Origin of the sequence: Arthrobacter alpinus (genome assembly GCF_900105965.1) — a bacterium.
GTDB classification, from domain to species: domain Bacteria; phylum Actinomycetota; class Actinomycetes; order Actinomycetales; family Micrococcaceae; genus Specibacter; species Specibacter alpinus.
On record NZ_FNTV01000001.1, the window covers coordinates 1,837,624 to 2,068,309 of the forward strand.

188 protein-coding genes, 3 tRNA genes, 2 pseudogenes and 1 riboswitch (1 of these 194 cut by a window edge) are annotated in these 230,686 nt (G+C 62.1%); of the genes and pseudogenes, 60 read left to right on the plus strand and 133 right to left on the minus strand.

Translation table 11 applies throughout. The features are described 5' to 3' along the window. Positions 1 to 323: 323 nt before the first annotated feature. From BLV41_RS08600 to BLV41_RS08665, 14 genes are all read right to left on the minus strand, one after another. Entirely contained in the window at positions 324 to 545 is a 222-nt protein-coding gene (locus BLV41_RS08600) for a DUF3046 domain-containing protein (RefSeq protein ID WP_044579145.1), read from the minus strand. A 116-nt stretch (positions 546 to 661) separates the two neighbouring features. After that, entirely contained in the window at positions 662 to 1,102 is a 441-nt protein-coding gene (locus tag BLV41_RS08605; protein ID WP_044579143.1) for a helix-turn-helix domain-containing protein, read from the minus strand. 163 nt (positions 1,103 to 1,265) lie between these two features. Then, entirely contained in the window at positions 1,266 to 1,760 is a 495-nt protein-coding gene (locus BLV41_RS08610; RefSeq protein WP_139244254.1) for a CinA family protein, read from the minus strand. A 3-nt stretch (positions 1,761 to 1,763) separates the two neighbouring features. Continuing rightward, positions 1,764 to 2,375, minus strand: a complete 612-nt coding sequence (pgsA, locus tag BLV41_RS08615; RefSeq protein ID WP_074711353.1) for a CDP-diacylglycerol--glycerol-3-phosphate 3-phosphatidyltransferase — start codon at positions 2,373 to 2,375, stop codon at positions 1,764 to 1,766. A 55-nt stretch (positions 2,376 to 2,430) separates the two neighbouring features. Further along, positions 2,431 to 5,379, minus strand: a complete 2,949-nt coding sequence (locus BLV41_RS08620; RefSeq protein ID WP_074711354.1) for an FtsK/SpoIIIE family DNA translocase — start codon at positions 5,377 to 5,379, stop codon at positions 2,431 to 2,433. A 169-nt stretch (positions 5,380 to 5,548) separates the two neighbouring features. Continuing rightward, positions 5,549 to 7,240, minus strand: coding sequence for a ribonuclease J (locus tag BLV41_RS08625; RefSeq protein ID WP_074711355.1), 1,692 nt, complete (start codon positions 7,238 to 7,240; stop codon positions 5,549 to 5,551). Between the two features lie 2 nt (positions 7,241 to 7,242). Continuing rightward, on the minus strand, positions 7,243 to 8,148 hold the full coding sequence (gene dapA, locus BLV41_RS08630; protein ID WP_074711356.1) for a 4-hydroxy-tetrahydrodipicolinate synthase: 906 nt from the start codon (positions 8,146 to 8,148) through the stop codon (positions 7,243 to 7,245). 82 nt (positions 8,149 to 8,230) lie between these two features. Next, complete coding sequence (locus BLV41_RS08635) at positions 8,231 to 9,019, minus strand: alpha/beta fold hydrolase (protein ID WP_074711357.1); 789 nt, start codon at positions 9,017 to 9,019, stop codon at positions 8,231 to 8,233. A 32-nt stretch (positions 9,020 to 9,051) separates the two neighbouring features. Then, on the minus strand, positions 9,052 to 9,525 hold the full coding sequence (locus BLV41_RS08640; RefSeq protein ID WP_044579124.1) for a hypothetical protein: 474 nt from the start codon (positions 9,523 to 9,525) through the stop codon (positions 9,052 to 9,054). A 3-nt stretch (positions 9,526 to 9,528) separates the two neighbouring features. Beyond that, entirely contained in the window at positions 9,529 to 10,287 is a 759-nt protein-coding gene (gene dapB / locus BLV41_RS08645; protein WP_044579122.1) for a 4-hydroxy-tetrahydrodipicolinate reductase, read from the minus strand. 19 nt (positions 10,288 to 10,306) lie between these two features. Then, positions 10,307 to 10,789 carry a molybdenum cofactor biosynthesis protein MoaE gene (locus tag BLV41_RS08650; protein ID WP_074711358.1) on the minus strand — a complete coding sequence of 161 codons (483 nt, stop codon included), beginning with the start codon at positions 10,787 to 10,789 and terminating at the stop codon, positions 10,307 to 10,309. After that, positions 10,779 to 11,279 carry a MogA/MoaB family molybdenum cofactor biosynthesis protein gene (locus tag BLV41_RS08655; protein WP_044579120.1) on the minus strand — a complete coding sequence of 167 codons (501 nt, stop codon included), beginning with the start codon at positions 11,277 to 11,279 and terminating at the stop codon, positions 10,779 to 10,781. The genes BLV41_RS08650 and BLV41_RS08655 overlap by 11 nt, the downstream gene beginning before the upstream one ends. Beyond that, complete coding sequence (moaC, locus tag BLV41_RS08660) at positions 11,276 to 11,776, minus strand: cyclic pyranopterin monophosphate synthase MoaC (RefSeq protein ID WP_425284265.1); 501 nt, start codon at positions 11,774 to 11,776, stop codon at positions 11,276 to 11,278. The genes BLV41_RS08655 and moaC overlap by 4 nt, the downstream gene beginning before the upstream one ends. After that, positions 11,773 to 13,092, minus strand: coding sequence for a molybdopterin molybdotransferase MoeA (locus BLV41_RS08665; protein WP_074713203.1), 1,320 nt, complete (start codon positions 13,090 to 13,092; stop codon positions 11,773 to 11,775). Before BLV41_RS08665 ends, moaC begins: the two co-directional genes overlap by 4 nt. Before the next feature lie 169 nt (positions 13,093 to 13,261). Between BLV41_RS08665 and moaA the strand changes: the two genes are divergently transcribed. After that, on the plus strand, positions 13,262 to 14,377 hold the full coding sequence (gene moaA, locus BLV41_RS08670) for a GTP 3',8-cyclase MoaA (RefSeq protein ID WP_083360675.1): 1,116 nt from the start codon (positions 13,262 to 13,264) through the stop codon (positions 14,375 to 14,377). 2 nt (positions 14,378 to 14,379) lie between these two features. Then, positions 14,380 to 14,661: a MoaD/ThiS family protein gene (locus BLV41_RS08675; protein ID WP_074713205.1), complete on the plus strand. Its 282-nt coding sequence runs from the start codon at positions 14,380 to 14,382 to the stop codon at positions 14,659 to 14,661. A gap of 8 nt (positions 14,662 to 14,669) precedes the next feature. Here the strand turns inward: BLV41_RS08675 and BLV41_RS08680 are convergent, their stop codons facing one another. Further along, on the minus strand, positions 14,670 to 15,758 hold the full coding sequence (locus BLV41_RS08680; RefSeq protein WP_074711360.1) for a helix-turn-helix transcriptional regulator: 1,089 nt from the start codon (positions 15,756 to 15,758) through the stop codon (positions 14,670 to 14,672). A gap of 123 nt (positions 15,759 to 15,881) precedes the next feature. Here BLV41_RS08680 and BLV41_RS08685 point away from each other — a divergent pair, with 123 nt between their 5' ends. Then, complete coding sequence (locus BLV41_RS08685; protein ID WP_044579111.1) at positions 15,882 to 16,163, plus strand: hypothetical protein; 282 nt, start codon at positions 15,882 to 15,884, stop codon at positions 16,161 to 16,163. 109 nt (positions 16,164 to 16,272) lie between these two features. On the opposite strand, the gene BLV41_RS08690 is transcribed toward BLV41_RS08685, so the two are convergent. From BLV41_RS08690 to truB, 8 genes are all read right to left on the minus strand, one after another. After that, positions 16,273 to 17,631 carry a M16 family metallopeptidase gene (locus BLV41_RS08690; protein WP_083360676.1) on the minus strand — a complete coding sequence of 453 codons (1,359 nt, stop codon included), beginning with the start codon at positions 17,629 to 17,631 and terminating at the stop codon, positions 16,273 to 16,275. A gap of 3 nt (positions 17,632 to 17,634) precedes the next feature. Then, positions 17,635 to 19,875, minus strand: coding sequence for a polyribonucleotide nucleotidyltransferase (locus BLV41_RS08695; protein WP_074711362.1), 2,241 nt, complete (start codon positions 19,873 to 19,875; stop codon positions 17,635 to 17,637). Positions 19,876 to 20,259: 384 nt separating this feature from the next. Then, positions 20,260 to 20,529, minus strand: coding sequence for a 30S ribosomal protein S15 (rpsO, locus tag BLV41_RS08700; protein ID WP_044579107.1), 270 nt, complete (start codon positions 20,527 to 20,529; stop codon positions 20,260 to 20,262). 184 nt (positions 20,530 to 20,713) lie between these two features. Continuing rightward, entirely contained in the window at positions 20,714 to 21,655 is a 942-nt protein-coding gene (locus BLV41_RS08705) for a bifunctional riboflavin kinase/FAD synthetase (RefSeq protein ID WP_074711363.1), read from the minus strand. Positions 21,656 to 21,737: 82 nt separating this feature from the next. Beyond that, positions 21,738 to 22,916, minus strand: a complete 1,179-nt coding sequence (locus BLV41_RS08710) for a GNAT family N-acetyltransferase (protein WP_074711364.1) — start codon at positions 22,914 to 22,916, stop codon at positions 21,738 to 21,740. Further along, entirely contained in the window at positions 22,913 to 23,353 is a 441-nt protein-coding gene (locus tag BLV41_RS08715; protein WP_074711365.1) for a hypothetical protein, read from the minus strand. The genes BLV41_RS08710 and BLV41_RS08715 overlap by 4 nt, the downstream gene beginning before the upstream one ends. Then, on the minus strand, positions 23,350 to 23,781 hold the full coding sequence (locus BLV41_RS08720) for a hypothetical protein (protein ID WP_074711366.1): 432 nt from the start codon (positions 23,779 to 23,781) through the stop codon (positions 23,350 to 23,352). Before BLV41_RS08720 ends, BLV41_RS08715 begins: the two co-directional genes overlap by 4 nt. Then, entirely contained in the window at positions 23,778 to 24,719 is a 942-nt protein-coding gene (gene truB / locus BLV41_RS08725) for a tRNA pseudouridine(55) synthase TruB (RefSeq protein WP_074711367.1), read from the minus strand. The genes BLV41_RS08720 and truB overlap by 4 nt, the downstream gene beginning before the upstream one ends. A 123-nt stretch (positions 24,720 to 24,842) precedes the next feature. Here truB and BLV41_RS08730 point away from each other — a divergent pair, with 123 nt between their 5' ends. The 3 genes from BLV41_RS08730 to BLV41_RS08740 all read left to right on the plus strand — a co-directional run bounded on the left by BLV41_RS08730 (position 24,843) and on the right by BLV41_RS08740 (position 27,757). After that, positions 24,843 to 25,622 (plus strand): hypothetical protein, encoded by a 780-nt coding sequence (locus BLV41_RS08730; RefSeq protein WP_074711368.1) that lies wholly within the window; start codon positions 24,843 to 24,845, stop codon positions 25,620 to 25,622. 229 nt (positions 25,623 to 25,851) lie between these two features. After that, a complete protein-coding gene (locus BLV41_RS08735) occupies positions 25,852 to 26,484 on the plus strand; it encodes a hypothetical protein (protein WP_074711369.1) in 633 nt (210 codons plus the stop codon). 157 nt (positions 26,485 to 26,641) lie between these two features. After that, entirely contained in the window at positions 26,642 to 27,757 is a 1,116-nt protein-coding gene (locus BLV41_RS08740) for a ScyD/ScyE family protein (protein ID WP_074711370.1), read from the plus strand. Between the two features lie 138 nt (positions 27,758 to 27,895). On the opposite strand, the gene rbfA is transcribed toward BLV41_RS08740, so the two are convergent. The 5 genes from rbfA to BLV41_RS08765 form a co-directional block, all read right to left on the minus strand. After that, positions 27,896 to 28,333: a 30S ribosome-binding factor RbfA gene (gene rbfA / locus BLV41_RS08745; protein ID WP_044579098.1), complete on the minus strand. Its 438-nt coding sequence runs from the start codon at positions 28,331 to 28,333 to the stop codon at positions 27,896 to 27,898. Positions 28,334 to 28,432: 99 nt separating this feature from the next. After that, the gene (infB, locus tag BLV41_RS08750; protein ID WP_074711371.1) at positions 28,433 to 31,372 is read right to left on the minus strand and encodes a translation initiation factor IF-2; all 2,940 of its coding nucleotides are present in this window, start codon (positions 31,370 to 31,372) and stop codon (positions 28,433 to 28,435) included. A 176-nt stretch (positions 31,373 to 31,548) separates the two neighbouring features. Further along, entirely contained in the window at positions 31,549 to 31,773 is a 225-nt protein-coding gene (locus tag BLV41_RS08755; RefSeq protein ID WP_244516804.1) for a YlxR family protein, read from the minus strand. Between the two features lie 211 nt (positions 31,774 to 31,984). Beyond that, complete coding sequence (gene nusA, locus BLV41_RS08760; protein ID WP_074711372.1) at positions 31,985 to 32,956, minus strand: transcription termination factor NusA; 972 nt, start codon at positions 32,954 to 32,956, stop codon at positions 31,985 to 31,987. Positions 32,957 to 32,958: 2 nt separating this feature from the next. After that, on the minus strand, positions 32,959 to 33,588 hold the full coding sequence (locus tag BLV41_RS08765; protein ID WP_074711373.1) for a ribosome maturation factor RimP: 630 nt from the start codon (positions 33,586 to 33,588) through the stop codon (positions 32,959 to 32,961). 168 nt (positions 33,589 to 33,756) lie between these two features. On the opposite strand from BLV41_RS08765, the gene BLV41_RS08770 reads away from it, so the two are divergent. The 3 genes from BLV41_RS08770 (at position 33,757) to BLV41_RS08780 (ending at position 37,623) form a co-directional block, all read left to right on the plus strand. Beyond that, entirely contained in the window at positions 33,757 to 35,748 is a 1,992-nt protein-coding gene (locus BLV41_RS08770) for a DUF4439 domain-containing protein (RefSeq protein ID WP_074711374.1), read from the plus strand. A gap of 91 nt (positions 35,749 to 35,839) precedes the next feature. Next, positions 35,840 to 36,571 carry a VIT1/CCC1 transporter family protein gene (locus BLV41_RS08775; protein WP_074711375.1) on the plus strand — a complete coding sequence of 244 codons (732 nt, stop codon included), beginning with the start codon at positions 35,840 to 35,842 and terminating at the stop codon, positions 36,569 to 36,571. Positions 36,572 to 36,636: 65 nt separating this feature from the next. Beyond that, a complete protein-coding gene (locus BLV41_RS08780) occupies positions 36,637 to 37,623 on the plus strand; it encodes an aminoglycoside phosphotransferase family protein (RefSeq protein ID WP_074711376.1) in 987 nt (328 codons plus the stop codon). Here the strand turns inward: BLV41_RS08780 and BLV41_RS08785 are convergent. The 3 genes from BLV41_RS08785 to BLV41_RS08795 all read right to left on the minus strand — a co-directional run bounded on the left by BLV41_RS08785 (position 37,620) and on the right by BLV41_RS08795 (position 40,972). Next, the gene (locus tag BLV41_RS08785; protein WP_074711377.1) at positions 37,620 to 38,420 is read right to left on the minus strand and encodes a sulfite exporter TauE/SafE family protein; all 801 of its coding nucleotides are present in this window, start codon (positions 38,418 to 38,420) and stop codon (positions 37,620 to 37,622) included. The genes BLV41_RS08780 and BLV41_RS08785 overlap by 4 nt on opposite strands. A gap of 211 nt (positions 38,421 to 38,631) precedes the next feature. Next, positions 38,632 to 40,425 carry a proline--tRNA ligase gene (locus BLV41_RS08790; RefSeq protein ID WP_074711378.1) on the minus strand — a complete coding sequence of 598 codons (1,794 nt, stop codon included), beginning with the start codon at positions 40,423 to 40,425 and terminating at the stop codon, positions 38,632 to 38,634. 322 nt (positions 40,426 to 40,747) lie between these two features. Next, entirely contained in the window at positions 40,748 to 40,972 is a 225-nt protein-coding gene (locus BLV41_RS08795) for a hypothetical protein (RefSeq protein ID WP_044579076.1), read from the minus strand. A 232-nt stretch (positions 40,973 to 41,204) separates the two neighbouring features. Between BLV41_RS08795 and BLV41_RS08800 the strand changes: the two genes are divergently transcribed. The 3 genes from BLV41_RS08800 to BLV41_RS08810 all read left to right on the plus strand — a co-directional run bounded on the left by BLV41_RS08800 (position 41,205) and on the right by BLV41_RS08810 (position 43,123). Next, complete coding sequence (locus tag BLV41_RS08800) at positions 41,205 to 42,014, plus strand: ABC transporter ATP-binding protein (RefSeq protein WP_083360679.1); 810 nt, start codon at positions 41,205 to 41,207, stop codon at positions 42,012 to 42,014. After that, positions 42,011 to 42,766 (plus strand): ABC transporter permease, encoded by a 756-nt coding sequence (locus tag BLV41_RS08805; protein ID WP_074711379.1) that lies wholly within the window; start codon positions 42,011 to 42,013, stop codon positions 42,764 to 42,766. Before BLV41_RS08800 ends, BLV41_RS08805 begins: the two co-directional genes overlap by 4 nt. An 84-nt stretch (positions 42,767 to 42,850) precedes the next feature. Further along, positions 42,851 to 43,123 (plus strand): hypothetical protein, encoded by a 273-nt coding sequence (locus BLV41_RS08810; RefSeq protein ID WP_044579071.1) that lies wholly within the window; start codon positions 42,851 to 42,853, stop codon positions 43,121 to 43,123. Between the two features lie 250 nt (positions 43,124 to 43,373). Here BLV41_RS08810 and BLV41_RS08815 read toward each other — a convergent pair whose 3' ends face one another. From BLV41_RS08815 to BLV41_RS08845, 7 genes are all read right to left on the minus strand, one after another. Next, positions 43,374 to 43,898, minus strand: a complete 525-nt coding sequence (locus BLV41_RS08815) for a PadR family transcriptional regulator (RefSeq protein WP_211481616.1) — start codon at positions 43,896 to 43,898, stop codon at positions 43,374 to 43,376. 6 nt (positions 43,899 to 43,904) lie between these two features. Further along, the gene (locus BLV41_RS08820; protein ID WP_074711381.1) at positions 43,905 to 45,932 is read right to left on the minus strand and encodes an oxidoreductase; all 2,028 of its coding nucleotides are present in this window, start codon (positions 45,930 to 45,932) and stop codon (positions 43,905 to 43,907) included. A gap of 188 nt (positions 45,933 to 46,120) precedes the next feature. Then, positions 46,121 to 47,014, minus strand: a complete 894-nt coding sequence (locus BLV41_RS08825) for a GNAT family N-acetyltransferase (RefSeq protein WP_074711382.1) — start codon at positions 47,012 to 47,014, stop codon at positions 46,121 to 46,123. Further along, positions 46,971 to 48,137 carry a flavodoxin-dependent (E)-4-hydroxy-3-methylbut-2-enyl-diphosphate synthase gene (ispG, locus tag BLV41_RS08830; protein ID WP_074711383.1) on the minus strand — a complete coding sequence of 389 codons (1,167 nt, stop codon included), beginning with the start codon at positions 48,135 to 48,137 and terminating at the stop codon, positions 46,971 to 46,973. Before ispG ends, BLV41_RS08825 begins: the two co-directional genes overlap by 44 nt. 129 nt (positions 48,138 to 48,266) lie before the next feature. Then, positions 48,267 to 48,560 carry a YciI family protein gene (locus BLV41_RS08835; RefSeq protein ID WP_074711384.1) on the minus strand — a complete coding sequence of 98 codons (294 nt, stop codon included), beginning with the start codon at positions 48,558 to 48,560 and terminating at the stop codon, positions 48,267 to 48,269. Positions 48,561 to 48,564: 4 nt separating this feature from the next. Beyond that, positions 48,565 to 49,020, minus strand: a complete 456-nt coding sequence (locus BLV41_RS08840) for a hypothetical protein (protein ID WP_074711385.1) — start codon at positions 49,018 to 49,020, stop codon at positions 48,565 to 48,567. Positions 49,021 to 49,091: 71 nt separating this feature from the next. Next, the gene (locus BLV41_RS08845; RefSeq protein ID WP_074711386.1) at positions 49,092 to 49,712 is read right to left on the minus strand and encodes a MarR family transcriptional regulator; all 621 of its coding nucleotides are present in this window, start codon (positions 49,710 to 49,712) and stop codon (positions 49,092 to 49,094) included. Between the two features lie 183 nt (positions 49,713 to 49,895). Between BLV41_RS08845 and BLV41_RS08850 the strand changes: the two genes are divergently transcribed. Then, on the plus strand, positions 49,896 to 51,161 hold the full coding sequence (locus BLV41_RS08850; protein ID WP_139244256.1) for an alpha-hydroxy acid oxidase: 1,266 nt from the start codon (positions 49,896 to 49,898) through the stop codon (positions 51,159 to 51,161). Positions 51,162 to 51,269: 108 nt separating this feature from the next. Here the strand turns inward: BLV41_RS08850 and BLV41_RS08855 are convergent, their stop codons facing one another. Next, on the minus strand, positions 51,270 to 52,850 hold the full coding sequence (locus BLV41_RS08855) for a glycoside hydrolase family 68 protein (RefSeq protein WP_139244258.1): 1,581 nt from the start codon (positions 52,848 to 52,850) through the stop codon (positions 51,270 to 51,272). Positions 52,851 to 53,131: 281 nt separating this feature from the next. Between BLV41_RS08855 and BLV41_RS08860 the strand changes: the two genes are divergently transcribed. Further along, positions 53,132 to 54,760 carry a glycoside hydrolase family 32 protein gene (locus tag BLV41_RS08860; RefSeq protein WP_074711387.1) on the plus strand — a complete coding sequence of 543 codons (1,629 nt, stop codon included), beginning with the start codon at positions 53,132 to 53,134 and terminating at the stop codon, positions 54,758 to 54,760. A gap of 6 nt (positions 54,761 to 54,766) precedes the next feature. On the opposite strand, the gene BLV41_RS08865 is transcribed toward BLV41_RS08860, so the two are convergent. From BLV41_RS08865 to BLV41_RS08880, 4 genes and pseudogenes are all read right to left on the minus strand, one after another. Beyond that, entirely contained in the window at positions 54,767 to 55,801 is a 1,035-nt protein-coding gene (locus BLV41_RS08865) for a LacI family DNA-binding transcriptional regulator (RefSeq protein WP_074711388.1), read from the minus strand. 79 nt (positions 55,802 to 55,880) lie between these two features. Beyond that, positions 55,881 to 57,212: a M50 family metallopeptidase gene (locus BLV41_RS08870; RefSeq protein ID WP_139244259.1), complete on the minus strand. Its 1,332-nt coding sequence runs from the start codon at positions 57,210 to 57,212 to the stop codon at positions 55,881 to 55,883. A gap of 24 nt (positions 57,213 to 57,236) precedes the next feature. Then, positions 57,237 to 58,450: pseudogene (gene dxr, locus BLV41_RS08875) on the minus strand (1-deoxy-D-xylulose-5-phosphate reductoisomerase). A 42-nt stretch (positions 58,451 to 58,492) separates the two neighbouring features. Continuing rightward, positions 58,493 to 58,990, minus strand: a complete 498-nt coding sequence (locus tag BLV41_RS08880; RefSeq protein WP_074711390.1) for a MarR family winged helix-turn-helix transcriptional regulator — start codon at positions 58,988 to 58,990, stop codon at positions 58,493 to 58,495. A gap of 130 nt (positions 58,991 to 59,120) precedes the next feature. On the opposite strand from BLV41_RS08880, the gene BLV41_RS08885 reads away from it, so the two are divergent. Continuing rightward, positions 59,121 to 59,696 carry an NADPH-dependent FMN reductase gene (locus tag BLV41_RS08885; RefSeq protein ID WP_074711391.1) on the plus strand — a complete coding sequence of 192 codons (576 nt, stop codon included), beginning with the start codon at positions 59,121 to 59,123 and terminating at the stop codon, positions 59,694 to 59,696. Positions 59,697 to 59,849: 153 nt separating this feature from the next. On the opposite strand, the gene BLV41_RS08890 is transcribed toward BLV41_RS08885, so the two are convergent. From BLV41_RS08890 to BLV41_RS08925, 7 genes are all read right to left on the minus strand, one after another. After that, positions 59,850 to 60,659: an HpcH/HpaI aldolase/citrate lyase family protein gene (locus BLV41_RS08890; protein WP_074713210.1), complete on the minus strand. Its 810-nt coding sequence runs from the start codon at positions 60,657 to 60,659 to the stop codon at positions 59,850 to 59,852. Between the two features lie 48 nt (positions 60,660 to 60,707). After that, positions 60,708 to 61,187: a MaoC family dehydratase gene (locus tag BLV41_RS08895; protein WP_044579045.1), complete on the minus strand. Its 480-nt coding sequence runs from the start codon at positions 61,185 to 61,187 to the stop codon at positions 60,708 to 60,710. Beyond that, positions 61,184 to 61,837 (minus strand): CoA transferase subunit B, encoded by a 654-nt coding sequence (locus BLV41_RS08900; protein WP_074713211.1) that lies wholly within the window; start codon positions 61,835 to 61,837, stop codon positions 61,184 to 61,186. The genes BLV41_RS08895 and BLV41_RS08900 overlap by 4 nt, the downstream gene beginning before the upstream one ends. A gap of 2 nt (positions 61,838 to 61,839) precedes the next feature. Beyond that, complete coding sequence (locus BLV41_RS08905) at positions 61,840 to 62,613, minus strand: CoA transferase subunit A (RefSeq protein ID WP_074711392.1); 774 nt, start codon at positions 62,611 to 62,613, stop codon at positions 61,840 to 61,842. Positions 62,614 to 62,677: 64 nt separating this feature from the next. Beyond that, positions 62,678 to 63,841, minus strand: coding sequence for an acyl-CoA dehydrogenase family protein (locus tag BLV41_RS08910; RefSeq protein WP_139244445.1), 1,164 nt, complete (start codon positions 63,839 to 63,841; stop codon positions 62,678 to 62,680). A gap of 2 nt (positions 63,842 to 63,843) precedes the next feature. Further along, positions 63,844 to 66,126 carry an acetyl/propionyl/methylcrotonyl-CoA carboxylase subunit alpha gene (locus tag BLV41_RS21420; protein WP_083360681.1) on the minus strand — a complete coding sequence of 761 codons (2,283 nt, stop codon included), beginning with the start codon at positions 66,124 to 66,126 and terminating at the stop codon, positions 63,844 to 63,846. A gap of 3 nt (positions 66,127 to 66,129) precedes the next feature. Continuing rightward, on the minus strand, positions 66,130 to 67,737 hold the full coding sequence (locus BLV41_RS08925) for a carboxyl transferase domain-containing protein (protein WP_074711394.1): 1,608 nt from the start codon (positions 67,735 to 67,737) through the stop codon (positions 66,130 to 66,132). Between the two features lie 104 nt (positions 67,738 to 67,841). Between BLV41_RS08925 and BLV41_RS08930 the strand changes: the two genes are divergently transcribed. After that, on the plus strand, positions 67,842 to 68,435 hold the full coding sequence (locus tag BLV41_RS08930) for an SACE_7040 family transcriptional regulator (protein WP_074711395.1): 594 nt from the start codon (positions 67,842 to 67,844) through the stop codon (positions 68,433 to 68,435). Positions 68,436 to 68,510: 75 nt separating this feature from the next. Here the strand turns inward: BLV41_RS08930 and BLV41_RS08935 are convergent, their stop codons facing one another. The 4 genes from BLV41_RS08935 to pdhA form a co-directional block, all read right to left on the minus strand. Further along, positions 68,511 to 68,879, minus strand: a complete 369-nt coding sequence (locus BLV41_RS08935; protein ID WP_074711396.1) for an SPW repeat protein — start codon at positions 68,877 to 68,879, stop codon at positions 68,511 to 68,513. A gap of 108 nt (positions 68,880 to 68,987) precedes the next feature. Then, positions 68,988 to 70,322, minus strand: coding sequence for a dihydrolipoamide acetyltransferase family protein (locus BLV41_RS08940; RefSeq protein WP_074711397.1), 1,335 nt, complete (start codon positions 70,320 to 70,322; stop codon positions 68,988 to 68,990). Between the two features lie 2 nt (positions 70,323 to 70,324). After that, entirely contained in the window at positions 70,325 to 71,335 is a 1,011-nt protein-coding gene (locus tag BLV41_RS08945; RefSeq protein ID WP_074711398.1) for an alpha-ketoacid dehydrogenase subunit beta, read from the minus strand. Then, a complete protein-coding gene (pdhA, locus tag BLV41_RS08950; protein WP_074711399.1) occupies positions 71,332 to 72,489 on the minus strand; it encodes a pyruvate dehydrogenase (acetyl-transferring) E1 component subunit alpha in 1,158 nt (385 codons plus the stop codon). Before pdhA ends, BLV41_RS08945 begins: the two co-directional genes overlap by 4 nt. A 142-nt stretch (positions 72,490 to 72,631) precedes the next feature. Here pdhA and BLV41_RS08955 point away from each other — a divergent pair, with 142 nt between their 5' ends. From BLV41_RS08955 to BLV41_RS08965, 3 genes are all read left to right on the plus strand, one after another. Then, positions 72,632 to 73,102, plus strand: coding sequence for an Lrp/AsnC family transcriptional regulator (locus BLV41_RS08955; protein ID WP_044579026.1), 471 nt, complete (start codon positions 72,632 to 72,634; stop codon positions 73,100 to 73,102). A 123-nt stretch (positions 73,103 to 73,225) separates the two neighbouring features. Then, positions 73,226 to 73,630, plus strand: a complete 405-nt coding sequence (locus tag BLV41_RS08960; protein ID WP_074711400.1) for a DUF4383 domain-containing protein — start codon at positions 73,226 to 73,228, stop codon at positions 73,628 to 73,630. A 2-nt stretch (positions 73,631 to 73,632) separates the two neighbouring features. Then, the gene (locus BLV41_RS08965; RefSeq protein ID WP_074711401.1) at positions 73,633 to 74,397 is read left to right on the plus strand and encodes a hypothetical protein; all 765 of its coding nucleotides are present in this window, start codon (positions 73,633 to 73,635) and stop codon (positions 74,395 to 74,397) included. A gap of 334 nt (positions 74,398 to 74,731) precedes the next feature. Here BLV41_RS08965 and BLV41_RS08970 read toward each other — a convergent pair whose 3' ends face one another. Further along, positions 74,732 to 76,384: a solute symporter family protein gene (locus BLV41_RS08970; protein ID WP_083360682.1), complete on the minus strand. Its 1,653-nt coding sequence runs from the start codon at positions 76,382 to 76,384 to the stop codon at positions 74,732 to 74,734. A 3-nt stretch (positions 76,385 to 76,387) separates the two neighbouring features. Further along, a complete protein-coding gene (locus BLV41_RS08975; protein ID WP_044579152.1) occupies positions 76,388 to 76,756 on the minus strand; it encodes a DUF485 domain-containing protein in 369 nt (122 codons plus the stop codon). Positions 76,757 to 76,891: 135 nt separating this feature from the next. On the opposite strand from BLV41_RS08975, the gene BLV41_RS08980 reads away from it, so the two are divergent. The 4 genes from BLV41_RS08980 to BLV41_RS08995 all read left to right on the plus strand — a co-directional run bounded on the left by BLV41_RS08980 (position 76,892) and on the right by BLV41_RS08995 (position 80,952). Continuing rightward, complete coding sequence (locus BLV41_RS08980) at positions 76,892 to 78,127, plus strand: sensor histidine kinase (protein WP_074711402.1); 1,236 nt, start codon at positions 76,892 to 76,894, stop codon at positions 78,125 to 78,127. Between the two features lie 197 nt (positions 78,128 to 78,324). Beyond that, complete coding sequence (locus tag BLV41_RS08985; protein ID WP_074711403.1) at positions 78,325 to 79,050, plus strand: LytR/AlgR family response regulator transcription factor; 726 nt, start codon at positions 78,325 to 78,327, stop codon at positions 79,048 to 79,050. Between the two features lie 16 nt (positions 79,051 to 79,066). Continuing rightward, positions 79,067 to 79,459: a hypothetical protein gene (locus BLV41_RS08990; RefSeq protein ID WP_044570629.1), complete on the plus strand. Its 393-nt coding sequence runs from the start codon at positions 79,067 to 79,069 to the stop codon at positions 79,457 to 79,459. After that, the gene (locus BLV41_RS08995; RefSeq protein ID WP_074711404.1) at positions 79,456 to 80,952 is read left to right on the plus strand and encodes a sodium/solute symporter; all 1,497 of its coding nucleotides are present in this window, start codon (positions 79,456 to 79,458) and stop codon (positions 80,950 to 80,952) included. The genes BLV41_RS08990 and BLV41_RS08995 overlap by 4 nt, the downstream gene beginning before the upstream one ends. 11 nt (positions 80,953 to 80,963) lie before the next feature. On the opposite strand, the gene BLV41_RS09000 is transcribed toward BLV41_RS08995, so the two are convergent. The 6 genes from BLV41_RS09000 to rpsB form a co-directional block, all read right to left on the minus strand. Continuing rightward, the gene (locus BLV41_RS09000) at positions 80,964 to 81,563 is read right to left on the minus strand and encodes a DivIVA domain-containing protein (protein ID WP_074711405.1); all 600 of its coding nucleotides are present in this window, start codon (positions 81,561 to 81,563) and stop codon (positions 80,964 to 80,966) included. A gap of 64 nt (positions 81,564 to 81,627) precedes the next feature. Beyond that, entirely contained in the window at positions 81,628 to 82,989 is a 1,362-nt protein-coding gene (locus tag BLV41_RS09005; protein ID WP_342028188.1) for a phosphatidate cytidylyltransferase, read from the minus strand. Continuing rightward, the gene (gene frr, locus BLV41_RS09010; RefSeq protein WP_044570637.1) at positions 82,989 to 83,546 is read right to left on the minus strand and encodes a ribosome recycling factor; all 558 of its coding nucleotides are present in this window, start codon (positions 83,544 to 83,546) and stop codon (positions 82,989 to 82,991) included. Before frr ends, BLV41_RS09005 begins: the two co-directional genes overlap by 1 nt. Before the next feature lie 131 nt (positions 83,547 to 83,677). Then, positions 83,678 to 84,433: a UMP kinase gene (gene pyrH, locus BLV41_RS09015; RefSeq protein WP_044570639.1), complete on the minus strand. Its 756-nt coding sequence runs from the start codon at positions 84,431 to 84,433 to the stop codon at positions 83,678 to 83,680. A gap of 210 nt (positions 84,434 to 84,643) precedes the next feature. Next, complete coding sequence (gene tsf / locus BLV41_RS09020) at positions 84,644 to 85,471, minus strand: translation elongation factor Ts (RefSeq protein WP_074711406.1); 828 nt, start codon at positions 85,469 to 85,471, stop codon at positions 84,644 to 84,646. A 164-nt stretch (positions 85,472 to 85,635) separates the two neighbouring features. Continuing rightward, the gene (rpsB, locus tag BLV41_RS09025) at positions 85,636 to 86,520 is read right to left on the minus strand and encodes a 30S ribosomal protein S2 (protein ID WP_044570643.1); all 885 of its coding nucleotides are present in this window, start codon (positions 86,518 to 86,520) and stop codon (positions 85,636 to 85,638) included. A gap of 346 nt (positions 86,521 to 86,866) precedes the next feature. On the opposite strand from rpsB, the gene BLV41_RS09030 reads away from it, so the two are divergent. Then, positions 86,867 to 87,439: a M23 family metallopeptidase gene (locus tag BLV41_RS09030; protein WP_074711407.1), complete on the plus strand. Its 573-nt coding sequence runs from the start codon at positions 86,867 to 86,869 to the stop codon at positions 87,437 to 87,439. Positions 87,440 to 87,474: 35 nt separating this feature from the next. Here BLV41_RS09030 and BLV41_RS09035 read toward each other — a convergent pair whose 3' ends face one another. The 6 genes from BLV41_RS09035 to BLV41_RS09060 form a co-directional block, all read right to left on the minus strand. Next, positions 87,475 to 88,671 (minus strand): acyl-CoA dehydrogenase family protein, encoded by a 1,197-nt coding sequence (locus tag BLV41_RS09035; protein ID WP_074711408.1) that lies wholly within the window; start codon positions 88,669 to 88,671, stop codon positions 87,475 to 87,477. Between the two features lie 173 nt (positions 88,672 to 88,844). Next, a tRNA-Ile gene (locus tag BLV41_RS09040) sits at positions 88,845 to 88,918 on the minus strand. An 81-nt stretch (positions 88,919 to 88,999) separates the two neighbouring features. Next, positions 89,000 to 90,205, minus strand: a complete 1,206-nt coding sequence (locus BLV41_RS09045; RefSeq protein ID WP_074711409.1) for a glycosyltransferase — start codon at positions 90,203 to 90,205, stop codon at positions 89,000 to 89,002. A 43-nt stretch (positions 90,206 to 90,248) separates the two neighbouring features. Beyond that, positions 90,249 to 91,148: a DMT family transporter gene (locus BLV41_RS09050; protein ID WP_044570699.1), complete on the minus strand. Its 900-nt coding sequence runs from the start codon at positions 91,146 to 91,148 to the stop codon at positions 90,249 to 90,251. Beyond that, complete coding sequence (locus BLV41_RS09055; RefSeq protein WP_244516806.1) at positions 91,145 to 91,750, minus strand: CDP-alcohol phosphatidyltransferase family protein; 606 nt, start codon at positions 91,748 to 91,750, stop codon at positions 91,145 to 91,147. The genes BLV41_RS09050 and BLV41_RS09055 overlap by 4 nt, the downstream gene beginning before the upstream one ends. Positions 91,751 to 91,899: 149 nt before the next feature. Beyond that, complete coding sequence (locus tag BLV41_RS09060) at positions 91,900 to 92,739, minus strand: phage holin family protein (RefSeq protein WP_244516808.1); 840 nt, start codon at positions 92,737 to 92,739, stop codon at positions 91,900 to 91,902. Positions 92,740 to 93,054: 315 nt separating this feature from the next. Between BLV41_RS09060 and BLV41_RS09065 the strand changes: the two genes are divergently transcribed. Next, positions 93,055 to 94,275, plus strand: coding sequence for a multidrug effflux MFS transporter (locus BLV41_RS09065; RefSeq protein WP_244516810.1), 1,221 nt, complete (start codon positions 93,055 to 93,057; stop codon positions 94,273 to 94,275). Between the two features lie 71 nt (positions 94,276 to 94,346). On the opposite strand, the gene BLV41_RS09070 is transcribed toward BLV41_RS09065, so the two are convergent. The 5 genes from BLV41_RS09070 to BLV41_RS09090 are packed head-to-tail and all read right to left on the minus strand — an operon-like array spanning position 94,347 to position 98,500. Beyond that, a complete protein-coding gene (locus BLV41_RS09070; protein WP_074711411.1) occupies positions 94,347 to 95,039 on the minus strand; it encodes a RibD family protein in 693 nt (230 codons plus the stop codon). Continuing rightward, positions 95,032 to 96,006: a lysylphosphatidylglycerol synthase domain-containing protein gene (locus BLV41_RS09075; protein ID WP_074711412.1), complete on the minus strand. Its 975-nt coding sequence runs from the start codon at positions 96,004 to 96,006 to the stop codon at positions 95,032 to 95,034. The genes BLV41_RS09070 and BLV41_RS09075 overlap by 8 nt, the downstream gene beginning before the upstream one ends. Before the next feature lies 1 nt (position 96,007). Further along, a complete protein-coding gene (locus BLV41_RS21650; protein WP_074711413.1) occupies positions 96,008 to 97,090 on the minus strand; it encodes a glycosyltransferase family 4 protein in 1,083 nt (360 codons plus the stop codon). Continuing rightward, entirely contained in the window at positions 97,087 to 97,485 is a 399-nt protein-coding gene (locus BLV41_RS09085; protein ID WP_074711414.1) for a 6-pyruvoyl trahydropterin synthase family protein, read from the minus strand. Before BLV41_RS09085 ends, BLV41_RS21650 begins: the two co-directional genes overlap by 4 nt. A 4-nt stretch (positions 97,486 to 97,489) precedes the next feature. After that, entirely contained in the window at positions 97,490 to 98,500 is a 1,011-nt protein-coding gene (locus tag BLV41_RS09090; RefSeq protein WP_074711415.1) for a zinc-dependent alcohol dehydrogenase, read from the minus strand. A 131-nt stretch (positions 98,501 to 98,631) separates the two neighbouring features. On the opposite strand from BLV41_RS09090, the gene BLV41_RS09095 reads away from it, so the two are divergent. Continuing rightward, positions 98,632 to 101,106 (plus strand): CDP-alcohol phosphatidyltransferase family protein, encoded by a 2,475-nt coding sequence (locus tag BLV41_RS09095; RefSeq protein WP_139244261.1) that lies wholly within the window; start codon positions 98,632 to 98,634, stop codon positions 101,104 to 101,106. Here BLV41_RS09095 and BLV41_RS09100 read toward each other — a convergent pair. The 4 genes and pseudogenes from BLV41_RS09100 to dnaG form a co-directional block, all read right to left on the minus strand. Continuing rightward, the gene (locus tag BLV41_RS09100) at positions 101,024 to 101,416 is read right to left on the minus strand and encodes a hypothetical protein (protein ID WP_074711417.1); all 393 of its coding nucleotides are present in this window, start codon (positions 101,414 to 101,416) and stop codon (positions 101,024 to 101,026) included. The genes BLV41_RS09095 and BLV41_RS09100 overlap by 83 nt on opposite strands. A gap of 164 nt (positions 101,417 to 101,580) precedes the next feature. Then, a tRNA-Asn gene (locus BLV41_RS09105) sits at positions 101,581 to 101,653 on the minus strand. Positions 101,654 to 101,772: 119 nt separating this feature from the next. After that, positions 101,773 to 101,848: transfer RNA gene (locus BLV41_RS09110), tRNA-Asn, on the minus strand. A 61-nt stretch (positions 101,849 to 101,909) separates the two neighbouring features. Continuing rightward, positions 101,910 to 103,882: pseudogene (gene dnaG, locus BLV41_RS09115) on the minus strand (DNA primase). Positions 103,883 to 104,084: 202 nt separating this feature from the next. Here dnaG and BLV41_RS09120 point away from each other — a divergent pair. Then, complete coding sequence (locus BLV41_RS09120; RefSeq protein WP_074711418.1) at positions 104,085 to 104,420, plus strand: hypothetical protein; 336 nt, start codon at positions 104,085 to 104,087, stop codon at positions 104,418 to 104,420. Between the two features lie 8 nt (positions 104,421 to 104,428). Here the strand turns inward: BLV41_RS09120 and BLV41_RS09125 are convergent, their stop codons facing one another. After that, on the minus strand, positions 104,429 to 105,703 hold the full coding sequence (locus BLV41_RS09125) for a deoxyguanosinetriphosphate triphosphohydrolase (protein WP_074711419.1): 1,275 nt from the start codon (positions 105,701 to 105,703) through the stop codon (positions 104,429 to 104,431). Between the two features lie 160 nt (positions 105,704 to 105,863). Further along, on the minus strand, positions 105,864 to 107,045 hold the full coding sequence (gene dusB / locus BLV41_RS09130) for a tRNA dihydrouridine synthase DusB (RefSeq protein WP_044577969.1): 1,182 nt from the start codon (positions 107,043 to 107,045) through the stop codon (positions 105,864 to 105,866). A 274-nt stretch (positions 107,046 to 107,319) separates the two neighbouring features. On the opposite strand from dusB, the gene BLV41_RS09135 reads away from it, so the two are divergent. The 3 genes from BLV41_RS09135 (at position 107,320) to BLV41_RS09145 (ending at position 111,057) form a co-directional block, all read left to right on the plus strand. Further along, positions 107,320 to 108,069, plus strand: coding sequence for an ATP-binding cassette domain-containing protein (locus BLV41_RS09135; RefSeq protein ID WP_074711420.1), 750 nt, complete (start codon positions 107,320 to 107,322; stop codon positions 108,067 to 108,069). Continuing rightward, positions 108,069 to 110,417 carry a YhgE/Pip domain-containing protein gene (locus tag BLV41_RS09140; RefSeq protein WP_074711421.1) on the plus strand — a complete coding sequence of 783 codons (2,349 nt, stop codon included), beginning with the start codon at positions 108,069 to 108,071 and terminating at the stop codon, positions 110,415 to 110,417. The genes BLV41_RS09135 and BLV41_RS09140 overlap by 1 nt, the downstream gene beginning before the upstream one ends. 67 nt (positions 110,418 to 110,484) lie before the next feature. Then, entirely contained in the window at positions 110,485 to 111,057 is a 573-nt protein-coding gene (locus BLV41_RS09145; protein ID WP_074711422.1) for a TetR/AcrR family transcriptional regulator, read from the plus strand. A 124-nt stretch (positions 111,058 to 111,181) separates the two neighbouring features. Here BLV41_RS09145 and mgtE read toward each other — a convergent pair whose 3' ends face one another. After that, complete coding sequence (gene mgtE / locus BLV41_RS09150; protein WP_074713216.1) at positions 111,182 to 112,540, minus strand: magnesium transporter; 1,359 nt, start codon at positions 112,538 to 112,540, stop codon at positions 111,182 to 111,184. A gap of 515 nt (positions 112,541 to 113,055) precedes the next feature. Between mgtE and BLV41_RS09155 the strand changes: the two genes are divergently transcribed. From BLV41_RS09155 to BLV41_RS09165, 3 genes are read left to right on the plus strand one after another with little or no spacing between them, the layout of a single operon-like run. Then, positions 113,056 to 114,228, plus strand: a complete 1,173-nt coding sequence (locus BLV41_RS09155) for a type III polyketide synthase (protein ID WP_074711423.1) — start codon at positions 113,056 to 113,058, stop codon at positions 114,226 to 114,228. After that, positions 114,221 to 114,955 (plus strand): class I SAM-dependent methyltransferase, encoded by a 735-nt coding sequence (locus tag BLV41_RS09160; RefSeq protein WP_074713217.1) that lies wholly within the window; start codon positions 114,221 to 114,223, stop codon positions 114,953 to 114,955. Before BLV41_RS09155 ends, BLV41_RS09160 begins: the two co-directional genes overlap by 8 nt. Further along, on the plus strand, positions 114,948 to 116,108 hold the full coding sequence (locus BLV41_RS09165) for an FAD-dependent oxidoreductase (RefSeq protein WP_074711424.1): 1,161 nt from the start codon (positions 114,948 to 114,950) through the stop codon (positions 116,106 to 116,108). Before BLV41_RS09160 ends, BLV41_RS09165 begins: the two co-directional genes overlap by 8 nt. On the opposite strand, the gene BLV41_RS09170 is transcribed toward BLV41_RS09165, so the two are convergent. The 3 genes from BLV41_RS09170 to BLV41_RS09180 form a co-directional block, all read right to left on the minus strand. Then, on the minus strand, positions 116,052 to 117,341 hold the full coding sequence (locus BLV41_RS09170; protein WP_074711425.1) for a YibE/F family protein: 1,290 nt from the start codon (positions 117,339 to 117,341) through the stop codon (positions 116,052 to 116,054). The two genes, BLV41_RS09165 and BLV41_RS09170, sit on opposite strands and share 57 nt — an antisense overlap. Positions 117,342 to 117,751: 410 nt before the next feature. Continuing rightward, positions 117,752 to 118,741 (minus strand): GNAT family N-acetyltransferase, encoded by a 990-nt coding sequence (locus BLV41_RS09175; protein ID WP_074711426.1) that lies wholly within the window; start codon positions 118,739 to 118,741, stop codon positions 117,752 to 117,754. Between the two features lie 2 nt (positions 118,742 to 118,743). Next, positions 118,744 to 120,129 (minus strand): glycine--tRNA ligase, encoded by a 1,386-nt coding sequence (locus tag BLV41_RS09180; protein WP_044577945.1) that lies wholly within the window; start codon positions 120,127 to 120,129, stop codon positions 118,744 to 118,746. A gap of 254 nt (positions 120,130 to 120,383) precedes the next feature. On the opposite strand from BLV41_RS09180, the gene BLV41_RS09185 reads away from it, so the two are divergent. Continuing rightward, positions 120,384 to 121,076 (plus strand): GTP pyrophosphokinase, encoded by a 693-nt coding sequence (locus BLV41_RS09185; protein WP_244516812.1) that lies wholly within the window; start codon positions 120,384 to 120,386, stop codon positions 121,074 to 121,076. Between the two features lie 60 nt (positions 121,077 to 121,136). On the opposite strand, the gene BLV41_RS09190 is transcribed toward BLV41_RS09185, so the two are convergent. Continuing rightward, a complete protein-coding gene (locus tag BLV41_RS09190) occupies positions 121,137 to 122,189 on the minus strand; it encodes a lactonase family protein (RefSeq protein WP_074711427.1) in 1,053 nt (350 codons plus the stop codon). Between the two features lie 162 nt (positions 122,190 to 122,351). On the opposite strand from BLV41_RS09190, the gene BLV41_RS09195 reads away from it, so the two are divergent. Beyond that, positions 122,352 to 122,582 (plus strand): RNA-binding S4 domain-containing protein, encoded by a 231-nt coding sequence (locus BLV41_RS09195; protein ID WP_074711428.1) that lies wholly within the window; start codon positions 122,352 to 122,354, stop codon positions 122,580 to 122,582. Positions 122,583 to 122,657: 75 nt separating this feature from the next. On the opposite strand, the gene BLV41_RS09200 is transcribed toward BLV41_RS09195, so the two are convergent. Further along, on the minus strand, positions 122,658 to 123,311 hold the full coding sequence (locus tag BLV41_RS09200; RefSeq protein ID WP_074713218.1) for an alpha/beta hydrolase: 654 nt from the start codon (positions 123,309 to 123,311) through the stop codon (positions 122,658 to 122,660). Between the two features lie 124 nt (positions 123,312 to 123,435). On the opposite strand from BLV41_RS09200, the gene BLV41_RS09205 reads away from it, so the two are divergent. Together BLV41_RS09205 and BLV41_RS09210 are read left to right on the plus strand one after the other, a co-directional pair. Beyond that, positions 123,436 to 124,185, plus strand: coding sequence for an SGNH/GDSL hydrolase family protein (locus BLV41_RS09205; RefSeq protein WP_083360935.1), 750 nt, complete (start codon positions 123,436 to 123,438; stop codon positions 124,183 to 124,185). Between the two features lie 100 nt (positions 124,186 to 124,285). Continuing rightward, positions 124,286 to 124,723 (plus strand): hypothetical protein, encoded by a 438-nt coding sequence (locus tag BLV41_RS09210; RefSeq protein ID WP_139244265.1) that lies wholly within the window; start codon positions 124,286 to 124,288, stop codon positions 124,721 to 124,723. 143 nt (positions 124,724 to 124,866) lie between these two features. On the opposite strand, the gene metX is transcribed toward BLV41_RS09210, so the two are convergent. The 3 genes from metX to BLV41_RS09225 form a co-directional block, all read right to left on the minus strand. Next, the gene (gene metX, locus BLV41_RS09215) at positions 124,867 to 126,075 is read right to left on the minus strand and encodes a homoserine O-acetyltransferase MetX (protein WP_083360686.1); all 1,209 of its coding nucleotides are present in this window, start codon (positions 126,073 to 126,075) and stop codon (positions 124,867 to 124,869) included. A gap of 9 nt (positions 126,076 to 126,084) precedes the next feature. Continuing rightward, positions 126,085 to 127,422, minus strand: a complete 1,338-nt coding sequence (locus tag BLV41_RS09220) for a bifunctional o-acetylhomoserine/o-acetylserine sulfhydrylase (RefSeq protein ID WP_280138600.1) — start codon at positions 127,420 to 127,422, stop codon at positions 126,085 to 126,087. A 59-nt stretch (positions 127,423 to 127,481) separates the two neighbouring features. After that, a riboswitch (SAM riboswitch) is annotated at positions 127,482 to 127,598 on the minus strand. 148 nt (positions 127,599 to 127,746) lie between these two features. After that, positions 127,747 to 130,230 carry a Tex family protein gene (locus BLV41_RS09225; protein WP_083360687.1) on the minus strand — a complete coding sequence of 828 codons (2,484 nt, stop codon included), beginning with the start codon at positions 130,228 to 130,230 and terminating at the stop codon, positions 127,747 to 127,749. 81 nt (positions 130,231 to 130,311) lie between these two features. Between BLV41_RS09225 and BLV41_RS09230 the strand changes: the two genes are divergently transcribed. Further along, complete coding sequence (locus tag BLV41_RS09230; RefSeq protein WP_044577931.1) at positions 130,312 to 130,950, plus strand: VOC family protein; 639 nt, start codon at positions 130,312 to 130,314, stop codon at positions 130,948 to 130,950. Positions 130,951 to 131,044: 94 nt separating this feature from the next. Here BLV41_RS09230 and BLV41_RS09235 read toward each other — a convergent pair whose 3' ends face one another. Both BLV41_RS09235 and BLV41_RS09240 read right to left on the minus strand, forming a co-directional pair. Then, positions 131,045 to 131,884 carry a CPBP family intramembrane glutamic endopeptidase gene (locus tag BLV41_RS09235; protein WP_244516816.1) on the minus strand — a complete coding sequence of 280 codons (840 nt, stop codon included), beginning with the start codon at positions 131,882 to 131,884 and terminating at the stop codon, positions 131,045 to 131,047. Between the two features lie 61 nt (positions 131,885 to 131,945). Next, positions 131,946 to 133,346, minus strand: coding sequence for a pyridoxal phosphate-dependent decarboxylase family protein (locus BLV41_RS09240; protein ID WP_074711433.1), 1,401 nt, complete (start codon positions 133,344 to 133,346; stop codon positions 131,946 to 131,948). 150 nt (positions 133,347 to 133,496) lie between these two features. Between BLV41_RS09240 and BLV41_RS09245 the strand changes: the two genes are divergently transcribed. The 4 genes from BLV41_RS09245 to efeB all read left to right on the plus strand — a co-directional run bounded on the left by BLV41_RS09245 (position 133,497) and on the right by efeB (position 138,559). Next, a complete protein-coding gene (locus tag BLV41_RS09245) occupies positions 133,497 to 134,174 on the plus strand; it encodes a histidine phosphatase family protein (RefSeq protein WP_074711434.1) in 678 nt (225 codons plus the stop codon). A gap of 145 nt (positions 134,175 to 134,319) precedes the next feature. Next, a complete protein-coding gene (efeU, locus tag BLV41_RS09250; RefSeq protein ID WP_074711435.1) occupies positions 134,320 to 135,906 on the plus strand; it encodes an iron uptake transporter permease EfeU in 1,587 nt (528 codons plus the stop codon). 127 nt (positions 135,907 to 136,033) lie between these two features. Next, positions 136,034 to 137,269: an iron uptake system protein EfeO gene (efeO, locus tag BLV41_RS09255; RefSeq protein WP_083360689.1), complete on the plus strand. Its 1,236-nt coding sequence runs from the start codon at positions 136,034 to 136,036 to the stop codon at positions 137,267 to 137,269. Continuing rightward, positions 137,270 to 138,559, plus strand: coding sequence for an iron uptake transporter deferrochelatase/peroxidase subunit (efeB, locus tag BLV41_RS09260; RefSeq protein ID WP_074711436.1), 1,290 nt, complete (start codon positions 137,270 to 137,272; stop codon positions 138,557 to 138,559). Positions 138,560 to 138,582: 23 nt separating this feature from the next. Here efeB and BLV41_RS09265 read toward each other — a convergent pair whose 3' ends face one another. The 5 genes from BLV41_RS09265 to BLV41_RS09285 form a co-directional block, all read right to left on the minus strand. Next, on the minus strand, positions 138,583 to 139,374 hold the full coding sequence (locus tag BLV41_RS09265) for a DeoR/GlpR family DNA-binding transcription regulator (RefSeq protein ID WP_044577917.1): 792 nt from the start codon (positions 139,372 to 139,374) through the stop codon (positions 138,583 to 138,585). A gap of 34 nt (positions 139,375 to 139,408) precedes the next feature. Then, entirely contained in the window at positions 139,409 to 140,260 is an 852-nt protein-coding gene (locus tag BLV41_RS09270; protein ID WP_074711437.1) for a class II fructose-bisphosphate aldolase, read from the minus strand. Between the two features lie 12 nt (positions 140,261 to 140,272). Next, positions 140,273 to 141,232, minus strand: a complete 960-nt coding sequence (locus tag BLV41_RS09275) for a 1-phosphofructokinase family hexose kinase (RefSeq protein WP_083360690.1) — start codon at positions 141,230 to 141,232, stop codon at positions 140,273 to 140,275. Then, entirely contained in the window at positions 141,229 to 142,206 is a 978-nt protein-coding gene (locus tag BLV41_RS09280; protein WP_074711438.1) for an ROK family protein, read from the minus strand. The genes BLV41_RS09275 and BLV41_RS09280 overlap by 4 nt, the downstream gene beginning before the upstream one ends. A 126-nt stretch (positions 142,207 to 142,332) precedes the next feature. After that, positions 142,333 to 143,238, minus strand: coding sequence for an SIS domain-containing protein (locus tag BLV41_RS09285; RefSeq protein ID WP_074711439.1), 906 nt, complete (start codon positions 143,236 to 143,238; stop codon positions 142,333 to 142,335). 359 nt (positions 143,239 to 143,597) lie between these two features. On the opposite strand from BLV41_RS09285, the gene BLV41_RS09290 reads away from it, so the two are divergent. Beyond that, positions 143,598 to 148,982, plus strand: coding sequence for an endo-alpha-N-acetylgalactosaminidase family protein (locus BLV41_RS09290; protein WP_170835445.1), 5,385 nt, complete (start codon positions 143,598 to 143,600; stop codon positions 148,980 to 148,982). Positions 148,983 to 149,077: 95 nt separating this feature from the next. On the opposite strand, the gene BLV41_RS09295 is transcribed toward BLV41_RS09290, so the two are convergent. Continuing rightward, a complete protein-coding gene (locus BLV41_RS09295; RefSeq protein ID WP_074713223.1) occupies positions 149,078 to 150,301 on the minus strand; it encodes an amidohydrolase family protein in 1,224 nt (407 codons plus the stop codon). 125 nt (positions 150,302 to 150,426) lie between these two features. Here BLV41_RS09295 and BLV41_RS09300 point away from each other — a divergent pair, with 125 nt between their 5' ends. Together BLV41_RS09300 and BLV41_RS09305 are read left to right on the plus strand one after the other, a co-directional pair. Beyond that, positions 150,427 to 151,071 (plus strand): LysE family translocator, encoded by a 645-nt coding sequence (locus BLV41_RS09300; protein WP_074711441.1) that lies wholly within the window; start codon positions 150,427 to 150,429, stop codon positions 151,069 to 151,071. A 74-nt stretch (positions 151,072 to 151,145) separates the two neighbouring features. Further along, entirely contained in the window at positions 151,146 to 152,123 is a 978-nt protein-coding gene (locus BLV41_RS09305) for a formylglycine-generating enzyme family protein (RefSeq protein WP_074711442.1), read from the plus strand. Here the strand turns inward: BLV41_RS09305 and BLV41_RS09310 are convergent. From BLV41_RS09310 to tdh, 3 genes are all read right to left on the minus strand, one after another. Then, positions 152,098 to 152,865 (minus strand): hypothetical protein, encoded by a 768-nt coding sequence (locus BLV41_RS09310; RefSeq protein ID WP_074711443.1) that lies wholly within the window; start codon positions 152,863 to 152,865, stop codon positions 152,098 to 152,100. The two genes, BLV41_RS09305 and BLV41_RS09310, sit on opposite strands and share 26 nt — an antisense overlap. A gap of 188 nt (positions 152,866 to 153,053) precedes the next feature. After that, on the minus strand, positions 153,054 to 154,262 hold the full coding sequence (locus tag BLV41_RS09315; RefSeq protein WP_074711444.1) for a glycine C-acetyltransferase: 1,209 nt from the start codon (positions 154,260 to 154,262) through the stop codon (positions 153,054 to 153,056). Positions 154,263 to 154,355: 93 nt separating this feature from the next. After that, a complete protein-coding gene (gene tdh, locus BLV41_RS09320) occupies positions 154,356 to 155,405 on the minus strand; it encodes an L-threonine 3-dehydrogenase (protein ID WP_074713224.1) in 1,050 nt (349 codons plus the stop codon). Positions 155,406 to 155,534: 129 nt separating this feature from the next. On the opposite strand from tdh, the gene BLV41_RS09325 reads away from it, so the two are divergent. Further along, a complete protein-coding gene (locus tag BLV41_RS09325) occupies positions 155,535 to 156,470 on the plus strand; it encodes a LysR family transcriptional regulator (RefSeq protein ID WP_074711445.1) in 936 nt (311 codons plus the stop codon). Between the two features lie 109 nt (positions 156,471 to 156,579). On the opposite strand, the gene BLV41_RS09330 is transcribed toward BLV41_RS09325, so the two are convergent. From BLV41_RS09330 to BLV41_RS09380, 11 genes are all read right to left on the minus strand, one after another. Continuing rightward, positions 156,580 to 157,749, minus strand: coding sequence for a Gfo/Idh/MocA family protein (locus BLV41_RS09330; RefSeq protein WP_074713225.1), 1,170 nt, complete (start codon positions 157,747 to 157,749; stop codon positions 156,580 to 156,582). Positions 157,750 to 157,842: 93 nt separating this feature from the next. Continuing rightward, positions 157,843 to 158,841, minus strand: coding sequence for a LacI family DNA-binding transcriptional regulator (locus BLV41_RS09335; protein ID WP_074711446.1), 999 nt, complete (start codon positions 158,839 to 158,841; stop codon positions 157,843 to 157,845). Positions 158,842 to 158,980: 139 nt separating this feature from the next. Further along, positions 158,981 to 160,666, minus strand: coding sequence for a type 2 periplasmic-binding domain-containing protein (locus BLV41_RS09340; protein ID WP_044577894.1), 1,686 nt, complete (start codon positions 160,664 to 160,666; stop codon positions 158,981 to 158,983). A 44-nt stretch (positions 160,667 to 160,710) separates the two neighbouring features. Continuing rightward, positions 160,711 to 161,649: a carbohydrate ABC transporter permease gene (locus BLV41_RS09345; protein ID WP_044578008.1), complete on the minus strand. Its 939-nt coding sequence runs from the start codon at positions 161,647 to 161,649 to the stop codon at positions 160,711 to 160,713. A 38-nt stretch (positions 161,650 to 161,687) separates the two neighbouring features. Next, positions 161,688 to 162,569, minus strand: coding sequence for an ABC transporter permease (locus BLV41_RS09350; protein ID WP_239437499.1), 882 nt, complete (start codon positions 162,567 to 162,569; stop codon positions 161,688 to 161,690). Positions 162,570 to 163,114: 545 nt separating this feature from the next. Continuing rightward, positions 163,115 to 164,623, minus strand: a complete 1,509-nt coding sequence (gatB, locus tag BLV41_RS09355; RefSeq protein WP_074711447.1) for an Asp-tRNA(Asn)/Glu-tRNA(Gln) amidotransferase subunit GatB — start codon at positions 164,621 to 164,623, stop codon at positions 163,115 to 163,117. Next, positions 164,623 to 166,161 (minus strand): Asp-tRNA(Asn)/Glu-tRNA(Gln) amidotransferase subunit GatA, encoded by a 1,539-nt coding sequence (gene gatA, locus BLV41_RS09360; protein ID WP_074711448.1) that lies wholly within the window; start codon positions 166,159 to 166,161, stop codon positions 164,623 to 164,625. The genes gatB and gatA overlap by 1 nt, the downstream gene beginning before the upstream one ends. A gap of 3 nt (positions 166,162 to 166,164) precedes the next feature. Continuing rightward, on the minus strand, positions 166,165 to 166,461 hold the full coding sequence (gene gatC / locus BLV41_RS09365) for an Asp-tRNA(Asn)/Glu-tRNA(Gln) amidotransferase subunit GatC (RefSeq protein ID WP_044577884.1): 297 nt from the start codon (positions 166,459 to 166,461) through the stop codon (positions 166,165 to 166,167). A 107-nt stretch (positions 166,462 to 166,568) separates the two neighbouring features. After that, positions 166,569 to 167,903 carry an LssY C-terminal domain-containing protein gene (locus BLV41_RS09370; protein ID WP_083360693.1) on the minus strand — a complete coding sequence of 445 codons (1,335 nt, stop codon included), beginning with the start codon at positions 167,901 to 167,903 and terminating at the stop codon, positions 166,569 to 166,571. A 105-nt stretch (positions 167,904 to 168,008) separates the two neighbouring features. Beyond that, positions 168,009 to 168,386, minus strand: a complete 378-nt coding sequence (locus tag BLV41_RS09375; RefSeq protein ID WP_074711449.1) for a RidA family protein — start codon at positions 168,384 to 168,386, stop codon at positions 168,009 to 168,011. Positions 168,387 to 168,540: 154 nt separating this feature from the next. Beyond that, positions 168,541 to 169,038, minus strand: a complete 498-nt coding sequence (locus BLV41_RS09380; protein ID WP_074713228.1) for a GNAT family N-acetyltransferase — start codon at positions 169,036 to 169,038, stop codon at positions 168,541 to 168,543. A gap of 306 nt (positions 169,039 to 169,344) precedes the next feature. Between BLV41_RS09380 and BLV41_RS22475 the strand changes: the two genes are divergently transcribed. Beyond that, entirely contained in the window at positions 169,345 to 170,268 is a 924-nt protein-coding gene (locus BLV41_RS22475) for a hypothetical protein (protein WP_244516818.1), read from the plus strand. Here BLV41_RS22475 and BLV41_RS09390 read toward each other — a convergent pair. Then, positions 170,265 to 171,620: a CoA transferase gene (locus BLV41_RS09390; protein WP_074711450.1), complete on the minus strand. Its 1,356-nt coding sequence runs from the start codon at positions 171,618 to 171,620 to the stop codon at positions 170,265 to 170,267. The two genes, BLV41_RS22475 and BLV41_RS09390, sit on opposite strands and share 4 nt — an antisense overlap. Positions 171,621 to 171,660: 40 nt before the next feature. Then, positions 171,661 to 172,848: an ROK family transcriptional regulator gene (locus tag BLV41_RS09395; RefSeq protein ID WP_244516820.1), complete on the minus strand. Its 1,188-nt coding sequence runs from the start codon at positions 172,846 to 172,848 to the stop codon at positions 171,661 to 171,663. A 191-nt stretch (positions 172,849 to 173,039) separates the two neighbouring features. Between BLV41_RS09395 and BLV41_RS09400 the strand changes: the two genes are divergently transcribed. The 5 genes from BLV41_RS09400 to ppgK all read left to right on the plus strand — a co-directional run bounded on the left by BLV41_RS09400 (position 173,040) and on the right by ppgK (position 178,859). After that, positions 173,040 to 174,311: an ABC transporter substrate-binding protein gene (locus BLV41_RS09400; RefSeq protein ID WP_074711451.1), complete on the plus strand. Its 1,272-nt coding sequence runs from the start codon at positions 173,040 to 173,042 to the stop codon at positions 174,309 to 174,311. A gap of 19 nt (positions 174,312 to 174,330) precedes the next feature. Beyond that, positions 174,331 to 175,263, plus strand: coding sequence for a carbohydrate ABC transporter permease (locus BLV41_RS09405; RefSeq protein ID WP_074711452.1), 933 nt, complete (start codon positions 174,331 to 174,333; stop codon positions 175,261 to 175,263). Continuing rightward, positions 175,263 to 176,189: a carbohydrate ABC transporter permease gene (locus BLV41_RS09410; protein ID WP_083360694.1), complete on the plus strand. Its 927-nt coding sequence runs from the start codon at positions 175,263 to 175,265 to the stop codon at positions 176,187 to 176,189. Before BLV41_RS09405 ends, BLV41_RS09410 begins: the two co-directional genes overlap by 1 nt. A gap of 54 nt (positions 176,190 to 176,243) precedes the next feature. Continuing rightward, complete coding sequence (locus BLV41_RS09415) at positions 176,244 to 177,917, plus strand: glycoside hydrolase family 13 protein (RefSeq protein ID WP_074711453.1); 1,674 nt, start codon at positions 176,244 to 176,246, stop codon at positions 177,915 to 177,917. A gap of 171 nt (positions 177,918 to 178,088) precedes the next feature. Then, on the plus strand, positions 178,089 to 178,859 hold the full coding sequence (gene ppgK, locus BLV41_RS09420) for a polyphosphate--glucose phosphotransferase (protein ID WP_074711454.1): 771 nt from the start codon (positions 178,089 to 178,091) through the stop codon (positions 178,857 to 178,859). A 55-nt stretch (positions 178,860 to 178,914) separates the two neighbouring features. Here the strand turns inward: ppgK and BLV41_RS09425 are convergent, their stop codons facing one another. The 15 genes from BLV41_RS09425 to BLV41_RS09495 all read right to left on the minus strand — a co-directional run bounded on the left by BLV41_RS09425 (position 178,915) and on the right by BLV41_RS09495 (position 211,592). Then, positions 178,915 to 179,757: an inositol monophosphatase family protein gene (locus tag BLV41_RS09425; protein ID WP_074711455.1), complete on the minus strand. Its 843-nt coding sequence runs from the start codon at positions 179,755 to 179,757 to the stop codon at positions 178,915 to 178,917. A gap of 29 nt (positions 179,758 to 179,786) precedes the next feature. Next, positions 179,787 to 182,078: an NAD-dependent DNA ligase LigA gene (gene ligA / locus BLV41_RS09430; protein ID WP_074711456.1), complete on the minus strand. Its 2,292-nt coding sequence runs from the start codon at positions 182,076 to 182,078 to the stop codon at positions 179,787 to 179,789. A 146-nt stretch (positions 182,079 to 182,224) separates the two neighbouring features. Further along, positions 182,225 to 182,497, minus strand: a complete 273-nt coding sequence (locus tag BLV41_RS09435; RefSeq protein ID WP_058945648.1) for a WXG100 family type VII secretion target — start codon at positions 182,495 to 182,497, stop codon at positions 182,225 to 182,227. 135 nt (positions 182,498 to 182,632) lie between these two features. Continuing rightward, positions 182,633 to 187,069, minus strand: a complete 4,437-nt coding sequence (locus tag BLV41_RS09440) for a type VII secretion EssC family protein (protein WP_074711457.1) — start codon at positions 187,067 to 187,069, stop codon at positions 182,633 to 182,635. After that, entirely contained in the window at positions 187,066 to 187,770 is a 705-nt protein-coding gene (locus BLV41_RS09445; protein WP_044571509.1) for an FHA domain-containing protein, read from the minus strand. The genes BLV41_RS09440 and BLV41_RS09445 overlap by 4 nt, the downstream gene beginning before the upstream one ends. Positions 187,771 to 187,810: 40 nt before the next feature. Then, complete coding sequence (locus BLV41_RS09450) at positions 187,811 to 189,595, minus strand: serine/threonine-protein kinase (protein ID WP_074711458.1); 1,785 nt, start codon at positions 189,593 to 189,595, stop codon at positions 187,811 to 187,813. After that, complete coding sequence (locus BLV41_RS09455; RefSeq protein WP_074711459.1) at positions 189,592 to 191,565, minus strand: FHA domain-containing protein; 1,974 nt, start codon at positions 191,563 to 191,565, stop codon at positions 189,592 to 189,594. Before BLV41_RS09455 ends, BLV41_RS09450 begins: the two co-directional genes overlap by 4 nt. After that, the gene (locus BLV41_RS09460) at positions 191,558 to 192,541 is read right to left on the minus strand and encodes a PP2C family protein-serine/threonine phosphatase (RefSeq protein WP_083360696.1); all 984 of its coding nucleotides are present in this window, start codon (positions 192,539 to 192,541) and stop codon (positions 191,558 to 191,560) included. The genes BLV41_RS09455 and BLV41_RS09460 overlap by 8 nt, the downstream gene beginning before the upstream one ends. Continuing rightward, positions 192,538 to 193,992: an RDD family protein gene (locus BLV41_RS09465; protein WP_074711460.1), complete on the minus strand. Its 1,455-nt coding sequence runs from the start codon at positions 193,990 to 193,992 to the stop codon at positions 192,538 to 192,540. Before BLV41_RS09465 ends, BLV41_RS09460 begins: the two co-directional genes overlap by 4 nt. Before the next feature lie 16 nt (positions 193,993 to 194,008). Then, the gene (locus BLV41_RS09470) at positions 194,009 to 196,621 is read right to left on the minus strand and encodes a transglutaminase domain-containing protein (protein WP_074711461.1); all 2,613 of its coding nucleotides are present in this window, start codon (positions 196,619 to 196,621) and stop codon (positions 194,009 to 194,011) included. After that, entirely contained in the window at positions 196,618 to 197,943 is a 1,326-nt protein-coding gene (locus tag BLV41_RS09475) for a DUF58 domain-containing protein (RefSeq protein WP_425284266.1), read from the minus strand. Before BLV41_RS09475 ends, BLV41_RS09470 begins: the two co-directional genes overlap by 4 nt. A 66-nt stretch (positions 197,944 to 198,009) precedes the next feature. Further along, positions 198,010 to 198,981 (minus strand): AAA family ATPase, encoded by a 972-nt coding sequence (locus BLV41_RS09480; protein ID WP_044577725.1) that lies wholly within the window; start codon positions 198,979 to 198,981, stop codon positions 198,010 to 198,012. Between the two features lie 100 nt (positions 198,982 to 199,081). Next, positions 199,082 to 203,395, minus strand: a complete 4,314-nt coding sequence (locus BLV41_RS09485) for an Ig-like domain-containing protein (RefSeq protein ID WP_074711463.1) — start codon at positions 203,393 to 203,395, stop codon at positions 199,082 to 199,084. Continuing rightward, positions 203,335 to 205,191, minus strand: coding sequence for an Ig-like domain-containing protein (locus tag BLV41_RS09490; RefSeq protein ID WP_074711464.1), 1,857 nt, complete (start codon positions 205,189 to 205,191; stop codon positions 203,335 to 203,337). The genes BLV41_RS09485 and BLV41_RS09490 overlap by 61 nt, the downstream gene beginning before the upstream one ends. Before the next feature lie 221 nt (positions 205,192 to 205,412). Beyond that, positions 205,413 to 211,592 carry an Ig-like domain-containing protein gene (locus BLV41_RS09495; RefSeq protein ID WP_074713231.1) on the minus strand — a complete coding sequence of 2,060 codons (6,180 nt, stop codon included), beginning with the start codon at positions 211,590 to 211,592 and terminating at the stop codon, positions 205,413 to 205,415. Between the two features lie 519 nt (positions 211,593 to 212,111). Between BLV41_RS09495 and BLV41_RS22770 the strand changes: the two genes are divergently transcribed. Next, positions 212,112 to 215,012 (plus strand): helix-turn-helix transcriptional regulator, encoded by a 2,901-nt coding sequence (locus BLV41_RS22770; protein ID WP_170835446.1) that lies wholly within the window; start codon positions 212,112 to 212,114, stop codon positions 215,010 to 215,012. A gap of 64 nt (positions 215,013 to 215,076) precedes the next feature. On the opposite strand, the gene BLV41_RS09505 is transcribed toward BLV41_RS22770, so the two are convergent. From BLV41_RS09505 to BLV41_RS09515, 3 genes are read right to left on the minus strand one after another with little or no spacing between them, the layout of a single operon-like run. Next, entirely contained in the window at positions 215,077 to 216,156 is a 1,080-nt protein-coding gene (locus BLV41_RS09505; protein ID WP_044577719.1) for an adenylate/guanylate cyclase domain-containing protein, read from the minus strand. Then, complete coding sequence (locus BLV41_RS09510; protein WP_074711466.1) at positions 216,140 to 216,739, minus strand: PH domain-containing protein; 600 nt, start codon at positions 216,737 to 216,739, stop codon at positions 216,140 to 216,142. Before BLV41_RS09510 ends, BLV41_RS09505 begins: the two co-directional genes overlap by 17 nt. Further along, positions 216,732 to 217,679: a biotin--[acetyl-CoA-carboxylase] ligase gene (locus BLV41_RS09515; RefSeq protein ID WP_074713232.1), complete on the minus strand. Its 948-nt coding sequence runs from the start codon at positions 217,677 to 217,679 to the stop codon at positions 216,732 to 216,734. Before BLV41_RS09515 ends, BLV41_RS09510 begins: the two co-directional genes overlap by 8 nt. 305 nt (positions 217,680 to 217,984) lie before the next feature. Here BLV41_RS09515 and BLV41_RS09520 point away from each other — a divergent pair, with 305 nt between their 5' ends. The 5 genes from BLV41_RS09520 to BLV41_RS09540 all read left to right on the plus strand — a co-directional run bounded on the left by BLV41_RS09520 (position 217,985) and on the right by BLV41_RS09540 (position 224,473). Further along, positions 217,985 to 219,568: an acyl-CoA carboxylase subunit beta gene (locus BLV41_RS09520; protein WP_074711467.1), complete on the plus strand. Its 1,584-nt coding sequence runs from the start codon at positions 217,985 to 217,987 to the stop codon at positions 219,566 to 219,568. Continuing rightward, entirely contained in the window at positions 219,565 to 219,792 is a 228-nt protein-coding gene (locus BLV41_RS09525) for an acyl-CoA carboxylase subunit epsilon (protein ID WP_044577712.1), read from the plus strand. The genes BLV41_RS09520 and BLV41_RS09525 overlap by 4 nt, the downstream gene beginning before the upstream one ends. A gap of 9 nt (positions 219,793 to 219,801) precedes the next feature. After that, positions 219,802 to 221,493: a DUF885 domain-containing protein gene (locus BLV41_RS09530; protein ID WP_074711468.1), complete on the plus strand. Its 1,692-nt coding sequence runs from the start codon at positions 219,802 to 219,804 to the stop codon at positions 221,491 to 221,493. Positions 221,494 to 221,698: 205 nt separating this feature from the next. Next, the gene (locus BLV41_RS09535) at positions 221,699 to 223,126 is read left to right on the plus strand and encodes a dicarboxylate/amino acid:cation symporter (protein ID WP_074713233.1); all 1,428 of its coding nucleotides are present in this window, start codon (positions 221,699 to 221,701) and stop codon (positions 223,124 to 223,126) included. A gap of 318 nt (positions 223,127 to 223,444) precedes the next feature. Further along, positions 223,445 to 224,473, plus strand: a complete 1,029-nt coding sequence (locus tag BLV41_RS09540) for an LLM class flavin-dependent oxidoreductase (RefSeq protein WP_074711469.1) — start codon at positions 223,445 to 223,447, stop codon at positions 224,471 to 224,473. Between the two features lie 227 nt (positions 224,474 to 224,700). Here BLV41_RS09540 and BLV41_RS09545 read toward each other — a convergent pair whose 3' ends face one another. The 3 genes from BLV41_RS09545 to BLV41_RS09555 form a co-directional block, all read right to left on the minus strand. Further along, on the minus strand, positions 224,701 to 226,098 hold the full coding sequence (locus tag BLV41_RS09545; RefSeq protein ID WP_074711470.1) for an NtaA/DmoA family FMN-dependent monooxygenase: 1,398 nt from the start codon (positions 226,096 to 226,098) through the stop codon (positions 224,701 to 224,703). A 24-nt stretch (positions 226,099 to 226,122) separates the two neighbouring features. Further along, complete coding sequence (locus tag BLV41_RS09550) at positions 226,123 to 227,337, minus strand: LLM class flavin-dependent oxidoreductase (RefSeq protein WP_211481618.1); 1,215 nt, start codon at positions 227,335 to 227,337, stop codon at positions 226,123 to 226,125. Positions 227,338 to 227,607: 270 nt separating this feature from the next. Continuing rightward, complete coding sequence (locus BLV41_RS09555) at positions 227,608 to 228,093, minus strand: nucleoside deaminase (protein ID WP_074711472.1); 486 nt, start codon at positions 228,091 to 228,093, stop codon at positions 227,608 to 227,610. A gap of 218 nt (positions 228,094 to 228,311) precedes the next feature. Here BLV41_RS09555 and BLV41_RS09560 point away from each other — a divergent pair, with 218 nt between their 5' ends. Continuing rightward, positions 228,312 to 229,787, plus strand: a complete 1,476-nt coding sequence (locus BLV41_RS09560) for a xanthine dehydrogenase small subunit (protein ID WP_074711473.1) — start codon at positions 228,312 to 228,314, stop codon at positions 229,785 to 229,787. Continuing rightward, positions 229,784 to 230,686 carry the 5' portion of a xanthine dehydrogenase molybdopterin binding subunit gene (gene xdhB, locus BLV41_RS09565; RefSeq protein WP_074711474.1) on the plus strand. 1,437 nt of this gene lie beyond the right edge of the window, so the window shows 903 of its 2,340 coding nt (coding positions 1-903); it begins with the start codon at positions 229,784 to 229,786; the stop codon falls past the right edge of the window. Before BLV41_RS09560 ends, xdhB begins: the two co-directional genes overlap by 4 nt.

Here is a 230,686-nt window from a genome sequence, read left to right on the forward strand (position 1 = left end):
GCGCCGTTTCCGGCCCCGTACCACTGCGCGTTTGGCGCAGCACACGGTTAGTGGTCTGATGCAATTCACATGCTGTTTTGTGTTCTTCGCCGGTTTCCCGTGCGTCTCGCCGAAGGTTGACTCCGACAAGCTTGTCTCGTTAACTAAAACGCTAGTTCAAGGGTCTGACATTGTCTGCCATTCCCTCGTCCCACGCCAGAATTTGTGGACAACTTTTTCACTTACCCACAACGCAACTATCATCAAGTATAGATTTGATCGAATAAATATTCGACCAAATCACGAAAATACCTCGGCGTGTCGCAACAAGTCGCGGCAAGGGTTTAGTTTTTGGGGGCGATGTCCTTGCCTAGCCACCGCGACGGCGGGACGTCTTGCATTTTGCAGACCTCGATCCAGATGTCCTTGGGGTTAAAACCTGCGCGCAGGGCATCGCTGGCGGTGTTCCCACCGACACCAGCTAGCACCAGATCGCGGGCCAGGACCCGGGAATAGGAGGGGCTGAACTCATCGTCCATTAATCGCCAAAATTCACTTACTCGCACGCACCCATTCTTGCACGCCGGTCCCAAGCGGTTTAACGGAGCCACAAAAAACTGGACCCCACCATACGGCGGGATCCAGTCTTACATCGGGGGCCTCTGAACGAGGGCCGGCAGGCTTAGAAAGCGTTGGACATTAAGCCCTTGCTCAATTCGTCGGAGAGTTCCTCGTTCAGGTCACGGCCGTATCGAGCCGAGAATTCCTGGGGAACGGTGTCCGGGATAGCCACGCCTTCAGCGATGGCCAGACGATCACTCACTTCGCGGAGCATGAGTGACAAAGGCACTTCAAGTGCAGAACAAATTGAGGCCAGCAGCTCCGAGGAGGCTTCCTTTTGTCCGCGCTCCACTTCGCTCAAGTAGCCTAGGGAGACTCGTGCATTGTGTGAGACTTCACGGAGTGTGCGGCCTTGACGCTGACGTACATCTCGCAGAACGTCTCCAATTTCATGGCGTAGTACCACCATTTTGCGCTCCTTCTGCTGATGCGGTTTTTCGTCTGCCAAACCCACATCCCGCCAGCGCACCACGCCGTTTACGGATACGGGTTGTTTCACCATTGGTATCGCCTTACTCCTTGTTAGATCAGTGCAGCCTCAAAATCATTGAAGTTCTTGAAGCTAGCAGCGTCTGGCGGATCTTCCGCCAGTCGCTTTGCCCGTTAGGTGTTCCCATCCTAGAGGGGATGAGAGCATTTTGCGTTCACTATGACTAACTATCTGGTCACAACTTTTGTTCCCCGGCAGCATGAATCACTTGTTCCAGCAGCGAAATGGCCTCCTGCGTGGCTTGCACACGGATCATTTCACGGTCACCGGCAAAGTGATATTCATAGGATTTAGCCTCACCATCGAAGGCAACACCAATATAAACATGGCCAACATCCTTGCCTTGGTGAGGCTCCGGACCGGCAACGCCGGTCGTGGAAATTCCCACCCGCGCTCCCGCTGCGGTGCAGGCACCCAAGGCCATGGCGCACGCAACTTGCGGGTCAACGGCACCCAGTGTTTCCAGCAAGGACGCGGATACGCCCAGGAGGCGTTCCTTGATGGTGTTTTGGTAGGCGATGATTCCGCCTTGGAACATGCCAGAGGATCCAGGCACTTGCACGAGCGTCGCTGCCACCATGCCGCCGGTCAATGACTCCGCCGTTGCCACTGTGAGGTCAGCAGCCACAGCGGATTCAACCAGCGCGGCCAGACTTGTTTCGGTCAGCACTGTTTATCCTTTCGCCTGCAGGGAACTACGTCCGGATCTTCCGGCGCTTCGCAGCTGCCAGGCCTTTACAACGTAGTCGATTCCCGTAACAACCGTGACAGCCAAGGCAGCCAACATGATTACTAGCGCCAGAACTGAAAGCCAGCTCACGGCCGGAGTGACGGGAAGCAGGTACACAAAGATGGCCACGGTCTGCATGACTGTCTTGAGCTTTCCGCCCTTGGATGCTGCCATGACGCCGTAGCGGATCACCACAAAGCGCAGCAGCGTGATGCCCACCTCGCGCACCAGCATGACAATGGTGACCCACCACCACAACTCCCCGACGGCAGAGAGCATGATGAGGGCCGAACCGATCAGCAGCTTGTCGGCGATGGGGTCCGCGATCTTGCCGAAGCTCGTGATGAGCCCGCGCGCCCGGGCGATGTCGCCGTCGAGCTTGTCGGTGTAAATGGCTACGACAAATATGCCAACAGCGAGCCAGCGCAGGGGCCCGTACGCACCGCCGTCGGCCACAAAGGCCCAGATGAAGAATGGCACCAGCACAATGCGCAAAAGCGTCAAAGCGTTGGGAAGGTTCCAGTTCGAAGGGCGCGGCGCCACCGTTTCACTCACAGTGCAAGGCTATCTGTAAACCGGCCCGCAGGAACATTTGCGGCAGCCGGCGGGCTTAGCGTCCGGTCAATGACCATGCGTCTTCACTTCCCTCGTCATCGTCGCCGTCGTTGTATTCAACGGCTTGAGGGCGGCTGGCCAAATCCTCGGCTACAAGGTCCCCACCCCAGGAAGGATTGGCGTGGGCATGGTTGGCGTTAGCATTCTCGGCCAGGGCCGCGAGCATGGGGTCAACGGCAGGTGCCGTTGAAGGTTCGACACCGGAGACGCCGGCTTGCGCTCCCGCCGCGCCACCTCCTGAGCCGCCGTCGCCGCGGATGGCGGCCAGAGTTTCAGCCAGGTCATCAGGCTTGACGAGGACATCGCGCGCCTTGGAGCCCTCGGAGGGGCCCACCACGCCTCGAGATTCAAGCAGGTCCATGAGACGGCCCGCCTTGGCGAAACCAACGCGCAGCTTGCGCTGAAGCATGGAGGTGGATCCAAACTGTGTGGTCACCACCAGTTCGGTGGCCTGCAGCAGCACATCCATGTCGTCGCCAATGTCATCCTCGATGATCTTCTTGGGAGCCTCGGCGGCAACATCGTCACGGTAGGTGGCCTTAAGTTGGCCCTTGACGTGATCCACGACGGCCTTGATTTCAGCCTCCGTGACCCAGGCTCCCTGGACACGGACCGGCTTGGACTTGCCCATGGGCAGGAACAGAGCGTCACCTTGACCCAGCAGCTTCTCGGCACCGGGCTGGTCCAAGACCACACGGGAATCGGTGACGGATGAGGTGGCGAAGGCCATGCGTGAGGGCACGTTGGCCTTGATGAGACCCGTTACAACGTCCACGGATGGGCGCTGGGTGGCCAGCACCAGGTGGATACCGGCGGCACGGGCCAGCTGGGTAATACGCACAATGGAGTCTTCCACATCGCGCGGGGCCACCATCATGAGGTCGGCGAGCTCATCCACAATCACCAACAGGTACGGGTAAGGCCGAACAATTCTCTTGGAGTCCACGGGTGGATGGACGTTTCCGGCTTTCACAGCCTTGTTGAACTCGTCAATGTGCTTGAAGCCGTAGTTGGCCAGATCGTCATAGCGCTGGTCCATTTCCCGGACCACCCACTGCAACGCCTCGGCCGCCTTCTTCGGGTTGGTGATGATGGGCGTGATGAGGTGTGGCACGCCTTCGTAGGCGGTCAATTCAACTCTCTTGGGGTCAACCATCACCATGCGCACCTCGTCCGGGGTGGCGCGCATCAGGATGGAGACGATCATGGAGTTCACAAAGGATGACTTACCGGCACCTGTTGCACCGGCCACCAGCAGGTGAGGCATCTTGGCGAGGTTGGCTACGACGAAGCCACCCTCAACATCCTTGCCCACTCCCATGACCATGGGGTGTTCGGTGCGGCGGGCATTGGCCGAGCGCAGCACGTCACCGAGCACCACAATTTCCTTGTCGGCGTTGGGGATCTCGATGCCGATGGCACTCTTGCCCGGGATGGGGCTCAGGATGCGCACATCGGAGGAGGCCACGGCGTAGGAGATGTTCTTGGACAGGGCCGTTACGCGCTCCACCTTGGTGCCGGGGGCGAGTTCAATCTCATACCTTGTCACGGTGGGACCACGGCTGAAACCTGTGACCTTGGCGTCTACGTTGAATTGCTGCATGGTGTCCGTCAGTGCGGCCACTACGGTGTCATTGGCTTCCGTGGCGTCCTTGCCGGGAGGGCCAGCCGGGAGGTATTCCGAATCCGGCAGCGTGTAGGTGACATCGCCGGAGAGCTGAAGTTGTTCGGAACGGGCAGGAATGGGTGTGGGCGGTGCCATGGGCGGCGCCGGGATCGCTGCGGTGGCGGCGGATCCGAAATCGTAGACGCCTGCGCCAGCCGTTTCCCGAGCCGCATTAAGTGCCACAACGCCGATCGCCTCGGTGACAGGTTCGGAATCCTGCTGGGCGTCAAACACATCCGAGCTGGTGGGCAGGCCCTGCCGGGCCTTGATCTTGTCTGCTGCCAGCTGGTCGCGGGTTGGCCTGCGGACCCCGGGGCGCAGGGACGGCGAGTCCGACGCCGGATCCTGGGTGCCATCGTCGTCCCCTTCGATGAGCGGGGTCGCGAAGGCTTCGGTGCCGAGCACGTCCTCGAACTCGGCCTCGGCCTCGGCCTCCCTGGCTGCCTTTTGGCGCGCACGCAGACCGCGGGGCTTCTTCGGCTCGTCCTGGTGCTCGTAGAGGTAGCTCTGGTCATGGCCGTTGGCGTCGGTCTCATGTGCGTAGCCGGGCTCGGAGCCCATGAGCTTTTCGTAGATGCCGCGCAGGCGGGCAGGGATGTGCCTGACCGGGGTGTTCGTCAAGACCAGGATGCTGGCGAAGGCGACGATGGAGAAGAAAATGATGGCCGTGATGGGGCCAAGATTGGCCACGAGCCCGCCACTGAGGGCACCCACCATTCCGCCAGCGGCGCTGATTCCCTCAAAGCCATCGCCAATGTTGGGGTTGCCGGCGGCCACATGAGCCAGGGCGCAGCCGGCCAGGGTCAGGATCGAAAAGCCCAGGGCCACACGGTTGTTGGTGGACATGTTGGTGGGTTGACGGAACACCAAGACCGAGAAGATCAAGAACATGGGCGGCAAGAGTACCGCGAACCAGCCGAAGCTGCCCTGAAAGACTCCGCGCACGGAATCGGCAACCGGCCCGGTCAAGCCCCACCATTCAAAGGTTGCGGTGACCAGGGCCAGCAGGAAGAAGAGCAGCCCAGCACCGTCGCGGCGTTCCGCGGCCGGCATGCTGCCCTTGTCGGTGCCCATGCGCCGGATGGCGGCGCCCACCAGATGGCCAAAGCCCTGCCAGACGGCAACAGCCATGCGCACAGGCCACACCAGGTGGAACTCCGGTGCGGGAGCGGAAGGTTTGCTGCGGGAGACCGGCGTCTTGGTGGTTTTGGGGGTGCGCGAAGATGCACTGCCCTTCTGACCGGGGGACGGACGGGCGGGGGAAGAACGAGTCGCCATGCTTCAACGGTACCGCCCGCAGCGCCAAATCAGGCGAATTTGGCCCCTGAAGAGCCCGTGGTGACGGGCACAACAGGCCTAAATCAAGAATGACACCGATTACGCCTTCGGAGCCCGGGATTCCGGGATCGGAAGGCGTAATCGGTGTCATTTATGCAGGAGCCGCCTGTCAGGCTTCCAGAACCACCGGAATGATCATGGGGCGGCGACGCAACTTCCGGTTGACCCAGGTCCCAATCACCCGGCGCACCACCTGCTGGAGTTGATGTGTGGTGTGATCGCTGTTGGCCATGACGGCTTCTTGGAGTGCCTCGGCGATCTTGGGCTTGATGTCATCGAAGACGGAATCGTCCTCGGCAACGCCCCGTGCGTGGATGTCCGGACCGGAGACGATCTTGCCGGTGGCGCGGTTGACCACTGTGATGATGGAAATGAATCCCTCATCACCCAGGACGCGGCGATCCTTGAGATCGGCATCGGTGATTTCACCGACGCTTTGACCGTCAACGTAGACAAAGCCGCATTCAACCTGGCCCACGATCTGTGCCACGCCGTCCTTCAAGTCAATGACGGATCCGTCGTCTGTCAACAAGACGTTCTCGGCCGGAACCCCGGAGGCGATGGCAATGTTGGCGTTGGCGATCAGGTGGCGGGTCTCCCCATGCACGGGCATCACGTTTTTGGGCGTCAGGATGTTGTAGCAGTACAACAACTCCCCTGCGGCGGCATGGCCCGACACATGGACCTTGGCGGTGCCCTTGTGGATCACGTCGGCGCCGCGCTTGAGCAACCCGTTGATGATGCGGAAAACAGCGTTTTCATTGCCCGGGATCAGGGAGGACGCCAAAATGACGGTGTCACCCTTGCCTACGGCAATCTTGTGGTCGCCATTGGCCATGCGGGACAGCGCGGCTATGGGCTCCCCCTGCGAACCTGTGGACATCAAGACGACCTTGTTGTCCTCCAGGGAGTCCACGTTTTTCAGGTCCACCAGAACATCGGCAGGGACATGCAAATAGCCCAATTTTTCGGCAATGGCCATGTTGCGCACCATGGAGCGGCCCACAAAGGCCACCTTGCGCTGGTGCTTGACGGCGGCGTTCAGGACCTGCTGGACCCGGTGGACGTGGGACGAAAAGCTGGCCACGATGATGCGCTTGTTGGCCTTGCCAAACAATGTCTCCAGGGTGGGCCCGATCTCGGCCTCGCTGGTGGTGAAGCCTGGTACGTCGGCATTGGTGGAGTCCACCAGGAACAGGTCCACGCCTTCCTCGCCCAGACGGGCAAAGTGGCGCAGGTCGGTGATCCTTCCGTCCAACGGCAACTGGTCCATCTTGAAATCGCCCGTGTGCAGCACGGAGCCGCCTTCGGTGCGGATGAACACTGCCAGGGCGTCGGGGATGGAGTGATTGACGGCCACGAACTCGCACTGGAACGGGCCCAGCTGCTCCACTTGCTCTTCCTTGACAGTCAGGGTGAACGGCTTGATCCTGTGTTCGGTCAGCTTAGCCTCGATGAAGGCAAGTGTCAGCTGCGAACCAATCAAGGGGATGTCGTTGCGCAGGCGCAACAGGTACGGCACGGCCCCAATATGGTCCTCGTGGCCGTGGGTGAGCACAACGCCCACCACATCCTCAAGACGGTTCTCAATGTAGGAGAAATCCGGAAGGATCAGGTCCACACCGGGCTGGTCTTCCTCGGGGAAAAGGACGCCGCAGTCAACGATGAGCAGCTTTCCGTCCATTTCGAAGACGGTCATGTTCCGGCCGATCTCGCCGATGCCACCAAGCGGAACAATCCGCAGAGTCCCCTTGGCCAATTCCGGCGGGGTCCGCAGGCCCGGCTCAGTCGTTTGGGTCATGTTTAGAGTTCCATTCCAGCTTCCGCAAGGTCAGCCTTGATCATCGCGATCTCGGCCTCGCCCGGCTCCACCAGGGGCAACCGGACAACCGAGTTGGACAGGATTCCCTGCCACTTAAGAATTTGCTTGACGGCCACGGCGCCCTGTACATGGCCCATCGTGGCCCGGATGACCGGGTCCAGGGCGAAGTGGATGCGGCGGGCCGTGACGAAGTCGCCAGCAGCGGCGGCATCGATGAGCGCACGGAATTGCTGGGGTGCAATGTGGGCGCTGACGCTGACAAGTCCGACGGCGCCGGCGGCCATGAGCGGCAGGGTCAGTCCGTCGTCGCCCGAATAAACATCGAGGTCGGTATTGGCCAGGACGCGGCTGGTTTCGGTGAAGTCGGCCTTGGCGTCCTTCAGTGCTGTGATCTGCGGGTGCGCGGCAAGCTTGATGATGGTTTCGGTCTGGATGGCCACACCGGCACGGCCGGGAATGTCATACAGCATCACGGGAAGGTCGGTGGCGCCGGCGATGGCCTCGAAGTGGGCCTGGATGCCGGCCTGGCTGGGCTTGTTGTAGTACGGGGTGACAAGCAGCAAACCGTCGATGGCCAGCTTGGCCGCGCGCTGGGACAGGCTGATGGAGTGGCGGGTGTCATTGGTCCCGGTGCCGGCGATGACGCGGGCCCGGCCGCCAACGGCGTCGATCACGGCCTGGAACATGCCCAGGTTTTCCTCGTCCGTCAGGGTGGAGGTTTCACCCGTTGTGCCGGTGACGAGGATGCCATCGCATCCGCCGTCGACCAATTTGTTGGCGAGCTCGCCGGCCGCCTTGTAATCCACTGCCCCATCGGCGGTGAAAGGGGTGACCATGGCGGGCACCAAAGTTCCGAAGGGGCGGGGGGAAATTTCAGTTGCAGACATACCTAAAACATTAGCTGCTTCTCGGGCATTTCACGCAACGCAGTCCACGTAGCGGCATCCGGTCCTGCCCGCACACACGAATCTATTGCCCTCTCAGGAACGGCAACCATTCATCAAGCACCGGACCGGCAGGGATGAGCGTGTTGCCGTGATTGCGGCCAGGCAATTCCACCAAGCGCGCGTTGGGCATCAGTTCGGCGGCACGCCGGGAATCGGCCAAGCGGGCGCGGTCCTCGGTGCCGGCCATGAGCAGGGATGGAAGGCAAATTCCGGCAATCTCATGTTCGGCGATGGCGGGGTCGGCCTCGGTCTGGGCAAAATAGGCCCGGAGCGCGGGTGCGTCGTTGGCCAAAAAGGCTGCCTTTGTTTGGGCATCCAGGGGCTGGCCAATAGTGCCTTCCCAGCCCTCAACGAAGGCGGGCATGCCGCCTTCGCCTAGCGCGGCGTCGTACTCGGGAAAGAACAGCCTGCCGATACTGCCGGGCTGGATTCGGAACGTTCCGCCAAGTGTGGTCAGTGAGAGCAGCCGTTCGGGTGCGGCAACGGCGAGTGAGAAGCCTATGCGGGCGCCCACCGAATACCCGCCAAAGTGCGCTTGAGCGGCGCCAACGGCGTCCAACACGGCAAGGGCATCGGTGACGAAGGTATCCATGAGGTAGTCAGACTGTGCCTGCGGCTTGCCGCTGCGGCCGTGTCCGCGCAGGTCCATGGAGATAACCTGGTAGCGCTCCCGCAGGGCCTTCGTGTAACCAAAACCGCGCCAGATCGCCTTGCTGAGTGCACTGCCATGGACCAGCAGCACAGGCTCACCCTCACCCACCGAGTCATAGGCAAGCTCGACGCCGTCGTGCGGGTTATGCGCAATGGCCATGGCCGGGTCCTTTCTGGAGGTAGCGAGGCACGTTAGGGGTGCGCGCGGAAAAGGGCGACGGCGTCTCGCATGGTTTTGCGGGCCCGGCGGCGGTCCCCGGAGGCGTCGTAGGCGCAGGAGAGCCGGAACCAGGAACGCCAGTCTTCAGGTGCTTCCTGGGCTTCCAGCTTGTACTTTTCAAACTCCGCATCGGCAGCTTCACGAACAATCCGGCCCCCTGGTGTGCGGGGCAGATTGTCCTCGGGAAGGCCGCCCTCGGCCTCCAGGATGTTTGCCATTTTTTCGGTCCGGGCGCCGAACAGGACCTCGCTGATCAAGGCCCACGCCGCAACGAGTGGGATGACAAAGTAGGAAAGCCCGAGCAGCTTGGCAATCCAGTCCGAATCGCCCAGCAGCAAGACGGCACGCTGCATCATGACCACGATGTAAAACACCAGCAGCAAGGCAATCAGGGCTACCCAGATTTTAGTTTTGGAGATTTTCATTTTGGCTCCCGCGTTTGCCACGGCCTAACCTTCCAGATCCAGGTAGCCGTCCAGGCCAACTGTCAGCCCGGGGCGGGTTCCAACGGTCCGTATGCCGAGCAGAACGCCGGGCATGAAGGATTCGTGGTTGAAAGAGTCGTGGCGGATGGTCAGCGCTTCGCCGTGACTGCCCAGAAGCACTTCCTGATGTGCCACCAGGCCGGCCAGGCGGACGCTATGGACGGGGATGCCGTCGATCGAGGCACCACGGGCGCCGTCGAGCTCGGTCTCCGTGGCGTCGGGTGCGGCTGGCACGCCTGCCGCCGTACGGGCAGCAGCCACAAGTTGGGCTGTGCGCAGCGCAGTGCCCGAGGGAGCATCGACCTTGCGGGGGTGGTGGAGCTCAATGATTTCGACCGAGTCGAAGTACCGTGCAGCCTGGGCGGCAAAGCGTGTTGCCAGGACTGAGCCGAGGGCAAAGTTCGGGGCAATCAGCACGCCAGTTTCGGGGTGTTGTGCCAACAACTCTTCGAGGGCCGCGAGCCGAGCGGCGTCCCAGCCAGTTGTGCCAACAACGGCGTGAATGCCGTGTTTGATGGCAAAGTGGACGTTCGCTTCGGTGGAATCCGGTACCGTCAGGTCCACCACAACCTGGGCGCCGCGCTCAATCAGCAGCTCCAGCGAATCGTTGCGGCCCAGAGCCGCCACCAATTCCAGATCCGGTGCCGCACCAATTGCCGCAACGGCGGCCGTTCCCATTCGTCCCTTGGCGCCGAGCACGGCCACCTTCAGCATTTCACTCATGCGTTTAAGACTACTGGTTTTAAGGCTGTGAGTTTTCCGGGGCCGCATCAGGCGGCACGTGCCCGGCACCCACCCATTCAACGGAACCGTCAGTGAAGAACTGTTCCTTCCAAATGGGCACTTCCGCTTTGATTCGCTCGACGAGGGCCGAACACAATTCAAAAGCCTCTGCCCGGTGCGAGGAGGCGACGGCACACACGAGGGCCGGCTCACCGATCTCTAGCGGACCAACACGGTGCGCCAGCCAGATTCGAACTGGGTGGCCGCTGGGATCCCTGACGGCGCCGAGGGAGGCGACCACCTCGTTCAGGACTGCTGTGGCGAGTGGATGGGCGCTGTAGCTCAACCGCTGAACTTGCTTGCCGCCATCGTGGTTTCGCACCACACCGCTGAAGGAGACCACGGCCCCAGCGGTGTCCGATTCCACAGCGGCGATGGCGGCATCCACGGAGATGGGTTGGGAGCTCAACCCGGCAAAAACGACCTCAATGCTAGTGTCCATGGTGGCCCCCCACCTGTTCGCACAGGTGCTTGATGATGGGGTCCAGGACGGCGAGCCCGTCCATGACGCCGGAGGGTGAACCCGGCAGATTCACAATCAGCGTCTGGCCGGCCAGCCCAGCGTATCCGCGGCTCAACGCGGCCATGGGCGTTTTGCTCATCCCAGCTGCCCGCATGGCCTCCATGATGCCCGGGATTTCCCGTTGGAGCAGGGGCAGGGTCATCTCGGGGGTCTGGTCATCCGGGCTCAGGCCCGTTCCCCCACTGGTCAGGACCACGGCCGGGTGCTGCGTCAGCACAGCCCGCAGTGCGGCTCCGACCGGGGCGCCGTCAGGGACAACGATGGGGGTCATGGCGTCGAAGCCGTGTTCGCCCAACCAATCGGCTATGACGGGACCTGTGAGGTCCTGATAGGTCCCCATGGCGGCTCGGGTTGAGGCAATGATGACTGCTGCTGTGCCCAGCGTCGTGCCGGGTTCGCAGGCGCTCATGATCCTTGTCCTTCGCTGGCGATCCAGTCACCGCTCTTGCCACCGCTTTTGGCTAGAACCTGAATCCCGGAAATGACGGCATGCTTGTCCACGGCCTTGATCATGTCGTAGACACTGAGTGCAGCCACGGAAACGGCTGTCAGCGCTTCCATTTCCACACCCGTGACCCCACGGGTTTTGACGCTCGCCAGTACTTTCACGAATGTTTCACCGAGTTCAAAGTCCACCGTGACCTTGGAGATTGGCAAGGGGTGGCACAAGGGAATGAGCTCGGGTGTTTTCTTGGCACCCATGATCCCGGCAACCCTGGCCACGGCCAGCGCGTCACCCTTGGGCAGTCCGCCTGTGCCGAGCAGTTTCATGACAGCCGCTGTGGTGTTCACCGTGCCCATGGCGGTGGCTTCGCGGGTGGTCACGGCTTTGTCGGAGACGTCCACCATGGCGGCGGTTCCATCGTGGCGTAGGTGGGTCAGGGACGGTGCATCGGAGGTAGTCACAACAGCAATACTTCCACTTTTGCGCCGGCCTGCAATTCGGTGACTCCGGCTGGAATGGTGATGAGTGCGTTGGCTTGGGCCAGGGCGCCCAATAAATGCGATTGCGGTCCGCCAATTTCACGCACGGACGCCGCAGATTCATATTCCGGTCCGGAATAGATACCGCGGCGGATCTGCAACTTTCCTGCGGGTGAGCTCATGGCATGTTCCAGAGTGGCAACAACGCGCTGCCTCCTGGCGGGGGCGCCAATCAGTGTGGACAAGGCTGGGCGGAGGAAGACTTCGAACGACACAAAGGCGCTGACCGGGTTGCCCGGGAACCCGAGAAATGGGATGCCCCGATACGTCCCCGCAGCCTGGGGGCCGCCGGGCTGCATCGCTACGTGGCCAAAATCCACCTGCCCGTGGTCCGTGGCCTGTGTCAACGCCTGTTTGACCACCTCAAAAGCTCCAGCGCTGATGCCACCTACCGAAATGATCAACTCGCAACGAGGCTCGGCGGTGTCACCGCGCGCCGAAACTCCCACGAATTGGTCCAGGAGTTCCAGTAGGGCCCCCGGGTCATCCTTCACAACCAAGGACCTGACCACGTTCATTCCGGCCGCTTCGAGGCTGGTGCGCAGCAGCGTCTCATTGGCATCAAATATCATCCCCACCGGCAACCCGCCGGCCGCTCGAGGATCGCCCGGGGAAAGCACTTCGTCCCCCGTCGTCAGCAACAGGACCCGCGGTTTCGCATTGACCGGCAGCTGCGTCAATCCCAGCCCCGCGGCCAGCCCCAGGTGAGCGGCATTGAGCAGCGTGCCGGCAGTCAAAATCACCTCTCCCCTCCTGACGTCGCTCCCCTGTTCCCGGACAAAACTTCCGGCTGCAGTTGGGGGTAACATCACGGTGTCACCAGGCGCACCAAAATCATCCGGAACGGCGTCTTCGATCGGAATCACGGCGTTGGCCCCTGACGGAACCATGGCGCCGGTCATGATGGGAGCGGCCATGCCCTCAAGCAGCACCTCGGGAACCGAGCCTGCTGGGATCGTGCCAACTACCCGGTAGGCGGTTGATTTGGGTAAATCAACACCTTGGGGTTGATTCGGGTCAGACCAGATGGCGTATCCGTCCATCTGGGAGTTGGCGAAGGGCGGCAGGTCCATGGGGGCCATCAGGTCCACTGCCAAGACGCGACCGACCGACTGGTTGAGCGGCAATTGCTCGCTAGCCAAGGCCGCACCAGCAACGCGCCCGCCAGGCGTGTTCGCCCAGCACTGGCGCAATAGGTTCTCAACCGCTTGTTGGTGATCGGCAACTGTTCTACGCATTGTGTCCTCCCAACGGGGCAGCACGGCGCTCCCTTTTCACCCAATCCTAGGCGAGCAGGCTGGGACGGTCTCCGCAGGCACGCGTCCACGGCGCCGTCGTTCTTCACATACGTGGCAATTGGGCATCTTCGACGGCGCCGCCCGGGCAATAATGGCGTAGCGTTGGAGAATGGAAACCGAACGTGTGGCATTGGGCCTGCCGGCTGTGCGCCCTGGCTCCCCCGGGGCAGGCACACCACGGCCAGGCGGCGAAGAATCCGGCCTACTGGATCAATTTGGGCGCAAGGCAACCGATATGCGTCTCTCCCTGACGGACAAGTGCAATCTGCGATGCCAGTACTGCATGCCCGAGGCAGGACTTGAGTGGCTCAAGAAGGACAAGCTGCTGACGGCCGCGGAGATCGTTCGGCTCGTAGGCCTGGGCGTGAACCGTTTGGGCGTGCGGGAACTCCGGCTGACAGGTGGCGAGCCACTGGTCCGCGCCGACCTCGTGGAGATCATCGCGGCCCTGCGCCGGAACCACCCCGAATTGCCGATCTCCCTGACAACCAACGGTGTTGGCTTGGCGAAACGGGCACAGGCGCTCGCCGACGCAGGGTTGACCCGATTGAATGTTTCCATGGACACCCTGCATCACGACGCCTTCTTGCAGCTCACTCGACGTCCATTCCTGGATCAGGTGCTGGCTGGCATTGAGGCGGCATCGGCTGCCGGGCTGGCCCCGATCAAGATCAACGCTGTGCTGTTGCGCGGCATCAACGACGCTCATGCTGCGGAACTGCTGCAGTGGAGTCTTGACCGCGGCTACGAGCTGCGCTTCATCGAGCAAATGCCCCTGGATGCCGATCATGGCTGGACCCGGGATGGCATGATTACGGCTGCCGAAATCCGAGGACTGCTCGCTGCCGATTTTGAGCTGGCACCGGATCCCCGGGCGCGCGATGGTGCCCCCGCCGAACGCTTCGAGGTACGGCACCATGGCTCAACGGAACTGCTGGGCACGGTGGGAATTGTTGCCTCGGTCACCGAGCCGTTCTGTGCAGACTGCCGGCGTACCCGAATCACGGCTGAAGGAAAGGTCATGAGTTGCCTGTTTTCATTGACCGAAGTTGACCTGCTGGAGTTGCTGCGTGCTGGCACTTCCGCGCACGACGACGCCGCCGTCGCCGCCCGCTGGATGGATGCCATGTGGGCCAAGCCACGCGCCCACGGCATGGGCCATCCGGGCTTGGGCGACGCCGATTTTGTACAGCCAGACCGCAGCATGAGCGCCATCGGAGGATGAGCTTGAACGTTCGATTTTTTGCCGCAGCCGCCGCCGCAACAGGCGTGGAGGAGCATCTTGTTGGCCTGGAGGCGCTGGCCGGGACAACGCCGTTTACGCTGGCGGATCTAGCCGCCGTACTCGTCGAAAGCTACCCGGTCTCAGCCTCGCGCCACACTCCCCCCTTGGCGGAAATATTGCCCCGGTGCAGCTTCCTGCTCAACGAAGTGTCAACACGAGACCTGTCAACGCAGCTGTCCGCCGGCGACGTCGTGGACGTCCTCCCGCCCTTCGCCGGCGGCTGACGCTCCGATTAGTGGTCCGCCGGGGTCAGCGGTCCCAGGGCAAGGGCCAACAACGCCCCTCGGCTTTGCACGCCGCATTTTCCGAAGAGTGATTTGAAAATATCCTGGACCGTGTAGCGGCTGATTCCGAGCCTGCGGGCCAGTGCCGCCGTGTCGTGGCCGGCCGCAGCCTGTTCCAGCAGCTCACATTCCCTGGGGCTGAGGGCGAAGCAGCGTTCAAACACCTCGATCCGTTCTGCTGGGAGGCTGTCCTGGATGGTCACGGCAATGGGCACAGCGGCCCCAGGAACGTTGCTCTTCATTCTGGTGGCCGACAAACTGGCCCAAACCCCTTCACCAACGTGGAGTCGCGAGTGGGCAGGATGGGAGTCGGCGCCACACTCAACAGCCAACAGCTGTGCAGCGACATTCAAGACTTCCGCTGGAATCCCTTGGTTTGGACGGGGCGCCCGTTGGAGAAGATTGAGCCACGGCGCCGCCGATTCAGTCTGGCTCATGATGGACAGATCCTCGGCAAGAACCAAGACGGCCTGGCGGTGCTCCACGATGGAACCAGAAGTACCGCCGGAAGCGAATTCACGGGCCGAGGATTCCCTGAGGCCCGTGGCAATCACGTCAGCCACGGACTCCAGGCAGTGTGCCTCGGCGTCGGAAAATTCGGAAGCGCCCTCCCCACGCCACAATTCGAGCCACCCCCACAGGCCCCACCGGTCGGCGAAGGCTACTGACAGGACGTCAACTACGCCATGACGCGACAACAATGGCCACAGCGCACTTCGGCCCGGCTCATGACCCGTGGCCCCTTGCAATGACCTGGCGCGGGAAGGATGGATGGGCAACGCTGTCCACCTGTTCACCGGAGTCTGGTACCTCAGGGAAATCAGCTCGGGCAGTTCGGCTGCAAAGGGGCCCCACGCCATCGGCGCAATACCAACTGTCGTCACCGGGTCCGCCAGCGGCCACACCCATGCGTCATGACCCACGACGGCGCCCAGCTCGGCCAGCACGCCCGCACGGTAGCTGTGACTGTCTCTGCGGGCAGCGCCCAACGCCGCAATCCTGTCCCGGCAGCGGGCAAGGGCCCAATCGCTGGTCATGCCTCAAGTATGCGCGCACACGTTGGCCGCTGTCGGGACGTCTGCCCCCAGATTTATGGGATGTTGTGCAGCCGCGGTGACGCCTACAGTCAAGTCTTCAGTTCAAACGGAAGGAAGAGGGCCATGTTTACCTTGCAGATTGAGCACGCCATCAAGGACTTTGGAATGTGGATGGGGGCTTACGGCAACGATCCGCTGGGCAGGTCAGCCTCGGGAGTGGTGGCCGAACGTATTTACCGGCCCGTTGACGATGACCACTATGTGGTTCTTGATCTGGATTTCACAACTGTCGACGGGGCGGAACAATTCTTGGAGCGGCTGAGGAGCCAGGTGTGGTCGACCTCGGCAGTGTCCCCCGCGCTGGCGGGCGGACCAAAGACCCGGATCGTGGAACAACAAACCTGATAAAAATGGCCCGCTGCGGTTAGCCGTTTAAACGACGAAGGCGCACGTCCCCCCTTTTTCCCGCACCTTGGAACGGCGGCAAAAGGGGAACGTGCGCGAAGTCCGATAACTAGAGTCCGAAGGTTTCTGTTTCCTTGAAGGGTCCCACCACGGTGATGGTGCGGGGAGAACCGGCCAATTCGCGGGCCAGGTCCTGGACCTCTGCAGCGGTGACCTTGCGGATTCGATCCAGTGACTCGTCTATGTCAAGGAATTCGCCAGTGACCAGTTCGGCCCGGCCAAGACGGGACATGCGGGAGCCGCTGTCTTCGAGGGCAAGCACAATGCCGCCAGCCAGCTGGCCAAGCGCCTTGGATAGCTCGGCATCGCTGACACCATGCTCCGCCAGCTTTTCCAGCTCGTCAGTGAGCAGGCCGATGACCTGGCCAACCTTGGCTGGTGCGCAGCCTGCGTACATACCGAAGTAGCCGGTGTCGGCATAGGAGGAAGCAAAGGAGTACGTGGAGTACACCAGACCGCGCTTTTCGCGAATCTCCTGGAACAGGCGCGAGGACATGCCACCGCCCAAGATGGAGTTCAGCACGCTCATGACGTAACGACGCGAATCGGTGGCGCGAAGTGAAGGGCAGCCCAGGATGATGTTGGCCTGTTCGACCTGCCGGTTGACCACGTGCAACCCGGCGGTGCCGGAAACTGCAACGGCATCACTTGAGCGGCGCGGTGCCGGAGCAATTCCTTCATCAAGCGACCAGCCAGCCGTACGCAGTGCCTGAAGCACCTGGGCGCACACCTCGTCATGGTCAAGTCCGCCCGCTGCGGTAATGACCAAGGTCTCGGGCCGGTAGTGCAACTGGTAGTGGTCCCACACGGAAGCCCTAGGCACTGCCTTGATCGCTTCCGGTGTGCCACCAATGGGGCGTCCCAAAGCGTGATCGCCCAGTACGGCTGCAACAAATTGTTCGTGAGCCACGTCAGTGGGGTCGTCGCCATCCATGGCGATTTCCTCGAGGATGACGTCGCGTTCCTGCTCCAGCTCGGCCGGGTCAATCACGGCTGAGGTGACCATGTCGGCGATGACGTCGATGGCCATGGGCAGGTCGGTGTCGAGCACCCGTGCGTAGTAGCAGGTGCTTTCCTTGGCCGTTGCAGCGTTGGACTCGCCGCCCACCTCGTCAAAGGCGGACGCAATTTCCAAGGCCGTGCGGCGCTTTGTTCCCTTGAACAGCAGGTGCTCAAGGAAATGGGTCGAGCCGTGTTGGCCCTCGGATTCATCCCGAGAGCCAACACCAACCCAGAACCCGATTGTCGCACTGCGCTGTCCGGGCATGGACTCAGTGAGGACCCGCACTCCCCCGGGCAGGACCGAGCGGCGCACGACGGCGCCGCCGCTCTGGCCCGAAATCAGTGTGGAATCGCTGCCGTTCATGCCGTCAGCTGCGCTTAATAGCGGCAAAAGGGTAATCGCCATGAATTATTCAGCAGCGCTTTCGGCAGCTACTTCTTCAGCGGCGTTCTCTTCGTCGGCAACAACCGGCGAGAGGGAGAGCTTGCCGCGATCATCGATCTTGGTGATTTCCACCTGGATCTTCTGGCCAACGGAAACTACGTCATCAACGTTGTCCACGCGCTTGCCATTGGCCAGCTTGCGGAGCTCGGAGATGTGCAACAGACCATCCTTGCCCGGTGTGAGCGAGATGAACGCACCGAACGTGGTGGTCTTGACAACGGTGCCCAGGTAACGCTCACCAATCTCAGGAATCTGAGGGTTGGCGATGGCGTTGATCGCTGAACGAGCGGCGTCTGCTGACGGACCGTTCGTTGCACCGATGTAAACCGTGCCGTCATCTTCAATCGAGATGTCAGCGCCGGTGTCTTCCTGGATCTGGTTGATCATCTTGCCCTTCGGGCCGATGACCTCGCCGATCTTGTCCACGGGGATCTTGACAGCGATGACGCGGGGAGCGAACTCGGAGAGCTCGTCCGGTACGTCAATGGCGCTGGTCAGGACGGACAGGATGTGCAAGCGGGCTTCACGAGCCTGCTTCAGTGCGGCAGCCAAAACGGAGGCCGGGATGCCGTCGAGCTTGGTGTCAAGCTGGATGGCCGTCACGAACTCTGCGGTACCGGCAACCTTGAAGTCCATGTCGCCGAAAGCATCTTCGGCGCCGAGGATATCGGTCAAGGCAGCGTAGCGGGTCTGGCCGTCAACCTGGTCGGAGACCAAGCCCATGGCGATACCGGCAACGGGTGCCTTCAACGGGACACCAGCGTTGAGCAGCGACAGGGTCGATGCACAAACGGAACCCATGGAGGTTGAGCCGTTGGAGCTCAGTGCCTCGGAGACCTGGCGGATGGCGTAGGGGAACTCTTCACGTGAAGGCAGCACGGGCACAATGGCGCGTTCTGCCAAGGCACCGTGACCGATTTCGCGTCGCTTGGGAGAGCCCACGCGGCCGGTTTCACCGGTGGAGTACGGCGGGAAGTTGTAGTTGTGCATGTAGCGCTTGCGCGTTACCGGGCTCAACGAGTCGATCTGCTGTTCCATCTTCAGCATGTTCAACGTGGTGACGCCCAGGATCTGGGTCTCGCCGCGTTCGAAGATCGCCGAACCGTGTACGCGAGGCAGAACCTCAACCTCGGCTGTGAGCTGGCGGATGTCCGTCAGGCCACGGCCGTCGATGCGGATCTGCTCGGTGAGGATGCGCTGGCGGATGACGTGCTTGGTCACGGAACGGAAAGCAGCTGAGAGCTCCTTTTCGCGGCCCGCGAAGTCGCCTACCAAGGCTGCAATGGTCTCATCCTTCAAGGCGTCGGAGGCGTTGTCGCGCTCCTGCTTGTCGGCGATGGTGAACACGGCTGCCAGCTTGGTGGCTGATGCCTGCTCGACCGCGGCGTAAGCGTCATCCTCGTAGTCCAGGAAGATCGGGAACGTCACGGTGGGCTTGGCGGCGCGAGCAGCCAAGTCAGCCTGAGCGTCGCACAGTGCCTTGATGAACGGCTTTGCCGCTTCCAGGCCCTCTGAAACGATCTCTTCGGTAGGAGCCTGGTGGCCCTGTTCCTTGATGAGCTTCCAGGAATTGTCCGTAGCTTCGGCTTCCACCATCATGATGGCAACGTCGTCGCCGGCAACCTTACCGGCAACAACCATGTTGAACACGGCGTTTTCCAGCTCGGAGTGCTTCGGGAAAGCAACCCACTGGGGGCCCTGTCCGTCGTCGATCAAGGCAACGCGAACGCCACCGATGGGGCCGGAGAACGGCAAACCGGAGAGCTGCGTGGACATGGAGGAAGCGTTGATAGCCACCACGTCGTAGAGCACGTCGGGGTTGATGGCCAGAACCGTCACAACGATCTGAACTTCGTTGCGCAGACCCTTGACGAATGCCGGGCGCAACGGGCGGTCCATCAGGCGGCAGGCCAGGATGGCTTCCGTTGAGGGACGGCCTTCGCGGCGGAAGAAGCTGCCCGGGATGCGGCCAGCGGCATACATGCGCTCTTCCACATCAACGGTCAGGGGGAAGAAGTCGAAGCCTTCGCGCGGCTGCTTGCCGGCCGAGGTGGCCGACAACAGAACGGTGTCTTCGTCGATGTAGACCATGGCAGCGCCGGCGGCTTGCTGAGCAAGGCGTCCGGTCTCAAAGCGGACAACCCGCTTGCCATAGCGGCCGTTGTCAATGACAGCCTCTGAATACTGAATCTCGGGACCCTCCATATGAGAGTCACCTCCATTTCTTGGTAGATGTTCGTCTTTGAACCCCTGCCAAGGATCGGCACCGCACATTCTTCCCAGGATCACCACCGGATCGTGCTGTGGCTCTCTGTACAACATCCGGTCTTCGATCGAGGCCCACGGGCGCGAAACGCGAGGCGTTTCTTCCCGGAGGCCACTACCGAGGACCGCGAATGCGTGAATGCGGCGGGCTTGTCCTTGCGATGCAGGGATTGGCAGTGCTGGTGTGCCGTCCGCCCAAGCAGACGGCACACTCTTCACACTATAGGTTTCTACAGAGTAGGTTCCTACATTGTGAAAGGCGGCCTTCCAGCGCCAGATGACACGAAGTCTCCGGCAGGAGGAAGGCCGCCTTTGGTCACGAGACTAGCGGCGCAGACCGAGGCGCTCGATGAGCGTACGGTAGCGGGCGATGTCGGTGTCCTTGAGGTAACCGAGCAAGCGACGACGACGACCAACCAGGCCCATGAGGCCACGGCGGGTGTGGTGATCGTGCTTGTGCATCTTGAGGTGCTCGGTCAGGTCAGAGATGCGTCGTGAGAGCATCGCTACCTGAACCTCAGGCGAACCTGTGTCGCCTTCGCTGGTTGCGAAAGCCTGCATGATTTCTTGCTTTACAGCGGCTTCAAGTGCCACAAGTAACTCCTATGTATGTGCCGTGAACACGATTATCCAGCTTCGGCTCAATTACTTGGCCGAACATGGATGAATCCAGCCACCACGGACTGCAGCCAGATTCCACCTTTCAGTTTAGTGCAGAAAGTCTGGTTCTGTCGAAGCGGGTGAGCTTGGACTCAGTGTGGCGTTGGCCTCATAGTCATCAGCGCAGGATTGCACGGGTCTCCACAACATCGCGATGCATTTGTTCGATGAGTGCTTCAGGTCCCGTGTAGGCAACCATTCCGCGCAGCCGCTGAACGAATTCCACCACCACATGTTGGCCGTACAGGTTGAAGTCCTCTACGGACTCCTCGGGCCTGTCGATCACAAATGCTTCAACTTGGCGGCTGACGCCGATGAACGTGGGGTTGGATCCTACGGAGATCGCGGCCGGCCAGCGGCGCCCGTCCGTGTCCGTCAGCCAACCGGCGTAAACGCCGTCGGCGGGAATGATTCCACAGGCATCCGGGGAGAGATTCGCAGTGGGAAAACCCAGTTCACGCCCACGGGCTGCGCCATGGACAACTTCGCCGCTCATGGTGTGCGAGCGTCCCAGGACCTGGCTGGCGGTGTCAACATCGCCATTGCGCAAAGCCTCGCGCACCCACGTTGAGGACCAGCGGCGGTCGTGACCCTCATCGTTGACAACAACGACGTCGAATCCCAGGTCGGCGCCAAGGCTCACCATGGTCGAGAGGTCACCGGTGTTGCCCTTGCCGAAGCGAACGTCGTGACCAACCACGACGGCGCATGCGCCCAGACCATCGACAAAGACATTGCGAACAAATTCTTCGGGGGTTTGCTGGGCAAATTCGAGTGTATAGGGCAGGACCAGAACGGCATCCATGCCCAGTTCCGCCATGGCAACCAGCTTGTCAGCGTGGCCCATGATCTGTTCCGGCGCGGTCTCCGGCCTGTGGACCTTGGCCGGGTGCGGGTCAAATGTCAAGGCCACCGAGAGCGCACCGCGTTTGGCGGCTTCGGTGCGGACCTGCCCTAAGACTTCCTGGTGCCCGCGGTGCAGCCCGTCAAAGTTTCCCAGGGTGACCACGCAAGGGCCAAAGTTCTGGGGAACTTCCTCCATGGAGTTCCAAATCTGCACTGCTGTTCCTCGTTCAATTAGTTGCTCGGCGCTTGATGGTTGCGCCCGGATTCCTCGCGGATGGGTCAAGACCCTTCCAAGATTACCTGCTAAGGGGAACGGGTCCGTCCCATGTCTGCTGTGGCGTGCGTGGCTCACCATCGGCCAGCGAGAATTGCCACAGGTCCGCAGGTGTTCCGCGATCGTTGTAGGCACCACGGCTGAGGCCTTCAAAGCGGAAGCCCAATTTCCAGGCAAGTTTCCGGCTGGCCCAGTTGGGGACGAGCGCGTTCCAGTGCACGTAGCTGAGGTTTAGTTGATCGAAGGCGTAGTCGAGGAGCAGCCGTACCGCTTGTTCGGAAGCTCCTGTACCGCGGGCGTGCGCACCCATATTGATGCCCACGGTGGCAGTGCCTGGATTCTTGCACTGTAGATCAACGGTGCCGAGGAGCTTATCCGTTGTCGCGTCGGCAACGGCGAAGGTCAGCAGCTCCGCCGTACGCCAGCCAGCTTTGGTGATTGTTTTGATGAAGTACTCCGCGTGGCCCGGGGTGTAGTTCAAAGGAACGGTGGTCCAGCGGATGGCTTCACCGTCGCGGCAGTTTTCAAGTAGTACGGGCGCGTCCTTCATCGTCAAGGAACGTAGCACCACGCCCTCGCCGCGGAGCACCGGCACCACAGGCGTCACGTCAAGGCCCAATTCGCGAGAGTTCCATTGGGTTGCACTCTGGCTGTAGATCAGACCGATAGCTAATTCTGAGTCAACATGACCAAATCCGGGGATCTGCGCGGCCAAGGTAAATCCGCAACGCTCCGCCAGCAAGGAGCTCCCAAGATTCCCGGCCGTGCACATCCAGTGCAAATACTTCAGGCTTAGGTTGCCGAAAGCGTAACCGCACAACAGCTGCATGGCTCGTTGGGCTGCCCCGGTGCCTCGCCCGGACGGCAACATTTTGATGCCAACGCTTGCTGAGCCGCCCTCCTCGGTGGCGAAGACATTCTGCAAGCTCAACGTCCCCACCACCGCGGCGGCATCGTGCAATCCTTCGGTGATGGCGAAACGCAGGTTCGTTCCGCTCTTCCAACCTTCGGCTATGTGCCCGTCAATGAATTCCGCGGCTTGGCTGGCATCCATGGTCGCCACGGATCCGGTCCACCTGATGTTGAGTGGATCCCGGTGTATGGCGGCAAAGGACTCGGCATCGGCCGCGCTGAATCGTCGCAGGGTGGTGATGCCGTCGCTCAGCGTTGGGTTGTTCGGTATGCCCTTTGGCGCACTCACAACACGACCTTGGACTTGACTTCCCTGTGACGGTAGAGCCATATGAGGCCAATGATGGGCAGCAGCAACGGAATGTAGCCGTAGCCCTGGCCGAATTTGCTCCAGACGCTGGCGTGGGCGAAGGCGGCTGGATCGATCAGGCTCAACGCACCAACCACCACAACACCGAGAAGTTCGATGCAGATGGCGGCTGTGGCGATCCTGGCCCAGGTGTGGCCCGGTTTCGCCAGCGAGATCGTTGCGACAATATAGACAATCGCGGCGAACGCGGACAGGCTGTAAGCCACGGGCGCTTCATCAAACTTGGTGGCGATCTGGAGCAGCGCACGGGCCGTGGCCGAGATGGCAAACACAGCGTAGACAGTAATCAGCAGCCGTCCAGCTCCGGAGGTGCGGCCCGTGGGCGTTTTCTGATCGGCGGTGTTGGGGGTGTTCATAGTCCAATTCCTGCTTGAAGTGATTTCAGCGATTCCAGGGCCGGCGCAACTTGTGCCGAGAGGCCCGTGCCGTACCAAATTTGGGCCATTCGGGCCAGCATAACCACAACTGTCACACCCACGGCGCCCATCACGTAATTGGACCAGTGGGTGCGTTCCATCATGGCCCAGTAGAACCCGGCTACGGGCAGTGCCGCCGCGGTGAACATATAGCCCCAGAATTCCCAAGGCTCACCAGCCAAGGGTTCGCCAGCCAATAGCCGGATGAGGGAACCGATCGCGTAGGCCACGATGAAAAGTTCAACGGCTGCCAAGGCCAGCAGCGTGACATCGTTGGGCTTCTTTTTCATGATCGCCGCAACGACGCACACGATGGTGGATGCGAGTCCTACGATGGCGCCAATAACAAACCAGGCGTCAATGGTCACTGGGCACTTTCCTGCGGTGCAACAGCCGGCTTGACTTCGGGGTCCGGGGGAAACACAAGGACCGGCTTGGCGTGCTTGCCGGCGTCGGCCAGCAAGGCAACCAGTGTTCCATCGGGAGCAAAAGCCGCCGCTGGGTCCTCGCTCGTGTGCGTCCCGTCGGGGCTGGCCGGGATTCGGCGCCCAAAGGACAGTTCCCGGGCCTCGTCGGCTGTCAGCTCGCGCACCGGCATGAGGGCGCGGGCGGCATCGGCAATGTCCAGGATCTCTAGGTTCTCGGCCAGCGCCTCCAGCGTGCGCGCACGGTCAAGGGTGTATGGCCCGACGGCGCTGCGGCGCAAAGCGGTGAGGTGTCCCCCAACGCCGAGGTCGGAACCCAAGTCTCGGGCCAGGGCCCGGATGTATGTTCCCGAGGAGCAACGCACGGTGACATCCACGTCTACGTAGCCGACGCCGTCGTCCATCACGTCATGGCGAATATCGAGTACGTCGAAGCTGTGGATGGTTACGGGGCGGGCAGCCAGCTTAACCTCTTCGCCGGAGCGTACCCGGGCGTAAGCCCTCTCGCCGTTGACCTTGATGGCGCTGACGCTGCTGGGCACCTGGGAAATGGGCCCGCGGAGTTTCGCGATTCCAGCCTCAACTGCCTCGTCCGTGACGGCGTCCGTGGCGCAGGTGGCGGTCACTTCACCTTCGGCGTCGTCCGTGATGGTGGTGGCGCCCAGGCGAATGGTCGCCTCATACGTCTTGGAAGTCCCCACAATATAGGTCAGCAGGCGGGTGGCCTTGTTGATGCCAACCACCAACACCCCTGTTGCCATGGGATCCAAGGTGCCTGCGTGGCCCACTTTTCGGGTCCCTGCAAGCCTTCGCATTCGGCCGACCACATCGTGGCTGGTCCATCCCTGCGGTTTGTCTACAATTACTAGTCCAGAAAGCACGCTTTGAAGTATATCCGCACCCAGGCGTACCCCATGGTGACTTGTCCCCATGGCCGGATGCAGCATGTCTAGTTACGCTATTGAAAGTAGTAATTATGCGGCCACCTTTTGATACGGAGAATCATGACGACCCCAGCTTCCAACAGCCACAAGCGATCACTGACTGCGCTCGGCGCCGGCGCGGCGGTACTGATCGCCCTGACCGGCTGCCTGCCCGGCAGTGCCGAACCTCAGGCCGCCCCGGAATCGTCAGCAGCACAGAGCGGGCGGCCCACCGCCAGCGCTTCGGCAACCTCACAGGTCCGAGGTGGGGATGAGGCCACAACGCCCGCCGCACATCAATCGTCAGCAGCTCCGGCCGCCCCGGCGGCTGCGGGCAAGTTGACAGCCCCCGGCACCGCATTGAAATTTGGCCAGGCAGCCAACACACACAGCAACACTGGGGAACGCGACACGCCCAAGTACAAGGAGGCCACACACGAGACCAGTGTCACCAAGATTGTGGCCGGCAATGAAGCCGATTTGGCTAAATTGGAGGACGCCGCCAAGTTTGCCGGCCAAGTTCCCTACTATGTCTACACGGACATTAAGCTTTCCTCACTGAGCGGCCCGTCGGCCGGGATGGGTGATCCCCGGATCAACGCCCAACTCAAGGATGGCACCGACGCACAGAAGCTGATTGTTTTTGGCACTATGGGCGATTGCGAGAGCAGCAATTTTGAAACCACCGGCAAGGATGACGCCTTCACCTTTGTGGTGGGCTCCACCAAGACCATGTGCACTGTGTTTCTAGCACCCAAGGGCGACGCCGTGACGACCGCCAGCTACGACGACTCGAACTACAACTACGTCAAGTACGGCGACAACCCCTACCGCGACAACCCGATCAGCTGGGGCAACTGACTCATTTGATACCCCGCGAGCACCTCCCCGTCCCGCGGGGAGGTGCTCGCGTCACCAGCCCCAAGCCGTTGAACAGACCCTTTGACGAGTATCGTGCGGTACCCAAATCAATCCGTGATCTTCCAGGAGCACCATGAAGCGAAGACTCTGTGCAGCGATACTTTCACTGGTCCTTTTGGGCGGGTGTTCCCTGCTTCCATCCTCATCGGCCCCCCAAGAGCCCTCTGTCGTGGTCAATGGCAATTCACAGTTCACCCCGGCGGGCATCAAAGACATGAAGACCAGCAGGCAGGCCAGTATGGACGTTTCCGAACACAAGTTGGCCATGTCTGCCCTTGGCTTTACCGAAGGATCGGATGAAATCTTGATCGCAACGGATTCAATGAAGTTGATCAATGTCAGCATCACAACACCCAATGGCGTGGTCACCATGACCACCGACACCATCAGGGTCCGGCCCGGAGTTCCAACGGAATATGTTGACCACATAGACATTTTCCACAACTTCCCGGACGCCCAGGATGCCAATGCGGAGATTGAACGTGCCAGGGATGAATTGGGGTTCCGCGCGCTGGACGATTTCCCACCCATTGGACCGGAGTTCAAGGATGGTTCCGGCAAGGAAACGTGGGTGCCAGGCTTGGGCAACAAAACCGGGACCGTGTTTTCGGTGGAGGCCATGGCAAACCACACCACAGGCAGCCTGACCTGGATCTACTCCATTCAGCTGGGCGACAAATACTACACGCCGGAGGCTGCGGCAAGCATTGCCGAGACCGGGGACTTCGACTACTTCCAAATATATTTTGACCGTACAGCTTCGCCGGTTCTAGGCTGGATTTACTCACAGTCAAGGCTTTAGTTGCCAGGGCGTGTGAGCTCATCGGAAATATGGTTCTGGGGGCAAAATCCAGTTCACCTGAATAAGGTCGGCCCATTAAGGCCAGAATGCCTTGGCCTTAATGTTCATAGTTCCAACAGCCCGTCATCACCGGGCCATCCCACTAAGGGAAAAGATTATGAGGTCAAGAATTGCGGCCACCGCAGCCGCATGCGTTTTTGCCATGATCATGACAGCCGGGCCAGCCTTGGCACACAATCGAACCCAACCCGGCGGCGGGAACAGCTACAACCCCGCTCCCTCCCCTGTCAATGAAATAACATCCGGGCTTATCACCCCACTCAAAGTCGCCTTCGGCCCTCACGGCAGCTATTTGGTTGCCGAATCGTTTGCAGGCAAGCTCACCAGCATCTCATCCACGGGTCAAAAGAGCGTTGTAGTCAATGCACCCGGCCAAGAAATTGCCGGCGTTTCCTACCGGGATGGTGTGATCTACTACTTCGACAATGATCAAGGCGCAGGACCTGAACCCGGAGCAGCGCTGCTGCCTGCAAGGCTCAAGAGTATCGATGCTGCGGGCAGGACTCGTACCGTTGCAGATCTGAGCGTCTATGAGGGCGCCCACAACCCCGACGGCAAGACAGTCTACGGTGTCAGAACTGCCTCTGATTCCTGCCTGGCCGAGGCGCCCTACCTGCGGAGTATGGGTGAGCTGTTCTCGCACCCCTACTCCTCAGCCCCCGCTCGGGGTGGGGTTTACGTTGGTGATGCCGGAGCCAACGCCATCATGTTTGTTTCCGACTCCGGAAAAGTGAAACTGATCCGCCAGCTTCCGGCAGAACCCATCACCATTGATTCCTCGGTGGTGCAGATTGCCGCCTCGATGGGCATGGTGGTCCCCGACTGCATGCTGGGGTTGACGTATTACGCCCAGGCCGTGCCCACTGACGTGGAAGTCAGTGGCAGCTGGATCTACTACACGGTGCTCCCCGGTGTACCCGGTGAAATGCTGGGCGTTGGCAAGGTCTACCGAACAAACCTCAACAACGGGCAGACTGAGCTGATTGCGCGCGACCTCAAGGCACCCACAGGCGTTGCTGTGAGCGGGGAGGGCGTGGTCTACGTGGCCCAATTGATGGGAGACGGCGTAAGCATCATCAAGCGCGGCACAACCACCAACGTGATCCCCGCGGCCATGGCCAGTGACGTGGAACTAAATGGCAACACCCTTGCCGCCCTTACCAACGCCCTCACCGACTCAGGAGGCAGCCTGGTCACCAAGCGTCTGCGGTAAGTACGGCGGCTGCGTGTTGGCCGCCAGGCCCACCACTGGAGGGTTCCGCGCTGTTAATGGCCGCCTAACGTATGACGGCGGGCCCGTCACCAACGTGTAGAAGGTGACGGGCCCGCCGAATGTACGAGAAGGAAAAGATTACGCCTCGTCGGCGTCTTCTTCGTCCTTCTTGTAGGGGTCTGCTTCGCCGGCGAACTCGGCGGTCGCGGAGAGTTCAGCCAGTTTGGCGTCACGCTCCTTGGCGACCCGCAGCAGGGCCTCAAGGTTGGAGGCGTTTTCCGGGATTTCATCGGCAATGAATTCCAAGGTCGGCGTGAGGCGAACCGTGATGTTCTTGCCAACTTCGGCACGCAGAACACCCTTGGCCCGCTCCAAGCCGATCTTGGCCTCTGACTGGGCAGTCTCGTCACCAAAAACTGTGTAGTAGACGGTGGCGTGCTGCAGGTCATTGGTGACGCGGGCGTCGGTGACTGTCAGACCTTCGACTCGAGGGTCCTTGACCGTGCGGCGAAGAGCCTCGGCCACCACAACTTTGATGCGCTGGGCCAGTTTGGCGGCGCGGGCTGAATCAGCCATGATGATCTCCTTTGGGGAATCTGGGGATGGTCTTGGACCATCTTGGGGAATACAAAGCCGGCTGGGCGCCCAAGTGGACACCCAGCCGGCTAGTGCATGCTAGACGCGCGGCTTTTCGCGCATCTCGAACGTCTGGATGATGTCCTCGGCCTGCAGGTCGTTGAACGATCCCAAACCAATACCACACTCGAAGTCGGTGCGGACTTCGGTTGCGTCATCCTTGAAGCGCTTGAGCGAGTCAACCGTGAGGTTGTCGCCAATGATCTTCCCGGCACGAAGCACGCGAGCCTTCGTGTTACGGCGGATGATGCCGGAGCGGACGATGGACCCAGCGATGTTTCCATGCTTGGAAGAGCGGAATACTTCGCGGATTTCCGCGGTACCCAGTTCAGCTTCCTCGTACTCAGGCTTGAGCATGCCCTTGAGAGCCAGCTCAATGTCATCGATGGCGCCGTAGATGACCGAGTAGAAGCGCATGTCGACGCCTTCACGGTCAGCCAGTTCAGCAACACGCTCAGCAGGCTTGACGTTGAAGCCGATGATGATGGCGTTGTCGACAGTAGCCAAGTTGACGTCGTTCTGCGTGATGGCACCGACACCGCGGTGGATAACGCGCAGCTGCACGCCTTCGCCAACATCGATCTTGAGCAACGAGTCTTCCAGGGCCTCAACGGCACCGGAAACGTCACCCTTGAGGATGAGGTTAAGAGTGTCAACCTTGCCGTCAGCAACGGCCTGGTCGAAGTCTTCCAGGCTGATGCGCTTGCGACGCTTGGCCAGTGCTGCGTTGCGGTCTGCTGCTTCACGCTTTTCAGCGATCTGGCGGGCCGTACGCTCATCTCCTGTAACGAAGAAGGTGTCACCTGCACGGGGAACGTTGGACAGACCCAAAACCTGGACCGGACGTGAAGGTCCAGCCTCGGTGATGACATCACCGTTCTCATCGAACATGGCACGGACACGGCCGTGGGCAGTACCGGCAACAATCGTGTCACCGACATGCAAAGTACCGGACTGAACCAGAACAGTTGCCACGGAACCGCGACCCTTGTCCAAGTTGGCTTCGATGGCGATGCCTCGAGCGTCCTTGTTCGGGTTGGCGCGCATGTCCAGGGCAGCATCAGCTGTCAACAGCACAGCTTCGAGGAGTTCCTCGATGTTGATGCCGTTGCGTGCAGATACGTCCACGAACATGGTGTCGCCACCGTATTCTTCAGGAACCAAGCCGTATTCGGTCAGCTGGCCACGGATCTTCTCCGGGTTGGCGCCTTCCTTATCGATCTTGTTCACTGCAACCACGATCGGCACATTGGCAGCCTGTGCGTGGTTGAGTGCCTCAATGGTCTGCGGCATGACGCCATCATCAGCGGCAACTACCAGAACGGCAATGTCGGTGACCTTGGCACCACGAGCACGCATGGCGGTGAACGCCTCGTGACCGGGTGTATCGATGAAGGTGATCCGGCGATCATTACCCTCGTGCTCGTGCACGATCTGGTAGGCACCGATGTGCTGGGTGATGCCACCGTGCTCGTCGGCGACAACATCCGACTTGCGGATGGCGTCCAACAGGCGGGTCTTACCATGGTCAACGTGACCCATGACGGTGACAACCGGCGGGCGGAGCTCGAGGTCGTCGTCGCCTTCTGCTTCCAGCTCGGCTTCGAAGTCGATGTCGAAGCTGCTGAGCAGTTCGCGCTCTTCATCTTCAGGGGAAACGACCTGGACCTTGTAGCCCAGCTCGGCACCCAAGAGTGCGAAGGTGTCTTCGTCCAAGGACTGCGTGGCGGTAGCCATTTCGCCCAAGTGGAAGAGCACAGTTACGAGTGCTGCGGGGTTTGCCTCGATCTTGTCGGCAAAGTCCGAGATGGACGCGCCACGACGCAAGCGGATAACGGTGATGCCGTTACCGCGGGGAACCGTTACGCCACCAAGTGAAGGAGCACTCATCTGCTCTAGCTCTTGGCGCTTGGCACGCTTCGACTTGCGCTGCTTGCCACGGCCTGCGCCGCCCTTGCCGAAGGCACCCTGGGTGCCACCGCGACCGCGGCCACCCTTGCCGAAGCCTCCACCGGCGGGAGCTCCACCTGGAGCGCCACCGGGAGTCGCGCCGGGAGCACCCGGACGTCCACGGCCCGGAGCACCGGGACGGTCGTTTCCACGACCGGGCGCAGCAGGGCGCTCAGTGCGGTTGGGCATCATGCCAGGTGTGGGGCGGGCTCCACCGGGACGCGGAGCGCCAGCTGCGGGACGAGGTCCACCAGCACCGGGGGCACCGGCCGGACGCGGAGCGCCCGGACGGGGAGCACCTGCCGGCGGACGTGGTCCACCGGGACGGGGACCAGCAGCGCCAGCTTCGGCGTTGCGTGAGGAACCCGGGCGAGGCATGCCCTGTGAGGGTGCAAACGGGTTGTTTCCGGGGCGAGGAGCACCGGCACCGGCGCCAGCAGGACGGGGTGCGCGGTTGTCGCCGCGGTTGTCACTACGACCCTCGCTACGGCCTTCGTTGCGCTCGGGGCGGTTGCCTGAACGAGGCATGCCCTGTGAGGTTGCAAAGGGGTTGTTTCCCGGACGCGGAGCACCCGGGGCGGCAGCCTTGGGAGCGGCCTTGGGTGTAGCGGCGGGGGTCGCTGCTGCCGGAGCGGCGGGCGCAGCTGCTGCTGCGGGCTCTGCCGCGGCAGGGGTTGCAACGGCCGGTGCCGGAGCAGCCGGAGTTGCTTTGGCGCCGGGCTTTGCAGCCGGTGCGGGAGCCTTCGGACCAGGTACGACGGCGCTGGGTGCAGCCGGCGCAGATTCCTGGGTGGCAGCGGGTGCCTTGGGCTCAGCAGCCTTGGGAGCGGCCGGTGCGGGCGCTGCAGGCTTTGACTCGCCAGCCGAAGCTGACATGGGGAAAGCGTCGCGAAGCTTCTTCACGACGGGGGCCTCAATGGTTGATGAAGCTGAACGAACGAATTCGCCCAACTCCTGCAGTTTGCTTACTGCTTCTTTTGAGGTGATGCCGAGCTCTTTTGCAAGCTCGTGTACGCGGGCCTTGGCCACATTACTCCTGTCTCGGCCCGCACCGGACAGGTACGAACCGTTTAATTCTTACTGCAACATTCCACGTCGGAATGGGCGGTATGAGAGAGCACAAAGATGCTCATTTTTGGGCACTCATCGCTGGGTACTCATCGGGTTTCCATCGGTTTTCTGACCCGCTTTCACAAAAGGGACAATTAGGTTCGTATGACGTGGCTTGCCAAGTGCGGCAAACCATTCTGTGCAAACGCTTCAACGTCTCCGGTATTGGCGACCCCCGGAAGGGCCCTGCCAATAGCGCGTCGCTTGATCGCTAGCTTCCAACATTCCTCACTGGGGTGCAGCCAAGCGCCCCGGCCAGGCATACGACGTCGAACATCCACCAACGCCTCCATTTCACCGGAGTTATTGGTAGATCGCACTAGCCGAACAAGTTGAATCCGCGCCCCACTTTTCCTGCACCCAATACATGTACGAACAGCCTGGCCAGCTTCGATCGCATCGCCTTGCGCGTCAACTATCTGCGCCGCAATTACTTTCTTTGCCAACTGTGCTGTGCCTTCATGTGCTTCGAGTGTCAGGGCAGTTTCAGGCCCGGTTCTACTTATTCTACCGCGCGGGCCGACCGCAGACCTAAACCGCCGCGGCGTCGGAGACGATGTCGATGCGCCAACCGGTGAGCTTGGCAGCCAAACGTGCGTTCTGGCCTTCCTTGCCGATAGCCAAAGACAGCTGATAATCGGGAACTACCACGCGCGCTGAACGCAGGCCCTCATCGATGATAGTGACCGAAATCACCTTCGACGGCGAGAGGGAGTTGGCGATGAAGGTCGCGGCGTCCTCGTGAAAATCGACGATGTCGATCTTCTCGTCGTTGAGCTCGGTCATGACGGCGCGAACTCGGGAGCCCATTTCACCAATGCACGAACCCTTGGCGTTGACGCCGGCCTTGTGGGCCTTGACGGCGATCTTGCTGCGGTGTCCGGCTTCGCGAGCCAGAGCCACGATCTCCACCGTGCCGTCGGCAATTTCGGGAACTTCCATTTCGAAGAGCTTGCGAACAAGGCCCGGGTGGGAGCGTGAGAGCGTGATCGAGGGACCCTTTGTGCCACGGTGTACATCCACCACAAAGGTGCGGATGCGGTTTCCGTGGCGGTAGTCCTCGCCGGGGACCTGCTCGTTGGGAGGCAGAACACCTTCCACAGCACCCAGGTCAATCTGAATCATGTTGGGGTTGTTGCCCTGCTGAATCTGGCCGGCAACAAGCTCGCCTTCCTTGCCGCGGAACTCGCCCACAACTGCATCATCTTCGGCATCGCGAAGACGCTGGAGGATGACCTGGCGGGCGGTGCTTGCAGCAATTCGACCAAAGCCCTTGGGGGTGTCCTCGAATTCACCGATGGCGTTGCCGTCGTCGTCGAGCTCTGCGGCCCAAATGGTGACGTGGCCGCTCTTGCGGTCCAGTTCTGCCCGAGCCATATCGTGTGCGCCGGCCGACTTGTGGTAGGCCATCAGCAGTGCCTGCTCAATGGTGGGAATCAGGACGTCCAACGGGATTTCCCGTTGGCGCTCCAGTTCGCGAAGCGCGCTCATATCAATATCCATGGTCAGTTTCCCTCTCCATCGACCGCGTTGCCGCCTGTCGGTTCAAATTCCAAATCGAGCTCTGCCTCATCCAGGCGAGCAAATTCCAGTTCAACAACACCTCGGCGGATTACCGCGAACAAGATCTTTTCAGGCTCACCCTGCTTGGCCTTCATGCCCTTCTTCACCGGAAGTTCCGGCCGGAAAAGCACGCCGTCTTCTTCAACAGCCAGAATGCGGCCCATGAAGTTCTCTCGATCCGAGGCATTCACCTTGGCCATTCGACCTAGTGCACGGCGCCAGTGGCGCGGCTCGGTCAAGGGCCGGGTTGCTCCGGGTGAGGAAATTTCGAGGTCGTAAGCACTGCCGTCATCGTTGGGATCTGTGTCCATGGCGTCGGAGAGTTCACGTGAGATCGAAGAAATAGCGTCAAGGCCTACGCCACCGGCTTCATCTTCAGGCAGATCAACAATGATGGAAACGGTTCGGTGAGCGCCTGCAAAGTGAACCTTGACATCTTCGAGGTACAGGTTTGCGGCTGCAACCGTAGGGGCCAGGAATGCATGAAGTCTTTGAGCTTCAGCGATGGCCTCAGCTGCTGAGGGCGAATTCCCTGAGCGTGCGGCCATTTTGGACCTGTCTGGCTTCGTCATAAAACGCACGCCTCCCTATTGATGTTGTTGTAGTTATATAGACTACCGAGTTTCCGGCCCATGCGCTGAACCAGATCGGTGTGACTATGGACGCACTGTTGGCGTTTTCCGGCGACAAGGCCCCACAATTGTGCACCATGCAAGGCACTCGTGAGATGATCAACAGTTGTGACCAATCCACATTCTCAGGCCGATCAGACCCCTTCCGTCCCATCGGCGGCTGGCACTCCTGGCACCTCACCAGCCAAGAGCCCGCGCAAGGGTCCCCGCCGGGCCACATCGCCCGCCGGAGCACCCGCAAAAGCGGCCTCTTCAGTGCCCGCAATTTTGGTCATCGGAGCCGACGGAATGGTTGTCTCTGCCCCTGCCGACGAATCGCCCACCCCCGTGGTCTTGGACGTTGAGGCCCCGGCTCCGCAGGATTCCACTGAAGTTCCCGAGCGCGACCCCGCCAAGGCCAAAACCGACGACGCCGGAGACCCACCAACGGCTGACACCTCGCCTGCCGATGACGCGATTCTCGAGGATGAACCATCCGCTGATGACTCCCCCGCCAACGCCCCTGACGTCGAGCCTGCCGACGAGGTCACCGAATCTCCTGAACCAGAACTTGTCGAAGAAGAAACTGCACCGGGCACTGCTGACGAACTCGACCTATCCGCTCCTGTTGCAGAAGCGGCTGAACCCGGCCCCGAGCCGGCAGAGTCAGCACCCGCCACCGAAGCCTGCGCTACTGGGGATGAGGCGGCAGATCCCAAGCCTGAGGCCACAAACAATGACGGTGAAGCCGACGTCGAGAGTTCCAATGCTGCAGAGGATGAACCAGTAGTCCCTGAGTCAGCGGATGAAGAGACTTCAGCCGATGACGTCCACGCTCAGGACGAGGCTGAGCAGGCTGCCGACGAGGCTGCTCCGATGTCCCGTCGCGAGCGGCGCCTTGCGGAGCAGAAGGTGGACTCCGATGGGGAGCCGTCGGCCCAGTCTTCAGCCGCGGAAATTTCGGGCACAGAAACCCCATCCGTCGTCACGGCGTTCGTTTCCGAGCCGGAAAGCAAAACAGGGGCCGTCCGTGGATCACGGGCTGGCAAGCCTGGTGCGAAGCAAAAGAAACGTCCGATGGCTTTCCTCAAGGCATTTTTCTTCATGATCGTCATCGCCGCTGTGGTGGTTGGCATGGGAACAGTCTTGTCAGGAAAGGAAGACGCCTCATTGGGACAGTCGCAGACCGAACTAGATCGTCAGGCTGCGTGGGAAAAAACCAATGTCTTAGTGGAGCAAGCCAACACCCTCGCTGGTTCTGGCAGCGCCACGAAGGTTCAGGACCTCCTGAACCAAACCGCCAAAGATCTTTCAAGGCAAGCAGCTGCATTGAGTGACGGCCTGCCCCCGAACACCTCGAACGCCGCCTCCCCTGCGGCGGCCACACCGGTCAGTGTCATCGAATTCGTCCTGGCCCTCAACGCCAGCGGCGACGAACTCCTCAACAGCGCCCTCTCTGCCGAGCAGGCCATGGGCAGGGTGTTCGCGGCGGCCGGAACCAGCCGGGTCCTTCAGGCGCAAACCCTGGCATCGGCCGTTGGGAGCGCCCCCGTCTCCTCGGCCTTCTTGCCTGCGCGTGTTGATTTTGCCGCACCCAAGGCACCCGACTGCAAGTCGGCCTTGGAACCGCGCCCCGGCGCGACGATCGACTCGGCACTTCGAGCCGCCGCACTAGGTGAACAAAAAGCGATTTACGCCTATCAGGTAGCCACCACACGTATGTCTGAGCCGCAATTCAGCCAGTCGGCAACCCTGCTAACCCGTCATGAGGCCAAGCTCAAGGTCCTCAACGAAGAACTCCGAGTGCGCTGCCTTCCGCTCGCCACAACGGTTGCGGGGTTCACCCTGGACGGCTCATTCACCACCACACCAGCGTCAGCCCTTGCCGGATTGGAAGCCGAACTATCCCGAGAGTATGCCGATCTGGCTGCCCTGAGCACCGCCCCAGCAGCCGCAGCTGCTGCTACGGCGGCACCGCAGGCGGCCGCTGACGGTAGTAAGACGCTGTCGAACACCACCGAACTCCGCGAAATTTCCGTCACCTGGCTGCTTGACTCGACCCAGTCACAGCTCCTTTGGGGCGGATCTCTTAGCGCACTCTCGGGCATGCCTGACGCCTGATTTCGACACAAAAATCCAAGGATAGCCAAGCCTTCGCGAGGATATCCTCTCCTTGCTAGCGCTGGAAATCAGCTAGTGCTTTGCTGTACTTATGAAGCGAGCTGAGCAGTTGATGGCTCCCCGGGAGCTGCCTAAGACAGTGGAAACCGCCCAACGCCTGAACTGGCTACGGGCCGGCGTGTTGGGCGCCAATGACGGGATTGTTTCCGTCGCGGCAGTTGCCGTTGGTGTTGCCGGTGCCACGAGCGAAACCGGGCCAATTCTCACGGCAGGCATGGCCGCATTGGTAGGTGGCGCCATCTCCATGGCGCTGGGCGAGTACGTGTCCGTCAGCAGCCAGCGCGACAGCCAAAAATCCATGATCCGCGCCAAGCGGGCCGATCTGAGGCGTGCCCCGCGCGCGAACCTGACCGAGCTTGCCCAGGTCTATGAACGCAAGGGTCTCTCGCCCGCCACCGCCGCTCTCGTAGCCAATGAGCTAACTGAACACGACGCCCTCGGCGCCCACCTTTCGGCCGAGCTCAACCTCGATGCCGAGGACGTTGTGAGTCCCTGGCACGCCGCTTTCGCCTCGGCCATTGCCTTCCTCCTTGGCGCTGTGCTGCCGCTTGTGGCCATCTTGCTGCCCCCTGTTGCCTTCCGCGTCCCAGTCGTATTCGTGGCAGTCATGCTCGCGCTGGGAGTAACGGGTTGGATTGGTGCCACCATCGGCGGCGGTTCCCGCACCCGGGCTGCGGCCCGCGTAGTCCTTGGCGGCGCACTGGCCTTGGCCGCAACGTTTTCGATTGGCAGTCTGCTTGGTTCCAGCGGACTGGTTGGCTAACGCTACTAAGGTTCGACGCCGGAGGGGCCACTCAGGTGACAACGGCTAAGCTCAAGGATGTGTCCATGAGAGTTGAAATTCCTGAACCGTTGCGCTTGCGCCACCGCCGAACCTCGGAAGGTCGGGCATGGGTAGATAAATTGCCAATTCTGATCGAACAAGCCGTGGCGCAATGGCATCTTGGTGTTGACCTCCCCGCAGGCAAAACACCGTGGCACGGAAACACGGGAATTGTGATTCCGGTCCTCACCCAGGCCGGAGTTGCTGCCGCCTTGAAAATTGCTTTCCCGTTTGACGAGGCCCTGCTGGAACCCGTAGCACTTCAACTGTGGGATGGGCACGGAATGGTGCGAATCATGGAGGATGACGAATCGATCGGGGCAACTCTCATGGAGCGGCTCGATTCCGGGAGGTCGCTCATGCAGCTGCCCATGGATGAAGCCATTGCCACGTGGGGCGCCCTGGTGCGAAACCTAAGTATTCGTCCCGATGACCGCCCCGGCTGGCAGCGGATTCCCCACATCGCGGGAACGGCCGAACGCTATTGCGACGAACTGCCACAGCGGTGGGGTGATCTTTACGAGCCGTTTCCACGCTGGCTCCTGGAAGCGGCATTGGAAGTCTGCCAAATCCAGGGAGCCGTTGGCCGCCGCAGCAACAATGACGTTTTGGTCCACACGGACCTGCACTACTTGAACATCTTGGCGAAGCCCGGGTCTGCCGACTACGTGGCAATCGACCCGCAAGCCCAGTTGGGCGATGGCGAATTCGGCGTGGCGCCCTGTCTCTGGAACAGGTTGGGAGATCTGCCGGAGCGTAACTCGGAAGCCGCGCTACGGCGTCGTTCTTCAGAGCTGGCGCAGGCCGCGGGTCTGAGGGAAGACCTTGCTGCAGCGTGGGCGGTTGTCCGTGAGGTGGAAAACGCGTTGTGGTACTTGGAGAATTCGGGACGCAGCGGCGACGCCCAACGATCGTTGTGGGTCGCCAGCACGATGGCCGGGAAGACGCTGCCGGGTTTGCCTGGGGCGCACGAGCTCCGCGTGCTGTCCTAGCTGTTCAGAATATTTTCGTTAACTACGTCGATGCCAAGCTTGACGATCAGGACGGCGACAACAACGAGGAACACGATTCTGATGAACTTGCTGCCCTGTTTCACGGCTGTGCGGGCGCCCAAGTAGCCACCGGCCATGTTTGCCCCGCCCAGGACCAGGCCCACTCCCCACAGCAACGAACCGTGCGGCAGGAAGAACATCAGTGCGCCGGCGTTCGTTGCCAGGTTGACGATTTTTGCCTTCGCACTGGCTTCAAGAAACGCGTAGCCCATGAGGGTCACCATGGCGATGACCAGGAAAGAACCGGTTCCAGGACCAATCAAGCCATCATAAAATCCGATAATTCCGCCGATGCAAGCGGCAACCACGTAGTGTTTGCGGCCCGAATGGCGCAACGCCGTAAGCTCACCAATATTGGGTTTGAGCGCCGTAAACGCCAACACCACAACAAGGGCAACAACGATGATCGGTTTGAAAACGGACCCTGGCAAAGTCGCCGCCACAACGGCACCACCCACGCTACCAAGCAACGCAACAGCAGCCATGGGCAGGGCCGTGCGCATGTCAGGTTTCACTCGACGGTAGTAAGTCACCGAGCTCGTGGCAGTGCCAAAGATGGAGCCCATCTTGTTGGTGGCCAAGGCCTGCACCGGCGTAATTCCAGGGATCATCAACATCACAGGCAGTTGAATCAGTCCACCGCCACCCACCACCGCATCAATCCAGCCAGCAGCAAAACCGGCCACGATAATGAGCAAAAGCGTGGCGAGAGTGAGGTGTTCAAAGCCGGAGACCATTGCGTCCTATTCGTCATTTGCTGTGCACACGTCCGCCGGTGCACCCTCGCGGGCAGTAAGATTTCTCGCCCGTTCCGGGCGCACCGACTCCCGTGCGCGCATGCCCGGAGCCGGGCCCGGAGCGGGGATGGATTTTCAAAGGTCGCCCAGCGACCGAGGAAATCTTACTGCCCGCGAGGGACCGGACCCCGGAGCCGGGCCCGGCGGATCCTTACTGCTGGTCGAGGACGTACTTGACGGCCTCGGTTACGGCGATGTTTTCGGCAACGCCCGTAGCGCGGTTCTTGATTTCCACGACGCCGTCAACCAGTCCGCGGCCTACGGCCAGGATGGTGGGGACACCGATGAGTTCAGCGTCGCCGAACTTCACGCCGGGGGAAACCTTGGGGCGGTCATCATAAATGACCTCCAGGCCTGCGGCTTCAAGATCAGCTGTGAGCTGCTCGGCTGCGGCGAAGATTTCCTCGCCACGGCCAACGGCAACCACATGGACATCGGCCGGAGCAACCTTGGCAGGCCAGATCAGGCCCTTGTCGTCGTGGTTGGATTCGGCCAGTGCGGCGACGGCGCGGGTAACACCGATGCCGTAGGAACCCATGGTCACCACCGCCAGCTTGCCGTTTTGGTCCAGGACCTTCAGATCCAGGGACTCGGCGTACTTGCGGCCCAGGGCGAAGATGTGGCCCATTTCGATGCCGCGGGCTGCCTCGAGAGGTCCGGATCCGTCAGGGGCCGGATCGCCTTCGCGAACCTGGGCCGCTTCAACGGTGCCGTCCCAGGTGAAGTCGCGCCCGGCCACGAGGCCAAAGACGTGCTTGCCTTCTTCGTTGGCGCCGGTGATCCACGTGGTTCCGGATACAACGCGGGGATCGACCAGGTACAGGAGCTTCGTGGATGCTTCTGCGCCGAGTACGGCTGCGTCAAGAGCCAGGCCAGGCCCGATGTAACCCTTGATCAGTCCTGCGTGCTTCTTCAGGTCGGCTTCGCCGGCTGCTTCAACGCCAACTTCTCCACCGACGGACAGGTGGGCGCCAATGTTGGCTTCGATGCGCTTGAGGTCTACATCGCGGTCTCCGGGCAGGCCCACAACCACGATCTGGCGTTCGCCGGTGGGCAGGTCAACGGCCAGGACAACGTTCTTCAACGTGTCTGCGGCACTCCACTCGCCTTCGGCGCGCGGTGCCAAGGAGTTGGCAGCAGCGACGAGGGAATCGATGGTGGGTGTGTCCGGGGTGTCCAGGACTGCAGCCGCCGGAGCGCTGGAGAAATCGATCTCGGCAGGAACAACTGTGGTCACAGCTTCAACGTTGGCTGCGTATCCACCCGGTGATCGCACAAAGGTGTCTTCACCAACGGTCATGGGGTGCAGGAACTCTTCACTCTTGGAACCGCCCATGGCACCGGCCGTTGCGGCAACCGGAATGATTTCCAAGCCCAGGCGCTCAAAGATACGCAAGTAGGCACCGCGGTGAGCCATGTAGCTGGCTTCCAGTCCGGCGTCGTCAATGTCAAAGGAGTAGGAGTCCTTCATGACGAATTCACGGCCGCGCAGTAGTCCGGCGCGGGGGCGAGCCTCGTCGCGGTACTTGTTCTGGATTTGATACAGGCTCAGCGGCAGGTCCTTGTAGGAGGAGTAGAGGTCCTTGACCAGCAGCGTGAACATTTCCTCGTGGGTGGGAGCCAAGAGGTAGTCGGCACCCTTGCGGTCCTGCAGGCGGAAGAGGTTATCGCCGTATTCCTGCCAGCGGTTGGTGGCCTCGTACGGCTCGCGGGGCAGCAGTGCCGGGAAATGCACTTCCTGGGCGCCAATGGCGTCCATCTCTTCACGCACAATGGCCTCGACCTTGCGCAGCACGCGCAGACCAAGCGGGAGCCACGTGTAGATACCGGGGGCCGCGCGGCGAATGTAGCCGGCACGCAGCAGCAACCGGTGGCTGTCTACTTCGGCGTCGGCGGGATCTTCACGCAAGGTACGTAGAAAGAGTTTGGAAAGGCGAAGTGCCACGCGAAATGTTCCATTTCTTGAAGTTGGTATGCGCCGCCCTCAATCAGGACGGACAGGTACTAATCTACCGGTTCAGTACGCACCCTGGCACACGGGCGCCCTAGGTCTAGGCAAATGGGGAGGCGAAACGCAAAGATCCGCCAGACCCGTCCATATTTCGGGCCCACGCGCCAGCGGCTGCACCCACCAGCGAACTTGGGCCCACGCCCTCCCCAAGTGCAGACGCGCCAGCGGCTGCACCCACCAGCGAACTTGGGCCCACGCGCCCGAGGGGCCCCAAGTGCAGACGCGCCAGCGGCTGCACTTGGGGAGGGCGTGGGGACTAGCCTGCTTTGTTCTCGAGTGCCACGAGCACTCCTGCGGTGGCGAAGTACTTGTTGCTGCCGAGCTCGCGGATGGTCTTGATGCCTAGAAGTTCCTTGAGGGCAGCTGCCTTGGCGTCAGTGATTCCTGCCAGTGCTGCCGGTGAAGCGTCGAGGATTTCTGTGAGTGACTTGTCCTCAAATTCCTTGTCGAGTGCCTTTGCCAAATTTACCGAAACTGCCATGACGTTGAGTCCCTTCAGTGTCCTTTTGTTCCGCATCGATTGTGATCTCTGCGGAAGGTGCATCTAGGCGGTGCACCACTTGCCAAGCTACGCGCCCCGTCTGCACGTCTTCAAGGACTATCCGGTTATTTCACTATGAGTCTCATGGCGCAGGCGTAGATGCTGGACACTCCCCTGCCCCGGGTCTAGTTTGAAATGACACGATCATGTACCGGCAGCCTTGGAGCCCCAGATGTCCCACAGAGCAGCGTTGCCCGCCCCAGAACCCCCTTTTGCCCCTGTTCCGGCCGATCCTTCAGGATTGAGCGGCCCCATCAGCGTCAGCGTTGAGGGTTTGCGTGTTCATCGCGGGAAATCCACCGTCTTGGCAAATATTTCATGCAACATTCCTGAAGGGCGCATCACAGGTCTTTTGGGGCCCTCTGGAAGTGGCAAGACCACTTTTATGCGCGCCTTGGTTGGGGTTCAGAAGATCACGGCCGGCACTGTCAGAGTTCTGGGCCGGCCGGCCGGGGATCCCTTGAACAGGAACGACGTCGGTTATGTCACCCAGGCAGCCAGCGTCTACCGGGATTTGAGTGTCTTGGACAATGTTCGCTACTTCGGAGCTGTGCACGGCGGCAGCCAGGAGGAGGCACATGCTGTGCTGGCCGCCGTCGGCCTTTCCGAGTTGGCCAAGCGAAAAGCTGGCAGCCTCTCCGGCGGGCAATTTAGCCGGGTATCCCTTGCCTGTGCGCTGGTGGGCAAACCACGTTTGCTGGTCTTGGACGAGCCCACGGTGGGGCTGGACCCGGTGCTGCGCGCGGATTTGTGGCAACAGTTCGCGGCCATGGCGGCTGAAGGGACCACCTTGATTATTTCCAGCCATGTCATGGAGGAGGCAGGCCATTGCGATTCGCTGCTGCTCTTGCGCGATGGTTTGCTCCTGTCGCAGCTGACGCCTGCACAGCTGCGTGAAAGCGGCCGCACTGACGATCTGGAACTGGCGTTTCTGCGTTTGATTCAGGAGTCCATGCGGGAGCAGGAAAGGTCGGCGTCATGAATCCAAGAATGATGTGGGCTACCAGTGCCAGGGTTTTGCGTCAACTCAAGGGCGATCCCAGAAGCATCGGCATGATTTTGGTTGTGCCTGCCGTCTTGTTGGTGTTGGTGTACTGGCTGTACCAAAACGAGACTCTGCCACCGGGAATGCCGCGCACCTTTGACCGGGTGGGCCTGATGATGCTTGGCATCTTTCCATTCGTGGTGATGTTCCTCGTCACCTCCATCACCATGTTGCGGGAACGGACCTCGGGCACACTGGAGCGTCTTCTGACCACGCCCATCCACAAAGCTGATCTTCTCTTTGGCTATGCCCTGGCGTTCTCCATTATGGCGGCGTTGCAGGCGCTGGTTGCTACGGGAACCGCCTACTGGATTTTTGGTTTGAAGATTGATGGGAATGCCGGTTGGGTGGTGCTGATTTCTGTTTTGACGGCGGTACTCGGCGTGGCGCTTGGCCTCTTGTGCTCGGCCTTTGCAACCACCGAGTTCCAGGCTGTTCAATTCATGCCCGTTGTGGTGATTCCCCAGATTCTGCTCTGCGGCTTGTTTGTGGCCAGGGATCAAATGAATGGGGTGTTGGAGGCCATCTCCAACGTCCTGCCGTTGAGTTATGCCGTGGATGGGCTGCAGGAAGTTGCCGCCAACGCCGAACCTACCAGCGCCCTGGTCACGGATTTGATGGTGATCACAGGTTTCTTGGTGGTGGTCCTGCTGCTTGCTTCGCTGACGTTGCGACGCCGAACAGCCTGAACATGGGTACCTCTGCCCATCGCCCTGCACCTACCTAGCCCCCTAGTGTTGAGGTGCAATGACACGGCAACAACAGGAGATTCCATGAGCACCGGCTTTCAAGGCGCCGACCCGGAGGATCTGCGCACCTTTGCCCGAGATCTGGAGCATGCTCACGATATCCTGTTGACCGTCAAAAATGATCTCAACACTCGCATTACCTCCCATTTACGGTGGGAGGGGCCGGACGCGTTTGTCTTCAAGCACGCGTGGCGATCATCCTATGCCCCCGTGATTCTCCAAGCTGCGACCATGCTCGAAGCCACGGCACATATGCTTCAGGCACAGGCCGCCGATCAGGAAACTGCAAGCAGCTAGTCCCCACGCCCTCCCCGGATTTGGGTCGCGGCCGACCCTAAACCGGGGTCCCCTCGGGCGCGTGGGCCCACCCACGCCCTCCCCGGATTTGGGTCGCGGCCGACCCTAAACCGGGGTCCCCTCGGGCGCGTGGGCCCACCCACGCCCTCCCCGGATTTGGGTCGCGGCCGACCCTAAACCGGGGTCCCCTCGGGCGCGTGGGCCCACCCACGCCCTCCCCGGATTTGGGTCGCGGCCGACCCTAAACCACTCACTTTTTGAGATTTGCCAGCGTCTGATCGCACCAGGTGAGCCAGGATTTTTCAAAGGCGACGCCGGCCCTCAACACCGCCAATTGAAGTTCATCGGCAACGGATCGCGGCGCATTGGGCGGGAAATCCTGCGCCTCAATGGCTTCATAGCTCCCTAGCGTTTCAGCGTGCAGGACTCTATGTCGCCGGAGCTCGTCCCTGACATCCACGGTCCCAAGTACCGCCGCGGCTCGCAGCCGAACCATGAGTTCATCCCGGACCGGACGTGGTTCCCCGTGCCCACCACACCACCTAAGAAGCTCGGCACGGCCCGGATCGAGCACCTCAAAATGGCGCTGCTGCCCGCGGCTCGACGGTAGTCCGCGCGCCTCAACCAGCCCGCTTTCCTCCATCTTGCCCAGCTCACGATAAATCTGTTGGTGTGTGGCCTGCCAAAAATATCCCAGGGACTTGTCAAAACGCCGCGCCAGCTCCGCCCCCGTGCACGGCCGCTCCAGAAGCGAGGTCAAGATTGCGTGAGTCAACGACATTTAGATTCGCGCCGCCAGCCGGGTTCCCTGATCGATGGCGCGCTTCGCATCGAGTTCCGCTGCCACATCGGCTCCCCCGATGAGATGCACGACGGCGCCGCCAGCCTCCAGCCCGGCCTGCAATTCGCGCCGTGGTTCCTGTCCGGTGCAGAGAATGACCGTGTCCACGGCGAGCACCGTGTCGGTGCCGTTGACACGCAGGTGCAATCCGGCGTCGTCGATCTTTTGGTACTCAACGCCGGGCACCATCTGAACCCCCTTGGCTTTCAGCTCGGTGCGGTGGATCCAGCCGGTGGTCTTGCCAAGCCCGGCGCCAACCTTGCTTTCCTTGCGCTGAAAAAGGCCCACACGGCGATCTGGGCGTTCCGGCACGGCGGTCGTGATGCCGCCAGCATTCGCGTACTCGGGATCAATCCCCCATTCCCGGTAGAACTTTTCCGGGACCAGAGTGGTGCTGGTGCCGTGCGCGGTGATGTATTCGGCAACATCGAAGCCGATGCCGCCGGCCCCCAGGATGGCGACGTTGGTACCCACCGGCTTCTTGTCGCGGATTACGTCAAGGTAGCTCATCACGCTGGGGTGGTCCACGCCGTCGACCTCGGGGGTGCGCGGCACAACACCGGTGGCCAGCACAATCTCATCAAAGTTCTCAGCGAGGAGGCTTGCGGCGTTGGCAGTGGTGTTTAGGCGGAGATCGATCCCAAGGAGTTGGACTTGGCGGGTGAAATACCTAATGGTTTCGTGGAACTCCTCTTTGCCCGGAATCTGCTTGGCGATGTTGAACTGCCCGCCAATCTCGGAGGCAGAATCGATGAGGGTGACTCGGTGGCCGCGTTCTGCAGCCGTCACAGCGAAGGCCAAGCCTGCGGGGCCGGCACCAACCACCGCGAGTTTCTTGGGTTCCGGGGTTGGCCCGATGACGAGTTCCGTCTCATGGCAGGCACGGGGGTTGACCAGGCAGGAGGAGGTCTTTCCCACGAACGTGTGATCGAGACAGGCTTGGTTGCACCCGATGCAGCTGTTGATTTCATCGCTGCGCCCCTCGTGGGCCTTGCGCATGAAGAATGCGTCAGCGAGGAATGGCCGTGCCATGGAAACCATATCGGCCGTACCGTCGGCGAGGAGTCGCTCGGCCACATCCGGAGTGTTGATGCGGTTGGTGGTGATCAATGGAATATTGACGGAGCCCATGAGCTTTTTGGTCACCCAGGCGAACCCTGCCCGTGGCACCGAAGTAGCGATGGTGGGGATACGGGACTCATGCCAGCCGATGCCAGTGTTGAGCAAGGTGGCCCCGGCTTTTTCAACGGCTTGGGCCAGCTGGATGACTTCTTGCAAAGTGGAGCCATCTTCCACCAGATCCAGCATGGACAGCCGGTAGATGATGATGAAGTTCTGGCCTACCCGTTCCCGCACGCGGCGCACAATCTCCACCGGGAACCGCATGCGGTTTTCGTATGTCCCGCCCCATTCATCTGTCCTGTGGTTGGTGCGGCGGGCAATGAACTCGTTGATGAGGTAGCCTTCTGACCCCATTATTTCGACGCCGTCGTACCCTGCCGACTGGGCCAACTGCGCAGCGTGCGCAAAGTCTTCAATGGTCTGCTCAATCTCGTCAATGCTGAGCGGATGCGGCGTCAGCGGGCTGATGGGTGCCGGGACCGCGCTCGGTGCCACGAGTTGATGGTGCGATGCGTAACGGCCAAAGTGCAAGAGTTGCAGCGCGATCTTGGCACCTTCGGCATGGACAGCAGCTGTGACAACAGTGTGTTGCTGCGCTTCTTCTTCTGTGCTGAGCTTGGCACCGCCCTTCATGGGTCTTCCGGCCTCGTTGGGCGAAATACCACCCGTAACCATGAGGCCCACACCGCCGAGGGCGCGCTCGGCATAGAAGGCGGCCATTCGTTCAAAGCCACCCGGATGTTCCTCGAGCCCCACATGCATGGACCCCATGAGGACCCTATTGGGCAATGAGGTGAATCCAAGATCCAACGGCGTAAATAGGTGGGGAAACTGGCCAGCATTCATCCATGCACTCCTTTGCGCAACAAGTTGCATAATCGTAGCGCAGAATTGGTGACGGGGCACACACGTCACTAGTTGGCTTTCAACCTGCCACACCGGACTCTCGACCCGTCAGATAATGCCGCTATGGCGAGCCAAAACGGCATTATCTGACGGGTCAGCGCAGAAGCGCGGGCGGGAGGGGCTGTTTTCTAGAACAGGACCGTGGCGAACGTGCCGACTTGTTCAAAGCCCACGCGCTCATAGAGGGCCCGGGCACGGATGTTGTAATCGTTGACGTAGAGGCTTGTGACCGGTGCGTGATTTTGAGCCAGCAGGACCACGGCCGCCATGTAGCCGGCACTCAGGCCCTGGCTCCGGTACGCGGGATTCATCCACACGCCCTGTACCTGTGTGGCGTAGCGGGTCACCGCACCAAGGTCAGCCTTGAAAATAACGTCCCCCCGGGGTTCGTTATGGCTGAAGGAATAACCGTGATTGATCAGCCAGGCAACGCGGCGGCGGTAGTTCCCTTCACCGCCAAGGAATGGCGAGTATCCCACTTCTTCCTCAAACATGGCCGCGGCAGCTACGAGAATCTCACTGAACTGCCCGCTCTGGCTGACTGCAAGCGACGGGCTTGGCTCAACTAGGGGCGGACCGGAAATAGTCAATAGTGGCTGGTTGGCGCGAATTTCCTGAGCGTGAATTCCCGCATTTCGCAGTACATCCATTAGAGCCAGGGTAGGCTCGGCGGGCCCAAAAATCGAGGCATGCGGCTGCCAGTGGGCAACAATCCAGTGCCCAAAGCAGGTGGCGCGCTCCGCATCCGCCTCAATGGGGACAATGTTGGAACCCACCCAGCAGGCAGCCGCCAGCCTCACGCCGTCGTCCTCAAAAAAACCGAGCATAACCGAGCCCGGGGACTGGGGAACGGCGCTGTTATTTTCGTTGATCAGGGAGTCAACAAAGACATTGGCCACGCGATCGCGCGCGACCAAGGCCCGGAGCGCGTCCGTGTCCCGATGGGCAAGGACGCGCACCGGGTCGTGGTGCGTTCCCTTAGGAAACGGTAACCACGGGGCCACCCTGGAGAGTCGTGTCATCCTCGCCGGACTCCATCTCTTCGGCAATTCTCATGGCTTCTTCAATGAGTGTCTCAACAATTTGATCTTCAGGAACAGTCTTGATGATCTGCCCCTTCACAAAGATCTGTCCCTTGCCGTTTCCGGAGGCAACCCCAAGGTCTGCTTCGCGAGCTTCGCCGGGTCCGTTGACAACGCAACCCATAACGGCCACGCGCAGCGGAACTTCCATGCCCTCAAGGCCGGCAGTAACCTGTTCGGCCAGGGTGTAAACATCAACCTGAGCGCGGCCACACGACGGGCAGGAAACAATTTCCAGCTTGCGCGGACGCAGGTTCAGGGACTGCAGAATCTGGTTCCCAACCTTGATCTCCTCGACCGGAGGAGCGGAAAGGGAGACACGGATGGTGTCTCCGATGCCCTTGGCGAGCAGTGCACCAAACGCGGTAGCGGACTTGATGGTCCCCTGGAAGGCAGGACCCGCTTCGGTGACACCCAGGTGCAGGGGCCAGTCGCCCTTTTCGGCAAGCATCTCATAGGCGGCGACCATGATGACGGGGTCGTTGTGCTTGACGGAGATTTTGAAATCGTGGAAGCCATGCTCCTCAAACAAGGATGCTTCCCAAACGGCCGATTCAACGAGCGCCTCAGGTGTGGCCTTGCCGTACTTCTTCATGATGCCCGGCTCCAGCGATCCGGCATTCACGCCGATGCGAATGGAGGTGCCGTGGTCCCTGGCGGCCATGGCGATCTGCTTCACCTGGTCATCAAACTTGCGGATATTTCCGGGATTCACACGCACTGCGGCACAGCCAGCCTCAATGGCAGCAAAAACATACTTCGGCTGGAAGTGAATGTCGGCAATGACAGGAATCTGCGACTTGCGGGCGATGATGGGCAGCGCCTCAGCATCGTCCTGCGACGGGCAGGCAACGCGGACAATGTCGCAACCGGATGCAGTCAGCTCAGCGATCTGCTGCAACGTGCCATTGATGTCAGTGGTTGGTGTGGTTGTCATGGACTGCACGCTGATGGGCGAATCCGAACCGACACCTACCGAGCCGACCTTGATTTGCCGGGTCTTACGGCGGGGTGCAAGGACTGGCGGCGGCAATGGCGGCATGCCAAGACTGACGGAGGTCAAAATATGCTCCTTGGAGTTCATCTATTAAATATTGCGGCAGTTGCACCGGTTTGTGGCACCGCTAAGGAATCTCGCAGTATCTACCCTTGATTGTAGGCTCGATCCCGCGGTGACGTGGACAAATGAGGCCTAGGCCACGTAGCGGCTCAGTTGGCCAATGAGCGGGTTCCAGCCCGAAATCTTCAGACCCGTGACTCCACCGCCAATGGTCATGGGATCCTGAGCAACCAGCGCCTGTACGGCTGCTTCATCCTCGCCACGGAAGATGAGCAATGCCCCTGCACCATCTGCATACGGGCCAGAGGCCAGCAGGATTTCAGACTCGGCCAATGCGGCCAGCCATTCGCGATGCTTGGGGCGATGTTCGGTCCGCGCTGCTTCAGCTTCGGGACCATAAACATATTCAACGGCAAAAATAGACATGGGCTCAGCCTATATGCAGCAGGGTTTTCACAAGGACCGCAACACTGGCCGCCCACAACATTGAAGCCAGCGTGCCAATAATAAAGCGCTCACTTGCGGCAGGTGTGTCCTTCAATTCCGGATACCTGCCGAGACCCTTGATGGCCACCACATAGGCAATCGCGACGGGCTGGCCGGCCAGAATGGCCAGGGCCACCGCACCGCGTTCAAGGAAACCAATGAGCAGGCCACCGCGTAGCACCTCAACTTTGGGGTGTGGCGCAGGGGTCACATCCAACGGGGCGTCCGGACCTTCGTCCTGCTCCAATGGAATGTCATCGGCAAGCATTTCCGTCCCCAATTCCGCGGTGTCCACAGCCCGAACACTTTTAGACTTGGCAAGCTTGAGAATGCCCGCCGTCACCGGCCAGCCGCCAACCACGGCCACGACAAGTGCCGCGGCGATCCAGATTGCCTCCATGAAACCTCCTTGAATCCTCCGTGGGCCAACAAGACTGCCTCGCAGCCATGGGTATCGCTTTGATCTTTACACTAGCGGCCGGGACTGACTTTCTGAGCAGCGGCGGCCTGGCCCAAGATGAGTGCGGCGGCCCTGCGACCGTTGATTTCTTCCTGGCGACCGGAACGAACGATCGACTTGCTGACAGCTTGCGGAGTGATCGCCAAACGGGCGGCAATGTCCTTCTGCGCGGAACCGGGAGCGTCGTTAAGGGCGTCAAGGACTCGCCACTCCGCCGCAGAACGACGCCGGACCACGTCACCGACCAGGACAAGGACCGCCTCTGCGGCCTTGACCCAGTCCGAATCGAATGTAGACCTCACCGTCAACGGCACGCGCTCGCCCGTCTTTTTGGCCGCATCCACCGCGTCACGGGCCGCAATGAAAGCGTCTCCGGCACCCTCTCGCGAGCTGGCAGGAAGCGGAAGCTCAACGCTGCCAACTCCAATACCCACGTACCATTCACGTTCGCGCAGTACTCTGGCCACCACCTCCACAACGGCAGCTGGATCCTCAATGACGCCTTGAATCTCATCACCTACGGACCGTTCAAAGCGCACCGCGGCGGCGACTCCGTCGAGGACCTCGAGTAGATGTGGAACCTTGTCACCGTGGGTGCGACTGCCCCGCTGGTCAATTGTCAGTACAAACATAGAACAACCATATTCCATTGATAATAAGTAATCAACTATTTTTGGATGACAATTCCAGCGGCATGGAAAACCTCGAATCCGGTGCAAGATCGGGAAGTGGACACGGTTTAATTTCCTTGCCCCACCCTCGATACTATGTGGTTGGACCACAAATGTTCCCGATTCATATTCTCCAAGGAAACAATGACGAACTCCACCGATCCAGGTAGCAAGGACGTTCCGGCCGCCCTTAGGCGCCGCTTCCCCAAGTACGCCGATTTAGCCCCGCTGATGCAGTTCAAGAAGCCTGATTTCAGCAAGTCTGCCAGACTGCGCAGCGCCAGCACCATCTGGGATCTTCGAGATATGGCTAAACGCCGCACCCCGCAGGCACCGTTTGACTACACTGACGGCGCCGCTGAAGCGGAAATCACGCTGCGGCGGGCCCGCGAGGCTTTTCTGGACATTGAGTTCCGCCCGGGCATCTTGCGTGATGTCTCCACCATCGACTTGAGTACCAGCATCCTTGGCAAGGCTTCCAAGCTTCCGGTGGGGATCGCACCGACGGGTTTCACCCGGATGATGCAATCCGAAGGCGAGTATGCCGGCTCCCAAGCCGCCCAGGCCGCAGGAATCCCCTACACGCTTTCCACGATGGGAACAGCTTCGATTGAAGACGTGGCCGAGGCCGCACCGAATGGTCGGAACTGGTTCCAGCTGTACTTGTGGACCGACCGAGACCGCTCCCTTGAGCTGATTGAACGGGCCGCCCTAGCCGGCAATGACACCTTGATGGTCACCGTCGACACCGCTGTTGCCGGCGCCAGGCTCCGGGATGTTCGAAACGGCATGACGATCCCGCCGGCACTGACGCTCAAGACTGTACTGGATGCTTCCTACCGGCCGGCGTGGTGGTTCAATTTTCTCACCCACGAGCCCCTCGTCTTTGCCTCACTGTCGCGTTTCACCGGGACAGCTGCCGATCTGATCAATTCCATGTTTGACCCCACGTTGACCTTTGATGACTTGGCGTGGCTGCGCGAAACCTGGAAGGGCAAGCTCGTAGTAAAAGGCATTCAGACGGTTGAAGACGCTCGGAAAGTGGTGGACCACGGGGCCGACGGCGTGGTCCTCTCCAACCATGGCGGCCGACAACTGGACCGGGCGCCCATTCCATTCCATTTACTTCCCGAAGTGAACGCCGCCCTTAAGGCTGACAACAGTGACGCGGCGATCATGCTTGATACGGGAATCATGAGCGGGGCGGACATTATTGCTGCGCTGGCCTTGGGCGCCGATTTCACGTTGATCGGCCGGGCTTACCTTTACGGCCTTATGGCCGGTGGCCGGGCAGGCGTGGACCGTGCACTGGAAATTCTCGAGACTGACATGCGCCGCACCATGGCACTCCTGGGTGTCAGTAAGATCTCCGAGCTGACGCCTGACCACGTCCGGCTTCTGCCGAAGTAACCACCGGATTGTTCAGGGTTAACAAAACGGTCGGTGTACCTTCACTTGTCATGAAGGTACACCGACCTAATTTGTCAGCTCAGTTATTCCCAATGCGGATTACGTCACTTACTTGGCTGCACCGTTGTTGGTCTTGAGCTCACGGTTCGAGGGGATGTCCGCCCAGCCGCCGAGTCCCAGGTTGCCGTAGGAGCGGTCCACGGTAGCCGAGGCGCCCTCAATGTCCAGACGAACTGTGGGGCCGAGGGTACCGCCACGCACGAAGTTGTCCTTGGTTCCGATGGTGTCGATGAACGACTGCACCAGACCGTTAGGCATCACGTAGTGCGAGTATGCCTGGAACTGTCCCGGGTGCTGGTTGTAGTCCGGAGCAAATGGCGTACCGGAGGCAAAGTTCAGGTTGGTGGGGCTACCCAGAGCGAGGCCCGAACCACGGTTCAACGGCTGGTAGTCGCTGCGGATGCCGTCACCAACAAAGCCGTACACGCCTTCCGGGCCGTCGATGCCGGCGGCGAAGGTCGAACGGTGGCTGATGGTGAACAGGTAGTACTTGCCGTCCTTCATGTAGATCTGCGGACGCTCGGTCTGGTCGGTGACGCAATTAGCCGACAAGATCGGAGGCAGGAACTCCCACTTCGTCAGTTCCTTGTTGGTTGCACGGGCCAGGCCTACGTTACCGATCTGGTAAGTTGCACCGGATTTGTTGACCTCGGCGACGGTTTCGCCGTTGGTCTCGCCCTCGCGGTAGCCGAGGTCTTCGGCGGTGCACTGGGCTTCGTCACGCTTCTGAGCGGTGTTGCCTTCGAAAACCATGTAGGTCTCGCCCGGGTGGGCCGGATCTTCAAAGGTGAACGGGTCACGGAAGTTGAAGAACTGGTTCTGCTCAGCGTTCTGATAGAGCTTGCCGTCCGCCTGCAACAGGTCGGTGACCTTGTTGAAGCCGGTGAACTTCACACCATTTTTATTGGCATGTACGTGCCCTACACTCAGTGCGATGCGCGGGTCATAGGCCTTGATGTCGTTGCCAGCTGCGTCGCGGTAGAACGCAACGTCGGTGAAGAACAACTTGACTTCGCCGTTTTTGGTGACGCGCGCCGAACCTGACCACTGGGTCTGGTGGCTGAAGGACTGATCCTCAAAGATCTTGCCTGTGACGCCTTCATCGAAGACCTCACCGCCGTAGGTCCAGCCGCCGTTTTCAGGACGCTGATCGGCAGGCACACCTGCGGCACGGTAGAAGTAGCCGATGCGCGCATACTGGTGACGCTCATCGAAACCCAACTTGCGATCGGCAACCAGCGAGAAGATGATCTCCTGGCCACTGACGCTGTACTGGTTGGCGTTCTCGTCGACCAGTGGCCAGGTATCCCAGACCCAGACCTTTTCGTTGCTCATGTCAGGGAAATCCTGGGAAACCGTCGGCATGGTGAACTCCTCGGGCATGGAGTTCTCACGCGAGCCGGCCGTCGGGTCGGACATGGCCTTTATCTGCTTTGCGTCGGCGCGAGTCCACCGTGCGGTGAAGTCATCGGTGGGGCTGTATGCCTCTTGAGTGTGTTGAGTTGGTGCCGGGAAGCCTGGCGCAACGTCTGTTGTAGCTAGTGCTGGTCCAGCGACCAGGGTGGCAGTGAGTGCCCCCAAGCCTAATACGGCGACCAGCCGGCCGGTCTTGCTGCGTGTCTTATTCACGATCGTTTGCCTTTGGTTCTCTGAGGAATCGGACAATCGCTCGAACAGAGACGCACATTCTCTCCACAGCCAAAACTAAGCATATTCACAGGAAAAGTCAATCCATCCAAAACGTTTTGGAAACGTATGTCACATTTGTTGGCAAAACGTTTTGGATGTCAGTTACGGTTGTTTCTGGTCACTCGAAGTGATGCACATTCTCTCCCCCACATTTTTTGCGACGAAGCAGAGGTTCTGCCGTCCGCCGGTGGAGTTTCTGCACTCATCCTTTCGAAAGACCAATGCCGATTTCAAGACGCCGTTTCCCCTTGTCCTTCTTCGCTATCGCCATGATCTGTGTTTTGGTTCTCGGCGCGATCACAACCTTGGTGCTCATGCGGACCGCGGAAGAAACGCCCGGATCCGCGAACCAGTCCCCCACCACGGACACCGAAAAATTTCAGCGCCCGCACGACTGGTCGCAATATCGTCCTGCGACTCACTTGACCCCGGCCCAAAACTGGATGAACGATCCACAGCGGCCGTTTTTCCTCAACGGCCTTTGGCACTTTTACTACCTCTACAACGCCGACTACCCGGATGGAAACGGCACCGCCTGGTATCACGTCACCTCAACCGACCTGGTCCATTGGAACGACGAAGGCGTCGCCATCGAGAAGTACACCAATGACCTTGGCGACATCTGGACCGGAAGCGCGGTGGTTGACACCCAGAACACCGCCGGTTTTGGCAAGGATGCCGTCATTTCCTTGGTCACCCAGCAAGTTGATGGAGTGCAACGCCAGTCCCTGTTCTACTCCACTGACGGTGGCTACTCGTTCACTTCCTACGAAGGAAACCCGATCATGGACAACCCCGGAGCAGAAGCCTGGCGCGATCCGAAAATTGTCTGGGACAAAGAACGATCTCAGTGGCTCATGCTGTTGGCCGAGGGCAACAAGATTGGCTTTTACACATCGCCAAATTTGAAGACTTGGACATATCAGTCAGGATTCGAGCGTAATGACCTTGGTGTCATTGAATGCCCCGACTTGTTCGAGATGGCAGTGGATGGCGACCCTGAGCGCACGACCTGGGTGCTGGGAATCAGTGCCAACGGTGAAAGCACCGGCCGTACCACCGGCTACACCTACTGGACCGGCTCATGGGACGGAAAGAGCTTTGTCCCAGATCAAGAAGACCCCCGCTGGCTTGATGCCGGATCTGATTTCTATGCGGCCGTCACCTGGGATGACCCGAACGCGGAAAATCCTCTCGCACAGCGCTATGCGATCGGCTGGATGAACAACTGGGCGTATGCCGGAGCACTGCCAAAAGAAGACTGGTCCGGTGGCAACATGTCCACCGTGCGCCAGCTGACGTTGCGCACTGTTGATGGGCACCCGCAGCTGAATTCACAACCGATCGACGCCGTCGCCAAGCTCGAAGGTAAGCCAGAACAGACCGATGCCCAGAAGATTCAGCAGAACAATTCCGTCAGCCTGCCGAAACCGACCACGGATGCCTATCGGTTCCGCCTGACCGTGGCACCGGATGCGGGGCATCCTGCCAAGGAAGCACGCGTGAAGTTGGAAGACGTCGATGGATCGTTCGTCACGCTCAACTACAACTTCCATGACCAGACGTTGTCCCTGTCCCGCGATTCCGACAAGATCGCCGCCGATATGCCAGAAGCATACCGCCAGATCCGTAGCGAAAAGGTTCCGCTACGTGATGGCGAGTTCAGCCTGGATGTGGTTGTTGATACGACTTCGGTGGAGCTCTTTGCCCAAGACGGCGAGGCCTCACTGAGTTCGATATCCATCCTGTCGCCGGGACACCATAAGCTCAGTGTCGAATCGCTTGGTGGCGATACCCAGCTACGGCAGGCCAGCCTCAATCCGCTGGCCGTGGCCGCCCCTACCCGCTAGTAATTTTTAGCTGGAGGGTGGCGCAACCGAATAGCGCTGGATCAGGGTACAGGGAAGCTGCTTCTGAATGGCGCCCGCTTGCTCACCACCCACATGGTCAAAGAGCTGGGACACCGCCCAACGCCCCATTTCATAGTGGGGCAAGGCAATGGTGGTTAACATCGGCATCAGTGCACGTGAAATCAGTTGAAGATCATCCACACCAACAATCGAAACATCATGCGGGATGGACAACCCAATTTCCTGGGCCGCTTGGTAGACGCCCATGGCCGCCTCATCGTTGAAGCAGAAAATGGCGGTGGGTCGGTTGGGCCGATTCAACAGAAGACGCGCGGCAGCACGCCCACCGGCCGCGTCGCCACTGGTCGCCACGATCAGCGATTCATCAACAGCGATTCCGGCTTCCTTCAGCCCCTGACGATAGCCGCGCTCACGGCCCACGGACGCTGGCACGGATTCGGGAACAGTAGTGAAACCAATCCGGCGATGTCCAAAGCTTGCCAGGTGCCGGATCGCATCAAGACCGATCCCCACGTCATCCGGAACGATCGAGGAGAAACGCGGATCGGAACTTGAGGCATTGGCCAACACCACGGAGACGCCGTCCAGCTCCGGCGGCACAATGACCTCCTGGTGGTACATGCGTGCGTAGACCACCCCATCAACCCGATGATTCCTCAGTGTCCGGATGCCCATCTGTTCCCGCTCGAGGATGGCATGTGAGTCAAGAACCATGAGGACACTCTGGTGTTCGACGGCGGCATCCTGCGCTCCACTAATCATGAGACCGGCATACGGAGTCACCGCAATGGTGTCGCTAAGCAACCCAATCGTGTAGGTGCGTGCGCTTCGCAGACCTCGTGCTCGCGGGTCGGGAGAATAGCCCAAACGCTCGGCGGCATCCAATACTCGTGCCCGGGTGTCAGCATTGATCGCGCGAGCCCCGCTCAGCGCATGGGACACAGTCGTGGGCGAAACGCCGACTGCCGCCGCAACGTCTCGAATGCCAACTCGGGCGGTTGCTCCGACATTATTGTCCATAATTCATTATATTCAGCTGCGTTGCCCATTCATGGCATCTCGACCGCACGTGACCATCTACTGGCAAGTGCCACCTGGATCAACCGAAAATATTGACTGGCTTGACGATGTCCGCATAAATCAACAGCGCGCCCATGCCCATCATGACAACGGCCACCACATAGGTCACCGGCAATAATTTGGCAATGTCGAAGGGACCCGGATCGCGGCGCTTGAACATCTTGGCCACACGGCGACGCGCGCCTTCATACAGCGCACCCAGAACGTGTCCGCCGTCGAGCGGGAGCAGCGGAATCAGGTTGAAGACGAACAGCGCCAGGTTCACGCCGGCCAACAAACCGATCAAGGTTGCCGCCCGCGAACTGATGGGGATCTCTTCCATGGCGGCCACCTCGCCGGCCACCCGGCCCACGCCCACCACGGAGATGGGCCCGTTGGGATCACGCGGTTCGGAGCTAAATGCCGCCTTGGCCACGCCGACGAGTTTTTGCGGCAATTGGAAGACCACCCCGCCGATCTGGGCCACGTTGTGCCCCACGGCGGGCAGCACGGCCGACGCCGGTTCCCTCACCATGGCGGCAGTGGGCCCGACCCCGAGGAAGCCAGCCTGGACGGTGACGGCTTTTCCGGCAGCATCAACCTCGGCGATTCCGTTTGAATCGATAACGGGCCTGGCTGTGAGGACGGGGGTGATCGTGGTGGTGACGGTCTCACCGCCGCGCTCGTAAACCAGCGGAACACTCTTCCCGGCGGAGGCGCGGACCTTTTCGGTGAAGGCCGCCCACTCGGTGACCGGTACGCCGTCGAACGAGGTAATGGTGTCCCCGGGCTTCAGTCCAGCCGCAGCCGCCGGAGTTGGGGTGCAATTCGTCAGGTCGGTCGGCACAGGTTCGCCATAAGCGACCTGGCAGGCATTGACCTCGGACAGCGTTGTGGTGGCCTGCGCGGAACCAAAACCCATGAGGAGGACGCCTGTCAGAACCACACCAATGAGCAGGTTCATGAACGGCCCGCCCAGCATGATGATGATCTTTTTCCAGACCGGCAGCTTATAGAAAACTCGCTTGGAGTCCTCGGGACCCACCTCTTCGTGGGCAACACTGCGGGCCTCTGTTGCGAGAGTCTGGAACATGCCCGTGCTGGAGGGCCGGACGCTGCCATCGGAGGCGTTCGGCGGATACATGCCGATCATCGCTACATAGCCGCCGGCAGGGATGGCTTTGAAGCCATACTCTGTTTCGCCCTTTTTGCGAGACCACAGCGTTGGTCCGAAGCCGATCATGTAGCGCGTCACGCGGACGTTGAAGAGCTTCGCCGGCAGCAGATGGCCTACCTCATGCAAGGCGATGGACACGGCGATGCCAATGGCCACGAAGGCCACTCCGCCGATGAAAAGCAGTACAGTCACAATTTACTTTCTGGTTTCGCAAACATCTCAGCCCTTGGCGGTCAACAGCTCGTTGGCCCGTGCCCGCGCCCACATCTCAGCTTCCAGCACGGTCTCGAGCGTAAGCTGCGAACCTGGTGTGTGTTCACTGAGAACTTGCGCAATGGTGTCCACAATATCCAAGAAGCCTATCCGCCCGGCATGGAAGGCATGGACTGCTTCCTCATTGGCCGCGTTGTAAACAGCGGGGCAGGTACTCCCCCGCCGCGCCGCATCCTTGGCCAGTTCGACAGCGGGAAAGGCCACGTTGTCCAACGGCTCAAACGTCCAGGTGGCGGCCTTGGTCCAATCGCACGGCTGCGCAGCGCCGGGAACCCGTTCCGGCCACCCTAGGCCCAGAGCAATCGGAAGGCGCATATCCGGCGGCGAGGCCTGCGCCAAGGTGGATCCGTCAGTGAACTGCACCATCGAGTGGACCACCGATTGCGGGTGGACCACGGCTTCGATTCGGTCCAAGGGGACGTCGAAAAGGAGGTGGGCCTCAATGACTTCCAGCCCCTTGTTAACCAAGGTTGCTGAGTTGGTGGTGACCATGGGGCCCATATCCCAGGTGGGGTGCTTGAGCGCCTGTTCCGGGGTGACGTTGGCCAGTTCCTCACGTGTGCGTCCCCGGAACGGGCCGCCGGATGCCGTCACAATCAGCTTGTCCACCTCGGCCGCGGTGCCGGAGCGCAGAGCCTGTGCCAGGGCGGAGTGCTCGGAGTCAACCGGCACCAGCTGTCCCGGTGAAGCAGCATTCTTGACGAGGGCGCCGCCAACGATGAGAGATTCTTTGTTGGCCAGCGCCAAGATGGCAGTGGTGCCCAGCGCGGCAAGTGTGGGCGCCAGGCCAATGGATCCGGTGATTCCGTTAAGGACAACGTCGGCGCCCTCGGAGGTTCCCGCCCCCATGCAGCGATTATGGTCGAGGCGTCCGGGCCGGAGAAGATTTCCGGTGCGAAGCCTGCCAAGCCGGCTGCGGCGGCATGTGAGTCAATGAGCGAACGCAAGGTTCCGGCGTCGTCAGCGGCAGTACCAACAGCCAAAACCTGCAGCTGGACGGCTTGCCGGGCCAGCAGGTCCAGGTTTCCGCCACCAGCGCTGAGAGCCGTCACGGTGAAGCGTGGACCGCCGTCTTCCAGCGTGGCATGGTCGACGACGTCAATCGCCTGTGTGCCGATGGAACCTGTTGAGCCTAGGATGATCACTTTACGATTCGCCATGACTCCAAGTATTCCGCACTTGCGGCCCGGACCCCTACCCCGTCACCAGAGCCCACGCTCGTTGAAGGCTTCGCGGATGCTGCCGATGGCGCTGAGCAGCTGGTCTTGCTGGTCAACGCTGATGGGATCAAAAATTGTCTCGCGAACCATCTCTACGTGGCCTGGCGCAGCGCCGCGGATCGTGGCCCAGCCATCCTCGGTGAGCGAAATTTCCTGACCCCGACCGTCAGCGCTGGCGGCACACCGGCCGATAAACCCTCGCGCTTCCATGCGTCGCAGCAGGTGCGAAACCCGCGACCGTTCCCATTGCAGCTGAGCAGCCAGGTCGCTGGAACGCACACCCTCCGGGGACGCCTCGGAGACTGCTGCCAGAACTGAATATTCAACGCCGGAGACATCTGAATCCTGACTCAGCTGCCGGTCGATTGCACGGGGAAGCCCATTGGTGAACTCGACCAGCGCCAGCCACAACTGGCGCTCCTTGGGTGTGAGCCATCGCGGCTCCGCACGTTCAGCTGCGGTGGGTTCGAGCGTATTCATGGCTTCCTCGCGAACAAAAATTAAGTAGTTGACATATCAAGTATGTCTGCATCATGATGGAAACATCAAGTTTTAGTTGACACGTCATCTATTCAGGGTGGCGGGTTATCAACATCAAGGAGCAAAACGTATGACTAAGATCGCTATCGTCACCGGTTCCACCCGCCCCGGCCGCAACAACCACGGCGTTGCCGAGTGGGTTTTGGCCCAGGCCCAGTTGCGCGGAGACGCCGACTACGAACTGGTAGACATTGCCGATTTCAACCTGCCAATCTTGGACGAGGCCTACCCCGCCGCTTACCAGAACTACCAGAATGATCACACCAAGGTCTGGGCAGCGAAGATCGCCGAGTTCGACGGTTACGTGTTCATCACCGGCGAGTACAACCACTCGGTCCAGCCGGCCCTGGCCAACGCACTGTCCTACCTGAACGCTGAGTTCAACAACAAGGCCGCCGGCATGGTTGGCTACGGCTCGGCTTTCGGTGCCCGCGCCATCGAGCACCTGCGCGGCATCCTGTCCGAACTTCAGGTTGCCCACGTTCAGAAGACGGGCCTGTTCTCCCTGTTCACCGACTTCGAGAACTTCTCCACGTTCAAGCCCACCGAGCAGCAGGCCGCCTCGCTTGCCCCGATGCTCGATCAGCTGGTCTCCTGGAGCCACGCCCTGAAGGCCGTGCGCGAAGACTCACTGGCTGCCGTCTAAGTAGAAGCACCGCGCGTCAGATCCAACGCCGCATCACTCTCCGGCCGTTCTGACCAAACCCCGCATCATCTTTGGGGGTTTAACCCATTACGCTCTCGCAATGCATGCGGGAGCGTAATGGTTTAAACCCCGGAAAGTGATGCGGCGTTTGAGTTAGAGGGCTGAGCGGGTCATGATCTTCTTGGCGTGCAGCAGGATGGGGCCGTCGACCATCTTGCCTTTGAACGCAAATACACCCGTTCCAGCTTCTTCCGCCGCTGCCAACAACTCCCTGGCCGCAGCCACCTCGGCATCGCTGGGACGGTAGGCGTCCCGAACCACATTCACCTGCGAGGGGTGTATGCAGGCCTTGGCACCAAAGCCGCTCGCCACAGCATCTTCGGATTCCTCCGCCAGCCCGTCCACATCGGCGAAGTCCGCGTAGATGGAATCAATCGCCATTTTTCCAGCCGCGGCGGCGGCCAACAGTAGCTGCGAGCGCGCATGTGTTGCCACTGCTCGGTACGATCCGGACCTCGCACCGGAGGTGAACCGACTTGAGGTCCCGCCGAGCGAAGCCACGAGGTCTTCGGCTCCCCACATCAAACCCACCACGTTGGGAAGTTTAGCCAGGCGAGGTGCGGCCAGGATTCCCGCGGCGCTCTCGCACAGCACCACCACCTTGTAGCGAGTGAGCGAAGCGATGATATCTACCTCAGATGCCTTGGCGATCATGATGGTCTTGTATTTGCTGCGATCCACGGCGGCTAGGTCCAATGCCGCATCTTCTGTTTCCAGCGCATTGATCCGCACCATGGTGGTGGCCGGGTTGAGGCCGCTCTTGATCATGTTTTCGCGGGCCGCAGTCTTGGCCGCAGGTGCCACGGCGTCCTCCAGATCAATGATCACCGCGTCGGAGCGCTCGGCAGCCTTGGCGAACCGCTCGGGCCGGTCCGCCGGCGCGAACAGCAGCGCCGGTCCCATGGTGAATTCAGTGTTGCGCAAAGTTGTGTGCTCCCTTGGGTTGCTGTTCTAGTTACTGGGTTTTAGCCAAAAAAGTGCCGTCCGGCTGGCTTTGCCAACCACGACGCCGGACTGGTTGCGTCCCGTATGTTCCATCACCACGATCCCCTGCCCGGGCCGCGATGCAGACAACCGCTTCTCCGTCACCACTGTCTCGGTGTACAGGGTGTCGCCGTGGAAGAGTGGGTGTGGAAACGAGATGTCATTCATGCCGAGTTGGGCCACGATGGTTCCCTGCGTCAGTTGCGCTACCGACTGGCCCACCATGGTGGCGAGTGTGAACATCGAATTCATGAGTCGCTGGCCAAACGGTTGCCCTTCACTCCATGCCGCGTCCAGATGCAGGGCCTGAGTGTTCATGGTCATGGTGGTGAACAGGACGTTGTCAGTCTCTGTCATGGTGCGCCCTGGCCGGTGCTGGTACACCACACCGATCTCCAACTCCTCAAAGTACAAGCCGCGCTGGGTGACCACCTTGTTCTCATTCATACGTTGTCCAGATCGTGCATCTCCAGGTTCAGCGGTGCACCCGTGGCGGCCACGATCTGCTCCACCGTGACATCCGGCGCCAGCTCCTTCAACACCAGCCCGTCCGGGGTCACCTCGATGACTGCCATGTCTGTGATGATTAAATCCACACAGCCTTTTCCCGTCAAGGGCAGTGTGCACTCCTTGAGGATTTTTGGCGAGCCGTTCCTGTCCACGTGCTCCATCATGACGATGAGCTTCTTGGCACCAAACACCAGGTCCATGGCCCCACCCATGCCCTTGACCATCTTGCCCGGGATCATCCAGTTGGCGAGGTCGCCGTTCTCGGCCACCTGCATGGCACCCAGAACCGCCACATCAACGTGTCCGCCCCGCACCATGCCGAAGGAGAGCGCGGAGTCAAAGAAGGACGCCCCCTTGTTGACGGTGACAGTTTCCTTGCCTGCGTTAATCAGGTCAGGGTCGACGTCGGCCTCGGCAGGGTAGGGCCCCGTGCCCAGAATGCCGTTCTCGGAGTGCAACACCACCTCCACCCCGTCGGGGATGAAGTTGGGTATCAGCGTGGGCATGCCAATGCCTAGGTTCACGTACTGCCCGTTGTGCAGTTCCCGGGCCACCCGGGCCGCGAGTTCATTGCGCGAAAGTGTCATGGTCATGCCTCCTGTCCAGTTGCAACGGTCCGCTTCTCAATGCGTTTCTCACTGCCGGGTGTCCCGGCGGGGACGTGGACCACGCGCTGGACGAAGATGCCGGGCACGTGGACGTGTTCCGGGTCCAGCTCGCCGGGTTCCACAAGTTCCTCCACCTCGGCGATCGTGATCTTCCCTGCCATGGCACATAGGGGGTTGAAGTTCATGGCCGTGGCGTGGAAGACCAAATTGCCGTGGCGGTCCCCCTTCCATGCGTGGACCAGCGCAAAGTCCGGAGTCAGCGATTCCTCGAGGACAAAGTCTGCGTCCCCGAACGTACGCACCTCCTTGGCCGGCGAGGCAATCTCAACCCCTCCAGCGTCGTCGTACTTCCGGGGAAGGCCACCCTCGGAGACCTGCGTGCCAACACCGGCGGCCGTGTAGAAGGCGGGGATGCCGGCGCCGCCCGCACGTAGTTTCTCGGCGAGCGTGCCCTGCGGTGTCAGCTCCACTTCAAGCTCCCCGGAGAGGAATTGGCGGGCGAACTCCTTGTTTTCCCCCACGTAGGAGGAGACGGTGCGGCGGATACGCCCGTCGGTCAGCAGGATTCCCAGGCCCCAATCGTCAACGCCGCAGTTATTGGAAATGGTCTCCAGACCCGAGGTGCCGGCGTCATGAAGGGCGGCAATGAGCGCCACTGGGATCCCACACAGGCCAAAACCGCCGACGGCGAGGGAGGCCCCGTTGTGAATGTCTTGGACTGCGGCTGCGGACGATGCAACGACTTTGTTGATCATGGCTATTACCCTTTCATGGGGCGGTCTCGACAAGCTCGACCAGAGAAACTACCTCGAGAACCGTTTACAGGCCCAGTTCGCGGGCGATGAGCATGAGCTGGACTTCCGTGGTCCCTTCTCCGACCTCCAAGATTTTCGAATCGCGGTAGTGGCGGGCCACCGGGAATTCATTGATGAATCCGTAACCACCAAAAACCTGCGTGGCGTCCCTGGCATTGTCCATGGCCGCCTCGCCTGCGACCATCTTAGCGATGGCCGCCTCCGTCTTGAAGGGCTTGCCGGCCAACATGCGCGCGGCGGCGTCATAGTAGGCGAGTCGAGCCGTATGGGCGCGGGCCTGCATGCGGGCGATTTTGAAGGAAATGCCCTGGTAGTGCCCAATGTTGTGTCCGAAGGCGCTGCGTTCCTTGGCATACCGGACAGACTCGTCCACGCAGCCCTGGGCCGAACCTGTGGCCAGCGCGGCGATCGCTATGCGCCCCTCGTCCAGGATGGACAGGAAGTTCGCATAGCCGCGGCCGCGCACACCCAACAGATTCTCCTCGGGCACGTGGACGTTTGAAAGGCTCAGGGGGTGGGTGTCGGAGGCGTTCCAGCCCACCTTGTTGTAGGCCTTCTCCACCGTGAAGCCCGGCGTCCCGTTGGGCACGATGATGGTGGAGATTTCCTTTTTGACAGAGCCGTCTTTGCGTTCCGAAGCGCCCGTGACGGCTGTGACTGTCACGAATTTTGTGATGTCCGTGCCGGAGTTTGTGATGAACTGCTTGGCACCGTCGATGACCCATTCACCATTCTCCACCCGCGCCTTGGTGGCCGTGCCGCCCGCGTCGGATCCGGCGTCAGGCTCGGTCAGGCCAAAGCCTGCGAGCGCTTCGCCGTTGGTCAGCTGCGGCAGCCAGAGCTCCTTTTGCGCGTCCGTGCCGAAGCGGTAAACGGGCATGGCGCCGAGGGACACCCCAGCCTCCAGTGTGATGGCGACCGATTGGTCCACCCGGCCCAGCTGTTCCAGAGCCAGCGCCAGCGCGAAGTAGTCACCGCCCATACCGCCGAATTCCTCGGGGAAGGGCAGGCCAAAGAGCCCCAACTCCCCCATCTGCGCCACCACCTCATAGGGGAAGCTGTGCTCCTCGTCGTGTTTTGCAGAGACCGGGGCAACCACGGAGTCGGCGAAGTCGCGCACCATGTCACTGAGGTCCTGGTGCTCGTCGTTGAGCTCAAAATTTGGCACTGTCATTCCCCTTCAGGGTTGGTTGTCTGGTTGCTTGCTGTTGGCGCTTCGTCCGGCACCACGGTGGCCACCACCTGGTCGGCCTTGACCAGTGCCCCTGGCACTACGGCGATGTGCACGGTGCCGGCCATGGGTGCGGTGATCTGGTGTTCCATCTTCATTGCCTCGACCGCGAGCAGCACATCGCCCGCCTCTACCCGGTCCCCCGTAGCAGCGTTGACCACCGTGACGGTGCCGGGCATGGGGCTGCGCAGCTGGGGATCGGCCGCGGCGTCCACGCGCTCCAGTCCGGCGAGCATGCGCGCCGTGGCCGCATCCCGGTCGAGGCGCTCCAGCGCGACGCCCCACCCCCCACGGCCCAGGAACACGGCGTCCCCTGCCATGGCCACGCTGTACCCGTCCACCGACGCGGGCACCTCCTGCGTCCCGTCCAGTCCACGGACAAGCACGACGCCGGGACCCGGCGTGCCGCTGACCGTCACCACGCCGGTGCGGCCGGGCGCCGCGAAGACCAGGCGCCACGGTTCGGGATCGCCGAGCCGCCACCCGTCGGTGCGAGACCAAGGGCCGTCCGGCTGCGGACCGGCATTCCCTCGGGTGGGCCCACAGGTGCGAGGGTCCCGTTGCGAGCTTGCGAGCAATGGGAGCACCTGGGGACTTTCCGACCAATCGGCCGCGGACGGCCTCGGTCTCCCTGACGCGCCCTCCGGGCACGCCGGCTCCTCCGCCGAACGGTCCTCGGGAGGAGCCGGTATTCCTGTAGGCGGCGTAAAGGAGACGCCAAAGGCCGCTTGCGGCCGACGCGGCGGATAGCCGCCGAAGGAATACCGATCCTCCCGCGCAACGAGCGCCGCGGCGGCGTAGTCGGCGGCCGCGACGTGGCGGAACGCCATGTCCGGCAGCTTGCGCTCGATGAGGTTGGTGTCGAGGCGGCCGGCTTGGACGTCGGGGTCGGCCAGGAGAAGGCGCAGGTATTCGACGTTGGTGTGCACGCCGAGCACCACGTAGCCGGACAGGGCCGCGTCGAGCCGCTCCAGGGCCTGGGCCCTGTCGGCACCCCAGGCGATGACCTTGGACAGCATGGGGTCGTAGTCGGCCGAGATGTCCAGCCCTTGCAGCAGTGAGCTGTCCACGCGGATGCCGGGGCGCAACGCCACGGATTCGTCGAGTGCAACCACGGTTCCGGTCGCAGGAAGGAATCCTTCGGCAGGGCTCTCCGCATAGACGCGGGCCTCGATGGCGTGTCCCTCCAGGGTGACGTCTGCCTGGCCGAAGTTGAGTTTCTCCCCGGCGGCGATGCGCAGCTGCCACTCCACTAGGTCAATGGGTGAGCCTTCCACGCGGGCCACCATTTCGGTGACGGGGTGCTCCACCTGCAACCGGGTGTTCATCTCCATGAAGAAGAACTCCTCCGGATTGTCGTCCGAGACAAGGAACTCCACCGTGCCGGCACCCGTGTAGTTGACGCTGGCAGCCGCGGCACAGGCTGCGGCGCAGATGCGTGCCCGGGTGGCACCGCCGTCGTCCAGTGCTTCGATCAGCGGCGAGGGGGCTTCCTCGATGACCTTTTGGTGGCGGCGCTGCAGGGAGCATTCGCGCTCAGCCACGTGAACGACATTGCCGAGGTTGTCGGCCAGGATCTGCACCTCGATGTGGCGCGGGTTGGCAACAAGCCTTTCCAGGAACAGGGTGTCGTCGCCAAAGGCGGCTGCGGCGACCCGGCGGGCGGTGGCGAGGGTGGCCGGCAGCTCGGCGGCCGAGAAGACGCTGTGCATTCCCTTCCCTCCACCACCGGCGGAGGGCTTGATGAGGATGGGGAAGCCAATGTCCCCGGCTGCGGCAATCAAGTCCGCGTCCGTCAATCCCGGCTCGGAGATGCCGGGCACCACGGGCACGCCGGCAGCGGAGACGTGGTTCTTGGAGCGGATCTTGTCGCCCATGACGTTCAGGGCCTCCACGTTGGGGCCGATGAACGTAATGCCGGCATCGGCCAGTGCCCTCGCAAACTCGAGGTTCTCGGACAGGAAGCCGTAGCCGGGGTGGACGGCCTGGGCGCCGGTCTCCCGGCACGCGGCAATGACGGCCTCGATGTTCAGGTAGCTTTCGGCAGCGGCGGCGGGGCCGATGCAGACGGCGGCGTCGGCTTCGCGCACGTGCCGGGACCCGGCGTCGGCCGTTGAGTAGACGGCAACCGAGCGGATGCCCAGGCTGCGAAGCGTGCGGATAACGCGGCAGGCAATCTCGCCGCGGTTGGCGACGAGGACTGTGTCAAACAATAAAGTCATGGCTCACATCCTGAAGAGGCCGAAGGCGGTTTCGGGCAGCGGGGTCCGGGCGCAGACGTCCAGGGCCAGGCCCAGGACGGTGCGGGTGTCCGCGGGGTCGATGATGCCGTCGTCCCAGAGGCGGGCGGTGGCGTAGTACGGGCTGCCCTGGTGTTCAAACTGTTCAAGGACGGGCGCCTTAAAGGCGGCTTCCGCCTCGGCGGACCAGTGCTCGCCGTGCTGCTCAAGTTGGTCGCGCTTGACGGTGGCCAGCACAGAGGAAGCCTGATTGCCGCCCATGACGGAGATGCGCGAGGCCGGCCACGTCCACAGGAACCGGGGGCCGTAGGCGCGCCCGCACATGGAGTAGTTGCCGGCGCCGAACGAGCCGCCCACAATGACCGTCAGCTTGGGCACACGGGCCGTGGCCACGGCAGTGACCATCTTGGCGCCGTGCTTGGCGATGCCGCCGTGCTCATAATCCTTGCCCACCATGAAACCGTTGAGGTTCTGCAGGAAGATCAGCGGAATGCCACGCTGGTCGCACAGTTCAATGAAGTGCGCACCCTTCAATGCCGACTCGCTGAACAGCACGCCATTGTTGGCCACAATGCCCACGGGATGCCCATGCAGAGTGGCGAAGCCCGTGACCAGAGTGGCGCCGTAATTCTTCTTGAACTCATGGAACTTGCTGCCGTCCACGAGCCGGGCAATGATTTCGCGAATGTCGTAGGGCGTGTTCAGGTCAGTGGGGACGGCGCCGTACAGTTCTGCCGGGTCGGCTTCCGGTTCACGCGACTCCCCCACAGCCCAGGCCGGTGCCGGGTTGGGCGGGAGCGTGGCCACGATGTCGCGGATGATGGAGAGCGCATGTTCGTCGTTTTCTGCCAGATGGTCGACGACGCCGGAGATTCCTGCGTGGACGTCGCCGCCGCCGAGCTCCTCCGCCGTGACGATCTCGCCGATCGCGGCCTTCACGAGAGGCGGACCGCCGAGGAAGATGGTGCCCTGGTTGCGGACGATGACCGTCTCATCGCTCAGGGCCGGCATGTATGCCCCTCCTGCCGTGCAGGAACCCAGGACGGCGGCTATTTGCGGAATCTTGCGGGCCGACATTTGAGCCTGGTTGAAGAAGATCCGGCCAAAGTGCTCCTTGTCCGGGAACACCTCATCCTGCTTGGGCAGGAACGCGCCGCCGGAGTCCACCAGGTAGATGCAGGGCAGCCGGTTCTCCAGGGCAATCTCTTGGGCGCGCAGGTGCTTCTTGACGGTCAGCGGGTAGTACGTGCCGCCCTTGACCGTGGCGTCGTTGCACAGGACCATGACGTGGCGTCCCTCCACCAGGCCAATGCCGGCGATGACCCCGGCCCCGGGGGACGCGCCGTCGTACATCTCATGCGCAGCCAGCGGGGAGATCTCCAAGAATGGACTGCCTTCATCAAGCAGGTGCCCGATCCTCTCCCGCGGCAGCAGCTTGCCGCGAGTCACGTGGCGCTGGCGGGATTTTTCGGGCCCGCCCAGGGCAGTGGTGCGCAGGTGCTGGCGCAACTGTGTCACCAAGGCCCGTTGCTGGGCATCATTGAGCGCAAACGCCTCACCCGACGTTTCCACCCGGCTATGCAAAGTCTCCATCGACCCCTCATCCACTCATTCACGATTAGACTAAGTTAATATTCACTAACTGAAATTCAGGTTAGTCTGTGATTTCTGTGATGTCCAGCACATGAGGAGCGACGGTGACGCAAGTCGAAAATGCCCGCAGTCAGGCAAAGGCCAATCGGCGGACTGTGCTGCTCAATTCAGCCGCGTCCCTCTTTGCCTTGCGCGGGTTCAAGGGCGTGTCCATTGAGGATCTGGGTGCTGCAGCTGGCGTCAGCGGACCGGCCGTTTACCGGCATTTCAATGGCAAGCAAGCGCTACTGGGCGCCCTGCTGGTAGGCGTCAGCGAAGAATTGCTGGCGGGCGGGAAGGCCGTGGTGGAGTCGATGCCGGATCCGGCCGCCACTGTGCGGGCACTTGTTGCATTTCACGTGGATTTTGCTTTGTCGAAGCCGGAAGTCATCCGTGTCCAGGACCGGGACTTTGACAGTCTCGGCGACGCAGACAGCTTGGCTGTGCGGTCCCTGCAGCGCGCTTACGTGGAGCTGTGGGTCGGAGCGTTGGGTCGGCTGTTTCCTGAACGCGATGCTGCCGTTTGCAGGCTGCAGGCACATGCAGTTTTTGGCCTGATCAACTCCACGCCCCACAGCGTCCAGATGCACGGGGAGCCAGCCGCCACGGCCCGGCCGATTCTGGAGGACATGGCGTGGGCGGGGCTGACGGGGCTGTAGAGGGACTAGGTCGCCCAAAAACTAGAAGCGCCGGGTTTCCCGGCGCTTCCTGGTCATGCACTTTGTTTGTTGGCGTTAGTGTGCTGCCATGCCTCCGTGATGGCCTTCTGCATGATGATGCATACTTGGCTGCAACGCCAGGACTCCGGCGATCACTGCCACGCCGCCTGCAATCCAGGAATTCCAGGTTGCCATTTGATGTCCTGTGTATCCAGCCAGCCACGGGGAAACAAACAGCAGGGCACCGAGGACCATCTGGACCCATTCAGCGACAGGCTGCCCGGGGCTCATCAGATTCCAGACGCCCGACGCCATCAGCAGGACACCGCATCCGATCATCATGACCATGGAGCTGCTCTGCTGCGTTGTCCACAACGTTGACAGTGCGGCATACAGACCTGCGATCACAACAACATAATCTTGCCAGCGATTCCACTTCTTCATTGATACCGACCTCCTTACAAGGTGGCTCCCAATAGTGGGGGTCACCTACAAATATACGTCGGTCTGTTCGACGTCGCCAGAGTCCCAACGTTGCATTCGTGCGGCGCTTCAGCCCAGGACCAACGCCATGGCCGGATCCGCCATCACGGCCCCTACATCAGCCAGAAAGCGTGATCCCTGTTCGCCATCCACCAATCGGTGATCAAATGACAGGCTCAGGGTCATGACCTGCCGTAGAGCCACTGCCCCCTGGTACTCCCATGGCGTTGTGCGCACGGCTCCCATGGCAAGAATTCCGGCCTCGCCCGGATTAAGGATGGGCGTTCCGGCATCAATTCCGAACACTCCGATGTTGGTGATGGAGAAGGTCCCGCCAGCAAGTTCGGCGGGCTGTGTTTTTCCGGCCCGCGCCGTGTCCGCGAGTCCGCCGAGCGCCACGGCCAGGCCATGGAGTCCTAGCGTGTGAGCGTCCTTAATATTGGGCACCACAAGTCCTCGCGGGGTTGCTGCGGCGATGCCCAGATTCACGTAGTTAAAGGTCACGATCTCTTGCCGAGCCTCGTCCCAGTGCGAGTTCAGGGCCGGATGCCGCGCGATCGCTAGATTCACGGCTTTCGCCACCAGTGTCAACGGCGTGACCTTGACCCCGGCAAATTCCTTCTGCGAGCGCAGTTTCGCTAGAAAGTCCATGCCCGCGGTGACATCGAGCGTCAAGAACTCTGTGACATGGGGTGCCGTGAAGGCACTTGCCACCATGGCTTGGGCCATGAACTTGCGCACTCCCTTGACGGGCGTGCGGACTTCTCGATCCGCGGCACCTTGCGCCCCTGCCGGAATGTTCGACGGCGCACCCTCCTCAGTTTTCCCTTCACCAAGCGCGTTGGTTCCGGCAAATGAGACGACGTCCTGACGGGTGATGAGCCCTCGCTCCCCCGAGCCGGCGAGCATTGCCAGCTCAATGCCAAGATCGCGGGCCAATTTCCGTACTGGAGGCGTAGACCGAGGCCTATCCCCCTGAACCCGACCAGAGACGCCCTGGTCAGCAGGAGTGGAAGCAACTGGTGCCGAGCCAACAGAGGGCACCGATGCGAACACCCGCTGCCGCCGCACTGGAGCAGAAGACGTTTCTGGATCCGCCCCATACCCCACAAGCGTAGGAACCCGCTTCGCCGCCGGCTCATCGGCGTCAGGCGCAACCGCCTGCTCAGGTACGTCGAAGGCGATGATCACTTCGCCGACTTCCACCATGGTCCCCGGCTCGTGAGTGATGGCGGTGACTACGCCTGCGAAGGGAGAGGGCAGTTCTACTACGGCCTTGGCTGTTTCGACTTCACCGATGACTTGATTGAGTGTCACGGAATCGCCCACGGCCACGCGCCAGCTGACAATCTCCGATTCGGTCAGGCCTTCGCCTAGGTCGGGCAGCTTGAATTCAGCGATCATGCTTAGTCTTCCAATCCAGAGTGGGAGTTGGTGCGGCCCAGGGCGCGGTCGACACCGTCGAGCATTCTGTCCAGGTCGGGGAGGTGGTGCTTTTCCAGCTTCGATGGTGGGTAGGGGATGTCGAAGCCGGTGACCCGGACGGGGGCGGCTTCGAGGTAGTTGAAGCAGCGTTCGGTGATGGTGGCGGCGATTTCGGCGCCGAGTCCAAGGGTTTGGCCTGCCTCGTGGCTGATGACGAGGCGGCCGGTGCGCCGGACTGATTCCATGATTGGCGGGTAGTCGATGGGAGAAAGGGATCGGAGGTCGATGACTTCGATGGATAGGCCTTCCGTGGCCGCAGCACTTGCGGCATCCAGCGCGGTTTTCACCAATGGCCCGTAGGTGACGAGGGTGACGTCGGTTCCGGCCGCCACTACCCGGGCCGCGCCCATGTGGGGTGCCGAGGCGAGTGGCGCTTCCAGGTCTACTTCACCCTTGGTGTGGTAGCGGCGTTTGGGCTCAAAGTAGAGAACAGGGTCATCGCTTGAGATGGCTTGGCGCAGCATCGTATAGGCGTCTTGAGGATTGGAGGGGCTGATGACCCGCAGCCCCGAGGTGTGTACGAAGTACGCTTCGGGGGATTCCGAGTGGTGTTCCGGAGAGCCGATTCCTCCGCCAAAGGGCACCCGGATGGTCAGCGGCATGCGAACTTTGCCGTGTGTGCGGACGTGCATCTTGGCGACTTGGGAAACTATCTGGTCAAAGCCGGGGTAAATGAAGCCGTCAAACTGAATCTCGCACACGGGCCGGAAGCCGCGGTAGGCCAACCCCACGGCGGTGCCGATAATGGCCGATTCCGCCAGGGGCGTGTCGATGACCCGGTGGGAGCCGAAATCCTTCATTAGCCCGTCGGTGACGCGGAAGACGCCTCCCAGCGTTCCAATGTCCTCACCCAGCAGGACAACCTTGGGATCGTCTTCCAACGCCCTGCGCAGGCCGGCGTTAATGGCCTGCGTGAGACTCAACTTACTCATGACGCACGTCCTTGTGGCATCGCGGGGGCTTCGTGTGAAGTGGTGGATTCTGGGCGTTCGAATGACGCCAGGTATTGGCGGTAGTGTTCACGCTGCCGATCAAGGACGGGGTGGTCCTCTACGTATACGTTTTCAAAAACGCTCATTGGATCGGGATCCGGGAGATTGATACACGCGTCTCGCAGCTCGGCGGCCACAGCGTCAGCCTTCGCTGCGATCGCGGACTCGGCAACGGCGTCGAGCTTTCCGGTGTTAGTGAGGAAGGTTCGCATGCGGGCCATCGGGTCCTTGGCACCCCACTCCTCCAACTCGGTGACGCCGCGGTAGCGCGTGGGGTCATCGGCAGTGGTGTGTGCACCCATCCTGTAGGTGACGGCTTCAATGAAGCTGGGGCCACCACTGGTGCGGGCGCGGTGGGCTGCCCAGCGGGTTGCGGCGAGGACAGCCAGGACGTCGTTGCCGTCTACCTGAATGCTCGGAATGCCGTATCCGGGGGCGCGTCCGGCGATCGGGACATGCGATTGCAGGCCAACGGGTTCGGAGATGGCCCAGTGGTTGTTTTGGCAGAAGAAGATCACTGGTGCCTGGAAGCTGGCCGCGAAGACCATGGATTCGTGGACGTCACCCTGGCTGGTGGCACCATCGCCCAGATACGCAATGGACAGTGATTCCTTGCCTTCCAGAACCAGACCCATGGCATATCCGGTGGCGTGCAGGGTTTGCGAGCCGATGATGATCTGGGGCGTGGCCATGTTGAATTCATACGGATCCCAGCCGGTGTTGCAGGTCCCGCGCCAGAGTCCAAGCACGTCGCCCATCGCGACGCCGCGGCAATAGGCCACACCGTTCTCGCGGTAAGTGGGGAAAATGAAATCGTCGGTTTCCAGCGCCCGTGCCGAACCAATTTGCGATGCTTCCTGGCCCAGCATGGGTGGCCACAACGCTAGCTGCCCTTGACGCTGCAGCGCCGTGGACTCAAAATCGATCCGGCGGATAACCACCATGTCTTCGTACAAATTTCGAAGCGTTTGATCGTCGATGTCACTGACGAATTCGTCCAGCAGATCGTCGCTTACACGATCACCATCTGCGGTGATGAGTTGGTGCATTGTCATTGCGGCGTGACCTGTGGGCTCGTGGCGCGAATGAGTCATATTGTTCGCCTCCCTGCATGGTAATGAGGATGGTTCCTATGAATGTGACGATACTCACGTCACACATTCGGCGCAATCACCATCATGGAAGTTGATCATTATGCTCCGTTCGGAGCGTTGCGACCGTGCTATTCTGCGCAGTATGCCTACTTTGGACGGTACCGACGCCCGCATCCTCCTAGCCCTGGTCCAGGACCCGCGGCAAACAGTTGTGGCCATGGCCGAAAGGCTGGGCTTATCCCGCAACACTGTCCAAGCCCGGATGGCTGCACTGGAGAAGCGTGATGTGTTTTTGAATTTCGATCACAGGGTCAGCACGGCAGCCATGGGCTACCCCTTGACCGCCTTCATCTCCGTGCATGTGCAGCAACAAAAACTTCCCCAGCTTGGCGCTGCACTGGCTGCCATCCCGGAGGTTGTTGAGGCCCACGGCCTGAGCGGCCGGGCCGACCTCTTGGTGCGTGTGGTGTCCAAAGGCGCGGAAGATCTCTTTCGCATCAACGGCAAGATCCTTGCCTGCGACGGTGTGGAGCGCACGGAGACATCGTTGGCGATGAATGAAGTCGTTCCATTCCGCCTCACTCCCCTCCTTGAACGGGAATTGGATAAATAATTCCTCCACCGCCCAATCCATAGTCCGTACCCGCTCCGAAGCACTGTCATGGGTTCATTTTGAACCCTGTCAGGACACGACGAAGTGAACCATTCTTCGTCGTCGGGAAAAGGACTAATCATCATGCGCACTTCACCGAATAGATTGCTTGCCACCGTTTTCGGCGCTGTTTACCTTTTGGTTGGCATCGTTGGATTCTTCGTCACCAGCGGAATCGGCTTCTTCGCGACCGAGGGCCGGAACTTGATCGTCTTTGAGGTCAACCCTCTGCACAACATCATTCACCTTGCCATCGGCGCAGCACTTTTGATCGCCGGTTTATCCTCGGTGGCGGCCGCTAAGACCATGAACTCCACTGTTGGTTCCGTCTACCTCTTGGTGGGAATTGTGGGCCTGTTCCTGCCAGGGACCTCACTGAACATCATCGCTCTCAATGGCGCTGACAACGTACTGCACCTGGGCAGCGCACTGGTCCTGCTGGCCGTGGGCCTGTCTCAGGACCGCGCAGCCGCCGCTCGAACCATCTGAGCATGACGGCCGCCCAGCACACGGGAGCCCCGCCCCTGACAAGGCGGGGGCATTCCAGGAGTGCGATCAGGAGTGAACACCGGGTCGAGGCAAGCAGTCAGCGCAGTCAGGCCGGAACTCAGCTCTCGTCGCTCTACACAAGTTTGGCGCTGCTGGGCATCGCCGCCTTGGCAGGTGCTGCAACGTCAAGTTTGATCCCCGGGCTCGGAGGGGAAACCGCAGGGTCGGGCGATCCGCTGAGGACCGGAATTGATGCCTCTGCGATATGGGGATGGACAGCAGGTGGCACGTCCGCCGTTTACTGCTTGGCTGCCCTTGCTTACGGCTTTGTCTCGTTCAGGAAGGGCGCTCTTCCGCGGGTGTCGGCGCTTCGCCTGGTAGTTGCCTTAGCGGCCGGCGTTCACTTGATTGGCTTGTTGGAGGGATTGTGGCGATCGCCCGAGTCTGGCCGAACCTTTGATGGAACGCTTGCCTCCCTTCTCATTCTTGAGCTGTCGGTGATCGCGGTCCTCGGGTGGGTCAGGAACGTTGAGCTGCGAAACCTTCCCTCAAAGAAAGCACGGCGGGAACCATCTGCCATGGCAGTTGTTGGCAGTCTGTTCGCTGCTTCTGTTCTTGTTGCTGCAATAACGACGGCGGGAATGGCGGCTTCGACGGCGGGTGACCTTGCAGTTCCGCACTCCGGACATTCACAGACAGGTACGGAAAACGGCCCCAACGTTCCCAGCAATATTGAGCAATTGAAAAACCAAGGCCACCACCACTAGAGCAGAAACCTCGATGGTGATGGCATGAAAGAGGCCCTGTTCCTGCGTTGTACGCAGAAACAGGGCCTCCTTCAGTGGACAGTTGATCAGACGCGCCACCGGCTGGCCTTCAACGCATGACCTGTGAACCGGGCCCACAGTCCCTAGGGGCCCAATATTCAGACGCGCCAGCGGCTGAACATTGGGGAGGGACTGGATAGGCCCACAACTGCGAGTGGCCCCCAAGGGGAGACACGCTTGCGGCTGTACCTCCACACATGAACCGGGCCCACAGTCCCGAGGGGCCCCAATATTCAGACGCGCCAGCGGCTGAACATTGGGGAGGGACTGGGGACTAGTGGTCCGCCGCCTTTTCTGCACCGATGCCGGTAAGAGAGCGGACTTCCATCTCTGCTTGGATGACGGCGTTTTCCGTGTTCTTATCCAGCACTGTTCCCAACCAGCCGAGGAAGAACGCCAGCGGGATGGAGACAATGCCTGGGTTGGCCAGCGGGAACCAGGAGAAGTCCGCGCCAGGAATCATGGCCTTTGTATTGCCGGACACTACCGGGGAGAAGGCGATGAGGAGGATAGCCGAGGCCAGTCCGCCGTACATGCTCCAGAGTGCCCCTTGTGTAGTGAACTTTTTCCAGAACAGCGAGTAGACAATGGTGGGCAGGTTTGCCGATGCGGCCACCGCGAATGCGAGAGCTACGAGGAACGCGATGTTCTGGCCATTGGCCAGGATGCCGCCGCCAATGGCGACGAGACCGATCACAACCACTGTGCGGCGAGCAACTTTGACTTCCATTTCAGGTTTGGGGTCACCCTTGGCGATGACATTGGAGTAAATGTCGTGGGCAAACGAGGCAGCTGCAGTGATGGTGAGGCCAGCCACCACAGCCAGAATCGTGGCGAATGCAACGGCTGAAATGAAGCCGAGCAGAACGGGCCCGCCAATCACAAACGCCAGCAGCGGTGCTGCGGCGTTGACTCCACCAGGAGCGTCGAGAATTGCTTCCTTGCCGATCAACGCACCCGCGCCGTAACCCAACACCAAGGTGAATAGGTAGAAGGCACCGATGAGCCAGATGGCCCACACTACTGATTTCCGGGCTTCCTTGGCGGTGGGGACAGTGTAGAAGCGCATCAGGACGTGGGGCAGTGCCGCGGTGCCCAGAACCAAAGCCAGGGCGAGGGAGATGAAGTCAAGCGGTGCCTTGCCGTACTGCGCTCCCGGGTTGAGCAGGGCTTCGCCAACTCCACCCTCGGCAACGGAGGTCTGCACGGCTGCATCCATGAGTGTTGAGAGGTTGAAGCCATGCATGGCGAGCACAATGATGGTCATAATTGCGGCGCCAATGATCAACAGGAAGGCTTTGATGATCTGTACCCATGTGGTGCCCTTCATGCCACCGATCAGTACGTACACGATCATGAGGACACCAACCACGGCAATGACAACGTTTTGTCCCGCCTTATTGGAGCTGTCCAGACCCAGCAACAATGACACCAAGCCGCCGGCGCCCGCCATCTGGGCCAGAAGGTAGAAGAAACAGACAACCAATGTTGTGGTGGCAGCGGCAATGCGCACGGGGCGCTGCTTCAGACGGAAGGAGAGCACATCCGCCATGGTGAACTTGCCCGTGTTGCGCAGCAGTTCAGCGACGAGCAAGAGCGCCACAAGCCATGCAACAAGGAAGCCAATGGAGTAGAGGAAGCCGTCGTAGCCATTGACGGCGATTGCTCCGGTAATGCCCAAGAAGGAAGCCGCCGACAGGTAGTCACCGGCAATGGCAGTTCCGTTTTGGCCGCCCGAGAACGATCGGCCCGCTGCGTAATAATCAGCCGCGGTGTTGTTATTGCGGCTGGCGCGGAATACGACAACCATCGTGATGGCCACGAAGCCAACAAAGATCAAGATATTGATCCATGAGTGTTCCTTGGTCTGCTCACCAAGAGATGCAGCCAGCGGTGCGACGTTGCTGAGTGTGGCGGACAGGCTCATGAGCTAAACCTCTTCCTTGTTCATATCGGCTTCTTCGATCTGTTTTTCCAAGCGTTGGCGGATCACGGCGGCCTGGGGATCGAGCCGGCGATTAGCGTACGTGACATACCAAGTGGTGATGCCGAAGGTGGTGACGAACTGCAGCAGACCCAAGAGCAAACCAACGTTGATGCTCCCCCACACCTTGATGGACATGAAGTCGTGCGCATAGGCCGCCAACAAGACATAGGCGAAGTACCAGATGAGGAATCCGGCGGCTACGGGGAAAACGAAACTTCTGTGAGACTTGCGAAGCTCTTGAAACTCCGGGGACCTTTGTTCTGCGACAAAATCCACCGGACCTGGCGTGCTTGCGTGGGCTGAGTTACCCATCATTCCTCCTTGAGTGATGTGATAGCTTCCACTATGAAGTGTCCTGGCTCACATTTTGATGTTGTTCGAAGGCCTCCGCGGTGAACGGCATGCAAGCTGCGCCGAACGGCAAATTCCCCCGCTAGTCTTGTCTTCATGCCCACTGAAGTGCTCAGCGATTCGACCCTCCTGCTCATAACGACCATCGCAGCGGTGGTTGCAGCGATAGCCATTGTGGCCGCAGTTGGCTTCCGACTGTCCCGCTCACACCGTGAGCTCGGCACGGAAGCCGAACATGCCACATTTGCGGCACTGCATTCGGCTGCGGTGGCCGGAGAACAACTACGCAATGGCCTGGAACCGGCTGGTGCGTTGAAGGCGAGCCGCCAATTGCGCACATTGCTCAACTGCGCTGCTTTTGCCATGACAGACAACGCTCGTCTGCTGGCATGGGACGGATCCGGCGCCGCTGCAAAACAACCGGAGTCCCCCGTCGTCATGGAACTGGTGGCCAAGGCGCTCAGCAACGGTCGCACGCAGGTGGCCTCCCTGGATGGGCCGCTGCGCGAGGCGCTGGGACTACCCCCGCACGACGGCGACCTCAAGGCCGCGGTCATCAGTCCACTGAAGGTCGATTCCCGGCCGGTAGGCGCCGTCATCATTCTTTCAAAAACCCCTACGGCCGGGCTGGTGCGGGCCACCAACGAGGTGGCCACGTGGGTTTCGGCACAACTCGAGATCGCCGAGCTGAGCTCCTCGCGGACCCTGTTGGCTGAGGCCGAGGTCCGTGCTCTTCGCGCCCAGATCAGCCCGCACTTTATTTACAACTCACTAAACGCCATCGCATCATTCATCAACACCGATCCACAGCGCGCCCGGGACCTTGTGGTGGAATTCGCAGATTTCACTCGCTACTCCTTCCGCCGTCATGGAGACTTCACTACTTTGGCCGAGGAATTGCGGTGCATCGACCGATACCTCCTGCTGGAAAATGCCCGTTTTGGTGATCGTTTGCAGGTCAGTTTGCAGATCGCCCCTGAGGTCCTCAGTACCGTAATTCCGTTCCTGAGCCTGCAGCCGCTGGTGGAAAACGCCGTTCGCCACGGGCTTGAAGCCAAAGTCGGATCGGGGACGGTGCAGATCTGCGCGCGAGACCTGGGCGCGTACACGGAAGTCACAATAGAGGACGACGGCGTTGGCATGGACCCTGAACAGCTGCGGCTGGTACTTGCCGGCCAACAAGACGGGCATCATGTAGGTCTGCGCAACGTCGATGCCCGTCTCCGCCAGGTTTATGGCGAGGACCACGGGCTCACGATCGATACAGGATTAGGGCATGGCATGCTCATCACCATGACGGTGCCGAAGAACCAACCCGGGCACGACGCCTAGCGCCTCCCCAAACTCGCTTCTCCCCACCCGCTCCCATCGCGGGCGTGGGCCCCCGCTTGGGGCCCCTCGGCGGTTAGCGCCTCCCCGCCTCCCCAAACTCGCTTCTCCCCACCCGCTCCCATCGCTCGCAAGCTCGCGACGGGACCCTCGCGGGCGTGGGCCCCCGCTTGGGGCCCCTCGGCGGTTAGGCTTAGCGCATGATTAACGTCCTTGTCGCTGACGACGAGCTACCGGCGGTTGAGGAGCTGGCTTTCTTACTGGGCCGCGACCCCCGCATAGGGCGAATTCATCGCGCCCAGAACAGTGCCCAAGCTCTTGACCTGCTGGAAAAGCACGAGGTGCATGCGGTTTTCCTTGACATCCACATGCCCGGACTGTCCGGGCTGGAGCTGGCAGAAGTGATTGGCCGGCGCAGCAACCCGCCACTTGTCATCTTCGTAACGGCCGACGACGATCGCGCGCTGGAAGCCTTCGAGCTCGCGGCTGTGGACTACCTGCTCAAACCCTTGCGCACTGATCGCCTAACGCGCACAGTGGACAGGGTGGTTGAGCTTGTCTCCCACCCAGCGGCCGCCGAAGAAGTTGAGATGATCACCGTAGACCAGGGCGGTGTCAGCCGCATTATTCGCTTGGACGAGGTGAAATTTGTGCAGGCTCAGGGCGACTACGCCCGTCTCCACACAGCCGAGGCCAGCTACTTGATCCGGATCCCACTTGCAGATCTTGAACAGCGGTGGAGCGAATCCGGATTCATCAGGATCCACCGCTCTTACCTGGTCTGCTTGGGTTTTGTGACGGCCATGAAACTCAGTGCTGCCAAACCCACAGTTTCAGTGGGTAGCGCGGTATTACCCGTCAGCCGCCGCCACATATCCGTACTGCGGGAACATCTGCAAGCAACGCGTGTTCGGCCGCTAGCATGAGCCTCCGGTACAAGCCGTGAGCACAGGCCCCACCCAGCCGCCGGCCACAGGCAGAGAAAGGGTCGCCGCCCCACGCCGCAACGGCCACCGAGAATCCTACGGCGCCACCGTATCCCAAGAAGTGGCCGAACAAACGGCCGTCGGCGAAGTCATGGTGCGCTCACTCATCCGATCTCAACTCCGGCTGGCTATCGTCGTCTCCGCTGGCTTCGCTGCGTCATTGCTGTTGTGTTGGGGGGCTGTCAGATGGGTGCCCGCCATTGCCGAATCGCGGCTTGCCGGCATTCCGCTTCCTTGGCTGGTCCTGGGCGTTGGCGTTTACCCCATCATCGGTGCCTGCGCCTGGCTTTATGTGAGGGCCGCGGCCAAGAACGAATCGGCCTACCGAGATCTGGTGGATGAAAAATGAATCCGGTCATCGGCTATTCGGCCTTCATTCTTGTTTCTCTGGCCACCACCATCATTGGCTTTTACGGGCTCCGGATCTCCCGCACCACGAGCGATTTTTACGTAGCCTCACGCACCGTCAAGCCGTGGTGGAACGCCTCGGCCATTGGCGGTGAATACCTCTCAGCAGCCAGTTTTCTGGGCATCGCCGGACTCATAGTCATGTCAGGGATCGATGCGCTGTGGTTTCCCATTGGCTACACAGCCGGGTACTTGATGCTGCTGTTCTTTGTAGCCGCTCCATTGCGCCGATCCGGCGCCTACACCATCCCGGATTTCGCCCAAGCCCGGCTTGAATCAACCACTGCCCGTTATGTGACCAGCATTCTGGTAGTTGCTGTGGGATGGTTCTATATTGTGCCGCAATTGCACGGTGCCGCACTCACCATTCGTACCACCACAGGGTTGCCATCCTGGGTGGGAGCCGGCGCCGTCGTGGTTATTGTGTGCTTGACAGTGGTGACGGGCGGAATGCGGTCCATTACCTTTGTTCAGGCATTTCAGTTTTGGCTAAAACTCACGGCGCTGGCAGTACCTGCCGTGTTCATGTTGCTCATGGTCACCGGCAGTTCAGGACCTGCCCCTGCACTACCCGGCGGGGTCGAGCTATTTCCTCCGGCAGAGCCGCTCACGGGCGGCGCCACGTACAGCACACTCTCACTCATGGTCGCACTCCTTTTCGGGACGCTGGGGCTCCCCCACGTGTTGGTGCGTTTTTATACAAACCCCGACGGCGCGGCAGCTCGCCGGACGACCCTGATCGTTTTGGGGTTGTTGTCGGTGTTTTACTTGTTCCCCACCATCTACGGCGTTCTTGGCCGGGCGTTTCTGCCGGAGCTGGCGATCAACGGTTACCCGGATGCCACGGTCCTGCTGCTGCCTGGGCGGCTCATTGGTGGCCTGGGTGGCGACATGCTCTCCGCGTTGGTGGTGGCCGGAGCCTTCGCGGCGTTCCTCTCCACAACCTCGGGCCTCGTTGTCTCGCTGGCCGGAGTGATCAGCCAGGACATCATGGGCGGCAGCGTGCGCGGATTTAGGATCGCGGCAGTTTTCGCCGCCGTCGTTCCTTTTGGCGTTGCCATGATGACGGACTCGTTGGCGCTGGCCGGTAGCGTGGGACTGGTTTTTGCCTTCACCGCATCCACGATCTGCCCTCTGCTGCTGCTGGGCATTTGGTGGCGCGGATTGACCGATGCTGGCGCTGTTGCGGGAATGCTGACCGGCGGTGTCCTCTGCGGAACGGCTATTCTTGCCGGGGCCCGTGTGGGGCTGGAGTCACCTTGGCGTGACGTCTTGACTCAGCCCGCCGCGTGGACCGTTCCTGCGGCATTTCTGGTCACCATTCTCGTCTCGAAGGCTACGGCTCACCGCCGCAGCAGCTCAGTGGCGCGTTTCATGACCAAGCTGCACGTTCCGGAACGGCCACTGGCTGTAGAGAACCCCCGGAACCAGTAAGGCGTCGGGAGCTACTTGGCGGGCAGCGGATCGATGGATGCCATCAGCTCCACAACCCTGTCAAGGAACGCGTCAACCTGGCTTTCTTCATATCCGTCTGCACCCTTTTCAGGGGCAAAGACGGCACGGCGCACAACATCAACGCTGAGCTCGCCGTTGTCCTCGATATAGACCAAGAGCTCACGGCAGAGCACGTCAACATCCTTGATGTTGTAGCTCTGCGCGCCCTTCCTGCTGGGGCGGCGGAAGCGTTCGCCGTCGGGACGGTGAAGGCGGGCGCGCAGCACGGAAGCTGTCTTGCCGATCTTCATCATCCAGGCCTTTTCGCCTTCTCCGGCAATGAGCAATTCCTTCTCGCGAAGAACAAACTCATCTTCGATCCGGTCCATGGCAGCGTCCACAGCCTGAGCGTTGTAGCCACCCCTGGCCGGGTCGAACGAGGCCGTGCGAACGTCGAGGCTCGTGATTGCCTTGCCACTGGTATCGGTGTTCAGGAAGTACGCCCGGGCGCGCTCCAGGAACACATCCACCTGCTTGACGTTGTAACCAACTTCCTTGGGACCAACCAACTTAAACTTGGAGTTGGTCCGGGGGGTCTCATCCACTGTCACAGTCATTCCTTGAACTTTTCTCTACGGGTTGCAACGAACGGTGCCATGCACCGGGGCACGGCGGTCAGAACTGGCCGACTACGGTAAAGATGGCGTAAGCCACCGGTGCGGCAAACAAGATTGAATCGAGTCTATCCATGACCCCGCCGTGGCCGGGCAATAAGTTACTCATGTCCTTCACGCCAAGCTCACGCTTAACCATGGACTCAGCAAAGTCGCCACCCGTGCCGGCAAAAACCAGGCCGACGGCAAGGACAAGCCCAACCCACCATTGTTGATCAAGCAGGAACATAGTGGCCGGAATCGCTACGAGCGTTGCCCCTGCCAGAGAACCGGCGAAACCTTCCCAGGACTTCTTTGGACTGATCTTGGGCGCCATGGGGTGCTTGCCAAAAATCACGCCTACCAAATACCCGAAAGTGTCGTTGGCAACTACCAGCATCAGCATGATGAGAACCTCGATCACGCCGGGGCTGATGTTCCCCAAGTCCAAGGTCAAGCCCAGAATTGGCTGCTGATCGCCGCGAAGCATCAGGAACACGAAGCTGAGTAGGAACGGGATCCACATGAGGGAGAACACGCCAGCCAGAATGCTCTTGACAGCTCCGGGTTCGGAATCAAGGGAGCGCCAGAGAACTGTCGCTGCGGCGCTTGCCACGAGGGCAAAGAGCAAACCTTCCGCACCAGCAAAATAGGCTGAGATTGGCATGGCCAAGGCGCCCACCATGATCGGAGTGGTTGGCGCCTTGATGCCCCTGGTGCCGATGGCACGGTTGACTTCCCATACGCCAACACAGGCAAAGACCGTGGCCACAAAAACGAAGGCAACCGGGAAGAACAACAAGGACACAACTACCAGAACCAGCAGCCCGACGCCCACGCTGATGGCGGCTGGAAGATCCCTGCCGGCCTTGGGTGTGCGTGCAGCTTTGAGAGTTGTAGCGGCCTCAGGCATGGCTCCCACGGGCCCTTGCGGAACCGGAATCACGGGTAGACCCGTCACCTGCATCGCAGATACGGGTCGCGGCGCGTTCTCCGAATCCGTCTCAGCGTCCATGGGAAGCTCGGTGTCCATTGAATGCCCGACGCCGGAGGCCTCACCCAAGGGGGCCGCAGGGGAATCAGGCTTATCCTGCTCGGTGTCCACCTGCTCCGCGGCTTCTACCTGCTCAACCGGAGCGTCGGCCTGGCTCGTGCCTGGGGTGGTCTCGGCGTCGTTCTTCCCGGTTTCCTGCTGTCCCGCAGCAGGCTCAGCCGCAGCGTTTTTGGGCACGATGATGGGAATCATACCCGTCAATTCAGCGTGACGGCGGGCTTTCCGCGTGGGAAACTGGTATTCAGCCGGAGCTGGTATGAGCTCGGGCGTTGGATTGGACGCGGCCGGTTCCCCTTGGGAACCGGCCAGCGTACTCTTGGGGTCTGTCATTAGACCTCGAGGAGCTCGGCTTCCTTGCGTTTGAGCAATTCGTCGATGTTGTCCACGTGAGACTTGGTCATGGCGTCAAGTTCCTTCTCGGCGCGGTTGCCCTCGTCTTCACCGGCGTCGCCATCCTTGACTAGGCGGTCCAGCTGCTCCTTGGCCTTGCGACGGATGTTGCGAACAGAGATCTTGGCGTCTTCACCCTTGGTGCGGACAATCTTGACGTATTCCTTGCGGCGTTCCTGGGTCAGCTCCGGCATGTTGATGCGGATAACGGTGCCGTCGTTGGATGGGTTGGCGCCAACCTCGGAGGAGCTCAGTGCGCGCTCGATGTCATGCATGGCCGTCTTGTCGAACGGAGAGATCAGCAGGGTGCGTGCTTCCGGAACGGAGAACGAGGCCAGCTGCTGCAGCGGCGTCGGCGAACCGTAGTACTCAACCATGACCTTATGGAACATGGCAGGGTTGGCACGGCCAGTGCGGACCGCAGAGAATTCCTCTTTGGCAACCTCAATGGCCTTGTCCATCTTTTCTTCTGCCTCGAGCAATGCTTCTTCGATCACGCGCTTCTCCCTCAATAAATAAAGACACTTCTTTTCCGCGGCAAAAAACCGCGGCAATTCTGAGACCATCCTACCGTGATCACCACGGCGAACCTGCCCAGCCACACGTCAGCATGGCCGGGACACTTTCACTACGGCGTGACCAGCGTTCCCAGCTCCTCGCCAAGGATGGCACGGGCAACATTGCCTTCGCCTTCCATGCCGAAGACCAGCATGGTCACGTTGTTGTCCTTGCACAGGCTGAACGCTGTCTGGTCCATGACGCGAATGTCACGTGCCATGGCCTCGTCGTAGCTCAAGTGGTCGAGCTTGACGGCCGTGGGGTCCTTCTTGGGATCGGCCGTGTAGACACCGTCGACACCGTTCTTGGCCATGAGAACCACGTCTGCGTGGACTTCCAGCGCACGCTGGGCTGCGACGGTGTCAGTGGAGAAGTAGGGCAGGCCTGCACCGGCACCGAAGATGACCACGCGGCTCTTCTCGAGGTGGCGGATGGCGCGCCGGGGAATGTAGGCTTCAGCAACCTGACCCATGGTGATGGCGCTCTGCACGCGGGTATCGACTCCAGCTTGTTCCAGGAAGTCCTGAAGTGCCAGGCAGTTCATGACGGTGCCCAGCATACCCATGTAGTCGGCGCGTGAGCGGTCCATACCGGAAGCGGAAAGCTCGGCTCCGCGGAAGAAGTTGCCGCCGCCTACAACAATGGCCACCTCAACTGTGTCCACGGTGCTGGCGATCTGCTTGGCGATGGCTCGGATCGTATCCGGATCGACGCCGAGCTTGCCTGCGCCAAATACCTCACCGGAGAGCTTTAGCAACACACGACGGCGCTTGGGGGCTCCTGCTGCGGGGGTAGTGGGCGCGTTCTGCGAAGTATTCGTGGTCATGGTGCCTTCCGTGGGTACCGGCGTTTTGCTGACGGTGCGTTTGTTTGCCACGCGCCAGCTGCTTGCGTGCAGTTGAGCAGTGATTACCAGATCCAGGACCGGGCAAAGTGGTGCGTCTAAAATCTTAGCTGACAATAGACGCCAAGAAGGGGCAACCGCAGTTTGCGATTGCCCCTTCTTCGTCACATCTTTTAGAGCATTTTGCGTTAGTTATGCGCCAACGCGGAAACGTGCAAAGCCAACAGGCTTGACGCTTGCTTCTGCCAGAACAGCGGCAACGCTTTTCTTGGAGTCCTTCGCGAAGGGCTGGTCAACCAAGACGATCTCCTTGAAGAAGCCGGTGAGGCGTCCTTCAACGATCTTCGTCATGGCAGCTTCGGGCTTGCCCTCGGCCTGTGCGGTTTCGCTTGCAATGCGGCGTTCGCTTTCAACGACCTCAGGAGCAACTTCGTCACGGGTCAGGAACGTCGGGGACATGGCAGCAATGTGCACGGCTACGTCGTGGGCAACTTCCTGGTTGTCGCCGTCAATAGCGAACAGCACGCCAACCTGGGCCGGAAGGTCCTTAGAGGTCTTGTGCAGGTAAGCGTCAACAGTTGCACCTTCAACGCGGGCAAGGCGGCGGATGGCAACCTTTTCACCCAAGAGTGCGCCGGCTGCAATGACAGCCTCGGACATGGGCTTGCCGTCTACGTCAACGGCCAGCAGTGCCTCAACATCGGCCGCGCCGGAGGAGACGGCCGTGGCCAGAACCTTGTTGGCGAATTCGATGAAGGGAGCAGCCTTGGCTACGAAGTCAGTTTCGCAGGCGACCTCAACCATGACGCCAACGCCACCGTCAACAGCTGCGGCAACGAGGCCTTCAGCGGTTGAACGGCCTTCGCGCTTGGTGGCACCCTTGAGGCCCTTGATGCGGATGAGCTCCATGGCCTTGTCGGCGTCGCCGTTGGCCTCGTCGAGAGCCTTCTTGACGTCCATCATGCCAGCGCCCGTGCGCTCGCGCAGAGCCTTAATATCAGCGGCGGTGTAGTTCGCCATATGAACCCCTCAGTGTAGATGTTTGAGTATGTAAATCAGTTTTAGGCCAGTTCTGGCAGGACCGCTTTGCCTTGTGAGCGGTGCGATCCTGCCAGCATCTGGTTCCTTGACTTGGCTGTAACTTGCCGGGTTGACCCCGTGCACGTCACTGCCAGGAAAGGATGTTACTTCTCGGTTGCAGCTTCAGCCGGTGCTTCAACAGCAGCTTCGACGGGTGCTTCAACAACAGCCTCGGCCTCAACCGGAGCTTCAACAGCGGCTTCAGCCGGTGCTTCAACAGCCTTGTCGCCTTCGAGGAGTTCGCGCTCCCACTCAGCCAAGGGCTCAGCCGGTGCTTCTTCGTTGCCGGTTGCCTTGTTGTTGCGGGCGATCAGGCCTTCAGCAATGGCGTCAGCGATGACACGAGTCAACAGTGCAACGGAGCGGATGGCGTCGTCGTTACCCGGAATCGGGAAATCAACTTCGTCGGGGTTGCAGTTGGAGTCCAAGATGGCAACAACCGGGATGTTCAGCTTGTGAGCCTCGTCGATGGCGAGGTGTTCCTTCGGGGTGTCAACAACCCAAAGCACGGACGGTGCCTTGGTCAGGTTGCGGATACCACCGAGGTTGGTCTGCAGCTTGATGAGTTCACGCTTGAGGAGCAAGAGCTCCTTCTTGGTGTGACCGGAGGAAGCAACGTCTTCGAAATTGATCTCTTCGAGTTCCTTCATGCGGGCGATACGCTTGGAAACGGTCTGGAAGTTGGTGAGCATACCACCCAACCAGCGCTGGTTCACGTACGGCTGGCCAACACGAGTAGCCTGCTCGGCGATTGCTTCCTGAGCCTGCTTCTTGGTACCAACGAAGAGAACGGTGCCGCCGTGTGCAACGGTGGCCTTTACGAACTCGTATGCGCGGTCAATGAAAGACAGTGACTGCTGCAGGTCGATGATGTAGATGCCGTTGCGCTCCGTCAGGATGAATCGCTTCATCTTCGGGTTCCAACGACGGGTCTGGTGTCCAAAGTGGACGCCGCTGTCAAGCAGCTGGCGCATTGTTACGACGGGCATGCCGGCGCTCCTTCAATATAATTTAACGGTTATTTAGCGTGTAGAGCCGCACGGTTTCCCAAGCGGTTCGTTAGCTCCTGGCACCCATTGTGCATTCCATAAACCACCGTGAGGCGGACCGTATGGGCACAATCCATCAGCAGTGTCCAAGATAATTCTTGAGACCTCATCAGGGTGGGGTGCGCGTAGTCAGTGCACAAACAGCGCACTGCTCCCTCAATGTTACTACAAGACCTCTACAGGGGCTGACCAAAGCAAGTCCTCCACAGGAGGCGAATATTGCCTTCTTGGCCACATTTTCCCTTAGGGCGAGGCGCGGGTCGCGTTTCAGGGCGACGCTGGTCTTATGAGCACTTTGTCCGCGTTTCACACTTTTCGATACTTGGCAGCAGCCCTTCTTGCGCTGGTCACCTTGCCGGCTCCGGCAGCACTGCCGGCTTCGACCATCGCGTCCGAACTTTCCAGGGCTGCCGCTCCCCTGCCTGCGTCTTTGGCTTGGGGGTGGCCCCTGGAAGGAGTTGCTGCCGTGATTCACCCTTTTGATCCACCAGCTCAGCCATGGCTGTCTGGCCATCGCGGCGTGGACTTGGCCGCTCCACAAGGTGCAGACGTTCTTGCACCCACGGCCGGAGTGGTGACTTTCTCCGGCGTCGTGGTTAGTAGGGAGGTGTTGACCATTGCCGTGGATAACGGTCTTCGCTTGAGTTTTGAGCCTGCCATCTCACAGCTCAAGGTGGGCGACTCCGTGGTCCGCGGACAAGTTGTTGGCACGGTCTCGGGGCCCACTCATTGCGATGGAGGGGCGGCCGGTGTGGTTAGCTGCCTTCACTGGGGTGTGCGGCGAGGCGAGGAATACCTTGACCCACTGCAGTTCATCATGGACCTACGCCCCTCGGTGTTGCTGCCGTTAAACAACTGAACCTCCCACGCGGGGAGGTTCAGTCGCATACCGATCTAGACGATTGCAGAGATTCCCGTGATGGCCCGGCCGGTGACCAGGGTATTGATTTCGTAGGTGCCTTCATAGGAGTAGATAGCCTCGGCGTCTGCGAAGATCTTGGCCATTTCATAGTCGGTGACGATGCCGTTGCCGCCGAGCAGGTTGCGACCCATGGCGACGGTCTCACGCATGCGAGCCGTAGTGAAGGCCTTGGCCAGGGCCGATTGCTCGTCCTTGGCCAGACCTTGATCCTCGAGCTGGCCCAGGCGGACCATCATGCCCATGGAGCTGACGGTGTTGCCGAGCATCTGCACCAGCTGATCCTGGACCATCTGGAAGGAAGCAATGGGGCGGCCAAACTGCTGACGTTCCACGGCGTAGCGGCGGGCAACATCGAACGCCGCCAATTGCTGGCCTACCGCCTGCCATGCGACTGCAAGTCGGGTGACCTTCAGAACCTTGTTGGTATCGCGGAAGCTATTGCCGCCGGCGAGCTTGAACTCGTGCGGAACAACCACGTTATCTAGCAGAATGTCGGCGTTCTGGACGGTGCGCAGGGCGATCTTGTTTTCAATCTTCGTGGCACTGTAGCCGGGTAGCGAGGTGTCCACCATGAATGCCTTGACCTGATTGTCGGCTACATCGCGAGCGTAGATGACAACCCAGTCGGAGAATGTGGCGTTGCCGATCCAGCGCTTGGCACCGTTGAGGATCCAGTTGTCGCCGTCGCGGACGGCCGTGGTCCGGGTACCGCCAGCTACATCGGAGCCACCCAAGGGTTCGGTCAAGCCGAAGGCGCCGATCTTTTTCATGGCGTAAATATCCGGCAGCCAGGCGGCCTTTTGCTCTTCCGAGGCCAGCGCCTCAATGGAGCCGGTGAACAGACCGTCATGAACGCCCATGAAGGTGGCAATGGAAGCATCTGCGCGAGTGAATTCTGCGTGGACAATGCCGGCGAAGACATTGGAGTAGCCCTGATGGCGGACCGGGCTCATGAGGTTGGCCTCAGCCAGCTTGGGAATGAGCTCCATGGGGAATTCGCCGCGATTCCAGCAATCAACGGCAATGGGCCTGACTTCCTTGGCCAGGAAATCACGGATCTCCTGCAGACGCTCCCGCTCCTTCTCGGAGAGCAGTTGCTCGAATCCGTAGAAGTCACCATCGGCGTAGGGAAGGTTGTTTAGGTCTACAGCAGCCTTGGGCACGGGCATTCCTTTGCTTGAACTCATCATTGAACAGTCATCACTCGGCCGGCGCCGAACATGTTACTCACCAGTAACATACAGTACGGGCGTGACCTGAGCAACATTCAAACCCACACTGAGGGTGGCTGTTAACGCAAAAAATCCCCGGAATCGTTATGATTCCGGGGATTTTGTACATGTAGGGCCACTCGGACTTGAACCGAGGACCTTAGGATTATGAGTCCCGCGCTCTAACCAGCTGAGCTATGGCCCCATGCAAGAGGTTCTCCCTGCCGCCAGCATCAAAAATGCTGTGCCAAGGAAAAGCACTCCCACAATACTAATGGGTCAAGACTTAAACTGCGTGATCCTCGTAGCTTCCGCCACGATAAATGTCCTCGAAGGTGTCCAGGGTCTTTTGCAACCCGTGGCGGGAAACCTTGTTGTGACTGGCGACTCCCATAGCCGCGCGATCCTCAGGTGACAAACGCATGATCGTGGTGATCTTCTCCGCGAGATCATCCTTGTCGTTGGGCCGGAACAGATAGCCGTTGACGCCGTCTTCCACCAGGTGGGGCAACGCCATGGCGTTGGCCAAAACCACGGGTGTTGATGCACTCATGGCTTCCAGCGTCACGAGGGATTGCAGTTCGGCGGTGCCTGGCATGACGAATAGATCGGCCTTGAGGTACACCTCGCGCAGTTCTTCATCACTGATCAGACCGGTGAAATCCACGCGATCGGCCAGGCCGAGTTTCGCTGCCTGGGCCTTCAATGCTGCCTTGACTTCGCCGCCACCGACCACCACAAGGTGCAGGTTTAGGTCGGCCGGAGTCGCGGCGATGGCATCGATGAGGACGTCAATGTGCTTTTCTTCAGCCAAACGGCCCACAAAGGCGATGGTGGGATAGGGGTTGCGCGGCGGCGTTTCGCCCTCTGCCAATTCATAGTTGCCAGCTTCGATGCCGTTGGACAGCGGCAAAACTTTTCGCAGGAAGGCGTGCTCGTGCATTGCTTTTGCAGCCAGCGGAGTGGGCGTGGTGACAACATCGGCACGGCTCATGACCTTGCCCATGTCACGCCAGGAAACCCTGCCGACTATGTTCTTGAACCACTGCGGGAATGGCAGGAACGGGTTCAGGTTTTCAGGCATGAAGTGGTTTGTGGCAACAATTCGGATGCCGCGACGGGCAGCCTCATAGACTACGTGCTCGCCGATCATGTAGTGACTCTGAACGTGAACAACATCCGGCTTGATCACGTCAAACATGGTGGCGATGTCCTTCTTGATTTCCCAAGGAAGGCTGATCCGGAAGTACTCATGCGTAGGCACTGGACGTGACCGCAACCGGTGAACTGTGGCTTCGGTTCGCTGCTCGGTAAACATGGGACCGCCGTCGGGGCGGCAAGCCATAACGTGCACGTCGTGGCCGCGGGCAGTCATCCCGGTAGCGAGTCGGAAGCAAAACTGCGCCGCACCGTTGATGTGGGGTGGATAGGTGTCGGCCGCGATCAAGATTGTAAGCGGCTTTTGGGCGCTATCGCTCGGCGTGGATGTCACGTTTTGAACTCCTGATGGCTGGTTTGCCGACCAGTGGGCGGCGTTACTTACGTTGTTCCTTCTTCGCAGCTTTACGCTGCTTCACCACGTCAGGATGGTGCCTAGACAACGCGATTACCCCAACGATAGCAAGTAACGCTGCTCCAGCCATGGCAATCGCCACGACAGGCGGCACATCGTCACGAAGCTCACCCAAAATGATGATGCCAATGGCAACACCAACCATGGGATCGATCACGGTTAGCCCGGCGATCACCAAATCAGGCGGCCCACTGGCGTACGCACTTTGGACAAACCAACTGCCCAGACCACCGGCCGCAGCAATGGCAATGATCGAATACCACTGAACGTTGAGTAGAAAAAGGCCGTTCGGGTCAAAGATCTGCTTGGAGATGATGCGTGTCAGAACGGCTACAAACCCAAACAAAACACCGGAGCCAAGGATATAAAAGAACGCTTTCAGACGATGCTTGAACAAGACCAGGCACCCGCCAAAGACAATGACGACGGCGGCCAGCAACAGAACCACCGTCAGCTCCTGATCGGGATCGACGTGAGTGTTTTCACGAACAACATTGACGGCCATGAGCACAAACAAGGCGCTTCCGGCCACGCATGCAGTAATGGAAACTACCGTTGCACGGTTGAGCCGGATTCCCTGGTCCCGCGAATTAACGATGGTGGTGATAACAAGGGCGATGGCGCCGATGGGCTGAATTACCGTCAAGGTCCCCAAGGTGAGCGCAACAACGTTGAGAACTGTTCCGGCACCCAACAACAACAGCCCGAGCACCCAACGCGGGTTGCGCAGCAGACGCAGGAATCCCGACCCACCCAGGGCCAGGCCGCCTGTGTTGTTTTGCACCGCGCTGCCTTGGCGCTGCGCCCCGAAGGCGAGGAAGAATGCGCCCGCCACGGCGCAAAGGACGGCAATCCACATCATTGGCGGCCCTGCCCGGGTGCTTGATGGCCAGAAGAATCAGTGGAGTTGGTGTCATCCGGCCCGGGCAGGTGCAGTTCACGGTGCTTCGCCATGACGGCAACAAAGTACTGGCTGAAGGCAATCACGTGCATCACCATGCCGGCGCCAAGGAATACCCAGGCCAGGACAAAGGTGAAGTCAGAGTCCAGTGCCTTGGCGAGCAACAACATGGGCGTGCCAATCATCAGGGCAGCCGTCCGAGTCTTGCCCAGCATGGTGACCTTGAGATCGGCGTCTCCCCGGAAAAAGTACAGCGTAACGCTCAGCAGAACGACGTCGGGAATCACCAAGAGCAGAAGCAACCACAAAGGCAGAATGTGGGCTACCACCAAGGTGATCGTGACTGCTACCAGCGCCACCCTGTCCGCGAGCGGGTCCATGATGCGGCCCAGTTGCGAGGTTTGGTTGAGCTTGCGAGCTACGAAACCGTCGATCCAGTCGGTGCAGCCCATGATTGCCAGAACAAATACCCCCCACCCATATTCGTGGCGCGAAAGCACGAGCCAGACAAATAGCGGTGTGCCGAGAAACCTAACTACGGTGATGAGATTGGGGATGGTCATGATCGCATTGGACTTCTCCGGGCGCATACTGGAACTTCCGGACATCTCGGTCACCTCCCTGCTCGTCGTTTGTGCCGGATCGATCGGCACAAGGTACCGCTGACGGTGCAGCGGCGTAGGTTCCGCGCACAAGGCAACGGCGGATGGAGCTACTTCTTGACTAACTTTCGCAGCAACAGCACGCAGGCAGTGGCCGACACGGCCAAAACTGCCAGCGGCTTCCAGCGCTCTTTGACGGTATCGAGGGCTTGACCCACGGCACCGGATGCTGCCTGGTTGACCGATTCCTTGGCCCTGGTCTTGGCGGTATCAATGAAATACGTTGCCTGCTTCTTGACGTCCGCTTCGCTGACGAGGTCCTCACGCAGGCTCAGCAAATGCTCGCGGCGCGCCGTAGTTCGCTTGATCAGCTCTTCCGTGGTGGCCTTAGGACCTCCCTCGGCGTCCTTGGCGGCGCGTTCCGCGGCGGCCCTGGCCTTGGCGGCCTCGGCTTCTTCCTTTGCCGCCTTCTTCTCTTCACGCGTCAGGGGTGCGGGGTCCAGGGTAGCCGGATCAAAATCGCGGCCCTCCTTAACAATGCCTAGATCGTGGCGAATTCCGCGCCACGCGTGCTCGGGGAGCAGCGGCAGCAGGGACTTGAACTTCTTGTAGGCAACCAAGGCGCTAATACCGATAATGATTAGGAGCCCGGCACTGACAATGAGCGCAGAGAGCCACAACGGGAGAACCGTGCCAAGTCCTGCAATCGCAGCCACCACAAGTGCAATCACCAAGAGGGCAATAAACACCACAGCAACGGCAGCGAAAACGGCCACGCCACCTACCCGGGATTTTTTATCCCCGAACTCCAGCTTGGCTAGGGCAATTTCATCATTGAGCTGTCGCGGCACCAGCCGAAGCGATGTCTTAACAGCATCGATGAGCACCGAACTTTGTGCGTTCGGGTGTTCACCCGCTGCGATATGCGCATCTTTTTGCACATCCGTCACTGAGACCGCCTCCGTCGTGTGGGTGGACCAGCCCAAATAGACCGCACCAACCCAAAATCTTTGCAGGCCCACGTCCCGTGGGGCTGCCGTACTGTCAAAATTACCATCCGAGGCACAGCGGGCGGGCAGGCACGGGCGGTGGCCATGTTGCGGAATAGTAAAGGACCATGAAGTGTTGTCGGTTCCGGGAGCTGTCATGAAACATTTCAACGTCCGCAAACACGGATGTTTATTGGCACTAACATGATCCATTGGGCGGCCTATCCGGGGCGGTCCACACCCGCGCGCACATCACAGCCATTGAGGATTCCAGTTTTGACCACCACCGCTCATCCAGGCGATGCCCTTTCCCGTCGACAAAAAATCATCTACGTCGTGGTCCTGGGGTTACTGACCGCCTTGGGCCCCTTCACGATCGACCTTTATCTGCCAGCTTTCCCGATTATTGAACACGAGATGGGCGTCACGGCCACCGCCGTCCAGTTGACCCTGACGGCCACCACGATCGGTTTCGCCGCTGGCCAGCTGGTGGTTGGCCCCTTCAGCGACAAGTTCGGGCGCCGCATGCCACTAATTTTGGCAACTGCACTGCACGTTGGCGCCTCGATTGGTGCTGCCATGTCCACCGACATCACCATGTTGGGTGTTTTCCGCGTATTGCAGGGTATTGGTGCTGCCGGCGGCGGCGTGGTTGCCATGGCAATGATCCGTGACCTCTTCGGCGGTTACCGCTTGGTCCGCATGCTTTCCTACATGTCCTTGGTCAACGGCATGGCACCAATTCTGGCGCCCGTGATTGGCTCGCAGCTGTTGGGCATCATGGACTGGCCGGGGATCTTCTGGTTCCTGGCCGGCTACGGGGCGCTGGTGGTCGTCGCCGCCTTTGTGTTCATCATTGAAACCCTGCCGCCGGAAAAGCGCCAGTCCGACGGCGTGAGTGTCGCCGACCGCTACCGGGCCGTCTTCAGTGACAGGATCTTTGTGGGCACCCTCTTTGTAGGCGGGCTAAATTTTGCAGCGCTTTTCACCTACCTCTCAGCGTCCACGTTCCTTTTTCAAAAGACCTACGGCTTCACACCTCAGGAGTACGGCTACTTGTTCGCGGTGAACTCCCTTGGTGTGGTGGCCGGCGTCCAGGTGGCGTCACGGATTATGCGCCACACGGGGCCACAGTGGGTCATTGCCTGGGCCACAACAGCCCAAGTCGCCGCCGCAGCAGCCATGGTCATCTGCGATCAGCTCGGAGCAGGCCTGCTGGGCGTCATCATCCCGCTTTGGTTCTTCATCTGCGCCACAGGATTCATGTTCCCCTCCGTCCAGGTCATGGGGCTGGCGCGCAACGGCAAGCAGGCTGGCACCGCAGCATCCTTGCTTGGAGCGGCAACCTTTGGCTTCGCGGGGCTGATCACTCCCGTGGTGGGACTGGTGGGAGTCAAGACCGCCACGCCCATGGCCCTGATCATGGGTGGCTCCATTCTGCTGGCCATGGCTGCGCTTTGGTTCATCGTCAAGCCGCGCACGGTTCCAAAGATCTAGCCAACGGCACCAAGGGAGGCGGGCTTGCGCATGGCGCAGGCCCGCCTCCCTTCGTTTAATGGACCGCCCTTTCAGGGGCCCTCGAACCGCTCCGACATCGCATACCGCAGCAGTACGGCACTGCCCATGGCCCTGGCCTCCACGAGCGAGGCGGGCCGATCGGCATTCCAGGGGAACGCGCCGTCGAACACCAGCCGCGGCGCTTGGGCGTCACCCACGAAGAACGGGGCCACCACCAGCTGGAGCTCGTCGGCCAGCCCCTCGGCAAGGAACTGGGTGAGGATGCTCTGCCCACCCTCCACCATGAGTCGCCGCACGCCGCGGGCATGGAGGTCCTCGCTCAAGGCGGCCATCCACACGTGCTCACCGCCGTCGACCACGGTGGCCAGGGCACCGAGCCGTGCCCGTGCCGCGGCCACGCACGAACTCGCGCAGTACACAATCCGCCCGGCCTCCCCCGCCGTGAAGAACCCCGCGGCCGGGTCAAGCTGCGCACCGCCGGTCACGGTGACCTTCAGGGGCGACGGCGGCAGCCCCCGCTCCGACCGCCGCCCCTGCCGAGAACCGCTGCGCACCAATAGCCTTGGGTTGTCGCCGCGGATGGTGCCGGCACCCACCATGATCGCGTCGCACGATGCCCGGACGGCATCCACCCGGTCAAAGTCGGCAGCGTTGGACAGCAGCAGGCGCTCACTCGTGGCGTCATCGATGTGGCCGTCGATCGACATGGCCACGCTGAGCAGGGTGTACGGGCGTTCAGCCATGCCGCACTCCCCCAGCAGCGCCCTGCCCGCGACGCATCGGGACGCGGTGCCTGTCCCGATGCAGCCACGCGACCAGCAGAACCACAGCCCCGGGCAGGCAGGCAGCCAGGGACAGCACGCCATAGACGACGGCGGCGCTCACCCCCTGTGCGGCGCCCAATCCCGCCGCCATGAAGGCCCATGCCGCCGCACCTTCCCGCGGCCCCCAGCCTGCAATGCTGGCCGGAACCGACATGGCCAGCAGCACCAACATGGCCAGCGGCAGCAGTTGCGCAGCCGTTGCGGTTGCTCCGGCAGCACCGGCCGCAATGAGGAAGATGGCCGTGTGCCCGGCAACAGCCCCAGTGGAAGCCAACACAATGCCCGGTGCCGCGCGCCGCGTCAGCAATCCGTGGCGGAGGTCGGAGGCCACTGCCGGCAGGACGCGTGCCCACCACCGGGCACCGGAGCTCGGCGGCCACAGGAGAAGGGCGGTCAGGGCGGCCGCAAGGGCCAACACGATCCACGCCAGGACCGCACCGAATCGGTGCAGGGGGGACGGCAGCAGTGTCAGCACCAGCACGGCCAGCAGCAGCTGCACGCCCTGTCCGGCGGCGCGATCCCACGCCACGGCCCGCAGGCCGCCGCCGACGTTCCCGTCGCGGCTGCCCTGGTCGACGCCGCGGTGGATGTCGCCCAAAATCCCGCCAGGCAGCACGGAGTTCAGGAACTGTGATCGGTAATAGGCCGCCACGGCAGGCCCGAAAGGAAGGTATTGGCCCAGCCCCCGGGCCACGAGCTGCCAGCGCCAGGCACAGCACAGGGTAGTGCCCAGGGTGATCACCATGGCTGCGGCTACAGCCCGTGCGTCCACGGCCATGATGCCGTCGATGAAAGGTCCCGAGCCGAGTTTCCAGACCAAGGCGGCCAGCACGGCGGCACCCACCAACGTCTGAAGCCATCCCAGCAGCACCCTCCGCCCGGGCATGTCAGTGCCGAACCTTTGCGCGTTCAGGGGTGGTGGCCAGCGGTTCGAGCAGGCCGGCCAGTGTGGCCGCGGCAGCGTCCCAGCTCGGCAGCGTGTCCCGGCGTTCCAGGGCAGCTTCGCGCAGGGAGCGCCGCAGCACCGCGTCCTCGAGCCAGCGGCGAAGTGCCCCGGCGAGCGCGGCGCGGTCTCCTGGCGGTACCAGCAGGCCCGGCACGGAACCCGAGGAGCTTTTTCCCAGTGCCTCCGGCACGCCGCCGGTGTTGCTGGCAAGGGCGGGGAGCCCGTGCGCCAGTGCCTCGGCTACCACCATGCCGTAACTTTCCTGTTGGGAGGCCAGGATCAGGGCATCAGATGCCGTGTACCTGCGGCCAAGGTCCGCCCGGGTGAGCGGCCCCGACCAGTGCAGCCGCTCCGCGATGCCTGCATCCTCGGCCTGCTGGCGCAGTTTGTCCATCAGTCCCGGTTCCAGGTCCGCGGCACCGGCAAAGCTGCAGCTCCAATCAAGCCCGGCCACCTCTGCAAGGGCATCGATCAACACGCCGTGGCCCTTGTTGGCCGTCACGGCCGCGACGCACAGCAGCGCTCCGCCACCTGATGTCCCCTGCGCCACTGGTCCCCGGTCAGTGCCTGGCTCCAAGACCAGGATGCCTTGGGGTGGGACGCCGTGCCGGGCCACGATCTTGTCCCGGGTCCAGTCGCTTGTGGTGACCACGGCCGCCGCCTGGCGCAGTGCCGCACGTTCGAGCGCAAGCCGCGGGCCGACGTCGTCCGCGGAAGCCAGCAGCATGTGGACTAGCACCACGAGCCGCACCCTGGCTGCGGTCGCGGCCGGGACGGCGCTGGCCAGTGCCACCAGGCTGTCCACGAGCACCACGGCTCCGTCCGGCAGGCCTGCAAGCAGCCGCGGGAGCGCCCCGGCGTCGCAAGGAGCGGGCCTGGGCCAGCTGCCGGGCAAATGGTGTTCCACGACGTGCCAGCCCCCGGCGGCCAGTGCCGTCGCGATCCTCCGGTCAAAGTAGTTGCCTCCGCTGGGCCGTGACGGGTTGTCGATGCCCGCGGGGACCACCAAGTGAACGGTTGTCACAGGGCACGCTCGTAGCTGGCCCAGGCGATGTGCGACTCGCGCAGGGTCACGGTGACGCCTGCGAGCCCGGACGCGCCGGGGCCAAATGCGCCGGCGTGGATCCGCACGGCAAGGCGGTCCGCAACTGTCTTGGCGAGCACCTCGGTGGTGGTGTTGATGCCGGCGAAGTCACCATCGTCGTCCAGGTTGCGGTAGCCCAGCGCCTCCACGATGGAGCGCAGCTCGGCTGCGGCGGTGCCGATGTCAACCACTGTGCTGTTGGCGTCGAGCTCCTCACGTGTGAACGTTGCATCGATGATGTAGGTGGCCCCGTGCAACCGCTGGGCCGGGCCGAACGCCTCGCCGTTGAAGCTGTGGGCGATCATCATGTGGTCGCGGACGCTCACGCTGAACATGGCATCACCTTTCCGTTCCGGCCGGGGCGGGCACGGCTGCTGGGTTGTCCGGGACCGCTGTGCCGTTCGCGGACGCGGTTCCGTAAGAGATGGTGTGGCACAGGGCATCCAGCCGTCCGTCGGCGAGCCTGGCCATGACGTCCGGAAGTTCGCTGAACCTTGAGGTGCCCGTGGTGAGCGCATCAAAGGCCGGGTCGCGCAGCAATTCCAGCGCCAGCTCAAGGCGGCGCCCCTGGGTGCGGTTGCGCCTCCGGGCCGGGGCCACCGACCCCACCTGGCTGGAGCGGATGGCGAGCCGTGAGGAGTGGAAGTTTCCGCCGAGGTTCAGCGTTGCGGGGGCGTCTCCGTACCAGCTCAGTTCAATGACTTCCCCCTCGGGTGCCAGCCGATCCAGGCAGAGCTGCAGCCCTGCGGAACTGCCGCTGGTGTGGAAGGCGAGGTCCCAGCCCGCTGGCCCTCCGGCGTCGTCCGGCAGTGAGAAGCCCGCTCCCATGGCGGCAGCGACCGTGGACTTGGCCGGGTCCACATCCACAAGCTCCACCTGGACCCCGGGAATGCCGGCCAGCAGACGCGCAACGGCACAGCCCACCATGCCTGCGCCCACCACCCCGATCCTGTCCCCCACCATCGGCGCCGCATCCCACAGGGCATTCACGGCAGTCTCCACGGTGCCGGCGAGCACGGCGCGGCGGGCAGGGACGCCGTCGGGCACCACATGGACCGCGGATTCGGGCACCACATAGGCGCTTTGGTGCGGAAAAAGGCAGAACACGGTACGGCCCAGCAGCCCCACCGGACCCTGCTCCACAATGCCCACATTGAGGTAGCCATACTTCACGGGGCCGGGGAAGACTCCGGACTGGAACGGGGCTCTCATGATCTCCCGCTGTCCGGCAGGCACGCCGCCGCGGTGCACCAGCATTTCACTGGCCCGGCTGATGCCGCTGAACAAAGTACGGACCAGGACCTGCCCGGGTTCCGGATCGGCCAGCCGCTCGGCGCGGATCAATCCCATGCCGGGCTCCTGAAGCCAGTAGGCAAGCGCGTCTCGGTCCACTGGGCTCACATCCCTGGCTCGAATTTACGGGTTCGGCCCCGCAATTGCCCCTATCCTAATACTGTTGGGGTTCTTGGGTTGGAGGAACAGTGCGAACTGTGCACCACGGTCCTGCCGCTGGCTTCGCATGCCAGGTGTTGCTGCTGGCTGCGCTGGCGGCAACCATCGGCCTGGGCTCCGCGGGCTGGGTCACGGGCTTGGTGTACGCAATGGCCGTGTGGGCCGTGCTCGCTTCGGCGCTCATGAAGCGCGGTTTCGGGTTCGGCCCGGCCGACTGGGTCACGGCATTCCGCGCCGTCCTGGCCGGCGGCGCTGCCGCCCTCGTGGCCGATTCCTTTTACTCACCCATCGCATTGCCGGCCCTCATTGCACTGTCCGCAGGCACCATCGTGCTCGACGCCGTGGACGGCAAAGTTGCCCGCAGCACGCGTACGACGTCGGCACTCGGCGCACGCTTTGACATGGAAGTTGACGCTTTCCTCATCCTTGCACTGAGCGTCTATGTGGCACCCGGAGTGGGCGGCTGGGTGCTGTTGATCGGTGCCGCCCGGTACCTGTTGGTGGCCGCTGGCTGGTTCCTGCCCTGGCTGCGCGCTTCAGCCCCGCCCCGTTATTGGAACAAGGTGGTGGCAGCAGGGGTGGGCATTGCACTGACCATCGCGGCCGCCGGGGTGCTGCCCAGTCCCCTGGCGGCCGGCATGCTACTCGCGGCCCTGGCGATACTGGCCGAATCCTTTGGCCGGGAAGCCTGGTGGCTGTGGCGGCACCGCAGGGAGCACCCGGGAAAGGTCGCCGTGCCGCCGCGCGTGTTGACCATCACGGCCGCCGTGGCCGTCTGGTGTGTTCTCTCCGCGCCGGCAAACCTGGCGGCGACAACACCGGCGGCACTGGCCACCATCCCACTCGAGGGAATCGTGCTGCTCAGCGGGGCCCTGTTCCTGCCGGCGCGCCTGCTGAGACCCTTTGCTGTGGCGGGCGGGCTGCTGTTGGCGGGCCTGCTGGTTATGAAAGCACTGAACACCGGCTTTGAATCGACTTTTGGGCGCGGTTTTGACCCCGCCAACGACTGGTACTACCTGGGCCCCGGGGCTGGCGTTCTGGGTGACTCGATCGGGCAGGCTGGGGCCATCGCCATTGTGTGCCTGGCAGTGGCGTTCGTGGCCACCTCGCTGTTCCTGATGCCCCGGGCCACGCTGCGGCTGGTCCGGGCCGTGGCCGGAAACCGCAGGGCTTGGCTGCGGCCCTGGGCCGTGCTCGGCGCGGCCGGGCTGCTTGTTGCGGCGGCGGGGCTGGCATGGGCGCCCGGAGCGCCGGTGGCATCCGGCGGCTCATCCGGCTTTGTCGCAAGCCAGGTACGCCAGCTGCAGCGCGACCTGGCCGACAGGGGTGCATTCGCCGAAGAAATATCCCACGACCCTTTCTTCGGATCTGGCAGCGGGGCCGCGGGACCGCCCACTACCGGCGGAATGCCGGTCGCCGGCGGAGGGCAGGCTGCGGGAGGGCTGCTGTCCGGGCTCCGGGGCAAGGACGTGCTGTTCGTGTTTGTTGAGAGTTACGGGCGGTCCGCCGTGGAGGGGTCTTCCTTTTCCCCCGGCATCAAGGGCGTGCTCACGGCCGGAACCGCCCAGCTGGAGGCAGCGGGCTTTGCTTCACGGAGTGCGTTCCTGTCCTCGCCAACGCTGGGCGGTGCCAGCTGGCTGGCCCATTCAACCCTGCAGTCCGGGGTGTGGGTCAACAGCCAGCAGCGCTACAACCAGCTGCTCACCAGCGGACGGATGACCCTGTCGGGTGCGTTCCATAAAGCGGGCTGGCGCACCGTCTTCGACATCCCTTCGAACAACACGGACTGGCCCCAGGGCAAGGCCTTCTACGGCTTTGATGCGCTCTACGATTCACGCAATGTGGGGTATGCGGGTCCCAAGTTCAGCTATGCCACGATGCCTGACGAGTATGTTTTGTCGGCATTCCAGCAGCTGGAGCTTTCCCCGGCGCCGCGCTCCCCCGTTATGGCCGAGCTGGACCTGGTCTCAAGCCACACTCCATGGACACCGCTGCCTGAGCCCGTGCCGTGGGGTGACGTTGGCGATGGCAGCGTGTTCAACGGCATGCCCGAGCGCGGCACCACCCCGGAGTCTGTGGCCGGCGACACGGTAAGGGCGCGCGCCCTCTACGGCGAGTCGATCGAATATTCGCTCAATACCGTCTTTTCCTTCGTGGCCGCACACCCGGACCCGGACCTGGTCTTGGTGGTCCTGGGCGACCATCAACCAGCCCCTGAGGTTTCCGGCGGCATTGGCGGCCACGACGTTCCGGTGTCGATCATTTCCGCGGATCCGGCAGTGCTGGCAGGAATCTCGCCCTGGGGCTGGCAGGATGGCATGCTGCCGGCCCCCGACGCCCCTGTGTGGCCCATGAGTGATTTCCGCGACAACTTCATGGCAGCCTACAGCGGCAACGCCACAAGCCGTGACTCAGCTTCCTTCACCGAAGGTGGGAAGCCGCCGATGCCCGCGGCGCCAGGGGATGCCGGCGCTCAAGTGCCAGTCCCGCGAGACCCAGGATGATGGCAGCAATTTCCACGCCGGCGGCCGTGAAGATGATCCAACCGGTCCAGTGCTCGTGCACACCAAAGAGGCCAACAGTGGCGGAAATGATGAAGGCGCCGAGCGTCGAGGCACCAAAGAGCACGGTCAGGGCCAGGGGGATCCAGTGCCGCCAGAAAAGCAGCAGCAGGGCGATGACCACGCCGCCGCCAAAGTTCAGCAGCATGGCGGGAGCCATTAAGGCATTGTCCCTGAACACGACCCACCATTGTTCAAGGTGGATAAGGGCTGAAACAAAGACGACCACAGCAGCCAGGATTCGTATCAACATGGCCGGGCTCTCCTTCTGTCGACAAGAGGACTTTACAGGACAGGTGTGGCGAACCGCGCCTGATTCCCAGTTTATTCCTGATGGCTCGCCGGAAGAAGAGTCAGCCCGGAAACGCAAAAGAACCTCCGCATTCACATGGAATGTGGAGGTTCTTTTGTAGGATGCTCCCCCACCTGGACTTGAACCAGGAACCTTTCGATTAACAGTCGAACGCTCTGCCAATTGAGCTATAGGGGATTGAAGCGATATAAATCTTAGCAGCAAATACTGATAAAAATCAAAACCGCGATTTTCTCCGCACGAGAACAATAAATTGTCTCCGGTCTACAACGAGACCGGAGACAATTTTTTGCCTTTGGCTCCCCCACCTGGACTTGAACCAGGAACCTTTCGATTAACAGTCGAACGCTCTGCCAATTGAGCTATAGGGGATCGTGCAGGAACAACAATAACAAAGGCTTGGCCCTTTGTGAAATCGAGTGTCCCTGTGGCGCTACTGGTCTCCGCGAAGCTGCCGGCGGGCCGTTTCCAGCTCCATCAATTCCCTCTGTAGAAGTTGGTAACTCTCGGGGTCGACCAACGGATCCATGCGCTGCAGGGCCCCGAGCCGCTCTTCCTTCAGCCTGGTGATCTGCAGTTCGAAGAGCCTGTTTAGAATGTCCCGGCAGTAACGCGTGAGCGTGTCCTCACCGGTTGCTGGAAGAGGGCTCAGTGCCAGCTCTGCGACCAGTGACTCCAGCTCAGGTGGAACATTCGCACGAACCGCCTCCAGCCACTGGGAGGAGGCCACCTGCGACTCCCCCGCCAGGCCAAGACCTTGCTGCAGTGCCTTGTAGGCAGGAATCACAAACTCCGTCGCGGCAAAATGCTGCCAGTTTCCGGCTGTCAAGATCCCCGGATGCTGCAGCACAACCTCCAGTGCTTCCCGCTCCATCCGTCCTTGGGGATCTCGCGGGTCGGGGCGCGCAATGGTTGGTCGAGCCTCAGCCTGTGGCATGGCGTCATTCTGGGCCTGCTCGTGCTGCGGTGCACGCTGAGACCCACCCTGCGGCGCGCCTTGGCTGCTTCCCTGTTGATGCCCGACGGCGGGAGTCGCCTGCCCGTGGCCGGCCCCCTTGGTTTCGGGTTGGTTGTGCAACCTGCGCTCCGCTGTCTTGACGGCCTTCAGGACCTCATTGGGATCGGCCATCCCCAACCACCCGGCCAGCTCTTGGCTGTAGCCCATCCTGGTGGATCCGTCACGAATGGCGGCCACCACGGGAGCGGAGGCGCGCAGTCCGCTCACTCTTCCCTCCACGGTGCTCAAATCAAATTTGGCCAGTGTGGAGCGAATGGCGAATTCGAAGAGCGGGCGCCGCGATCTGATGAGCCCATGAACGGCCTCATCGCCCTTGCGTTGGCGAAGTTCGCAGGGGTCAGCGCCGGATGGTTCAACGGCAACATAAGTCTGTGCCGTGAAGCGCTGGTCTTCATCGAAAGCCTTCAATGCAGCCTTCTGCCCGGCCGCGTCGCCGTCGAAGGTGAACACCACTTCCCCGCCGCTGCCGTCATCGGAGAGCAACCGGCGCGCCACCTTGATGTGCTCTGCGCCAAAGGCTGTTCCACAGGTTGCCACGGCCGTGTCCACACCAGCCAAATGGCAGGCCATCACGTCGGTGTAGCCCTCAACAACCACCAACTGGCGTTTGGAGGCAATATTGCGTTTGGCCAGGTCAATTCCGTACAGGACCTGGGATTTTTTGTAGAGCGTTGTCTCCGGGGTGTTGAGATATTTGGGTCCCTGATCATCCTCAAACAGTTTCCGGGCACCAAAGCCTACGGTGTCCCCGGCAATATCCCGGATGGGCCAGATGAGCCGGCCGCGGAAACGGTCATAAATGCCACGGTTGCCCTCGGAAAACATTCCGGTCAGCTTCAATTCATCCTGGGTGAAGCCTTTGCCCGTCAGGTGCTTCAGCAAGGCATCCCAGCCCTGGGGGCGAAGCCCACACCAAAACGCTCGGAAGCCTCGCGGTCAAAGCCGCGTTCGCTGAGAAACTGTCGTCCCGTGGCGGCAGCCGGGGTGAGCAACTGCTCGCGGAAGAACTCCCCGGCGATCTTGTGTGCGTCCAGGAGGCGTTGACGGCGGCCGATGTCTTCCCGGCGCGGGCCGGTGCCACCATCCTCATAGCGCAATTCATATCCAATGCGCCCGGCAAGTTTCTCCACGGCTTCGGAAAATGAAATGTGGTCCATTTTCTGAATGAAGGAAATAACATCGCCGCTTTCCTGGCAGCCAAAACAATGGAAATATCCCATTTGTGGGCGCACGTGGAATGAGGGGCTGCGCTCATCATGAAAAGGGCACAATCCCTTGAATGATCCAATTCCCGCCGATTTCAAGGTGACGTAGGCGTCAACAATTTCCTTGAGGTCGGTGCGCGTTCGCACTTCATCAATATCTTCACGTTTAATCAACCCAGCCACACTTTCAGTTTACGGGAGATTCCCCCGGGCAGGGGCCGCCCACTTGCGCCTGTGGACAGCCCGCTGGTGGCAGGAATCACCACGCTGACGGCCGGTGTGCCACCTTTGCCGCAGATAGAATTAACTGGCCCCCAACGGCGCGGACTTCGGGTCGGATGACACCCGAAAATCACTCTTCACGCCTCTTCCAGGGAGCCCCACCTTGTTCCACGCCACACGCCATAGTGTCGGATCAGACATTCTTCTGGCACGTCACGGCAGCGCCATCTCTTCCCTTCGGCTTGACCGCTCTCGCGGCCAGGTCGTGGCACGGCTCACCGACGGATCGTTCGACACCGCTCCCAATCTGATCGATCCCGCTCTGCAGATGCCGGGCCGCCATGACGACGACACCAAGGTGGTTGCGATCGCCGTTGCCGCGGCCGTTGGCCTCTCGGTACTCCTCACATCAGTAATCGCGGTTGTCTACTCAGTGGCCACACCCGATCAGCTCGATAGCATCACGACCATGATGGCCGGATACACGCCCGCTCTGTAACGTTCCCGCTAGAGGAGTGTCCGTTCCATCCCCACGAGGCGCTCATGCAGCGCAAGTGCCGAAACATCTGTCAGTGAAGCGATCTGGTCGATAACCACCCGCAGCCGGGCGTCGTCGTCGTTTGCATCCCGCCAATCGGCAGCAAACATGGTCTCAAGATGGGCGTCGCCGCTCGCGCTGAGAACCGCTACAAGCTCGCTAAGGATGTCCTGCTGGCGCTGATAAATGGGCTGGCGATGGTCTGTTGTCATGACGAAGGTTGTGGCAAGTCCCTTCATGACGGCAATTTCCAACAGGGTTTCGTGAGGCACAACGACGTCGGCCGCGTATCGTGCCAAACGGTCGGTCCCGTAGATGGCCCGCGTGGCGCCGACTGCACTCTGGCAGAAGCGGCCGATCAGCTGGCTCGTCATGTCCTTCAGCGCCGCCATGGAGCGCCGGCTGCCGTCGGCGTGCCGAACCCACACGTTGGTGGCCTCCAACCGGCGAAGCGCCGCATCGATTTCTGCCGTATCCACGGCGGGCAGGTACCACTGCTGGGTGTATCCCAAAACGCGGTTCCGCTGGTCCTGATTGGACAGCCACTTTAGCTGCACGTGCCCGGCGACAATGGCATCCTCCACGTCATGGACGGAGTAGGAGATGTCGTCCGCCAGGTCCATGACCTGGGCTTCAATGCAGCTCTTGCCTTCCGGAGCGCCCCGGCGTAGCCATTCAAAAACCGGGAGATCGTCGGCATAGGCGCCAAACTTGCTGGTTCGCAGCCCGCCAATCAGGGGCGCGTCCTGGGCAAGCCAGGGGTATTTTGCGGAGGCGTCCAGTGAGGCACGGGTCAGATTCAGGCCGGCCGAACCGCCGTCGGCCGTGAAAACTTTTGACTCGAGGCGCGTCAACAGGCGCAGCGTCTGGGCATTGCCTTCGAATCCGCCAATGTCATGGGAGAGCTCGTTGAGCATCGATTCGCCATTGTGGCCAAAGGGCGGGTGGCCGAGATCGTGCGCCAAGCAGGCCGTGTCAACAACGTCGGGATCGCAACCGAGGGTTCGTCCCAGTTCGCGGCCAATCTGGGCCACTTCAAGGCTGTGGGTCAGGCGGGTGCGGACAAAGTCATCCGTGTCAGGAGCAACAACCTGGGTCTTGGCACCGAGACGGCGCAACGCCGACGAGTGCAGCACCCGGGCCCTGTCGCGTTCAAACACCGTGCGGAAGCTGGTTTTTGGAGCCTCCTGAACCCAGCGCTGTTGATCGTGGGGCAAGTACACTGGCTGCGAATCGGAGGACATATCCCTAAGTTTAGGGCCAACGGGAGTTAGCTCAGGGACGTTGTGCACAGGTCTCAGATTCACCGAACTTATACGCATCACTTACGGCCAGTCCTGCGTTGGGACACACCTACGTGGAACTGGCCACGAGTGATGCGTATGTGTTCACCGCCGTCGGGGCTTATCCGCCGGAGACGTCCAGCTCGGCGCCGACCAGTTCAACCTTTTGGGAGCCACTGAGCGTCCGGGCATCCAGCCAACCGGCAGGCAGCGCGGTGCGCTTGGGGGTGCCGGCGCGGCCACGGGGACCCTCGGCGTCGACGCCCGGGTAGCCCTCGGAGGCGTCCAGCTGATCGAGCAGTTCGCGCAGGACTTCCAATGTGGGAACTGTGGAGAGCTTGGCACGGAGTTCCCCGCCCACCACATACCCCTTGAAGTACCAGGCCATGTGCTTGCGGATGTCGCGCAGGGCCTTGTTTTCGTCGTCGAAAGTGTCAACCAGCAGCTCCGCGTGACGGTAAACGGCGGCGGAAACCTCGGCCATGCCGGGCTTGTGGCGGGCATCGCTGCCTTCAAAAGCGTTCATCAGATCTCCGAAGAGCCACGGACGTCCCTGGCAGCCGCGGCCAACGACCACACCGTCAACACCGGTCTGGCGGACCATGGCAATGGCGTCCTCGGCACTCCAGATGTCGCCGTTGCCCAAGACCGGCACATCGGGCAATGCTTCACGGAGGCGGGCGATGGCGTCCCAATCTGCCTTGCCCGAATAGAACTGGTTGGCCGTGCGGCCGTGCAGCGCAACCGCGGCAACTCCGGCGTCGCGGGCAATGCGGCCGGCTTCAAGATAGGTCAGGTGGTCCTCGTCGATACCCTTGCGCATCTTGATGGTCAGCGGCAGGCCGCCCTTGGACGCCTCGCGGACGGCAGTCTGCACAATCGAGGTGAACAGGTCCAGCTTCCACGGCAGGGCAGCGCCACCACCACGGCGAGTCACCTTGGCCACGGGGCAGCCGAAGTTCAGGTCGATGTGATCCGCGTGGTCTTCCTCGACCAGCATGCGCACGGCCTTCCCCACGGTTTCCGGGTCGACGCCGTACAGCTGGACGGAACGGATCTTCTCGTCCTCGTCATGGCTGATCAGGCGCATGGACTCCGGGGTGCGCTCCACCAAGGCGCGGGAGGTCACCATCTCGGAGACAAAGACACCACCACCGTGTTCACGGCAGAGCCTGCGGAACGCGGTGTTGGTAATTCCGGCCATGGGGGCAAGCACCACGGGAGTTTCCACGGTGATGTTGCCCAGCTTCAGGGGCGGGAGGTCCAGTTTGGTGTCGCTGGTGGGGATGTCGGTAAGAGTCACCTGACAATTCTCTCAAATCCCGCCAAATTAAGCGCCCGCCCTCCCACGCGAGACAGACCACTGCCGGGCACTCCGCCCTCACACGCCGCAGTTTGGGTGCTCTCACGCTCAGCAACGTGAACAAGCTCACGGCCGAGGAGCGGTCTGGAGCAGACCAAGCGAACCCAAAATGTTGCTAGACTGACTGGTCAGTACAAAGAATTGAAAATGGCAGCCGGGTTTGACGGAGATGGCTCCGCGGATCCGCCAGCCACTCCCGAGAAAAGGAACCACCGTGCAGATTCATGCCACCAACCTTGGGCTGTCAGCGGGCCGCGGCCCTGTTTACGGTCCACTAACTTTTGAAGTGGACGGCGGCCTGAGCGTTTTGCGCGGCGACGCCGGAACCGGGCGCACCTCCCTGCTGCTCACCCTGGCCGGACGTATGAAGCACGACGCCGGAACCCTCACAGTGGGCGGCCTGCCGCTCCCCCGCAACCTCCGCCCAGCCCAAAAGAAGGGCGCCATTGCCGGCTTTGCGGGCATTGACGATCTCGAAGCGTCGGTCACCGTCGGCGCCGCACTGCGCGAACGCCGCGCCTGGTTGGCCCCGTGGTGGTCCATGGTGCACAAGTTCAACGACGAAGCCGTGGCCGAGGTGTGCGCACCCGTCTTTGGCGGGGAACCCATCCCCCGCGCCAACACGCTCATCTGGGACCTCAGCGACACCCAACAATTCCTGCTACGCATCACACTGGCCATGATGTCCAGCCCGAAGCTGCTGCTGGTCGATGACGTTGAACAAATCCGCAGCACCGAATCCCGCGCCGTTATCTGGGATCGCTTGGCATGGATCGCCAGCGGAAGCACCAGCGTGGTCGTTTCGGCCTCGTCCCTGGATGAACGCCTGTGGGAGGAGCTGGATATCCAGCCGAACATCATCGACCTTGGCGCCCACACGGAAGCAGCTGAAGCCAGCGGCGCCGAAACGAACGAATCAACAGACACCGCACCGCTGCACCACTTGATCGAGGAGACCGTTTAATGTTTGCCTTTTTATCCTCCGGCACGGAGCTGAGCCGCTTCAAGCGCGGAAAGCTGCCCAAGATTGCGGTTGCCGTGATGCTGTTCATCCCGCTGATCTACGGCGCCCTTTACCTCTGGGCCTTCGAGGCGCCCGATCAGCACATGGACAACCTTCCAGTTGCCTTGGTCAATCAGGATACGGGTGCGGTGAACGACGGCACCGAGATCAAGGCCGGCGACGAGCTGGCCACCAAGCTGCTGGACGGCATGGACCTGAAATGGGAACAGACCGACGCCGACACGGCAGCCAAGGGCGTGGAAGACGGCAAGTACTACTTCGCCATGACCATCCCCAAGGACTTCTCCGCCAGCGCCGTCTCGGTGGGAACCGACACACCCGTGCAAACCACCCTGGACGTCCAGTTCAATGACGCCAACAGCTTCCTCTCCAGCGTGCTGGGCAAGCAGGCCATGGCCCAAGTGCGCGACGCCGTGTCCGAACAACTGGGTCAGCAGACCTCCTCTGCCCTGCTGGTTGGCCTGCACGACGCCGGCGACGGACTCCGTGCGGCAGCGGACGGATCCGCTCAGGTCACCGAAGGCATCGACAGCGCCAAGTCCGGCGCCGGCAAACTGGTAGTTGGCATGCAGGACCTCGCAGCTGGTTCCATCACCCTCAAAGACGGCGCGTACCAGCTGGCCGACGGGGCAACGAGCCTCTCCACAGGTGTTGACACTCTTGCGAGCGGCGCAGCAACCCTCAATGACGGAGCGTCTTCCTTGTCCACCGGCGCTGGTTCACTAGCCTCCGGTGTGGCCGAACTGAACACCGGCGCCACCTCGCTGGCCGCCGGCAGCAGCACACTGGCAGCCGGCTCCTCGGAGCTGGCAACGGCACTTGCCAGCTCCATCCCGAACGCACAAAAACTCGACAAGGGTGCCGCGTCGCTGTCCGCCAGCGCGGGCACACTGTCCGGAAGCGCCGCAACGATCTCGGGCTCCGCAAGCAAGCTTGCCACCAGCGCCGACACGGTCGCGGCCGGAGCCAGCCAGGCCTCGGCCCAGCTGGCCGCGTTGATTGAATCCACCGAAAACCTGCCTGCCGGCACTCCGGCCAGCGCCTTGCTCGACAGCCTCAAGCAACTGCAACAGCAGGCCGCATCACCGTTGGCCGCCGGCGCAGGTCAGTTGGCCGCAGGAGCCCACCAACTTTCCACCGAGGGCACCACGCCCCTTGCCGACGGCGCCGTCAAACTCGCCGCCGGGGCAGGCGAGGTTTCCACGGGAGTTTCACAACTGGCAGCCGGCGCCAACACGGCAGCCGACGGTGCCGGCAAGCTTTCCACGGGTGCCGCCGCCCTCAATGCGGGTGCGGCCACCTTGGCCCAAGGGACGCAGTCCGCTGCCACCGGATCAGCAGGTGTTGCCGCCGGCGCCGCCCAGCTTTCCGGCGGAGCAGCCCAACTCTCCACGGGCGCCAACTCAGCCAAGGAAGGTGCCGCAGCCTTGGCCACGGGTGCCGGAACATTGAGCGGAGGCAGCTCCGATCTGGCCGACGGCACCGGAAAACTCCTTGACGGCGGTTCCGAACTGTCCAAGGGTGCCGACAAACTCGCTGTTGGAAGCCATGAACTGACCACCAAGCTGAGCGACGGCGGCACGGCTGTGCCGAACGATTCCACGGAGCTGTTGGACCAGAAGTCACAGGTCATGGCTGCCCCCGTTGCCGTCAACCAGCAATGGTCCCATGAGTCCAAGAGCTTTGGTGAAGGCTTTGCCCCGTTCTTCATTGCCCTTGCCACCTTTGTCGGTGCGTTGATTTCCTGGCTGCTGCTCCGCGCCATGCCCACCCGTGCACTTGCTGCCGGCGCCAGCGGTCTGCGGACTGTCATGACGGGTCTGCTCCCGGCGCTGGCCATCGGTCTGGGTCAAGTTGTCATCATGATGGGCGTTCTGCTCTGGGGCCTGGACATGCAACCCGCCTATCCCCTGGCAATGGCGGCGTTCATTTATCTGACCACCGTGGCGTTCCTTGCGCTCCAGCAAATGTTCATCATTGTGCTCGGCACGGCCGCCGGGCGGGTCCTGAGCCTTGTGTTGTTGATGCTGCAGCTGAGCTCCTCCGGTGGAACCTACCCGGTGGAAACCACGCCTGGTTTCTTCCAGGCACTGCACCCGTACATGCCTGCCAGCTACGTGGTGAGTGGACTTCGGGAGTTGATGACTGGTGGAATAGACTCCCGGTTGTGGGCATCGGTGGCATTCCTTGCACTTCTCGCGATCGCTTCGGTGGCAGTGAGTGCCTTCAGTGCAGCTCGCCAACGCGTATTCTCCATCAAGCGACTGCACCCGGAATTGGAGATGTAGGCCCCACGCCCATTTACCGTCTCCGCCGTCTACCCGCCTTGTTCTTCTAAAAACCTAAGGAAATCCAGTGCCCCGCATCTCCCCCACGAAGAAGGCAATCCTGGCCGCCGCACTGGAGCTCGGTGCCCTGAACGGTATATCCGGGACCACCATGGAACAAGTGGCGGAGCGGGCCGGCGTGGCCAAGGGCAGCGTTTACTACAACTTTTCCTCCAAGGACAAGCTGTTTGAGGAGCTGTTGACCACCGGGGTGAGCACGCTGGCCGAAACGCTCTCGCAAGCCCGGCAGTCGGCGGCAGGTTTCGCCGCCATCGAGGCCATGGTCACGGACATGCTGACCTTGATTGCCGAGAATCGGGCCTTGGCCAAGCTGATGGCATCGGAGATTTTCCGCACCGACAGGGCGTGGCAGGATGCGGTGCAGACCCTGCGCCGGGAAGCCATTAGTGAAATCGGCACCGCCTTGGCACCGCTCGTCCCGGCAGATACGTCAGAGCCCAACAGACTCCTGATGGCTGGCGGCATTTTCGGGGCAACCCTCATGGGCGGGCTTGAATGGTTGCTCTTCAGTCCGGAGACCGATGTTGCCGAGGTCTCGGCGGCGATCCTGTACACATTCTCCGGAAAACTCGCCGCGTAACTGGGCCGGGTGGTTGGGCCCACGCCAGCGAGGGCCCCGCTGCGAGCTTGCGAGCAGTGGGAGCGGGTGGGGAGGGGAGTTGCCTTCGAGGTGAAGGTAACTCCCCTCCGTCGTACTTTTGGAGTTAAAGGCCAAGGATGGCGGTGGCAATCAGGAAGTAAATGATCAGGCCGGTCGCATCCACAAAGGTGGAAATGAACGGGTTGGAAAAGACCGCCGGATCTGCCTTGACGGCCTTGCCGAGCAGCGGCATGAGCCCGCCAATGCTGGCGGCCATGGTGCACACGCCCAGCAGGGTCAGGCCAATGACGAGGCCAATCGGCACCGTGAATGCGAGGGAAGCAATCGTGAATCCAAGTGTTCCCAGCAGCAACCCAAGGAAGGCACCAACCCGCACCTCGCGGGCAAACACCTTGAAAACATCGTTCGGGCGCACATCCCCCAGGGCCAAGGCGCGGGTGATGGTGGTGGCTGCCTGATTGCCCGTGTTGCCGCCCGTGCCAATCAGCAAAGGGATGAATAGTGAGAGCACCACCTGCTGTTCCAGCGTTGCTTCAAAGGCGCCGATGACCTGCACCGTGAGCGTTGCCCCGAGCGCCAACACCAGCAACCACACAACCCTGGCCCGCACAATGCTGCCGACCGGGGTGGCAAGGTATGGGCGTCGCAGCGGCTCGGTACCGCCGGAGCGGGCAGCATCCTCGGTCTCGGCATCCTCCAGAATCGCCAGGGCGTCGTCAACCGTCAGAATTCCCACAAGGCGATCCTCGGCGTCAACGATGGGCAGCACCAGCACCTTCGCGTCGGCACAGTAGCGGGCGGCTTCCTCCGCACTTTCCGTGGCCGCAATGCTCAACGGCTTCTTCATGAGCTCGGAGATCAGAGCTGAATCATCGGCACGCAGGACATCGCGGAGGGAGATCACCCCCACCAGGTGGCGGCCAGTGTCGGTGACGGGAATCGTGTAGATGCTCTCGGCGTCGTCGAGCTGGGCCCGTACGCGGGCGAACGTTTCTCCAACGCTGAGATGTGGATGCGTCGTAACAAATTCAGGGCTCATATAACGCCCCACGGCACGCTGTGGGTAGCCAAGGACCGTGCTGGTCAGGGCCCGTTCCTTCTCGTTGAGGCCCAAGATCAACCGGTTGGCGAGCGAGGCGGGCAGTTCATCCATGAGCGCCACACGGTCATCCGGACTCAGCTGCGCAAAAACATCTGCCACCTCCGATTCTTGGAGACCGGAGACAAGATCGGCCTGCAGGGCCGCATCGAGGCGCTCGAAAACCTCGACGGCACGTCCCTTTGGCAAGGTGCGGTAGGACAGTGCCCGCTCAATGGTGTTCAGCCGTTCCAGCTGTTCCAACGTTTCCGAGATATCCAGGGGTGCCAGGGCTTGCGAAACGGCAACGAGGTCCTGGGCGGCAAGTGCCTTGCCGAGGAGTTCTGCGCTGTCGTCAAAGGTCTGGATGGGGTATTTGATCATGATCCGGTTCCCTCCGGTGGGTGCACACGCCACTTTCGCCGCGGCTGTGCAGGCCACGGCGAAATCCGCCATGGCAGGGCCATGGCTGTGTGCAAAAAATGGGTGTTGGCGTCAAGCTCTTGCGACCGCCACCGCGCGGAACCGGGCCTGGAAGGAAGTGCAACTACATGGCCCGAACAAGAAATTCGGGAGTTCTCGCCACAGCGCAGCGTTTACAACACGGCAATCATCCGTGTGCCGCTACAGCTTGGGGAACTATGAGGAGGTTGTCTTCCTTTGGCGCAGGCGAGGCTCGCGCGGTGCGGTAGATCGACTATGTCCGTCTTCCATGCGTGCGTCCCACCTCCATCTACACCAGGCCCATCTGGGCTCTTTGACTACCGCTTAAGGGATCCATTGCAGATCACCGGGTATGCCTCCCATCCTAGGCCACGGCGCCAAGTGCGCACGAATCATGGCCGTAACCCGCGGGGCGAGGCATTGTGTTCTTCCGGTTTCGCCACTAAGAATGGACTATGACGGTCACCTTGAGGTCCCTTGAAACTGCGGTTCCGCCCACCATCTTGATCCAGGAAGAGGCCAGAGACGTGTTTGCGGCTCAACCGGGGCTGACCCGGCTGGGGCAAAGGTTGGTGCGTACCTGCTTTGATTCGGCCGCGATCGACACCCGGCACACCGCCGTTCGTGAGCTGAGCACGGACTTCCGCGGGGACAACCCCATGTTTTACGACGACGCGTCCGGGCTGCTGCTCAATCCCACCACCAAGGAACGCAACGATCTCTTTGCAGCGGAGGCTTCGCCACTTTTCATCGAGGCGGCAACAAAGGCCCTGGCCGCCGCGACGGGGATCAGCGCGGCCGATATTACGCATGTCGTTACGGTCTCCTGTACTGGCTTTTTCAATCCCGGACCCGACTACAAGGTGGTGCGAGCCCTGGGCTTGCACCCCTCGGTGCAGCGCTACCACCTGGGTTTCATGGGCTGCTACGCCGCATTCCCGGCCCTGCGTGCGGCCAAGGCCTTCTGCGAAGCCGATCCAGAGGCCGTGGTCCTGGTGGTGTCCGTCGAGCTATGTTCCTTGCACGTGCGCACCTCCAATGACCCCGACACCATCATGGGGTCCTCGCTCTTCGCCGACGGCGCGGCGGCCGCGGTAATCACGGCGCGTGAGCTGCCACTTTCGGGCCCGGTCATTGAACTTGACCACTTTGAAACGGTCCTGACACCCGTGGGCGAAGACTCCATGGCCTGGAATATCGGCGACCACGGCTTTGAGATGGTGCTCGATACTTACGTTCCCAAGATCATTGACGAACACATTGTGGGTGCCCTGGAGCCATTGCTGGCCAAAACCCCCGAGTTGCGCGCATTCCCCTACGGCAGCATCCGCCATTGGGCCATCCACCCGGGAGGCCGCAGCATTCTCGATAAAGTGCAGGCAAAACTGGATCTCAGCGATGAACAGCTTGTTCCGGCACGGGAAACGCTGCGCCGGTATGGAAATATGAGCAGCGCAACTGTTTTGTTTGTCCTCAAGCACATTCTCGAACAGCCTGCCGAGGAAGCCCGGGCAAACATTTGTTCCATGGCATTCGGCCCGGGACTAACCGTGGAGACAGGACTTTTCACGAAGGTCAGCCCCGCTCTTGTCCCCCACCAAGACGCGGTTCTCGCCGGTCATGCCTGAGACCCCCACGGCAGCAACAGGCAACCTCTTCCTCACCACCAGGGACGTGGATGCAGTGGAGGAAATGGACAAGCCCGGCTGCGATCGGGCCAAACTTGCCCGCACCTATGCGCAGTTCCCGCTCATCAACAGCGTTGTCTCACGCTGGCACGGCGTGTACCAACACCGAATCAAACCTCTCCTTTCCAGCACCACAGAAACCACCTTGCTCGATGTCGGCTGCGGCGGCGGAGACATTGCCGCAGCCCTGGCCCGCTGGGCTGCACGGGACCATCTGCGACTTTCCATCACGGCCATCGATCCGGACACCAGGGCCATCGACTTCGCCCGCGCCTCCGCAAGCCCACCGTCGGTGATATTTCGCAGGACCCACAGCAAGAGTCTGGTTGCAGACGGCGCCGTGTTCGACGTCGTTATTTCCAACCACGTGCTGCACCACCTCACGCCGGAGGAATTCCAGGGCCTGCTCACCGATTCCGAGCTGCTGGCACGTCAATTGGTCATTCACAGCGACATTGCCCGCAGCCCTGTGGCCTATGGCTTGTTTTCCGTGGCAACGCTGCCCTTCTTTCCGGGATCGTTTATCCGGCGCGACGGCCTCACCTCCATCCGGCGCAGCTACACGGCCGCGGAATTACGCGCCGTCTTGCCGGCCGGCTGGCGTGTGGAGTCCGCCATCCCGTACCGAAACCTGGTCCTTTTCACCCCGGCAAATTTGCATGTTTGACGTCATCATTGTTGGCGCCGGGCCTGTCGGATTGTATTTGGGTGCACTGCTGCTGCAGGAGGGACAGTCGGTGCGCATTCTCGAACAACGGCCCGTGCCGAGCCAGCATTCACGCGCCATCGGCATCCACCCACCGGCCCTCCAGGCTCTGGAACGAGCAGGAGTCGCCGGCACCATGGTGGCCGAGGGCGTCCGTATCCCGCTCGGCATTGCCCGGAGCGGCGGACGGGAAGTGGCACGGTTGCGGTTCGATGAGGCGCCACCGTGGCCGTTTGTACTGAGCCTGAAGCAGGCCCGCACGGAAGCAATCCTGGCCGCAAGGGTTCACGCCCTTGACCCTGCCGCACTGCTGCGCGGGGTGCGCGTGGATTCCCTGCACGACGCCGGAGGCTGCGTAACGCTTTCCGGTCAACAGCGCGGTGAGGTGCCTGGTGCAGTGGAACTGCCGGCCTCCTTTCAGGCCCGGTTGGTCATTGGGGCAGATGGAGCGAAATCAACTATTCGGGACCTCGTGAACATTCCCACAACCGGCCGCGACTACCCCGACAGTTATCTCATGGGTGATTACCCCGACACCGGAAGCGACAGGGCCGCTGCGGTCTTGCACCTGGAACCGGGCGGCATCGTGGAATCGTTCCCCGTGCCGGGCGGTCTGCGCCGATGGGTTGTCCACACAGACTCACTCCTGGCCGAAGCCACAGCCGAGGACTTGGCCGCACTCATCACCGAACGCACGGGCGAAGGCGTGGATGCTGGGGCCAACAGCATGTTGAGCTCTTTCCGAGTCCGTTCAACCATGGCAACGCGGATGGTTCAGGGCCGGGTGGCCTTGGTGGGCGATGCCGCGCATGAGATCAGCCCCATTGGCGGACAGGGCATGAATCTGGGGTGGTTGGATGCCGCCGCCTTGGCCCCCATCATCGTGGCGGCCCTGCGGGGCGAGGGCACGGGTGACCAGCTCCGTGATTTTCAGCGCGCACGATTGCGTGCCAGCCACAGAGCGTCCCGCCAAGCGTGGCTCAACATGGTGCTGGGACGGGCGGTCCCGGCGCCGTGCCTAAGCGTTTTGCACGCGCTGCTCAGGCCGGCCTTGCGCCTACGCCGGGTCCAGAACCTTGCTGTCCGGCGCTTCACTATGCACGGGCTGGGCTGACGGCGACTTCCCGGTAGCTTTCACCACAGCAACAGCCACCGCCGTGGTGACGGGAATGGCCAGTACCAGGCCGATCGACCCCACCAGAATGTGCACAATCTCCTCGGCCAGCTCCGCTCCCGTCAAGGCCGTCAAGAGCGGCTGCTGGAAGAGCGAGACCATCAGGAGCACGGGCAGGGCACTGCCGGCGTAGGCAAAAGCAATCGTGTAGACGGTGGAGGCAATGTGGTCGCGGCCGATCCGCATGGCAGAACTGAACAATTCCCGGGCACTGGTATGCGGGGCCAGCTCATGCAATTCCCACACTGCCGAGGACTGCGTGATGGTGACGTCGTTGAGCACGCCAAGTCCGGAGATCACGAGCCCGCACAGGATCATCCCGGACAGTGACATCCCGTTGGTCATATTGGCCAGCTGATACGCGTTGTGGCCCGTGGTTCCGGTGAGCGCGGCGGCATCCACCGACCACGCCGCCAGACCTGCCGTCACGCCCAAGCCAAACAAGGTCCCCAGTAGCGCCGTCGAGGTGCGCACGGAAAAGCCGTGGGCAAAATACAGCACGCCGAACATGATCGCCGAGGATCCAACCAGGGCGATCATGAGCGGAGGCTGTCCCTGAGCCAGTGCGGGCAGGATGAACCATGCCAGGACCGCAAAGGCGCCGCCAAGGCCCACCATGGCGCGCAAGCCGCGCCATCTGGCCACGGCCACAACAACCACGGCGTACAACAACGCCAGGACGCCCATGGGGAACGTGCGAACGAAATCCATGAATACGTATTTGGCGCCAGTGTTGTCGGCGCCGGTGACGCCCGCAAGCTTGGACAGGTCGAGGTAGCTGATGGTATCGCCGGCCCGGACGGGGCGGGAGGCCTCAATGTCGGGGCTGACCACCACCGGAACATCGGCACCGCCCTCAACCGCGGTGTAGGCAATAAAACAACTGGTTCCGGCCACGCCGCCTGCATTGAGCGAACAATCCTCGGAGGCGGTGCGCTGCACACTCCCCGTCACGATGCTGGCGCCCGGAGCCGCGGAATACGGGTTCGCCGCAGCAGCCTTGCCTGAATCGGCAGAGGGCCACATGACCGCCATGGCCACCACTGTCAAGACTGCCAGTGGCACAAGAATCCAGCTCAGCAACACCACAGCCCGACGCCGCAAAGCCTTGCGACGCCGCAGCTCCGGCCGAGTCAACGGCGTGTCTTCACCGTGCGAATGTGAATGTCCCATGGGCTGAATCCAGTCCTTCGGTTATGTTCGTTGGCGGCAAGGGTGGCGGCCCACCATTTTTCCGGCTGGGCCCACAAGCGCGAGGGCCCCGCTGCGAGCTTGCGAGTAGTGGGAGCGCTTGGGGACTATCCGACGCGTCGGCCGCGGGCGGCCTTTGGCGTCTCCTTTATGTCGCCTACAAAAAATGCCGGCTCCGCCACCTGTACGTTGAAAGGCGACGGAGCCCGGGTTTCCAATAAGCGCGATCACCAGAGGGCAGCACCACCGACGGGCGGGCTGGGCTCCCGGAGCGGGGATGGATTTTCAAGGTCGCCCAGCGACCGAGGAAATCTTACTGCCCGCGAGGGAGTCCAGCCCGCCTGCACCCGTCGGATAATCGCCGGAGATGAGTCCGGCGGCGACCGGTGATGCTACTCCCCGACGACGAGGGTTTCGGCGCCGCGGACCTTGGCCGCACCCACGGAAATCATGGGGTTGACCACGGCCGCGAGGGCTTCCATGGAGTCGTCGAGTTCCAACAGCACGGGGTACTGGTGGGTGATGAGGGCGAGGAGGTCGTAGACGGCCTGAACGGCGACATCGTTTTCCAGCGTTGGTTCCACGCCAAGGAACACCTCGGAGGCGCTGGCGGGGATGTCCTCGTTGGTGTCGATGCTGCCCTGCGAGTAGCTCAGGGCGAACGCCTGGATCTTGCCCTTCTTGCTGGGAGCCACGGTTGCGCCAAAGGCGCTTTCCGGCTCGGCCCGCAGGACAAGGGCACCGTGGGCGCCTGTGAGATCGTCCAGGAACATGCGTTGCACAACGCCGGCGCTCAGCGTTCCTGTGGGATCCCACTGGTTGACGGACTCGTAGTAGCGGCCCACAACATCGGTTAGTTCAACCGAGCCGGTGGCCAGATCCTGGACCCGTGCCGTGGCTTCTTCCTCGGTGCCTTCCCCGAAAACGGGCAGCTTGAGAGCGCCGGGGCCAACCTCAATCACGCGGTTGCGCTGCAGCACAGCCAACCCCATGGCTTCGGCGAATGCCGCGCCCGAGGTGCCGGGGGCAACCTTGGTGCGCAGCGCCGTCGTGCTTACAAGTCCCGAGGCAAGGGCTCCGTCAGCTTCGCGGCGAAGCATGGTCAGCAAGGTGGCGCCAACGCCTGCGCGCCGATGATCCTTGGCAACCTCAACGAAAACCCAGAGCCGGTTCGGGTGCAGCTTGGTGGAGTACACCACGCCGGCCGCGACCGGGATGCCCTGGTCCTCGGCCACAATGGTGCGCCGCCAAGGATTGGCGTCCTGTGCCGGCGTCAGAGCTGCGCGGAAGTGACCGCCCGGTGCCGACTCGGCGTCGCCCCAGATTTCCAGAAGGATCAGGTCGTCGCCGTCCTGCCATGGCCGGTATGTAAGTTCAGCCATGCCTAGGCACCCAGGAGGCGAGTTGCCAGGTAAGCCTGGACCTGGTCCAGGGGCACGCGCTCCTGGCTCATGGTGTCGCGTTCGCGGATGGTCACGGCGTTGTCTTCGAGGGTGTCGAAGTCAACCGTGATGCAGAACGGGGTGCCGATCTCATCCTGGCGGCGGTAGCGGCGGCCAATGGCGCCGGCGTCGTCGAACTCGATGTTCCAGTGCTTGCGCAGCGTGTTGGCGAGCTCCTTGGCCTTCGGGGACAGGTCCTCGTTGCGGCTCAGCGGCAACACGGCAGCCTTGACGGGGGCAAGACGCGGGTCCAGCTTCAGAACCGTGCGCTTGTCCACGCCGCCCTTTGCGTTGGGTGCCTCGTCCTCGACGAATGCGTCCACAAGGAACGCCATCATGGAACGGGTCAGGCCGAAGGACGGCTCAATGACGTAGGGGGTGAAGCGCTCGCCCGTGGCCTGGTTGAAGTAGCTCAGGTCGGTGCCGGAGCCCTTGGTGTGTGAACCGAGATCGTAGTCGGTGCGGTTGGCGACGCCCATGAGCTCGCCCCACTTGGAACCCTGGAAGCCGAAGTTGTACTCAAAGTCGATGGTGCCGGCGGAGTAGTGGGCGCGCTCGTCCTCGGGGACGTCAAAGCGGCGCATGTTCTCCGGGTTGATGCCCAAATCGATGAACCAGTCCCAGCACAGTTCAACCCATTCCTTGAACCACTTCTCGGCGTCTTCGCCGGGCACAAAGAACTCGATTTCCATCTGCTCGAACTCACGGGTGCGGAAGATGAAGTTTCCGGGTGTGATCTCGTTGCGGAAGGCCTTGCCGATCTGGCCGATGCCGAACGGGGGCTTCTTACGGGAGGTGGTGAGCACGTTGTTGAAGTTCACAAAGATGCCCTGAGCAGTTTCGGGGCGCATGTAGGCCATGCCGGCCTCACTGTCGACCGGGCCCAGGAAGGTCTTCATCAGGCCGGAGAACAACTGCGGTTCCGTGAACTGGCCCTTGGTGCCACAGTCGGGGCAGACGATCTCGCTCATGCCATCTTCGGGCTGGCGCTTCTTCTTCGCCACGAACGCCTCGATGAGGTGGTCCTGGCGGTGGCGCTTGTGACACTGGGTGCACTCGACCAGCGGGTCGGTGAACGTGGCGACGTGGCCGGAGGCTTCCCAGACTGCCTTGGGCAGGATGATAGAGGAATCAAGGCCCACCATGTCCTCGCGTCCGCGAACAAATGACTGCCACCATTCGCGCTTGATGTTTTCCTTCAGCTCTACGCCGAGGGGTCCATAATCCCAGGCCGACCGCGAACCGCCGTAAATTTCACCGGCCTGAAAAACAAAGCCGCGACGTTTCGCGAGAGAAATGACCAGATCAAGCTTGGACTGAGGCGCCACTGTTTACTCCTATTATTTACGAGGCCGCTGGGTGCGGTCCGTCCGTGGACAAGACTACCGGTGGGTTCGTGTTTGGGTGAATTATTCCGGGCTGGGTGTGCTCGTTGACACGTCGGCGCGCCGTTAGCCACGGAGGTGGTGCCACTTCAGGCAAGTCCCCAGTTACATATGCTTATTATTGGCAGACTCCTCGCCATCGATGGCACGAGGGAAGCGGCAATGACACTACCCATGCACCATCAGGAGACTCTCGAATGATCGAACTTAACGAATGGTTCGACAGCGATAATCCCGAGATCATTCAACGAATGACCGAAGGCAAAGCGCTGCGTGACGGCTTGGCGCGCTTCATGCTCAACTATCAGTTCGCGATAGAGGAGATCATGACAAAGATCAACATCCTCAAAACAGAGTTCGAGCATCTGCACGACTACAGTCCAATAGAACACGTCAGCTCTCGCCTCAAGTCTCCCGAAAGCCTTCTTGAGAAGGCCCGGCGTCGAGAAATACCATTGACCTTTGAGTCGCTGAGCAAGAACGTGCTCGATGTGGCCGGTGTTCGGATTGTGTGCAGCTTCCAGTCCGATGCCTACTGGCTTGCCAAGATGATCGGCTCGCAGCAAGACATCACAGTGGTCGCGGTCAAGGACTACATCGCCAACCCCAAACCAAACGGTTACAAGAGCCTTCACCTCATCGTCCAGGTGCCGATCTTCCTGTCGGAATCAATTCAAAACATGCATGTTGAACTACAGATCCGCACCGTGGCGATGGACTTCTGGGCAAGTCTCGAACACAAGATTTATTACAAGTATGACCACGCCATACCGGCATCCATACTCGCGGAACTTCAGGAAGCAGCTGTCGTGGCCAGCCGGCTCGACACAAAGATGGAACGCATTCACGATGACGTCCAGGGCAAGGTTCCTCGGAGCACATCAGACTAGCCGGGCAATTTCAGCAGGGCCCCTTGGAGGTTGTGCCGCCTGGCGGATGGAGTCCTGGATCTAGGCAATCAAGATGCAGTTTGGGCTGCCAAAGTCTACGGACTGAATGGGCTTTGCGCCCGGGATACCGAGTTCGTCCAGTTCAAAAACGGCCACGTTGTTGGACAGCTGGTTGGCCACGTAGATCTTGCCGTTCAAGGTATCCAGTGCGAAGTGGCGGGGCCAATTGCCGCCGCTGGACACCGCGCCCAGGAAACGGGGAGACTGGTGCGACTGCAGCCCGCGGACGTCCAGAACCACGATCGTGTTTGGTCCACGGACGGCAGCGTACAGCTGGTTGCCGTCATGGGAGAGCTCAATGTGTGAAGGTGAGAACGACTCTGCGCTTTCCACCGCCTGGGCACTATCGGCCAGCGGAGTCTTGGACAGCCAACGCCAAAAGTAGTCGCTTCCGCCGTCGCGTGGCGTTCGCTGCAGAACGTGAACGCACCCATCCAGTTCACCCGCCACGAGGAGGAAATCTCCCTTGAGCGCCACGTGCCGTGGGCCGGCACCCGGTGGCAACTGCGCCGATCCCAGCAACTCGAAACGACCGCCCGCCAGCGCATACTCGTCAACCCGGTCCGCCCCCAGATCGGAAACAAGGGCCGTGCCCCATGGCGTTGCCGTTACCTGATGAGCGTGGGATTCACCCTGCCGGTCAGATACAGGACCGCTCCCCGGATGTGCCAAAAGTCGCGGCGACACCGGCTCTGACCCCAGTAGTCCAGCCAACGGCACCAGCGACGCATTTCCGGAAGAATAGTTGGCGGCCCACACCTGGTCTTCGATCAAGGCCACGTGGCAGGAATCGGCGCCACCTGTGGGCACCCGGCCAGCAACGTTCAAGGTCAGAGGATCCAGAGCCACAACGTTTCCGTGTGGCCCTTCTTCTGCCGCCAGCAGGCAGCCGCCACCGGCAATGACGAATGACGGATTCACCAAGGTTGGGCTCTCAGCGCGTCGCTCCCCCACCAACCCGTGTGCCAATAGTTCGAAGCGAACCAGCCCGGGACCTGCGCCGTAGCCCTCTTCCGTGTAACCACTCACAAAAATGCTGGGAATCGAAGGCATAGGGGGTCTCCTTGGGGAATATGCAGGTCAACAGCCGAACGTTATCTCCACGCTAGCGCTGTCGTGGCCAAAAACCCCGAAAGACCCGTCACCTGTGGACCAACGAAGACTCGGTTACGCGGCACGTCCACCAAGTCCACCTCGATGCGGCACAATTAACCCATGAGTTCACACGAGATCATTGAAATCCCCATCCGCGACGACATGATCCGCCTAGGCCAGCTGCTCAAGCTTGCCAGCCTGGTCGATGACGGCGTTGAAGCAACCGAGCTCATCAAAAATGGCCTCGTAAAGGTCAACGGCGAGATCGACGACCGCCGCGGCCGCCAGCTCCACCCGGGCGACACCGTCACGGTTAACGGCGAAACCGTGCGCATCACCACGGGCGGCTAACGTCCCCCAAGCACGACGGCGAGGCACCCAACGCGGGCGCCTCGCCGTCGAACTTTAAAGGCTGGCTTTGACGCCCTATTTGGCGTCCAGGCTGGCGTTGAGGACCTTGTACTGCAGGAACTCACCGACGTGCCCAATTTCCTGGGCGTTGATGCCATGGAGAATGCCCGTGTACAGGACCTTGGTGAGCTTGACGTTCGCGTGCATCCACGTATTCGTCAGCTCGATGGCGAACTCTGGAACCACCGGATCTGCCTGGTCACGGCCCCAGAAAACCTCGGGCTTCAGCGCGGCAACGGCGGCGTCGTCAAAGAACGGGTCACCGTCGGCGTCGACCACAAAGCCGGACAGTCCAACCACGGCTGCGTAATCGGCCGGACGGTGACGCAGCAACGAGGTGGCCATGCACATGCCTTGGGAGAACCCCAACAAGCTCACGGAGCTATGCTCGGCACGTACCCCATCCAGCCAAAGCTCGACGGCGGCCGCAGCTTCTGTCACGGCCGCCACGGAGTAGCTCAGATCGTTGCGCAACGGGAACCAGGCATAACCCGGGCCGGCCTGCAGCGGCGCCCTGACGGATGCCACCGTGAAATTGTCAGGAAGCTGGGTGGCCAGCGAGAACAAATCTGCCTCATCGGCGCCATAGCCGTGAAAAACCACGAGCAGGGGTGTTCCGGGGCGTTCATTTTCTGGACGAGACCAAAGGACTGTGGGATTTTCACTCATTCCCATATCTTTCCACGCGAATGCGGCGCGGGGCGAAAACGGAGTGGCGAAAATGGAAGTTACCGGCAAGTATGGGTAGGTGAACGATTCTTTGATACAGCATCCTTGGACCCGTTACGTTGCCATGGGCGACTCATTTACCGAGGGAATCGGCGACCGTGAACCCAGCAGTCCCGGAGGGTACCGCGGCTGGGCCGATCGGGTTGCCGAACAACTCGGACGCGACACCGGGGATTTCAAATACGCCAACTTGGCCATCCGTGGGCGCCTGTTGGGGCAAATCCTTGGCGAGCAGCTTCAGCCGGCCCTGGATCTAAAACCGGATCTGATCAGCATCTCCGCTGGGGGAAACGACCTCATCCGGCCAGGCTCGGATCCTGACGCCTTGGCCGAGCAGCTCGATCAAGCGGTGGGCCGGATGACGGCAGCGGGCGCCAACGTGCTTCTGCTCAACGGCCCCGATATTCGAGACACACCGGTGCTGGGAATGGTCCGTGGACGGGTTGCCATCTATAACGAGAACCTGCGCACCATCGCTGCCCGCCACGATGCTGTCATCGGCGACATGTGGTCACTGCGCCAGCTCTCTGACACTCAAATGTGGGACGCGGACAGATTGCATTTCTCTCCCCTGGGGCATCACACGATTGCCATCATGGCGTTGGAGGCCCTCAACGTGGACCACACACTGCTTCCCAAAGTTCCCATCGCGCTGCCCCCGCGCAGGTGGCAGCAAGCACGGACCGAGGATCTGGTCTGGGCCAAGGAATTCCTGTTCCCCTGGGTACTTCGCCGGCTCCGCCACCAGTCGTCCGGCGATGGCATCAAGGCGAAACGCCCCACCCCCGGACCGGTGTTTGGACCCGAGGCTTAACACCAACTGGGATTACCGATTCTTTGCTGATTTTCACGGCTAGGATGGGGATGAGCCCCCAGATGGGTGGCCACTCTGGAAGAGGTGTGTTGTGCCGGTCATGATCGAGTCACTTGCGACGGACAGCCTCGCCGCGTCTTCCTCTACGTCCTTTAGCATCCAGCCATACTTTGTGTTTGTCATCATTGCGGTGGTGCTGGTCAGTTCTTTCGTCAAGGCTTCAGCCCGCAAGAGGCGTGCCAATCGGGAGAACCCGAACACGCCCTTCAACCAGGCACAGGCAAGACCGTCGGGCCGCGCGGGCGTGGCTCACCAGCCAGGAAACGTCCCCTATGTGGGGACATTGCTGAATGGTGTTCCGATCAACAACTACGATTCGTCCCACGGTCACCAGACAACCGGCTTCGCCAACGAGCGGATGCGGGCCGAGGCCGAGCTCAAGCGCCAACTTGATGCGCTGGACACCGCCCGGCGAAATGGCCAAGTCACGGCCGAACAGTACGCCGTCCACCGCGAGGCCATCTTCAAGGCCTTCTAGGGCACGAGCAACGCAGTCAGCAGGCGGGCTGGGCAACCGGAGCGGGGATGGATTTCCAAGGTCGCCCAGCGACCGCGTAAATCTTACTGCCCGCGAGGGGGGGGTCCAGCCCACCAGCGCCTGCCTGCCACCAGTTCCTCTGCCTAGTCGCTGAAGAAGGACTCCCGCAGCATTTCGCCAACGGCGGCCACCTCGGTGAGGAACCCATCATGACCAATGGGTGAATCGATGATCTGAGGATTCACCCGTCCCGGAAGCGCTGCGGCCAGAGCCGCCGACTGCCCCGGGAAATACAAGCGATCGCTGTTGACGGCAGCCACCACGAACTTGATTCCTGCCGTTACGGCCAGAGATTCCTCGAGGGTGCCGCGTCCGCGACTGACGTCGTGGCTCATGAGTGCCTCGGAAATGGCAATGTAGCTGTTGGCATCAAAGCGGCCCACCAGCTTGTGAGCCTGGTGATCGAGGTAGCTTTCCACTTGGTACCTGCCCAGACTTTTGCCACCGTCGGGCGGTGCCATGCGTTCGTGAAGAATGGTCCCGGCGTCCTCTTGGGCGGTGCGGCCAAAACGGTGGTCCAGCTCTGCCTCGGACCTGTAGGTGATGTGGGCAATGCGACGAGCCAGCCCCAAGCCAGAGGTGGGTGGTGCGCCGTCGTAATAGTCCCCGCCAGCAAAGTTGGGGTCCTGCCGGATAGCCAAAACCTGGGCCTGGGCAAAGGCGATTTGCTCTGCCGTACTGGCCGCGCAGGATGCAACCACCGCGCAACGCTGTACCCTATCCGGATACGTAGCCGCCCATTCCAGCGCCCGAGCCCCGCCCATGGAACCGCCAACTACGGCGTACCAAGCGGTGACTCCCAATTTGTCAGCCAACCGTGCTTCGGCGTGAACCGAATCCCGGATCGTGACAAACGGGAAGCGGGAGCCGTAGGGGCGCCCATCATCGGCAATGCTGGACGGGCCAGTGGATCCGTAGCAACCGCCCACAATATTGGCGCTCACCACGAAATACTTGTTGGTGTCGATCACCTCGCCCGGGCCAACGAGTCCCTCCCACCAGCCGTCCTCCTCGGATTCCCCACGGCTGACGTGGGTGCTTCCCGTGAGTGCGTGCTGGATGAGGACGGCGTTGTCACCGGCCGCGTTAAGCGTCCCCCAGCTCTCAAACGCCATGGTGACCGAAGGCAATTCGCCCCCAGCTTCCAAGGGCAACGCCCCAATCTGGATGGAACGCAGCACGCCACCGCCCGGCCCGACGGCAACAGAGAATTGGCTGTTGCTGCCGGGCTCGGGGGTGCCCTGTTGGATGTCGGGGGAAAGCGCGTTTCGCTCCGATGCGGGGTGGATCATTTGAGTCACTTAGTTGCTTGCTGATTTTGCGGCGCGGAAGCCCGCTTCAAGGTCAGCAATGATGTCGGCAATGTTTTCCAGGCCCACTGACAGGCGAACCAGTCCGGGGCGCACACCCGCGGCAAGCTGCTGCTCCGGCGACAGCTGTGCGTGAGTCGTGGAGGCCGGGTGGATCACCAAGGAACGGACATCGCCGATGTTGGCAACATGCGAGTGGAGCTCCAACCCGTCAACAAAGCGCTTGCCGGCTTCGGCACCACCCTTGATGTCGAAAGCAACGACGGCGCCGGTGCCCTTGGGTCCGTACTTGCGGCCGCGCTCGAACCATGGGCTGGACGGGATGCCGGCGTAAGCCACAGCTTCCACGTTCTCGTTTTCCTCAAGCCATGTGGCAACCTCAACGGCGTTGCTGACGTGACGCTCAACGCGCAGGCTCAAGGTTTCGATGCCTTGGGCGATGAGGAACGAGTTGAACGGTGAGACAGCCGCGCCGAGATCGCGCAGCAGCTGCACACGAGCCTTCAGGATGAACGCCAGGTTTGCGCCCAATGCGCTGCCGACGCCTAGATCACGAGCGTAAACCAAGCCGTTGTAGCTCTCATCAGGAGTGTTGAATCCGGGGAACTTCTCCGGATTCGCACCGAAATCGAACTTGCCGCCGTCAACAATCACTCCAGCGATGGCGTTACCGTGGCCGCCCAGGTACTTGGTGGCCGAATGAATGACAATGTCTGCGCCCCACTCGAGCGGACGGATCAAGTACGGAGTAGCCAGGGTGTTGTCCACCAGGAGCGGGATGCCGGCCTCGTGAGCCACGGAGCTGACACCTTCAATGTCAAGCACGTCCTGGCGCGGGTTGGAGACTACTTCACCAAAGAATGCCTTGGTGTTGGGCCGAATTGCTGCCCGCCAGTCATCCAGGTTGTCCGGGTCTTCAACGAAGGTAACCTCGATGCCCAGCTTCTTCAGCGAGTGCGCCAGCAAGTTGTAGGTGCCCCCGTAAACGCTGGGGCTGGACACAATGTGGTCGCCCACCTCAGCCACGTTGAGCAGGGCAAAGGTGGTTGCCGCCTGGCCTGAAGCCAGCAGCAGGGCACCCACGCCGCCTTCAAGGCTTGCGATGCGCTGCTCTACCGCATCCTGTGTGGGGTTGCCGATTCGGGTGTAGATAGGCTCCAATTCAGCAAGGGCAAACCGTGCGGCTGCGCTCTCTGCTGACGGGAACACGAATGAACTTGTCTGGTAGATCGGCAAGGCACGGGCGCCGGTCGTGGCGTCCGGCTGCTGACCTGCGTGGATCTGACGGGTTTCAAATGACCAACCGTTACTCATGGTGGAATCCTTCACACTGGAGGCCTGCAGCAAAACCCTCTGGTGGTGGATACCCAGAGGTGCTTGCCGTCGATGGCCCGCGCTTGCACCGAAACCGGTCGGTTCGGTGCCAGGTCTTCACCCGGGGCACCCCGCCGCGGAAGGAGGGTTGCCGGTCAGCAAGCCGGGGCTATTTGCTGACACTCATGACCTACATCCAGTGTGGGAGATAACGCTGCATGGCCGCAAGATTGTGACGAATTTATGACTATTGGCGAACATTCGCTTGAAAAGTCAGCCCAAAGGTGTCCATGGGAAAATTTATGAACAAACAGTGGCATTTTAGCTGCGGGTACCGCCCTACTTCCCCAAACCGGCACGGCGCAGCGCCTCGGCCATAGCCGTATTCGCCGCCGGCGCAGTTGCCGCTGGACGTGCCTGCCGGATTCCGCCCTTTGCGGAAGCTCGCCTGTCGCCCGACTCTGCCCCCGCACGTGGCGAGGGGCGCGCGGGACCGCGAGGTCCGGCGTCGGGCGTGGCCTTGGGCGCCGCGGCAGGAGCGCCAACCTCGTCATCCAGGCGGAGCGTGAGCGAGATCCGCTTGCGTTCGGGCTCCACCTCGAGCACCTTCACGCGCACCACCTGGCCGGACTTGACCACTGTCCGGGGGTCCGAGACGAAGGAATTGCTCATGGCGGAGACGTGAACCAGCCCGTCCTGGTGCACGCCAATGTCCACAAAGGCGCCAAACGCGGCAACATTGGAGACGGTGCCTTCCAGAATCATGCCGGGGCGCAGATCGGTGATCTTCTCGATGCCGTCGGTGAACGTGGCCGTCTCGAAACGGGGGCGTGGGTCGCGGCCAGGCTTCTGCAGCTCGGCCACAATGTCCGCCACGGTAGGCAGGCCGAAGTCGCCCTCGACAAATTCTGCCGGGTTCACTGACGCCACGGAACCAACACCGGCGGCGATCTCGGCGGGTTTTGCGCCAACGGCGGCGAGAATCTTGCGGGCAACGCCATACGCCTCGGGGTGCACACTGGAAGCATCCAACGGCTCTGCTCCCCCGGTGATCCGCAGGAATCCGGCACATTGTTCATAGGCCTTGGGGCCAAGTCGGGCTACCTTGAGCAGCTCGCGGCGCTTGTTGAAGGGGCCGTGTTCGTTGCGGTGGGCCACGATGTTCTCACTCAAAAGAGGGCCGACGCCGGCCACCCTCGCCAGGAGCGCGGGCGAGGCCGTGTTGAGGTCCACACCCACGGCGTTCACGCAGTCCTCGACGACGGCGCCGAGTGATCGCTCAAGCTTCGCCGGGGTGAGATCGTGCTGGTACTGACCCACCCCGATGGACTTGGGATCGATCTTGACCAGCTCGGCCAACGGGTCCTGCAGGCGGCGGGCAATGGACACGGCGCCGCGGAGCGAGACGTCCATGCCAGGCAATTCCGCACTGGCCAAAGCCGACGCCGAGTACACGGAGGCGCCCGCCTCGGAGACCACGAGCTTGGTGACCTTGCTGTCCGGGTTGAGGCGCTTGAGCTCCGCAACGAGTTCCGCGGCGAGCTTGTCCGTCTCACGGCTGGCAGTGCCGTTGCCAATGGCTATCAGCTCAACGTCAAAGCGTTGCGACAGTGAGACCAAGGTGGCCAGGGATTCGTTCCACTTTCGGACGGGGGCGTGCGGGTAAATGGTCTCGGTGGCGGCCACCTTGCCGGTTCCGTCAACCACTGCCACCTTGGTTCCCGTGCGCAGGCCCGGATCCAGACCGAGGGTGGCGCGGTTTCCGGCGGGGGCCGCCAGCAGCACGTCGCGGAGGTTCGCGGCGAATACCCGCACCGACTCTTCTTCGGCGCTTTGGAACAGCCGCACGCGCAGGTCAACCGACAGGCGCGTCAGGATGCGGGTGCGCCATGCCAGCCGGGCACTCGTCATGAGCCAGGTGTCCGCGGCACGGCCCGATTCTGCGATGCCCAGTGAGTGTGCCACGGCGTTTTCATAACCGGCCCGGGCCTGAGCCTGGGCGTCGGCATCGCGGGTGTCCGCCTCGGCCAGGTCAAGTGTCAGCACGCCTTCCTTTTCGCCGCGCAACAGGGCCAGGACACGGTGACTGGGGAGGGTGTGCGGGGGCTGGGCAAAGTCAAAGTAGTCCTTGAACTTCTCGCCCTCACCGGCCTTGCCGGTTTTCACCGACGAGCGCAGGCGCCCCTTCTTCCACAGCCGCTCACGCAGATCGCCCACGAGCGCTGCGTCCTGTCCGGCCCGTTCAATGAGGATGGCACGGGCGCCGGCCAGGGCGTCATCGGCCGTGGCTACGCCACGCGTCGCATCCACAAAGGAGTCCGCTTCCACGGCCGGGAACCGCGACGGATCTGACAGCAGGGCATCCAGGAGCGGCTCCAGGCCGGCTTCCCGGGCGGCGTCAGCCTTGGTCTTGCGAGTGGATTTGTAGGGCAGGTACAGGTCTTCAAGATCAGACTTCGTGGCGGCTGCCTCGACTGCGCGGCGCAGCTCGGCGGTCAACTTTCCCAGGCCGTGAATGGTTTCCAGCACCACCAACCGCCGGGCCTCCAGATCACGCAAGTAGCGCAGGCGCTCCTCGAGGTCACGAAGCTGGGCGTCGTCGAGTGTCCCCGTGGCTTCTTTTCTGTACCGGGCAATGAAGGGGACGCTGGCGCCGTCGTCCATCAGGGCGATTGCAGCGCGAACCTGGGCCGGGCGCACACCCAGCTCGGCAGCAATGGCGGCGCTGATGCGAGACTCTTGGGCGGCAGGGGTGGGCAGGGACAAGGGTGCGGCTGGAGTATCGGTCACACCCCAATTCTGCCCCACATGCGGCACCACCATTCGCCCGTTGACATGGCACGTCCTACGTGACTTAGGCAACACTAAGTCGAGAGCCTGATCACAAAGTGCCAAGATGAAGTCATGCGAATGGATCATGTTTCTTACGCCAGTGAATCAGACGGATTGGCTGCCACCACGGAGCGAATCGCGACCGCCCTCGGGGTCGATGCAGTGCGTGGCGGAGTACACCCGCGCTTCGGCACCCGCAATATGATTATTCCCCTCACAGATCACCATTATTTGGAGATTGTTGAGTGCCTCAACCACCCGGCCTCTGACAAGGCACCTTTCGGCCAAGCCGTAAAAGCGCGCTCCGCAGCTGGCGGCGGCTGGATGGGCTGGTGCGTGGCCGTCGACGACCTCGCCCCGTTCGAGGAGCGTCTGGGCCGCAGCGCCGTCCCCGGCAACCGCAAGTTCCCCGATGGCCAGGAACTGATCTGGCAGCAGATCGGCATCAAGGGTCTCATTGCCGACCCGCAGGTGCCGTACATGCTCAAGTGGGAAGGCGATCCGGCACTCCACCCTTCGCAGGCACGCCCCTCCACGGTGCGCCTGTCCTCGCTGACTATCGCCGGCAGCGCCGAGCGCGTCACCGAATGGTTGGGCGAGCCCGTCGAGGCGCCGCTGAACGACGTTGCCGTGGAGTGGATCGCCCCGCGCGGCACACCTGGCATCATGAGCGTCACCTTTGAAACAGCCAACGGCCCGGTGACCATCTAGTCTCCGCTCCTCGACCCGTTCCATCCTGTTGACCCGTCAGATAATGCCGCTTTGAACATTCAAAGCGGCATTATCTGACGGGTCAACAGCTGGCTTAGCCGCCGAAACCCAGCGCCGGGCCCAGGGTGAAGGCCGCGATGTCGATGAGCGCGTGAGCCACCACCAGCGGCGCCACCCTGCCGTATTTCTTGTACACCCAGCCGAACAGCAGTCCCATGGCGAAGTTGCCGATGAATGGGCCAAATCCCTGGTACGCGTGGTAGCTGCCGCGTAGCAGGGCGCTGAGCACAATCGCAGCCCAGGGGCCCAGCCCGATCTTTTGCAGCCGGCTTAGCAGGTACCCATTCAGGATGACCTCCTCGAGAACGCCGGCGCGTATGGCCGAAAGAACCAGGACCGGAACTGTCCACCAGTATTGATTGAGCGCACTGGGAATGATCTCGGTGGTGATGCCCATGGCTCGACCGGCCGCGTAGAGGCCCAGCGACGGGATGCCGATGACAACCAGCAGCCCCAATGCACCCAGCCCGTCACGCACCGGATGCCGCCAATCCAGACCAATCCTTCGGAACACCGACTTCCCGGGCTCCGCCAGCAGGTAAAACACCAGCATGACCGGGACCAAGGCAAACAAAATGTCCAGAATCTGGTACGTGAAGTCAAAGAATTCGCGGTTGTTGCGCACCGCGTTCAGCGTTGAGGTGCCTTGGGCAATGGGTGCCCGGCTCAGCTTGTCCAGCAGCGACACCACCGAATACACGGCCGATTGCCCGAGCGATACGCCCAGCACCAGCAGGACCTCGATCACGAGGCGTCGCCGCGATTTAGACCCCCACCCAAGGTGTACGACGTCGACACCCGCGCCTTGGGCGGGTGGTTCGGGGACGTGGTGTCCGGCGTCGGGCATGGCTGGTGGGGACGGGCGTTCACTCATGCCCTCCATCATGCACTCCGCAGCTGGCATTCAGCCATAGGACAGCGCCCAAGGCTGGTGGCTAGGCAGCGTTGCGGGAATCGTAGGCGGCGATGGCCCGCTCGACTGCGGCGAGCGCCGCCGCAACATCGTTCCCGTCCGTGGACCAATTGCTGACCGAAATGCGCAGGATATCCCTGCCTGCCCAATGTGAACCAGACATCCACGCCGTGCCGTCGGCAATAATCCGCTCCGTAATTCCCCGGGTCCGTTCATCGGAGCCGAAGCTGACACACACCTGCGTGAAGACCACGTCGTTGAGTACTTCCACTCCTGGCATTTCGCCGAATCCCGCAGCGAAAGCCTGGGCTTGCTCAACCAGCCCGTCAACGAGGTCCTCGACGCCGGTCTTTCCCAAAGAGCGAAGCGCCGCCCAAACTGGCACGCCGCGGGCTCTGCGGGAGAACTCGGGGACTTTTTCGAACGGATCCCCGGGGCCCTGTTCGTCATTGACGAGGTAGCTGGTGTGGACGCCAAAAACGTTTCGAAGGATCTCGGGTCGGGTCACGATCGCCACGCCGCAATCGTAGGGAACGTTGAGGGTCTTGTGCGCGTCGGTGGCCCACGAATCACAGCTTGCGAGGCCCGCAACCAGGTGGCGGTGTTTGCGGCTCACTGCAGCCCAGAGGCCGAAGGCACCGTCAACGTGCACCCACGCACCGCGACTGTGGGCAAGGTCTGCCGCCTCGGCGAATGGATCGCTGTCTCCGGAGTGGAGATTTCCGGCCTGCAAGCAGAGGATGGCCGGCCCTGACGTCGCATCCATGGCTTGCGCCAACGCATCTGGGATCAGGCGGCCTTGGGCATCGGCTGCAACTTCAATGGGTTTGCCAAGCCCGAGGTACTTCAGCGCCATATCGACGGACGCGTGACGGTCCGCTCCCACGAATACGTTAATGCGGGGTGAGCCACTGAGACCATCAGCCACAAGATCCCAGCCCACGCCGTCCAGGACGGCCTGCCGTGCCGCGGCAAGCCCCACGAAATTGGATCCGGTGGCTCCCGTGGTGAACCCGACATCCGCTGTGGATGGCAGTTCAAGCAGTTCTAGCAGCCAACGCCCTGCCGTCTCCTCCGCCGCAGCCATTGCTGGGGTGGCATAGCGCAGTGCCGCGTTTTGGTCCCAGGCGCTGACCAACCAGTCAGCTGCCATTGCAGCCGGGAGCGTCCCGCCCATGACCCAGCCGAAGAACCGGCCGGAAGGTACAGCCATCAATCCCGGTTCGGCCAGCCCCGCCAATTCGTCAACTACAGTGGCCGCATCCATGGGCTTATCTTGAAGCGGCGTCGAGAAGCTGGCGAGCAATTCATCGGCGCCCTGCCTGGGACCGATTGGCCGGCTGGTCAGGGAATCAATCCAGCGGTTTGAATGCTCTTGCGCTCGGGCAAGGGCTTCGCGATATTCACCGGGTCGCGCTGGCATGCTCACAGTGTACGCTCGCAGAAACTACGACAAAAGTGTCTCGGCGGGCGGCTCTGTGCCGCGGCGTTGGCGGGTGGATGGGCCCACACCCGCGAGGGCCCCGGGCCGAGGTACGAGGTTTGGGAGCGGGTGGGGACTACGCTCTTGGTTATGAGCGCTCCCCGACAGATCATCATGGTCCGGCATGGACAGTCAAAGGCCAACGTTGACCAGACCTTGTACAACCGGCTTCCTGATTACCGCATCCCGCTGACCGAGCTTGGCGTTGCCCAGGCCAAGGCCGCTGGTGAACGTGTTCGGCGACAGCTGGACGGGCAGAAGGTGCGGGTGTATGTTTCGCCGTATCTTCGCGCGTACCAAACCTTGGAGGCGATGAATCTTGGCGACTTGGTGGAGAGCACCATGGAGGAGCCCCGGCTTCGCGAGCAGGACTGGGCAAATTTCCAGAATCCTGCTGAAATTGCCGACCAAAAGGAATTGCGCAACGCCTACGGGCACTTTTTCTACAGGTTTCGTGAAGGAGAGTCGGGCTCGGATGTCTACGACAGGGTCTCCTCGTTCATGGAGACCTTGTTCCGGCATTGGTCTCGGAGCAATGCCGACCCCAATACCCTGTTGGTTACGCACGGGCTGACCATGCGCTTGTTTTGCATGCGCTGGTTCCACTGGTCCGTTGAGTACTTCGAGTCCTTGAACAACCCGGGCAATGCAGAAACCCGAACCTTGGTCCGGCACGGAAACCGCTATGTTTTGGACACGGCTTTTGATCAATGGACTTCGGCCGAGCCTGGCAAAACGGTCCTGGACGCCCCCGAACACATTTGGTGACTCCGCAACCCGCAACATCACCCACCTGCTTATTACGCAATGTCTCAATGGCCTAATTACTGGTTTTTGGGTTCCTAAGGGTAGCCTTGCCTGAGAGCTGAGGCACTCCCCAGTTTTTACGTCTTTGGAATCCCGGAGTATTTGGGTGCTTGCAACACTTGTGATCGGCCTGCGAGAGGGACTCGAAGCCGCATTGATCGTCGGCATGATCGCGGCCTTCTTGCGCCGCAATGGCGTGTCCCTCAAGCCCATGTGGCTGGGTGTGGGTGCGGCCGTTGCGCTGAGCGCCGTGGTCGGCATCATCTTGGAAGTGGTTTCCGCCGCCTTGCCGCAACAGCAGCAGGAAGCCATGGAAACCGTCATTGGTGCCGTGGCTGTGGTGATCGTGACGTTCATGATCGTGTGGATGAGCAAGAATTCGCGCTCCATGAAGTCCACCCTCGAGGCTCACGCTGATTCTGCCCTCAAGGGCGGCTCCGTGGTTGCCCTGGCCGGCATGGCCTTCCTGGCGGTGTTGCGCGAAGGCGTGGAAACGGCCGTCTTCATGGTGGCCGCGTTCCAGTCCTCCCTGAGCCCACTGGCTGCCGGCACTGGCGCTGTCCTGGGCCTGGCCATCGCCACCGCCATCGGCTTCCTGCTCTTCCGCGGCGCCATCAAGCTCAACCTGGCCAAATTCTTCAAGGCCACCGGCGTGTTCCTCGTGTTCGTCGCCGCCGGTCTTGTCATGAAATCACTGCGCACCGCCCATGAAGCCGGCTGGGTCAACGTCGGCCAGGACACCACCATCAGCCTGGGCTGGTTGGCTCCCAACGGCAGTGCGCGCGCGGCCATCCTCACAGGTGTGTTCGGGATCCCCGGCGATCCGCGGGTTGTCGAGGTTCTCGGCTGGGCACTGTATCTGGTCCCCATGCTCGCGTTCATCCTGTGGCCACGCACATGGCGCCCTGCGGTGGCCGCGGTTCCCCGTCTGCAGTTCGTCTCCGCCGGAGCGCTCGGCATCGCGGCGGCAGTCCTGATCATCGCCGCGCCGCTGGCCATTCCTGCCGCCCCCTTAGGGGAAAGTTCGACGCCGGCCATCACCTCAACACCAGGCGCCGGAGTTTCGCTGCGGGTCACCACCGGCGGCAACACCGCCCTTGCGGCCAGTTCTGGAAGCGGTACCACGGCGTCAGCCAAGACCCTGATTGTCACTGGTGCCAACGGCGCGGAGAGCAGTTATCCGCTGTCCGCTCACGGAACCGAATCCCACGCGGGCCGCACAGCCTCCGTCTACTCGGCAACAGCAACCCCTGAAAACCGGCAGGAGCCGGCGAGTCTCACGGTAGCTGCCTTGACCGAGCTCAATGGTGGCAGGATGCCCGTAGGGATCAGCCCCTCCAGCAACCCAGGCCCCTTCACTGCCGCCTGGACGCACAAAGGCCAGGTCACAGTGTGGCTTGTCAACGATTCCATCATCGACGCTGTCAACAGCCAAAGTGCCACGTTGACGCTCAGCGGTGGCGGCTTGGCCAGTGCCCGCACCATCGCCGTTTCCGGCGAGGACGGCTGGCACGTGCCCGAAGAGCACGTCAGTGCAGCTGTCACGGAACTGAACAGCTTTGAATCTGCCAGCGCCGAAAACGTGCTCTGGTCACGCTACCTGCCGGCCGCTTTTATTGTTGCCGCCTTGACGTTGGTCGCCGCGGGTCGCCGGAATCGGCGCCAGCTACTCGTCACAGCTCCTTCCCCCTAAACTCCCCTGATCATGCGTACCGCCTCAGCGGACGCGATCTTTTTTGCTGCTCAAATTTGCGCACATCCGTTACAAGCACCCCCTTTCTAAATCCCTGTCAGCCTTGCAACACCATCTAAGGACCTTCATGACTGCCTTCCCGCCCCGTCATTTCCGCTCACTGGCACCTGCCTTGATTGCCGGAGCCGCCGTGCTCACACTTTCGCTGTCCGGATGTGGCGGCGCAACGCCACAGGACAACGCCGCAGCTGCCGCCAAGGGCGGAGCAGCGGCGGTCAGCAACGGTGCCGCACAGGTTGCGGTCAGCGTTGAACAGGTCAATGGCGAGGACCAGTGCGTACCCGATTTCTCCTCCGCCCCGGCCGGTCCTGTCACGTTCACCATCTCCAACAAGGACGTTTCCAGTGTCAGCGAAGTGGAGCTGCTCAGCGACAAGCGAATCTTGGGCGAACGGGAAAACGTGATTCCCGGGCTGAAGGCCGTCAGCTTCACCGTGACCCTGGCCGGCGGCGAATACCAGTTGTACTGCCCCGGTGCCACCACCGAGTACCAGCCCTTCACCGTGACGGGTGCGGCGGCTTCGGCTGCGGCCAATGGCATCAGTGACCTGCTCAAGCAGGGCACCGATGGCTACGCCAAGTATGTCTCCGGCCAGGTCGACAGCCTGGTTCTGGCTGCAGCGACCCTGAAGTCCGCCGTGGATTCCGGGGATGTCGCCGCCAGCCAGAAGGCTTACGCGGAGGCCCGGCCGTTCTTCGAGCGCATTGAGCCAGTCGCCGAGAGCTTCCCCGATCTGGACCCGGCCCTTGACCTGCGCGTGGCCGACGTCGAACCCGGCACCGAGTGGACCGGTTTCCACCCCTTGGAAAAGGACCTCTTCGAGACCAAGGCCATCACCGATTCTTCCAAGTCCCTGGCCGCCGGAATCGTGAAAAACGTTGCCACCTTGAAAACCCTCACGGGCGAGCTGGAGACCAAGGCGTCCTACAAGCCGGAGGAACTGGCCAACGGCGCCAGCGGACTGCTGGAAGAAGTTCAGTCATCCAAGATCACCGGCGAGGAGGAAGCCTACTCCAAGCTGGACCTGGTGGACTTTGCCGCCAACGTTGAAGGCTCGCAGCAGGCATTTGAGTACCTCAAGCCGGCCCTGACGAAGATCGATGCGGCCCTGACCGATCAGATTTCCGCCCAGTTTGAAACCGTCAACACGGCCCTTGACGGCTACAAGGACGCCAACGCCCTGGGCGGCTTCAAGCCCTACTCCGAGGAATTGAAGAAGTCCGACGCCGCCAAGCTCACCGCCCTGATCCAGTCCCTGCAGGCTCCACTGGCCAAGATTTCCGAGAAAGTAGCCACGGTCTAAATGTCTGAGCCCACCCCTGCTGCGGATGCCGTTTCACGCCGTCGTTTCTTTAGCGGTTCTGCGGCTCTGGCCGGCGCCGGCGGATTGGCGCTGGGAGTTGGTGGCGGATTGGCCGTTGCGGCCACCGCCGCTCCCGGACCGTTGTCCGATTCCGAGCGCATGGCCGAACGCGCTACCCTGACCTACCCCTTCTATGGGGAGCATCAAAGCGGGATTGACACTCCCCCGCAAGATCACCTGGTGTTCACGGCGTTCGATGTGACGGCACTGACCGCCGTCGAGCTGCAGTTGGTGCTGGCGAAGTGGTCGGCCGCCATGGCCGAGATGACGGCCGGATCCCCTGTTGGCAAGGTTCAGCCCGAGCGTGAGCAGGGCATTCCTACCGACACCGGCGAAGCCACCGACATGGGGCCGCAGGGGTTGACGCTGACCTTGGGCTTTGGGCCGTCATTGTTTGATGAAAGATTTGGACTGGCTAAGTTCAAGCCCGCAGATTTTGCGGATCTCCCGGCAATGGCTGGCGAATCCCTCAATCCGGCCTTCACGGGCGGGGACTTGTGCATCCAGGCTTGTGCCAACGACCCTCAGGTTGCCTACCATGCGGTCCGCAATCTGGCCCGCATGGCCCGGACCGCGGTCAAGACCAAGTGGACCGTGCTTGGTTTTGGCCGTGCCTCCGCCGGCGCCAACCAATCCACTCCGCGTAACCTCATGGGGTTCAAGGACGGTACCCGAAATGTTAGCGGCACCACCGATTTTGGCGAGCATGTGTGGGTTGGCGCTGAGGCCGGTCAGCCGTGGATGGTGGGTGGCAGTTATCTCGTGGCCCGCAAGATTCACATGTTGATCGAGACGTGGGATGAGGACTCCATCGGGGATCAGCAGAGCATTTTTGGCCGGACCAAGAGGGAAGGTGCTCCGCTTTCCGGGACCCAGGAACGCGACGTCCCTGACTTCCACGCCGTCGCACATGGAGCAGCGGCGGGAACCCCCGCCATCCCTGCTGACTCACACATTGCCTTGGTTGCCCATGAAAACAACAACGGCACCAAGATCCTGCGCCGCGGCTACAACTTCACAGACGGGCTTGATGCTGTGGGCCGTCTGGATGCAGGGTTGATGTTCCTTAGCTTCCAAAAGAGTCCAGAACAATTTGTCACTCTGCAGCGAAAGCTCGGTAGCTCTGACAGGCTCAATGAATACATTCGCCATGTGGGATCAGGCGTTTTCGCCGTCCCCGCAGGGCTTCCCGCGGCGGGAAGCTACTACGGCAAGGAATTCTTCGCCTAGCTCGTGTTGCCGGGGAACTGGTTCTAGAGTGCCGGGGCCACGATCACGTTGGTCCCGGCCTCCTGGAAGGCCGCCAACTGTGATGCGGTGATGCGTGAGTCCGTGATGAGGTTGCGGAAGTCATGCTCTTCCATCGTGGCGAAGGCACGCTTACCGATCTTGGAGGCATCGGCCAGAATGTAGGCTTCCGAGGCACGGCGGGCCATCTTGGAATTCACCGAGGCCTCCCCCTCGTCGTTCGTGGTGGGGCCCGAACCCGGCTCAATCCCGTTGACACCAATAAAGGCAAAGTCCAGGGCCACGCGCTGCAGGATGGTGTCGGCATAGGGGCCCACCAGCTCATAGGAGCGCGGGTTGACGATCCCGCCGGTGACCATGATCTTAAAGTTGGGGCGGATGGCCAGCTGCGCGGCAATATTGATTGCGTTGGTCACCACCGTCAACGTGGGCCGGTTGGACTGAACCATGAGGTCCTCACGCGTGGAGAGCACCTGGGCCAGGGCCGTGCTGGTGGTGCCACCGCACAACCCAATGACAGCGCCCTTGGGAATCAGGGCACTGGCGGCATGGGCGATCTGCTGCTTTTCTTCGGCATGATCGTCACGGTTGTACCGCCCAGGAAGATCGTAAGAAACAGAACCGCTCGTGGCACCGCCACGGGTGCGCGTCAGCAACCGCTCATTAGCCAGCGAATCAAGATCACGGCGAGCAGTTGCCGGGGAAACTGCCAACTTCTCCACAATCTCTTCAACCTCAACCTGGCCGCTCTCGGCCAGAATGTCCAAGATCGCTGTGAGTCGTTCAGTTCTGTTCATTGTTCAATCCTAGGCGGCGAACCGGCCGCCGCGTTTAGTTGTGGGTGTGGGTCGCGCCGGAAAACAGGGCCAGCAACCGGGAAACTTCCGGAATCAGGGCCGCACGCCCGGCGCCCAGGTACTTGCGTGAATCCACCACGGCCGGGTTGGCATCCAGGAACTCCCGCACGGCTCGGGTAAAGAAGCCGTTCAGATGTGTTGACACATTGATTTTCGTCATGCCTGCCGCGATGGCCGCCACAATGTTCTCATCGGAGACGCCGGAGGAGCCATGCAAAACCAGCGGAACCTCCAGTGCGGCCTTGAGCTCGGCAATCCGGCCCAGATTCAGTGCCGCGCTGCGTTCGGTCATGGCGTGTGAGGATCCCACGGCCACGGCCAGGGCGTCCACTCCCGTGGCTGCTACGAATGCTGCGGCCTCGGCCGGGTCGGTGAGCACGCCGGGCGCGTGCGCCCCGTCCTTGCCACCCACCTTGCCGAGTTCGGCCTCAACGTAAACGCCGCGTTCATGGGCGTAGGCGGCCACACGAGCCGTGACCTCAACGTTTTGCTCGTACTCAAAATGCGCCCCGTCATACATGATGGAGCCAAAGCCCAGGTCAACGGCCTCATATGCCAGGGCCTCATCCTCGGCGTGGTCAAGGTGCACGGCCACCGGTACGGAGGCTTTGCGCGCCGCTGCGAGCGTTGCCGCGGCCACCGGTTCCAGCCCGCCGTGGAACTTGGCGCAGTTCTCGGAAATCTGCAAGATGACGGGCAGTCCTGCTGCCTCGGCTCCCCCGATCAGGCCTTCAATGGTCTCCAAGTGGATCACGTTGAACGCGCCTTGGCCGGTGCCTGCCTTGGCGGCCAAATCCATGATGTCGCGAGTGTTAGTCAAAGCCATGAAGCGTATTCCTTAGTGGTCTGTGATGATGAGCTGGGTGGCCAGCTGGGCGTATTCTGGCGAAATTTCGCCGGCGCCTGGCATCAGAACGGCGGCGGCACTCCACGCGGTGGCCTGAATCAGGATCTCGCGCAGTTCCGTGGCGCCGTTGGCAAGGGCGACGGCGGCCGCACTCACCGCCGCGTCGCCCGCGCCCGTGGGGTTGCCGCTCAGCGGGGCCGGAAGCTTGGCCTGAATGTAGCCAGGGGTGTCTTCGCTAAAGGCCAGCATGCCTTCCTCGCCCACGCTGACGAGGACTCTCTTGGCGCCGAGGCTCATGAGTTTGCGTGCGGCGGCAACCAGGTCAGTCTCGCCCACAGCTTCCTTCAGCTCATGGTTGTTGGGCTTGAGCAGGTCTGCGCCGGCCTTGGCCGCCGCCAAGATGCCGCTTCCGGAGGTGTCGATGATGGCCGGGACCCCTGCCGCATGGGCCAAGGCCACGAGTGCGGGGTAGAAGTCTGCCGGCGCCTGCTCCGGCAGGGAACCGGAGCCAACCAGGACGCCTGGGCGGCGCACGCCGTCGGGCGTTTGAACACCGGCAAGGTTGTCGACCACGGCCGCTGCCAGCGCCTGCCATTCTGCGGCGGCGAGGGCCGGGCCAATCTCGTTGAAAATGCTTGTGGAGTTGCCCTCTGCGGTGTCCACAAGTGCAATGGTGCGCCGGGTGGGCATTGCCACGGGAACCAGCTGATGCAGGATCCCGGCGGCCTCCAGATCCGCCCGAAGCTGCTCACCCGTGGATCCACCCACCGTGGCAATCGCCAGGGTTGGGTGGCCCAGTTGATAAGCCACGCGGGACACGTTCAGCCCCTTGCCGCCGGCCCGATTCAAGGGCGCAGGCACCCGATGGGAGGAGCCTAGGTGAATCCCGGGAACCGCGTAGGTGACATCGACGGCCGGGTTGGCCGTGACGGTCAGCACCAGATTGTTCATGCCTGCTTCCCGGCCAGGCTGCGTGCCTTGAGCGCCGAGCCGATGAGACCCGCGTTCTCGCCCAACGCCGCATGGACGTATTCGGGGCGGCGATGGAAGGTGAGCATCTCATCCACGCGGGCGGCCAGGGCCTCAAAAAGCACCGGGCCAGCCATCGAGAGCCCGCCGCCCAGCACCACGGTTTCGGTGCCCAGGATGGACACGCACTGGGCGATGCTAAAGGAAAGGGCGTCGATGGCGTCGTTCCAGACGGTCTTTGCCGCGGCGTCGCCCTCCCCCGCGAGTGTCAGGACGTCGCGGGCCCCGGCCACTGCCGAGCCGGTGGCCTCGGTGTAGCGTCGGGCAATGGCGCCAGCCGAGCCGAGGGATTCCAGGATAACCATGCCGCCGCCCGGAGCAGGGACCATGGCGTGGCCAATCTCCCCGGCGTAGCCGCCGCCGGCCACGCGGTTGCCATCGCACAGCACGGCGCCGGCAATGCCGGTTCCGATGACCAGGATCAGCACGTCGGTCTTCCCCACGGCCGCGCCGAGACGGAATTCCGCCTCTCCGGCCATGCTGACGTCGTGGCCAAAACCGACCGGCAGGCCCAGGGATTCGGTGAGCGTAGCCGTGAACGGGAAGTCCTTCCAGCCCAGGTTCGCCGAGTAGATGCCGATGCCGGCGTCCTCATCGACGATTCCGGGCACCGTCACGCCCACGGCGGAGATGACCAGGTCAGGGTGCGCGGCACGATATTCGTCCGTGAGCTCCACGATCCTCTCGCAGACGCTTTCACCCGTGCGGCCGGCCTCCAGGGGTGTGGGGTGGCGCTGCACATCCACCACCTCCACGCCGTCGCCGGACGGCCCCCCTCGCACAATGCCAACCTTCATGTCCGTGCCGCCAATGTCGAAGGCCAGGACCACGCCGCTCCCGGCGGCTTCGGGGGTCTGGACGCCGGTTTCGCCAGCGTGGTTTGTCAGGGTATTCATGGGCTCTGTTTCCTTCAGGCGGCGCACTGGGCAAAGAGGGGGACAGCTTGGGTTGGGCAAAAAGCAGGCGCCCCGCGCATTCAAAGAATGTGGGGCGCCTGACATTTTAGCCGGTTCCCGCAGGTGCTATGCGTCCAGGATGACCGAACGCGTCAGGTTGCGCGGCAGATCCGGGTTCATGCCGCGTGCGCGGGCGCGTTCCAGGGTCACGCGGTGAACGCGGGCCAGTTCGGCCAGCGGGTGCACAGTGGTGTTGATGTAGAGCGCACCGGTCTTTTCCATGTCGCGATCCAGGCCTTCGGGCTGCTCGCCAAACATCCAGGTGACGCGGTTCGGGGCGGCGATGGAGATGGGGCCGTGGCGGTACTCCTTGGCGGGGTAGGACTCGGTCCAGCCCTGCACGGCTTCACGCATCTTCAGGCCGGCCTCGTGCGCCAGGCCCACCGTCCAGCCGGTGCCGAGGAACGTGAACTGCTCGGCGTCGATGAGTTCCTGCTCCACGGGGGCGGTGACGGCGAACTTGGCGTCCTCCACTGCTGTGCTGAGGTCCACGCCGATGCTCGTAAGCAGGTAGGTCAGGGCCGTGGTGGCGAAGCGGGTCTGAACCACTGACTGCTCGTCGGCGTAGGGAAGTTCGACGACGGCGTCGGCCAGGACCATGATCGGCGAGGTGGTGTCGCCCACGAGTGCAACGGTGTGCACGGTGCCCTTGATGGCCGTGAGGATTTCCAGCACCTCTGTGGTGGTGCCGGAGCGGGTGATGGCGATGACGGCGTCGTAGCCGCGGTCTGCGCCAAGGAATGCCTCGGACGCAGCAAATGCGTCGGTGACACCCTTGCCGGCAGCTTCACGGGCGGTGGCGTAGCTCTGGGCCATGAACCATGAGGTGCCGCAGCCAATGACGGCCACGCGAAGGCCGTCGGCGGGCAGCAGGTTTTCACTCTTGGCCTGGGCAATGGCCTGGGTCCAGACGTCCGGCTGGCTGATGAGTTCGGCGTCCATGAAGGGGCCAAGCTGGTTGTTCTCGCTCATGCTGCGCGTTCTCCTTGAAATAGGGACTTTCAGGGCCTCACCGCCACCGATTCCCGGCGGCTTGAAGCGTTTTCGTTAACCCAATCGTAACACATGGTGATCATAAACTGATCGAAAACGTCATCTTCAATCACATTTGCCGTCTGGTGAAATCACAACACTCCTCGGGGAAACTTCTCGTAAAGATTCCCAAAACACTCGTCACGCCGACGGCGCACTGCTACGGTGTTATGGATAACAGTGATGCATGCCACGTTGCAGACTGCTTCCCCCGGCCGGCCTCACAACCATCAGCCTCATCCACTCAAGTGCGCAAAATGCCGCTTGAACCCGCACCAAAGTTCTTCAAGGAGTTCTTGATGTCATTCACTCGACACCACCGCACGTGGTTAGGGATGGGGATCGCCGGAGCAGTCATGGCCGGCACCATCATCCCCCTCGCTGCGGCCATTCCGGCCATCGCGGCCAATGGGACGGAGGTGATCACCTCCGGAGAACTCTCCGTTGAGGTCTCCACCGCGTTCCCCCAGGCGCTGAAATACACTCTTGCCGATGCTGGGACGCCCAAGATCATGACGGGCGCCACCGAAGTCGCCACCAAGATGCGCATCAACGGTGTTGACCAGGCGGTCACCGTGACCTCAACGGTCAGCGCCGACAAGACCTCGATTGCTTACGACATCACCGTCCCCGGCATGGCCGGGGTGACCATGAAGGCCAAGCTCTCCGTTGAGAAGAACGTCCTGGCGTTCAACATCACCGAGATCAAGGAAATTGGTGACGCCAAGGTCAACCGAATCCAGATCATGGATCAGGACCTGGTGACCGTTTCCTCCACTGAAGCCGGCGCGTCTGTGGCAACGGCCGTTGTCTCCACCGACCGGGCCATTTCCGGAGACAAGATCACCCCCATCACGGCTGGGACAGCAGTTGACGCCGCGGCGCAGACGTCCATGGTGGCTATCGCCAACAATGCCGGTCTTGCGGCTGGTTTTGAGAGCAATTCGCTGTACGACGGCGCCTGGTCCTCGGAGGACAACGCACTCGCCGCCTCCGAGCGTGGACGTTTCTGGCGTCAGGTCAAGGGCGACGGTGCCGACAAAAAGGTGGGCATCTCATCCGGCGCATGGCTTTACCGAGCCAAGGGATCCACCGAGACTGAGCCACTGCCCGAGGCCAAGGTCATCATCACTGGTGATGCAAATGCGGATGGCACCATCAACTGGCAAGACGGCGCCATCGCCTCGCGCGACATTCAGTACAAGCCCAAGGGCTGGGAAGATGTGAAGAACCGCGTGGTTCAGAACATCCCCTTCAACTTCGCCAGCCAGGCGAGCAATCCGTTTTTGCGGACCCTTGACGATGTCAAGCACACGGCACTGGCCACCGACGGCTTGGGCCAGTACTCGCTGCTGAAGGGGTTCACCTCCGAGGGCCACGATTCTGCCAACACGGACTTCAGCGGCAACTGGAACGAACGCGCCGGCGGCATCAAGGACATGAACACCCTTCTGTCCCAGGCCAAGGAGTACGGTGCCACGTTCACCGTCCATATGAATAACACCGAGGCGTACCCCGAGTCGAAGGCGTTTAGCGACACCTTCATCAAACAACCGCCCGGCAAGGGCTGGAACTGGCTGGAGCAGTCCTACTACATTGACCAGCGCCGCGACGTTCTCTCGGGAGACCAAAACCAGCGCATCAAGGGTCTGGACGAAGCCGCCGATGACAACCTGACAGCAAATTACATTGACGTGTACTACGAGTCCGGCTGGGTCGGCGAGCGCCTGCAGCGCAACATCATGGACAACGGCTTCTCCGTTTCCTCCGAATTTGCCAATTCCATGGTCCGCAACAACACCTGGTCCCACTGGGCCGTTGATGAAAAGTACGGTGGAAGCACCCTCAAGGGCTGGAACTCGGAGATCCTCCGATTTGCCCAGAACACACAGCGCGATATCTGGAACCCGGACCCGCGCCTTGGTACCCAGCACATCATCGAATGGCAAGGCTGGACCGGCCAGAATGACTTCAACGCGTTCATCAAGAACGTCTGGGACAACAACGTCCCCGTAAAGTTCCTGCAGCAGCAGGAAATCAAGACGTGGACCCCTGAGGCCATCACGCTGGAGAACGAGATGCGCGTCACGGGCACCTCTTTGGAGGACCGAGTCATCACCCAGAAGGGCGTTGAGGTTCTCAAGGGCCACAACTATCTCCTGCCGTGGTCAAGCGACGCCGTAGAGTTCGGTGAAACCGCAAGCAATGACACGAACAAACAAACCAAGCTGTACAACTACAGCCTCAAGGGCGGCGCCCAAACGTGGACACTCCTGCCCGAATTCGCCAACCAGACAACCCTGAAGCTGTATGAGCTCACTGATCAGGGGCGTTCATTTGTCAGCGACGTCGCCGTCACCGGCGGCAAGGTCAACCTGGCCCCAAAGGCTGCCACCGCGTACGTTTTGGTGCCCACCACGGCACTGGCCTCTGTCCCCGCCGTCACAGCAGTTGACACCGTCGTTTCCAATGCGGATACCGATTGGGGCAATGGCACGGGCATCAAGGACCCCGGATTCAATGCCGGGAACCTGTCCGCCTGGAATGCGGCCGGCAATGTGACCTTGGCCCGTTCGGCCAAGGGACTCACCGCCGCCCGTTTCGGCGATGGTGCCGCAAGCATCACGCAAACCCTGGACGCACTGGACAAGGGGACCTACTCAGTTAGCGCATGGATCGAAATCGATCCGGCCCTGGACAGTGCCGAGAAGTTCCCTCGAGGCAAGCGGGACACCACCGTCAGCGCAACAGTGCCGGGCTCCGCCGCAGCCACCAACACCATCAACTCCTCCAGCCTGTTCAACACTGTTGCGGGCGATCAGAAGAACCGGACCTTCACCCAGCGTGTGAGCGTTTTGGTGGATGTGAAGAACGACGGCGACAAGCCGGTCCTGACGATCTCCGCCGGCGCGGGCGCCACTGCCGTTCTGGTCGATGACATCCGTGTGGTCAAGACCGCACGCGTCACGGCCGACCAGGTTGGCCAGGGCGGCGCCACTGGCGTGGTGACTGCCGAGGACTTTGAAAACGTCGACCAGGGTTGGGGCCCGTTCGTCAAGGGCAATGCCGGGGGCAACACCGACCCGCGCACCCACCTTGCCCCGATCCACGCACCGTTTACGCAAAAGGGCTGGAACGGCAAGGTCATGGATGACGTCCTCAATGGCGGCTTCTCCCTGCACGCCCATGAGGAAAACGGCGGCCTGGTCTACCGGACCACACCGGCAACCGTGAAGTTCACCCCCGGGCACGACTACGAAATCTCCTTCAATTACCAGTCCACCAAGGCCAACGAGTACTCGTGGGTTGGCGGCTACGACGGCGCTGCCGGAGCGGTCCAGACCCAGTCGACCCCGTTCCCTGCTATGCACGAAACGACCCGCTGGAAGCAGAACTTCACCGCATCGGCCTGTGGCGACAGCTACGTTGGCCTGCTGCGCACCGGCTCCACGGCGGCAGACTTGTCCTTGGACAACCTGCTGATCCGCGACCTCGGCGCATCCACCAACGCCCCGGCCTGCGCCCAGCTTTCGCTGGCACAAACCGGGCCCATCATTGAGCAGGGTACCGGCAATGAGTTCACCACCACCCTGGTGTCGAACGAGCCGGCCCCGGTGAGCAACGCTGCCGTCTCGCTGAAGTTGCCCGAGGGCTGGACGGCCACGGCCAAGACCCCGGCCACCGCCGCAACCCTGGCACCGGGCGCCAAGCTCATCACCACCTGGAATGTTGTGGCCCCGGCCTCGGCCGACGGCAACTACAACATCACGGCCAATTCGGTGTACTCCACCACGATTGACCCGATCGGCGTGCGCAAGGCCGAATCCACGCTGGGCGTCTACACCATGCCGCACCCGCCCGTGAAGGACACCTATGCGTCCGACATGCAGTGGATCGGCACCCCGGCGAACGGTTGGGGCCCCGCCGAAAAGGACCTGACGAACGGTGAGCAGGGCGAGAAGGACGGCCCTGCCATCATGCTGGACGGCAAGGCCTACGCCAAGGGCCTGGGCGTGCACGCAGCCTCCAACATCAAGTACTTTGTTGGCGCACAATGCACCGCCTTCACGGCTGTCATCGGCATTGACGATTTCCAGGCCACGCGCGGCTCTGTCATCTTCAAGGTCCTCGGCGACGGCGTGGAACTGTTCAACTCGGGCGTGCTGACCGGTTCCTCACCGGCGATGCCCATCAATGTCGACCTGAAGGGTGCCAAGTACGTTGAACTCGTGGTTGACCCCAACGGCAACAACGGCAACGACTGGGCAGACTGGGCGGACGCCATGTTCCGCTGCTCCGATGAGTCCCCCGCACTGGCGCTGACCCCCGTGGTCAACCCGGGCGGGCCACTGGAACGCGGCACGGACTTCAGCGTCACTGTTGGCGAGCTGACGGCCGGCACGGAAGCCACGTTCTCACTCGGCACCGCCAAGCTCGGAACAGCCACGGCCTCCGCTGAAGGCGTGGCCACCTTCTCCTCGAAGGTTGCGGCCGACGCCGCCATGGGCGCTGCAACCATCACGGTTGCCGGCACCGATGTGAACGGAAAGGCGGCCACCGGCTCCGTCACCGTCAGCATTGTCGGGACCCACCCGGCCGCTCCCACCGCTGACACTTTTGCCAGCGACATGGAGTTTGTGGGCACACCCACCAACGAGTGGGGTCCCGTGGAGCGCGACCAAAACAACGGCGAGAACGCCGAGGGCGATGGCGCACCCATCACCATCGATACAAACGTCTACGAGAAGGGGCTTGGTGTCCACGCCGATTCCAGCGTCCGCTTCTACCTGGGCGGGCAGTGCGCCACCTTCAGCGCCGTCGTCGGGATTGACGATGCGAAGCTGCCCAAAGCACACCGCGGCAACGTGGTGTTCACCGTGGAGGGCGACGGCAAGACCCTTGCCACCTCGCCCCAGTTGACGGTCGACGACGAGGGTTACGCGCTCAACGTTGATGTCACAGGCATCCGCTACATCGACCTGGACGTGGCCAAGGTCAAGGTTGGCGGCCTGAATGGCGACGAGTGGGCCGACTGGGCCGATGCCAAGTTTAGCTGCGCCGACGAGACGCCTGCCTTGGTGCTGGCACCGGCAGTCGAGGGCGGCAACGCCGTTGAGCAGGGGGCAAGCTACACAGTTACCGTTGCGGACTTGCAGGGCGGTTCTCCAGCGACCTTGCAGCTGGCCGACGCCGAGGAACTCAGCGCCGTTGCCAACGCAGACGGCGTGGCAACGTTCACCCTGGTGGTCCCGGAGAACGCAGCGGTGGGTGCGGCTGCACTGACCGCCACCGGCACCGACAAGTTCGGCAAGGCTGCCACCGGCACCACCACCATCTCGGTGACGGCCAAGCCGGTTGAACCTTCCGAGCCGGGCTTCACCCCTGAGGCGCCGAACCTGAAGTCACTGAAGAAGGACACCCAGATCGATCTTGGCCTGGGCTCCAAGAAGTTCCAGCGCGGACCCTCCGAGGTGACACTGGCCAACCTTGCCGCCGGCAAGTGGTTCTACGTCTACCTCAACGGCGACGGACTCGGCTGGCACCAAGCCCTGCCGGACGGCACCATCGAAGTCAACACGCCGGAAAGCACCCGCCCCGGCGACAACAAGTTTGTCTTGTTCAACGAGGCTGGCAGCCTTCACGGATGGGCGGCCCTCAAGGTCACCGGCCCGCCCGTGAAGTAACACCCGCAGTTCCCGCATCGGCGGCGTGCCAAACGTTTGAGGGCCCATGAAATTTCATGGGCCCTCAAACGTTTGGCACGCCGTGGGTGCAGGAGCTAGACCTCGCGCATGCCTGCCCGCCACACCGCCGCCGTCAGCGGGATGCCCGGCCGGTACGCCAGGTGCGTTGCGGACGGTGCCTTGAGCATGTGCAGGTCTGCCCGGTGTCCAACAGCGAGGGAGCCAACGGCCCGCTTTCCATCAACATCGACCCCTGATTCCCTGCCAAGGGCCAAAGCTCCCCCGTATGTTGCTGCCCGCACGGCCTCGTGGACGCTGAGTCCCATCTGCAGGACGGCGGTCGTCACGCAGAACGCCACGGAGGAGGTGTATGACGTTCCAGGGTTGCAGTTCGACGCCATGGCCAGCTGCACCCCCGCATCCAGTAGCCGACGAGCAGGGGCCAACGGCGCCCGGGTCGACAGATCGCACGCGGGCAGCACCGTGGCAACCGTCCCGCGCATACCAGCCCCCCGCCCCGCATTGCCCGCCGCATCCCAACCCGACCATGACTGCGCAAGGCGCGCGACGTCGTCGTCCGTCAGGAAATTCACGTGGTCAACACTGGCCGCGCCAAACTCCACCGCGAGCTTGACGCCGTCACCATGCCCCAGCTGATTTCCGTGGACACGCAAACCGAGCCCAGCATCGCGGCAGGCCGCCAGCACGGCCCGGCTCTGCTCGGCGGTGAACGCGCCGCGTTCGCAGAAGACGTCGGCCCAGCTCACGTAGGGGCGGACCGCCTCGAGCATCTCGGTGCAGACGAGCTCGGTGTAGGCGTCGGCATCCATTCCGTTGGGCACCAAATGGGCGCCCAAGTAGGTGACCTCGTCGGCCACTGTTGAGGCGATCCGGGCACTGCGACGTTCATGCTCCACGTCCAGCCCGTACCCCGTTTTCGTTTCCAGATACGTGGTCCCTTGCGAAACTGCTTCCGCGACGCGGCCCAGGCCCAGCCGGGTGAGATCGTAGTCGCTCGCCGAACGGGTGGCGTTGACGGAGACCGCAATCCCGCCCGCACAGTAACTTTCGCCAGCCATGCGCGCCTCGAATTCGGCCGTGCGGTCTCCCGCGAAGATCAGGTGCGTGTGGGAATCCACCCACCCCGGCAGTACGGCCCGGCCTTGCGCGTCGGTGACGGTGTCGGCGACAGGCGCGTGGACGGCGTCGCCAATCCAGGCGATCCGTTCCCCCTCCAGCACAACGGCCGCCTTGCGCCGGGTGCCGTGTTCGCTGTCCTGGGTCATCAATTCGCCGATGTTGGTGATCAGTTCGCTCATGCCCTTAGCGTACGACGCCGCTTGGCTGGCCTGGGCGCCCAGCCCCAGGGTGGAGTCTGGGATGACGGACAAGCGGCATCTTCCCAGCTTGCGGTAGTGCGGCCGTGGCCCGGACAATTGACTCCATGACTTTCGTTTCCCTGCTGGCCTTTGCCGGACTGTGCCTCATGCTGGCTCTCATCCCCGGGCCGGACACCTTCATGGTGCTGCGCATTTCCCTCAATCGCGTCGGTGCGGGCATTAGCGCGGCGGCCGGATCCGGAACTGGTGCGCTGGTTTGGGCGGCTCTTGTGGGGCTTGGTCTGGCAGCCATTCTGGAGCAGTCGGCGGAGGTGTTCCGGTGGATCAAGATTGCCGGTGGCCTGTACCTGCTGTACTTGGGTGTCTCCTCCTTCATCAAGGCCCGCAGGGCCGCCAGAGCCGGGATCGCTGCCGGCGGCGACGGGAACCAGCCATTGGTGTACAGCAAGCGCGCTGGATACGCCGCCGGGCTGGTCTCGACCCTCCTAAACCCCAAGGTTGGACTCTTTTACCTGGCCGTGGTGCCGCAGTTCATTCCCCACGGTGTCAACACTCTGGCCATGGCGATGGTGCTGGGCCTGACGTTGGCCGTGATTGGCTTCCTGTATCTGGCCACCATTGCGTTTGTGGCCTACAAAGCCATGAAGTGGCTGCGAAAGCCCAAGGTCAACACCTTGATCGAACGCATCAGCAGCGGCATCTTGGCCGTTCTCGGTGTGGGCGTCATGGCCTCCGGGGCAACAAGCTAGCTGCTTCGTGAGTACGGATCATCTTCTGACTGCATAGACTGGTGGCATTGAATCCGGCGGTGTAGAGAGAGCCCATGTCCAGTTGTTGCAGTCCCGGCCCGTCCGAACGCCACGAACATCTCCCAGAATCGCCCCAGACGTTCACACTCAGCGTTCCCCCGCGCCACGCCGCCGCAGTACACACCGAGGTTTCCATCCCGGCCGGTACCTTTGCCATGGGTGATCCCTTTGATGAGGGCTACCCCAACGACGGCGAAACGCCCGTTCACGCCGTGCAGCTTTCCGCATTCAGCATTGACACCACGGCCGTCAGCAATGCCGCCTTTGCCGCGTTCGTAGACGCCACCGGCTACCGTACCGAATCCGAGTTCTATGGCACCTCAGCCGTGTTCCACCTGGCAGTTCAAGCTGACAAGGCAGACATTCTGGGCACGGCCACCGGGACTCCATGGTGGCTCAACGTCCAGGGTGCAGATTGGGCACACCCTGCCGGGCCGTTGTCATCGTGGCAGGACATCCCCGACCACCCGGTCACACAGGTTTCCCATGCCGACGCGCTGGCGTATTGCGCTTGGGCCGGGCGTGCACTCCCTACCGAGGCGCAGTGGGAGTATGCAGCCCGCGGCGGTCTGGAGCAGGCACGCTACCCATGGGGCAACGAGCTTCACGGCGCGGATGGCGGGTTGGTCCACCATTGCAACATCTGGCAGGGCACCTTCCCCACCGAAAATACCTGCGACGACGGATACCTCACCACCGCGCCCGCCGCCAGTTACGAGCCCAACGCCTTCGGCCTGTACCAAACCAGCGGAAACGTGTGGGAATGGTGCGCCGACTGGTTCCTCCCCAAGTACTACAAAAGCTGCCTGGCCCAGGGCACCGTCACCGACCCGCCCGGACCCACGATCGGACGCGGCAAAGTCATGCGCGGAGGTTCCTACCTGTGCCACGATTCCTACTGCAACCGGTACCGACTGGCCGCGCGCAGCTCCAACTCGCCAGAGTCCGCCAGCGGCAACTTGGGATTCAGGACCGTTTCGGCGCCAGCGTAAGGACCGTGGCGTCGTCGGCCACCTCGCCAATTTGCGCCTGTTTCACGCGTAGCTCGTGCATCAGCCCCAGTGCGTCGAGGGTGGTGCTGGTGCGGGCCAGAAATTCTTCCGGGCCACTGACCAGCCCAAGGTCGACGGCGCGCCACGCCCCATCGCTTGCCATCACCATGACCTCCGGCTGGCCCAGCTGAACCACGTGGGCGTGATCTGCGGCTTCCGGTTCACGCCGCGCCACCCACAGCCGGCCGGGTGTGTTGCGCCGTTCGCGGTCGCGCTTGAGCTGGGCCAGCCGCTCGGCGGGTTCGACGGCGGTGATCCCCGCGTCAGCCAGCTCGGCACGCACCAGGTGGGTGGCGCCGTCGTGCGTGCGGACCACCACTGTGCAGTCCGCCAGGCCGGCCAGTTCCACGCCGTCGGCATTCAGCTGCGCCACGGTAATGGCGGCACTGGGGAAGCGCACGTGCTCGTCCCCCGCCAACGGCGCCGCCGCCGAATCGACGTCGGCAAGTGCATCAGCCAGCACGGCGCGGGCGCCGGTGCCCGTGGCTGCACTTAGGGCCATGGACAGCTGCTGGGCCAGCCACTGCGGGTTGGACGCGGCGGGCAGCTCCAGGGGATCAAGCAGCGTGGTGGCTCCGTCAATGATCCAGGCGTTCGGCCCATTGAAGCCGCAGCCGTCCTCTTGAACATGGGCGTCGCCCTCGAATTGCACGCGTGCACGGATGTCCCAGGCAAAAGTCATGGTTTTATCCTGCCATGGTGTGGCCGGGGAACCGTGAACTTATGCGCGTCACCCGGGTCGAGTTCTGCGCATAAGCTTCCCTGCGCCGGACTCCGTCCGGGTTGAATGCATAAGCTCACGCCACTTTGCCCATGCGCAGAACCCACCGTGGGTCCTGCGCATAAGTTGTGGGCTGGGCGTGAGGTCCGCTACTTGGTGCCGCGGGCCGCCACAAACGCGCGAACGCAGGCTTCGACGTCGTCAGTGCTGTGGGCGGCGGACAGCTGGACCCGGATGCGGGCTGCGCCGCGCGGAACAACCGGGAAGCTGAATGCGGTGACGAAGACGCCGTGATCCAGCATGGAATCGGCCACACGGGCAGCCTCCACGGCGTCGCCAAACATGACCGGGACAATGGCGTGCTCGCCGGGGAGCAAGTCGAAGCCTTCCTCGCTCATGCGACGGCGGAACAGGGCGGCGTTCTCGAAGAGGCGGGTGCGCAGTTCAGCCGAACCGGCCACAAGTTCCAGCGCCTTGAGCGTGGCGGCGACGATGGCCGGGGCCAGGGAGTTGGAGAACAGGTACGGGCGGGCCTTCTGGCGCAGCATGGCGACGATCTCGCCGCGGCCGGCAACGTAGCCGCCCGATGCCCCGCCGAGTGCCTTGCCGAAGGTGCCGGTGTAGATGTCTACGCGGTCGGAAACCCCTGCGTGTTCGGGGGTGCCCGCGCCGGTGGCCCCCATGAAGCCCACGGCATGGGAGTCGTCAACCATGACCAGGGCATCGTACTTGTCAGCCAAATCGCAGATGGCTTCCAGCGGGGCCAGGAAACCGTCCATCGAGAAGACACCGTCGGTGACGATGATGGTGCGGCGTGCCCCAGCGCCGTCGTTCATGGCGGCCGCCGCCTGCAGCTGGACCTCGAGGTCTGCCATGTCCTGATTGGCGTAACGGAAGCGCGCGGCCTTGGACAGGCGGATGCCGTCGATGATGGAGGCATGGTTCAGGGAGTCGGAGATGATGGCGTCCTGCGCCCCGAACAGGGACTCGAAAACACCGCCGTTGGCGTCAAAGCAGGAGGAGAAGAGGATGGTGTCCTCGGTGCCCAGGAAAGCTGAGACGGCCGATTCCAGTTGCAGGTGCAGGTCCTGGGTGCCGCAGATGAAACGGACGCTGGCCATGCCGAAGCCGCGCTCATCCATGGCCGTCTTGGCGGCGTCGATGATCTCCGGGTGATCGGCCAAGCCCAGGTAGTTGTTGGCGCAGAAGTTCAGCACGGGGGCTGCGGCGCCGTCGAGCGGTCCGGCGCTCACATGGCTGGACTGGGCGGAGGTGATTTGACGCTCGGTCTTGAACAGGCCGGCCGTGCGGATCTCGTCCAGTTCTGCGGCGAGCTGGCTCTTCATGGAGGTGTACATGGTGCAATCCTTGGGGTTTTTGGTGCGGGAAGTGGGAGGAGGACGACGGCGAAAGGCTGGCTCCCGCCGTCGTGCTGGGAAAGATGGAGGTGCTTAGGAGAACACGGACCAGTCGAGGACTACTTTGCCGCCACGGCCGGACTTGGCGATCTCGAAGGCCTGCTCCCATTCTGTGGCGGGCAGGACGTCGGTGACAACACTTGCCACGGCCTTGCGCAGCACGGGATTGGAGGAAAGCATGGCGGACATGGCGTACCAGGTCTCGAACATTTCGCGCCCGTAGATGCCCTTGAGGGTCAGCATGTGGGTGACAACCTTGCCCCAGTTGATGTCGATCGATTCGCTCGGCAGGCCCAGCATGGCAATGCGGCCGCCGTGGTTCATGTTGTCGATCATTTCCGGCAGGGCCGTGGGGTGGCCGGACATTTCCAGGCCAATGTCAAAGCCCTCGCACATGCCCAATTGCAGCTGCGCATCCTTCAATCGCGTGGTGGCGACGTTGACGGCGAGGTCGGCGCCCATTGCGGCGGCCATGGCCAGGCGCGGTTCGGAGACGTCAGTGATGGCGATCTTCCGGGCGCCGGCGTGACGGGCAACTGCCACGGCCATCAGGCCGATGGGTCCGGCACCGGTGACCAGCACGTCCTCGCCCACCAGCCCAAAGCTCAGGGCTGTGTGGACGGCGTTGCCCAGCGGGTCAAAGATGGCGCCAAGTTCGGGGGTGATGGACGGGTCCTTGTGCACCCACACATTGGACTCGGGGATGACCACGTACTCGGCAAACGCACCGTCGCGCTGCACTCCTACGGAGATCGTGTTGATGCACATGTGGCGGCGTCCGGCGCGGCAGTTGCGGCACATGCCGCAGACCACGTGGCCTTCGCCGGAGACCTTGTCCCCCACCTTGACGTCCTGGACGTCCGAGCCGATCTCCACGACTTCGCCGTAAAACTCGTGTCCGGCGATGAGGGGGGCGTTAATGGTTTCAGCTGCCCACGCGTCCCATGCCTGGATGTGCAGGTCAGTTCCGCAGAGGCCCGTGGTGTGAACGCGGATTTTCACCTCGCGAGTACCCGTAGTGGGCTCGGGGCGCTCGACGAGCTCGAAGCCGGCGTGCGGACCGGATTTGTAGAGTGCTTTCATGGTGCTCATGGGCGGCGTTCCTTAAACTGAAGTGGTGTGCTGTGTCCATTACAGCCGCCCAAACCATTTAGCACAATCGAGGATTGCTCCATCATCGATTAAGCAATTGCTAAATGGTAATGTTGTGGCGTGGAACTCCATCAACTTCAAATGCTGCGCGAGCTTGGCGAGCTTGGCAGCGTCAAGGCCGTCGCCGACACATTGTCCGTCACCCCGTCCGCGGTCTCGCAACAGATCTCGCTGCTCCAACGCCAGGTAAGCACGCCGCTGACCCGCAAGGATGGCCGGAATCTGGTTCTTACGGAGGCGGGGAAAGTGCTGGCCGATGCCGGCGCGGACGTCATCAACGCCATGGCCGGTGCCAAGGCGGCCATTGGCGCCTACCAGCAAGATCCCGGCGGAACCGTCACCGTCAGTGGATTCCACAGTGCCGGCCAGGCCTTGTTCGCGCCGCTGGTTCGCCGCTTGGCCGACGCCGGACCGGCGGGTTTGGCGCCCGCGCCGGCCCTACCGCGGGTCAGGCTCTCGGACGAGGACGTGGCGCAGCACGATTTCCCGGCGCTAACGGCCCGCTACGATCTGGTGTTGGCTCACCGCATGGACCACAGCCCGGCGTGGCCTGATGCCCGGGTCCGCGTCATCCCGCTGGCCCATGAACCACTCGATATAGCCGTGGCAACGAATCATCCCTTGGCGGCTCTTTCCGAGTTGTCCCCGGAAGACGTGGTGGCTTACCCCTGGGTGGCCAGCCGCAGCGGCTACTCCCCCGCAGATGTTTTGACCGCGATAGGGGCGGTGGCCAGCCGCCCCGTGGACGTTGTCCATCGCATCAACGACTACTCCGCGGCCGCAGCACTGGTGTCCACGGGCGAGGTCATTGGCCTGCTCCCTCGATACACCTCGGGCCTGGCCGCTGATTCCGGCGTAACGCTGCGCCCCCTGTCGGGCATCAGCACACGACGCCGGATCGACTTGCTGGCCCGCCCGGAAACCCTCAAGCGAGCCTCAGTCATGATTGTGGCGCAGGCGCTGCAACAGGTGATGGCGGAGCTCACCGGCGACTGAGCCGGCCAGCTCCGCAGTGGGGGCGTGCCAAACTGGCGACGGCGCATGGAATTACATGCGCCGTCGCCAGTTTGGCACGCCCTCGGCGCAAGTAGCCGCGGATTGACTCCTAGGCGCGGGCGGGCTGGCCTGCGTTGAAGTAGTCCACCCATTCGGCCGGCAGTGCCGGTATCTCAAGCGCCCCGCCGCCTGCGCGCAACGATTGCGCGGCCACAACGCCTGCAGCAACGGCTTCGCGCGCTGCAACGGGCGAGGTTTCCGTGGCTCCGCCCTCGCGGGCAAACCGGAGGAACTCGGCAATCAGCAGTGGATCGGCTCCGCCGTGCCCTCCTTCGCCGTCGCGAATTTCAATGTCCAGGTCCGGCGCGACGAAGCCATCCTGTGAGCGGCTGGTCCACACCTTGATGGAATCCCCTGGACCATCGCCGAAGTTTTCCATCCGCCCCTTGGTTCCGATGACCATGTAGTTGCGCCAGTAATCCGGGGTGAAGTGGCACTGCTGGTAGGACGCCAAGGCGCCGTTGTCCAAGACCATCTGCATCATGGAAATGTCTTCCACGTCGATCACGGGGTTCAGGTCTGTTTGCTCGGCCGGCGGCCAATTCTCCAGTGAGAACCAATCCCCCATGCGTCGGTCACTGTTGTCCCTGCGGCTGGCAACGTCACCGTAGACGGCGAGGTCTCCAATGGCGGAGACTTTCTTGGTGTATCCGCCGGCCAACCAGTGGATGACGTCAATGTCGTGGGCACCCTTTTGCAGCAGCAGGCTGGTGGTGTTGGCCCGTTCGGCGTGCCAATCCTTGAAGTAGTAGTCGCCGCCGTTGCCGACAAAATGCCTGCACCAAATGGCCTTGACCTCCCCGATTGTCCCGGCCTGGATGAGCTCACGCATCTGGACCACCACGGGCATGTGGCGCATATTGTGCCCCACATAGAGCCGGGTTCCGGTCTCGAATGCCGCTCCGAGAATGGCATCTGCCGCTTCCACTGTGACATCCAGGGGCTTCTCACAAAAGGTGGGAATCCCGGCGCGCAGGGTCTGCACGGCAATTTCCGCGTGCCGGTTGTCCGGGGTAAGCACCAGTACGGCGTCGAGCCCGGCACCCAGGAGTTCATCCATCGAATCGGTGACGACGGCGGTGGGGATCCGTTCGGCTGCATCGGCCCGGCCGCGTTCGGAGGTGTCACACACCATGACGACTTCCGATCCTGCACCGGGCTTGTGCACGTGCCGCCATAGGGAGGCTCGCAAGCCAAAACCAACTAGTCCAACTCGCATGTCTTTGACGGCCGGGGCAAAGTCCGGGCGTGCTTCTACCAAATCTGTCACAATGTGTCTTTTCTCTGTATGTTCTTGAAGTTGAAGGGGATTCTAGGGTGCAACCGGCGCGGATTCCCGCACAAAGAGTTGCCAGGGGAATTCCAAAATCCGGTGCTGTACGGAGTCACTCTTGGCACGTTCCACCAGGAATTCGGCCAAGCTGTTGAAGAAATCTACGGGCCCAACGGTGCTCAGCGACGGCGCCATCACCTCGCCCTGGAGCGTGTTTCCCACACCGATCACGGCAACATCGCCAGGAACGCTCAACCGCATCCGCTGTGCTGCGTTGATAGCTGCCATCGCCACAAAGTCTGAGGTAGCGAAAATGGCCGTGGGCGGGTCGGGCTGTGACAGCAGGGCTACGGCAGCCTCGTAGGCGCTGAACTCGTCGCCGTCGAAAGGTGCCACGTAGTCCTGGCGAAATTCCAGTCCTGCGCGGCGGAGCCCTGCCAGGTAGGCGCCGTACCTGGTTGGACAAGGTGCCTGAAGACTGCCCCGGGGTGTCAGACACGCCACTTTTGTGTGCGTGGCAGTGAGGTGATCCATGGCAGCATCCATGCTGGATCCGGACACCGAGCGGATGACGTCAAATCCATTGGGTTCCAAGGTCTCGCTGAAAACCACGAGGTTGTTGTTGCGGCCCAACTCGGCCAACAACGCAGCATCTCCCTCGGCCTCGGCGGCGTCGATGAAGATCACGTCGGCGCCTTGGCGCTTGATCGCGGTACGCCAGTCGGTGTCGGCAAGGATCATCGGCGTTATGCCAGCACTGGCCACGGCCGCACTCACGGCCTTGCTGACTGAAAGCGACCACGGGTCCGAGAGCATTGTCAGCGACAACATCATGAGGTTTGACTTGCCCGTACGAATGGTTCGCGCGGCCTGATTGGGCCGGTAACCAACCTTCGTCACGGCGGCGTGGACCCGTTCGGCGGTAGCCGGGGATATCCCGGAACCGTTCCCCTTGGTGCGACCGGCCAGAACGTATGACACGGTGGCCGTGGACACGCCAGCTTCAGCTGCCACTGTTTTGATGGTGGGCCGAATCATGGTGCTGCTCTCCTGGACTAGTTCCGTCTGCTGCCGGATTTTTTGTTGTAGCTTCTAACTTATTGCCATCGGGGCTGCGGTGACTCGGGTTGCCGACACACTACGACGGCGTGTCGGCAACCCGATGGGCCGCAGCTGGCTACTTTGAGACCTTTTGCTGTGTGAATACCGGCGCGTCCGGGTTCAAGTCGGCCTCAAACTCGGCGCGAATCTTGTCGCCGCCTTCGGACTTCCAACGCTTGAGTGCGGCGGCGAAATCCGAAACCTTGGCACGGCCGGTGATGATGTCCACGACCTTGTCGGTGACGGGCTTTGCAATCTTGGGCCCCACCTTGGCACTGGTGTCAGAGTAGGAACCGTTGGTGGGGTTGCGCCATGCAAACTCCAGCAGCTTCTTCTCTGCCTCGTAGACGTAGTTGGTCACCTGCGGGTAGCCCGGGTTGAAGTTCACCCGTTCCGGTGCCGTCATGATGTTCAGGGCACTGACAACACCGGGGAGGTTTTTCAAACCGTCTTCGTTGAGAATGGGGTTGCCATTGGCATCGATTGTGTAGTCCTTGTCAGCAACGCCGTAGTTCTTCAGCAGGTATTCTTCGGTACCGAACGGCGCCGAAAGCCAGTTGACCAGGGCAAGCTGCTCCTTGATGCGCTTTTCATCGGTCTTCTTGAAGGCCGTGTAGCCCACGGTGCCGTAACCCATGTTGTATGTGGGTTTGATGGACCCGTCAAAGCTGAACGGAACAAGGATTTCGATGTCAGCGTCCGCATCCAGTGCACGGAAACTGCCCACGTCGCGTGGTCCTGAGACCACCATGGCGCCCAGTGTGCCGTTGACGATCCTGGTCTTGGCGTTTGTCATGGTGGCGTCCGGGTAAAAGGCGCCGGCGGCAAATAGCTTGGCGACGAATTCCAGGCCGGCCAGGTAGGCGTCGGTCTCATACAGGTGCGTCAACGAGCGGTCCGCATTGACGGCCCAGCCGTTGGGAGCACCGAGGCACTGGGTGATGATGTTTAGGACGTTGACGTAGGCCGGTTCCAAGGCGTATTGCTGCTTGGCGGGGTTGCTGAGCTCCTTGACCTTGTCGAAGAACTCATTGGCGTCCTTGGCGTTGAGCCCACCTACCTTGGACCACGTTTTTTGGGTGCCGAGCATGACCTGGCCGAACGGCGTGCTGGGGATGGGTGCACCCCAGATCTTTCCATTGACGACGGCGGTTCGCCAGGAATCGGGCTTCAGTGCGGCAAGGTTGGGGTATTCAAGAACAGCGTCCCCTGAGAGATAAGGTGTCAGGTCTTCAAACTTCGCCTCAAGCATGGGGCCAACGTTGGGCAGGCCCTGGTTTGGCGGAATCCACATCAAGTCCGGGAGCGTGTCGCCGGCGAGGATGGTTGCGAACTTGGCGGGGTACCCATCGCCGGTGTCTTCCACAATCTGCATGTTGAACTCGCCGCCGAGAGCTGCGTTCAAGCGCTGCCAGAACGGGTTGTCCGGCATAGCCGGTGCCATAATCTCAAAGGTTTCGGACAGAACACTGACCGGTCCTGTCAGCGGTTGGCCCGTGGTGGAAGCGACCGGCTTGGGCATGTTGATAAAGCCTGCTTCCAGACCTTCCGCGTTTCCGGGAAGGTCTGCCACAACGGCGGTGAATTCCTTGTACGTGGGCAGGGTGACCGATTCTGAGGCCTGCGCCCCGCCATCCTTCGCCCCGGCACCGCCGCCACAGGCGGAAAGTGTTCCGCTCAAGGCAACGGCCGCAACAGAAATGCCTGCGAGCCCGAGGAAATTACGTCGTGAAACTCCAGCAGTATCGATAGAACGCTTCATACTAAATCTCTTTCTTTTCCAGGTGGTGCACACGAGTGAATTGGTTAGCCTTTGATGGCGCCGGTGATGACGCCCTTGGTGAAGTGTTTTTGAAGGAACGGGTAAACAATCAGAATGGGCAACAGGGCCACCACCACGATGGCCATCTGCATGGACTGCGGCGGCGGTGTGGAGGTCACCCCGATGGCCTCGGCCATTGATCCGCCCTGAACCACGTAGTTGCGCAGCACCAGTTGGACCGGATACAGGGTTTGGTCGTTGATGTAGAGCATGGCGTTGAAGAACGCGTTCCAGAATCCCACCGCGTAGAACAGGCCAACCACCGCAATGACGGCCTTGGACAGTGGCAGGACAACCTTGCGCAGGATCATGAAATCGCTGGCCCCATCAATCCGGGCGGCTTCAATCAATTCGGATGGGATGTTCATGAAGAATGAACGCATCACCACGAAGTTGAATGCGGCAAAGGTGCCGGGCAGGATCAGCGACCAGATCGTGTTGAGCAGTCCCAGCTGTTTGACCATCAAAAACATGGGAATCAGGCCTGGCGCAAAGAGCAAGGTGAACAACACCAGGAGCAGTACGGGGCGCCCAAAGAGTACAGGTCGGCTGGTGGCGTAAGCCATCGTGATGGTGATGAACAATGCCATGAAGGTGCCTACCGCCGTGATGAAAGCACTCACCCCCAGCGCCCGGAACATGAATTCGCCGCTGAAGATGGCCTGGTAAGCAGCGAACGTGGGGTGGGTTGGCCAGAGGACGAATCCGCCGGCGGCTATCAATTGTTCGTCGTCGGCGAGCGAGGTGGAGACCACCAGAAGCAACGGTATGACGATCGAGAGGCTGATGCCGCCAATGACCACTGCCTTGATGGCGTTGTAGATCGGTGAGGCTGGTTCCTTCCACGCGGGCCGGCCAGGGTTGAAGCTCAGCTGCTTGTCACGGCGTCGGGCGGCACGGAGGCCAGAAAGTGTTGCGGTCATGGTTCTCTCCTTGTGCGGTGCAATTGGTGCCGGGGCGCTCATGAGCCGACCTTCTTTTGGAAGATTCCGGGCTCACCCAGACGGTGGGCCACCTTATTGGCGGCAAAGATCAACAAGGCTCCCACGACGCCCTTGGCCAGACCGGCAGCAGCACCTGCGCTCCAGCCACCGCCAACAACTCCGGCAAAGTAGGTGAAGGTGTCCAGAACCTCAGAGGCACCGGCACCGACGGCGTCGTGTTGGAGCAGGAACTGCTCAAAGCCAACGCTGAGGATGTCCCCGATCCGCAGGATCAACAGCAAAACAATGATGGAACGCAACCCCGGGAGGGTAATGTGCCACATCCGGCGCCAACGGCCCGCGCCGTCGGCCGCTGCTGCCTCGTACAGTGAGCCGTCAATGGCGGCCAGCGAGGCCAGGAAGATGATCATGGCCCATCCGGCGTCCTTCCATACGAGTTGGATGGTGGCCAACAGCGGGAAGGTATCCGGGTTGGTCATGAACGGGATGGTGTCCAGGCCAAGGTCACGCAGGCTGTTGTTGACCAGCCCGGCACCACCTAGAACCTGTTGGAACAAGGCGATGACAAGTACCCAGGACAAGAAGTGCGGCAGGTAAACAAGTGACTGGAACCAGCGGCGAAGCTTGTTGCTGACCAGGGAATCAACAATCAGGGCCAGCCCCAGCGGTACGGGGAAGAAGAGGACCAGCTGCCACACGGCCAACACAATCGTGTTGCGCAGCGCCACCCAGAAGTCCGGGTTGAAATATAGGTCTATGAAGTTTTGCAGGCCAACCCAGTCGCTGCCGGAGATACCAAGAAACGGCTGATAATCCTGAAACGCGATGACGTTGCCAAGAATGGGGATGTAAAAGAACAGGGCCAGAAACGCAACGCCTGGAATCATCATCAAGAGCATCTGCCGGTCCCTGCGCAAACGAGTGCGCCAAGAGATCTTTCGAACGGCTGTTCCGTCATGGCGCTGACGGCCGCGGCCGGACTTCTTCTCCAGCTTGCCCCGGGGATCGGGTGCGGCCTCGGAACGGTCAATGGCCACGGTTGCGTGCGCCGCCGACTCCTGCTGCATCTGGCTCATAGGTACTCCTGATCTTCGTGGAACGGTCGACTCCTATGCTGAGGCCACCGATTCGGTGATCTCGCTTTGCGTTGGTTAACCGATTAACAACGATAAGTGACTCAAGCCACAGATGCAAGATATTGGCTGAAATTCTTTCAAAGATGTCATGAGCAATCATTTGGGCGATGTGCCGGCGCAAAAAAATGCCCGTCCCCGCTTTCTGCATCCGTAGGAAGTCGGGTTGCGGAAAGCGGGGACGGGCTCAGACCAGCGGGGTGGCGAAATCAATCATCCCGAATGAAAAATGCCGCCGCTCCCGCTTTTTGCCACCGGTATAGCGGTGGCAAAAAGCGGTAACGGCGGCATTTCCCAAATGGACGCGGTAACTACCCCTCGACGCCGAGCGTCTTGAGGATCAGTTCGCGCACGCGGCCGGCGTCGGCCTGTCCGCGGGTCACCTTCATGACACCGCCAACAATGGCACCAACGGCCTGGACCTTGCCGCCGCGGATCTTCTCCGCAACATCGGGCTGGGCTGCCAGGGCTTCATCGATCGCTGTCTGGAGGGCGCCGTCGTCGGAGACCACGGCCAGGCCGCGCTTGGCAACAACCTCGGTGGGCGTGCCCTCTCCCTCAAGGACGCCGTCAAGCACCTTGCGGGCCAGCTTGTCGTTGATGGCACCGGAGGCGATGAGCTTCTCGATCTCAACCACGACGGCGGGGCTGACGCCCAGCGCTGCGGGGTCAACATCGGCCAGCTTGGCGCGGCGGGCGATCTCGCCCATCCACCACTTGCGGGCCGCGGCAGCCGAGGCACCGGCGGCAATTGTCTCTTCGATTTCATCCATGAGGCCGGCGTTGACAACATCGCGGAATTCCAGGTCCGAGTAGCCCCAGTCGGCCTGCAGGCGCTTGCGGCGCTCGGCGGGCGGCTCGGGCAGGCGGGAACGCAGTTCCTCAACCCACTCGGGCGTGGTGACGATGGGCACAAGGTCCGGTTCCGGGAAGTACCGGTAGTCGTCGGCGTCAGACTTGGGGCGGCCGGAGGTGGTGGACTTGGTGTCCTCGTGCCAGTGGCGGGTTTCCTGCGTGATGGCCACGCCGGAGTCCAGGACGGCGGCGTGGCGCTGGATCTCGAACTTCACGGCGTTTTCGACGGCGCGCAAGGAGTTCACGTTCTTGGTCTCGGTGCGCGTGCCGAACTTTTCCCGGCCGTGGGGGCGCAGGGAGACGTTGGCGTCGCAGCGGACGTTGCCGTGCTCCATCTTTGCCTCGGACACGCCCAGGTTCTTCACGATTTCCCGGATGGCTGCGACATAAGCCTTGGCCAGCTCGGGGGCGCGCGAACCTGCACCTTCAATGGTCTTGGTGACAATTTCCACCAGCGGAACACCCGAACGGTTGTAGTCCACCAAGGAGAAGTCGGCGCCCTGGATGCGGCCCGTGGAACCGCCCATGTGGGTCAGCTTTCCGGCGTCCTCTTCCATGTGGGCACGCTCAATTTCCACATGGAAGACTGTGCCGTCTTCGAGCTCGATGTCGATCCAGCCGTCGTAGCAGATGGGGTCATCGTACTGGGAGGTCTGGAAGTTCTTCGGGGTGTCCGGGTAGAAGTACTGCTTGCGCGCAAAGGTGCTGTGCGGGGCGATCTTGCAGTTCAGTGCCAAGCCGATCAGGATCGAGGACTCGACGGCCTTCTTGTTCACCACGGGCAGCACGCCGGGCAGGCCCAGGCATACTTCGTTGACGTTGGTGTTGGGGGCATCGCCAAAGACGTTGGGGGCCGAGGAGAACATCTTGGTCTTGGTGTTCAGTTCAACGTGAACCTCAAAGCCCAGAACGGGGTCGTACTTTTCCATGGCTTCTTCGAAGCTGAGAATGGTGTCAACGATCATTAGTTAGCCTCCTTGGCTGCAGTGCTGGCAAGTGCGGGTGCCTGATCCAGGATGGGGCCGCCCCACTTGGCTTCCAACAGGGATTCCAGCACGGCACCGACACGGTACAGGCGGGCGTCTTCGCGGGCAGGGGCCAGGAACTGGATGCCAACGGGCAGGCCGTCCTCATCAGCCAAGCCGCCAGGCAGGGTCAGTCCGGGGACGCCGGCCATGTTGGCAGGGATGGTGGCGATGTCGTTCAGGTACATGGCCAGCGGGTCATCGAGCTTCTCGCCCAGCTTGAAGGCCGTGACGGGCGACGTCGGGGAGATCAGCACGTCGGCCTGCTCGAAGGCGGCGTCGAAGTCGCGCTGGATCAGGGTCCGTACCTTCTGGGCCGAGCCGTAGTAGGCGTCGTAGTAGCCGGCGCTCAGGGCATAGGTGCCCAGGATGATGCGGCGCTTGACCTCGTCGCCGAAACCGGCGGCGCGGGTGGCCCCCATGACGCGCTCAATGGTGAGCGGGCCCTCGGTGGGCAGCGTGCGCGCACCGAAGCGGACGCCGTCGAACTTGGCCAGGTTGGAGGAGGCCTCGCTGGGCATGATCAGGTAGTAGGCACCCAGGGCGTAGCCAAAGTTGGGGCAGGAAACCTCAACGATCTCAGCCCCTGCTTCGCGCAGGAGCTCGAGGGATTCGTTGAAGCGGTTCTCCACACCGGGCTGGAAGCCTTCGCCGTGCAGCTCCTTGATGATGCCGATCTTCATGCCCTTGACATTGCCAAGGCGTGCGGCCTCGACAAGGCCCGTGGAGGCGTCGGTCAGCGAGGTGGAGTCCTGCGGGTCGTGTCCGCCAATGACTTCCTGCAACAGCGCGGAGTCCAAAACGGTGCGGCTTACCGGGCCAATCTGGTCCAGCGAGGAGGCCATGGCGATGGCCCCATAGCGCGAGACAGCACCATAGGTGGGCTTGACACCCACGGTTCCGGTGACGGCGCCCGGCTGGCGGATGGAGCCACCGGTATCGGTGCCCAAGGCAAGGGGCGCTTCGAATGCTGCCACGGCCGCCGCGGAACCACCGCCGGAACCACCCGGGATCCGGTCAAGGTCCCAGGGGTTGCGGGTAGGGCCGTAAGCGGAGTGCTCGGTGGAGGAACCCATGGCGAATTCGTCCAGGTTGGTCTTGCCCAGCATGGGCATGCGAGCGGCACGGATCTTCTTGATCACGGTGGCGTCGTAGGGGCTCATCCAGCCCTCGAGGATCTTGGAGCCGGCCGTGGTGGGCTGGCCCTTCGTCACGATGAGGTCCTTGATGGCGATCGGCACGCCGGCCAGCTCATGGAGTTCCTCGCCGGCTGCGCGGCGGGCATCGACGTCGGCCGCGACGGCGAGCGCCTCTTCGGCGTTGACGTGCAGGAACGCGTTGACGCCGCGTTCACCGCCGTCGACCTCGGCAATGCGGTCCAGGTGGGCCTGGACCAGCTCGACGGAGGTGATCTCGCCTGCGGCGAGCTTGGCGGCCATGGCGGCCGCGCTGGAACGGATCAGTTCATTGGCACTCATGGTTTAGCTTTCCTCCAGAATTGCGGGCACCTTGAAACGGCCGTCGGCCGAATCGGGGGCACCGGAGAGTGCCTCATCCACAGTGAGCACGTGGCCCACAACGTCTTCACGCATGACGTTGGTCAGCGGAATCGGGTGCGAGGTGGTGGGCACGTCGTCCCCGGCAGCCTCGCTGACGCTCTTGACTGAGTCCACAATCACGGCCAGTTCCACTGCCATGCGGTCCAGTTCGTCGTCACTCATCTCGATGTGAGCCAGTTGCGCCAGATGCGCCACGTCGTCACGGTTGATCGCAGCCATGGATCTCCCCTACAAAAAATAAAAAGTTGTCCCGTCTAGCTTATCTCCCGTGGCGCAGGACAAAATCCGAAGCGGCACAGGATCAAATCATGCCGAACGTGAGACAGCTATCTCCTTGCCCACACCCTGGAACTCCTTGCTGACAGCGCCAGCAGCACCAGGATGTCCAGCGGCAGCCCAAAGACGTTGGTGCTCAAGGTGACTGACTCGCCGCCGAGCAAGGCCGCGGCCGTCACCACAATGAGCAACCCGCTGTACGCCATCGCAGCAATCCTTGCCCAGTTGCTCCCCCTGAAGACCAGGTAGGCCAGCAAGAGGTAGAGGGCCACGCCCAGGGCAGCAAGCGAGGTGACCACAATCAGAAAAATATCCAGGGCCGCAGTCTCGTCGGCGCCCACACTGGCGGCCGAGACGCCCAGGATCTCCGCACGGTCGCCCAGCAGTGTGGCAACTGTGACGGCACCCACCACCACACGGATCACCATGAGCAGCACGCCCAGGGCCGCGGAAACTGGGCGGCGCGCTGCCGCTGCGGCCCTGCGGGCTTCCAGGTCCGGACCCAGTGTGTTCCCAGCCACCGGAACAACCACCTTTTGAACATCCACAACGGGCAGGTTCCCATCCGTGACAATGGTGTCCCCGCCGCCGTTGCGGGAATGGTAGCCGGAGGAGAAATCCGCAATGACCCGAACACCGGTGTCAGCATTGCTGTTGGCCAGCGTTGACACAATGTGGTCACGCTCCACATCGGTGTCGGCGTCGATCTTGTGCGTGATTTGCAGCGTGAACAGTGAGAAGCCCACGGCCCGGTCAAAGGTTCCCGCTGCCATCCAGTCAGCCCTGTGCCCACCCGGCAACATCCACCCTTCCGGGCAGCGCCAGAACCGCACATGGTGCCGCTTGGCCGGATTGCCTTGCACTTCCTGCTGGTAGGCCAGGTCCTGTTGGCGGCCGAACAACAGCAGTGGGCTCACGGGGGCCTCGTCGTAGCTGCGCCGGAAGATCGTGGAAGTGACAATGCGCCAACTCGAGGCGAGGGTAACCGCGTCGGCCCTGATCCAACCGGCGCGTGTCATGGCCTCGTGGAGCTGCGCCTCGGTGCCCATGGCGGCAAGGTTGATGGGGTCCCCCAGCAGCCCGTCGCTGGTGCGTGCCCGGCCAATGAAATAGTCGGGAACGTAGATGGAGGTCAGTATTCTGTGCAAACGTGGCAAAACCAGATAGGCCAGGACCAGCCAGAAGAGGATGAAGAACAGGACGCCGTACCAGCCCAGCGAGAACCCCTCGGACAACACCAGCCATGCCAGCCACAGAGCCGCAACCCCGCTGAACACAAACACCAGATTGTCTACAAAGGCGTTGACCGACACCCGCCGGGCGGTTGGCCGGAATGCAGGCTTCCGCGCTAGCGTGTCAGCATCGGTGCGCGGCGTGGTCCCCATGGGGCAATCCTAGACGGGCCGCGCAAGCCCCGGGCCGTAGGGCTCCGCCACCCGGCGGCCACCTGTTCGGCGGCGCGCCCGGTGAGGGGTCCGTCAGCAGGTTCGTCAGCGCTGGGCGACGAGTTCGATTTCAACCTTCATCGCGGGGTCAAGGAAGGGCAACACGTGGACCAGGGCCATGGTGGGACGAATCTCGCCAAAGACCTCACCGTGAGCCCGGCCTGCCTCTTCCCAGGCGGCGATGTCCGTCAGGTAGATCTTGGACTGCACGACGTCGGCAAAGGAGAATCCCGCCTCGGACAGCACAGCCTCCAGCTTGCTCAGGATGTAAGCGCCCTGGTCATAGAAGCCCTCGCCCACAACAGTCCCGTCCGGACCCGCAGCCGAGGTCGCGGAAATGTACAGGGTGTCGTTGACCTGTACGGCGCGGGAGTAGCCGAGAGTCTTTTCCCAGCTGGAGCCGGAACCGTAGATTTTGCGCACGTGGATGTCCTTTGCGTCTTGGGGCATTGCGCCCGGATGATGGAGCCACCACTATAAGGGCAGGACATCCCACCAGCGGATTTCATTGCGTTTTTCGACAGTACTGACAGTATCCCGGCTGCCCTGGTGTCGATGGCGGCGCGGGACCTGTCCCTTATAGTTCCATCCGGTAGACGCGCAGCATCTTGCCGTTCTCCGGGATCGGCCAATCGCGTTCCGGCGCCCGGGAAAAGCCGAGTTTTTGATACAGGGCGTGGGCGCCATGCCAGTTGTCGCCGGTGGTCAGGCTGACCGCTGCAATGCCCGGGGTTGCGCGGGCGTGAACGAGAATCCAGGTCACCATGGCTTTGCCGGCGCCGCTGCGCTGCACGGCAGGATCAACCACCAGCAAGCGGAACTCCATCTCGTCTTCCAGTGCAATGTCCGCCCATTTGTCGCCAAAGACCGCCAGTGTTGCAGAGCCCACCACTACGCCGTCGCGTTCGGCCACGATCATGGGCGCCGCAGCCGCCCGCTCCCGGACTCGCATAATTTGGCGCATGTACGGGTAGTCAATGCTGTCGAAGTAGCCGGCCCCAAGGTAGGCGTCGGCCGTGATCCGGGCGACGGCGTCGTAGTCGGCTTCAGTGATGGGGCGGACGGTAGTGCTCATGCGGCGGCGGCTTTCTCTGGTTTGGTCTGGGGCAAAGCGTTTGTGGCAGCCCTTGCCTTCCCAGTCTTCCGCACCCGGGCAGCGCCAGGGAAATCCGCCGGCGCGGGCAATCAACGCAGGCGCTGGACACCGGGCCGCGGTTCCATCGGACACCTAATGCGGGTGTTCCGGCCTGCCACCCACCGTACGTGCCCAATGGATTCGCCTCTTTCGGCAGCACCCACCGTACGTGCCCAAGCCCCCGGAGCAGGCCTGGCCTGTGGAAAACTCCCGGCAAGGACGGCCGGCAGAGGCCAGGCTTGTTTCATGGTTTCCCGCGACCAGCTCCCGGAACATCGGGCAGGCCGTTCCTTCACGTTCAGTGAGGGCGTTGCCGGCGGTGCCAGGGTGAGCAGGCTGCGATCCAAGGACCTGGGCATTCCCAGCCGGAAAATCCGGGTCCCGCGCAGCCACCCGCAGAAATTGCTGGACCGGGTGCGCCCCAACACCGCACTCACTCCCGGACGCTGCCTCTCCCATGTGACGGCGGCGCAATTGCATGGCCTGCCACTGCCGTGGTTCGACGATGAAATCGTGCCGGTCCACCTGACCCGTCCCGCGGGTTCACGGCAGCCCCGGCGCCGGCACGTCACCGGACACAGCAGGGACCTTCCCGGTGCAGACATCATGTCCATGGATGGCGTCCCGGTGACCACCCCCGCCCGCACCCTTCTGGACCTGGCCGCCATCTTGACCCTGGACCAGCTTGTGGCCGTTGCGGATTTCCTGGTCTGTGAACATGACCGCCCCTTTCAACATCCCAAGATGGCCATTGTCCAGGCTGCGAGCCTGCGCCGCTACGTGGAAGGGAAACGCAACCTCAGGGGTCTTGCCAAGGCCCGGAAGGCCGTGGAACCCATGCGGATAGGCGTGGATTCCCCTCCGAAAACGCGGCTGCGCCTCATGCTGCAACGTGCCGGACTGCCCGTGTTCGTCCCCAACTACGCCGTTGCCGGAGACCCTGAGGTGTGGCCGGACTTGGCCTGCGAAGAGTACAAAATCTGCAGCGAATACGAGGGCGAGATCCACAAGACCACGCAGAAGCAGCTCTTCGACCGGACCCGTGACGAGCGGACCGCACAGCGCGGCTGGCTGCTGGTCTTGGTCTACGAGGCCGACATGCAGCGCGGTGAGGCCTATGTGGTCGAGATGTTCAGGAAGGCACTCCGGAGGCAGGGCTGGAACGGCTAGGGCAACTGCTGCCAGCGGGCTGGCGAGCTCCCGAAGCCGCTGGACGGCAGCTCTGTACGCAAGGGCACACCGGCAATGTGCACGGCCGGCGGGAGCCTAAGCCCCGGCCCCCACGCCGTTTCCTCAGGCAGCAGCAGGGATTTCTCCAGCACCGGCGCCGGCGCCTGCGGGTCTGAGGGCCTGGTCCGCATGAGTTCCACGGCGGTCCTGGCCAGCGACAGGCGCGGGTTGCGGACAGTTCCGCCCAGCCTATCCCGCCAAGCGTCGATGGCAGCCGCCGCGCACAGGTAACCGGTTGCGTGGTCCAGGGCTTGGACGGGCAGCGGGTGCGGGCGCTCCGATCCAAAGTGCCCCATGCCGGCCCGCGCAATCCCGCAGCTCATCTGCACGAGCGAATCGAAGCCACGCCGTTGTGCCCACGGCCCGCTCCAGCCGTAGGCATCCAGTGCCACGTTGACCAGCCTCGGGTGCCGCACGGCCAGCTCGGCTTCGGAGAGCCCCAGCCGGTCCAGCGCATCGGGGCGGTAGCCGTGGATGAAAATATCAGCTCCGGCCAGCAACTCGTTGAACACTGCCAGTCCCCCGGTCGTTTTGAGGTCCAGCCGGGCACAGCGCTTCCCCACCGTCAGCTCCACCTCCAGCCCGGCCTCCTCCCATCCGGGCGGGTCGATCCGCAGCACCTCCGCCCCCAGCATGGCCAGGAAGCGCGTGGCCACGGGGCCGGCGATGATGCGGGTCAAATCCAGGACACGCACCCCGGCGAGCGGCCGTTCCGCGGTGGGCCGGAAACCTTGCCGGGTGCCGCCGTCGTCCGCCTGCCGTGCTTCACCCCACGCAATGAGCGGTTCCACCGCTACGGCTTTGCCCTGCGGATGCGCCAGCCACTGTGCCTGCGAGCGCATGAGGGCGGCGCACCCGTTGGCCGAAACCACGGCGGCCTCAAGTTCCTCCCCCGCCCAGCGTTCGACGGCGGCGGCAACGGTTGCGCGGTTGGCGTCGGCACCCAGCCCCAGGACTTTCAAGGCGGCGATGCGATGGTGGGGTGCATTGGTGTGGAGCCGGATCCAGCCGTCGGCGCATCGGTAGTCGCCGGCAACGGCATCCCAGACCGGCGGCAGTTCCCAGCCTGTCGGGGTGAAGGAGGTCCCAAACCAGAGGGAGGCCAGATCCCTGTCCACGGTGATTTCAGCAAGGGCGCCACCGCGGTGGTGGGCCAGCTGGGCAACGGCCGTGGCCGCCCGGGCCATGGCCGCGACGGCCAACCCGGAGACATCAAAGGCGGCCGGCAGCGTTCCGCTTTCCGTGACGGTGACGCCTTGGGGTGGCAGGAAGATTGCGTTGCTGACGTCCATGGCAACAGAGTACGCCAGCAGCAGGGTGCAGGGTCCTGGGTTACACCCCTGGAACAAGCTCCAGTGCGTGCTTTTCCACATAGTCCAGGGCCAGGCGGACGGCGCCGAGCGTCACAATGGCATCCCCCAACGTGGAGACCGCCACCTTGGGCGGGTTGGGCATGAACCCGGCGAGCGCCACCTGAAGGGGTGGGAGCAGCACGGCCGACGAGGCCGCAACGGCTCCGCCAATGACCACCAGTTCCGGGTCCATGAAGGTGGCTATCAAGGCGATGACGCGGGCCATGCGCTCGGCAATGTCATTGAGGATCCGGCCGGCCACCGCATCACCTTGAGCCGCGGCGGCAAAGACGGCCTCGGCCGTGATGTCCCCCTCCAGCGTGCTCAGGACTGTTGCCGCCGAGCCCTTCGCGACGGCGGCCACGGCCATGTCGCGCGCCAGCATGGCAATGCCCTCGGGCGTCCCCACCCCGTCCACCAGGTGCAGCAGACCCACCTCACCGCTGCGCCCGGCGGCGCCATGCAGCAGCCGCCCGGATTCCATCAGGCCAAAACCTATGCGTTCACCGGCCAGCATGACGGCCAGATCCTCGGTGCCCACCCCAACCCCCATCCAGCGTTCGGCCATGGCGGCCAGGTTGGCGTCGTTGCCCAGGAGCACGGGCCATCCATACCTGTCGCGCAGATTTTCCTGGATGCCAATGTCAAAGTTTTCCCAGAACGGCTGACTGTGCGGAATTTTGCCGGCCCTGTCAACGGGGGCGGCGATGCCCACCCCGGCCACCAGAACGGCCTCATGCGTCACCCCGGCGCTGGCCAGCGCAGTCGCGATGGCCTTGTCAATGCTGGCCAACCGCTCGGCGTCGGGGGCGGTGAACTCGCCCAGGCTTTCGGTGGCCTTGGCCAGAATGCTGCCTCGAAGATCGGCCACGAGCGCTGTTGTCTTGGCAACACCAAAGTCCAGACCCACCACAACGCCGGCCGTGGCATCAAATTCAAACACCCGGGCCGGGCGGCCCTTTTGCACCGCTGTTCGTTGGGCGGGTAGCTCGCGGACCCAACCGGCCTGGATCAAGTCATCGCACACGGCTATCACGGTGGCGCGGGCCAGCCCCGTGGCCTCGATGAGATCCGTGCCGGTTACGGCCCCGGAGCGGCGCATGACACCCAAAATGGCGCTCATGTTTGTCTGGCGGAGCTGCTGGGGAGTATTCGCTGTGAGTTCCAAAAGGGTGCCCCTTGACGTCCGGCCGTGTGATGTACATAATACTAACAGCGCATAAATTTAGAGTCTAAATATAGAGTGCAAATTATTACTGAGTGGTAACCGCACCTCGATGCATCAGTTCCATCTCTTCCGAAAGAACAAGGGAGTTTTTTGATGAAGGCCGTTTCACCCCTCGCCGCAGGACCAGTCCTGTGAGCCCTTCCGCTATCACCCGCCGCAAATTGCTGGCGGTGGCCGGTGTTGCTGCAGCAGCCCTGGCGTTGCCGGCGTGCAGCAATGCCAAGCCAGGCGCAGTCACCACCATCCGCCTGCAGCAGGGCAAGCCCGAGGTGGTGGACTACTTCAACGGCCTCATCAAGGACTTTGAAACCAAGAACCCGGACATCCGCGTGGTTCAGGACTTCAACGGCGGCAACTGGGTTCCGGGCCTGATCCGCGATGACCCCGCCGATGTAGTGAGCAACGCGTATTCCGTCACCGCGGCCGACTTCGCCAAAAAGGGCATCTTTGCCGATCTGTCCGATCTCCCCGCGGCGTCCATGGCCGATCCCAAGGCGTTGGAGCTGATCAACTCCTTCGGCCAGTACCAAGGCTCGGAGCTTAGCGCATTGCCGTTCTCCCTGGCAGCGGCTGGTGTCATCTACAACATGGACTTGTTCGCCAAGCACAACGTGGACGTGCCCACTACCTGGAATGAGTTCCGCACCGCATGCCAGACGTTCCTGGCCGCCGGAATCACACCGATTTACGGGACGTTCAAGGACTCCTGGACCCTTGGCCAGCCGTACGGCTATGTCTCGGGCGGCGCGGTGGATTTGGCCGACTTCTTCTCCCGCATGCCCATGACGGCAGCGGATTTGAAGAACAATCCGGAAGTTTCCTTCAGCAGCGACTTCAAGGTTGCCACCGAGAGATTCGAAGAAGTGCTCGGGTTTATGCAGAAAGACGCCGGCAGTCGTGCCTACACGGACGGCAACGCAGCCTTCGCCAAGGGTGGCTCGGCCATGTACATGCAGGGCCCCTGGGCGCTGTCAGAACTGACCATCATCAACCCCGCCATCAAGGTGGGCACCTTTCCCCTGCCCATGAGCGAGGACCCCAGCGAAACCCAAGCCCAGGTCACCCTGGACATGACGTTCTCCATCGCCCGCTCCACACCGCGCATGGACGCTGCCAAGCGCTTTGTCAGCTATCTCATGGACCCGGCCGTGGTGAACGCCTACAACAACAAGTTCTCCGCCTTCTCCCCGCTCAAGGGCGCGGCGAAAACAACGAATGAGCAGGTTGCAGGCCTGCAACCGTTCATCACCGATGGCCGGTACTACCTCAATGTGACCAACTACTTCCCGCCGGCCATCACCCTGAACAACTACTTCCAGACGCTGGCGCTGAACAACAACGCCGACGCATTCCTGACCACGCTCGACGACTCCTGGCACCGTGTTGCCGCCCGCAACGCCTAGATCTTCAAAGGAGAAAATCATGACTGCCCCCGCCAGCGTCCGCACAGCTGCTCCAGCTGACAGCGACACAACCATCAAGATCAACCACAAGAAGCGCAAGGTTGACCCCACCTACTACTGGATGATCATTCCGGTCCTGGTCCTTTTTGCCGTCTTCAGCACCATTCCTGCCTTGATTGGCGGATTCTTCAGCTTCACCAACTACGCCGGCTACGGCGACTGGAAAATGGTGGGCCTGCGCAACTTCCAAAACATCTTCACCGATCCGGAAATTCTTGCCTCCTACGCGTTCACCTTCTTCTTCGCCATCGTGGCAACCGTTGCGGTGAATGTGGTGGCCCTGCTGCTGGCCCTGGGCCTGAACTCCAAGATCAAGTTCAAGACTGGCATCCGCGGCATCTACTTCATCCCCATGGTGCTCTCCGGGCTCATCATCGCCTACGTGTTCAACTACTTGTTCTCCAACACACTGCCCGGCATTGCCGAGGCCCTGGGCATTGCACCCCTGGCCACGAGCATCCTGGCCAATGAGCAGTGGGCGTGGGCGGCCATCGTGTTTGTCACTGTGTGGCAGGCAGCACCGGGCGCCACCATCATCTACCTGGCCGGCCTGCAGAGCATTTCGGAGGACGTCTACGAGGCAGCATCACTGGACGGGGCGGGCCCCTGGCGCCAGCTGCGCAGCATCTCGCTTCCCCTGATTGCCGGCTATGTGGTCATCAACATCATCCTCGGCTTCAAGGGCTACCTGGGCACCTACGAAATCATCGTTGCCCTCACCGGCGGCGGCCCCGGCACGGCAACCCAGTCCGTGGCCATGCGCATTTTCTCCGGATTTGCCGGCGGCGACTACTCATACCAAATGGCAAACGCGATCATCTTCTTCATCATCACGCTCATCATTTCACTGCTGCAGCTGCAAATCCTGCGCCGCCGGGAGGTTTCACTCTAATGACACTCACAACCACTACAACAGTGACCGAGCTGCGTCCGGAACTTCATGGTGCACAGAAGCCGGATGCTCCCCGCCCCGTCAAGGTCCGGCGAATCAACCGCGAGGGCTACAAGATCAACTGGTGGATGACGGCGCTGCTGCTGGTGGCATCCCTGACCATCCTGGTGCCGCTGTACTTCACCATCAGCATGGCCCTAAAGTCCCCGGAACAGGCAGCATCAGGCACCGGCTTTGCCTGGCCCAGCGATCCGCACTGGGAGAACTTCGCCCAGGCGTTTGAAATGACCAATTACCCGGCCGCGTTCATGTCCACAGCATTCATCACCGTCATCTCGGTGCTGGGAGCCCTGGCCGCGAGCTCCATGGTGGCGTACGCCATTGTGCGCAACTGGGACAAGAAGTTCTTCCGCCTCTCCTACATTTACTTTCTGTCCGCCATGTTTGTGCCGTTCCCCGTGGTGATCCTGCCGCTGATCAAGCAGACGGCCATGTTTGGCCTGGACAACCCCCTGGGTGTTGCCTTCATTCACATTGTTGGCGGCATCTCGTTCAACTCGCTGCTGTTCATCGCGTTCCTGCGCTCCATCCCGGTGGAGCTGGAGGAGGCTGCTAGGCTCGACGGCGCCAGCACCTGGCAGACGTTCCGCAAGGTCATCTTCCCCCTTCTGGCCCCCATGAGCGCCACCGTGGGCATCTTCGCCTTCCTTGGTTCCTGGAACGACTTCCTGCTCCCGCAGATGCTCATTGCCGACCCTGCACTGCAAACCCTGCCGGTGGTCCAGCAGCTGTTCCAGGGCCAGTTCAACACCAACTACTCGCTCGCCTTTGCCTCCTACCTGATGGCCCTGGCACCCACCCTGCTGGTCTACCTCTTCGCGCAGCGCTGGATCATGTCCGGCGTGATGCGCGGCGCCGTCAAATAGCGCCCCCCTTTTTCGAATACTTCCCAAACCGCACCACACACGAAGGAAAACACCATGACCGCTTCACCGCTTTCCGTGCTGAACGCCGACACCCTGGCCTCCGATCCCAACTGGTGGCGCCAAGCCGCCGTGTACCAGATCTACCCGCGCAGCTTCCATGACGCCAACGCCGACGGCCTCGGTGACATCAAGGGCATCACCGCCAAGGTTGAGTACCTGAAGGAACTGGGCCTGGACGCCGTGTGGCTGAGCCCGTTCTACCCCTCCGAGCTGGCCGACGGCGGCTACGACGTTGCCGATTACCGCAACGTTGACCCGCGCCTAGGCACCCTGGCCGACTTTGACGAGATGGCAGCCGCCATCCACGACGCCGGCATGAAGATCATCGTGGACATTGTCCCGAACCACTCCTCGGACCAGCACGCCTGGTTCCAGGAAGCACTGGCCGCCGAGAAGGGCTCCGCCGCCCGGGCCCGCTACATCTTCCGTGACGGCCAGGGCGCCAACGGCGAGCTGCCGCCGTCGGACTGGGGCTCCATCTTTGGCGGCCCGGCTTGGACCCAGGTGCCTGACGGCCAGTGGTACCTGCACCTGTTCGCCTCCGAGCAGCCGGACTTCAACTGGGACAACCGCGAAGTCCGCGACGATTTCCTGAAGACCTTGCGTTTCTGGTCGGACCGGGGCGTTGACGGCTTCCGCATCGACGTGGCCCACGCACTCTCCAAGGACCTGTCCGAACCGCTGCCCAACAAGGCAGAACTGCGCCGGCTGGAAAAGCTGCACAACGGCTCCAACCCATTGTGGGACCGCGATCAGGTCCACGAGATTTACGCCGAATGGCGTGCCCTGTTCAACGAGTACAACCCGCCGCGCACCGCTGTGGCCGAGGCCTGGGTGGACCAGTCCCGCCGCGCCCGCTACGCGTCCCTGGACAGCTTGGGCCAGGCCTTCAACTTTGACCTGCTCATGGCCGACTTCGAGGCCGAATCCTTCGCCTCGATCGTGACGAAGAACCTGGCCGAGTCCGCCGCCACCGGAGCTTCCTCCACCTGGGTTTTCTCCAACCACGACGTGGTCCGTCACGCCACCCGCTACGGCCTGCCCAAGCTTGCTGACGCCGAAAAGACCCAGGACGGCAAGACCTGGCTCCTGAACGGCGGCGACGAATCCGAGCTGGACCGCGAGTTGGGACTGCGCCGCGCCCGCGCCGCAACGCTGTTCATGCTGGGCCTGCCCGGCTCCGCGTACCTGTACCAGGGCGAGGAACTGGGCCTGCACGAGGTAGCCCACATTGCCGACGCCGACCGCCAGGACCCGGCCTTCTTCCGCAACACCGGCATTGAAGTAGGCCGCGACGGCTGCCGCGTGCCCCTGCCCTGGACCAGCACGGACACTTCCTTCGGCTTTGGCGACGCCCCGGCGCACCTGCCGCAGCCGGCCTGGTTTGCCGAGCATGCAGCATCCGCCCAGGACACGCAGGAAGGTTCAACCCTGAACCTGTACCGCGATGCCCTGGCCCTGCGCCGCCAGCTGCAGACCGGCGAGGAGCTGGACTGGGTGGCCAATGCCAACGCGGACGTGCTGCACTTTGCCCGCCCCAACGGCTGGAACGTTGTCACCAACTTCGGCGAAACCGCCGTGGCGCTGCCCTCCGGAACTGTTGCCGTGAGCAGTGTTCCCTTGGAAGACCGCAAGTTGCCGGCCAACGCCACAGCCTGGCTCGTCTAGTCCCCACCCGCTCCCCTTTGATGGGTCGCTAGCGACCCATCAAAGGGGCCCCTCGCGGGCGTGGGCCCAAGCGGCCAGCATCATCCACCGCAAACAGGCGCTGCCGCCCACCCTCTCTCCGGGGTGGGCGGCAGCACCTGTTTCAGCACATCCCCTCTTCAAGGAAGACCCATGGAACCAACAACCTGCGAAGCCCTGCGCCTCGGCATCGACATTGGCGGCACGGCCATCAAGTACGGCGTAGTTGACACGGCCACCGGAAACTTGGCCAGCCCCATTGCCCAGCTGCCCACGCCGAATCCGGCCACCCCCGATGCCGTGGCCGGCGCCCTGCGCAAGCTGCTGGCTGAGGTGGAGCGCTGGGATGCGGCACTGCCGCCGGATGCGGCCGCGGGCGTCGCCTTTCCGGCCATCATGCGCCATGGCACGGCCCACTCCGCCGCCAACATCAGCGATGAATGGATCGGCATGGACGTCAACGAGCTGCTCGGCCAGGCGCTGGGTCGGCCCGTGAACACGATCAACGACGCCGACGCCGCCGGCCTTGCAGAAGCCTCCAGGGGCGCCGGCCGGGGACAGGACGGCACCGTGCTGGTCCTGACGCTGGGCACCGGGATTGGCTCGGCCCTCGTGGTGGACGGGGCACTGGTGCCCAATCTTGAGTTGGGCCATTTGGAGATGGGCGGCGAGAAGGCAGAGGCCCGGACTTCGGCCGTGGCCCGGGAACGGGACGGACTGGACTGGACCGGCTATGCTGCCCGCCTGCAGGAATACCTGGCCCACGTGGAGTTCCTGTTCTCCCCGGAGCTGGTCATCCTTGGCGGCGGCATCTCGGTGCGGCATGAGGAATTCCTCCCCCACCTGAGCCTGCGCACCCCCGTGGTCCCGGCACAGCTGCACAATTCAGCCGGCGTTGTGGGCGCCGCCCTGGCCGCCGCATAGCTCCCCGCTTGCGCGCATGTCCCTGCATGCGCGCAAGCGGGTACGTAAGCGGAGACTACTCCTTCGGCGCGAAGCTTTCTTCCAGTCCCGGCACGCAGGCTCCGGTCCACACCGAGAGCACTTCCTCGCGCGTCGGGAGCCCGTTGACAGCAGGGCTCAGGACCGGCCGGTGCACCCAGGCCCCGGCCTCCTGGGCAATGAGCCCGCCGGCGGCAAAATCGTGCTCAAACAAGCCATATTCCAGATATGCATCCACGGATCCCTCGGCCACGGCACACAGCTCGAGCGCAGCGGATCCCAGTCGGCGGAAGTCGCCAAAGTGGTCCATCCGCCCGTCGAGCTCGGAGACCAGCCGACGCCGCACATCGGCGTCGTAGGTCAGTGCCGTGGACAGCAGCGTTCCTCCGCGCGCCTCGAGTGGGCCGTGCAGGGCCCGAACTCCCTGCACGCCGTCGGCCCGCGTCTCATCCAGCCAGGCGCCGCCGCCCTGCGAGGCGAAGTACACGCGGCGCAACGCCGGTGCGTCGACCACCCCGGCCAGCCATTCGCCGCTTGGCCCCATGACGGCCACCGAGGTGCCGTAGTAGGCGATGTTGCGGATGAAGTTCATGGTGCCGTCGAGCGGGTCGATGCTCCAGCGGTACCCGGACGGCTCAGCCGGCAGCTCAGGCGCGAGCTCCTCGCCCGTGATGACGTCGTGCGGACGGGCGTCGGCGATGACGGCCCTGACGGCCCGTTCGGCGGCCACATCAAAGGCCGTGACCCAGTCGGCGTCGGACGATTTTTCCGTGGCACCAAATCCTGCCGGGTCCCGCGCGGCCAGCACGGCGGCGCCCGCGGCAGCAGCCCGCAGGGCTACCTCTAAAAGTTCGTCAACACTTACGGCGTGCGGGGTCATGGGGATCCTTTGCTTGGGGTCGGCTGAAATTACTCGGCTGGGTCGGCGGCGGGAGCAGGCCCGGTGGCCAACAACGCAATGAAGGCGTCTTCATCCAGCACAGGGATGCCCAATGATTCAGCCTTGTCCAGCTTGGTCCCCGCTGCCTCACCGGCCACCACATAGGAGGTGTTTTTGGAGACCGATCCGGCCGCCTTGCCGCCGCGGCTGATGATGGCTTCCTTGGCCTCGTCACGGCTGAGCGTTGGCAGCGTTCCCGTCACCACAATGGTCAGCCCCTCTAGTGTTCGCGGCATGGATTCGTCCACGGCATCGGCCATGAGCACGCCAGCCGTGGCCCACGCGTCAATGTTTTCCTGGTGCCAGTCAACCGCAAACCATTCGATCAGGGCCTCAGCAATAATGCCGCCAACACCGTCAACGTTGGCCAATTGCTCCCGCGCATCGGGGGCCAGCAACGCCTCCCGGATGGCCGCCATGGTGCCGTAGCGGGTGGCCAGCGCGCGCGAGGCCGTAGGCCCAACATGCCTGATCGACAATGCGACCAGCACACGCCACAGCGGCGCCTTCTTGGCTTTTTCCAGTTCCTCGTACAGCTTCTCGGTGGTCTTGGTGGGCACCGAAGGCTTCTTGGCGGTGGCCTTCGTGTAGAAGTATGGGACCTGTTGGAACCGTCCCGTGCCCTCGCCCTTGGCCCGGATTTCACGCCAAACCACGACGCCGGACAGGTCAAGATCAGCGATCGAGAAGACTTGCGCTTCACTCACCAAAGGTCCGGGTCCCGCCGGGGCGATGACCCCGCCGTTCTCTGCCGGGTCGGGGCCGGGGCCGGAGGTCAAGGCCACGGCGGCCTCATAGCCGAGCGCTTCAATGTCGAAGCCACCGCGGCCGGACAGGTGGGCCACCCGTTCGGTCAGTTGGATGGGACAGGACTTGGTATTGGGGCAGCGAATGTCAATGTCGCCGTCCTTGGCCGGGGCAAGCTCGGTGCCGCACGACGGGCAGTGCGTGGGCATGACAAATTCGCGCACGGGCGGGTCCTGAAGATCGCGCAGAGCCATGACGGGGCCCACGATTTCCGGAATCACGTCTCCGGCCTTGCGCAGCACCACGATGTCCCCGATCATGACGCCCTTGGCCTTGACCACATCCTGGTTGTGCAGTGTGGCGCGCTCCACGGTGGAGCCGGCAACCTTGACCGGTTCCATGATGCCGAACGGGGTCACCCGTCCCGTGCGGCCCACCTGGACCTGAATGTCGATCAGCTTCGTGTGGACTTCCTCCGGCGGGTATTTGTACGCTACGGACCAGCGCGGTACGCGGGAGGTGTGGCCGAGTTCGCGCTGCGTGGCGAGATCGTCCACCTTGACCACAATGCCGTCAATCTCATGGAGCAGGTCGTGCCGGTGTTCACCGTAGTTGGCAATGAAGTCCAGAACTTCCGGGAGGGTGTCCACCACCTTGTAGTACGGGCTGATGGGCATCCCCCACGATTTCAACAGTTCGTAGGTTTCCGATTGTGTGGCGGTGGTGAGGCCGTCGCGCGCGCCGATGCCGTGGACAAACATGTTCAGGGGTCGCTTGGCAGTTTCGGCCGCGTCTTTTTGGCGCAGCGATCCGGCCGCCGTGTTGCGGGGATTGGCGTAGGGCGCTTTCCCGGCCGCGACCATCTGCTCATTGAGCGCTTCAAAGTCCTTGGAGCCGATAAATACCTCACCCCGGATCTCCACTTCGGCGGGGAAATTCTCCCCGTGCAGCTTCTGCGGGATGGCCTTGATGGTGGCCACATTGTGGGTGACGTCCTCACCCGTGGTGCCATCGCCGCGCGTCGCTGCCCGCACCAGAACGCCGTCGCGGTAGAGCAGGTTCACGGCCAGGCCGTCGATCTTCAGCTCGGTCAGCCACTGCGGGGCCCGCCCGCCACGCTTTTCCACCGACGCCGCGGCCCGGTCCAGCCAGGCCTGGAGCTCCTCCAGTGAGAAGACGTCCTCGAGTGAATACATGCGCGCCAGATGGTCGACGGCGGCGAAGGCCACCGAGACATCCCCGCCCACCACTTGGGTAGGGGAATCGTTCGTGACAAGTTCCGGATTCAGCGCCTCGAGCTTTTCCAGCTCGCTGTAGAGCAGGTCAAATTCGGCGTCGCTGACCACGGGGGCGTCGTCGTTGTAGTACGCCGCGCGGTACTTTTGAATGAGGTCCACCAGAACGCCGTAGCGATCCCGTGCGTCTTGGGCAGGCATGACCTCTGCGGAAACTAAATCGGCGGACATGTTCTGGGGTTCTACTGGCTCGCTGCTCACGGTTCTATCTTGCCGCATGATGGCCGCAATGGCTCCCCAGACACAAAAAACGCCGGTTCCCGCATAATGCGGAAACCGGCGTTTTTTGTTGGGACACTGGGCCCACAACTCCGAGGGCCCCCAATGCCGGGTCGCTAGCGACCCGCCATTGGGAGGAGTTGGGATCAGTGTGCAGAGGTGTCGATCTGCTGCTGCTTCTGCTTGTTCACCAAGGTCTTGACCTGGCCAAGATCGGAAACAACGTTGGCCAGCTGCTTCTTGGAGGTGGGCCACTGGCTTCCCTTGAAGTTGTTGGCGTCGGGGCCTTCCCAGCGAACCGACTGAGCCTTGCTGTCCAGGGTCGACATCACCTGGGTGATCTGATCGATCGCCTGTCCAAGCTTGGAGACCAAATCCGCCATGTCTGCGGGATCGTTACCAATCATTCCACCTGCCATGATGCACATCCTTTTCATTCGCTTTGGCCCCGATGGCGTATCCAACCGGGCGACTACCAAAAATCTAACAAGCCTTTTCACGGGCGTCGATGGGGACAACTCCCCGTACGCGCAGCCCCCTACCAAAAGGCGATACTACCGTTCGTGGTCAATAGTGCTGGCAACCTGAACCTTGAACGCCTTGCCGCGGCCCACAATGTACCCGCGGCCCGGGATGAATTTGTTGTTGTAGACCCGTCCCAGGGGCGTGTTCATGAGGGTGTCGCCCTCAACATCGCCAGGGTTCATGAGCAGGCCGCGGCGGCCAGCCTTGAACAGTCCGGCCAGGCTCCAGGCTCCGGACCAGGTGGAGGTTTCGGCCTCGCCCACCACAAAGTAGTTGGCCTTGACGGCTGACTTGATCAGCGTGACGAGGTCCATTTCGGCCTCGGAGTCACCAAACTCGGTCACGCCCTCAATGAAGAACGCCACGGGTTCAGTTTCGGCCTCAACGGAATCGATGAAGCGCTGCAGTAGCGGCTCCAGGGCTGCGGCGCCCACGATCGATTCATCCCAGACCGGCAGGTTGGCGATGGCCGAGCGGCGTGAGCCGAAGTACACGCGCCGGGTACCCGGCGTCGAACGTTTCAGGGCTTCGGCCAGGGTCACAAGTGCCGTGGTGCGCCCGGACGACGGCGGTCCCGTCAGCATGAGCGCGCCGCTGGCTTGCAGGCCGGCAGGTTCCAGGTTGAAATCGTCAACGCCGATGATCACGTTGCCGGGCGTTGCCGCCGGCAGCACGTCAAGGTCCAGCATTTCCGGCAGGGCCTGCACGCGCGGGGCTTGTTTGACACCTTGGCGGCGCAGCGACTCGGCAAGGCTGGCGACCTGCCGGGCCTGCAATGCCAGGTTGGAGGTCCCACCAAAAATGGCCAGCTGCACCTCACCGCCGTCGATCATTCCACGGCCCGGGGGTGACGCAGCAGTGAGGACATCGCGCGGCAGGCCCAGGTTGGAGTAATCATCGGAGGTGGCAAGGCGCAACACCAGCTGGCGCTGAACCGAGGCCGCCAACGACGCCGGCAGCGACTTCGGGCTGTCACCGGCAATGACAATGTGGACACCCATGGGACGGCCGTCGGTGGCAATCTGCTGCAAAGTTTCAAACTGCGTCATGCCGGTGCGGAACTCGTAGATCTCCCTAAAAGTTGACAGCCCGTCGACCATAACAATGATGCGCGGCTCATCGGGTTTGTTGGCGAGGCGGCGGTATTCGGCGATGCTGCCGGCCTTGACCTGCGCAAAGCTCTCGGCGCGTTCCTCGATAATGCCGCGAACGTATCGCAGCAAGCGGCCCACACGTTCGGCGTCCTCAGCGTTGATGATGCCACCCACGTGCGGGAGCACCTCCAACATCTGCAGACCGTTGGAGGCGGCATCGATTCCGTACACCTGCACGGGGCCTCCGCGCGGGGTGATGGCCGCAGCAATTGCGATGGTGCGCAGGGCAGCTGACTTGCCCGATCCGCTGGCACCGAGGATGGCCATGTTGCCGTCCCGGTCAGGTTCGAAGAACACGGTGGGCTGGGCCTGATGCTCGGGATCGTCCATGACGCCCAACAACAGTTGCTCGTCACTGCGCTGGCCGGGCAGCTTGGAGAAATCGTAAATCTCCGACAGCTCGCTGAGCCACGGTTTCCGGGGCGGCTTCACGCCAAGTTCAACGGCCGCCAGTGACACATTGGCCACCACCTTGGCGATGTCGTTGGGACCGGCCGAGTCCTCTACAGGTGTTGCCGGGAGTTCTTGTTCCCAGGGTGCACCGGCGCCAAAGTCCATCTCCACAATGTCAATGCGGGGGCGCTGCGGGGTGCGGCTGGTCCAGCCACCGGCATAACCGGTCTGGAAGCCCTGGATGCGTCCCGGTCCGGTCTTTGCGGCACCGCGGCCGGGGATGGACGGGCTGAAGTAAGCGGCCGAGGATTCGCCGAGGATATCCATGGAATCGTCCACATCTGCCATGCGCAAGGCGATGCGCATGTTGGTGTTGGCGCGCAGGCTGTCCTTGATGACGCCGGAGGGCCGTTGCGTCGCCAGAATCAGGTGCAGGCCCAGCGAGCGGCCACGGGCGGCGACATCCACCACACCGTCCACGAATTCGGGGACTTCCTTGGCCAGCGCGGCAAATTCGTCCACCACAATGATCAACGACGGCGGTGCCTCAGGATCCGCTTCACGTTCCAGGGCCAAGAGGTCCTTGGCCTTTTTCCGGTTGAGCAGGTGTTCGCGGTAATGAAGCTCGGCGCGCAGGGACGTGAGCGCTCGGCGCACCAGGTGCGGAGAAAGGTCGGTCACCAGGCCCACGGTGTGCGGCAGTTGCAGGCAGTCCGCAAACGCGGCGCCACCCTTGTAGTCCACAAAAAGGAACGACACCCTATCGGGACTGTAGGCAGCGGCCATGCCCAGCACCCAGGCTTGGAGGAACTCCGACTTTCCGGCACCGGTGGTTCCACCCACCAGGGCGTGTGGACCTTCCGTTTTCAGGTCAAGGTACATGGGCTCCACGCCCTTGGAGCCCACCAGCGCCCGGAGGGAGCCCTGGTGCTTGCGGTTCTTCACGGCACGTGAGGCCACGGAGTTGTTCTCCAGCCAGCGATCGGCAATGCCCTGGGTGCCCTCCACCAGGTCATGACCGGCCAGCGCCACATAGGAGACGGCACGCGGCAGGTCAGAATCGTCGTCGATTGGTTTTCCGGCGTCGACCACGGGAGCCAGCATGCGGGCCAGTGCTGAGGCCAGCTCCAGGCTGACACTTTCACAGCTGACAGGGTAGGTCAGTTGGCCCAGGCGAACCTGTCCCGTGGTGGCGGTTTCAGCAACGTGGACAAAGTCGCGGCAGGCGGCGGGGAGCGCCTCGATGGATCCGGCCACCCACAGAATGTGGACACCAACGTCTGCGCCGTATTCGGTCAGTCGGGTCAGGCGGGCGCGGTCAACCTTGACATCGTCCTCGATGATGACCAGCAGGGCGGGCGTCACCGGCTGCGGGATCTCAGATTTGGCGGGGTCTATTGCGCCACGAAGGGCCGCCCTGTGCGCCTCCAAGCTGGCACCGCGGTTCAGCAGAAGCTCCTCCAGCGCTGTCAAGAGCAACCCGGCTGCCCCGTGGCCCGAGGCCAGGTGCTCCCCCGCCAGCGGCGAATGCACCGAGCCAACATGGGGAAGCCATTGCAGCCATTCCCACCGGTCCTTGGATTCGGCCGAGGTCATGGCGGCCACGGCCAGTTCCGCAGGCGAGTGCAGCCCTACGGCCTGCAGCACCAAGGCGCGGGCAACATCGTCCACCACTCCGCGGGGGCCGGCAACACCGAGGGCGCCGCTGGTCCTAAATTGTGCCACCACGGGCACGGCATCGATGTCTTCAAACTCGGTCTTGATGTCTTGGATCTCTGCCATGTATTCGGGCAGGGTGTTGTTTTCCCCCGGCACCTTGACAGGTGTGCGTGAGGGCTGGCGCCCAACGCCGAGGCGCAGTGAGAGGAAATTCTTGTGCTCGGGCCGGTGTGTCCACATCAGCGGGCCCAGCTTGTAGATGGCATCGACCGTTTCCGCCGTGGAGGGGCTTTCGGAGAGACGAACAGCCCGCTCAACCTGCTGGCGCGCTGTCATTTGCCGGCGGAATTCAACCACGGCGCCACGGAACTGCTCAATGGAATCCTTGAGTTCGCGCCGGCCATTGGCCTTTTGGTCAAAGTAGCCGCCGAGCATCATCAACGGCATCATGGCCATGAAAACCAGGCTGAACAAGCTCTTGGTCACGGCAAACATGATGGCGCCCATGAAGATGGGGGCCATCAACATGATCACGGGGAAACGATCCCGCTTGGGCCGCTGGGGCCCGCTGGGGATGGTTTGTTCTTCAACTTTGAAGTGCGGCACAACGCGCGGTGACCTGTTGAACTCCACCAGGGGGCTGGTGGGTCCTGATTGGGCGCCGCGGCCCAGGCTGACCACCGAGATGGTGGTTTCACCCAGCGTCACCTCGTCATAGGAGCTCAAGACGGCCCTGGAAACCTGGGTGCCTTCCATCATGAGGCCGTTGGCGGAGCCGGTATCGGCGATCTCAATGGTTTCACCGACAGTGATCCGGGCATGGCGCTTGGAGGTCATGGGGTCGCTCAGGCGCACGTCCGCATCCAGGGCTCGGCCCAGGTAGCTGGTGCCGGCAGGCAGAGAGAATTCGGCGCCTTTGTCCGGGCCGGCCGTGATGCGCAGTGTTGCGGCGGCCGGGCCGCGATCACGGTTGGGAACGGCAAAGCTGTCGCTGACCTGGGTCAGCGAGACTGTGGCACCGGGACGCAACCCGGATTCCATGAGGTTCCCCTCGGGCGGCAAGGTGCGTCCGCGAACGCCGCCCACCATGGATTCCTCCACCAAGAGCGAGAGGTTGGTGGGGGCCTGCGCACCTTTACGTGTTGGATCGCTGAGGTACAGCTCGGTGGCGATGTCCCCCACGGATGCCAAACCGTCAACCGTGACGGCGAGGTTCTTGTCCTCTTGCGGTTCACGCTTGAGTGTCAGCCTGATCCTCATTCAGTTTCCGTTCCGCGTTCGCTGTCCAGCAGGGGCAAGTCGTCGGGGGTGACCAGGTGCGAGGTGACAGAATGCTCCACGAGGCGGGCACGGCGGTTTGTGGCGAGTTTTCCGCCACCGCCGCGCAGGCCAACCACACCCACCCGGTCCAACTTGTCACAGACGTTGTCCAGTTTGCGGTTGAAGCGCGTGAGCGCCCAGCCCAGTCGCTTGGCCGCTTGGGCCGAGGACGGGATGGAGCTAAAGCCTGTGCCGCCACGGCGCAGGAGTGGCTCGGCCAGGGCAACAATCAAGGCCTTCTGCGAGGGGGTGAATACCACTGGTCCAATGGTGGTTGAGCCGGCCGAATCTTCCTCACGGCTTTGCGATGTGAACGCCGGTGAGTCCAGATGAACGGAAAATTCGTAAGTGGTGGGGCCCGCCGTGAAAACCACATTGGTCTGGCTAAAGACCAGCGGAATCCGGGCACCCGGAGCCATCCACGCCTGCATGCCGCCTGCGGCGTCGGCGATCGTGGCCGAGAGCATGGTGCCGGCGTTGGTCAGCCACCAGATGCCGTCGTACTTGCTGACCTCCAGAAATTTCCGGTGCAGGTACGGGTTGTCATCAACTTCGATGTCACCTTCGCGACCAATGCTAAAAATGGTCTCGGGCGATGGTTGGTACCACTCGCCGCAAAAATCAATGGTCAGTTCAGCCATAACGGCAGCCCCCTTGTGTACTTACTGTTCGTTATGCGTCTTAGGAGCACTTCTTGGTCTCCGGCGATGTCTGACCGTTCTTGCGCACCAGTTTCACCGAGATGCAGGATTGGTCATTTGAGCCGTTGACCACAAAAACCTTGGTGTCAGTGGTGGGTTTGAATTCTCCCGAGTCAACAGCGCTGACCGCGGCCCACAGGTACTTGTCCCCGTCCTCGGGGTCAGGGTTTTTCCACGTCCATTCCGAACCACCGTTTTTCGGTGCCGCGGCTAAGTCGGTGACGGCAGGAACCTCGGCGCCAATGACCAGGGCCGTGGGCGGTGTGGTGGATTCCTGGGCTATGGGATCGTCCTGCTGCGGTGCGCCAACGTTGACAAAGACAATGATGCCCACCACGACGGCGGCCAGCAGCACCGCACCCGAGGCCAGTCCCAGCCACAACCGGCTCTTGGCCGGTGGCGCCGGGGCAGGTTCAGCCGGTTGGGGCGCGTGTAGCTCGGCTCGCTGGACGGTGGAGTCGAGAACAAAGTCGGCTGCCTGCATCCGCGATTCGTGGCCCGGCCTGGAATCTGCCCATTCGGTGGGAGATGCAACGGATGAGAAAGTCCTTCCCGCGGCATTGTTGCGAACTGTGGGACCGCCCGCGGTGTCACTGGAAACCTCTGCTACCTGGTTCGCACCGCTGATTGGGCTCGTAGCGGCGGTTCCGGGAGCTTGTGAAGGAACTGTCTGGCCATTGCGGTTGAGGCCTGTGGTGGTTCCGGTGACACCGGGAACCGTGTTGATCTGTGGTGTCCCCGCAAATGGCCCACCGCTGCTTCCGGTGGTGTCCCGGCGCACGCGCGACGGGAACGTCGGGTTGGAGGTGCTGGCATCAGGGTCAATCGAGACAATGCTGCGGACCCGGGTTGCTTCCTCGTGTTCCTCGGGGCGGGCATCCGGTGCGGCAACTTCTTCCTGCACCTCAAAAGGTGTCACGGAGAGGTTCATATCTGCCTGCACGCGCATCAAGGCACGGGCAAAGTCCTTGGCCGATCGGTACCGGGAGTTCGGTGACTTGGCCATGGCCGTGGCCAACACCATTTCAAAGGCCTCGGGTACATCCGCCCGGCCCAAACGGGGAACCGGAGCGGAGGCAATACGGTCCATCAACAAACGTTGGGAGTTATCTGCGCCGGGAATCACAAAGGGCGAATGGCCGGCCAGGAGGGTGTAAATGGTGGCGCCCAAGGCCCAAATGTCCACCTTGAACCCGTCAGTTGCCCCGGCCCCGAACGACTCCGGTGGCGACCACGGAATGGACATGCCGCCGCCGTCGGACTGGGTTGATTCAGCCGTGCCGGAGATGCCGAAGTCGGTAAGTGCCGGCCGGTTGTAATCGGTGACCAGAACGTTGGCTGGCTTGATGTCGCGGTGGGCGATGCCTGCCCGGTGCGCGGTTTCGACGGCGGAGGCCACCTGGATGCCAATTTCCAGGGCCTTGTCGGTGCTGAAACGGCCTTGCCGGTATTGCATGTCCAGGCTAGGCCGGGAGCAGTACTCCATGGCCAGGTAGGAGTGGCCCGAATCGGTAATTTCGGCTTCGAAAATCGTGACGATATAAGGGTGCGCGGAGAGTTGGGCCATCAAGTTGGCCTCGGACTCAAAGCTGGCGCGTGCACCTTCCGTGCGTAGATCGGCGGTGAGAACCTTGACGGCAACCTTGCGGCGGGGCCTGTCTTGTTCGTAGAGGTAGACGTCGGAGAACCCACCCGAACCCAACACCGACAGGAATCTGTAGCCCGGCAGTGTGGGCGGGGCCCCGGGAGCGCGCCGGGTACTCACAGCAGTCCATCGAAGAGCAACGAGATACCGTCACCCAACTCTGCGATGTCACCGTTGAGCAGGATGGCTTCCTCACCTTGGCTGAGGCGGCGCGGGGCCTGGCCTTCGCGAACCAGGACGGTGCCATTGGTTGCTTTCAGATCAACCAACAGGACTTCCCAACCATCCAAGCGAATCTCCACGTGGGAGCGGGAAATATCACCGTTCTCGCTCTTGACCTGGACGAGCCGGGGCATGGCTCCGCCCATGACCCGGGACACCGAGGGCTGGCGCCCGATGATCAGCGAGTGGTCAAGTTCCACCACCTCACCAGTGGAAATATGCATGGTGCCCAAACGGGGACGGCCCACCTCGCGCGGCTCGGAGTTGATGGTTGACCCGCACTCCGAGCACTGGGAGCGGCTAGGCGGGTTGGCATGCCCATTGGGGCACATACGTGCCAAAACCACGGGGCCGGTGGGCGGACGTGATTCCAGCTGCGCAACGTCCGGCTCCTGGTTGAGGTCACTGATGACATCGCCGCGCATGACGGTGTGGCCGTCATGGTCCGGATCGTAAGCCTGCGCAGGAGCGCTCGGCACAGGAGCGCCGGCCTCCGACGTGCTGGGCGCAACGGCCTCATCACTGCTTTGGCGCCACGGCACGGAATCGATCAAAATGCCCTCTGGCCAGGTGGCCGGAACCGGGGCCTCCGCAGGCACAGCGTTCTCACCGTTGTCGGCTGCAAAAGTCTCAGCCGGTACATCGGCGTTCGTGCCGGCAACGGGAGGCAGCGTCGGCATGGGAGGCACCGAAGGCTCAGCGGCTTCCTGCGCAATGGGCTGGCCATCCTCGTCCAGCCGAACGGCTGCGGCCTCCACGCTCTGGGCCATGGTGGTTGCCCCGAACAGGTAGTCGTAATTTATGGTGAAGCCGTCATCAACTGCTTCGGCTGCTGCCGGGGGTTGTGCCTCACTGGTGTTTGGTGCCTGATTCGAGGTCCCTGGTTCTACAGGCTGTGCGGACTCCTCAGCCTCCAGATCGGATTCCGGCTCTGATTCTGCTGGCGGTTCCGAGTCCTGGGCGCCGTCGGCTTCCTCGGCATGTTCGGGGATGATGGTTCGGCTCAGGTCATCGGGCTCGATGTCCTCGTCAGCGCCGGCAAAGTCCACGCCAGCCGAGGAGCCGATGAAGTGTTCCAGGGCGCCGGGTTCATCCAGGGGTGCAAGTTGCGCATTCCATTCCGCGTCGGCAGCCTCCGCGGCCTTGGCAAAGCTGGCGAGAGTCTCCTCGTCGTACTCAGGGTCTAAGTCCGCTTCGTCGTCTTCAACGGGATCAACATCGCCGTCGTGGACGTTGGCAGCCTCGGTCTCGGCAGGTTCGGCTTCGACAGCATCGACAGAATCGGCTTCCAGCGGATCAGTTTCGGCAGGCACGACGGCGGCAGGCACCGTTTCGGCAGGCACCGGGGCGAGCGGGCCGGCGTCGTACGGCTGAACCTCAGGAAGCGCGGTGGCCACGGGCACGGCGGCTGACACGGTGGCGCCGTCGGCCAGCACCACTAGGGATTGCAGGCGAACGACGCCCTCCCCCAGTGGCAGCGTGAGCGTGTCTTCAACCGGGATCGATTCATCGAGGGTCAGCTCGATCGAATCGGCCAGCGGCAGGGATCGTTCGCTCCAGGTGGTGACATCGCGCCCGGAGACCGTCTCGATGCCATCTGCGGTACGAGCAACTAGAGTTATGTTTCCTCGCAGGATGGCATGCAGGCGGTCACTCTGGACCACGATCGCGAAGTGTGGCATGCCTGTTAGACCCGTACCGAACTTCTCCGTGACCTCGTTGAGCACACCATGAATGGTGGGTTCCTGGCCGAGGAAGTCCCACAGCTCTGCCACGATCGCCGGATTCGTTTGTCCCTCGAGAACAATGAGCGATCCCGAGCGTACAATTCCAAGCCAGGAACCGGTGTTGTACGTGGTGCTAACCATGATTCTCCTCATGCGAGAGTGTTGCGGTGGTGTCAAAAGCGGTGTCCGGGGTGCGCACCGAAGCCGGGATGGATTCGAGCACCTCTTTTTTAATCGGGGCGGGGGCAGGAGTGTTCTGCTCCGCCAAGGGCATCCTCGGCAAGGTGTCGTCCTCGCCGGTGATCGTGGGAAACTGCGCCGTTGTGGGCTTGTTCAGGGTGTCTTCCCCCGTGCCGCCGTTCACGTTGCTGGCATCTACGACCACAACGGTGATATTGTCCCGCCCGCCTGAACGCAGCGCTGATTGGATGAGCGAATCAACCGCGTCCTGGGGGTGGCGCAAGGTACTCAAGGCCCGGTGGATCTGCTCGTCGCTAAGCTCTCCGGAGAGCCCGTCCGAACACACCAGGATCCTGTCGCCTTCTTCAACGGGCATGAGCCAAAAGTCAGCTTCGGTATCCGAGCCGGTGCCCAGGGCACGGGTCACCACGTGGCGGCGCGGATGGATCAGCGCCTCCGCGGCCGTGATAATTCCGGCATCCACGAGCTCCTGAACCTCCGAATGGTCCACGCTGACCTGGGCAAAGTTGCCCTGGCTCAGCCGATACGTGCGGGAATCGCCCACATTGAAGACCAGCCAGTACGGCACGCCGCGTTCCTCAACCAGCACGGTGCCACTAACTGTGGTTCCGGCGCGGGCATTGGTCAGCTCCCGGATGCGGGCATCGGCCAGTCGAAGTGCCTGTTGCAAGTCCGACGCCGTTGCCTCCCGGGATCCGGCGGTGAGGATGCGCTGCTGGCTCAGAGTCTGGATGCATTCACGGCTGGCGACCTCGCCGGCCTCGTGGCCTCCCATTCCGTCGGCAACCACGAACAATGGATCCGCGGCCAGGAAGGAATCCTCGTTGAGTTCGCGCCGCAAGCCACGATCGGTCCCAAAGCCAAAGCTAATTTGAACTTCCGAGGCGGCACTCGTGGCGCCCTCTACTGCACTCATGCGCGTCCCACCACAAAGTGACGGTCGCCAAAGTGAACCGTGGAGCCCGGCTCGGCCAAGGCGGGCTTGCCACCCGCCAGGGGCACCATGCTTCCGCTGGGATGGGTAATGCCGCTGCCGTTGGTGGAGTTCCTGTCGGTCACCCAGAGCCCCTCCCCGCTGACGCGAACGTGCAGGTGAGTTTTGGATACGGACCTGCTGGAGTCTTGGATGGAGATGAGCCGCGAAATCATTTCTCCATCGTATCCGGCTGGATTGCGCCCAATCAGCGCGGCGCCACCAACGTCCTCCGTGCGTCCATCGTCAAATGTCAGTCGCAGAGCCTGCGGCTGGGACAGGGGACGGACACGGGTTTCTCCCGCCTCCTCATCGGGCAGGGTATCGGCGATCGGCGGGACCTGGCCAACAACCTGGGCTGGCGGGGCAAAGCTCGACGGCGCGGATACTGGCGGCGCATAAGCCGGCGGTGCGCTGCTTGTTGCTCCGGGCACAGTGGTGATGGGGCCCTGATCCACCGGAATGTGGGTCTGCGGGTTCGACGGCGGCGCGAACGGATTCCCTTGACTTGCCGGCTGGTTGTGGAACGCGACGGCCGGAGCTTCAAAGGGACGTGCTGCTGCGGGCGATGCCATGGGCGAGGGAGTGTGCGGCGCCATGGGCGAGGCCACCTGCGAAATGGTGGATACGGGGGCCGGGGCATAATTGACCCGTTCGGCGATGCCTCCGGTTTCCAAGGGGTCGCGGCCAGCTTTGACGTTAAAAACCAAGGTGTGGGCCACCTTGTCGTGCCAGCCTTGCTTTTTGCCGTTGGCATCCCAGGTGTTTGAAATCAGGACCAGGATGGGACCGATCGTGGGCACAATGCTGCTGACGCCCACGATCAGGTATCGCAGGAAGATCGCCAGGAGCCCGGCCGGCCCACCGTCCATATTGGTTGTTCGCAGGCCGAGCATGAGGTTGCCCGGCGTCTTGCCTGACTTCGCTTCCCAGAGCCACAACCAAATGAAGTAGCCAAGGGACAGCAAGCTGGCGATTGAGGTTGCCACCAACAGCCACGTCAGATCCAGCTGGGCGAACTCCCCTACCTGGGTCACTTTCACCTTGAGGCTGCCGATCAGGGCGGCGACGCCGATCAAGAGGCTGGGCAGCACGCCGTCGATGATCTTGGCGACGAGGCGACGACCCGCCCCTCCGGGAACCAGTGCCGTGGCCGCTGCGATGCGCGGATCAACCCCAACTTGCACCGGTGCAACAAAGGGTGCCGTGGCACCAGCTCCCACGGAAATGATGCCAGGAACCGTATGTGCCTCCGGCCCCTGAAGGGACACCGACGACTGCGCCGGTGAAGCGGCCCTGTTGGCCACCGCGGTCCCGCACAGGGTGCAGAAGGCCGCACCGGGAGCAAGTGCTGCCCCACAGTTCCGGCAGGGGTCGGCCGCTTTTTGCGCCATGTCTTCAGTACCCTTCTTAGGATTTCTTCGTCAGCCTGGCCCAGAGAGAGCGTTTTTCCGCCCCATCTTGACCGTTCACTTCACTACTCATAAATGCTGCGTTGCCGTTGGATGCCGCGTCCTGCCGTGTCTGGGCGGCCCGAAGACTTCGCTCAAGCGAGATCTTCTTGGCTCGGGCTTTCGCGTCAGCCAGTAGCGACCTCGGGGAGAACTTTGCCCGTTGCCGCTTCCAGAATCCTACCGACCCAATCATGCCTTCGACGGAATGTTCCACGTTTTCCCAATACATGGCGACGTCAGCTTCACTTGGCTGGCCCGGACCAAAGATCGCGGCATCGGCCCGCTCGGCCAACAACGCCGTGGTTCCCTGACTTTCGGGGAAGGCGTTGAACAGTGACACGGCAGTTTCCCGGCGCGTCCCGTTTCCGTCGACGGGGGCGCCGAGGTCGGTGGCCGTGCTGATCACCTCGGACCAGCCACCACCCACCCGATCAGTGGGCAGCCCATCGCTGAGGCGGCGCTTTCGGCGTCGAGCCTTGAGCAGCACAATCAGCAGCAGCGGCACCGCAATGATCAGGATCGGGATAGCTGCCACACCCAGGATTCTCAGAATCGCTCCCAGAAGGGCGGCCTGCTGATTTTTCTTGCCGTCGGTGTCCAGCGCGTCGGGGGCGCTGTCCGGGGGCAGGTCGGCAGGTTCCTGCGGCGGGGGCGGCGGCTGAAGCACCTGGGGTTTGGGCTTGGAGGCGTTTTGCGGCTCCGGGGGGTTGGGCACGTGGTCCTTGTCAGGCGTCGGATTGAACGGCACCCACCCGAGCCCGGCAAAGTTCACCTCAACCCAGGCATGCACGTCGGAGCCCTTCATCTGCACGGTCTGAGCTCCATTGTTGGGGTCCTTCTCGTCCAGGTAGAAGCCCATCACCACGCGGGCGGGGATGCCCAGATTACGGGCCATCAGCACCATGGCCGTGGCGTATTGCTCGTCGTCGCCCACCATTTCCTTGCCGCTGAGCAGCTTGGTGATACGTGCGGCACTGTGGCCGGACGTGGACTGAACCTGCCCCTCCAGACCGTTGCTGAACTTTCCTTCACGCTGCAGGGCACCCTCCAGGGCCTGCACCTTCTTGAGCGGGGTATCAGCCTCCCCCACAATGTCGTTGGCCTTGGTGCCAACAACCGGCGGGACGTTTTCCAGCTTGGGCAGGCGTACCGAACCAAATTCGGAACCAGCCAATTTATTGCCGTCAACGCTGGGAAATTCAACGTTCAGGGAGTAGTTGTCGCCCTTTTGAACGCCGGAGAGGTTCAGTGCCGTGCCGGATTCCTTGTTCAGGTACAGGGTGGGTGTCTCGCCCTGGGCGCTCTGGTAGCTCAGGCTCTGGGCCACGGAAGCACCCGGGATCCACACGCCCGCATAGCCATCAATGACAACGCCCACGTCGGTTCCCGTACCGTCGGGATTTTGATTCAGTGACTTGGGGTCACCAATCGGGGCAAATGATGCGGAGCTGTTGGGGTCAACGTTGAACACCACGCCGTCGTAGTTGTCCATGGCTGCCACGCGGATGCGGCCGTTCTTTGGCAACCCTTCGACGTCGAAGAGCACCGTGTCCTTTTCGTTCTTGACGTAGTCGCGGAACTTGGTCAGCGGTGATGGGAGCATGTGCAGATCCGGTGGCGGGATCACGGTATCGCGCAAAACGTCACGCGTGGCACTGGTGGTCAGGGCCGGTGCTGCAGCCATGGTCACGGCTCCGGCCACGAGGACCACCCCGGCCGCCATGCCGATCCGGCGCAGCAGGGACGTCCTGGCAGCCGCGTGGTCCTGTACGGGTTGGTTGGCGGAGATTGCCCCGGCCGTTTCACGCCGCAATATTTCATGCCGATAAGCAAACCAGGCAACCGCGCCAATGGTCAGGAGGGACCCGCGGAGAATGGGGAGGAATACCTCGGCAGTGCCGAAGAGAATGGCCGTGACGAACAAAACCACCACGGGCACCATGGCCCAGAGAGCATTGCGTAGGCGCCAAGCCAAGGTACCTGCCACCACAGCAGTAACAAAGACGGAGAGGTAAGGAACCACCATGACCTCAACACTTGTACCCACGGGTGCCGCGAGTGTCAGGAGCTGTTTCCACGAGAGCATGATGCCCAGGAGCAGGCCACGGAGCGAGGCCAGGCTGGGAATGAATCCCAAAATTGCTTCGTGGGATGCCGCCAAGGCGCTGCCAAAGAGCATGTAGACAACGAATGCCACGCCCACCATGGTGATCAAGCCAAGACGCCAATGCGCGCCGATGGCAGCTACGCCCAGTCCCAGGGCGATCGCACCGAAGCCGGCGATCAGGTAGCGCGGGTCATGGCCAAAGGTGGGGCCAAAACCCAGCACGGCGATGCCAAGCAGGATTGCCAGCACGGCGCCGTCGAGCAGGAAATGCCACCAGGCGCGGCCGCCCACAAAGAAGGATGCGCCGCGGGCAACGGGGCCTCGAGCTTGCCGAGCCTGAGCACTGCCAGCCTGAGCTTGGCCACCCTTGGCACGGCCCTGCCGTCGTGTCTGGTGCTGGGTTGCTTGTTGCTGGCCGCTATTTTCCTCAGGGGCAACGCCCGCGCGTCGACGGGCACTCATGAAACAGCCTTTCGAAGGACCAAAGCCAGGTCACTGAGATCGCCCAAGGTTAGGACCGTGAGATCTGCAATGTTGGCGCGGGCGGATTGGGCGCCTGTGAAGCATCGGATGGCGAAGGCACGAACGCCCGGTGGCACCGAAGCTGCCGCGCTTCGCAGCTGGGCCGGCGTCACCTTCGATCCCACAACAAAGAACACCACGGAGGCGTTGGGAACGGTGTCGGACAGCGTTCGCGCCAGATCCACCGACGTTCCGCGCCGGGTATGCCCGGTCAGCCTGGTCATGTCATCGAGTAAGTTTCTGCCCGTTTCGCAGCGAACGGGTCCGCGTTGGGTGATGACGCTCAACTCGCGATTTTCCTTGATGGCCTGGCGCCCCAGTGATGCCGAGGCCGAGATTGCCAACTCGAAATCGTCGTCGTGCTCGTATTCGTCGGTGTTCACCGACAACGCAACGGCCATGTGAGAGCGGCGGGTTTCCTCAAACTGGCGAACCATGAGCTTGCCGGTGCGGGCAGTGGTTTTCCAGTGGATGTGGCGGCGATCATCACCGGGCACGTAGTCACGCAGAGCGTGGAAGGCGATGTCGGAACTCGTAATGTCCTTGGTGGTCAGGCCTTCAAGGTCCTTCAGGAATCCCGCGGCGGGACCGTCGATCGAGGTGGTTCGAGGGTGCACATAGAGATCGGTGGGCTCGGTCCACAACACCTGGCGCCGCAGCAGGGCCAAGGGGTCCGCGCGCACGGAGCGCACCGGCCCCACCGTGATGACGGCACGGCGGGTGGTGGGGATGGTGAACAAGTCCTCATGTACCTGCTCCGGCTTCATCCGCGGCAGGTGAAAGAGTGCTGTTGCTTGACCCACCGGCAGCTCAAGGGCTGCCGGAAGAACGGTATGCGGAGAGGTGTTGGTGACCGCGATGCTGCCAATTGCGTTATCGCCCACTGCCACACGAGTCCGGGCCAGATCCAGCTTGACCGCGTACATGGACTTGCCCACAATGAACCCGATCGCGATCAGCATGAGCATCACGGCCAAAAGTGCCGCAACCTTGGCTTCCTGCCACCCAAAGCTTGCGCCGAGAATCCACAGCAACACAGCAGCGCAGATCACCACAAACCCCAACGTGCTGATGGTTGCCAGGACGGGCACCGCATAACGCTTCCACGCCTGCACGGCCTTGGCCCACCAAGGGCCGCCGTAGATGGTGGCCACCTTGCCGGCCTCACGCCACAGCGAGGTGGGGTGCAGGCGTGTGGGTGCTCCGTCGCGGTGGAAAGGCCGGGCCAGGATGGCGCCAACCTTGCCTGCTCTGGATTTCATGCTCATTTTTAACCTTTAGCGAAGAGTTCTGGTGCTGCGAGAGTTCAGTAGCTGCGTCTGCCGGCGCTAGACAGTGGCGCGCTGCTGAGGCGCCGTAACTTCTGCCAGGACACGAGCCAAAACAACCTCAGGAGTGGCTCCTGCGAACTCGGCCTCGGGGTCCATGACAAAACGGTGGGTCCAGACGTAGGGAGCCAGTTCCTTGATGTCATCCGGAAGAACGTAGTTGCGGCCCTTTGCGGCGGCCCACACCTTGGCAATACGGACCATGGCGATCGCGCCACGGACCGAGACGCCCAGACGGGTTTCAGGGGCGTTGCGGGTTTCTTCACACAGCCGTGAAATGTACTCCAGCACGGCTGCATCAGCGTGCGTCGTGGAGGCCAGGTCAGCCATTTCCGAGACCGCTTGCGGCGTAATGATCGCCTGCATGTTGGATGTTCTATCACGCTGGCTGGAGCCGGAGAGCAGCTGAACAGTTGAGGCGTGATCCGGGTAGCCGATGGAAGTTTTCACGAGAAAACGGTCAAGCTGGGCTTCGGGGAGCCGGTAGGTTCCGGCCTGCTCAATCGGGTTCTGGGTGGCCAGCACCATGAAGGGGCGCCCACTCTCATAGGTTGTGCCGTCCATCGTGACCCTGGACTCTTCCATGACTTCCAGCAGTGCCGACTGGGTCTTGGGCGAGGCACGGTTAATTTCATCGGCGAGCACAATGGTGGCGAAGATGGGTCCCTTGTGGAACTCAAATTCCTGCTTCTTCTGGTCATAGATCATGACGCCGGTGACGTCAGAGGGCAACAGGTCAGGCGTGAACTGGATGCGCGAATGGGTACCCTTGACGGTTGCCGAAAGCGCGCGTGCCAGCATGGTCTTGCCCGTGCCGGGAGCATCCTCGAACAAGACATGGCCCTCTGCGAGCATCGCGGCAAGGGTCAGGCTGACCACCTGGGATTTACCCAAGATGGCCTGCCCAACGTTGGCGACCAGCTTCTCAAACGTTCCTGCAAACCACGTGGCCTGTTCCGGCGTCATGGACATATGCTTCCTCTTTCAATCTCGATCATTGGTGCATTGATTGCAGCAAAACCTGCATTAGTTTATCCACTAGTTGGCGTAACCAGCTATTTGACTCTCACAACTAGCACTTGGGTATGCCGCTGGTCGATTCCCTATTCGTTGTGCGCACGGACAGGTACGGCCATGCACCGTATCCACCCGAGGTGATGTGGTACCACTGGTTGCCGCTGTTCGCGCCGTCCCAGTACTTCCAGCAGTTGACCTCCACGGGAACATTGGCCTGCAGCCACTGCGAACCGCAGCTTGGCGGGCTGCCATCCCTGAAGTGGTCGCTTCCGCTGGTCTTCTCAAGACAGCTCCGAACCGGCGTGGCCATCACAGTCCAGGACGTGGGTGCTGGCGGCGACTTGGGCCCGCTCTTGGGCGTCACGGTCCGCACAGGCCCGTAGTCGGCAGGGTTGTTGGAGTTGAAGGTTCGTGCCTCAATGGTGGCAGTGGTGTTGTAACCACCGGTATTAAAGGTGGCGCTTCCGTTGCTTCCCTTGGCCGACCAGGCGCCACCGTTGATGCGGATTTCCACGCGCTGGGTATCTGTTGCACCGTTGGGGAAACTCCATGAGTAGGAGACCGATTGACTGTCTTGGCCGCCGTCCTGTCCGCTCAGTCCGGCCGTTCCGGGGTTGCCGTGCGGTATGACGGCATTCGACGGTGCAGAGGCATTACCGGCAGTTGCAAAAGCCGAGGACTTGGCATAGACGGTCACGGTTGTGCCGGCACCATTGTTGGCCGGAACCGTTCCCCCCGGTGTCACCGGAACATTTGAGCTGCCGGGGGTGATGTTGGCAAAGTAGCTGGTCTCACCGGAGGTGGATCCGCCCATTGCCGCACCACTTAGAGGTGCGAAGTCCACCTTGACCTGGCCGCCTGCAGCACCCGTGTTGGCGGGAGTGATGCTGACGCTGGAAACAGTCCCGGGCCGGCTCACCGAACGCCGCCCCGCCGACGGGTCGCTGGGGTCCGAAGAGGAGACTTCCGTAGCAGCAACAACGCGGAAGGTGTAGCTTCCCGTGCCGTTGGGCAGGCTGAGCGTTGCCGTTGGCTCCGTAGTGGTGGTTGACTTCTGCGGTGCACCATCAAGGTATGTGGTCAAGGTGTAGCTCTTGAGTTCGCCACCATTGAGGTTGGGTTGGGTCCAGTCCACGCGGACCTGGTTTTGATTTCCAACCGTATCCACGAGGGTGGTTGTTGGCGCGGCCGGTGTGAACGGCTTGCCAGCCGGCTTCACGGCCTTGAGCGCATACTCGCTCCAGTCCGAAGGCTTGGGTGCCTTATTAACGGCCTGAACCCTAAAGGTGTATTCGGTTCCGTTCGTCAGTCCGGGCCAGGTGAGCTTATTGCCCTTGATGCTCTTCTGTGGATTCTGCCCTGCCGGAACCGGTGAGATCTGCACATTGAATGACTCCACGGCCGAGTACTCGCCCACAGGTGTCACCCAGCTGACATCCAATTGGGTGTCGCCGCGAACAATAACGGGCGGGGACGGCTTGTCAGGTTGCTGATCAGGAGTGGCCGAGGCAGACGCCTTCGAGAAGGCTGACTCCCCCACAGCATTCTTGGCGCTGACGGTAAAGGTGTAGGGGGTGGCGTTCCTGAGATTGGTGATCAAGCAAGTATTGGTGGCGCATTCCTGCGTGGTGCCATCACTGCGCTTGACCGTGTAGCCGGTCAGCGGTGAGCCATTGTCCACGGGAGTGGTCCATTTCAGCAGGACAGACTTGCTCTTGACCTCCTGAACCAGCGGGACGGCGGGAACGCCCGGCTTACCCTTCACGTTCAAGGTGATGCGCCCGTCAACATCGCGGGCATGATCGCCGGTTTTGTCGGAAACGGTGTAAACAACAACCACGTTTCCCGTGAAGTCTTCAGGCGCCTGAACGGTGACCTTGTCTCCTGCTACGGCAACCTGGGTTCCGGCGGCACCCGTGGTCATCTTGGCGTCGATGATCTTCAGGGCAGTGTCCGGGAAGGGGTTTACGTCATTGTCCAATACCGGCACGGTTTCCAGCCGGCCGGCATGGGCCTCGGGAACTAAATCGTCGTTGGCAACGGCTTTAGGCTTCGTTGACGAGGTGATGGCAATACTGACCTCGGCACGGACCGGCGGGTTATGGCCGTCATCGACGGTAATCCCGAGCGACTGCACCGAGCCTAGTGCGGCATCCTTGCCCGCCTCGACGCTCAGCCTCGCGCCGTCGAGCTTTGTCTTCAATCCTGCAGGGGTGTCACCGGAAAGCGCATACTTCAGCGCATCCTTTTCGGGGTCACTTGCCAGCAAGCCCAGGTCAACTGTTCCGGTTTCCAATTGGGCCACCGTCAAGGAGGTGCCCTGCAGCTTGGGCGGCAGGTTCTTGGCCGGGGCAGGAGCTACCTCGGTCATGATGGTCAGGGTGGATTTCAGCCCCGCCGGGTCATCTGGACCGGTGCCGTCGGTAACCTCAAAGGTGATGGAGCCAGGCCCATAGAAGTCTTCGTTGGCTGTATAGCTCAGCCCGGCGCCGTCAGCCGTGACGGCGTTGGCGGCGGGGGCGCCAATCATCTTGATCTTGTCGGCCTGCGTGATCCGCGGGGTGCGCCCGTCGCGGACCTTGACGTAATCGAGCAACTTGGCAACAACAGATTCACCGGCCTGGACCTTGATGACTTCGTTGTTGGACAGGACCGGGTATTGGGCGTCCAGCCCGGGAACCCACACGATGGCCGACGATGACAACTTGTCCTGGTCGGTGACGGTGTACGGCACCATCTGCGGTTCCGGCGCCAAGGTGATGCGCAATGTTCCATCGGCGTTCACCGAGGCGTTCGGGTTGGGAACAGCCAGGCTCACCTGGAGCTGTTCGGCCACACCGTCGGGATCCTCGTCGTTTTTCAATACGGGCACATTGACGGTGTTCTTGCCCAGGGCCTCCTGCACGGTGACCTCGTCATCACGCGCAATGGGTGCGCGCAAGGCGGCATCGGGCGTCACCGTCATGCGAATATTGGCGGTTGCCGTGGCACCTGACGGGTCACTCGTGGTGTAACCCATGGTGACAATTCCGCTGGCGGCCGGGCTGGTCAGCAGGACACGGCCAAGGTCCGTCACGGACGGCTTCATTTCCTCGGGACCGGCAAATCCGTCCTTGGAGACAAACAATTTGTCGCCGTCGGGATCGGTGTCATTGAGCAGAACATCCAAGGCCACCTGGCGGCCGGGGCGCATGGCGATGTAATCGTCGGACGCGCTTGGGGGCCGGTTGGTGGAGTCTTCCGGCGCAATGCCCACCTCCACCGTGCCGATGGCTTCGGCACCCAGCCGGTCCCGGACCTTGTAAGTAAATTTGTCCGTTCCGGAGGCGTTGCCGGCCGCCGTGTACACAATGAACCCGTTGCCGGCCACTGCTGTACCCAGCGTGGGCGGAATATCCACGCCCACCAGGCGCACGGAATCACCGTCTGGGTCAATGCCATCAAGTGGGATTTGAATCTTGGTTTGCCCGCCGGCAATGACCCTGCCTTCAACGTTTTTTGGCGCGGGTGGCAGGTTGCGCTCGGGATCGGCGGCGATGATGTTGATGGTCACGGATGCGGAATCCGACTGGCCGGAATCGTTGGTGATCTTGTAAATGGCCGTCACCGAACCGGGGATGTCCTTGGCCAGGAAACGGAGCGAGTCTTGATCAACCCACAGTTGACCGGATTCCTCGCCCGGAGCCTGGGAAATCTCGGGGCGTTTGAGGGTGTCACCGTTGGGATCGAAGTCGTTGGCGAGCACCGGGATGCGAACCACATCGCCTACCCGGACATCCACCACGTCCGGCCGGGCCACGGGCGGTTGGAGAGTTGAGGCTGAGGGTATGCGGACGACGGCGATTGACCCCTTCGAGGTGCCCTGGCCGTTGGCAACGGTGTACTCGATGGCGACAGGGGCCCCGGGGTCGCGGATGTCCGTAATTTTCACTACATTGTGGTCCAGGACCGTCACGGAAACACCAGCATTCTCAGGGACGCTGACCCCACGAACCACTAGAACGCCGCCGGCCGGGTCGGTGTCGTTGCCCAGTACATCAACAAGGACCGTTCCGCCCAGGGGCAGCAACGCCATGTCCTTGACGGCAACCGGTGCCTGGTCCTGTTCCGCCGACACCACATCGACGCGAATCAAGCCCGTTGCACTCTGCGGACCATTGGTGACCTGGTAGGTCAGGTAGGTGGCGCCTACGGTATCCGAGGAGAAGGTGAACGTGCCGTTGTCGGCGATCGCCGAGATGCTGCCCCTCGCGGGCTTGTCCACACTTGCGAGGCGCAGCTCCCCGCCTAGGGGGTCCTGGTCGTTCTTTAGCGGAGCCACAATGGCGTCCTGGCCCACCACCACCCGCAGATAATCGGCGTTGGCCACCGGGGGACTCCCCCGGCGGGTTTTACGCTGACCTTGACGGTCTTCTCAATGATTGAACGAGTGTCAGAGACCTTGACGGTTACGGTCCGAAAGCCGTTGGAGGAACCATCGTCGGTGTAGCTCAGCTCCCCATCCGGAGTGAACTTCACCTGCCCGGTTTCCTCGCCCGAGACGGCTCCCACCAGAAAGATGCTGTCGCCGTCAGGATCGATCATGTCGGCCAGGACGTTTTGCGTAATGGTCTGGCCCTGCGCCACCACCATGGTGGTGGGGCGCAAGGAAACGGGCTCGGCGTTTTCAGATTCCGGAACAACGCGCACACTCACGGCGCCTTGATCGGTGCCCCCGCGTCCGTCGTCGGCGGTATAGCCGAAGGATTCCGTGCCGGGCGCGGCATCCGCTGGGACCACCAGCTGAAGTCCGGTGCCGCCGTAAACGGTTTGCAGTTTGCCGGCTTTGATCTCGGCGGCGCTATCCCGGACCGTCAGCACATCACCGTCGGGGTCTGAATCGTTGTAGAGGACCGGCAACAAGGTGGTGCTGCCGGCCCGTACACCAAATTGGTCCGGTTCGGCAATGGGCGGCCGGTTGGGTTTGGTACGGTCCGGCAAGGTGTTGACAACATTTGGGTCGGAAGAATCCTTATCGGCGTCGTCAGCCTTTTTCTGATCCACCGTGAGGTCGTCCCAGTTGTTTACCAACATCAAATTTTGGTTTACAAGCCACACGTTGCCGCCGGCCATGTCATTGAGCACCACGTTCTCGCGGTTCTTTCTAAAGACCAGATCCGAGGCTGCAGTCGCCTTGGGAATGCTGACGGGCTTCGAGTCGCTCCCGGGGCAATGGAAAAGGTATTGGTTTGACCCGTTCCAGGCGGCATGGGCGCAGCCGTCTTGTTGCACGGGAGGGATGGGGCGCCCCAGCGAACCCGCGTCGACGCTCGTGGCGGCGCTGCCGTTGAGGGGTTGCAGGACCAGCGCGTTGCCGGTTTCCAGAGCCACGAAATCACCGGACTCGCTGCGCTGTTGCAGGCTGGCACCCTTCGCATCGGGCAGCGTGACCTTCTTGTTCCCGGGAAGGTAAACCGTCCCGGAATCCGGGTCCAGAACCACTGGTTTGTCTCCCACCAGGGTCAAAACCAGTTTGCCGGAGTTGGGCAGCCCCTCCACGGCCGATTCCTTGGCTTCAACCACCTTGCCGTCGGAGGCCACCTTCGCTTCGGTGACCACGGCGGAGCCGGGGTTGAGCACGAAAATCTGGCTCACGCCGTCGTGGGTTTCAAGGGCGACGGCGGAGCGGGCGTTGGTGATTTTCGTCAGGATTGGTTTGCTGGTTTTCTCATCGAACGAGGCGGTACCGGTAGTGGGGACAGCCCAGACTTTCCCGGCTGCCGGGTCGGTGATGACAGTGATGTCGCTGCCGAGGGAGACGGATTTGCTGCCGCCGAGGGCTGTGTCCTGGGTCAGCGCCATGCCTGGCACATCAACCTGGTTTAGGAGTGTGCCGGATTCGGCGTCCATGAAGACTGTGCCCTTGTCCTGCAGAACATCGAAGCCGGGTGTGGTGGCCGTGAATCCGCCATCAAGGACCTTTGAGGGGACGTTGAGGTGACCCACCATGTTCATGCTGCGATTGGTCACCCAGACGCTGCCGTCGTTGAGGTCAACATCGGCGGTGCTAAACCCCGGATAGATGATGGCGCCGGCCACAACGGCCGATGCGATCACCACGGATCCGGTAACCCCCAGAAGCTTTTTCCCGCGCTGAGACGAACGAACAAGACGTGGCAAAGCCATTTAACACCCCTTGTTTGCATCCTTTTGAAGGGACGCAAACATTCATTTAGATTCATGTTGCTTAGCCGGTTCGGCTACTTCCCCAGACGGTGGCCCCAGCCATCGTTCCACTGAAAACTGTGCTACACGCATTACCGTGCTACCCAAAGTCTGCCGGAAAACCCGTCATTGGTGCAATGGGGAGCACTCCCCACCCGATGGCGGGGAGTGCTCCCGTTGCGTTAGCAGCGGATGTTGCCGCCATCGCGGTCGCGGACATCTACCGTGTCCGGGCGTACCCATCGATTTGTTTGCGGCCCCGTGGACATCTCGTACCAGTTGCTGTAGTAGCCGCTGCCACATCCTCTTACCTGCACCCAGCCGTCTGCCGTGTCCAGCCATTTGCCGCCAATATTGTTATTGCCGCCGGGTGACACAACATGGTCGCAGCGGGCCGGATTGGACTGGAAGTTGTTCGACTCTCCCGGCCCCTGCGTGCAGGAGTGCCAGGTGCCTGCCTTCACTTGGACTTCCGTGACGGGAGGTGCCGGAGGCGGCGGTGCAGAACCTGCATGTGAGGTTGCTGAACCTGCCGCGCCACAACCACCGGCGTTGCACGCCCGCACGCTCAGCGAGGCCCCGTCGTTATAGCCGGACGTGCCGGTGGAATAGCTCATGGCCATGCCACGGTTCTCCCAACCCGCGCCGTTGAGGCTGCTTTCGTAGCGAGTAATGGCGCTGCCGTTGTTGTTTGCAGCTGACCACGTCCACCGAACCGTCTTGTCTCCCTGACCTGCGGTGCTCCCATTCACCGAAGTCTGCAGTGGCACCCCATACGGGGTAACAGTTGCGGATGCGCCGGAGGAATCACCAACGGAACTTTGCGAACCAGTGCTGGCGCGGGCCCGGACCGTGGCGTAGACACCGGCCCCGTTGGGCGAGGCCAGCTTGACCCCTGACGGGACACCGCATTGCTCGGCACCCGCGGTGGAGAGCTTCACGCAATAGGTGGCCTCATTGGCCGCGTAGCCCTTCAGTTGAGCCTGCGTCAATGGCGTGTAGCCAACAATGACGTAACCGCCGGCTCCGCCCTGGTCAGTGATCTGAATGCTCGGTGCACCCATCGTGTCCACCTTGCCCACGGCTCGCTGCGGAGTTGAGGACGGACTGGACGCACCCGTTCCTGCCTTGTTCGTGGCCGTCACGGCAAAGGTGTACGGCTCCGTGGAGTTGTTCACAGTCACCGTCTGGCCATTGGCTGTTGGCGTATACGTTCGCGGAGCCTCGCCACCACCGCTTTGCGTGAGGGTGTACTTGGTCACCGGGGCGCCGTTGTTGAACGGCACATTCCATTGGACTCCGATTTGGTTTTGGCTGCCAACCTGCTCCAGTACTTGCACCGTGGGCGCTGCGGGAGCTGATGGGACGCCTGCGGGGATCACTGACGCCGAATACGGGCTCCACTCGGATGGTTTTGGCGCCTTGTTGATGGCCTGAACGCGGAATTGGTACTCGGTGCCGTTCTCCAGGCCCGGCCAGATCAGGGAATTGCCGGTAACCCCGGCCTTCTGCCCATTCTGACCTGCCGGCGCAGGTGAAATCTCAACATTGAACTTCGTTACCGGGGTGAATTCACCCACGGGGGTGACCCATTCAACCGTCACAGCCTTGTCACCGAAGGTGGTTGTTGGGGCTGCCGGTGTGTCAGGAATCCTGTCCGGCATGGCCGTGGCCGACGCGGGCGATGCCGCCGAGGTGGCCACGGCGTTGGTGGCGGTCACGGTGAACTTGTACTCTGTCGCGTTGGTCAGCCCCGTGACGGTGCACGTGTTGGTTGCACAGTCCTGAGAGCCACCGGTCCAGTTCACCGTGTACTTGGTGATGGGAGAACCATTGTCGGCCGGCGGATCCCAAGTCAGCAGAACGGCTTTATCCTTTTCCTCAACAACCTGAGGCTTGGTGGGCGCGTCCGGCTTGCCCTTGATGACAATCCGGATCCTGCCGGTGGCGTGCCGGCTTGCATCCTTGGTCTTGTCTTCCACGGTGTAACGCACCACAACGGTGCCCTTATAGTCGTCATTGCTATTGACGGTAACTGAGCTGGCCGTATGGGTGACAGATATTCCGGCGCTGCCGGTCTCTGTCATGGTGTCCACAACCTGCAAGGGGGTGTCCGGGAACGGGTTGACATCGTTCTTGAGCACGTCAACAACCTCAGCCCTTCCCGCATGTGCTTCAAGGACCACGTCCTCGTTGGCTACAGGTTGGGGCTTCGATGTTGACGTCGCGCGAAGAACAACCTCGGCCACCACGGGCTCGTTGGTGCCGTCGCTGACACTGAGTTGCACAGTTGCCTGCTCCCCCACCTTGGTGCCGTCACGTTGCGACACGGTCAAGACAGTGCCGGAGAAGGACACCTCAAAATTGCCGGGCTGGTTGCCAACCATGGCGTACTTGAACTTCTCCTTGTCACCTGGATCAATATCGAAGGCCAGCGGGCCAACATCCACTGTTGCCTTCTCCTGCTGCGGGACCTCCAGCGAGGACCCGGTAAAGGTTGGCGGGGTGTTCTTCTTCTCTTCAGGCTTGTCTTTGTCGTCCTTCTTGGCGGCCGGGGCCGGATCCACCAAGGTCATGACTGTCAAGGTGGATTTTAGACCGGCAGGATCGTCAGGGCCCGAACCATCAGTCACCTCAAAAGTGATGGAACCGGGGCCATAAAACTTGATGTCGGAGGCATAGTTAACGCCTTCCCCGTCACCAACAATGACATTGTCCTTGCCGGCGCCGACAAAGGAAATCTTTGAGGCCTCGGTCAACCGTGGTGTCCGGCCTTCCCTGACCTGGACGTAGTCGGCGAGTTTCATGACGGCACTCTCACCGGCTGTCATACGGATGACCTCGGTGCTCTTGAGTACCGGATACTGCTTGTCTTGTCCCGGAACCCAAATGACAGCGGTGGACGTCAGCCCGTCCTGGTCCGTGACGGTATAGGGAATCATCTGCTCCTGCGGGGCCAAGACAATTCGGACGGTCCCGCCCGCGGTGACGGATGCCGACTCACTGTTCCTGCCAGCCACGGCCTCGATGCTGACCTTGAGATCCTCGGTCACGCCGTCGGGATCTGCATCATTGTCCAACACGGGAACATCAACAGTATTCTTGCCAAGCATTTGCTTCACCGTGACGCGATCGTCACGCGCGATGGGTGCCTTTAGTGCCGCATCCGGGGTCACCGTCATGCGTACATTGCCGGTGGCCTGCGCGCCGAATTTGTCCGCAATCGTGTACATCATGGTGGCGATGCCGGGCTCCATGGGCGAGGTCAGGAGCAATTTCCCCTTGTCGGTGACCGTTGGCTGCATCTCCTCCGGCCCCAGGAACGCTTCCTTGACCAAGCCCAGCTGTCCGCCGTCGGGGTCCGAATCATTCAACAAGACATCCAGGGCCACCTTGCGGCCCGGACGCAGGGTGATGTAGTCATCCTCGGTCACGGGCGGGTGGTTGACAGCCAGGGGCGGGGCGATGCCAACGTCAACCCTGGCCGTGGCTTCGGCGCCGAGCCGGTCACGAACCCGGTAGGTGAAGGAATCGGTCCCGGCGGAGCTGCCACCTGCCGTGTAGTAGATAAAGCCGTTGCCTGTTTCGGCGGTACCCAGGCCCGGACCTTCATCAACGCCCACCAATTCCACGGAGTCTCCCTCAGGGTCAATGCCATTGAGGGGCACGGCAATCCGAACCTGATCTCCGGCAATAACCCGGCCCGTGAGGTTTTTCGGGGCAGGTGGCAGGTTGTGCTCGGGATCGGCCGCCACAATGGTGATGGTGACCTGGGCCGAGTTGAACTGGCCGGTGCTGTTGGCTACCTTGTACACACCCTGGACCGTCTTGGCCGTGGGCCCGGCAATAAAGCGCAGCTGATTCTGATCGGTGAACAGCTTGCCCAGTGACTCATCCGGCGATTCCACCACCACGGGAGATTTCAACACCTCACCATTAGGGTCGGTGTCGTTTTCCAAAACCGGAATGCTCACCACGTCGCCAGCGCGCACAATGGCGGTATCGGGCTCCACCCGGGGTGGCATTAATTTATCCGGGGCCGGAATACGGACCACGGAGATCTCGCCCGTGGCATTCCCGGCGCCGTTCGAGATGGTGTATTTAATGCCAATCTTGTCCTTCAAACCACGGACGTCCGTCAACTTGATGATGTTGCGCTCAATGATGGTGGCGGAGACGGGCGAGCCCGGCGGCAGTTCCACGGACTGAATGACCAGCACGCCGCCGGCAGGATCGGAGTCATTGCCCAAGACATCGACCAGGGCTGAACCACCCGAGGGCAGCATGACCAGGTCCTTGACAGCAACGGGAAGCCCCTGTGAGTCGGCGTCCACCACCTGAACACGAATCAAACCACTGGCGCTCATGGGCCCGTTGGTGACCTGGTATTCAAGATAGACAGCCCCGGCCGCGGTGGAGGTAAAGGTGACGGTGCCATTGTCAGCGATCTCCGAAACCGTGGCGTTGGGAGCCTTTGAAACACTGGCCAGCCGCAACTTCCCACCGGCCGGATCCTGGTCGTTCTTCAAAGGGGCAAGAACCACCGGCTGCCCCACCACTGCCTTGAAGAAATCGGCGTTGGCCACCGGCGGAACACCACCGGCAGGCAAGACGTTGACCTTGATCTTTTTCTCCGTGATGTCGCGGCCGTCGGAAACTGAGACCGTCATGGTCTTCATCCCGATGCTTTCCCCGTCATCGGTGTAGCTGAGCTCTCCGTCGGGGGTGGATTTGATGACGGCCGAGCCATCGTCTGAGACTGCACCAATGAGGTAGATGTCATCGCCGTCCGGATCGATCCAATCGGTCAGGACGTTTTGGCGCATGGTCTGGCCCTGTTCCACAACCAGTGTGGAGTCCCGCATGGTGTGCGGCGCCGTATTTTCGCTCTCCGGAACCACACGCAAATTCACCGAAGCCTGCGAAGTGCCGCCGCGGCCGTCGTTGACCGAATATGTGAATTGTCCGGCTCCAGCCGCCGTGTCCGGGACGGCGATCTGCAGGCCGGTTCCTTCATAAATGGAAGCTACCGCTCCCACAACAGGTTCGTCGGCGGGAGGCTCCACCGTGAGCACGTCACCGTCCGGGTCGGAGTCGTTGAACAGGACCGGCAGGATCGTGGTCCGCCCAGCCCTGACACCAAAGGAATCTGCCACGGCTTCGGGCGAGCGGTTCGGCTTGGTTCGGTCCGGAAGGGTGTTGACCACGTTGGGGTCGGCAGAATCCTTCTCAGCGTTGTCGGCCTTCTTCAGGTCCGTTTTTAGATCGTCCCAGTTGTTGACCAGGAGCATGTTTTGGTTGACCAGCCACACATTGCCGGTGTTGACATCGTTGAGGACCACAACGTCACGGTTTTTGCGGAAAACAAATTCGGAGTTGCCTCCGGCTCGGGGGATCTCGATCAAGTCGCCGCTGCCGTTGCAGGCAAGTACGTACTTGTTTGCCCCGGACCAGGCCGCATGGACACACCCGTTCTGGACAACCGGCGCTACCGCCTTGCCGGTGCCGCCGAGCTCCAAAACCTTGGCTCCGGATCCGTCCAAGGGCTGGGTGAAGAGCGCCGTGGGAGTTTCCAACGCGGCAAAGTTGCCCTCCGCGGTTGCCTGAGCCAACAGCCCGCCCTGCGCGTTTGGAATTGTGACGGACTTGCCGCCCGGGAGGAACAGCTTCCCCGAGGATGGCGCAAAAACTACCGGCTTGCCGCCGGCAACACTGATCTGCACGTCAGGGGAACCAGCCAAGCCCTCGAGCGTCGCCCGCTCCTGGGACGCGACCTTGCCGGCGTCGTTCAGGACAATGGTCACCAGCTCCCCGGCCTCGCTGTCAACCGTATAGACCGTGTCATCGGGAGCGGTGACAGATATTGCGCTTCGCAACCCGGTCACGATGGCGGGGGAGGTCTTGTCACTGAAGCCGGGGACCGCGGCGTTGTCCATGGCCCAGACCTTGCCCGCCCCGGAATCGCTGAGGGAGACAATGTTGGTGCCCTGGGAAATCTGTTTCCCGCCACCGAGCGCCGTCTCCGATTCCAATGCCATCATGGAGGTGTTCACGGGGTTTAGCAGGGATCCGCCGTCGCCATTCATGAACACATTTCCGGCGTTTTGGACCACGTCGAACGTGGCAGTTGTTGCGGTGAACCCTCCGTCGAGGACCTTGGACTGGTCGTTGAGGTGGCCCACCAGGCCGTCAACCCGGTTCGTCACCCAGACGCTTCCATCGTTGAGGTCAACATCTGCGGTGGCGAAGCCCGGATACACTACTGCCCCTGTCACCACTGCCGCAGAGAGAACCATCGCTGCGGATGCGGTGACGAGTTGTTTCTTATTGGAGGATTTGGTGAAAAGATCGCTCAACGCCATGACAAACCTTTGCTTCCCCACAAGCCACGGAGAATCGGGTACGAACAAATACCGGGACTCTCAAATAAGTCGCCAAGCGTATCCTATCGGATTGATCCAGATGATGGCCAAACAATTTCCGGTATCCACGTTGGAGCCTCCGCTCCCGCCCCTGTGAGCGCGTCACAACGGAGAAATTGATTGCCGATTCTTGTCATGGGGCACTGAGGTCCCGTGGGGACCTGGACAATTCCGCCCAATGTGCCGGGGTCCTGCATTGCCGATGCCGGTGCAGGGAGGGCGAATGCAGTGAACAGCAGGATTGCTGCCAGGGCTGCCCATCGCGATGAACCACGATTCATAGTCACTGTCTTGCCTTTCGATGAACGCTCTTGCCTTTGGATGGTTTGTGAACCACTGGTTCCACACTCCTCCGCGGCAGTCCATCCGGCATCGGGATCCGATCCTGAGATTGGCCGGCAATACCCTCATTTTTCTAGCGCCCTTTCTCCCGCGCGGTGCGAAAATTGAGAGGTGGGTGTGGACAACCGAGTTCAGGGCGTTGACATTGTGGGCCGGGCCCAGGAGCTGGCGTTCCTTGGCGCGTTTCTCGGCAACGCCACGAAGGGGCTGGCGGGGACCCTGATCGTCTCCGGGGATGCCGGCGTCGGCAAGACAGCCCTGGTTCAGCACGCTTGCCTGTCCCCCACGTTCACCGGCCAAGTCCTGACGGGCGCAGGTTTGCCACTCTCGGCAACATCCATCCCCTTGCTGGCGCTGAGGCACGCGTTCCGTGCCGCTGATACGTTCGACGCCGGAGGGCAGCTGGCGCTGTCATCCTCGGGCGAAGTGGCCGCCAACGTGCCCATGGTGATTGACGAATGGCTGGACGGTCTCTGCCGGCACCACCCGGTGGTCCTGGTCATTGATGACCTGCAATGGGTGGACCAAGGCACCCTGGACGTCTTGATGTATCTCATTGCCGGTCTGGCGGCCAGACGCCTGGCCATCATCGGGACGCTGCGATCGGGCGAGGTTGGCGAACATCACCCCCTCCAACGGTGGCTCGCCGACATCCGGCGCATGCCCCGGATCGAATCGTTCATCCTGGCCCCGCTGAATCGCCCGGACACGGAAGCCCAGTTGTCCAGCCTCCTCGGCGAGCCGCCGCATCAGTCACTTGTCCAGGACGTTTTTGACCATACGGCAGGAAATGCCTACCTCAACCGGCTGGTCATTGCCGGGCTGGAACCAACTGCCCGCCATTTGCCCGCTGCACTGCCGGCCGATTTGAAAGGCGCGGTTCTGCGCTCCTGGCGAGGCCTGTCCATGGAAGCACGGCAGCTGACCCAGCTCATGGCAGTGGGCGGACTTCCACTACCCTCAAGCGAGCTGGGTGCAATCTCTGAACTCAATGGTGGTCCACTGAATGTTCTGGCGCTGCTGCGCGAGGGCGCCGACGCCGGAATTCTCGAGTGCAGCCTGGATGGGCAACGCTGGTGGTTTCACCATCCGCTGATCACAGAAGCGCTCCAACACGGCCTCGACGGCGACGAACGCGCAAAGTGGCATGCCATCTTCGCCGCTTACACCGAATCGAAGGTGGCAGACCAAACGACCCCGGACTTTTCATCCCTGGCGGCGCTTTCAGACCATTACTACCTGTGTGGCCGTCCCGCAGATGCCTACCACTGGGCCCTGCGGGCGTGCGCTGGCACGGGATTGCCAAACGGTGCTGCAGGGCAGGTGGAACTGCTCCGACGTGCCGTTGATCTTCACAGCAAAATACCCAGGCCGGCAGAAAGCAGGTACGAGCTGTTGACGAGGCTTCGTTGGGCGGCGGAGGTCACCGGGGACCCCGAAGCTGAGCTGGAGTCAATAGAAGCGTTGCTGGCAGATATCGATTCCACGCAGCAACCGCTCGATGCCGCCGAGCTTCTGGTGCGCAGGGCGTTGCTCCAATTTTCAACGGGACGCGAATTCATTTCCCGCAGTAATTTGCTCCAGGCCGTTGAGCTGGGCGGCTCAAACAAACAAAGTTGGCAATATGCCTATGCGCTGGCCGAGTTTGCCCACGTGGGGTTGTGGAACGAGGACCCCGACGCCCCGGGCTTGGCCGCAGAGGCTCTCTCCGTGGCCAGAAATGCTGGAAACTCACGAGCCCTGTCCTTCGCCTTGACAGCTAATTCCATGGCGGCCCTGCTGGCCGGTCACCCCGATGAAGCCCGGCCGCTGGCTGCCGAGGCCGCCAACGCTGCCGCCCAGGCGAGAGACTTCTGGGCCCTGCTCCACGCCACAATATGGCAGGCGAACGCAACTGAAGCATGGTCCAGCCAGGACTTCGCCGAGTTGATGCGCGCCGGCAGGGAACTCCTATCCCAGATGGACGCCCCACACCTGTACTTGGCAAAGATGGCCGCCGATGAGGCCAGTAGTTGCCTCTCGATCGGCCGCTGGCAGGAATGCGAGGCTGCCCTGCGGGTGGCCCTGGGGGCAAACCCCGGGGCGATGGGTGACATTGCTGCCCGGCTGACGGCCACCAGGCTCGCTGCCTTGCAAGGCAGACAAGGCGAGGCAGAGGCCCATCTGGCCCGAGCTGAGGAGATTTACTCACAGTCCTCGACGTTTAACAATCTCGACTTCGACGCCGTTCGGGCAGAGCTGCTCGTAACTGGCGGAAATCCAGCGGCGGCATTCGCCGCAGCCATGGCCGGACTTTCCGAGGAAGGGCAGCCGCCAACCATGTGCGAATGGCTTCTTCCGCTGGCGGCTCGGGCTTTGGCCGACCAGATTCAAGAGGCCAGGGACGAAGGCCGTGCGTTCGATTCGCTCATGGCGTCCCTGGACGATCTTGTGCTGCAATTCCCCCGCGCACTGCAGGAATCAGGCCTCACCACTGATCACTATGACCACCAAGTTGAGGCCTTCAACTTGCTGTATCAGGCCGAGGTTGGCCGTGCCAGGAAGAGTCCAGGCAACGCGATGCTGTGGATTCGCACGGCCGACTCCTGTGCAGCGGGGGCCTTGCGCTGGGAAGAATGCTATTGCCTGTGGCGGGCAGCTGAATCGTTGTTGATGCATGGCCATTCCCTGCGTCCGCTGGCATCTTCCATGCTCCGCCGAGGACTCTCCCTCGCCAATGAGCTGCAGGCGCTACCGGTCCAGACCCGCCTACTCAAGCTGGCGCAAGATGCACGGATAAGCACGCTTGGCCCGGTAGTTGATGCCCTGACAGTTGAGCCGGCCCCTCTGCCGGGCCTCACACGCCGTGAACACGAAGTTCTCGCTTTTGTCATTGCGGGACAAAGCTATGCTGAGATTGCCGAGTCACTGGTTATCAGCCAGAAAACGGTCAGCACCCACATCTCGAATCTCTTGCGCAAAACGGGCGCCTCCAACCGGATCGATCTCACCAGGTTGGCGACCCGGCCCGATCGGTAAATCAGAACGGCGGCATCCGCAGCCGGGATCCGGCGTCGTGATTACTTGTGGAGACCCTTGCGGGTTAGTCCACAACCAGGCCCTTGCCCTTGCCGCGCTCGAGCAGCACGGGGGCAATTTCTCCGAAGCCGCGCACGTTCTCCACGGGCAGCTGGGTCAGGATGAAACGGTCATCGTTGGTCAGGGCCGACGCCGTGACCGAGTCAATGAGCACCGTGCCCGGCTCGGCGAGCGAGGTGAGGCGGGCGGCCAGGTTCACGGTGGGACCGTAAATATCGCCCAGGCGCGAGAGGACGCGGCCCCAGACCATGGCAACACGGGCCTCAGGCAGGAAGTCGTCGGCCGCCATGGCCTCGGCCAAGGCCAAGGAAATCTGGGCACCGGCAACCGGCGTCTCGCAGTTGAACAGGACTTCATCGCCAATGGTCTTGACCAGGCGGCCACCACCGACGCTGATGATTTCGGCGCAAATATTCTCAAAACGCTGAACCAAGCGGGCCAGGGTCTTTTCATTCATGCGGCGTGAAAGCGAGGTGTAACTGACCATGTCGGCGAAGCCCACGGCACGGGCCAGGGGCAGCGGTGCGTCGTCCTCATCGCCGTCGCGCCCCAATTCACTCGCGGCGAGACCTTCGTGCGCACGCACGGCAAGGCGTTGGATGCCGGCGTTGAGCTGCCGCCTGTAGGAGTACACCAAAAGCTCTTCCAGGGGCGCGATCAGGTTTGGCAGTTCGGAGACAACGGCGCGGCGGGCCTCGGCGTCACTGATGCCATGCTCCGCCACCAGATCTTCAACGAGTGCCTCGATCTGCCAGACAGCCATCCTGTCAGTCATCTGACCGAATGAGCGGGTCACGGAAATGGCTGTTTCCTCTGTCAGCAGGCCCTCGCGAACCATCTTGACAACAATCCCCAGCGCCTCCTGGTCACGTGTGGTGAAGGCGACGTCGTCATCACCAAGATTGGGGAACCCCATGGCTCGCCAAATTTTGCGTGCAGAAAGGAGGGAGACACCTACACCGGCGGCCACGTCACGACGCTTGAGCGTCCGTTCGCCGCCGAGAAGTTGCGTTTCCAGGGCCCTGGTTTGGCTTCGTGTGGCAGGGCGTAGCAGCGGCTCGGGTGGATCAATTGTCTCTTCCAAGCTTGCGCAGCTCCTTTTCTGTTGTGCCAACGTCACCAGAGTATCCCTCTTGCTGGGGAGTTTGCTGAATGGACGCTCGGATAGCCTTCGTCCACGCATGTTGGACTTCCCCATTAAACCTGTTAAGTGAGGGAACTTCTGCAATGGTCCGCATGGCACCCCTGTACATGTGCAGTTGCAGGTCCCCGGAACCGGCCATTCGCTGCCGCCATTTCTGCACTGGGCGCACTTCCTGGACCTGCTCAAGGACATGAATTTCACGGATGCGGCCAAACAGCCCGCGGCGCACCAAAATACGCTCATCCGTCAAGATGTAACGCGTTCCCGCCCATCGCAGCACGCGACGCACCGGGTACGCCACGAGGACGAAGAGTACAGCGGCTGCCACCAGAAAGAGGGCTGGCTCGCGCACTGCCTCGGCGCCTGAGGCCCAGCGGGAGAACGGGACTGGTTGCAAAGCGGCCATGGCAGCCGAACCGGCAAAGATCAAAACCAGCCCCACCGTGACGGGCCAAATGAGAATTCGGGAGTGCGGACGGCAACGGATTTCTACCTGCTCCCCCTCCAAGAGCCATTTAGGCATAATGCGCCCTGCCATCGGAGTCGGTACGGCGCAGGTGGATCACATCCCCAGCGCTCACGGCATGCACCGTCCCGGCAACATCGCGCACCAGCAAGCTGCCATCGCCCTGCAGTGCCGTGGCAGTGCCCAGCAAGATGGCGCCACCGGGCAATTCCGCACGGACCTGTTGGCCCAGCGTGCCCATGAAGTTTTCCGCCAACTCCATGACGCTTGGCCCAGACTCCAAGGCTCGGCCAGCGTCCCCTCCCACAGCAACAAACTCGTGATACAAGGAGGCGAACTTATTGAGGTAGGCGGGCAGCAGGAGGTTCCGATCAAGAATATCGACGCCCTCAACCAGCAACGATGTTGCTCGTTCCGTGGGCAACTGCTCCGCGCTCAGGCTGACATTGACTCCCACCCCAACCACCACGCCGAGCCCCAGATCTGGTCCCGCCACGGCTGCCGGCACGACTTGGGCAAGAATTCCTGCCAGTTTTCGCCCATTGACCACAACGTCGTTGGGCCACTTGAGTTCGGCGGGTATGCCTGTGAGCGCGCGAAGGGAATCACACAAGGCAATGCCGGCGAGAACTGACAACCAGCCGTAGCCTGTTGTGGCGAAGGCCGAAGGTGTTCGTCCCGCCTGCCGGGCTTGGCCACCCGGGCGGAGGAAGACGCTTGAGATCATTGCCGAACCGGCCGGAACTTCCCAGGTCCTGCCAAGGCGCCCCTTTCCTGCTGGCTGTGCGTCGGCAATCAGCACGCTCAGGTCTGGGTAGTACTGGCGGCTGTCAGAGGCACCGGCAGCCAAGTCCGTGTTGGTTGAACCTGCCGAGGCAACTACCTCCACCCGGCCGAAAACCCCTTGCGGATGCGTCAGTGCGGCCTTGAGAAGAGGTGCTTGCAGTGGCGCCGGGTCATGGGAAGTTGGCTCATTGGGAGTTGCGGCACCAGTCATGGCTACAATCTTATCGGCCGGGTGCGACACGATCCGCCTCGCCCAGAACGGCTTTGCGTATGCGCACACTTAAGGTGCCTGTGTGGCGCAGCAGTGACTGCTGCGCCACACAAGCACCCACGACGGCGCATAAGGAAAGCCAGCAACCGCCACTGAGCTAGTCCACAAGAGCGAAATCGGCCGACTTTGTAGGATTCCTACACATGAATGCGTCGTTTTGGTTATTAGACTGTCAGTAGAGTTAGCCCCTTTGTGCGGTTCCCACTGTTGGGCTGCCAGCTTCCACCTACCGATCCGGAGTACCAATGAGCCACGATCTATCAACGACAGCAGGCAAAATTGCCGATTTCCGCGACCGGATGGCTCAAGCTGCAGTCCCCTCCGGCGAGGCAGCCGTTGAAAAGCAACACGCCAAGGGTAAGAACACGGCCCGCGAACGCATCGACCTGCTCGTTGACCCGGACTCCTTTGTGGAGTTTGATGCCCTTGCCGTGCACCGCTCCACGGCCTTCGGCATGGAGAAGAAGAAGCCCTTGGGCGACGGCGTCGTCTCCGGCTACGGCACGGTGGATGGCCGTCTGGTTGCCATCTACAGCCAGGACTTCAGCGTCTACGGCGGCTCCCTGAGCCAGGTCAACGGGGAAAAGATTGTCAAGGTGCAGGAATTCGCGCTGCGCAACGGCTGCCCGGTAGTGGGCATCAACGACGGAGGTGGCGCGCGCATTCAGGAAGGCGTGGCCTCGCTGGCAATGTTTGCGGACATTTTCCGCAACAACGTTCACGCCTCGGGTGTTGTCCCGCAGATCTCCCTCATCATGGGCCCGTGCGCCGGCGGTGCCGCGTACTCCCCCGCCCTGACCGATTACGTTGTCATGGTGGATAAGACTTCCCACATGTTCATCACGGGTCCCGACGTCATCAAGACCGTCACGGGTGAAGACGTGGACATGGAAACCCTCGGTGGTGCCCGCCAGCACAACACCACTACCGGAACGTCCACCTACCTGGCCACTGATGAGAGTGACGCCATTGAGTTTGTCCGCGAACTGCTGGACTTCCTCCCGTCCAACAACCTTGCCGAGGCCCCTGTCACCGAGCATGACCAGGAGTTGGAGCTCGACGCCGGAGACCTCGCCTTGGATGCCCTCATCCCGGACTCGGCGAACCACCCGTACAACATGCGCGCCGTGATCGAGCAGATCGTTGACGACGGCCACTTCCTGGAAATGCAGGCACTGTACGCACCCAACGTCATGATCGGCTACGGCCGCATCGAGGGCCACACCGTGGGCATCGTGGCCAACCAGCCCATGCAGTTCGCCGGCACCCTTGACATCAACGCTTCCGAGAAGGCTGCCCGCTTTGTCCGCAACTGCGATGCCTTCAACATCCCGATCATCACCTTGGTTGACGTTCCCGGTTTCCTCCCGGGCAAGGACCAGGAATTCCAGGGCATAATCCGCCGCGGCGCCAAGCTGTTGTACGCCTACGCAGAGGCCACCGTGCCGAAGCTGACGGTCATCACCCGCAAGGCTTACGGCGGAGCGTACATCGTGATGGGCTCGAAGAAGCTCGGCGCAGACTTGAACCTGGCCTGGCCCACAGCCCAGATCGGCGTCATGGGCGCACAGGGTGCAGTCAATATCCTGTACCGCCGCGATTTGGCCGCCGTGGAAGCAGAGGGTGGCGACGTCGAGGCACGCCGCTCCGAGATCGTCCGCCACTACGAGGACGAACTGCTCAACCCCTACCAGGCAGCCGAGCTTGGTTACATTGACGCCGTCATCGCCCCCAGCGACACCCGCATCCAGCTCATCAAGGGCCTGCGCGCCCTGCGTGACAAGCGGGCCAGCCTGCCCTCCAAGAAGCATGGGAACATCCCCCTGTGACGAGCAACCAGCCACAGGAAACAGCCGAGACCCCGTTGCTCAACGTGACCCGCGGCAATCCCACCGCCGAAGAGCTGGCCGCCGTGACCGCCGTCGTACTTGCCCTGCAGTCCGGCGGCAGTGAAGAAAGCGCCAAGACTCCCACCCGGCAGTGGGCGCGGCGCGCGCAGTTGAATCTTCCGCCGCGGCCCGGTGCCGGTTCGTGGAGGCGTTCGGGGCGGTAGGCTCGGGGCATGACTTTGCCTTCACCGGCCACTCGTGCCGCCACCGCCATTGACCACGTTGCAAACACCTACACGGAAACGCTGCTGGAGCTCGATCCCGGATTCGCGACTGCGCTTGGCCGTCCCGGGCATGAAAGTGAGTATCGTGATCACTCCCCTGAGGGGCTGAAAGCGGTGGCTCAGGCGGCGCGTGAGACGTTGGAGAAGTTGGCCGCCCTGACACCTGCGGACGACGTCGACAAGGTCACCTTGCACGCCATGAATGAGCGGCTTGGCCTTGATCTCGAACTGCATGCGAGTGGCTGGGTGCTGGCGGACTTGAACAATATTGCCTCTCCCGCGCAGGAAATTCGGGCCATTTTTGACCTCATGCCCACCGCGTCCGTTGCGGATTGGGAGCACATCTCGGCGCGCCTGGCCAATGTTCCGGGCGCCGTGGATGGCTACGTCCTCTCGCTGCGGGCCGGCGCTGAGCGCGGTTTGGTTTCGGCCCGGCGGCAGGTTCTCGCCGTGATCGAGCAGTGCGAACGGCATGCTGCCGCTGACGGTTTCTTCGTGACCCTGGCCCGGGATGCCGCTGCAACGGACCACGCCGAACTTCCGGCCCAGCTCACCACCGCTCTCCTCGCCAATGCCGAGCTGGCGCGTGCAGGCTATGAATCACTGGTGAACTTCTTGCGCCAGGAACTGCTTCCCTTGGCTCCGGCGAATGATGCCGTAGGCAGGGAACGTTACGCGCTCGCCTCGCGACAGTTCCTTGGCGCGGCAGTTGACCTCGAGGAAACGTATGCCTGGGGCGTTGCCGAACTCGATCGGATCATTGCCGAGCAGGAAATCGTGGCAAACACCATCAAGCCAGGGGCCAGCATCGCCGAGGCCAAATCGATTCTCAACGCCGATCCCGCCCGCCAATTGCACGGCACCGAGGCACTTACGCAGTGGATGCAGGAACTCTCCAATGCTGCGGTAAATGATCTTGCCGGCACGCAATTCGATATCCCTGACATCATGCGTGCCCTTGAATGCCGCATTGCGCCCACCCAGGACGGTGGCATCTACTACACGGGCCCGTCGGAGGACTTCTCCCGCCCGGGGCGCATGTGGTGGTCAGTGCCCGTGGGTGAGGATTCCTTCACCACGTGGGCGGAAACCACCACGGTCTACCACGAGGGCGTGCCGGGCCATCACCTGCAGGTGGCCACGGCAACCTACCAATCGGCATTGCTGAACGATTGGCGCCGGAACGTTTGCTGGGTCTCCGGCCACGGCGAAGGCTGGGCCTTGTACGCCGAACGGCTCATGGACGATCTGGGCTATCTCGCAGACCCGGGCGACAAGATGGGCATGCTCGATGGCCAGCGCATGCGCGCCGCCAGGGTTGTATTTGACATCGGCGTCCACCTGCAGCTGCAAATTCCTGCCAGCTGGGGCTCCGGCACATGGACGCCGGAGACGGGCTACGATTTCCTGGCCGCCAACCTGGACATCTCCGCCGGCCAGCTGGACTTTGAATTCAACCGCTACCTCGGCTGGCCGGGTCAGGCGCCGTCCTACAAGATCGGCCAGCGGCTCTGGGAAGAAATCCGGGATGCCCGTGCTGCACGTGACGGTGTGGCGTTCTCCCTGCGCGACTTCCACACCCAGGCACTCAACCTTGGTTCTGTGGGCCTGGACACCTTAAAGGTGGCCCTTCTCGACTAGCACGTGGCCAAGCAGCCCCGCCGGTATGCGCGGAACTCGAGGCGAATGTGGCGCATCTTGTCCACTGGCGCCACATTCATCCCGAACTTGGCGCATGCCGGAAGTGGGAGGAGTAGCCGGGAACGCGTAACAATTGAATTTTTTGCGCGTCATATAAGGAAACACAAATTTCCGGGTGTTATTGTTCCGCACCTACCGTGGACGCATGACTTCCACAGCAACCGCACCCCAAGTGTCAAGGCTGCCCAAATGGGCCAGTTCCTTTGGCGTTCAAATCATTGCCGCCCTCATTGCGGGCTTGGCACTTGGGCTGCTCGCCCGCCAACTGGGCGGTGACCCCGAGACCGATCCCAATGGTCTGGTCACCACCTTGAGCACCATCGGCAGCAGCTACGTCTCGATCCTCAAGGCAGCTGTTGTCCCGTTGATCTTCACGGCGGTTGTTTCATCCATTGCGAACCTGCGTCAGGTCACCAATGCCGCCCGGCTGGCATGGAACACGCTGCTCTGGTTTGCCATCACCTCCTTGATCGCTGTGACGATCGGTATTGTCCTGGGCGTTCTCTTCCAGCCCGGCGCCGGAACCGGCACGGCAACCCCGGACGGCTACACCGGCAAGTCCGGTAGCTGGTGGGCCTTCCTGGTTGGCTTGTTCCCCTCCAACTTCTTGGGCTTGAGCGCTTCGACGAAGGCTGCCGAGTCCGGCGCCCTGACCACGAGCGTCAGCTTCAACGTGCTGCAGATCCTGGTCATTGCGATCGTGGTTGGAATTGCAGCACTGAAGATCGGCAAGGCTGCCGATCCCTTCCTCAAGCTCAACAGCTCCGCCTTGGCCGTCATCCAGAAGGTGCTGTGGTGGATCATCCGCCTGGCCCCGATCGGCACGGTTGGCTTGATCGGAAACGCTGTAGCCACCTACGGCTGGACCACGATCGGCTCCTTGGGCAAGTTCACGATTGCCATCTATGTTGGCCTGGCCTTGGTCATGTTTGTTGTGTACCCCGTGTTGATCAAGAGCCACGGCCTGTCCATCAAGCAGTACTTCTCCGGCGTATGGCCGGCCGTTCAGCTTGGCTTCGTCTCCCGCTCCTCGATCGGCACCCTGCCGCTGACCCAGCGCGTGACCGAACGCAACCTGGGCGTCCCCCGGGCCTACGCATCCTTCGCCGTGCCGCTCGGCGCCACCACCAAGATGGACGGTTGCGCCGCCATCTACCCCGCCATTGCAGCAGTTTTCGTGGCGCAGTTCTTTGGCATTGACCTCACCCTGGGCCAGTACCTGCTGATCGTTCTGGTCTCGGTACTGGGCTCAGCGGCAACGGCAGGCACCACGGGCGCCGTCGTCATGTTGACGCTGACCCTGTCCACGCTGGGACTGCCGCTGGCCGGCGTCGGACTTTTGCTGGCAGTGGACCCCATCCTCGACATGGGCCGCACGGCGCTCAATGTTGCCGGGCAGGCACTGGTACCGACCATCGTGTCCAAGCGCCAGGGCATCCTGGACGAGGAACTGTACAACGCTCCCCGCAACGGAAACCCCTTCGCGGACGACGCCGATGACCTGCTGGCTGAGCTGAATGCCGGTGAGAAGTCCGACGGCGTGGACCCTCAGCGGGAGCCCGCCAACGCCTAGTCTCTTCCGCTAAGGACTTCCGCCCACCCTTCGGGGTGGGCGGAAGTCCTTTTTTGTGCCCTGGCAACTGCATTGCAGACGGCCTCGGATGACCAATTGTTCCGTTCCGGCGTCTCCATATGACCCGGAATAAAGCCGCGTGAACTCCTATTTCAGGGCATTGGAACCGTGCGCCGTTGGCTATTAACTTGGCAGTACAAGCCAAGATAATCCGGCCTTCAACGGAAGAAACGAGCACTCCATGAGAACACTGCCCGCACCCGCGCATTCATCAGCACTCGCCGCCATGACACTGCGGGCAGAGATCGAAGATGCTCGATGACGGCGCTGAAGTCGATCAGCTTTCTAACCCCCGGCAACTACCTCGACAGCGCTCCCGGCCAAGGTCTCGGAGAGACCCTGGAGCTGTTTGAATTGGCTGAGGAGCTCGGCTACAACGGCGCATGGGTTCGCCAACGGCATCTGGAACACGGCATTTCCTCGGCCACCGTGTTCCTGGCCGCGGCCAGCCAGCGCACCAAGCACATTGAACTTGGCACCGGGGTCATTCCCATCGGGTATGAGAGCCCGTTCCGGTTGGCAGAGGATCTGTCCACCGCCGATGTCCTCTCCGGAGGGCGCCTCCAGGTGGGGCTCAGCGCCGGGACTCCAACGCACATTGAGTTGCTCGGCGAGATGGCATTCGACGGAGACTGGCGCACCGTTGACTTCTCCCACCGCCGGATTGAACGGTTGTTTGAGAATCTGGAGGGGAAGTATCTCGGGCCAGCCGACACGGTGATCCAGTCCCCGGGCAACGTTCAACGGCCCCGCCTGCAGCCCTACAGCCCCGGGCTGCGTGACCGCCTCTGGTACGGCGCTGGTTCGCAGCGTTCCACGGAATGGGCCGCCGAAAATGGCGCAAACCTTGTGGTGGGCAATATTGTTGCCGCTGAATGCAGCGACGATTTTGGTGAGGCTCAGGCTGGCAACGTCAACAGCTATCTGCGGGACTTCAATGGCGAGGTGGAACCGCGCGTGATCGTTGGACGTGTGGTCCTGCCAACCGACAGCGCCGATGCGGCCACGCGCGACCGTTATCGTGAGTACGCGGCAGGACGCCACGCCCGGACCCTGGCCCCACAGGGACCCCGCAGGGCCCTCTTTGCCCCGGACATTGTTGGCGGTCTCGAGGAGATCGTGTCAGCGCTGCTGGCCGATCCGGTGGTGGCGAACGCCAGTGAAGTGCAGCTCAACCTGCCCTACGAGTTTTCCATCGGCGACTACCAGCAGATCGTTTCGGATTTTTCCACGCTGGTGGCGCCGGCCCTGGGCTGGTCTTCCCGCGCACTGGCGGCAACGCTATGACCCGCCATCGTGCCTCACGGCCGGCTTTCCTGGCGGGGCATGGAAGCAGGCAGACTGACCGGAGCCGGCAGTGTGGGGAGAGACGGTCCGTCTCAACCCTGCTCTGAGGACCGTGGACGCAAGCCCGCACGGGACACAGGAACGACGGCGGGGGCGCACCTTGGGTGCGCCCCCGCCGTCGTTCTCGCCGATTCTTTCGCCAGCGGTGCGATTGAGCCCGCCGCAGCCTAAACGACCGCTCCCTCTCGGAGGCGTGGCGCAAACGCCGACGGCGGCTCGTAACCGCGCTCTGGAACCGGAACACCAAGGTTCTCCCTCAGCGTGGAGCCCTCGTACTCGGTGCGCAGCGAGCCTCGTTCCTGAAGCAGCGGCACCACCTTGTCCACAAACTCGGCCAGCCCGGTGGGCACCACGTTGTTGCCGATGACCACACCGTCGGCGCCGTCGCTTTGAATGAAGTCATCCAGGTCCGCCGCGACTTGTTCGGGCGTGCCGACGAATTCAATGCGGCTGAACAGTTCGTGGGCCAGTTGGCCGAAGGTCAGGTCCTTCTCCGCAGCCAGCTGGCGGTAGCGACGCACAACGGCCACCCGGTCGCGATCGTGCAGCGCCCTGCCCTGAATGAACTCCGGCGCCTCGATGTCCGGCCCGACGTCCGGCAGGGGGCCGTCCACATCGTAAGCGGACAGGTCCCGGTTCCACACCTGTTCGAACAGAATTTGAATGGTCCGCGGAGTTAGCTGCTGGTGGCGGATCTGGTGGGCTTTCTCCTCGGCTTCGGCTTGCGTATCTCCGAGCACGAAACCGGCCGAGGGCAGGATTTTTAGGTGGTCCGGGTTGCGCCCAAACCGGGCCGCCCTGGCCTTCACATCCCGGTAAAACTCCTGTGCCTCCGGGGAACGGTGGTACGGGGAGAAGATGACATCGGAGTTGGCTGCTGCGAAATCGCGCCCCTGCCCCGACACGCCGGCCTGAATGATCACAGGACGTCCCTGAGGGCTGCGCGGAACCGTGAAGCGTCCCGAGATCTCGAACTCGCTGGTGTGTTGTTCAAAGGTTCCTGCAGTCGGGTCGGCCAGGAACCGGCCCGTGGCCTTGTCAGCGGCAATGGCATCCGGTGCCCAGGAATCCCAGAGCTTGCGGACGGTTTGCAGGAATTGTTCGGCGCGCTCGTAGCGTTGGGAGTGGTTCAGGTACCCACCGCGGCGGAAGTTCGCGCCGGTGAAGGCGTCCGACGACGTCACCACATTCCAGCCGGCACGCCCGCCGGAGAGATGGTCAAGGGTTGCGAGCTGCCGTGCCAGTTCGTAGGGTTCGTTGAACGTCGCGTTGAGCGTGCCGACCAGTCCGATGTGCTCGGTCACCGCCGCCAGCGCGGCGAGCACAGGCAGCGTGTCCGGCCGCCCCACCACGTCATGGTCAAAAATCTTCTCTCCGCGTTGACGCAGGGCCAGCCCCTCCGCGAGGAAGAAGTAGTCGAAGCGGCCACGTTCGGCGGTCTGGGCGAGCTCCTTGAATGACGAAAATTCCACTTGGCTGCCGGCCTCGGGGTGTTCCCAGAGCGCGTCGTGGTTTACTCCGCCCAGATAGGCGGCAAGGTGTATCTGCTTGCGGGGCTTGGTCATGATGTCTCCTTGGGTTTCAGTGCTCTAGTGGGTGGCGGCGTAGCGGTTGGGCACGGTGCTGGGCAGGCCCAGACGAGCCCGCAGCGGGCCCCCGTCTCGTCCATCCGCGGTCAGCCCCTTGTCTCGCAGCTCAGGAACAAGCACGTCGGCAATCAGCCGAAGGTCATCCGGCACGGTTGCCGGACGTAGCCGCACTCCGTCGTATCCAAGGGCGTGCAACGCGGAGATTTCTCGGGCCAGCTGCTCCGCCGACCCGGCGACAATGCGGGCGTCCGTCACCAGGTCAGGGCCTGCGGCATTGAGGCGCGCAAGGCGGTCTGAGGCGGCTTCATGCTCCGAGTCCAGCACCACCAACAGATCGGCGTAGACACGAAGGGGCTCACCCTGCCTGCCCACAAAGTCCTCGGCGTTGCGGATCTCGGCGAGAATCTCCTTGGCGTCTCCTGCCGAATCGTGTGGGGTGGTGAAGACCAGGTCGGCCGACGCGGCGGCAAAGCGATAGGGCACTGTGGCGTGGGCGAGCGCCGTAACGAGGGGCTGTCCTTGTGGAGGACGCGGGGTGATGGCAGGGCCACGAACGCTGAAGTTCACGCCCTTGTAGTCGATCGCGTGCACCTTGCCGGCGTCGACAAACCGGTCCGTTGCAACGTCGCGGATCTCGGCGTCGTCTTCCCAGGAGTCCCAAAGCCGACGCACCACCTCCACAACTTCCTCGGCTTCGACAAACAGCGCCTCGGCCGCTGCGGTGAGAACAGTTCCTGTCTGTGAGCGCACCACGGAGGAAATCCCTGGCGCCTCCCGGCGACCAAAGTGGGCAGCCTCGTCGTCCCGAATCGAGACCCTGGCCTGCCAACCGGCGCGGCCGCCGCTGATGTAATCAAGAGTCGCAACTGCCTTTGATACGTGGAATGGTTCGGTGTGGGTGGTTGTCACGGTAGGAATGAGCCCAATGCTTTGCGTCAGCGGTGCAACGGTGGAGGCTATGAGGACCGCATCGAGACGCCCGCGAATCTCGTAGGGGGAGGTATCGGCGTTGAACGGGTCGCCGGACTGGAGCGCCAGGCTGTCATCGATGGTCACAAAGTCAATCCCGGCATCTTCGGCCGTCAGGATCTGGTCCGCCCAGTACTTGGCGGTGAAGAGTTCGCCCGGACGGGCGTTTGGTTCCCGCCAGGCCGACGGGTGCCAGCCGGCGCCCTCAAGCGCCACGGCCAGATGAAGTGGATGGTTCGGGCTCATAGTCATTCCCCCTGGTGGGCGTCGTGAATGCCACGGACCGGCTGCCGATCAGGGCACTGCTTGGTCCACCCAAGCTAGGACGGTCTGGGAACGAGGCCCAAACTTCGATTCATGAAGGTACTCGCTAATTCACAGACCGCCTCCGCGCGTCATGCGGGTACATACCCACGCGGGCAAAAAAATCCCGCCACCAGCGATCCTTGGATCAAGCGGGACGGGATTTATTGTGGGGCGGGACGCAGGAAACTCTCGATTTGCGCCAGCTGCTGCTTAGTAAACGGTTTTATTGGCCGTGGCACGCCATTGATTGAACGGGTCAACCGCGCTGCCCGTGCCTGGCGGAAGCTGAGCCACGGGCATGAGGTTGCGATGCTCCGGCGAGTCAAAGTATTGGTAGAAGAGCGCGTCATCGAAGCCGGCGTCGGCAGCGTCCTGGCGATCCGCGGCGAAGTAAACATGCCCCACCCGGGCCCATAGCGAGGACGCCAGGCACATGGGGCACGGCTCACAGCTGGAGTAGAGCGTGGCCCCTGACAAATCAAAGTCGCCAATCCCCTGGCAGGCGTTGCGGATGGCCGTGACCTCGGCGTGCGCCGTGGGATCAAGGTTCGCGGTCACGCGGTTCACACCAACAAACTCACGCCCGTCTTCGGTGACGACGATGGCACCGAAGGGTCCGCCGTTGTTGCGCACGTTGTCCGTGGCCAGCTCCACTGCCTTCGCCAAGTAATGCGCTATCCGTTGTGACTCATCCATGGGGACGCTTCCTTCCTCTCGCGTGCTGTTCACCGATGCGCTCCGGAATCCAGGACCCCGCCCCGGCTGAAAAAGTTGTAGCTCAAATGAGCCGCCGGCCGGAGAAGTGCGACAAGATGAGACTAACAAGGTATCCGCATAAAGATCAGCGGTTTCACCGCCAGAAGTATCCGTACCGCCAGAACCACCTGCGACGACAATGAAGCCGGAGCGCAACGATGAATAGTCCTGACCCCTCCCCGGGTATTGAGCCGCGGTTCACCATCAACGGTGTGGAGCGCGCATTCGGCCCGTCGGCCGCACACACCACCGCCCTTGAATGGCTGCGTGAAAACCGCTTGACAGGGGCGAAGGAGGGCTGCGCCGAGGGTGAGTGTGGTGCCTGTGCCATTCTTGTGGCCCAAAAAGATCGCAACGGCGGAAGCAGCTGGTGCGCCGTCAATTCATGCCTGGTGCCCATGGCCGCCCTGGACGGTCAGGAGCTTGTGACAGCCGAGGGGCTGGGAAACACCACGAATATGCACCCGGTTCAGGCGGCGATGGCTTCCGCGGGTGGGTCTCAATGCGGCTATTGCACACCTGGTTTTGTCTGCAGCTTGGCCGCGGAGTTCTACCGCAAGGACCGCGTGGCGCCACATGCCGCCACCTTGGAACAGTCCCACGGCGAGCTGGGTGCCAACGGCTTCGATCTTCACGCCCTCAGTGGCAATCTCTGCCGTTGCACGGGTTACCGCCCCATCCGTGATGCCGCGTATTCCTTGGGAGAAGTCTCCAATGAGGTCTTTGCACGTCGTCGGGACACCCCAGCCCAGGAGTACAAGCCAACAGCGCTAACCCGCTCCGACGGCCGCTTTGTCCGGGCCACCACCTTGGCCCAGGCGGTAAGGCTGCTCAACGAAAACCCGGAAGCGGTTCTTGTCGCCGGGAGTACGGATTGGGGCGTTGAGGTAAATATCCGCGCCCGCCGCGCCCCGCTGGTGATCGCCGTCGAGCAAATCCCGGAGCTGGGCATCATCGAGGTCAGGGATCACGATATTGAAATCGGTGCCGCCGTACCGCTGTCGGAGCTTGAACTGGCTCTCAACGGAAAGCTGCCGCTGCTGGCCCAACTCATTCCGCAGTTCGCATCCAGGCTCATTCGCAACCGGGCCACACTGGGCGGAAACCTAGGTACGGGCTCACCCATTGGCGACGGCGCACCAGCACTCCTTGCCCTCGAGGCCCAGATTGTCTTGGCCTCGGCTCATGGGCAAAGGGTCGTGGCTTTGGCCGATTACTTCACCGGTTACCGGACAAACCTCAAGCAAGCCGATGAGCTGATCACCTCCCTGCGCATCCCACGACAGTTGTCGAACCTGACGGCCTTCCACAAGATCGCCAAGCGCCGCTTTGACGACATCTCCAGCGTGGCTGTGGCCTTTAGCCTGCAGATCGATGCACACCTGATTACCAAGGCCACGATTGGTCTCGGGGGTGTGGCAGCCACGCCGCTTCGTGCAGTCGCCACGGAAGAATTCCTCACATCAAAGCCGTGGACCCACGAAACCATCACCACCGCCGCAACAATTCTTGGCAAGGAAGGCACGCCCATGAGCGACCATCGGGCCAGCTCCGGGTACCGCTCCATGATGTTGGCCAATGCCCTGCTCAAGCTCTACGCAGAGAATCATGTGATTCAGGAGGCCCGTTCATGAGCCAGCTGTCACAGCGCCCCACGGCGCCCATTGTTGGATTGCCGGTCCCCCACGAAAGTGCGCGCCTGCATGCAACCGGCCAGGCGCTCTACACGGATGACATTGCCGCCCTCACCCCATCGGCCTTGACCGCCTGGCCCGTTCAGTGCCCGCATGCGCACGCCCTCGTTCGCTCGATTGATGCGACGGCGGCGCTGGCGATCCCCGGCGTCGTCCGTGTCCTCACGGCCGCGGATGTTCCCGGGGTCAATGACTGCGGAATCAATCATGACGAACCCCTTTTTCCCTCCGAGGCCATGTTCCACGGACACGCCGTGGCGTGGGTTCTGGGCGAGGATCAGAACGCCGCCCGGGCCGGCGCGGCCGCCGTCGTGGTTGATTACGAGGAGCTCCCCTCCCTGATCACTGTCGCCGAGGCCATCGAGGCCGGGTCATTCCAAGGCATGCACAGGACCGTTAGCCGAGGTGATGCCGACGCCGCGCTTGCCACCGCCGAGAGGGTCTTTTCCGGCGTGACGGAGTTTTCCGGTCAGGAGCATTTCTATCTGGAGACGCAGGCAGCATTGGCCACGGTGGATGAGGCCGGCCAGGTCTTCGTCCAGAGCAGCACCCAGCACCCGTCGGAGACTCAGGCAATTCTGGCCCACGTGCTGGGCCTGGCCAGTCATGAGATCACTGTTCAGAGTTTGCGCATGGGCGGCGCGTTTGGTGGCAAGGAGATGCAATCGCATGGATTTGCCGCGATTGCCGCCATCGGCACGCTGCTGACGGGACGGCCGGTTCGGGTTCGTCTCAACCGAACTTTGGATATGACCATGACGGGCAAGCGGCACGGTTTTCACACCTCGTGGGACGTTGGATTCTCCAAGGACGGAATGTTGCAGTCTCTCAAGGCTGTA

Coding starts and splice junctions, on each gene's coding strand:
- BLV41_RS08605 (WP_044579143.1), bottom strand. CDS start 1,102: ATGGTGAAACAACCCGTATCCGTAAACGGCGTGGTGCGCTGGCGGGAT.
- BLV41_RS08620 (WP_074711354.1), bottom strand. CDS start 5,379: ATGGCGACTCGTTCTTCCCCCGCCCGTCCGTCCCCCGGTCAGAAGGGC.
- BLV41_RS08625 (WP_074711355.1), bottom strand. CDS start 7,240: ATGACCCAAACGACTGAGCCGGGCCTGCGGACCCCGCCGGAATTGGCC.
- dapA (WP_074711356.1), bottom strand. CDS start 8,148: ATGTCTGCAACTGAAATTTCCCCCCGCCCCTTCGGAACTTTGGTGCCC.
- BLV41_RS08635 (WP_074711357.1), bottom strand. CDS start 9,019: ATGGCCATTGCGCATAACCCGCACGACGGCGTCGAGCTTGCCTATGAC.
- dapB (WP_044579122.1), bottom strand. CDS start 10,287: ATGAGTGAAATGCTGAAGGTGGCCGTGCTCGGCGCCAAGGGACGAATG.
- BLV41_RS08650 (WP_074711358.1), bottom strand. CDS start 10,789: ATGGACACTAGCATTGAGGTCGTTTTTGCCGGGTTGAGCTCCCAACCC.
- BLV41_RS08655 (WP_044579120.1), bottom strand. CDS start 11,279: ATGAGCGCCTGCGAACCCGGCACGACGCTGGGCACAGCAGCAGTCATC.
- BLV41_RS08665 (WP_074713203.1), bottom strand. CDS start 13,092: ATGCGTAGAACAGTTGCCGATCACCAACAAGCGGTTGAGAACCTATTG.
- moaA (WP_083360675.1), top strand. CDS start 13,262: ATGGAAACCGAACGTGTGGCATTGGGCCTGCCGGCTGTGCGCCCTGGC.
- BLV41_RS08680 (WP_074711360.1), bottom strand. CDS start 15,758: ATGACCAGCGATTGGGCCCTTGCCCGCTGCCGGGACAGGATTGCGGCG.
- BLV41_RS08685 (WP_044579111.1), top strand. CDS start 15,882: ATGTTTACCTTGCAGATTGAGCACGCCATCAAGGACTTTGGAATGTGG.
- BLV41_RS08690 (WP_083360676.1), bottom strand. CDS start 17,631: ATGGCGATTACCCTTTTGCCGCTATTAAGCGCAGCTGACGGCATGAAC.
- BLV41_RS08695 (WP_074711362.1), bottom strand. CDS start 19,875: ATGGAGGGTCCCGAGATTCAGTATTCAGAGGCTGTCATTGACAACGGC.
- BLV41_RS08715 (WP_074711365.1), bottom strand. CDS start 23,353: ATGAACACCCCCAACACCGCCGATCAGAAAACGCCCACGGGCCGCACC.
- BLV41_RS08730 (WP_074711368.1), top strand. CDS start 24,843: ATGACGACCCCAGCTTCCAACAGCCACAAGCGATCACTGACTGCGCTC.
- BLV41_RS08740 (WP_074711370.1), top strand. CDS start 26,642: ATGAGGTCAAGAATTGCGGCCACCGCAGCCGCATGCGTTTTTGCCATG.
- rbfA (WP_044579098.1), bottom strand. CDS start 28,333: ATGGCTGATTCAGCCCGCGCCGCCAAACTGGCCCAGCGCATCAAAGTT.
- nusA (WP_074711372.1), bottom strand. CDS start 32,956: ATGGATATTGATATGAGCGCGCTTCGCGAACTGGAGCGCCAACGGGAA.
- BLV41_RS08765 (WP_074711373.1), bottom strand. CDS start 33,588: ATGACGAAGCCAGACAGGTCCAAAATGGCCGCACGCTCAGGGAATTCG.
- BLV41_RS08775 (WP_074711375.1), top strand. CDS start 35,840: ATGAAGCGAGCTGAGCAGTTGATGGCTCCCCGGGAGCTGCCTAAGACA.
- BLV41_RS08780 (WP_074711376.1), top strand. CDS start 36,637: ATGAGAGTTGAAATTCCTGAACCGTTGCGCTTGCGCCACCGCCGAACC.
- BLV41_RS08785 (WP_074711377.1), bottom strand. CDS start 38,420: ATGGTCTCCGGCTTTGAACACCTCACTCTCGCCACGCTTTTGCTCATT.
- BLV41_RS08795 (WP_044579076.1), bottom strand. CDS start 40,972: ATGGCAGTTTCGGTAAATTTGGCAAAGGCACTCGACAAGGAATTTGAG.
- BLV41_RS08800 (WP_083360679.1), top strand. CDS start 41,205: ATGTCCCACAGAGCAGCGTTGCCCGCCCCAGAACCCCCTTTTGCCCCT.
- BLV41_RS08805 (WP_074711379.1), top strand. CDS start 42,011: ATGAATCCAAGAATGATGTGGGCTACCAGTGCCAGGGTTTTGCGTCAA.
- BLV41_RS08810 (WP_044579071.1), top strand. CDS start 42,851: ATGAGCACCGGCTTTCAAGGCGCCGACCCGGAGGATCTGCGCACCTTT.
- BLV41_RS08820 (WP_074711381.1), bottom strand. CDS start 45,932: ATGAATGCTGGCCAGTTTCCCCACCTATTTACGCCGTTGGATCTTGGA.
- BLV41_RS08825 (WP_074711382.1), bottom strand. CDS start 47,014: ATGACACGACTCTCCAGGGTGGCCCCGTGGTTACCGTTTCCTAAGGGA.
- BLV41_RS08835 (WP_074711384.1), bottom strand. CDS start 48,560: ATGTCTATTTTTGCCGTTGAATATGTTTATGGTCCCGAAGCTGAAGCA.
- BLV41_RS08840 (WP_074711385.1), bottom strand. CDS start 49,020: ATGGAGGCAATCTGGATCGCCGCGGCACTTGTCGTGGCCGTGGTTGGC.
- BLV41_RS08845 (WP_074711386.1), bottom strand. CDS start 49,712: ATGTTTGTACTGACAATTGACCAGCGGGGCAGTCGCACCCACGGTGAC.
- BLV41_RS08850 (WP_139244256.1), top strand. CDS start 49,896: ATGACGAACTCCACCGATCCAGGTAGCAAGGACGTTCCGGCCGCCCTT.
- BLV41_RS08860 (WP_074711387.1), top strand. CDS start 53,132: ATGCCGATTTCAAGACGCCGTTTCCCCTTGTCCTTCTTCGCTATCGCC.
- BLV41_RS08865 (WP_074711388.1), bottom strand. CDS start 55,801: ATGGACAATAATGTCGGAGCAACCGCCCGAGTTGGCATTCGAGACGTT.
- BLV41_RS08880 (WP_074711390.1), bottom strand. CDS start 58,990: ATGAATACGCTCGAACCCACCGCAGCTGAACGTGCGGAGCCGCGATGG.
- BLV41_RS08885 (WP_074711391.1), top strand. CDS start 59,121: ATGACTAAGATCGCTATCGTCACCGGTTCCACCCGCCCCGGCCGCAAC.
- BLV41_RS08890 (WP_074713210.1), bottom strand. CDS start 60,659: ATGGGACCGGCGCTGCTGTTCGCGCCGGCGGACCGGCCCGAGCGGTTC.
- BLV41_RS08895 (WP_044579045.1), bottom strand. CDS start 61,187: ATGAATGAGAACAAGGTGGTCACCCAGCGCGGCTTGTACTTTGAGGAG.
- BLV41_RS08900 (WP_074713211.1), bottom strand. CDS start 61,837: ATGACACTTTCGCGCAATGAACTCGCGGCCCGGGTGGCCCGGGAACTG.
- BLV41_RS08905 (WP_074711392.1), bottom strand. CDS start 62,613: ATGATCAACAAAGTCGTTGCATCGTCCGCAGCCGCAGTCCAAGACATT.
- BLV41_RS21420 (WP_083360681.1), bottom strand. CDS start 66,126: ATGACTTTATTGTTTGACACAGTCCTCGTCGCCAACCGCGGCGAGATT.
- BLV41_RS08925 (WP_074711394.1), bottom strand. CDS start 67,737: ATGGAGACTTTGCATAGCCGGGTGGAAACGTCGGGTGAGGCGTTTGCG.
- BLV41_RS08935 (WP_074711396.1), bottom strand. CDS start 68,879: ATGAAGAAGTGGAATCGCTGGCAAGATTATGTTGTTGTGATCGCAGGT.
- BLV41_RS08940 (WP_074711397.1), bottom strand. CDS start 70,322: ATGATCGCTGAATTCAAGCTGCCCGACCTAGGCGAAGGCCTGACCGAA.
- BLV41_RS08945 (WP_074711398.1), bottom strand. CDS start 71,335: ATGAGTAAGTTGAGTCTCACGCAGGCCATTAACGCCGGCCTGCGCAGG.
- pdhA (WP_074711399.1), bottom strand. CDS start 72,489: ATGACTCATTCGCGCCACGAGCCCACAGGTCACGCCGCAATGACAATG.
- BLV41_RS08955 (WP_044579026.1), top strand. CDS start 72,632: ATGCCTACTTTGGACGGTACCGACGCCCGCATCCTCCTAGCCCTGGTC.
- BLV41_RS08960 (WP_074711400.1), top strand. CDS start 73,226: ATGCGCACTTCACCGAATAGATTGCTTGCCACCGTTTTCGGCGCTGTT.
- BLV41_RS08965 (WP_074711401.1), top strand. CDS start 73,633: ATGACGGCCGCCCAGCACACGGGAGCCCCGCCCCTGACAAGGCGGGGG.
- BLV41_RS08970 (WP_083360682.1), bottom strand. CDS start 76,384: ATGAGCCTGTCCGCCACACTCAGCAACGTCGCACCGCTGGCTGCATCT.
- BLV41_RS08975 (WP_044579152.1), bottom strand. CDS start 76,756: ATGGGTAACTCAGCCCACGCAAGCACGCCAGGTCCGGTGGATTTTGTC.
- BLV41_RS08980 (WP_074711402.1), top strand. CDS start 76,892: ATGCCCACTGAAGTGCTCAGCGATTCGACCCTCCTGCTCATAACGACC.
- BLV41_RS08985 (WP_074711403.1), top strand. CDS start 78,325: ATGATTAACGTCCTTGTCGCTGACGACGAGCTACCGGCGGTTGAGGAG.
- BLV41_RS08995 (WP_074711404.1), top strand. CDS start 79,456: ATGAATCCGGTCATCGGCTATTCGGCCTTCATTCTTGTTTCTCTGGCC.
- BLV41_RS09005 (WP_342028188.1), bottom strand. CDS start 82,989: ATGACAGACCCCAAGAGTACGCTGGCCGGTTCCCAAGGGGAACCGGCC.
- pyrH (WP_044570639.1), bottom strand. CDS start 84,433: ATGACCACGAATACTTCGCAGAACGCGCCCACTACCCCCGCAGCAGGA.
- tsf (WP_074711406.1), bottom strand. CDS start 85,471: ATGGCGAACTACACCGCCGCTGATATTAAGGCTCTGCGCGAGCGCACG.
- rpsB (WP_044570643.1), bottom strand. CDS start 86,520: ATGCCCGTCGTAACAATGCGCCAGCTGCTTGACAGCGGCGTCCACTTT.
- BLV41_RS09030 (WP_074711407.1), top strand. CDS start 86,867: ATGAGCACTTTGTCCGCGTTTCACACTTTTCGATACTTGGCAGCAGCC.
- BLV41_RS09035 (WP_074711408.1), bottom strand. CDS start 88,671: ATGCCCGTGCCCAAGGCTGCTGTAGACCTAAACAACCTTCCCTACGCC.
- BLV41_RS09050 (WP_044570699.1), bottom strand. CDS start 91,148: ATGATGTGGATTGCCGTCCTTTGCGCCGTGGCGGGCGCATTCTTCCTC.
- BLV41_RS09055 (WP_244516806.1), bottom strand. CDS start 91,750: ATGACCATCCCCAATCTCATCACCGTAGTTAGGTTTCTCGGCACACCG.
- BLV41_RS09070 (WP_074711411.1), bottom strand. CDS start 95,039: ATGGCTGAACGCCCGTACACCCTGCTCAGCGTGGCCATGTCGATCGAC.
- BLV41_RS09075 (WP_074711412.1), bottom strand. CDS start 96,006: ATGCCCGGGCGGAGGGTGCTGCTGGGATGGCTTCAGACGTTGGTGGGT.
- BLV41_RS09085 (WP_074711414.1), bottom strand. CDS start 97,485: ATGTTCAGCGTGAGCGTCCGCGACCACATGATGATCGCCCACAGCTTC.
- BLV41_RS09090 (WP_074711415.1), bottom strand. CDS start 98,500: ATGGGATTGATCCGCGCCGAGCGGCTGGCCGATCCGGAACCCGGGCAG.
- BLV41_RS09100 (WP_074711417.1), bottom strand. CDS start 101,416: ATGTTGATACGAATCCTGGCTGCTGTGGTCGTCTTTGTTTCAGCCCTT.
- BLV41_RS09125 (WP_074711419.1), bottom strand. CDS start 105,703: ATGTCCTCCGATTCGCAGCCAGTGTACTTGCCCCACGATCAACAGCGC.
- BLV41_RS09140 (WP_074711421.1), top strand. CDS start 108,069: ATGTTTGCCTTTTTATCCTCCGGCACGGAGCTGAGCCGCTTCAAGCGC.
- mgtE (WP_074713216.1), bottom strand. CDS start 112,540: ATGATCAAATACCCCATCCAGACCTTTGACGACAGCGCAGAACTCCTC.
- BLV41_RS09155 (WP_074711423.1), top strand. CDS start 113,056: ATGACGGTCACCTTGAGGTCCCTTGAAACTGCGGTTCCGCCCACCATC.
- BLV41_RS09160 (WP_074713217.1), top strand. CDS start 114,221: ATGCCTGAGACCCCCACGGCAGCAACAGGCAACCTCTTCCTCACCACC.
- BLV41_RS09165 (WP_074711424.1), top strand. CDS start 114,948: ATGTTTGACGTCATCATTGTTGGCGCCGGGCCTGTCGGATTGTATTTG.
- BLV41_RS09170 (WP_074711425.1), bottom strand. CDS start 117,341: ATGGGACATTCACATTCGCACGGTGAAGACACGCCGTTGACTCGGCCG.
- BLV41_RS09175 (WP_074711426.1), bottom strand. CDS start 118,741: ATGGCTGAACTTACATACCGGCCATGGCAGGACGGCGACGACCTGATC.
- BLV41_RS09185 (WP_244516812.1), top strand. CDS start 120,384: ATGATCGAACTTAACGAATGGTTCGACAGCGATAATCCCGAGATCATT.
- BLV41_RS09190 (WP_074711427.1), bottom strand. CDS start 122,189: ATGCCTTCGATTCCCAGCATTTTTGTGAGTGGTTACACGGAAGAGGGC.
- BLV41_RS09195 (WP_074711428.1), top strand. CDS start 122,352: ATGAGTTCACACGAGATCATTGAAATCCCCATCCGCGACGACATGATC.
- BLV41_RS09200 (WP_074713218.1), bottom strand. CDS start 123,311: ATGAGTGAAAATCCCACAGTCCTTTGGTCTCGTCCAGAAAATGAACGC.
- BLV41_RS09205 (WP_083360935.1), top strand. CDS start 123,436: ATGGGCGACTCATTTACCGAGGGAATCGGCGACCGTGAACCCAGCAGT.
- BLV41_RS09210 (WP_139244265.1), top strand. CDS start 124,286: ATGATCGAGTCACTTGCGACGGACAGCCTCGCCGCGTCTTCCTCTACG.
- metX (WP_083360686.1), bottom strand. CDS start 126,075: ATGATCCACCCCGCATCGGAGCGAAACGCGCTTTCCCCCGACATCCAA.
- BLV41_RS09225 (WP_083360687.1), bottom strand. CDS start 130,230: ATGGTGGTGCCGCATGTGGGGCAGAATTGGGGTGTGACCGATACTCCA.
- BLV41_RS09230 (WP_044577931.1), top strand. CDS start 130,312: ATGCGAATGGATCATGTTTCTTACGCCAGTGAATCAGACGGATTGGCT.
- BLV41_RS09235 (WP_244516816.1), bottom strand. CDS start 131,884: ATGAGTGAACGCCCGTCCCCACCAGCCATGCCCGACGCCGGACACCAC.
- BLV41_RS09240 (WP_074711433.1), bottom strand. CDS start 133,346: ATGCCAGCGCGACCCGGTGAATATCGCGAAGCCCTTGCCCGAGCGCAA.
- BLV41_RS09245 (WP_074711434.1), top strand. CDS start 133,497: ATGAGCGCTCCCCGACAGATCATCATGGTCCGGCATGGACAGTCAAAG.
- efeO (WP_083360689.1), top strand. CDS start 136,034: ATGACTGCCTTCCCGCCCCGTCATTTCCGCTCACTGGCACCTGCCTTG.
- efeB (WP_074711436.1), top strand. CDS start 137,270: ATGTCTGAGCCCACCCCTGCTGCGGATGCCGTTTCACGCCGTCGTTTC.
- BLV41_RS09265 (WP_044577917.1), bottom strand. CDS start 139,374: ATGAACAGAACTGAACGACTCACAGCGATCTTGGACATTCTGGCCGAG.
- BLV41_RS09270 (WP_074711437.1), bottom strand. CDS start 140,260: ATGGCTTTGACTAACACTCGCGACATCATGGATTTGGCCGCCAAGGCA.
- BLV41_RS09275 (WP_083360690.1), bottom strand. CDS start 141,232: ATGAACAATCTGGTGCTGACCGTCACGGCCAACCCGGCCGTCGATGTC.
- BLV41_RS09280 (WP_074711438.1), bottom strand. CDS start 142,206: ATGAATACCCTGACAAACCACGCTGGCGAAACCGGCGTCCAGACCCCC.
- BLV41_RS09285 (WP_074711439.1), bottom strand. CDS start 143,238: ATGAGCGAGAACAACCAGCTTGGCCCCTTCATGGACGCCGAACTCATC.
- BLV41_RS09290 (WP_170835445.1), top strand. CDS start 143,598: ATGTCATTCACTCGACACCACCGCACGTGGTTAGGGATGGGGATCGCC.
- BLV41_RS09295 (WP_074713223.1), bottom strand. CDS start 150,301: ATGAGCGAACTGATCACCAACATCGGCGAATTGATGACCCAGGACAGC.
- BLV41_RS09300 (WP_074711441.1), top strand. CDS start 150,427: ATGACTTTCGTTTCCCTGCTGGCCTTTGCCGGACTGTGCCTCATGCTG.
- BLV41_RS09305 (WP_074711442.1), top strand. CDS start 151,146: ATGTCCAGTTGTTGCAGTCCCGGCCCGTCCGAACGCCACGAACATCTC.
- BLV41_RS09310 (WP_074711443.1), bottom strand. CDS start 152,865: ATGACTTTTGCCTGGGACATCCGTGCACGCGTGCAATTCGAGGGCGAC.
- BLV41_RS09315 (WP_074711444.1), bottom strand. CDS start 154,262: ATGTACACCTCCATGAAGAGCCAGCTCGCCGCAGAACTGGACGAGATC.
- tdh (WP_074713224.1), bottom strand. CDS start 155,405: ATGAAAGCACTCTACAAATCCGGTCCGCACGCCGGCTTCGAGCTCGTC.
- BLV41_RS09330 (WP_074713225.1), bottom strand. CDS start 157,749: ATGCGAGTTGGACTAGTTGGTTTTGGCTTGCGAGCCTCCCTATGGCGG.
- BLV41_RS09335 (WP_074711446.1), bottom strand. CDS start 158,841: ATGATTCGGCCCACCATCAAAACAGTGGCAGCTGAAGCTGGCGTGTCC.
- BLV41_RS09340 (WP_044577894.1), bottom strand. CDS start 160,666: ATGAAGCGTTCTATCGATACTGCTGGAGTTTCACGACGTAATTTCCTC.
- BLV41_RS09345 (WP_044578008.1), bottom strand. CDS start 161,649: ATGACCGCAACACTTTCTGGCCTCCGTGCCGCCCGACGCCGTGACAAG.
- BLV41_RS09350 (WP_239437499.1), bottom strand. CDS start 162,569: ATGCTCTTGATGATGATTCCAGGCGTTGCGTTTCTGGCCCTGTTCTTT.
- gatB (WP_074711447.1), bottom strand. CDS start 164,623: ATGATCGTTGACACCATTCTCAGCTTCGAAGAAGCCATGGAAAAGTAC.
- gatA (WP_074711448.1), bottom strand. CDS start 166,161: ATGAGTGCCAATGAACTGATCCGTTCCAGCGCGGCCGCCATGGCCGCC.
- gatC (WP_044577884.1), bottom strand. CDS start 166,461: ATGGCTGCGATCAACCGTGACGACGTGGCGCATCTGGCGCAACTGGCT.
- BLV41_RS09370 (WP_083360693.1), bottom strand. CDS start 167,903: ATGGGGACCACGCCGCGCACCGATGCTGACACGCTAGCGCGGAAGCCT.
- BLV41_RS09380 (WP_074713228.1), bottom strand. CDS start 169,038: ATGAGCACTACCGTCCGCCCCATCACTGAAGCCGACTACGACGCCGTC.
- BLV41_RS22475 (WP_244516818.1), top strand. CDS start 169,345: ATGGTTTCCCGCGACCAGCTCCCGGAACATCGGGCAGGCCGTTCCTTC.
- BLV41_RS09390 (WP_074711450.1), bottom strand. CDS start 171,620: ATGGACGTCAGCAACGCAATCTTCCTGCCACCCCAAGGCGTCACCGTC.
- BLV41_RS09405 (WP_074711452.1), top strand. CDS start 174,331: ATGACTGCCCCCGCCAGCGTCCGCACAGCTGCTCCAGCTGACAGCGAC.
- BLV41_RS09410 (WP_083360694.1), top strand. CDS start 175,263: ATGACACTCACAACCACTACAACAGTGACCGAGCTGCGTCCGGAACTT.
- BLV41_RS09415 (WP_074711453.1), top strand. CDS start 176,244: ATGACCGCTTCACCGCTTTCCGTGCTGAACGCCGACACCCTGGCCTCC.
- ppgK (WP_074711454.1), top strand. CDS start 178,089: ATGGAACCAACAACCTGCGAAGCCCTGCGCCTCGGCATCGACATTGGC.
- BLV41_RS09425 (WP_074711455.1), bottom strand. CDS start 179,757: ATGACCCCGCACGCCGTAAGTGTTGACGAACTTTTAGAGGTAGCCCTG.
- ligA (WP_074711456.1), bottom strand. CDS start 182,078: ATGCGGCAAGATAGAACCGTGAGCAGCGAGCCAGTAGAACCCCAGAAC.
- BLV41_RS09435 (WP_058945648.1), bottom strand. CDS start 182,497: ATGGCAGGTGGAATGATTGGTAACGATCCCGCAGACATGGCGGATTTG.
- BLV41_RS09440 (WP_074711457.1), bottom strand. CDS start 187,069: ATGAGGATCAGGCTGACACTCAAGCGTGAACCGCAAGAGGACAAGAAC.
- BLV41_RS09445 (WP_044571509.1), bottom strand. CDS start 187,770: ATGGCTGAACTGACCATTGATTTTTGCGGCGAGTGGTACCAACCATCG.
- BLV41_RS09455 (WP_074711459.1), bottom strand. CDS start 191,565: ATGGTTAGCACCACGTACAACACCGGTTCCTGGCTTGGAATTGTACGC.
- BLV41_RS09460 (WP_083360696.1), bottom strand. CDS start 192,541: ATGAGTGCAGTAGAGGGCGCCACGAGTGCCGCCTCGGAAGTTCAAATT.
- BLV41_RS09465 (WP_074711460.1), bottom strand. CDS start 193,992: ATGGCGCAAAAAGCGGCCGACCCCTGCCGGAACTGTGGGGCAGCACTT.
- BLV41_RS09470 (WP_074711461.1), bottom strand. CDS start 196,621: ATGAGTGCCCGTCGACGCGCGGGCGTTGCCCCTGAGGAAAATAGCGGC.
- BLV41_RS09475 (WP_425284266.1), bottom strand. CDS start 197,943: ATGAAATCCAGAGCAGGCAAGGTTGGCGCCATCCTGGCCCGGCCTTTC.
- BLV41_RS09480 (WP_044577725.1), bottom strand. CDS start 198,981: ATGTCCATGACGCCGGAACAGGCCACGTGGTTTGCAGGAACGTTTGAG.
- BLV41_RS09490 (WP_074711464.1), bottom strand. CDS start 205,191: ATGGCTTTGCCACGTCTTGTTCGTTCGTCTCAGCGCGGGAAAAAGCTT.
- BLV41_RS09495 (WP_074713231.1), bottom strand. CDS start 211,592: ATGGCGTTGAGCGATCTTTTCACCAAATCCTCCAATAAGAAACAACTC.
- BLV41_RS09510 (WP_074711466.1), bottom strand. CDS start 216,739: ATGCCTAAATGGCTCTTGGAGGGGGAGCAGGTAGAAATCCGTTGCCGT.
- BLV41_RS09515 (WP_074713232.1), bottom strand. CDS start 217,679: ATGACTGGTGCCGCAACTCCCAATGAGCCAACTTCCCATGACCCGGCG.
- BLV41_RS09520 (WP_074711467.1), top strand. CDS start 217,985: ATGAGCCACGATCTATCAACGACAGCAGGCAAAATTGCCGATTTCCGC.
- BLV41_RS09530 (WP_074711468.1), top strand. CDS start 219,802: ATGACTTTGCCTTCACCGGCCACTCGTGCCGCCACCGCCATTGACCAC.
- BLV41_RS09535 (WP_074713233.1), top strand. CDS start 221,699: ATGACTTCCACAGCAACCGCACCCCAAGTGTCAAGGCTGCCCAAATGG.
- BLV41_RS09540 (WP_074711469.1), top strand. CDS start 223,445: ATGACGGCGCTGAAGTCGATCAGCTTTCTAACCCCCGGCAACTACCTC.
- BLV41_RS09545 (WP_074711470.1), bottom strand. CDS start 226,098: ATGACCAAGCCCCGCAAGCAGATACACCTTGCCGCCTATCTGGGCGGA.
- BLV41_RS09550 (WP_211481618.1), bottom strand. CDS start 227,337: ATGAGCCCGAACCATCCACTTCATCTGGCCGTGGCGCTTGAGGGCGCC.
- BLV41_RS09555 (WP_074711472.1), bottom strand. CDS start 228,093: ATGGATGAGTCACAACGGATAGCGCATTACTTGGCGAAGGCAGTGGAG.
- BLV41_RS09560 (WP_074711473.1), top strand. CDS start 228,312: ATGAATAGTCCTGACCCCTCCCCGGGTATTGAGCCGCGGTTCACCATC.